The sequence below is a fragment of the Blautia sp. AF17-9LB genome (assembly GCF_003479185.1).
In the GTDB taxonomy this organism is placed as follows: Bacteria; Bacillota; Clostridia; order Lachnospirales; family Lachnospiraceae; genus Fusicatenibacter; species Fusicatenibacter saccharivorans.
The window spans coordinates 1-230,686 of record NZ_QUGU01000006.1 but is presented as its reverse complement, the minus strand read 5'-3'; the positions used below and the strand labels follow the sequence as shown (position 1 = coordinate 230,686).

Below are 230,686 nucleotides of genomic sequence, written 5' to 3'. Positions count from 1 at the left end.
ACAGAAAGAGAATAGGAGAGCATCTGATCCGAAAGACGAGAGCGATCGGCTATACGGTCGGAACGGGATTCTTTGGAACGGGTATTCTGAACCAGATGCTGACCGAGCAGGGCGCTGTGGGGGATGCCTGGAAGATGATGCTGCAGACGGCATTCCCGTCGTGGCTGTATCCGGTGACCCAGGGAGCGACGACGATCTGGGAGCACTGGGATTCCTACACGAAGGAAAAAGGCTTCGGCGGACAGAATGCGATGAACTCGTTCAATCATTATTCTCTCGGAAGCGTTCTTTCCTGGCTGTATCACACGGGACTTGGTATCCAGAGAGACGAGACAAAACCGGGTTATCAGCACATTCTGCTGAAACCGCAGCCGGGCCCGCTCGAGTTTATGAAAGGTTCCGTAGACAGCCCGTACGGCGTGATTTCTGCCGGATGGGAGCGGAAAGGTGGCAAAATAGAGTATCAGGTTACGATTCCGGTCAATACAACGGCAACCCTGTTTAAAAACACGGAGGATCCGGCGGATACCGTGGAACTGGGAAGCGGAACGTATACTTTTATGCTGTAAAAAGAAAACCCGAAAGGCTCCGGCAAAGAAATGGGAGACTTTCGGGCGGAAAGAGAAACGCTGTCGGAGAGAAGAGAACTCCGGCAGCGTTTTCTTTGTCATGTTTATTTTTCGGCAGTCATGTGCAGATGACGTTTGATCGCTTCAAAGCTTTCCTGGCTGATGACATGCTCGATGCGGCAGGCATCTTCCGTGGCGGTCTGCTCATCAACACCAAGGCTCATCAGGCCGCGGGAGAGGAGCTGGTGGCGCTCATAGATCATCTCTGCGATCGCGCGTCCGCTGTCGGTCAGGTAGATGTAGCCTTCCGGCGTTACGCGGATCTGCTCTTTTTCTCTTAAGTTTTTCATGGCAACGCTGACACTTGATTTTTTAAAGCCAAGTTCTTCTGCAATATCAACACCGCGTACAACGGGTTTTTTCTGACTTAAGACTAAAATGGTTTCCAAATAATTTTCTGCGGATTCGTTCGTTTTCAGCAAGATGTTCACCTCGTTTTTCTAAATAGCTGAAGATTCATAAATATATATACATATAGAATAGCATATTTTTCGGAATAGGGCAATGATGGTTTTTGATGGTTTTTCTTAATTTCAGAAAAGTTGTAAGATTTCAGAAAAAAAAGACAATGAGGATAGAAGAAGAAAAGCAAGATAAAAGATGACAGGGGGCAAAAAGAGAGGTAAAATAGGAAAAAACAATGAAATTTAGATGGAGGTTAGAACATACCATGGAACAGGTGATAAAGAAAAGACTGCAGCAGGTGATGGATGCGTCTGTTGCAAAAAGAGAGACACCGGGCTGTCTTCTGATGGTGATCAAAGACGGAGAGGAGCAGGTTTATCTGGAGAGCGGATATGCGGATATCGAAGCGAAAAAGCCGGTTTCCCGCGATAATATTTTCCGTCTCTACTCCATGAGCAAGCCGATTACCGCGACGGCCATGATGATTCTGGTAGAGCGCGGAATCGTCGATCTGGCGGATCCGGTCAGCAAGTATCTGCCGGGCTTCCGGAACCCGGTTGTATGTACAGCGGATGGGAAGATAGAAAAAGCGGAGCGGGAGATCCTTCTGGAGGATATTATGAATATGACATCCGGGCTGACGTACGGCGGAACGGATGAGACGGGACGGCAGACCGATGCACTTTTTCAGGAGGTGATCCACGGACTTAAGGAAGAAAACGGCGGAACGATCAGTACAGTAGAATTTGCAAACCGTCTTGGAAAAGTCCCGCTTCTGTATCAGCCGGGCCAGTCCTGGAGTTATGGAACGTCGGCGGATGTCGTAGGTGCGGTGATTGAGGTGGCAAGCGGCATGCGCTTTGGGGATTTTCTGAAAAAAGAAATTTTCGAGCCGCTCGGCATGAACGATACCGATTTCTGGGTTCCGGAAGAAAAGCAGGATCGTCTGGCGAAGGTGTATGACTGCAGGGAGGGACAGCCGTCCGTCCGTTATCTGGACAATAACCTTGGCATTCAGAACGATATGGCGTACCGCCCGGCATATGAGGCAGGCGGAGCAGGCCTTGCATCTACCATCGACGATTATGCGAAATTTACGCAGATGCTGCTGAACGGCGGCACCTACAACGGTGTACAGATTCTCCGTCCGGCGACGGTAAAATTTCTGGGAGGCCACACATTAAGCGCGGTACAGCAGGCAGGCTTTGATAACTGGATCGGTCTGGAAGGATTTTCCTACGGAAATCTGATGCGTGTTCTGGTAGATCCGACGCGTGCGGTAACGCTGGGAAGCAAGGGTGAGTTCGGCTGGGACGGCTGGCTTGGATGCTACATGGAAGTCGTGCCGGAGCAGAATATGACATTTCTGATGATGACCCAGAAAAAAGATGCCGGAACGTACACCCTGTCCCGGAAGATCCGAAATATTATTTTCAGCGAATAACTTTTCATGAGAGTGATTCTCAAGTAAGGCCTTCCGGCCCGTCAGATCAGACGAAAAAAGTGCCGGAAAAGAAACAACTTAACGAATCAGACGGAACATATGAGCAAATTGCTGTAAAACTACGTCGAATTTTGTCTAAAACGGATATTTGCAGTGAGACAGATGTATGCTATTTTAGTGTCAGTCGAAAATGAAGGCGATTTCACTACTACTTTCAGAAAAAACAGCAAAAAAGGAATATCGTGTAAGCTTTTGACCGATTTTGAAGGAAATAAAAGAAAGAATTCAAAATCATGAAAAAAAGACCAAAAAGCAGAAAGGATGCAGAAAATATGATTTCGTTACCGTTAAAGTTTGATGAAGTAGAGAGTGTAGAAGAATTTGTAAATATGGTGAAACGCCTGGATTACGACGTTGACGTAAAAATAGGACAATGCGTCTTTGATGCGAAATCCCTGATGAGTGTCCTGATGATCGCCGGAAACCCGGATGCGGTTGTGGAAGCCCATACGAACGATATCGAAGCATTTAAAAAGAAATTTAAGGATTACCTTCAGTAAGAAAAAAAGTCGGAAAGGCACTGTGTGTAAGATGCATGGTGTCTTTTTTGATGCACGAAAAAGCGGGTGAAGTATCTTGCCGGGGAGACGTGTGCATGGTAAAATAAAGTCTATTGGGATGGAAATAAGAGAATCAAAAGAACGGGCTGATGTAGAAGAAGTTTTTCGTAAAAAAGGAGGTACAAAGTGGAAGAAGAGAAACTGGAAAGAAGCATCAGAAAATCAGAGATTCCCGGACTTACGAGGGAAGAGGAGGAAGCACAGCTTGCGAAGGTGATCGGGATTGCCGAGCAGAATCTGGAACAGGCGAAGGCGGATATCCGGTTGGCGAATGAGGATCTGGCGGATCTGATGGAGACGTACGACGCAAAAGAGGCGGAAGGCCTGGCGCTCTGGAACAACGCGACGGCGAAGCTGAATGCGTACCAGCACGGCATGGCGCGGCTGGAAAAAGCGAGAAAGAAGCCGTATTTCGGGCGGATTGATTTTCAGGATCCGCGGCTTTCGTTTTTAGAGTCCTATTACATCGGGCGCGTCGGCATTTCCGATGAGAAGGCGGAACCGGTTGTGCTGGACTGGCGGGCGCCGATTTCTTCCGTCTATTATGAGAACAGCACCGGGCCGTGCAGCTATACGGTGAGTTCAGAGGGTACTTTTTCGATTGATCTGAAAAGAAAGCGGACGTATGAGATTGAAAATGACCATCTGAAAGACTTTTTTGATTCCGATGTGGTAGCGAACGATGAGCTGCTGACAAAGTATCTGGCGAAGAACAAAAAAGCGGTGCTCGGTGAGATCATTGCGACGATCCAGCAGGAGCAGAACCTCATTATCCGCAGATCCCCGAAGACGAATCTGATCGTACAGGGCGTGGCTGGCTCCGGAAAGACGACGGTGGCGATGCACCGGATTTCGTACATCCTCTATAATTACGAGGAGGACTTCCGGCCGGAGGATTTCTATATCATTGGAAGCAACCGCATTCTGCTGAACTACATTACCAGCGTTCTGCCGGAACTCGATGTGTACGGCATCCGTCAGATGACGATGGAGCAGCTTTTCATCCGGCTTCTGTATGAGGACTGGGACGAAGAAAAGTACATGGTACACACCATCGACCGCGCGGATGAGAAAAACAGCATAAAGGGCGGAAGCGGCTGGTTTTTCGATCTGGAAAATTTCTGCCGTACGTACGAGGCAGAGCAGATTCCGCGGGAGCCGGTGCGGCTGGAAAAAACGGGAACATTGCTTCTGGACGCCGAGTATATTGATAACTATTGCAGGGAGCAGTCCACACTTTCCATGGAAGGAAAGATGTGCATGCTGAACGAGATCCTGCTGGCAAAATTTGAGAATGAGGTTTCGGGAAAAGAAGTGACGTTTCCGGCGCGCGAAAAAAAGGCGCTGAAGCGGAAATACGAGAAATATTTTGGAGATGGAAAATGGCGGGGATCCATTTTTGATCTCTATTTACAGTTTCTGGAGCAGCAGGCGGAGAAAGGAAAAGCGGTGGAAGTGCCGGAAAACTCCTTTGATGTCTATGATCTGGCGGCGCTGGCATACCTCTATAAGCGGATCAAGGAAAACGATCCCGTGCGCGAGGCGAGCCATGTGGTCATCGACGAGGCGCAGGATTTCGGGATGATGGCGTACCAGGTGCTTCATTACTGTCTGCGTGACTGTACGTATACCATTATGGGAGATACGTCGCAGAATATCCATTTTTCCTACGGCCTGAACGACTGGGAGGAGTTGAAAAAGCTGATTCTGACCGGCACGTACGATGCGTTCGGCGTTCTGCGGAAGAGTTACCGGAATACGGTGGAGATCTCCGATTTTGCAAACGAGATTCTGCGGCATGGGGACTTTGCGATCTATCCGGTGGAGCCGGTGCTGCGGCATGGAACGGCGGTGCGGAAAGAAGCATTTGACGATGAAGCGGCGCTGCTCGCCGCGGGTGTTCAGACAATCAAGACATGGCAGGCGCAGGGATATGAGACGATTGCCGTTGTATGCCGGGATGAGGCAGAAGCGGCGGATACGGCGCGGAAGCTGAAACAATACGTGCCGGTTGTGGAGGAGGATCTCGAGACGGCAGAGTTCGGCGAGGGCGTGATGGTGCTCCCGGTGGCATATACGAAAGGTCTTGAGTTCGATGCGGTGCTGCTTCTTGATCCGACGGAAGAAAAATATCCTGAAAATGACGGGCAGGTGAAGCTGCTTTACGTGGCGGCGACGCGGGCACTGCATGAGCTGGCGGTGCTGTATACAGGAGAACTGACGGGAATCCTTGCCAAAGAAGCGCCGAAGGGCCGTCACAATCAGGAATTTGCCATGGAGACGCTGACGAAGGCGAAAGAGTATGAGAAGGTTTCGCTGACGCAGAAGGAGGCGCGTGAGGAGAACCGCGCGATCGGCATTCAGGAGATGGACGAGCGGAACAGCCATGGACCGAAACGGATTGTGATCAAGCCGGAGCAGAGGCCGGGAATGGCGCTTGGAAATACAAGCACGACCGGAACAGCGGTGATGGCAAAAGGCAGTACGGCAACGCGGAGGGCTGCGGCAGAAACGGGAGAAGAAATTGCCGCAAAGACAATGCAGCAGCGTGCACCGGAAGGGGTGTCATCTATTTTTGCTGGTGCGGCTTATCATGGAAAGGCAGGCGGCAAAGCGCCGGGAAGCAGACGGAGTGCAGGAACACAGGCAGGAATGCAATATGGAACGGGCACGGCCGGAGTGCAGAGTGCAAAAAGACCAGGCGGAGCAGGTATGGTACCAGGAGAAGCCGAGAAGACGGAGCGCCTGAATACCTCACCTTACGCTTTCGGTGCAATCCCGGAAAACGAGCTGCTGCGCATCAAGGGCCATTCGAAGATCAAGTGTGCGGTGAAATGGGCGAAGAAAGGAAAATCGGCGGTTGAGATTGCCAGCATGTACGGCATCTTACGCATCACCCCGATCACGCCAGAGGTGATCCGCATCAGTTTCGTAAAGGGTGTGACCGCAAAAGTGCAGGACACGTACTGGAAGCCGAAGGCAGATACCGCGTTTCCGTGGAGTGCGAAAGAATCGAAGACGGCGGTTCTGGTCGAGACGGAAAAGCTGCGCGTCATGGTAGAAAAAAAGGACGGCGCGGTGCAGTTCCTGACGCCGGACAACAAACCAATCCTTTCCGAGAAGCGTGACGAGCCGCGCATGATCGACGGCGGCATGACATGGACGTTCTTCGACTGGAGCGGTTCCGAAAAGCTGAAAGCAAAAGGCATTCTTTCGACCGAGTGGCTGGATCTGACCGCGAAGGCGCGCTACGTCTCTTTTGGCGGAAAGCAGGCGCGGATGCCGCTGTTTGTTTCGAACCGCGGCTACGGCATTGCGGCCGCCGCGTCCCGGACGGCACTGCTGTGCAATGTACGGACGTTTGGAACGTATCTTCACACCGCAGGGGACGGACAGATTGATTATTACTTCATTCTCGGAAAAGACCGGGAGGAAATTGTAAAACAGTATAAAGAGCTATAAAAGGAGCAGACATTTTATGAAAACTCTGGTAATTGCAGAAAAACCATCCGTGGCACGCGACATTGCGCGCGTACTGGGGTGCAGCAAAAAAGAAAACGGAGCGCTGGAGGGAAACAAGTATATCGTTACCTGGGCGCTCGGCCATCTGGTGACGTTAAAAGATCCGGAAGACTATGACAAAAAGTATAAGGAATGGAATATGGCAGTTCTGCCGATGATGCCGGAAAAACTGCAGATCAAGGTCATTCCGCAGACGGGAAAACAGTACCATGCGGTGACGACACAGCTTGCGCGGAAGGATGTGAATGAGATTGTCATTGCAACCGATGCCGGACGCGAGGGTGAGCTGGTGGCGCGGTGGATTCTCGACAAAGCACATAACCAGAAGCCGTGTAAGCGTCTCTGGATTTCCTCTGTGACGGACAAGGCGATCCGTGAGGGTTTTGCCAATCTGAAGGATGCGAAAGAGTACGACAATCTCTACCGCGCTGCCGTTTCCCGTGCCGAGGCGGACTGGCTCGTCGGCATCAATGCGACGCGGGCGCTGACCTGTAAATACAATGCACAGCTTTCCTGCGGCCGTGTGCAGACGCCGACACTTGCCATGATCGCACAGCGCGAGCAGGAAATCCGTGAATTTGTCCCGAAACCGTATTACACGGTGACGGCCGCGGCGGGCGGTGTGGTCTACACCTGGAAAGATGAAAAATCGGGCGGCACAAGAATCTCCGATCCGGAAAAGGCAAAGCAGATCGCAGAGAATGCAAAACGGTATCCGCTTGTCTTACAGAACGTAGAAAAGAAGAAAAAGCAGAAAGAAGCGCCATTGCTCTACGATCTGACGGAGCTGCAGCGCGATGCGAGCGCACGGTTCGGCTATTCGGCAAAACAGACGCTGAATCTGATGCAGAGCCTCTATGAGACCCATAAAGTCCTTACGTATCCGCGGACAGATTCACGGTATCTGACGAAAGATATTGTGCCGACGTTAAAAGAGCGGCTGGATGCGGTCAGCATCGGCCCGTACAAAGCACTGGCCCAGCAGGCGAAGCGCAGTCCGCTGAACGGAAAGCTCTCATTTGTCAATGATGCGAAGGTTTCCGATCACCATGCCATTATCCCGACGGAGCAGTACGTGCAGTTATCCGCACTCTCGAACGAGGAGCGCCGCATTTATGATCTTGTTGTGCGCCGTTTTCTTGCGGTACTGCTGCCGCCGTGTGTATATGAAGAGACGGTGATCCAGGCTTCCATCGAAAAGGAATGGTTTACTGCGCGCGGAAAGCGCATGGTCGAGAAAGGCTGGCAGGAGGCGTACGAGGATAACCGGTACGACGAAGAGGATGAGGCGAAAGAAGAGGTGCGGGAGCAGAATCTGCCGCTTCTGGAGGCAGGCATGAAGATCGGGCAGCCGAAGATCAGTCTCCGCGAAGGAAAGACAAAACCTCCGGCACGCTTCACGGAAGGCACGCTGCTCTCCGCGATGGAAAATCCGGTCCGCTACATGGAAAACCGCGACAGCAGCCTGGTAAAAACGATCGGTGAGGCGGGCGGCCTTGGAACGGTTGCGACCCGTGCGGATATCATCGAGAAGCTGTTCCGCAGCTTTCTGCTGGAGAAAAAAGGCAATGAGATCTATCTGACCTCGAAAGCACGCCAGCTTCTGAAGCTGGTTCCGGCGGATTTGAAAAAGCCGGAGCTGACGGCAAGCTGGGAGATGCAGTTAAACGACATTGCAAAGGGAAAGAAGCGGCGCGATGTGTTTATGAAGGAGATCCGCAGCTACACGGTGGAACTGATCGATGAGATCAAGACGGAAGAGGGAACGTTCCGCCACGACAACCTGACGAACAAGAAGTGCCCGAACTGCGGAAAACGGCTGCTTGCGGTGAATGGAAAGAACGCAAAACTGCTCGTCTGCCAGGACAGAGAGTGCGGCTACCGCGAGACGGTTTCCCGCACGACGAATGCGAGATGCCCGGTCTGCCATAAGCGCATGGAGATGATCGGAAAGGGCGAGGATGCGACGTTTGTCTGCACCTGCGGCCACAAAGAGCGCATGACAAAATTCCAAGAGCGCCGCAAAAAAGAGGGCGGCGGCGTGACGAAGCGCGATGTGGCAGCTTATATGAAGAAACAGAAAAAAGAGGCAGAAGAGCCGGTGAACAATGCGTTTGCCGCGGCATTAAAAGGAATTAAATTATAAAAAAGGGAGCGAGTTCTGCCGAAAATCAAAAAACGGCGGAACCCGCTTTTTTTGTTAAAATCGTTGAGGAAAAGGTCAAAAAAAGTGATTGTTTTATGCAGAGTTATGCCGTAAAATAGAAACAAATGATATAAGAAACAGGAAAATTCTGAAAATAACAACAGGGAGGTTTTTCAATGAAACAGACAGATTTGGAAAAGCTGCTGGCGGATATGTCGCTGAAAGAGAAAGTAGATCAGATGCTTCAGTTAAGCGGAGCATTTTACCTCGGGGATGAAAACAGCGTCCTGACCGGCCCGGCAAATGACATGGGAATCGGAAAAGAGGACCTGGAGATGGCCGGTTCCATTCTCGGTGCAGCCGGTGCCGATACGATGAAAAAACTGCAGGATGACTACATGGCAAAACAGCCGCATCACATCCCGATGCTGTTCATGATGGATGTCATTCACGGCATGAAGACCATTTTCCCGGCGCCGCTGGCGCAGGGAGCCACTTTTGATCCGGAGCTCTCCGGCGAGTGCGCGTCTGCAGCCGCAAAAGAAGCATCCGCGGCCGGACTTCACGTTACCTTTTCTCCGATGGTTGACCTTGTGCGCGATGCGAGATGGGGCCGCGTTGTGGAATCCACAGGCGAAGATCCGTACCTGAACAGCCGCTTTTCCGAGGCGATCGTAAAAGGCTTCCAGGGCGATGATTTAAAAACACCGGGAAAAGTTGCCTCCTGCATCAAACACTTTGCAGGCTACGGCGGAGCAGTCGCAGGAAGAGATTACAACACCGTAGAGCTCTCAGAGCATACCTTCCGTGAATTCTATCTTCCGGCATACAAAGCAGGCATTGATGCGGGCGCAGCGATGGTGATGACATCATTCAACACGATCAACGGCGTTCCGGCGAGCACCAACAAATGGCTGATGCGCGATATCCTGCGCGGCGAGATGGGATTTGACGGCGTGCTGATTTCTGACTTTGCAGCCATTCTGGAAACCGTTGCCCACAGAAGCTCGAAAGATGCCGCCGATGCAGCGAAAAAAGCGCTGGAGGCAGGCGTGGATATTGATATGATGACATCCGTTTACGCCGCAAACCTCTGCCGTCTCGTAGAAGAAGGTGAAGTGGACGAGCATCTGATTGACGAGTGCTGCCTGCGGATTCTGGAGCTGAAAAACAAACTGGGACTGTTTGAAAATCCATATAAAGATGCGGATGCCGAGAAAGAGAAAGCATACAACCTCTGCCCGGAGCACCGTGCACTGGCGAAAAAAGCAGCGGAGGAATCCTTCGTCCTGCTGAAAAACGACGGCGTACTGCCGCTCGACACTTCGAAAAAGATTGCATTTGTCGGCCCGTATACCAACAATCATGAAATCAAGAGCAGCTGGTCCTTCACCGGCGACAGCAAGGACTGCGTGACGATTCAGGAAGCAGCCGAGAAAGTCTTCGACGCATCACGCACCACGTATGCGGAAGGATGCCCGGTTATCGGAAACGATGTGGAGCTGATCGGATTTACCGAGACGACACCGAAAAAATACAGTGAGGAAGAGCTTGCTGCCATGGAGCAGAGCGCACTACAGGCAGCAAAAGAGGCCGATCTCGTGGTAATGCCGATGGGTGAGCATTATCTGCAGAGCGGCGAGGCGACCAGCCGTGCCATGATCGATGTGCCGGAAATCCAGATGGAGCTGTTCCACAAAGTGCTGGCCGTCAACCCGAATGTGGTTGTCGTTCTGTTCAACGGCCGCCCGCTGGATCTGCGGGAAATCAGCGCTAAAGCAAAAGCCATTCTCGAGGTATGGTTCCCGGGAACCGAGGGCGGAAGCGCTGTTGTGGATGTTCTGAACGGAAAGAAAAATCCGTCCGGCCATCTGCCGATGAGCTTCCCGTACTGCGTGGGCCAGGCACCGGTCAGCTACAACGAGTATTCCACCGGAAGACCGAATCTGCCGGGCATGAAAGAGCGGTTCCGCTCCAAATATCTCGATATTCCGAACGCACCGCTGTATCCGTTTGGTTACGGACTTTCCTATACCACGTTTGATATTTCCGCGGTAACACTGGATCAGAACGAGATGGATAAAAACGGCAGAATTGCAGCGCATGTGACCGTGAAAAATACAGGTGATACGGCTGGCTGTGATGTTGTACAGCTGTACATCCGTGATGATTATTCCGATGTGGTTCGTCCGGTGCGAGAGCTGAAAGGCTTCCGAAGAGTAGAGCTTGCTCCGGGCAAAGAGCAGGAAGTGACCTTCTATATTACCGAAGAAGATCTGCGCTACTACCGTCTCGACGGAACTTTTGGAAGCGAGCCTGGAACGTTTACCGTATTTGTCGGTGACAGCAGCACGACGGAAAACAGTGCGGTATTTACACTGAAATAAATGCAGCAGGAAAAAGGAGAAAACTTATGGAGAAAACAACGAAAAACGGAATCCACCGCATCACACAGGCAGACGGAAAAACGATTGCCTGGGCAGAGGAGTCCGGAGTTAAGGTATTGGAAAAAGATGGATATTACTTTAAAGATCTTGCAAAAACCGGCGAACTGCTGCCGTACGAGGACTGGCGTCTTTCCGATGAGGAGAGAGCGGCAGACCTTGCGGGTCGTCTTTCGATTGAAGAGATTGCAGGCCTTATGCTGTACTCGCCGCACCAGGCGGTACCGCCGATGCCGGGCGGACCATTCCAGGGAACGTTTGACGGAAAAACGTATCTCGAATCCGGCAAAGAGCCGTATGCCATTTCTGACCAGCAGAAGGAATTTCTGGAGGACGAACACATCCGTCATATTCTGCTGACGAATGTAGAAAGCCCGGAAATCTCCGCAAAGTGGAGCAATGAGCTGCAGAAAAGAGCGGAAACACTGCCGTACGGTATTCCGGTCAACCTCTCCTCCGATCCGCGGAACGGAGCAAAGGATTCCGGCGCGGAGTTCAAGAGCGGCGGAAGCGAGATCAGCAAATGGCCGGAGGGTGTCGGCTTTGCAGCATGCTTTGACCCGGAAGTAGCCGGACAGTTTGCAAAGGATGCCTCCCGTGAATACCGGGCACTCGGCATCACAACGGCACTCGGACCGCAGATCGACCTCTGCACCGAGCCGAGATGGATGCGCTTTGTCGATACGTTAGGCGAAGAAGTGGAGATGTCCAAAAAGCTTACCAAAGCGTACTGTGACGGTATGCAGACAACGGAAGGGGAAGCAGACGGCTGGGGAAAAGACAGCGTCAACACGATGGTCAAACACTGGCCGGGCGGCGGCACCGGAGAGGCCGGACGCGATGCACACTATGCATTCGGACAGTTTGCCGTTTATCCGACCGGAAATTTTGAGGAGCATTTAAAACCGTTTACCGAGGCAGCCTTCCACCTGGACGGACCGACCGACTGCGCATCCGCGGTTATGCCGTACTACACCGTATCCTACGGCGTGGACAAGAAAAACGGCAAGAACGTCGGAAACTCCTACAGCGAGTACCTGATCAAGGATCTGCTGCGCGGAAAATATGAATTTAAAGGCATTGTCTGCACCGACTGGGGCATTACCCAGGATCCGGAGAAGACGATTGAGGGATTTGGAAGCCGCTGCTACGGCGTGCAGGATATGACCGAGGCAGAACGGTGTCTGCTGGCGATCACAAACGGCGTTGACCAGTTCGGCGGAAACAGCGAGTCCGGTCCGATTGTCGAGGCATATAAGATCGGCTGTGAGAAATACGGCGAGAAAGCGATGCGTGAGCGCATGGAGCTGTCCGCCAAACGTCTTCTGATCAACATTTTCCACTGCGGCTTGTTTGAGGACCCGTATCTTGATCCGGAAGAATCCGCAAAGATTGTAGGATGCGAAGAGTTCTGCCGCCATGGCTATGAGGCACAGCAGAAATCCATCGTCCTGCTGAAAAACAGTGCGAAACGTGCACCGGAAGGACAGAAGGGTGTGCTGCCGCTGAAGAAAGGTTTGAAGGTTTATATTCCGGAGAGAAAGATCGGACCGTCCAAAGCGTTCTTCCGCATCAATCTGCCGGCAAAAACCGAAGATCCGCTGCCGGATGGACTGCCGTCCAAGTACGGTACACGCGTGGCATCACCGGAGGAGGCCGATGTGGCGCTGGTATTTATCGAAAGCCCGGCATGCAACCCGTATTCCACCGAAGATCTTGCGAACGGCGGCAACGGATATCTGCCGATTACACTGCAGTACCGCCCGTATACGGCGAAAAAAGCGCGTGAGGTGAGCATTGCCGGCGGTGATTTCCGCGAGAATTTCACGAATCGCAGCTATCTTGGAAAGACAAACACTGCCTACAACGAGGCTGATCTCGACAATATTCTCGAATGCCGCCGCGCGATGGGCGACAAGCCGGTGATCGTCTGCGCAACCGTCAACAACCCGATGGTGATGCATGAATTTGAAGCCGAAGCCGATGCGATCGTCGCAGAGTTCGGTGTTTCGAGAGCCGCTGTGCTCGACGTTGTCTTCGGCGGTTACAACCCGACCGGCCGTCTGCCGATCCAGATGCCGAAGGATATGGATGCGGTTGAGGAGCAGAGCGAGGACCGTGCGTTGGATATGGAAACCTATATTGACAGCGAAGGACATAACTATGACTACGGTTATGGCATGAATTACGAAGGCGTTCTTCCTGCATGGAAAAAGTAAAAGAATAACAGAAAACCTGATCGGCACCGGGACCGCGTGTGTTTCGGTGCCGATATTGGAAACAAAAGACAGAATAAGGAGGACTTAAAAAGAGATGATTGTTCCAAAATATTTCGAAGATTTCGATCACCTGCATGTGAATACCATGCCGAACCGTGCCTACTACATTCCGGCATCCCGCCGCATGGAGGATCTGGTGGAGAACCGGGAGGCGTCGGACCGCTTTTTCCCGCTTTCCGGCGACTGGAAATTCCGCTATTTTACCAGTGTTTACGATGTAAAAGAGGAGTTTTTCGCAGAAGGATACGACACTTCTGCATTCGAGACGATTCCGGTGCCGTCCGTCTGGCAGAATTATGGCCATGACCACCATCAGTATACGAACGTCCGCTACCCGTTCCCGGTGGATCCGCCGTATGTGCCGTATGAGAACCCGTGCGGTGCGTACGTGAGAACGTTCGAGTGGAAAAAACAGGAGGAAGCACCGAGGGCATTCCTGAATTTTGAGGGCGTGGATTCCTGTTTCTACGTGTGGATGAACGGCAGCTTCGTCGGCTACAGCCAGGTGTCTCATTCTACGAGTGAATTTGATGTAACAGACTTCTTAAAAGATGGCACCAACATCATCGCCGTACTGGTGCTGAAATGGTGCGATGGAAGCTATCTCGAGGATCAGGACAAATTCCGCATGAGCGGCATTTTCCGCGATGTTTATCTGCTTGCAAGACCAGAAAAAGGCATCCGCGATTACTTTGTAAAGGCAGCGCCGGACGCATCGTACCAGAATGGAGAAGTTTCGATTGCGATTACCTGGAATGACGGGGAACCGCAGGAAGGAACGGCAAAGCTGTTTGATGCAGAAAATCATCTTGTGGCAGAGGCAGCGTTTGGCGGCGATACGGTTCAGATGCATGTAAAAGATGCACATCTGTGGAATGCCGAGGAGCCGTATCTGTATACGCTGGTGCTGGAGACGGCGGGTGAGGTGATCACTGATCATGTCGGCATCCGTGAGATCCACGCGAAGGACGGTGTGCTGTACCTGAACGGCGTGAAGATCAAATTCCACGGAACAAACCGCCACGACAGCGATCCGGTGACGGGATTTGCAATCAGCCTTGCACAGATCAAAAAAGATCTGAAGGTAATGAAAGAGCACAACATCAATGCGATCCGGACCAGCCATTACCCGAATGCGCCGTACTGTTATCAGCTTTATGACCGTCTCGGTTTTTATGTCATCGATGAGGCGGACAATGAGAGCCACGGCACAGAGGCAATTTATGCGGATTACACGAGCTGGGAAGAGTATGCGAAGAACTGGAATAAACTAATTGCGAACAATCCGGTATTTACCGAGGCAACCGTAGACCGCACACAGCGTTGCGTGGAGCGCGATAAAAACCGCCCGAGCGTTGTCATCTGGTCGATGGGAAATGAGTGCGCATACGGCTGTACCTTCGAGGCGGCCTTAAAGTGGACGAAGGAATTTGATCCGACGCGTCTGACGCACTATGAGTCGGCACGGTATGTGGATGATCCGAAGAAATACGATTACAGCAACCTCGACCTCTACAGCCGCATGTATCCATCACTCGAGGAGATCAAAAAAGAGCTGGTGGAGTACGGGGATAAGCCGTATATCATGTGCGAATACTGCCATGCGATGGGCAACGGCCCGGGAGATCTTGAAGACTACTTTGAACTGATCCACAGCGAGGAGAAGATGTGCGGCGGCTTTATCTGGGAGTGGTGCGACCACGCGATTGATATGGGAAAAACGATCGAGGGAAAGAAGATGTACGCGTACGGCGGCGACCACAACGAGTATCCGCACGACGGCAACTTCTGCATGGACGGACTTGTTTATCCGGACCGCACACCGCATACGGGACTGATGGAATTTAAAAACGTGTATCGTCCGGTGCGCGTGACGGGATATGATGCCGAAAAGGGTACACTGACCATCAAAAACTATATGAATTTTGTGAATCTGAAAGATTACGCTGTGCTCGGCTATGAGGTGCTTGTGGACGGCGAAGTGACGGAGAGCGGCAAGATTACAGATGAAGCACTGCTGGAGCTTGCGGCAGGCTGTGAGAAGACGATTCCGCTTGCCATTTCCGTGCCGGAGCAGGGAAAATGTGCGCTGAAGGTTACCTGGTATCAGAAACAGGCCACTGAGGTGCTGCCGGAGCAGTTCGAACTGGGATTTGAAGAAGTTCCGGTGAAAACGAAAGACAATCAGAACCAGAAGGCAAAAGAGATGATGAAGCGCCCGGAGGGAACGGCTTCGTTTGGATGGAAAGAGGACGATCATTATCTGACGGTATCGACGGAACAGTTCAGCTATACCTATAATAAGTTCACCGGCCTGTTCGAGGAAATGTGCTATGCCAACCAGAATCTGCTCGACCGCCCGATGGAGCTGAACATCTGGCGTGCGCCGACAGACAATGACCGCAATATCAAGAATACCTGGATGCGTGCGCAGTATGACCGTACCGTGACGCGGGCGTATGAGACAACGGCAAAAGAAGAAAACGGCTGCGTGGAGATCGAGACAAGCTATTCGATTTCGTCTCCGGCTCTGCAGCGGATCCTTGCAGGTGTGATCAAATGGACAATTTACAGCGACGGAACGACCGATGTCCATGTAGAAGCAAAGAAAGACCCGGTATTCCCGGTTCTGCCGCGTTTTGGCCTGCGCCTGTTCCTGCCGGAATCGTTTGCAAAACTGACCTACTGCGGCCTCGGCCCGGTGGAGAGCTACGTGGATAAGCACCAGGCAAGCTATCACGGCGTTTTCCACTGCACACCGGCAGAACAGCAGGAGGATTATATCCGCCCGCAGGAGAACGGCAGCCACTACGACTGCGATTATGCAAGTCTTGCCAGTGATCGTGCGGTATTGACGGCAGTGGGCGAGAAAACCTTCTCATTCCAGGCATCTATTTACACGCAGGAGGAGCTGACCGCGAAAGCCCACAACTATGAGCTTCGGCCGTGCGGAAGCACTGTTTTCTGCATCGACTACCGCCAGGCCGGGATCGGATCGGCAAGCTGCGGACCGATGCTGCTGGAAAAATATCAGCTGAAAGAAACCGAAATCAGCTTCGATGTGCGGCTGAAACCGGAACTTCTGTAAAGTGTAGAATTTGAAAAATAAGAAAAGCGCTGTGCCCTCTCTCTGAAAGGTGAGGGAACGGCGCCTTTTTATATGATGCACAAAAAAGTCTTGATAAACCTATTGAATTGCTATGAATATAGGATTATAATGGACGAAATTATAATTCAAATCCAATCCAGGTGATTCTGGAAAGAGAAAAGGGAAGGAGAAAATTAAGCATGAGTGAAATTACAAGAGATGAGGCATTTACTTTATTAAAAAAATACAACAAAGATCCCTTCCATATTCAGCATGCGCTTACCGTAGAGGCCGTGATGAAATGGTATGCAAGAGAGCTTGGATATGGGGCAGAAGAGGAGCACTGGGGTATTGTCGGACTGCTGCATGACATTGATTTTGAGCTGTATCCGGCAGAGCACTGCCTGAAAGCACCGGAGCTTCTGCGGGAAGGCGGCGTGTCGGAAGATATCATTCATGGTGTCGTTTCCCATGGCTGCGGCATTACCATTGAGTGTGGCGTCACACTGGATGTGGAGCCGGTGCATGAGATGGAAAAAGTTCTGTTTGCAGCAGATGAGCTGACGGGACTGATCTGGGCAGCTGCGCTGATGCGGCCTTCGAAGAGCACAAAAGACATGGAACTGAAATCCCTGAAGAAAAAATATAAGAGCAAAGGCTTTGCGGCTGGATGTTCGCGGGAAGTCATTGAGCGGGGCGCCGAGCAGCTTGACTGGCCGCTGGAAAAACTGCTGACTATGACAATGCAGGCCATGGCTGACAGCGAGGATGAGATCAAACGGGAAGTAGAAGCGGAGCAGAACGCATAAAAAACTGCCCGAATTTCAACAGAAAAACTGGAATTCGGGCAGTTTTTTTATGCATGGCGCATCTTTTTCCCAGGCATTACCATTTCTTTTTTCGTCAGACGGTAAAATTCTACATGATTTCCAATGAATTTTTGAACCAGAGATACGGTTCGTCCCGTCATAAAAGCACAGAAGAAAGTTCCGATGCCGATTCCGTAAAGATGGTGAAGGATTACAAGGGACAGGATTACGGTCGTTGTCAGACAGGTGAGATCAAAGGTTGTCTTGATCTGGTTATACTTTTTATGCAGAAGTTCCGACAGATCCCGCGGAAAAATATCGGTCGGGACAATCGGCAGCAGGCAGTTGTTGGCGAGGCAGATGCCGAAGCACATCAGAAGAAATCCGGTGAAAAAGCAGACCACATTCAGCGACAGAACATTTGGCAGCAGGGTAACCCAGGTATTGTGTACATCGATCATTTTTCCGAATCCGATGCCGACAACAAAAGAAAACAGATAGCCGGGACAGAACGAACGCTTCAGGACCATCAGGGTGATGACAAGCAGCGTTTGAAAGATATAGTTCCACGTTCCGAAACTGAAAACTGGAAACGCTGTGCTGAGGATGAGCGGCACGGAGGAAATTGTTGAAATTCCAAATACGCTTTTTGACATCAGATCAATGGCAAGAGGGTTGATCAGAAGCACGATCAGAAGCGCCGCTTCGCCTGGAAGATGAAATTTTCTGGTATTCATGAGTAAAAATCCTTCTTTCCTGAGAATGAAATTACGTTAAGGTCTTGAAACTATGCTTATTATAGACACAGAAACCGATAAAAACAAATGATTATTTTGAATGAATTGATTCTAAAATTAAATGAAAAGTGGTATGATAGATGCAGAACAGGAAAAGAGGCTATCTATGAATATCGAGTATTTAAAATATTTTGCAGAGCTGGCAAAACTGCAGCACTACGGAAAAGCGGCAAAAGCGCTGAATATTTCCCAGCCGGGGCTCAGCCATGCGATCAAGACACTGGAGGACGAGTACGGTGTTCCGCTCTTCCAGAAAGAAGGACGAAACGTGAGCCTGAGCCGCTACGGAAAAGAATTGATGCAGGATGTCGAGGAGATTCTGGACGCATATCTTCGAATGGAGGAGCGGGCGGCAGGCCTTCGGACGGAAGAAAAGACAGTGCGGATCGGAACCGTATATCCGCTCGCGGCAGGAACAATACCACATATGCTGCGGGAATTCGGCGCGACCTTCCCGTTTATCATCTACAACCGCCTGACCCCAGAGATCGAGGAGGGTCTGCTGGATGGAAAATACGATATCGGCTTCTGCTCAGAACTGCTGAAATCCGAAGAACTCGAATATTATCCCCTCCGGGAATCTTACATCGCGGCCGCCGTCCCGGAAGGTCATCCGCTGGAGGGGAAAGAGAACATCACACTAAAAGAAGCAGCCAAGTATCCGCAGGTCATGTTTTCCAGGACGAGCGGCTTCCGCAGCCTCCAAGAGCAGATCTTCGCCGAACAGGGCATCCAGGTAAAACCCGTGTGTGAGGCCGAAGAAATCGAAGTCATCACCGGCCTTGTGGAAAATGGTTTTGGAATATCTATCCTCCCCTACATGGACATCGTCCGCCTCCATCACATCACCGCAATCCCGGTGCAGACCTCAAGCTGGAAATCAAAATTCTACATCGCCAGAAGAAAATACGGAATCCGCACAGCGCAGGAAGAGGCGTTTTTTCAGCATTGGAGGAAATGACGGGCAGGAAATTTTATGGTATAGTAAAACAAAATCTAAGTGAAAAAGGTGAGATACAAAATGATCAGTGAAAAAATTTTTGAGCTAATTCTTCGAAACGGCATGACCCAGAAAGAATTCTCCGAAGAAACCGGAATTTCCCAGAGCACCATCAGCGACTGGAAAAGAAAGGGCACGAATCCGTCGGCGGATAAAATACTGAAAATCTGCGAAGTGCTGAAGGTTACGCCGTATGAACTTCTGGGGGAGAATGAGACAGAGCGAAATGCGGGAAATCCGGAAATGAGCGCAGGAAATGAAACAGAAAAAATCATTCTGGAAGGCTTTCGGAATCTGTCAGACAGAAAAAAAGAACGAATCCTGGGATATCTGGCAGCATTGCAGGAGGATTAAGATGAAACAGAAACCATCCTATCTGCCAAAGAAATATAAGTATTCTGCCCGTTCCGGCAATCTGAAAGCGGAGGCAGTGGGGGTTGTGAAAGGGGAGAAGCATTTTCCGGTTTTTGAAGGAGATGTTGTTTTTAAACCGCTTACAAAATCTAAACCGCTGTCTACGCCGCTGTTCGCCTATGCTGAGGTTTTCTGGTCATGGGTGATTGATGCGTATTTTATGCCGACGCCGCAGTATCAGCTTGCGTTTTGCGAAGGGTATGAGGCGGAGGTGGAGAAATATTACGATTATGGAACAGTTTCACCGATGATTTACGGGGAAGGAGAACATCTGTTGAATCTGCTGGAGTTCTTTCGAAAATATCCTGACGACAAAGTCCATATTGATGACTACGTCAATTACTGCCAGATGTTCTACGACTACACCGAAATCCTCGAATCCGACTATTTCCAGACCCACCCGGCGATGGCGGAGGAGCTGGTACTGCAGATTCTCGTTTCGATTTTGAAAGGCGATCAGAACTACCATTACGAAAACATCGCATTTGTCTGCCGTGAAGACGATAAGATTCTGCGTCTGGCGCCGATGATTGATCATGAGTTTTCAACATATTTCATGTTCCCGGACAGTATGCCGCGGCAGATGTACTGGTTTGAACAGCTTGCGCGGTCCATTCAGGGGGATGAAGTACAGCTGGGAGAGTTTGATTATCTGACGAACGAAACAGAACGTCATCTGATGGAAAAAAGCGCAACATGTCTGCACAAAAATCTGATATACATCAGAGAACATTATCCTGAAGTCTGTCAGGTGTTTCTGGAAAAATTGAGCAGACTGGAAAAGAATCTAAAAGAAAAGAAAGAGCTGTTTGAACTGGAAAAAGGCCCGGGCTACCCCGAGACGGCCAATTCAGATGCTTATCTGATCGGCAAAGCACGGTACAAAGACCATGACGAAAAAAAAGCCAGAGAGTATGAAGTGAAATACAGCGGAAAAGAAAAGCAGATCAATTTTGAAGTCGTAAACAGCGTATCGGTTTATGAAATTAAAAAAATTATGCAGCAGATGCGGGAAATCCTTGAAAAATAAGCATCTGTAACCGCCAGTTGACACATTTCCAGCCCGATTTGGTAGAAGGCAACCGGAAAAAATGATAGGATTTGAAGCAGAAACAGCCAATCCATTTCCAAAACAGAAATGAATAGAATGGCTGTGAGCTGCAGCAAAAAGATTACTGAAAAAGAGCTGGAAAACAGAAGAAAACAAATATGATTTTGGCAGAAAAAATCACAGAAGCGAGAAAGAAAAATGGATGGTCACAGGAAGAGATGGCGGAGAAACTTTCCGTCTCGCGGCAGGCGGTATCCAAATGGGAGAGTGCACAGTCCACGCCGGATTTGCAGAAAGTGCTCCGTCTTGCTGAAATCTTTGGTGTCAGCACCGACTATCTGTTAAAAGACGAATTAAAATCAGAGACAGGAACAGAAATACTGGAATACGCCGCAGAGGAGTCATCCGTGCGGAGTGTATCGATGGAAGAAGCAAACGCGTTCATGGAATGGAGACGGAAAACAGGGCCGACACTCGCCGGAGCTGTTGCGCTCTGTATCATCAGCCCGGCGCTGCTGATCTTCCTTGCCGGACTTTCCGATTCCCATATAGAAAACATCAGCGAAAACATGGCAACGGGAGCAGGCATCTCCGTTTTGTTGTTGCTGGTTGCCGCTGCTGTTGTGATTTTCGTATCCTACAGTATTCACGGACAGCAGTATGAATATCTGGAAAAGGAGAGAATAGAAACTGCCTATGGTGTAACCGGCCTTGTTCAGGAACGGAAAAAGGACTACGAAAGCACCTTTACCAGAGGAATCGCCGCCGGTGTTACCCTCTGTATTCTGGCAGTTATCCCGATGTTCGCTGCCATTGCATTCAGCCAGCCGGACTACATCATCACAGCCACCGTATCCATCCTGCTGCTTCTGGTCGCCGTTGGTGTCTTTTTCATTGTGCGGGTCAGCACCATAAATGGAAGCTACGTCATCCTGCTGCAGGAAGGCGAATATACACCGGAAGAAAAACGATACAAAAAGAAAACAGAAGTTTTTACAACCGCCTACTGGTGTATTGTCACCGCCATCTATCTTGTATGGAGCTTCCAGACGAGAGAATGGGATAAAACCTGGATCCTATGGGCTGTTGCCGGTGTTCTGTTCGGCGGTGTGAGGGCAGTTATGCGGGGCAGAATAAAAGAAAAATAAAAAACAGAGAAAAACGATTTTTCTGTCGCAAAATCCCTCTCTGACGTGTTAAAATAAAACATAATACGTTTGGCAGAAAAGAGGGAATTGAGTATGAAATATGCCTACAAAAACGGAAAAATCCTAAACGGAACGAAAGATATGCAGGTTCAGACCGGTCTGATCATTCTGACGGAAGGAGAAAAAATCGCAGCGATTGTCCCGGAAGAAACCAGACTTTCCGGCTATACGGAGATAGATCTGCAGGGAAAATACATCATGCCCGGACTGATCAACATGCATGTCCATCTCGCAGGCAATGGAAAACCGCAGAAGAAGCAGCGCTACAACGCAAAACTCGTCAAAACCCTGATGAGCAACAGAATTTCCCGCGCGATCGCCTACCGCATGGTAGCAGGCTTCGCAAAAGATGAACTGCTAAGCGGCGTTACCACGATCCGCACGGTCGGTGGTCTTGGCACTTTCGATACACGGCTGCGCGATGAAATCAAAGCCGGTAAAAAGACCGGCCCGAGAATCCTTGCCGCAAACGAGGGAATCTCTGTACCGGGCGGGCACATGGCAGGTTCGGTAGCGATCGCAGCAGAGAGTATCGATGCGGCAGTCGCCCATGTAGATGAGGCAAAATGCGAAAATGTCAACCTGATCAAGCTGATGATCACCGGCGGTGTGCTGGATGCCAAAGAAAAAGGCGTTCCGGGAGAACTCAAAATGGCACCGGAAATGGTAAAAGCCGTCTGTAACCGGGCGCATGCACTCGGCTATCAAGTCGCCGCCCATGTCGAATCGCCGCAGGGTGTCCGCGTGGCACTGGAAAACGGTGTGGATTCGATCGAGCACGGTGCAAAAATGGATGACGATATGATTCGCCTGTTCAAAGAAAAGAATGCATTTCTATGTACGACACTGTCCCCGGCCCTGCCGTATGCGCTGTTCGACCGTTCCATCACCAACGCAACTGAGATAGAGCAGTTCAATGGTAACGTTGTTTTCGAAGGAATCATAGATTGTGCGAAAAAAGCCATCGCCAACGACATCCCCGTCGTCCTCGGAAACGATGTCGGCTGTCCGTGGATCACGCAGTATGACTTCTGGCGGGAACTCTTTTACATCCATAAATATGTCGGCGTCTCCAACGCCTTCGCGCTTTACACCGCAACCGCCCGCGCCGCCGAAATGGCCGGAATCGGAGCCGAAACCGGAACCATCGAGCCCGGCAAATCCGCCGATCTTATCGTGACCGTCGAAAACCCGCTTGAGGATCTTCGTGCTCTCCGCAAAGTAGAGATGGTCGTCACACAGGGAAGAAAAATCGATCATCCTCAGGTAAAAATCAATCCGGTGGTCGCGGCAGAGCTGGATCAATTTCTGGTGGAATAAAGGATACGACGGAGAAGACAAAAAAGATGGAAGAGAACAAAGAATCACAGGAAAATTTACAGGAAAAAAGAGAACAGGCTCTTTGGAGGCTTCATGAGGAACGGACAGAAGAAGCCCTGTGGGACTGCGTTGTCGCGTTCCAGGAGTTTGAATTCCATACGTATTCCGGTCTGCCGTATTCCTACCATATGAAATATGGAAGAAGCGGCACCTACACCAAAGAACTCTGGATCGACCGCCGGGAGAAAAGTAAAAGCCTTGTCTGGAGTTCCGTCCGGGCTGCGTATCATAAGGTGCTGGAACTGCAGGAAGAAAGTGCAAGACCAGTTGTCGATCGCCCGAAGGATCTGGGGGATATCCGCGGAATTACGTATATCTACGGGATTTTTTACGCGTTCGGGCTGCTGGAAATGCCGGAGAAGGCAAAAGAGAAACTCGCCATGCAGACGGAGGTACAAAAAACGCCGGAAAAATAAAGTTTCAGCCAATGCAGGACTTGACAACCACTAAATGGGTGGTATAATCTAAAAATATCGAGAGCCGAAAAAGCAATCGAAGCAAAAAAACAAAGCGTAGAAGAGACGAGTAAATCACAGCGAATGTGACAGAGAGAAACCCCATCTGGTGGTGCAAGGGTTTTCGCAGGAACGTGATCGAAGACCAGCTCTGAGCGGCCCCAATCCGGCCCGGTGATTCCGTTATCGTCAAATGAAGTGGTTTGAAAAAACAAAATGGGTGGAACCGCGGTGAATGAAAATACATCGTCCCTTTTGACAGCACAGGCGTGTCAAAAGGGACTTTTTTTGTGACAATTCAGAGCCATGCAAAAGGGAAGAAAAAATCGCGAAGCATGCTTGCATGAGTGAGCGCTTTTTTCCTGAATTTCATATGGCGAGAAGCCACATCGAGATGTAGCTCGGAACAGTTATCCCACAGATGCGCTTAAGAAAAAATATACAAAGAAAGAGGTAAAAGCAAATGATCATCACACTGAAAGATGGAAGTACCAAAGAGTACTCCGAACCGAAATCCATCATTGAGATCGCAACAGACATCAGCGAAGGCCTTGCAAGAATGGCCTGTGCAGGTGAAGTAAACGGTGAAGTAGAAGATCTTCGTACCGTCATCGACAAGGACTGCAATCTTTCCATTCTGACCTTTAACGATGAAGGCGGAAAAGCAGCATTCCGTCACACCACATCCCATATCATGGCACAGGCAATCAAGAGACTGTACCCGGAGACCAAGCTTGCAATCGGACCGTCCATCGCAGACGGATTCTACTACGATGTAGACAGAGATACTCCACTCACCAGCGAAGACCTTGAAAAAATCGAAGCAGAAATGAAGAAAATTGTAAAAGAGGATCTGAAACTGGAGCGTTTTGAGCTGCCGAGAGCAGAAGCCATCGCCTTCATGAAAGAAAAAGAAGAGCCATATAAAGTAGAACTGATCGAAGATCTGCCGGAAGACGCAGTCATCAGCTTCTATCGCCAGGGTGAATTCACGGACCTGTGCGCAGGCCCTCATCTGATGAGCACAAAGCCGGTCAAAGCCTTCAAACTGACCAGCCTTGCAGGTGCATACTGGAGAGGCAGCGAGAAAAACAAGATGCTGCAGAGAATCTACGGAACTGCATTCACAAAGAAAGCAGAGCTCGAAGAGTACCTCCACATGATCGAGGAAGCAAAGAAACGTGACCACAGAAAACTCGGAAAAGAGCTCGGCCTGTTTATGATGAGTGAGGACGGCCCGGGATTCCCGTTCTTCCTTCCAAAAGGAATGGATCTGAAAAATGCACTGATGGATTACTGGCGTGAAATCCACAGAAAAGCAGGATACGTAGAAATCTCCACACCGATCATCCTGAACCGTCGCCTGTGGGAGACCTCCGGTCATTGGGATCACTACAAAGAAAACATGTATACCACCGTCATCGACGATGAAGATTATGCAATCAAACCGATGAACTGCCCAGGCGGCGTTCTAGTTTACAAGTCCGAGCCTCGTTCCTACCGTGATCTGCCGCTGCGTCTGGCAGAGGTTGGTCTGGTACATCGTCATGAGAAATCCGGCCAGCTGCACGGCCTGATGCGTGTACGCTGTTTCAACCAGGACGATGCCCATATTTTCATGACACCGGAGCAGATCAAAGATGAAATCAAAGGCGTTGCAAACCTGATTGACCAGGTTTACAAATTGTTCGGATTCAAATATCACGTAGAGCTGTCCACCCGTCCGGAAGACAGCATGGGAAGCGATGAGGACTGGGAGGTTGCAACCGAAGGCCTCCGCGGCGCACTCGATGACCTTGGCCTTGACTATGTAGTCAACGAAGGCGACGGCGCATTCTATGGCCCGAAGATCGACTTCCATCTGGAAGACTCCATCGGAAGAACGTGGCAGTGCGGTACTATCCAGCTTGACTTCCAGCTGCCGCAGAGATTCGAACTGGAATACACAGGAGCAGACGGCGAGAAACATCGTCCGATTATGATCCACCGTGTTGTTTACGGTTCTGTTGAGCGTTTCATCGGTATCCTGATCGAGCATTTTGCAGGTGCATTCCCAACCTGGCTTGCACCGGTACAGGTAAAGGTTCTGCCAATCTCCGACAAATACGCAGATTACGGCAAGAAGGTTCTGGACGCCCTTCACGAGGCAGGCATCCGCGCAGAGATGGATACCCGTTCCGAGAAGATCGGATATAAGATCCGTGAGGCACAGGGACAGAAGATTCCATACATGTTGATCGCCGGAGCAAAAGAGGAAGAGGCAGGTCTTGTATCTGTCAGAAGCCGTTTTGCAGGTGATGAAGGCCAGAGAAGCCTGGAGCAGTTTATCGCAGATATCAAAGAAGAAATCGCAGGCCGCGTTAACCGCCCGGTTACTGTTGAAACAAAAGAAAATAAATAAGGTAGGTGTCAAAAAAATTGACACCTATGATACCAGATTGCTCCGTACTTTGTACTCCCGCAATCTTCAAAACATTCGTACTCCGCTCATTTTTCTTCGAAAAATGGCTACTTACTCATGTTTTGGCGTGTCCAAAATTTAAAAATCCTCGTGCAAGCTTTGCTTGCGTCGGATTTCCAAACTTTGGACACTGGTATTATCAAATAAATAAAGCATAAAAAATTACCTCTTGGAAATAATGGTTTCTATGCGGGCGAAACCGCAGAAAACTAAATTTCAGGAGGTAATTTATTATGCCAGCATTAAGTTGTTCCGCTATGACCTGTGTTTACAACCAGAACGAGCTCTGTTCCAAAGGAGATATCCGCGTAGGCGGAAGCGAAGCCAAAAGCTCCATGGAAACGTGCTGCGAGAGCTTCAAGGAGCGCGGTGAGGGCACGATGTTCAACTCTACCGGCTGCGGCTGTACGAAAATCGGTGTCGACTGCAAGGCGCAGAACTGTACCTTTAACGACAACTGTAAATGCGAAGCCGGAGACATCCATATCGCCGGAGACAGCGCATGCAGCTGCCAGGAAACCGAGTGCAGCTCCTTCCGCTGTGGCTGCGGGAGATAAATACGAAAAAATGCGAAAATCAGTATTGACAACAGGATGGGAGAGTGCTATACTGCAATAGTCTGAGAAAAAGAAAGTAGAGTATCCACTCTCACCCTAGCGCAAACACGCGACTACGGTCCAATATTGATCTTAAGTTCTCTTTGTGTAGAGATTTATGTACAATGTTAAGTGGATAGTCTGTCTATCCACTTTTCTTGCGTTATCAGTCAAATCCGGTCCGGTGAGCCGAGTTTGATTTCGTTACACCGCAAAAGCGGGAACACAGTCTTTTATAATGATGGAGGTGCACTACAATTAGCGAATTAATGATTAATGAGCAGATCAGAGACAGAGAAATTCGTCTGATCGGTCAGAACGGAGAACAGCTTGGAATTATGTCTGCCAGAGATGCGTACCTGAAAGCACAGGAAGCAGGTCTGGATCTTGTGAAAATTGCTCCGACAGCGAAACCGCCGGTTTGCAAAATTATCGACTACGGAAAGTACAGATATGAACTGGCCCGCAAGGAAAAAGAAGCAAAGAAAAAACAGAAAACAATTGAAATCAAGGAAGTTCGCCTTTCTCCAAACATTGACACCAATGATCTTAATACCAAAGTAGGTGCAGCCCGCAAGTTCATTACAAAGGGAGACAAAGTAAAAGTAACACTTCGTTTCCGCGGCCGTGAGATGGCACATATGAACAGTAGCAAATACATCCTCGATGAATTTGCAGAGAGTCTGTCCGATATTGCAACGGTTGACAAAGCGCCGAAGGTGGAAGGCAGAAGCATGACCATGTTTTTGACGGCTAAACGTTAAAATACATTTGAATCAATATCAAGGAGGAAATTAAAATGCCAAAGGTAAAAACAAGCAGAGCAGCTGCAAAGCGTTTTAAAACAACAGGAACAGGAAAATTAGTAAGAAATAAAGCTTACAAGAGCCATATCTTAACCAAGAAATCTCAGAAGAGAAAAAGAAACCTGAGAAAACAGACTACTGTTGATGCAACAAACGTAAAGAACATGAAGAAAATCTTACCTTACATGTAATTTTTGCAAGGTAGAGTTACGCCCAACAGATCAAGGAGGAAAATAAGAAATGGCAAGAATTAAAGGCGGCATGAACGCTAAGAAAAAACATAACAGAGTATTAAAACTGGCTAAAGGTTACAGAGGAGCCAGAAGCAAACAGTATAGAGTAGCAAAACAGTCCGTAATGCGCGCACTGACCAGCTCCTACGCAGGAAGAAAACAGAAAAAACGTCAGTTCCGTCAGCTGTGGATCGCTCGTATCAACGCAGCAGCAAGAATGAACGGTCTGTCCTACAGCAAATTTATGTATGGTCTGAAACTGGCAGGCGTTGAGCTGAACCGTAAAGTTCTGGCTGACATGGCAGTTAACGATGCAGAAGGATTTGCAACACTGGCTGAGCTTGCAAAAAGCAAAGTAGCATAAGTAAAAACATATTCTGTGTGAATATACGAAGAAGCTGTGAGAACCGGTAAGGGGATCGCAGCTTCTTTTGAAATATAGAAAAACATGAGGTGAATATGAAAAAAAGCAAAGTGGCAGTGGTTGCCTGTCCCGACTATGAGCCGGCGCACGTAAAGGAAAGCCTGCAAAAGGGATTGGAAGCAATTGGCGGCCTGGAATCTCTGATCGGAAAAGAAGAGAATATCTTATTAAAACCAAACCTCGTCCGCTCCGCAAAACGAGAACGCGCCGTCGTGACCGACCCGGAAGTTATGGATGCCCTGATCACGATTTTGCAGGAAAATGGCTATGAGAATATTTCCTGCGGCGATTCCTGCGGCCTTGGCACCCCGGAGGGCATTGCAAAGGAAGCCGGGCTGAAAGAGGTGCTGGAAAAACACAACGTTCCGCTGAAAGATTTCCTTACGAGCGAGCGCGTAGAAACCGCCGATGGTAAATTTCTGATGATTGCGAAAGATGCACTCGACTGCGACGCCCTCATCAGCGTCAGCAAAATGAAAACCCACGCGCTGGAACGCATCACCGGAGCTGTCAAGAACCAGTACGGCTGCATCAGCGGCGTCTACAAAAAACTCGGCCACACGCAGTATCCGAACGCTGAGAGCTTCGCGCACATGCTGATCGAGCTGAACCAGAAAGTCGCCCCGCGCCTCTATATCTGCGACGGCATCGTAGCAATGGAAGGCAATGGTCCGACTTCCGGCGACCCGGTTTCGATGGGAGTTCTTCTTATGTCCACCGATCCGATTGCACTGGATACCGTGTTCTGCCATCTGGTGAACCTCGATCCGTCGTATGTGCCGACAAATCTCTACGGGGAAACGCTCGGCCTTGGAACGTGGCACGACGACCGCATCGAAATCGTGACAGCGGATGGCACCATATCCGAGAAAGAACTGAAAAGAAAGTACGGAAATCCAAACTTCAACGTCGACCGCCGCAAAGCCCGCAAAAAAGGAGCCCTCGACCTGCTCGAGATCCTCGGGGTCTTCCAGAGCCGCCCCTATATCATAGAAGAAAAATGTAAAAAATGCGGCGTCTGCGTCGAGAGCTGCCCGGTGGAAGGGAAAGCCGTCCGCTTTGATAACGGCCGCAGAAATCCGCCGGTCTACGATTATAAAAAGTGCATCCGCTGTTTCTGCTGTCAGGAAATGTGCCCGCATCAGGCAATCCAGGTAAAGAAACACCGTCTGCCGTGGGAAAAATAAGGGAGCTATCCTACAAAGTGACTGGAAAAGCAAAAAGAGAAGTGTTATACTTGAAACCGGACAAAATTTAGTACAGGAGGAACAACACCATGGAATTAGAAACTTTAAGAAGTGATATGATAGCAGCAATGAAAGCCAAAGACAAAGCGAGAAAAGAGGCCATCTCTTCCCTGATCTCCGCAGCAAAGAAAGTAGCCATCGACGAGGGCTGCCGCGATGACATCAAACCGGAGCTGGTAGACCGCGTCATCTTAAAAGAGCTGAAGACCGTAAAAGAGCAGATCGATACCTGCCCGGCATCCCGTGAGGACTTAAAAGCAGAGTATCAGTTCCGCTATGACGTCATCAGCGAGTATGCACCGAAACAGATGAGTGCAGACGAAGTCAAAGCCTACATCAAGGAGAAATTCGCAGACGTTCTGGCAACCAAGAGCAAAGGTGCCATCATGAAGGCCGTTATGGCAGATATGAAAGGTAAAGCAGACGGAAAAGTCATCAACCAGACCGTTGCAGAACTGTGCAAATGAATATCATCAACATCGAACACATCAGCAAACTGTTCGGCGATAAACTGATTTTTGACGATGCTTCCTTCGGCCTGCAGGAGGGCGACAAGGTCGGCATCGTCGGAATCAACGGAACCGGAAAATCCACGCTGCTGCGCATAGTAGCAGGAGATGAGACCCCGGATTCCGGCCAGATTATCCGCCAGAACAACCTCAAAATGGCCTATCTTCCGCAGACACCGGAATTTCCAAAGGATGCCACCGTGCTGTCCTACGCCCTTTCCGGCGATGAGGAGGACTGGCAGGTGCAGAGCAACCTTGTACAGCTCGGTATCACCGAATACGACGCAAAAATCGACACCCTCTCGGGCGGCCAGCGCCGCAAGGTTGCCCTGGCAAAAGTGCTTGCGTCCGATTTTGACGTCCTGATCCTCGACGAGCCGACAAACCATCTCGACAATGCGATGCTCTCCTGGCTCGAGGATTACCTGAAAAATTACCGCGGAACCGTCTTTATGGTCACCCATGACCGTTATTTCCTGGATAAAGTGTCGAACCGCATCCTCGAAATCAGCCACGGAAAAATGTACAGCTACGATTCCAACTATTCCCGTTTTCTGGAACTGAAAGCTGAGCGCGAGGAGATGGAACTCGCCTCTGAACGGAAACGCCAGAGCATCCTGCGCATGGAACTCGAATGGGCGAAACGCGGCTGCCGCGCAAGAAGCACAAAACAGCGCGCAAGACTCGAACGTCTCGAAGTACTCAAAAATGGCACGGCACCGACCGCAGACGCTGTCGTGGAGATGGATGCTGTCGAGACCCGCATGGGAAAGAAAACGATTGAATTCCATAACGTCAGCAAAGCCTTCGGCGATAAAACGCTGATGAAAGATTTCGAATACATCTTCCTGCGGAACCAGAGTGTCGGCATCATTGGCCCGAACGGCTGCGGAAAATCCACAATGCTGCGGATGATCACCGGAGAAGTCCTGCCGGATGCGGGAACCATCGAAATCGGCGACACGATCCGCATCGGCTATCTGGCACAGGAAGAGCCGGACATGGATACGAATCAGCGCGTGATCGACTACGTGAAAGATATCGCTGAGTATGTCCAGACCCGTGACGGCCGCATCAGCGCATCGCAGATGCTCGAACGCTTCCTGTTCACACCGGATATGCAGTACACCCCGATTTCCAAACTCTCCGGAGGCGAAAAACGGAGACTGTATCTCTTATCCGTCTTAGTGAGCGGCGCCAATGTTCTGATCCTCGACGAGCCGTCCAACAACGTTGATATCCCGACCCTGACCGTGCTTGAGGATTTCCTGAACACGTTCGTCGGCATCGTCATCACCGTTTCCCACGACCGCTATTTCCTGGATAACGTCGTGGACCGCATCTTCGAATTCGACGGAAACGGAAATCTTCTGCAGTACGAGGGCGGCTACACCGATTACCTCGAAGCAAAAGAACGCCGTTTCGGCGGAAGTGCGGAAGAAACGGCAAAAGCAGCGCCGTCCAAAACGTCCGCGGACGAACCTGCAAAGTCAAAGAACAATGACTGGAAGCAGAACCGTCCGACCCGCCTGAAATTTACGTTCAAAGAACAGCGCGAGTACGAGACCATCGATGACGATATCGCTGTACTCGAGGAAAAGATTGCATCGCTTGACGATCAGATGCTCAAAAACGCCACCAACTCTGCAAAGCTCGCCGAACTGATGGTGGAAAAAGAGAAGACCGAAGCTGCTCTGGAAGAAAAAACCGAGAGATGGGTTTATCTAACCGACCTCGCAGAACAGATTGAGGCGCAGAATCAGAAATAAAAGAAGCAAAGGAACTGTCCGCAGAAGAGAAAAAATATGCGGGTCGTTCCTTCTTTTTTTATCAAGAAATTCGACGCGGAATTACCAGAAGTTGTAAAAAACTTGTATTTTTCCCTGAACACCCACAGAAAATCTGGACAGAATGCCCAATCGGTGTTATAATTCAAATACTGGACATAGTGGCATTGCCATGCCCTTATCCGGGTTTTTCGAAGCGCGGAGGCAACCGAAACCCGGCAGAACACCAACCTGAGAAAAGCCAAAGTAATTTTTGGTCATCATTTTTTAAGGAGGATAAAATCAAATGGCTAGAAAGATGAAAACCATGGATGGTAACCAGGCTGCAGCACATGCGTCTTATGCGTATACCGACGTAGCAGCTATTTACCCAATTACCCCTTCATCCGTTATGGCGGAGCATACCGATGAGTGGGCAACCCAGGGAAGAAAGAACATTTTCGGACAGGAAGTTCAGGTAACTGAGATGCAGTCTGAGGCAGGAGCAGCAGGTGCAGTACACGGATCACTGGCAGCCGGAGCTCTTACCACAACCTACACCGCATCCCAGGGACTTCTTCTGATGATCCCGAACCTTTATAAAATTGCCGGCGAGCAGCTCCCGGGCGTATTCAACGTATCCGCTCGTGCCCTTGCAAGCCACGCACTTTCCATCTTCGGAGATCATTCAGACGTTTACGCCTGTCGTCAGACCGGAGTCGCAATGCTCTGCGAATCCAGCGTACAGGAGGTTATGGACCTGACACCGGTTGCACACTGTGCAGCACTGAAAGGCAAAGTTCCATTTATCAACTTCTTCGACGGATTCCGTACCTCCCACGAGATTCAGAAAATCGAGACATGGGATTACGAAGATCTGAAAGACATGGTAGATATGGATGCAGTAGATGCATTCCGTAAACATGCCCTGAACCCGAACCATCCGTGCCAGAGAGGATCCGCACAGAACCCGGATATCTTCTTCCAGGCAAGAGAAGCATGTAACCCGTACTACGATGCTCTTCCGGCAATCGTACAGGAGTACATGGACAAAGTAAACGAGAAAATCGGAACCGATTACAAACTGTTCAACTATTATGGAGCAGCAGACGCTGAGCACGTAATCATCGCTATGGGTTCTGTCTGCGATACCATCGAGGAGACCATCGATTACCTCGTAGCAGCAGGCAAGAAAGTCGGCGTTGTAAAGGTACGTCTGTACCGTCCGTTCTCCGCAGAAGCACTCATCAATGCAATTCCGGAGACTGTAAAACAGATTTCCGTTCTGGACAGAACAAAAGAGCCGGGATCTCTTGGCGAGCCTCTGTACCTGGACGTAGTAGCAGCATTAAAAGGCAGCAGATTCGAGAGCACACCGGTCTTCACAGGTCGTTACGGACTTGGTTCCAAGGACACCACACCGGCTCAGATCGTTGCTGTATATGAAAATACAGAGAAACAGAGATTTACCATTGGTATCGTAGACGATGTTACCAATCTGTCTCTGCCGGTTGGCGCTCCTCTGGTAACAACTCCGGAAGGAACCATCAACTGCAAATTCTGGGGACTTGGCGCAGACGGTACCGTAGGTGCAAACAAGAACTCCATCAAGATCATCGGTGACAACACAGACATGTACGCTCAGGCTTACTTCGATTATGACTCCAAGAAGTCCGGCGGTGTAACGATGTCTCACCTGCGTTTCGGAAAGAAACCGATCAAATCCACCTACCTGATCCACAAAGCAAACTTTGTTGCATGTCATAATCCTTCCTATGTGAACAAATATCACATGGTAGAGGAGCTGGTAGACGGAGGAACCTTCCTTCTGAACTGTCCATGGGATGAAGCAGGACTGGAAGAGCATCTGCCAGGTCAGGTAAAAGCATTCATCGCAAACCATAACATCAAATTCTATGTGATCGACGGCGTTAAGATCGGTATCGAGACCGGCATGGGACCGACCCGTATCAACACCATTCTTCAGTCTGCATTCTTCAAGCTTGCGAAGATCATTCCGGAAGAAAAAGCCATCGAACTCATGAAAGCAGCAGCAAAAGCTACCTATGGCCGTAAAGGTGATGATGTCGTAGCAAAGAACTGGGCAGCAATCGATGAGGGTGCAAAACAGATCAAAGAAGTTGCAGTTCCGGAAAGCTGGAAAAATGCAGCAGACGAAGGTCTGACCACAACTCATGCAGAGAGCGGCCGCGCTGACGCTGTTAAATTCGTAAATACCATCCAGGCAAAAGTAACTTCCCAGGAAGGAAACAACCTGCCTGTATCCGCATTTGCAGACTACGTAGACGGAACAACTCCGTCCGGCACATCCGCATACGAGAAACGTGGTATCGCCGTAAACGTACCTGTATGGAATCCGGAAAACTGTATCCAGTGTAACAGATGTTCCTTCGTCTGCCCGCACGCTGTTATCCGTCCGGTTGCCATGACCGCAGAAGAAGCAGCAGCAGCTCCGGAAGGCATCCAGACCATGCCGATGACCGGTATGCCGGACTACACCTTCACAATGGCTATTTCCCAGCTTGACTGTACCGGATGTGGTTCCTGTGCAAACGTATGCCCGGGCAAGAAGGGTGTGAAAGCACTGGCTATGGAAAGCCTTGCAGCACACGAAGCAGAGCAGAAATACTTCGATTATGCAGCAGCTCTTCCAGAGAAGACAGACGTTGTAGCAAAATTCAAAGAAAATACCGTAAAGGGCAGCCAGTTCAAGAAACCGCTGCTTGAGTTCTCCGGCGCATGCGCAGGCTGCGGCGAGACTCCTTACGCAAAACTGATCACCCAGCTGTTTGGTGACAGAATGTACATCGCAAACGCAACAGGATGCTCTTCTATCTGGGGCAACTCCTCACCGTCCACTCCTTACACCGTAAACGAGAAAGGACAGGGCCCGGCATGGTCCAACTCCCTGTTCGAGGACAACGCAGAGTTCGGTTATGGTATGCTTCTTGCTCAGAAAGCAATCCGCGGCGGCCTGAAAGCCAAAGTTGAAGCTGTTATGAACTCTGAGAAAGCTCCGGAAGAAGTAAAAGCAGCATGCAAAGAGTATCTGGATACCTTTGACTGCGGCGCAACCAACGGAACCGCAACCGATAAACTCGTAGAAGCAATCAAAGATGCTGACTGCGATACCTGCAGAGAAATCGTGAAGAACAAAGACTTCCTCGCTAAGAAATCCCAGTGGATCTTCGGTGGTGACGGATGGGCTTACGATATCGGATTCGGCGGCGTAGACCACGTACTTGCCAGCGGAAAAGATATCAACGTAATGGTATTCGATACCGAGGTTTACTCCAACACAGGCGGACAGTCCTCCAAAGCTACTCCGACCGGTGCAGTTGCACAGTTCGCAGCAGGCGGTAAAGAAACCAAGAAGAAAGATATGGCAAGCATCGCAATGAGCTATGGCTATGTATACGTAGCACAGATCGCTATGGGCGCTGATTACAATCAGGCAGTCAAAGCAATCGCAGAGGCAGAGGCATATCCGGGACCGTCCCTCATTATCGCTTACGCTCCGTGTATCAACCATGGTATCAAGAAAGGTATGAGCAAAGCACAGACCGAGGAGCAGCTCGCTGTTCAGACCGGATACTGGCATTGCTTCCGCTTCAACCCGGCACTCGCTGCAGAAGGCAAGAGCGCATTCACACTGGATTCCAAGGCTCCGTCAGGAGATTATCAGGAATTCCTGAACGGCGAGGTACGTTACAACTCTCTGAAACGTGCAAACCCGGCGAAAGCAGAAAGACTGTTCGGCAAGAACGAGCAGGAAGCAAAAGACCGTTACACTTACCTGAACAAACTCGTAAAACTGTACGGCGCAGAAGAAGAGTAATTCTTTTTCCTTAAAAAGAATTTGAAAAAGGAGAGAAGTCATACTTGAGAGAGTATGGCTTCTTTCTTTTTGGGAGAAAAAATGAATTAGCGACATTTGGCAATAGTTTTGTATCGTTTGTCAACATTTTTATCCCGGAAAATGTTGACAAACGATACATTTTTGCGCAAGAAGGCTTTGAGATATGGTATAATGTGCGTATCACGATATAATGAGCGTTAGCGAGAGGAATTTTATTATGTTGAAAATATATCTTGGAGAAATGAAAGGTGCAATCTATCATCCGCCAACCTATTTTGATAATTGTTATGAAGATGAATGGCTGACCACGCCACTGGCAAAAGAAATGATCCGCGATGTGGATCGCTCGGAGGTAATCAGTGCGCATCTGATTGACAGCCCGGTGCTTGGTCCGATTCCACCGAAAGATTTATCCGGAGGAATCAAAACGTTGCTGCTGATGGCATACGATACAGACGGAAAGATCTTTAATGCCTCCGTATGTGGAGATAATTGTGCAAAATGGATTTTAAAATTAGGAGAGCAAAAGGATCTGACGATTAATCTGCGTCATGTGATGCGGTTTGGCAAAGATCCTTTTGAAATCCTGATTTTAAATACAGGGACTATTGTGCGGAATATGTCCGAATTTGTAGATGTTGCCGAGGCTTATGTATAGGTGGATGTATGAAGGGAAAGAAAAGAGTTATTATTCAAAATAACAGAGTTCATTATGAATTTGTGATAAAGCGTAATATTACAATCATCCAGGGGGATAGTGCATCAGGAAAAACAACACTGGTAAATATGATCCGGCAGGCAGAAAATTTAGGGGAGTCCAGCGGAATCAACGTTTCCTGTGAAGTACCGTGCAGAGTGCTGGAAGGTGTTAATTGGAAAATTATTTTGGAAAACAGCCGGGAAAGCATCTTTTTCATAGACGAGGAGAATTATTTTATAAAAACAGAAGAATTTGCTTCTGCCATACGGGGTTCAGAAAACTATTTTGTATTGATTACGAGAGAAAACTTATATAATTTGCCGTATAGTGTAGAAGAGATTTATGGATTGCATGTTTCCGGAAAATACAGAGATACCAGAAAAATATATCAGAAAATGTATCAGATCTATCCCAAAACAGCACGGCTTCCTGTTAGAGTACAAAAAATAATTACGGAAGATTCCAATTCTGGGTATCAATTTTTTGAAAATGTATGTGCAGAAAGGAATATTACATGTGAAAGCGCTGGTGGAAAAACAAAAATACCGGAAATGATCGGCAAGGCAGGAACAGAAGAAACCTGTATTATTGCGGACGGTGCTGCAATTGGAGCAGAAATGAATCTTCTCAGCAATAAAATAGAGGAAAAACAGAACGTACATTTATATTTACCGGAGTCTTTTGAATGGCTGATTTTAAATTCAGATCTTTTACAGGACAAAGAGGTTCGTAAAATTCTGGAAAATCCAGAAGATTATATCGACAGCACAGAGTTTTTTAGCTGGGAACAATATTTTACAAAATTGCTGATTCAGAAAACAGAAGGAACATATTTGCAGTATAAAAAAGCAAAATTAAATCCATCTTATTTGCAGGATAAAAATAAAAACAAAATACTGGAGAGTATACAAGGGATTCAGTGGAAAATAAAATCCTTAAAATAGCAAAAATAATGAAAGAATAGAGAGAAGAACATGAACTATACAATTTATGACTATCTCGGCCTGTTTTTCTTTTACGCCTTCCTTGGATGGCTTCTGGAAACTTCTGTGGCCGCGATCCGGAAAAAACATATGGTAAACAGAGGATTCTTAAATGGTCCGCTCTGCGCCATCTATGGAATCACAGCTGTCTTTATGACACGTTATCTGTATGAACTGCAGTCAAGCCCCGTCTTTTTGTTCCTTGGCTGTATGATTATCGCTACCGCAGTCGAGTGGCTGGCCGGTCACGCACTGGAACGCATTGGCCATGGCAAATGGTGGGACTATTCCAATAAAAAATGGAACATGGACGGCTATATCTGCCTTCAGTATTCTGTACTATGGGGAATTTTAGGACTGCTTGCCATGAAAATCGGCAATCGCCTCTGCTTTACAGTTCTTCATTCAATTCCGGCCGGTTTCCTGCATATCACATCCTGGATTCTCTTTGGTATATTGATAGTAGATGCCGTCGGTTCCTATGCTGTTCTGCACCACATCACGAAAAAAATGCCGCGGATCAGCGCTATGAACGATCAGATCGACGCCTTCACCAGACGCCTTTCTGTCCGTGTTTACCGCTATCTGGAGCGTCGTGTGGAACGTGCCTATCCGGCCGTACAGCCAGTTCCGGAGAAAAAAGAGAAAACAGAAACCGGCGTATTTGCCGAAGGATGCAGCTTTTACAAAATCGTTCTTCTCTTCATCATCGGCGCATTTTTGGGCGATATTACAGAAACCATATTCTGCCGCATCACCGCCGGTGTCTGGATGAGCCGCAGCAGCCTTGTCTGGGGCCCGTTCAGCATCGTCTGGGGCCTGGCCATCGCCCTCGCTACCTGGTTCCTCTACAACTACCGCGACCGCTCCGATGGATTCCTGTTTGCCTTTGGTACCTTCCTCGGCGGAGCCTACGAATACATCTGCAGTGTGTTCACCGAAATCGTATTCGGAAAAGTCTTCTGGGACTACAGCGACATTCCCTTCAACCTCGGAGGCCGTATCAACCTCCTGTACTGTTTCTTCTGGGGAATAGCCGCCGTCGTCTGGCTCAAAAAATTCTATCCTGTCATTTCGCGCTGGATTGAAAAAATCCCGATGAAATTCGGAGAAATCATCACTTGGATCCTGATCGTGTTCATGGTGGCCAACATGCTCGTATCTACCCTTGCTCTCGCCCGATACGACGAACGCGCCCACCAAAAGCCCGCAGCTAATGCCATCGAGCAGACCATAGATGCCCATTTCCCGGACGCCCGAATGGAAAAAATCTACCCCAATGCCAAAGCGATTAACTAGAATGTGTTAAAAAACATTTCCGTAGTCTGCACGCCCCAATTACAGACTACAAAAAGCCCTCTCCCGCCGTCATGCAAAGTCAGGCCCCGTTTCGACAGCTTTGGTCTGCGCGGTCCGTCACCCCAAAAGAAAACCTTTGGCAACCCACCAAAAGTATGATATAATGTCACATAGATATTTTGGGGATACCATATCCTCTAAGAGCGAAGAAAGGACTCAACCACAAATGACAGTAGACAACAGCTTCACAATGAAGAAATTTCAAAGCATGGAAATCATCTATGTCACATTTTCCCAGATCACGAAACTCCCATACGTAGAGTGCGATCCGGAAACCTTTGACGATCAGGTATATATGTTTACCGAAGAAGAAGCAGCTAAAGAATTTGCAAAATCCTATGTAGAGAAGAATACCCCGCTGCTTACCGTAAAAGTACTGCGCAAGCAGATGCCGAACTTCTATATGGGCCTCTACGCAGAAGGTGTCAACATGGTCATCTTCCACGAAGGCGATCAGACCCGCCGCATCGAGCTGGAGCAGATCTTCCCGAAACCGGACATGGAAAAAATGAACAAACAGCATCTTCCAGTCCTCAACCCTGGCGTACAGCTCACTGTAGTCTATTTCCTGCAGGAGCTCCGCAAACCAAACCAGAGAAGAGACGATGCCGAGCGCATGCAGCACCTGCGTGAACTCGAAGAAGAAATGCTTGTCAACCTGATGCGAAGCAAATTCATCCTTGCCATCGACATCTCCCAGGTACAGGGCGAATTCGATCCGGCCAACCCGGGACCGGATGTGCGCATCCCGTACATCAAAAACCAGAACGAAGAAATCTTCCAGCCATTGTTCTCCGATATCGGTGAATTCCAGAAATTCCGTCCGGATCCGCAGGCAAAACTCCGGCTGGCAGCCATCCCGTTCCAGCACCTTCTGCCGTACCTGATGAAACAGGCCAAAGGCTTCGTCATCAACCCGTCCGGCTTCAACCTTCTGTTGACCAGAGAACAGCTCCAGCGAATCATGGGAGCCCAGGCGCAGAGCGTCCGCCCGAATCTCGAGGCGATGATGGCACAGGCTGCCGCAGCTCAGGCGCAGAGAAATGCGCAGAACAATGCTGCAAATGACGAAGTAAAAGATCATGTGGATGAGGCGGAAACTACCGACGCAGAAACAGACCACGAAGAATAAAAACCGACAGGGCCGCAGAAAATCCCAGTAAACGGGCACTGCGGTCCGTTTTTGACTGCATAAAACCGGAAATAACCGAGAAAAACAACAAGAAAGGACACTTTTAACATGAACGCAGAACATTGCAAAGCCTATACCCTGCTGCAGGAACAGCAGATTGACGATATCCATGCACACGGCTACCTCCTCCGCCACAACAAGAGCGGTGCCCGCGTGCTCCTTCTCGAAAACGAAGATGACAACAAAGTCTTCAACATCGCGTTCCGTACCCCGCCGGCCGACAGCACCGGCGTAGCCCACATCCTCGAGCACAGCGTCCTCTGCGGCTCCCGCGAATTCCCGTTAAAGGATCCCTTCGTAGAACTCGTCAAAGGATCCCTGAACACGTTCTTAAATGCTATGACCTACCCGGATAAAACCATGTACCCGGTAGCCAGCACCAACGATGCCGACTTCCAGAACCTGATGCATGTCTACATGGACGCCGTATTCTACCCAAACATTTACAAACACGACGAAATCTTCCGTCAGGAAGGCTGGAGCTATCATCTGGAAAGTGAAGACGGCCCGCTGACCTACAACGGTGTTGTATACAACGAGATGAAAGGAGCCTTCTCCTCCGCAGACGATGTCCTGGAGCGTGAAACCTTCAACACCCTGTTCCCGGACACTCCGTACGGCGTAGAATCCGGCGGAGATCCGTCCTGCATCCCGAACCTGACCTACGAAAACTTCCTGAATTTCCATCAGACCTATTACCATCCGTCCAACAGCTATATCTACCTGTACGGAAACATGGATATGGAAGAAAAACTGGCATGGATGGATGAAAAATACCTGTCCCATTTTGATGCAAAAGAAGTAAAATCCGAAATTCCGTATCAGAAACCATTTGCAGAGACCCTCGATATTGTACACGAGTACCCGGTACTCGATGGCGATCCGCTTGAAAACAATGCGTACCTGTCCTACAACATGGTCATCGGCAGCGGTCTGGATGTAAAATTAAACGTGGCATTTTCTGTTCTGGAGTATGCACTCCTTGACACACCGGGAGCCCCGGTCAAACAGGCACTCCTTGACGCACACATCGGAAAAGATGTTTACGGCTCCTACGAGGACGGCATCCTGCAGCCATTCTTCTCCATCGTAGCCAAGAACGCCGATGAAAATGAGAAAGAAAAATTCCTGTCCATCATCCGCGGCACCCTCGAGGATATCGTGAAAAACGGCATGGATCAGAAAGCCATCGAGGCAGGCATCAACTATTTCGAATTCCGTTTCCGTGAGGCGGACTTCTCCAGTTTCCCGAAGGGCCTGATGTACGGCATTGACGTCTTCGACAGCTGGCTGTACGACGAGAACAAACCGTTCGCCTACCTGCAGCAGCTTGCGATCTACGATGAGCTGAAAAAACTGGCAAAAGAAGGCTATTTCGAAGACCTGATCCAGACGTATCTGCTGGACAACACCCATGCCTCCATCGTGACCCTCATTCCAAAGACCGGTCTTGCCGCAGAAAATGATGCAAAGACCGCAGAAAAACTGCAGAAATACAAAGAGAGCCTGTCAAAAGAAGAGATCGAGAAAATCATTGCTGACACCAAAGAGCTGGCAGCATATCAGGAAGAAGAGGAGAGCGAGGAAGCACTCGAGACGATTCCGCTCCTGAAACGAAGCGATATCAAACGTGAGTCTGTCAAACTTTACAATGACGAGCATGAAGTCGATGGAACGACGGTTCTTCATCACAACGTATTCACGAACGGCATCGGTTACTTAAGCTTGCTGTTTGATACGAAAAATGTGCCGAACGATCTGATCCCGTACATGGGCGTATTAAAATCCGTTCTCGGCTATGTGGACACCGAACACTACACCTACGGCGAACTGTTCAACGAGATCAATGCACAGACCGGCGGCATCAACTGCGGACTGCAGGTATTCCGCATTCCGGAAAATGATGACGACTGCCGCAGAATGTTCGGCATCCGCGCGAAATTCCTGTACGACAAACTGGATTTCGTCATGAAAATGATCGAGGAAATCCTGAATACCTCCCGCCTGGATGACGAGAAACGTCTTCACGAGATCATCTCCAGCATGAAATCCGGCCTGCAGAACCGCCTGTCTTCCGCCGGAAATGCAACGGCTGTGATGCGTGCAGCTTCCTATTACTCCCCGATGAGCAATTTCCAGGACCGCATCGCAGGCATCGGCTTCTGCCAGCTCTTAAAAGATCTGGACGAGAACTTCGATGAGAAAAAAGCAGAACTGATTAAAAATCTGCAGATCCTGATGAAATACATCTTCCGCAAAGAGAATCTGACCGTCTCCTATACCGCAGACGAGACAGGCTACGCACCGCTGGAAGAAAAAATCGCAGCATTCAAAGAGAATCTGTACACCGACGAAGTGGAGCCGGGCAGCATTGTGTATGACTTTGAACAGAAAAACGAAGCCTTCCAGACCTCCGGCCAGGTACAGTACGTGGCACTCTGTGGAAACTTCGAGCGCGAAGGCTACGACTACACAGGAGCCCTGCGCATCCTGCGTGTCATGCTGAGCTATGACTATCTGTGGATCAACATCCGTGTCAAAGGCGGCGCTTACGGCTGCGGCGGAGCTTTCGGAAGAGGCGGAAACGCGTGCATTTCTTCCTACCGTGACCCGAACGTCGGAAGAACCCTTGAAGTATACCGCGGTATCGGCGATTACGTGCGCAATTTCGAAGCAGACGAGCGCCAGATGACCAAATACATCATCGGAACGATCAGCGAACTCGACGTCCCGATGAACCCGTCCGCAAAAGGCCAGACCTCCGAGAGCGCATGGTTCAACGGCATCACCGAAGCAGACTTCCAGCAGGAGAGAGATCAGATCCTCGATGCAACCCTGGATGACATTCATGCACTGGCAGACCTTGTAGATGCAGCCTTAAAACAGAACAACATCTGCGTTGTCGGAAGCGAAGCAGCCATTCAGAAAGAGAAAGAACTGTTTAAGAACGTAGAGAACTTATAAATGAGGAGAAGAGACAGCAATGGAAAACAATGCAAATTATAAATCCGGCTTTGTAGCCCTGATCGGCCGTCCGAACGTGGGAAAATCCACGCTGATGAACCACCTGATCGGACAGAAGATTGCGATTACATCCAAGAAACCGCAGACCACCCGCAACCGCATCCAGACCGTTTATACGTGTGACGAGGGACAGATCGTGTTCCTCGACACACCGGGTATCCACAAGGCGAAAAATAAGCTCGGCGAGTACATGGTCGATGTAGCCGAGAAAACGTTAAAAGAAGTCGATGTGATTCTCTGGCTGGTAGAGCCGAGCAACTTCATCGGAGCAGGAGAGCGCCATATCGCAGAGATCCTGGAGAAAGTCAATGCGCCGGTCCTCCTCATTATCAACAAGACCGATACCGTGGAGAAAGACAAAATCCTGGAATTCATCGATACGTACCGCAAGCTGTTCCAGTTTGCCGAGATCATTCCGTGCTCGGCACTCCGCCATCAGAACACCGATGACATCATTCCGAGCATCTTCAAATATCTGCCGTACGGCCCGCAGTTCTACGATGAGGACACCATCACCGATCAGCCGATGCGCCAGATCGTGGCTGAGATCATCCGCGAGAAAGCACTGTACGCCTTAAACGAAGAGATCCCGCACGGCATCGCCGTTGTGATTGACCAGATGAAAGACCGCCCGAACGGAAAAATCGTTGATATTGATGCGACCATCATCTGCGAGCGCGATTCCCACAAGGGCATCATCATCGGAAAACAGGGCGCGATGCTCAAGAAGATCGGAAGCAACGCGCGGTATGAGCTGGAGCAGATGCTGGAGCAGAAAGTCAACCTGAAGCTCTGGGTCAAAGTCAAAAAAGACTGGCGCGACAGCGATTTCCTCGTGAAGAACTTCGGATATGATAAAAAGAAACTCGATTTATAATATTGCATTATAATAAGGAAGAAACATGCGAGAACCAATCAATGTAAGCGGAATGGTATTATCCGCCTCCCCGGTCGGAGAGTATGACAAGCGCGTCGTGATCCTGACCCGGGAGCTCGGCAAAATCACCGCCTTCGCGCGCGGCGCCCGCCGCATGAAAAGCCCGCTGATGGCCGTCTCCAATCCGTTCGTCTTCGGCGAGTTTCAGGTTTACGAGGGCCGTGACAGCTACACCCTCTCCGGCGCAAACATTAAAGAATACTTCCTCGACCTGGCGCAGATGCAGCCCGGCGTTTATTACGGCTTTTATTTTCTGGAACTGGCCGAATATTTCGGCCAGGAAGGAAACGATGAAACCCAGATGCTGAACCTTCTGTACGTGACGATGAACGCCATCCGCCGCGGAAAACAGGACCTCCGCCTGATCCGGTGCATCTTCGAACTGCGGACGATCACAATCAGCGGAGAAGCACCGCAGATGTTCTCCTGCATGGAGTGCGGCACGAAAGAGAATCTGACCGTTTTCTCCCTGCGCGACAGCGCCATCTACTGCCCAAACTGTGGAAAAACCATCAGAGATCCATGGCCGCTGCAGCCGGGCACCGTGCTGGCATGCCGCTATATCATTGCGGCACCGCTCGCGAAGCTGTATGGTTTTACCGTAAATGAAGAGATCCTGGACGAACTGGAACGATTGCTGCGTGCATATCTCCATCGCTATGTCGAAAAGAAGATGAAAACATTACAGATTCTGGATGTGATGAAATAATATAAAATGTAATAATTTGCAAAAATGTGAAATAATTATGTCCAAAAGTGTGTCCACACCTTTACAAATAAGTAGAAATGGGATAGAATATTTGGAATAAAGAAAAAAATGGTTCTGTATTCGTCACAGAAGATATTGCAAATGCATAGTACCAGAAAAAATGAGAAGGTTTTAGTGAAAATGGTAATATAAAAGCTAGAAAAACTATGCGAAACAAGAGAATGTTACGAGTACGGCGAAAAAAATACGACAGGGGAGAAAGGTATGTACAAAAAATCATCCACAGGATGGCTGAAGCATCTGGATTTTATGGTTCTTGATATTATCTGTCTTCAGCTGGCTTTCGTCATGGGTTATTTCTTAAGACATCACAGTTTTAAGCCATATGGAAGCCCAATTTACCGAAATGAGGCTATCGTATTCGCTCTGATCCAGCTGATGATCATGTTTTTTGACGATTCCTTCAAAAACGTCATGAAGCGCGGATACCTCGTGGAAATCGGAATGACTGTAAAAAATATGGTATACATCATCGTTCTTGGTGTATTCTACCTGTTCCTGATTCAGGAGGGAGATCAGTTCTCCAGAGCAACCATTATGCTGACCGGTGCTCTGTACGGAATGCTTTCCTATCTGATGCGCATCGGATGGAAGGCTGTGGTAAAGAAACGCAGCAGCGGGGAACACAGCGGCCGTTCGCTTCTGATCATCACGACCGAAAAACAGTCACAGTCCGTTGTAAAGAGCATGCTGGATTTCGATTACATCGGCGTTCGTCCGACTGGCGTTGTTCTCGTAGACCAGGACAGAACCGGACACAAAATCCACGGCGTACCGGTGGTATCGAACCTTGCAGATGCAGCTGAGTATGTCTGCCGTGAGTGGTTCGACGAAGTGCTGATCGTTCTGCCGGAAGGCAGAGAAATCCCGCAGAAAGTATTCGACGCATTCGCCGAGATGGGCATTACGATCCACGTAAAAATTGCGGACGTGAACGAAATGCAGGGAAAAAATCAGACTGTAGAGCGCATGGGCAACTATACCGTGGTCACCACCTGCATCAATATGGCAAGCGCAGGACAGCTTGTGCTGAAACGAATCATGGACATCTGCGGCGGTCTTGCCGGATGTATTCTGACCGGAATCATCTTCCTGTTCGTTGCCCCTGCGATTTATATCAAGTCTCCGGGCCCGATCTTCTTCTCACAGTACCGTGTCGGAAAGAACGGAAGAAAATTCAAAATTTACAAGTTCCGTAGCATGTACATGGATGCGGAAGAGCGGAAAAAAGAACTGATGAAACAGAACCGCGTCAGCGATGGTCTGATGTTCAAAATGGAGAATGACCCGCGTGTCATCGGAAGCGAAAAAGGACCAGGCAAAGGAATCGGAAACTTTATCCGCAAAACCTCGCTGGATGAATTCCCGCAGTTCTTCAATGTGTTAAAAGGCGACATGAGCCTTGTAGGAACCCGTCCGCCGACAGTGGATGAGTGGGAGAAATATGAGCTCCATCACAGAGCAAGACTGGCAATCAAGCCGGGACTGACTGGTATGTGGCAGGTAAGCGGACGAAGCGAGATTACAGATTTTGAAGAGGTTGTAAAACTGGATACGAAGTACATTTCAGAATGGTCCTTTATGCTGGATATTAAGATTTTGTTTAAAACTGTACTGATTGTATTAGGCCAGAAAGGTTCTATGTAAAAAAAATGAAAAATGGAGATATATTGTAGTTTTGGGAGTAGTGTGGTAAAATAAAGGTAAATTTTAAGAAAAATTTATGAATGGAAGCGCAAAGAAGTCCTGATGACGGCGAAAAGGAAAAAGGCTTCCTTTGACAGGTGGTCCAAATAATGTTAATTATTTGGACCTTTTTATGTGAACTTCCTGAAATATTAACTCTCGTTTCGACATGTTCTTGCTTTAAGCCAGTTGTAGCATACTTTAAAAGGAATTTTATGAGAGTTAATTTTATAGGAAGTTCACATATATACTACCACAAAAGTAATTATCTTTCACTGACAACTATCCTAACACACAGGGGATTGAAAAAGTCATAAAGTTATGGTATAATCGAAAACAAAAGTTCATGAAAAATGAAAGAAGGAAGTATATGAACAACTCAAAACAAGATATATTGAACAACCTGATAAAAGAACCCTTCATCAATCAGCGTATCCTTGCCGCACAGACCGGCCATTCGCTTGGAATCGTCAATCGTTCGATCAAGGAACTGATTTCAGAAGGTTACCTGGATGAAGAGATCCGTCCGACGGAAAAGACACTGCGTGAGGCAAAAGAGAAAGCGCCGAAAAACGCCATTATCCTTGCCGCCGGATTTGGTATGCGGATGGTTCCGATTAATACAGAGACACCGAAAGGACTTCTGGAAATCAAGGGAGAGCGGCTGATAGAGCGCACAATCCGTCAGCTTCATGAAGTCGGCATTACAGAGATTTACGTCGTTGTCGGATTTATGAAAGAGCAGTATGAATATCTGATCGATGAATACGGCGTAGAATTGATCGTCGCTCCGGACTATGTGTCGAAAAACAATCTGCATTCCCTGAAAACGGCGGCAGCCCATTTATCAAACAGCTACATCATTCCCTGTGATATCTGGTGTGAAAAGAATCCATACAGCAGAAACGAATTATATTCCTGGTACATGGTCAGCGATCTGGTGGATGATGACAGTACCGTCCGCGTAAACCGGAAGCAGGAGCTGGTCGTACAGAAAGAACAGGCAGGCGGAAACGCGATGATCGGCATCTGTTATCTGCTGGAAACAGAAGCGGAGATCGTGCGGGAGCGTCTGGAAGAACTGGGAAGAGATTCCCGATACGACGGAGCGTTCTGGGAGGAAACCTTATACCGGAAAGACAGAATGATTGTGACCGCCCGTGTTGTACATGCAGCAGATGCCGTAGAAATTAATACTTATGAGCAGCTGCGTGAGATCGACAGCGATTCCAGCCAGCTGCAGACGGATGCCATTCAGGTGATCTGTGAAGCACTTGGAGCACAGCAGGACGAAGTAACAAACATTACAGTTCTGAAAAAAGGAATGACAAACCGATCCTTTTTATTCTCCTGTAAAGATAAAAAATACATTATGCGAATTCCGGGAGAGGGAACCGATCAGTTGATCAACCGCAGGCAGGAAGCCGCTGTATATCAGACGATCGCCGGCCGCAGGATCTGTGATGAGATTGCCTATATTAACCCGGAGAACGGCTACAAAATCACAGAATATCTCGAAGGTGCGCGGGTCTGCGATGCAGAAAATGAGGAAGATCTTCAGAAATGCATGAAGAAACTGCGGGAGTTTCACGGGCAGAAATTAAGAGTAGACCATTCCTTCGACCTGTTCGGACAGATGGAATACTATGAAAGCCTCTGGGAAGGAACTCCGTCAGCATATAAAGATTACGAAAAGACGAAAGCGCATGTGCTTCAGTTAAAGGATTACATCGAAGCAAATGCCGGAGAGTGGGTGCTCACTCACATTGATGCCGTGCCGGACAATTTTCTGTTTGTGGAAGAAAACGGAAAAGAGGAGATCCGCCTGATCGACTGGGAATACGCCGGAATGCAGGATCCGCATGTGGATATCGCAATGTTTTGTATCTATTCTCTCTACAAAAAAGAGCAGGTGGATCATCTGATTGATCTTTATTTTGAAGGAAACTGTGACGACAGAACACGCATAAAAATCTACTGCTACATCGCGGTCTGCGGTCTGCTCTGGAGCAACTGGTGCGAATATAAACGGAAATTAGGCGTGGAATTCGGAGAATATTCCCTGCGGCAGTACCGCTATGCAAAAGATTATTACAAAATAGTCCAGCAGGAACTGGGAGAGGAAGGAAAAGAAATATGTACAAAGTAGAGCGCGCCATTATTATGGCGGCAGGCCTCGGAAACCGGATGAAGCCGGTAACGTTAAAAACACCAAAACCGCTGGTCCGGGTAAACGGTGTGCGGATGATTGATACCGTCATCGATGGACTGCACAAAAACGGAATCACAGAAATTTACGTGGTAATCGGTTACCTCAAAGAACAGTTCCAGACACTGGAAGAGGAGTACCCGGGACTGAAACTGATCGACAATCCGTGGTACGATACCTGCAACAACATCGCATCGCTGTATGTGGCGCGGGAACATCTGGAAAATGCGATTATTCTTGATGGTGACCAGATCATCTATCATCCGGAAATTCTGGCACCGGAGTTTGAGCGATCCGGTTACAACAGCGTGTGGACCGATGATGAGACTGACGAGTGGCTGCAGACCGTGGAAAACGGCATTGTGACAGGCTGTAGCAGAACCGGCGGAAAGGGCGGATGGCAGCTATACAGCATTTCCCGATGGACAGCAGAAGATGGAAAGCGGCTGAAAGGCCATCTGGAGCAGGAGTTTGAAGTAAAGAAAAACCGTCAGATTTACTGGGACGATGTGGCAATGTTCTGTTATCCGAAAGAGTATCAGCTTGGCATCCGGCCAATGAAGGCAGAGGATATCATAGAAGTAGACAATTTCAGCGAGCTTGTTGCACTCGATGCATCGTATGCGGATTACGCAGAAAGGGAAGAAAATGAACAGTAAAAACCAACAGAAGAAAAAAGAAATCGACTGGATGATCACGCTGGTGCCTCTGGCGCTGATCGTTGCTCTATGTATCGTATTTTTCTTTGCACCGGAGCAGTCGAATCAGGTACTTGGCCAGATTCGATTTCTGTTTGGAGACACCTTTGGAACGTATTACCTGGTCATCGGACTTGGCATTTTCTTTCTGTCTCTGTTTCTGGCAGGCTCCAAATACGGAAATATTGTGCTTGGAAAGCCGGATGAAAAGCCAAAATATTCCTTTTTTGCATGGGGATGCATGATGTTTACCTGTGGTCTGGCAGCAGATATTCTGTTTTATTCGTTCTCTGAGTGGATTTTGTACGCAACAGATCCTCACATCGCAGAACTTGGCAGCATTCAGGACTGGGCAGGCGTATTTCCACTGTTTCACTGGAGCTTTATCCCGTGGGGATTCTATCTGGTACTGGCTGTTGCGTTTGGCTTTATGCTTCATGTAAGAAAACGAAACCGTCAGAAATACAGCGAGGCGTGCCGTCCGATTCTGGGAAAACAGACAGATGGAATTGGCGGCCGTCTGATTGACCTTCTGGCTGTCTTTGCACTGCTGGCCGGAACTGCTACCACTTTTAGTGTGGCAACTCCTCTGATGGCGGAAATCATCGGCGAGCTGTTCCATATGGAAGTCAGCAGAACTGTGATTAATATTATCATTCTTCTGATCACCTGCTGTGTTTATACCTATTCTCTTCTGCATGGATTCAAAGGAATCAGCATTCTGGCCAAGGTGTGCATTTATCTGTTTTTCGGACTTCTTGCCTTCGTCCTGCTGTTTGGGGGAGAGACGCGGTATATTATTGAAACTGGATTTTCTTCTCTTGGAAAAATGATTCAGAACTTTATCGGCTTATCGACGTATACGGACCCGATGCGTACGACAAACTTCCCACAGAACTGGACCATTTATTACTGGGCATACTGGATGGTATGGTGTGTGGCAGCACCGTTCTTCATTGGCAGCATTTCCCGCGGAAGAACCGTGCGCCAGACAATTCTCGGCGGATACGGTTTTGGTGTGGGTTCCACGCTTGTCAGCTTTATTATTCTTGGAAATTATTCGATGGGAAAGCAGATTTCAGGTGCAATTGATTTCATTTCGCAGTATAATGAAAATGGGGATTTATATCATCTGATCGTGTCGATGATCAAAACCATGCCGTGTGCACCGCTGATTATGGTTGTTGTATTAGTTACGATGGTTGCATTTTATGCGACATCGTTCGACTCGATCGCATTGACGGCATCGTGCTACAGCTACCGGAAACTGGAAGACGGCGAAGAGCCGGCAAAAGGAATTCAGCTGATGTGGTGTATCCTGCTGATCCTGCTTCCGATTGCACTTCTTTTTGCAGAGAGTTCCATGAACAGTCTGCAGTCTGTCAGTATCGTAGCGGCATTTCCGATCGGCATTGTGATCGTGATGATTGCGGTCAGCTTCTTAAAAGATGCAAAACTGTATTTAGAAGAATTGCAGGGAGGAAAAGCGCATGGAGAGGAGAAAAAAGAGAATCGTTAAACTGACAGCATTTTTGTTTCTGCTTGCGGCATCCATTTTTGTGATGCCGCAAAAGGCGTTTGCGGACGAAAATGAGGATGTTACATTGCCGACGGGCGATATTAAACCCATGGAACCACAGCAGGATGAGTCCGGGATTGATACATACGGGGCCGATGAAGGCGATGAGTTCAGCGGAACGGAGTATGAATTGTATACGGTTCTGGAGAATCGTGTGAAAGAAGCGATGCTGGCTGGAAATGAATGGGTATCCATTAAAGATTTAAAAATAAGAAGGGATACCTATGACTTAAGCTTTTATTATGGCTATTCGCCGTATTTTCCGAGTGATACGTATAATAGAATCATTGCCTGGTATGGTGATGCATACTATACAGGTTTGAGAATTACCAATACATTCGGAACACCGGAAGAAACCAAACAGATTTTTAATGCAGTGGATGAGAAACTGGCATCCATCTACAAACTGGTGAACAATTCCATGACAGATGAGCAGAAGGCGCTTGTAATTCACGATTATCTGGTATCGCATGCAGAGTATGATCTGAATTATAAGAATTATACCAGTTATGGTGTACTGATGGACGGAAGAGGTGTGTGTCAGTCGTATGCATTGGCCTATATGTATATTCTGAATCATTTGGGAATCGAAAATCCCCCATGGTTGAATGGAAGCGTTCAACCATGGGGGATTTTAATGGATGTTCCTCTTGCAGTCCCCACCATTTTGTGTTACCATAAAACACGCAAATAACCAACAGCAAGGAGTTCTATTTTACATGAACATTACCTCAAAATACCGTTCTCTTTCCGTCCAGGCGAAGGCGGCGCTTTGGTTTACGATCTGCAGTTTCTTACAGAAAGGCATTTCGTTCATCACAGTTCCGATTTTCACGCGTCTGATGAGCACCGAGGAGTACGGAACCTATACGGTTTATCTGTCCTGGCTGCAGATTTTGACGATTTTGACGTCGCTGTACTTATTTAATGGTGTTTACGACAACGCGATGGCAAAGTACGAGAAACAGCGGGATGAGTATACATCTGCAATGCAGGGACTGACACTTGTGATTACGGGTGCAGTTTTTGCATTGTATTGTTTTACGTCGGGTTTCTGGGAGAAGATTCTGAATCTGCCGAAATCCATGATTTTGTTGATGTTTCTGGAAGCGCTGCTGAGTCCGGCGCTTTCTTACTGGTCGGGGCGGCAGCGGTTTGAGTATCGGTACCGGATTCTGGTCTGCGTGACGATTCTGCAGGCGCTGATGAACCCGATCGCGAGCCTGGTGCTGATCCGTATCAACGGCGGTACGGCCATGATGCGGATCTTAGGTATCGTCGGGGTGCAGGTCTGCATCTGTGTGCCGATTATTGTGTTCCAGTTTTGCAAAGGAAAAGAGTTCTTTTCGAAGGAACACTGGGGCTACGCACTGCGGATCGGAATTCCGATTGTGCCGCATTATCTGTCCGGTATTATCCTGAATCAGGGCGACCGCATCATGATCGACAAGATGGTCGGAAAGACGGAAGTTGCGCTGTACGGGCTGGCGTACAGCATTGGTATGCTGGTGCAGCTTTTCATCAGCGGTATGAACAGTGCATTGACACCGTGGATGTACAGCAAGATCAAAAAGGGCGACATCCGCTCGATGCGGAAGGTGCTGCAGCTTCTTAGTATTGTAGTGGTCGGCATAGCCGTGGCGCTGATGCTGATCAGTCCGGAGCTGGTGCTGATTTTCGGATCGCCGAAGTACCGCGAGGCGGTGTACGTCATTCCGCCGGTGGCAGCGAGTGTGTTCTTTATCTTTATTTATAATATTCTCTCGATGCCGCAGTTCTATTATGAAAAAACACAGTTTCTGATGGCTGCATCCATGGCGGCGGCTGGAGCGAATGTGGTGCTGAACTTTATTTTTATCCGCCTGTTCGGTTACATCGCGGCCGGTTACACGACGCTGGCATGCTATATGCTGTATTCGGTCGGCCATTATATTGTGAGCAAACGGATTCTGGTGAACGAAGGAATCCAAGAAAATCTGATGAATCCAGGATTTCTTCTGGCGTGCTCCGTTTTTCTGATTGGAGCAAGCATCATCTGCAATCTTATTTTCCCGTACAGAATCCTGCGTTACGCGATTCTGCTCGCAAGTGCAGGGTTGGTCTTCTGGAAGAAAGAACTTCTGCTGAAGACGATGGCGGATATCCGGAAAAAATAAAAAAGTGGGGGAGGATTTGAAACGAATGTTCAGAGACTCCCCGTTTTTGTGCGTTTTTTCTTGACAGTCACAGAAAAAACGATACAATGAAAGAATGAAGAAAAGTAAGGCATTTTAATTAGAGAAGGAAAAATTACATGAGCACCAGTATTTCAATAAAAGAACTAAAAGAGCTCGATCCGTCAAGCTATCAGATCGTCGATATCCGCGATGCGGTAGAGATCTCCCACGGCGCGATTCCGGGAGCGCTTGTGATGAAGACAGAAGAAATCGAGACAAGTGATGCGATTGACCGGAGCAAAAAGACGATTATCTGCTGCAGCCGCGGCCGGTTCAGTGTCGCAGCGGCGGAAGAATTACAGGAAAAGGGCTGGGACGCTGTGAGCCTGGAGGGCGGTTACATCGCCTGGCTGATGGATGTGATGAGCGCGCCGGAGGAGCAGGACAAGGCGGCAGACGTGGAGAAGAGTCTCCGCAAAAAATTCAAAAAGTCGATCTGGTCCAAATTTACGAAAGCGATCAACACATACGAGCTGGTAAAACCGGGCGATAAAATCGCTGTCTGTATTTCCGGCGGAAAAGATTCGATGTTGATGGCGAAATGCTTTCAGGAGTTAAAGCTTCACAATAAATTTGATTTCGAAGTAAAATTCGTTGTCATGGACCCGGGATACAGCCCGGAGAACCGCAAGGTGATCGAGGATAACGCAAAGAGCCTCCATATTCCGATCACGATTTTCGAGACCGATATTTTCGATTCGGTTTACCATGTCGAAAATTCGCCGTGTTACCTCTGCGCGAGAATGCGCCGCGGCCATCTGTACCATTTTGCACAGCAGCTTGGCTGCAACAAGATCGCACTTGGCCATCATTACGATGATGTCATTGAGACAATCCTCATGGGAATGCTCTACGGTGCGCAGGTGCAGACGATGATGCCGAAGCTTCACAGCATCCACTTCGAGGGCATGGAGCTGATCCGCCCGCTGTATCTGGTGCGCGAGGATGATATCAAGGCGTGGAGAGATTATAACGGTCTGCATTTTATCCAGTGTGCCTGCAAGTTTACCGATACCTGCACGACCTGCAATAACGAGGAGAATCGTTCGAAACGCGTGGAGATCAAGGAACTGATCAAAAACCTGAAAAAGGTGAATCCGTTCGTGGAGAGCAATATTTTCCGCAGTGTCGAAAATGTCAACATTGACACCGTGGTCGGCTACAAGCAGCACGGCATCCGCCACAATTTCCTGGAAGGATACGACGACAATCCGGGGTATGTGCCGGAGGCAGAAAAAGCGGCGGCGGAGACGGAATAAAAAGAAGGAACTCTATGCACAGAAAAATAGAAGAAACGCCGGAGCGGGAGAAAATGCTGATCCGGCTGAAAGAGCTCCGTCTGGAACGCGGTTACTCGATGACGCAGGCGGCGCGGAAGATTTTCAGTCACCCGGACACCTACAACCGGTATGAAAAAGGCATTCGTGAGATTCCGCTGGATTCGCTGATGCTGCTGGCGAAGACGTATGACTGCAGTCTCGACTATCTGGCAGGTGTTTCAGACCGGCCGAGAAAATATGGAAGGTGATGCAGATGGCAATTCCTCTTTATCTGACGACGATTGAACAGGATATTTTTGATACATTCCGGTATCTGCCGCATGCCGTTGCAGTCGGTGTCGGCTTTGTGACGGTTGCAGCAGCGTGGAAAAACCAGCAGATGATAAAGAAACAAAAACGGCTGGAGCATGCGCATGCGGTTCCTGGCACCCAGCTTCTGCTGTGGTTTCTGGTAGCAGTCTATTTTGCGATGATGCTTTCTATTACGCTGTTTTCCAGAGAACCGGGTTCGAGAACGGGCGTGGATGTGAAGCTGTTTGAAACCTGGGGAAACCAGCGGCTGCCGGACCGGTATTTTGTGGAAAATATTCTGCTGTTTCTCCCGTTCGGCGTATTGCTGCCGGCGGCGGTTCCGTCTCTTCGGAAAGGATGGTGCTGCGTCTATGCGGCGTTTTCCACAAGCATGATGCTGGAAACAGTGCAGCTCTTAACAGAGCGCGGCTACTGCCAGTTAGATGATGTTGTGACGAATACGCTTGGAGCAGCCATCGGGTATCTGGTGTTTGCACTGGTGCGGAAATGTTGGAGAGGGAAGATAGAAGAATAGAAGGAAAACAAGAAGGCTCTGCCCAAATGGACAGAGCTTTTTTCTTCCCTGTTTTTATAGCAAGACCCGAAAATAATGCAAAAAATTCAGCACCGCAGAGCGTGAATTACTGCGTCACAGATTTTCGTCGTACCCCGGCACGCCTTCAAATCTGTTCCTTGCAATTCGCGCTCTGCAGCACTGCCTTTTTTGCATTATTTTCGGGTCTTGCTATAGATGGAAGTGCAGGAGAGTTAATCCACCCGTTCTTTCCCCCAGAAAAACAATGCCACGGTTCCCGGCCCTGTGTGGCTGCCGATGGTGGTTCCGATGTTGTTGATCTCGACTTTTCCGTTCAGATTGGGAAAGCGTTCCTCGATAAGATCCGCAACGGCCCGCGCATCGTCGTAGCAGGCGGACTGGGAAATGTAGCATTTGCCGGAGTAGGAGAGGCCGCCCTCGGCGTTTTCTTCCATCTGGTCGACGATTTTTTTGATGACTTTTTTCTTCGTACGGATTTTGAACCGCGGAATCAGCCGTCCTTCGTTGTCCATGTTGAGCAGCGGGCAGATGCCGAGGAGGCCGCCGATTGCGCCGGAGGCTTTGGAGATGCGGCCGCCGCGCACGTAGAAGGTGAGGTCCGTGGAGAAGAACCAGTGATGGACTTTGAGGCGGTTTTTCATCGCAAAATCGTAAACCTCTTCCAGCGGTTTTCCTTCATCGCGCAGGTCGGCAAGGCGGTCCATCAGAAGACCATAGCCGGAGGAAGCGCCGAGGGAATCCACGATGAGGATTTTCCGTTCCGGGTAGCGCTCTTCAAGGTCGGCTTTGGCGATCATCGCAGAATTCAGGACACCGGAAATGCCGGAGGAGAGGCAGACGTGGAGAATGTCTTTGCCGTCCTGCAGGAATGTTTCAAAATAGGCTTCAAATTCATCGGCATTCACCTGGGATGTTTTCGTGAAAGCGCCGGCGGCCATGGCGGCATAGAACTGATCGAACGGCATGGACTTGCCGAGATCATCCGCGTACTCGGTGTCATTTAATTTGTAATGGAAACAGATGTATGAGATTTCCCGTTTGGAGAAATGTTCTTCGGTAAGGTCTGCCGTAGAGCAGCAGCTGATGACATAGGAACTCATAAAATAATCCCTCCTTGTAAAAATGAAAGTAAGAACTCTGGTTTCTGTGCCTATTGTAGCATTCCGAATGGGAAAAGGCAACTGCGGAACGTGATTATATCCGTAATGAAAGGGGAAGCGAAATGGTGTCAAGCCTTGTATTTGCGGTGCGGCCTGTGGTAGAATAGAACTATGAGAATACGAAAATACAAGGAGGTTTTTGCATATGCAGAATTATTCAGGAGAAGAAGGGCTGCAGTATCATCTGCAGATCCGAAAAGGCGATGTGGGACGGTATGTGATTCTGCCGGGAGATCCCAAACGGTGTAAAAAAATTGCAGCTTACTTTGAGAACCCGGTGCTCGTCGCAGACAGCCGGGAATTTGTGACTTATACGGGTACTTTGGACGGTGTAAAGGTTTCCGTTACATCTACCGGCATCGGCGGTCCGTCGGCTTCCATCGCGATGGAAGAGCTGATCCAGTGCGGCGCCGATACGTTTATCCGCGTCGGAACATGCGGCGGTATGGCACTCGATGTAGAGGGCGGCGATATCGTGGTGGCAACGGGAGCGATCCGTGCGGAGGGAACGTCAAAGGAATACGCACCGATCGAGTTCCCGGCAGTCGCAGACCTTACCGTGACGAATGCGCTGGTGCAGGCGGCAAAGAATCTTGGGAAAAAATGGCATGCGGGCGTGGTACAGTGCAAGGATTCCTTCTACGGCCAGCACGACCCGGAGCAGATGCCGGTCGGCGATGAGCTGCTGAAAAAATGGGATGCATGGATGAAGCTTGGATGCAAAGCGTCAGAGATGGAATCGGCGGCACTCTTTATCGTGGCAAGTGCCCGCGGCGTCCGTGCCGGATCGGATTTTCTTGTGATGGGAAATCAGGAGAGAGTGAAACGCGGCATGGAGAACCACATTACGCACGATACGGAAGGTGCGATTCAGGTAGCCATCGAGGCACTGCGGATTCTGATCCGGGAAGATCAGAAATAAGAAAGAAAAAATAAGGGGATACTGGAAAGGGGATGCTGGATATGAAACAGGAAATCAGTACAGAAATAAAACAGGAGCTGGTAAAACAGGCTCTGGCAGCGCGGAAATTTGCGTATGTGCCGTATTCGAAATTCCGCGTAGGCGCGGCGGTTCTGGCAAAGAATGGAGCGATTTATACCGGTTGCAACATTGAAAATGCGGCGTATACACCGACAAACTGCGCGGAGCGCACCGCGGTCTTCAAAGCCGTATCCGAGGGCATAACGGAATTTGACGCGATCGCCGTCTGCGGCGGCCCGGGAGAGGCAGAGCCGGAGGATTTCTGCACACCGTGCGGTGTCTGCCGCCAGGTCCTGCGGGAATTCGTTGATCCGAACGAATTTCTCGTCCTTCTCTGCAAGGGCGACGGTTCCTGGAAAGAAATGACACTCGAGGAGCTGCTGCCAATGGGATTCGGAAAAGAAAATTTATAAACAGAAGGCGGAAAAGAAAAAATCCAGGGCAGGTACGGAAAGTACCGTATGCCCTGGATTTTTTATGTCCAAGATATAAAAATTATTTACTGAAATTTCGGCTCACAGGTCAGATCGCATCCCAGACGCTGGAACATTTTGCGGTCCACATCGGAGAGCATAACGCTGGAGTGCACCTGGCAGCCCTTTAACTGCGGCAGGCAGGAGAGTGCTTTCTGTGCATCCTCGCTCTGTGCAGCGGTAGCGGACAGGGCGATCAGAACTTCGTCAGTATGGAGACGCGGATTTTTGCTTCCGAGATACTTTGTTTTCAGTGTCTGGATCGGAGCGATGGATTCCGGTGAGAGAACGTGTACGTCGTGTTCAATACCGGAAAGGTCTTTTAAAGCATTCAGCAGAAGTGCTGCGCTTGAGCCGAGCAGATCGCTTGTCTTTCCGGTGATGATGCGTCCGTCCAAAAGCTCCATGGCAGCAGCCGGTGCGCCGGTCGCTTCAGCGCGGACAAGAGCCGGGGAAACGGTGGTGCGGTCTGCGGCAACGATGTTCTCCTGTTTCATCAGAAGCTCGATTTTGTAAGCCTCTGTCTCGGAACGGGAACCGTCTGCGATGCCGTCCACAGCGTTATAGTAGCGGCGGATGATCTCCTGGCGGGAAGCCTCGCAGCATGCGGCATCATCGACAATGCAGTTTCCGGCCATGTTGACACCCATGTCGGTCGGGGATTTGTATGGGCTCTCGCCGAAAATCTGCTGGAAAATGGCGCGCAGAACCGGGAAAATCTCAACATCACGGTTATAGTTGACGGTTGTTACATCGTATGCCTCAAGATGGAACGGGTCGATCATGTTGACATCGTTCAGATCGGCGGTAGCAGCCTCATAGGCCAGGTTGACCGGGTGCTTCAGCGGCAGATTCCAGATCGGGAAGGTTTCATATTTGGCATAGCCGGCGTTTACACCGCGTTTGTGCTCGTGGTAAAGCTGGGAAAGACAGGTTGCCATCTTTCCGCTTCCCGGTCCCGGTGCGGTAACGACAACGAGCGGGCGTGTCGTTTCGATGTATTCGTTCTTTCCATATCCCTCATCGCTTACGATCAGCGGTACATTGTGCGGGTAGCCCGGAATTGTGTAGTGAATGTAAACCGGGATGCCGAGCTTTTGCAGTCTCTTTTTAAAGGCATCTGCGCTGTGCTGGCCGGAATACTGGGTAATTACTACGCTTCCGACGTAGAGGCCGCGTCCGCGGAACTCGTCGATCAGACGGAGTACATCACTGTCGTAGGTGATGCCGAGGTCACCGCGGATTTTGTTTTTCTCAATATCGGATGCGGAAATTGCCATAACAATCTCGGCCTGATCGGAAAGCTGCATCAGCATGCGCAGTTTTGCGTCCGGTGCAAAGCCCGGAAGAACGCGGGATGCGTGGAAATCGTCGAACAGCTTTCCACCGAATTCCAGATACAGCTTGTTGTCAAACTGGTTGATGCGGTCGCGGATGTGCTCGGACTGCATTTTCAGGTATTTTTCATTGTCAAATCCAATTTTCATGGTATTTTTCTCCCTTTTTTCCATGGTATTTGTTTGAAAGAAACGGATCATTCCTGCAGGGATGATGCAAAGTTTTCCCCATTGGGTTCTGAAGAGTTACAAACAACTGATTTTATTTTACTATAGAGAAAAGTCACGTGCAAGAAAAAAATGCGGCAGGAATAGAAGCGATTCAGAAAAAGCACTCCTTCGCGCAAGCATGATTCGCGATTTTTCCGGAATTTCGCATGGATCTGAATCGTTACAAAAAAAATCTCCCCAAAAGGAGAGAGGCCGGGACTTGGTTGAAGCCCCGGCGGTATGAAAAAGAAATCTATCTATTAGAAAGGTTGGCGTTGGAGACGTGCTTCCAGAAATGCTTTGCCGTCTCCGGTTTATTTATAGAGAAACAATGGAGGTTGTTTTTTACTTCCTTTGTTGTTGATAAGATTAGTATACGGGAAAATTGTGACCAGAATGTGTACACGGGATAAAGCTTTTCTGAAGAGAACATGAAAACAAAAGGAAGAAAATCTGACGGAATTGTAAAGAAGTAGTCAAAAAGGATTCATGCACCGTGGAAAAGGCGCATAAAATGCAGGAGAAGAAAAAGAGCATTTCCGGCAGGAAAACCGATAAGACCGGAAAACCGGCTATCTGGCAGCTGCGGGGAAGAGGTTTCTATGCCGGAAATGAAAAGGAAGAGAAAAATTTGCAGAGCGTGATTCTGGATATGGTCAACCGTTTTGGCTATCTTGGTATTCTGATTCTGATTGCGGTGGAAAATGTATTTCCACCGATTCCCTCCGAGGTGATTCTGACCTTTGGCGGTTTTCTGACAACGTGTACTCGGCTGCACCCGGCGGGGGTTGTGCTGGCATCTACGGCGGGCTCACTGCTTGGCGCGCTGGTGCTGTACGGAGCCGGAACCCTCGTCAGCCCGGAAGGGCTTGCCGAGCTGCTCGAGAGCCGGCCGATGAAGCTTCTGGGGTTTCGGGCAGAGGATGCCTGGAAGACCATTGCCTGGTTTCAGAAAAAGGGGCAGCGGGCTGTGCTGCTCGGCCGATGCATTCCGATCATCCGAAGTCTCATCTCGGTTCCGGCCGGCATGGCGGGGATGAAGATGCCGGGATTTCTGCTATATACCATAGTCGGGAGTACGGTCTGGAATCTTCTTCTGGTTGGCATCGGTGCAGCGGTCGGCGCTGCATGGGAGCAGGCGGCAGAATATGTGAAGCTGTATGCGGATGTGGTTTTCCTTATTTTAATGGTGGGAACCGTATGCTTTCCGGCATTCCATTTATATAGGAAGAAACACCGTCAAAAATAATAGGATGCATGAAATCATGCATGATATGCAAAAAATATGCTTGCAATTTAGCAATAAGTGTGCTAAGATTCATCTCAACAAATAAAAGGGAGTAGCGAAACGCCGCGGGATCTGAAATAAAAACATCCCGTGCGGGTTTGAAACCGTCAGCCGATGTTGAGAAACATCCGTATCAAATGAGAACGCAAGACTTTTATTGTGGCAGATGTCATGATAGGAGTCTTTTTTTATCCTTCGACTCCTGAATACCAAATATGAACTGCCATCCGTTGCCAGCGAAAGAAGCGTGGCGGAGAGAGAGGAATGTATGAGCAGCCAAAGAGTAAAAAAAGAATTGTACGAAACTGCAATGACAGGAGAAAAGGCACTGACCAGCCTGATGTATGTACAGATGACACTGTATGCAGCAAAAAGCCAGAAAACGTATGCCAGGGTGCGAAGCGAGGGGCGTGCAAGGATGCGCCACATGGGGCTTCATATGAATCAGTATTTAAGAGCGGCAGGAAAGGATCTGGAAAGCTTTCGAAACCGTCTGAAAGAGACACATCTGCCGGAAGAGCTTCAGTCAAAGGCAGAAACATTTCTGGTCCAGACGGTACATGCGCTGGATGTGACGGAGAAAAAACAGATGTACCGCAGGGAACTGATCGGGATGGAAGAGAAAGTAAAGGAAACAGCAGAACAGATCGAGGAGCTGCTGAAAAGCATGCGGGAGCTTGGAGTATAAGTCACCGTCTGGCAGGCTCTGCGTGACCCGTAACGTGTAGTATCCGCAGGGGAGTCGGCGAAGGGGAATGCGCATGGTGGACTTTTCAAAAACAAAATGTTAAGATAAAACATATGGTAATGATTCAGAGCCATGCGAAATAGAAGAGAAGATGCAGGAAAGAAAAGGAGTAAGAAACGTGGCAGAAGAAATTGCAATGAAGGTGATCGCCCGAATCCACACGGATTTCCCGGAAAAATTCGGGATTCCGAGGCAGAGCGGACTGATCGAAGAACTAAAGAGTATGATCGTTTTTGAACCGGAGTTCCGCGATGCAAATGCACTGAGGGGGCTGGAAGAATATTCCCATCTCTGGTTGATCTGGGAGTTTTCGGAAGCCGTGCGGGATACCTGGTCTCCGATGGTGCGGCCGCCGCGGCTTGGCGGAAATAAGCGTGTCGGCGTATTTGCTACGCGTTCGCCGTTCCGTCCGAATCCGATCGGTCTTTCTTCGGTAAAGCTGGAATATGTGGAGCAGCATCCGTCGCTTGGTCCGGTATTGCACCTTACGGGAGCAGATCTGATGGACGGCACACCGATTCTGGATATCAAACCGTATCTGCCGCATGTAGACAGTCACGTGGAGGCACTTGGCAGCTTTACGGAAAAGACGAAAGAATACTTTATTCCGGTTGAGATTCCGGACGAGCTGCTGGAAAAGGTTCCGGCAGACCACCGTGCGGCGCTGAAAAAAGTGCTGGAGCAGGATCCGCGTCCATCGTATCAGAACAGCGAAGAACGCGTCTACGGACTTTCCTTTGCGGGAATGGAAATCAAATTCCAGGTAAAGGACGAGGTACTGCATGTTGTGGGAGTAGAAATGTGAGGAAGAAATAAAGATCGGGAGAAAAGACCGAAAGCAAGGATCGAAAGCAAAGATCAAAAGCGAAGATCAAAAGCAAAGATCAAAAGCAAGGATTAAAAGCAAAGATCGAGAGAAGAGACCAAAAGCAAGGATTAAGAGAAAAGATAGGAAGAAAAAATGGAACGAAATGTAGAGATAGATAAAATTTCAGATGGAAAACGATACGGAGCTAATGATCTTGTAAAAGTGGGCTGCGACGACTGCCGCGGATGCTCCGCCTGCTGTCATGGGATGGGAGATTCGATTGTACTCGACCCGATGGATGTCTACCGCCTGGAGAAAAAGCTGGGAAAGACGATGGAAGAGATTTTGCTGGCTGGGAACGTGGCGCTTCGTGTCGTGGACGGTGTTATTCTGCCACATCTGAAGATGACAGAGCAGTCAGACCGGTGCAGCTTTTTAAATGAAGAAGGCCGCTGCAGCATCCACGATGCACGCCCGGGCTTCTGTCGGATGTTTCCGCTGGGTCGGCTGTATGAGGATGGAACATTTTCTTATTTCCTTCAGGTGAACGAATGTCCGAAGGAGAACAAGACAAAGGTCAAGGTCCGCCGCTGGCTCGATACGCCGGAGCTTGGGAAATACGAAGCCTTTACGACAAAATGGCATTATTATCTGAAGGAAAAACAGAATGCGGCGCGCGAAAGCGAGGACGATGCATTCCGGCAGCAGATCAGCATGAACATTCTGAAGCTGTTTTATCTGCTTCCGTATGACGGAAATACAGATTTTTATACACAGTTTGCAGATCGAATGGAGCTTGCAGCAGACAAGCATTAAGCAAAAACATATATTAACAGGAGAGGCTGTCGCACGAAGCGAAAACACTACAAAATCTATATTTTGTGGAAATTTTTCTTCGTGCGGCAGCCCTCCTGTTTTTTTATATCGTTTCGTAGGAAAACTTTCCTGCTCCGGCGTAGACCAGGAAGGCTTCCCGGGTCTCACGCCTCCGTCGACGGCTGCAGAAAATGATCTGCCCGTTTTTCAGCAGAATTTCGCCGGTTACCTGTACAAGGGAAACATGGGCAAAGTTGATCAGCAGACCTTTTCCGCCGTGGAAAAAACGATCACTTGGTGTAAGGCAGACCGTCAGGTCGGTAAACGTGCAGCGGGTTGTAAAATCTCCCTGAATGGTGTGGAGAATCAGTCGGTGCTGGCAGGCCTCAACGTAAATCAGGTCGTCGAGCGCCAGCCGGTATTTTTGGGAAACACCCTGTGAGATAATGACTGGAATTTCGAGCAGAACAGCATCGTTCGGATCGAGTGGGAATATTAATTTGGAATACAAGAAAACACCTCCTGGAAAGCATACCGTTTGCGTCGAAGTGCAGCCGTTCGAGTCGAAGCGGTTGTCCGGCGCAAAGAAACATGATAGGGTACAAAATAAAAGTAGGAGGGAGCATTACAGCAAACGTCATAAAATTACAAAATGTAGTTTAGCATAGTGGCAGGATCTCATTCAAGCCGAATTGCCGCACTTCTGTTAAAATCGTTCGACAGATAACGACGCCGGATGGCTTAAAGAGTCGAAAAAAGTAAAAAAAGGAACGATAGGCAGAAAAAACAGCAGAAAGATCAAAAGAAAATCGAAAGAAAAGGAGGCAGAGAAGATTGACGATGCGAGATTGATTTGGTATAATATTCCAAAAATAATTATTGCATATAACATTACCGTAAAAGAATAAATATCATATGGAGAGAAATATGAACAGAGAAGTAGAAACAATCAGAGAAAAAGTACATACAACAGCAGATGCAGCATTATTTTTATGCTTTCAGGAAGTGAAGGGAAGCCATTCCAAAGGAGTGATCCGGCTGCCGCTGCTTCATTATGACATTCCGTTTGAGGGATACGGAGAAATGCTGCTTCGGATGAACCGCATTTATGACCTGCTCGGCATGCCGGATGCAGGAAGCTGTATGCGGAGCCTTTCAGAAGGGGAAAAAGAAGAGTGGGAATTTACAGATGAAATGAAGAACAATCAGGATACAACGCTTCCAGCCGGAACCGAGCGTATGGTCAGTATTCAGATTCAGTTCCGACAGCACTGTAGTCTGCAGGGATTTCTGATCTGCGGAAAACAGAAAGCAGGTTTTCGTTCAGCACTTGAAATGCTGTATTTACTGGAAGATTGTCTGCAGGAACAGGATAACTGAATACGGGAGAAAAACGCAACAGAATGAGAGTGGGAGCTATGAAGGAAGAAAAAAAGATCAGAAAGAAAATAAAAATTGAGGATTTGCTGCCAAGAGATCCCATCCAGGTGGATCTCGATGCAATCCTGGGCTATGTGAAGGGAAAAACAATCCTGGTAACAGGCGGAGGCGGTTCGATCGGAAGTGAGATCTGCCGCCAGCTGGCCGGACACGACGTCGGGCATCTGATCATTTTTGACATTTACGAAAACAATGCGTACCAGATCCAGAAATCTCTGGAATGGGAGTTCCCAGATCTCAAGTTGACAGTACTGATTGGTTCTGTGCGGGATGAGCGGAGGCTGGAATCAATTTTTTCGAAGTACCGGCCGGACATCGTCTTTCACGCAGCAGCCCACAAGCATGTGCCGCTGATGGAGGACAGCCCGAATGAAGCGATTAAAAACAATGTTATTGGAACCTTAAAAACGGCGCGCACAGCGAGCCATTATCAGGTAAAGAAGTTTATCCTGATATCAACAGACAAGGCAGTCAACCCGACCAACATCATGGGAGCGAGCAAGCGGCTCTGTGAGATGGTGATTCAGCTGATCGGAAGACACAGCACGACAGAGTTTGCAGCAGTGCGCTTTGGAAATGTACTGGGAAGCAACGGAAGTGTCATTCCGCTGTTCCGCCGTCAGATCGAACACGGCGGTCCGGTGACGGTTACGCATCCGGATATCATTCGATATTTTATGACGATTCCGGAGGCAGTCAGCCTGGTACTTGAGGCAGGCGCCTATGCGAAAAACGGTCAGATCTTTGTCCTGAATATGGGAGATCCGGTCAGAATCGCAGATCTGGCAAAAAATATGATCCGCCTTTCCGGATATGAGCCGGAAAAAGAAATCAAGATCAAATACATTGGCCTGCGACCCGGCGAAAAGCTGTATGAGGAACTTCTGATGAATGAAGAGGGCATGCAGACCACAGAAAACAGCCGGATTTTTATCGGCAGACAGATTGCATTTGACGAGAAGGTATTCCGGGAGCAGATAAAGGAACTCGCGAAGGAAGCGGAAAACGAATGTCCGGACATCTGTTATCTGGTAAAGAAAATGGTACCGGAATACCAGTACGAAGGAGAAAAACAGGGATGACGGACCTTCATGTACATATTCTGCCGGGAGTGGACGACGGATCCCCGAATTTGTCCACCTCCCTTGAAATGGCAGAAATGGCGGCACAAAGCGGGGTGCGTATCCTCGCGGTGACGCCGCATGCAAACCAGACGGGAATCGAAGGCGTGGAGGACGGATACGTCAACTACGAATCGGAACAGTTAGAAGAGCAATTTTACCGTCTGGAGAGGGAAATCAACAGAGAACACATTCCCATCAGCCTGGTGCGCGGTATGGAAATCATGAGCATCGGACCGCTGGGGAAAAAAATCAGAGAGAGAAAGCTGATACCGCTCCATGAGAGCCGCTATTATCTGATCGAGGTGCCGTTTGATATGGCGCCGGACGGAATCAGAAAGCGGCTGCTGGAATTTCCGGCGATGGGAAAAATCCCGGTGCTGGCGCATCCGGAGCGGTATTTCTGCGTGCAGGATACACCGGAGCTTCTATACGAATTCCGGGAAATGGGCGCGGTTTTGCAGATCAACAAAGGAAGCGTGTTTGGAAGATTTGGAGAAGAGGCGGAGCGGACAGCAAGGTTTCTACTGGAAAACCGCCTTGCGGGCTGTGTGGCAAGCGATGCCCACGGAGCTGATTACCGGACCACGGACATGCGGCCGGTCCGGCAGTTTCTGGAGGAGCGGTATGGAGAAGCGTATGCACAGCTTTTAGTGAAAGTGAATCCGAGAAGAATCCTGGAGGACCGTCAGATTTTCTATGAACCGTCCCCGGAACGAAAACGGAAAAGACGCTGGTTCCTCTAAAAACAGGAAGAATGGCGTTACAGAAACGAAAGGAGCATCTTTGATATGCACAAAACGAGAGCGGCAGTTCTCATTCTGTTTCTGGCTTCCACACTTGCCTTTGGCGGGTGTCTGGTGCGGCAGCAGACGGGAAAAGACGGAAAAGGGCCGGAAATTACGATGGACAACAGTGAGATTTCTGCCAGCATCCATGCAGAGGAGTCAGAACTTCTGGCCGGGGTAACTGCTTACGATAAAAAAGACGGCGATGTGACGAGTTCTCTTGCTGTGGAACATATTTCGAATTTTGTGGAAAAAGGGCGGCGGAAAATCAGTATCGTCGCCTTTGATTCCGATAACCACGTTACGCATGCGGAGCGGGAACTGGTGTATAATGATTACACCTCACCGGTCTTTTCCCTGGATCGCCCGCTGCGGTTCAGCCTGAATGCAGATGATCTGACAGAGGGACTTTCCGCGGAGGACTGCCTGGACGGAACGATTACCGACCGCATCCGGATTTCTTACGAGGATGAGATCAGCAGTACACCGGGACTGTACCACGTGACATATTCGGTTGCAAACCGCGCCGGAGATGTGACAAGTCTTCCGGTGACAGTAGAACTCTATGATCCGGCAGAGGAGAACGGAAAGCCGCAGATTACCCTGAGCGATTACCTGATTCATCTGGATCTGCAGCAGCCATTTGATCCGCAGGCATATCTGGAAAGCGTGAGTGTAGATCAGATGCTGTATGAAAAGAGAGAAGACGGTGCGCTTCATGCAGCTTCGTATGAAGAAGAGCTCCTGGGAGAAAACCAGTTTTCCATTGACAATCCGGTCGATACCGGAAGTGCGGGTGTTTATGAAGTGACATACACTGCGACAGCGGAGGATGGGCAGACTAGCTCCGTCCGCCTGATCGTCTGTGTAAACGAATAGGGGGGGATCCAGATGGGAGAATACGACAGAACAGGAAACGGGCAGAGCAGCAAAACAGACTGGGATCTCCGAAGTATCCTGTGCGACATTGCAAAAAACTGGTGGGTCATCCTTCTGATTGCCTGTTCGGCGGCGATGATAACCTATACTGTGATGGCGACTGTACACAAAGACCGGTATACGGTGAAAACCACATTTGCCGTTATGGGACGCGGGGTGGATGCCAATGCGGCATCGAGCCTGTCGGCCACATATGAGATGGCACAGAAATTTGAAGCAATTCTGGAAAATACGATTTTGAAGAAAAAAGTGATGGAGGAGCTTAGCTTGTCCTCGTTTCCGGCAAAAATGAATGATTCCATTGTGCCGGAATCCAATCTGATGGAGCTGTCTGTGACCGCAGATTCGCCGGAAATGGCATTTCGGATCTTAAAGTCGGTACTGAACAATTATACGAGCATTTCCGACTATATTATTCCGAATGTAGTGTTGGAGACACTGCAGCAGCCGCAGGTTTCCGGCGTGCCATCGAACCAGATTCCGACCAAAAAGTATGCCGCGACCGCATTTCTTGCGGCAGCCCTTGCTATGGCGGCACTCATCGGACTCTTTTCCTTTCTGCGGGATACCGTCAAAAATGAGGCAGAATTCACCCGCAAAATTGATGCGGACCTGCTGGGCGTTGTGTATCACGAAAAGAAGAAGAAAAACAGCTCCATGCTGATTACCAATCCGGCGCGGAGCTTTCTGTATGTGGAATCCTTAAAGCGTATTGCATCGCGTGTGCGGGGGCGTCTGGACCGAAAAGGCGGAAAAGTGCTGCTGGTGACCAGTGTGGCGGAAAATGAAGGAAAATCGACCCTTGCGGCAAATCTGGCGCTTGCCCTTGCAGAAGAGCAGAACCGTGTACTGCTTTTGGACTGCGATTTCCGACAGCCGGCGTTACATAAAATCTTTGAGATTCCGGAAAAAGACGGAAAGGATTTCGGAAAGGTTGTCCTCGGAAAAGAGTCGGCATCCGGCGTTTTTGAGAAACACAAGGATACCAACGTATATACCGGAATCTGCCGTAATCGTCTGGAAGAGCCGTCGCTTGCAATCGGCGGTGAGATTTTCCACCGGATTCTGGAGACATGCCGGACCAATATGGACTACATTATTCTGGATACGCCGCCGATGGGAATGACGGCGGATGCAGAAGAGCTTGCAGAGTATGCCGATGCGGCAGTTCTTTCCGTACGGCAGGACGGCGCACTGACGAGGGATATCAACGACGCGATTGATGCATTGAACCAGAAAGAGGAAAAAGTGATCGGCTGTGTATTTGGGAATGTTTATCCGGGATTCGGTGAGCGGATCGGCAACAGCTACGGTTATGGATATGGATACGGCACCTACAGCAGGGCAGAACGATAAGAGGGAGCAAAGAGCATGAGCAGAGAAACGTATGAAACCTATTCGGCGGAACCGGAGAAAATCGATCTGATCGCCTTTCTGGCAGAATATTTCCAGGCATTCCGAAAATTCTTTTTGGGCGTGCTGATTCTTGTGATCCTCATGGGAGGCGGCTCCTTTCTGACGGCAAAGCTGCGGTATCAGCCCATGTATGAGGCATACACCTCATTTGTGGTCGGATCAAACCGCGCGGTCGGCTATTCCTATTATGACAATGTGACGGCGCAGCAGCTTGGAAAAACCTTTCCTTATATCGTAACAAGCGGTGTATTAAAGGATGTTGTGGCACGGGATCTTCAGGTGGGAGCAGTGACATCCCAAATTGAGGCGAGTGTGATGGAAAACACCAACCTGTTCACGATTCGCGTCAAAGATTCTTCACCGGATACGGCATATCGCGTACTTCAGTCCGTCATAACCAATTATCCGGAGGTAGCAGAGTACATAATCGGTGCGACAACGCTGACGGTGGTAGACGACAGCGGCGTACCGGTATCCCCGATCAACAGCCAGGATGCGGTATATGCCGGAATGATCGGAGCAGCGGCGGGACTTGCCGTTGCACTGCTTTTGATTTTCATCTATGTGAGAACAAGAAAAACAATTCGCCAGGCAGAGGACGTGAAAAAGCTGACGAACGCAACGTTCCTTGGAAATCTGCCGGAGGCGAAAATTAAGAAACGAAGCAACGTAAAAGAACAGACCATCACGATCTGTAACCCCAAAGTGCCGGATTCCTTCAAAGAAGCGATGCAGCTCATCCGGACAAGAACAGAGGACGGGCTTGGAAAAGCCGACTGCCCGGTTCTGCTTGTGACAAGCTCTGTGCCGGGAGAGGGAAAGACAACCGTTGCCGTGAATCTCGCAGAAGCATTCGCAAAGAAAAAATACCGCGTAGTGCTGCTGGACGGAGATCTGCGAAATCCGTCGGTATTGAAGTGTATCGGACTTTCCGAGCGGAAGGGACGTGGAATCATAGGAGTGCTGAAAGGACAGATCAGCCTGGATGAGGCACTTACCGATTATCGGGATCTGTCGCTGAAAATTCTGCCGGGTGTCGGAAGTACACAAAATCCGGCCGGCCTGCTGCGTTCCGCGCGGATGAAAACGCTGATCGAAGAATTGAAAGAGGATGCGGATCTTCTGATTATTGATACGCCGCCGTGCGGAGTACTGTCGGATGCATCCCTTTTGGGCGGAATCGCAGATTCTGCAGTTCTTGTCGTACACCAGGGAACTACCAAGGACCGTGAAGTACAGCGGGCACTGGAATTCTTCGAGGATTCGCAAATTCCGGTCTGCGGCTATGTACTGAACGGCGTGCCGGAGGGTGCGACAGGCTACGGATACAGCACCTATGGCGGTTATGGCTACGGAAAATATGGTTATGGTTACGGAAAGTACGGCTATGGAAAAGAAAAAGAAGGCCGGAAAAGTAACCAGTCGGTGAAAGAATAGGGGGAAGAAAACATGAGGGAATCTGGAATTTATCAAATGTATCTGAAAAATCTGCTGGACCGGCTGCTTGCACTGGTTGGAACGGCAGCACTGTCGTGGTTGCTGATTTTGCTTGGCATAGCGATCCATCTCGATTCGCCGGGACCGATTTTCTTCCGGCAGAAGCGGGCAGGAAAGAACGGCACGTATTTTTACATATATAAATTCCGCACGATGCGTATCGATACCCCACATGATATGCCGACCCATATGCTGAATAATCCCGATCTTTTCATCACAAGAGTCGGACGGTTTCTCCGGAAAACATCCCTCGATGAGCTGCCACAGCTCTTTAATATCCTGAAGGGCGATATGGCGCTGGTTGGCCCGCGTCCGGCACTCTGGAATCAGTATGACCTCCTTACGGAGCGTGAGCAGTACGGCGCAAACAGCGTCCGTCCGGGTCTTACCGGATGGGCACAGATCCATGGACGCGATGAGCTGCCGATCCGGCAAAAAGCTGAACTGGATGGATATTATGTGCACCATATCCAGCTCAAAATGGATCTGGAATGTCTCTGGAGAACAGCAGGAGCCGTACTGCGGCAGGATGGAATTCACGAAGGAAGACTGGAAAAACAGCAGATGAAGGGTGCAAAAGAGGCTGTGAAGGTTGGGAAATAGAAGAAGATAAAAAAATAGCAAAGATAGCAAAAGATAGAAAAAGCAGTAAAAAACAGTAAAAGATAGAAAAAGTAGTAAAAGACAGCAAAAGATAGAAAAATAGCAAAGATAGCAAAAGATAGGAAGAAACGGGCAGGATGTTTTTGGGGATGAAAGCATGCTGCCCCGTTTTGCACAGAAGCTGGAAAATAATGAGAAAAGTAATTGCATATTGATTGAAAGATGATATAATTTATAAAGAAAAATAATGAAATTAGTAATGAAACAATGCGAAATATTACACCGAAACAGGAAAGAAAAATGAAAAAACGAATTCTAATTGTAACCAATCATTCGTATATGTTCTGGCAGTTTCGCAAAGAATTGGTGGAAGCCTTGCAGAAAGAGCATGAAGTGATTCTTGCCATGCCATTTGTCGGGCATGAAGAAGATTTTCGGAAAATGGGAATCGAGTGTATTCCTGTATCCATGAACCGACGTGGTGTGAATCCCTTTGCTGAGGCAAAGCTGTTGCGGGATTATAAGCGGCTTCTGCAAAAAATCAGCCCGGACTTTGTGCTTACATATTCCATTAAACCAAATATCTATATGGGTCTGCTCTGCAGTTGCAAAAAGATTCCCTATTATGCCAACGTGCAGGGACTTGGAACTGCATTCCAAAAACCAGTACTGGCCGGATTTGTTACGGTACTGTATCGAATCGCTTTCCGAAAAGTAAAATATGTCTTTTTTGAAAATAAAGAAAACGCCCGCGAATTTGGCGAACGAAACATCGTATCGGCAGATCGTCAGGTTGTCCTGCCCGGTGCGGGAATTAACCTGGAAAAATACAAAATGGAACCTTACCCGAACCACAGCCGTGTCCATTTTCTGTATCTCGGACGAATCATGAAAGAAAAAGGAATAGAAGAACTCTTTTATGCCGTTCGGCGGCTGAAAGAAGAAAACGAAGACTTTGTCCTTGATCTGGCCGGATTCTTTGAAGATATCTACAAAAAGCAGGTAGAAGAACTGGAACAGCTTGGAATCGCCCATTTTTACGGCTTTCAGTCAGACCCGCGCCCATTTTATACAGAAGCAGACTGTGTCGTTCTTCCCAGCTATCATGAAGGCATGAGCAATGTCCTCCTGGAAGCAGCGGCAACCGGCCGCCCCGTTATTACAAGCAATATCCCGGGCTGCCGGGAAAGCGTAGAAAATGGAAAAAGCGGTCTGCTGGTTGAAGCAAAAAACAAAGAGATGCTGTACCAGGCAATGAAAAAGATGCTGCATTGCAGCAGAGAAGAACGGGCAAAAATGGGAAAAGCAGGAAGAGAGAAGATGAAAAGAGAGTTTCGGAAGGAAGCTGTGGTGGAGAGAACGGTGAGGAGCCTGGAGTAAAAACAGGCAAAGACAAATCGGATCGGAAACTTACGAGGGAAATGGGAGTTGGAGAAAAGCTAAACGGATGATAGAGAGCAGCTTATAAATGCAGGTTCTTTGGGGAGGAGTAGTGCGAGGGATTGGACGTGTGCATATAAGCTGTTTTATATTTGAGGAATTGGGAAAGAGTAGGGACTTGAAAAAGAGTGAGGGGATTGGATTATAAAAGGGAACTGGAGAGAATGACATGACATTGACGAATTATCCCGTTAGCATTGCATAGTATAATTAAAACTATAAAGGAGAAATTGTATGTCACAATATATTTTTATATTGGTGTGGATTGCAGCAATGTTTTTTTTGAAGTCAGTAATGAGTGGTGGATATCGTGTAGAAAACATATTAGGTAAAAAAGAGTATAGGGTTTCGTGGGGATTTGCGGCGTTTGCTTTTTGTCCAGTTGTTATAATGGCAACATTTAGAGGGGATATGGGGGACAGCTATGCATATAAGACAATGTTTAGAAACTTGCCCAACACAATATCTGGTCTTTTAAACTATATCCCATCTGTAACAAAGGATAAAGGTTTTTCTGCATTAAGCGGTATTATAAAATGCATCTTTGGAAGTAATGATGTAGTATATTTCTGTGTGTTAGCAAGTATTCAAGCTATAATACTTGTTACGATTTATAGAAAGTATTCCACGAATTATTTGTTGTCTATTTTTTTGTTTATTGCGTCAACAGATTACTTATCATGGATGTTTAACGGTGTAAGACAGTTTGCCGCAGTAACGATAATTTTTGCATCAACAAAATTTATGTTAGAAAAAAAGTGGGTTCCTACTATTTTGATGATTTTACTTGCGTCTACAATGCATCAATCAGCGTTAGTGATGATACCTATTGTGATAATTGTGCAAGGTAAAGCATGGAATAAAAGGACGATTTTGTTTTTAAGTGCAGCATTAGTGGCGGTGACTTTTGTAAATCAGTTTACAAGTATACTGGATAATATGATGCAGGAAACGCAGTATGCAAACATGGTGAATGACTGGACCTTGTGGGGAGATGATGGAACTAATGTATTTAGGGTTTTAGTGTATTCTGTACCAACGATTTTGTCTCTTATTGGACTGAAATACATTCATTATGAAAATGATCCTGTAATCAATTTTTGTGCAAATATGTCAATTGTATCTACCGGATTATATATTATTTCCATGTTTACAAGTGGCATCTTTATTGGTCGTTTGCCAATTTATGCATCATTATATAATTATATTTTGTTGCCATGGGAAATAGATCATATGTTCACTAAAAAATCATCTAAAATCATGGGACTATTTATGGTGGTAGCGTATTTAGCGTTTTATTGGTATCAGGTTGTAATTACTTGGTGAAGAAAGATGAAATGCGATGAGAGGGATAAAGTTATGAATTATTGCCCCAAATTTACTGTTATTATACCTGTATATAATGTTGCTGCTTATTTAGCTAAATGCATTGATAGTGTTTTAAAACAGGAGTTCAAACAGTATGAAGTGATTTTGATTGATGATGGCTCAACAGATGAAAGTGGTACAATATGTGATAAATTTGCTGAACAAGATAAGAGAATAGTGGTCATTCATCAGAAAAACAAAGGATTATCTGCCGCAAGAAATATTGGAATAGAAAATGCGAAAGGAGAATACATATTATTTTTAGATAGCGATGATTATTGGCATGATAGTAGTGCGTTAAATATAATATATTCTCGATTGAACGTAAGTAATGCGGACATACTATCTTTTAATTACATGAAATTTTGTGATGATGTATTTGAAAAACCATATTTTAAACAAGATACTAATATGCCATTAGACAAACTGGAAAAGAATTCACTGGAATATCAAGTAGATCATGATTTATGGATTGCATGTGCTTGGAATAAAGTGATTAAAAGAGAATTATTTTATCAAGGGAAGCTATATTTTAATTTGGGAATTACATCCGAAGACATAGATTGGTGTTTGCGATTGGCGTTATATGCGGAAAAATTCGATTTTATCGCAAATGTGATTGTTTGCTACAGACAAAGAAAAACTTCAATTTCAAATAGTATTACAGTGCAAAAGATGGATATGCTTATTGATAATATTGAAGTTTGTTTGTCTTTGCTAGAAAAAGAACAAAAGATTCGAAAAATAGACATTTTAAAACCATATATAGGATATCAGTATGGAACTGCCATCTATTCAATGTCTTTTATTACCAATAAAAAAGAATACAATCGAATAATGAAAAGGTTGAACCAAAATAAGGATGTTTTAAGATGGTCAAAGAATCGAAAGGTTCAAATGCTTCAATTGGTAGATTATATAGGAGGAAATAAACTCTTAGTATTCTTATTAAGAATAAAAAACAGACTAAATAAGTTACAATGAAAGAATTGGAAAATATGAATTTAATTACAGTTTTTACACCTACATATAATAGAGCGTATTGCTTGAATAAATGTTATGAAAGTATGCAAAAACAATCTTGCAAAGCATTTGATTGGTTGATTGTTGATGATGGGTCAACAGATAATACAAAAGAACTTGTAGAAAAATGGATCAAACAAAAAACGGAGTTTAACATTCGATATATTTATAAAGAAAATGGAGGAATGCATACAGCGTATAATACAGCTTATGCGAACATAGATACAGAGCTTTCTGTGAATGTTGATTCAGATGATTATTTAACGGATACTGCTATTGAAGATATCTTATCATTCTGGAAAAAAAACAAGAGAGAGAATATTGGTGCAATATATGCATTAGATCAATATGAAGATGGTAATGTAGTAGGGACACCTTTTCCAAACGATTTAAAGGAATTCAAGGGGTGGGGATATAAAAATATAGTTTATTATAGTGGAGGAAAGAAAAAAGTCTTTCGAAATAGTGGTGATAAAAAGTTGATTGGTGTAACTGCTGTTATAAATAAATATCCGCCAATTCCAGTTTTTGAAGGTGAAAAATACCATAGTTTATATTATAAACAACATTTGTTGGAGAGAGATTACACTGTGTTAATTATGAATAAGCCGGTATGCGTGGTTGAATATATGAATGATGGAAGTTCAAAAAATATGTTTTATCAATATGTACGTAATCCTAAGGGATTTTGTAATGAACGTAGATATGTGATGAAATATGCACCTAGTTTTAAGCTAAAGATAGAGGCATGTATACATTATGTTGCAGAGAGTTTATTAGCAAAAGATTATTACTTCATAGGGCATTCAACAAATAGGCTTTTTACTTTAATTTCAGTAGTTCCAGGTGTGTTATTATATTTTATAATAAAAAGGAAAACAAAGAAATGAAAATTGCAATTATTATAGCATATTTTGGGAAATTGCCGGAGTATATACAATTGTTTTTGGATTCATGCAAACTTAATTATGGCTTTGAATGGCTGATTTTTTCAGATGATGATACAACTTATAACTATCCTAGTAATGTGCATCTGATTAAAATGAATTTCGGTGAGTGCAAAAAATTGATTCAGTCGAAGTTTGATTTTGAAATTACATTATCGAAACCGCAAAAGTTATGTGACTATAAATGTGCATATGGAGTGATATTTGAAGATTATATTCAGGACTACGATTGGTGGGGACATTGCGATTTAGACCAAATATTTGGGAATCTAAATATGTTTGTCACGGAGGATATGCTAAGAAAATATGATAAACTGTTTTCACTTGGACACTTGTCTTTATATAAAAACTCATATAAAAATAATAGAATTTTCATGGGAAAAATTGAAGGAAAGATCAGATATAAAGAAGTGTTTGTAACAGAACGAGGATGTGGATTCGATGAATGGCTGCCTGGAAATGTGAATGATATATATATGCAAACTAATAGTCCTATTATGCTAGAAAATATTGGTGCAGACATCAATCCTTATAAAACATCTTTCGAAACAGTTAGTTTTGATATTAATGAGCGATGCTACAAATCGAATCTTATTAGAAATTCTATATTTGAAGTAGCCAAGGGACATCTTTTTCAAATATATTCAGTTAATGGTGAGTTACATACAAGAGAGTTTCCATATGTTCATTTACAGAAAAGAAAGATGAGGGATTTGAGAAAAAATAAAAACTCTGATAATTACTATCTTATACCAAATTGCTTTATAGATAAGGATATTAATCCGAGTGTTTTATTGCGGGTATGTACGATATGGAGAGTATTCAATTATCAATTTTTTAGAGTGAAAATAAATAGTTTGAAATATAGATTTAAAAATTCTGATTGGAAGTTTACAAATGTATTTAAATAAGATCAAAACGGGATGAAATTTTTGAACTTTACAAACAAACATCTAAAGTGATTCATTTGTTTTGATTTGCTAAAGGCAGTAAGAAAAAAATAGAAATGGAAAATGAGATTGAAAAATCCAGCATATTTTGAATAGTATATAAAAATTTTAGTGACAAAGCGGAATATATCCATGAGTTTTTGCGTATGATCTGTTGGATATGGGAGTGCATATTATATAAATAAAAGTAAAGAGGAAGTAGAGGGTTATGAGTAACGACGGACATAGCAAAATTAAAATTTTGTTTGTGATTCATGATTTATCGGTTGGTGGCGCAGAAAAAGTACTAATTAACTTGGTAAACAATATGGATTATTTGAAATTTGATGTTACGGTACTTGCTTTGTTTGATGAAGGTGTTAATAAACAGTTTTTGAATTCTAAAATTAAATATCGTTACGCATTTAGACATGCGATTCGTGGAAATTCACATTATATGAAGTTGCTTTCTCCAAAACAACTTTACCGTTGGCTTGTATCGGATGAGTATGACATTGTGATTTCGTATTTAGAAGGGCCTTCGGCCAGAATTGTAGCAGGTTGTCCTAAAAACAAAACGAAGATTGTGTCTTGGATTCATTGTACATATCATAATAAAGAAGAATTGGCAAAATCATTTCGTGACATTAAAGAGGCGTACAAGTGTTACGAGAAGTCAGACAGAATGATTTTTGTGTCAGAGGAAGTAAAACAAGCTTTTATTAGATATTGTCCGATAAAATGTGAAACGCATGTATTATATAACACAAATGAATCTGAAAAAATCATTGTGAAAGCTGCTGAAAGGATAGAAGAAGACTTATTTAAAAAAAACACTTTTTTTTGGTGTGGCGTAGGAAAAATTGTTCCGAATAAAGGTTTTGATCGAATGATTAGGATTCAAAGACGTTTGCTCGAAGAAGGATATGACGTACAATTGTTGATTTTAGGCACTGGATGGCAACAAAAGGAATTAGAAAATTTGTGTGAGGAGAATGGTGTTTCAAATGCAGTTACTTTTTTGGGATATCAAACAAATCCATATAAATACGTTTCTAATTGTGATTTGTTTGTATGTGCTAGTTACGCAGAAGGTTTTTCTACTGCAACAACCGAAGCGTTAATTGTAGGAACACCAGTATGTACGGTGAATGTGTCAGGCATGAAAGAAATGCTTGGTGAAAATGATGAGTTTGGCGTTATAGTGGAGAATAATGAAGAAGCTTTGTATTCGGGAATTAAAAAATTAATGGATAATCCAGAGTTGTTAAAGCACTATAAAAATATGTCAATTCAACGCGGAAAAGCGTTTAGCACAGCAGAAACAGTAAATGCTGTACAAAATATGTTGATTCGACTAATGGAGGAATAAGGTGAATTATCTAAAAGAGTTAATATATCGAATACGTGGTGAATATACAACGGAAAAGCTTATAAAAATGGGAATGAGAGTAGGTGAAAATTTTACTCGTCTGAATGATGTCATTCTTGATCCAGCACATTGTTGGTTAATTGAAATTGGTAATAATGTGACAATGGCACCTAGAGTACATGTGCTTTGCCATGATGCAAGTACAAAACAGTTTATCGGTTACACTAAAATAGGTGGGGTGAAGGTTGGAAATAATGTATTTGTAGGTGCGGACACGGTTATTTTGCCTAGTGTAACTATCGGAAATAATGTGATAATTGGTGCTCATAGCACAGTTACACATGATATTACGGACAATTCAGTAGTAGTAGGTTCACCAGCCAAGATTATTTGTTCATTGGATGAGTATTTAGGAAAAGAAAAAAAACGAATGAAAAACAGTAAGTGTTATGGAGAGGAATATACTTTAAGAAAAAATGTTTCTATGGAAATGAGAATGAAACAGAACGAAGAGCTGAAAGGTAAAATAGGGTATATTGACTGATGAGCAGTGTTTTAATATCAATTATAGTACCTGCGTACAACATTGAATCACATATTGGTCGTTGTTTGGATAGCATCCTTGCGCAGACGCATAAGAGGATAGAAATAATAATTGTAGACGATGGTTCGACAGATGGTACAGGAATAATAATTGATCAATATGCATCAATAGATCAGCGTATTATTCCAATCCATAAAGAGAATGGTGGGGTAACTAGTGCAAGAATTGATGGAATAAAAAAAGCATCAGGTGAATATCTGGGATTTGTGGATGGAGATGATTATATTGAACCAGAAATGTTTGAGAAACTGCTGGATAATGCGATAAAGTATGACGCTGATATTTCACATTGTGGATATCAAATGGTCTTTCCAGGTCGCGTAGAGTATTACTATAATACAGGGCGAATTGTGCAGCAGGATAAAATAGCTGGTTTAAAAGATCTGTTGTCAGGTTCATTCATTGAGCCTGGTTTGTGGAACAAACTTTATCATAAGAAATTGTTTTATACTTTATTATATGAAAATGTTATGCCAATGGATATAAGAATAAATGAAGATGTATTAATGAATTATTGGCTATTTAAAGCTGCAGATTCAGCAGTGTATGAAGATTTTTGTCCATATCATTATATTCTACGTAAAGATTCAGCTGCTACATCAATACTAAATGAGCATAAATTAAAAGATCCTGTGCGTGTGATGAGAATAATTCAACAAGATTCAAAGGATATTCCAGAAGTCAAAGAAGTTGTTGAGGAAAGACTGACAAGGCAGTTAATTGCTATATCTATCTTATCAGTTAAGAAACAAGGGGAGCTAATCAGACCTTTCCGAAAAGAAATTCGTAATGAATTAAGAACAAAATTAAAGTTGATTTTATCAAACTCTTATATGAGTAAATCAGTAAAGATAAGGGCAGGATGGGTCGTTTTATTTCCGGATAGTTATTGTTGGTTTCATACGTTATATGCCAAAATTACCGGCTTGGATAAGAAGTATAAGATAGAATAAGGAGATAAGGATGAAAGACCTGATCAGTGTTATAGTTCCTGTCTACAATGTAGAATCATATTTAAATAGGTGCATTGAATCACTTGTTCGACAGACGTACAAATATTTGGAAATCATATTAGTAGATGATGGATCACTGGATGGATGTCCCCATATATGTGACAAATGGAGCGAAAGGGATAATAGAATCCATGTGATACATAAAACGAATGGAGGATTATCCTCAGCAAGAAATGCAGGCTTAAAGGTTGCTAAAGGTGAATATATTGCATTTTTGGATAGTGATGATTGGATTCATACAAAATTTATAGAACATTTATACATAACAATAAAAGATTATAAAGTGGATATCGCAGCATGTGATATTTGCCAGGTATATACTGAAAAACAGGATGAGAAGATAAACAAACTATCGGTAAAGATATATTCAACCGAGGAAGCATTAGAAACGTTGATTAATGGTGAAACATTTAGAGCTGTTGCATGGAATAAACTATATCATAAAAATATGCTGATTGGTGAGCAATTCGAAACTGGACGTTATCACGAAGATGAATTTTTCACGTATAGAATTATGGCAAAAACCAATAAACTGGCTTATGTAGATGAGAAATTATACTATTACTTTCAACGTAAAGGTAGCATTATGAACTCTATATCTTATAAACATCTAGATGCGTTGGATGCATATTTGGAGAGAATTGCATATTTCAAAGACCTGTATCCCAAATTATATAAAATCGACAAAATGAGGTTTTGCATAGCATGTATATATTTTTATCAAGAAACCTTCAAGCTAAATGATAAAGAAAAAAGAGAGTGCAAGAATAGAATTAAGTCTAGTAGACATAGCATAAGATTTAATTGTTCTGAGTTAAAACAATACTCTTTAAAAGAAAGTATCAGTATAGTTGGCAGTCGTGTATGTATTGGATTATTGAGTCAGTTAATGTCATTAAAAAGGAATAAATTAAAATGAAAACGTTAACGTCAAGAATAAAAAGACGAGTTTTATTGCTTATTAATAATTTTAAATCAGATTGTGCCTTTTCGATATTGTATGCGCTATTAAGAGTTATGGATGAACTTTGTGGACGAGTTCACTTGAATAAACTTTCAAATATAGCACACGAAAAAAAAGATAAATGGATATTAAATTATTTGGAAAGACAATTGAGTGACTTGATCCAAAAATATAAAAACATTGATGATATAGGCGTGTTTGAAGAAAATGCACCTGTATGGGTTTGTTGGTGGACTGGTGTAGAAATGGCACCTGATTTAGTAAAGCAGTGTATAAAAAGTATTAGAAAACAAACTGGTTCTCATCCAGTACATGTTATTGACCAAAATTCATATTCGGTTTATATAGACATACCTGATTATATGATGCACAAAGTAAAAAATGGACAAATGGGAATAGCACATTTATCGGATTACATACGTGTTTCGTTGCTTGAAAAGTACGGTGGCTTATGGTTAGATTCTACAATATTTTGTGCATCTTCTTTGCCAGAATCATATTTCGAGTTGCCTTTTTTTACTTGTAAAAGTAATCCGACCTCTTGTGGTTATTTGTCACAAATGAGATGGACAACGTTTGTATTAGGGGGATGGAGAGGAAATGTTTTCTATCGATTTATAAAAGAAGCATTTGAAGAATACTGGTCACAAGAGCAAGCAGCAGTTGATTATTTGTTTTTTGATTATTTGATAGAAGTAGCAAGATGTGAAATTCCGGCAATATCTATGTTCCTGAAGAAAGTGCCAAATAACAATTTGCATAGAGATGATTTACAGGCTGCAATGAATCAGGCAATTGGTAGCGAAAATTTTGAACAAGTTATCAAATCTGATACTGTATTATATAAATTATCTTGGAGAGAAACGTATAGATTAAGAACAATTGATGGTAGTGAAAGTATTTATCAATATTTTTTAAACTATCATTTTTAGACAATAGGAAGGAAAAAGTTGATACCAAAAATAATTCATTATTGCTGGTTTGGGGGAAATCCCAAATCAAATCTTATAAAACAGTGTATTGATAGTTGGAAAAAATATTGTCCTGATTATCAGCTTATCGAGTGGAATGAGAGCAATTTTGATATAAATTGTAATCCATATGTGAAAGCAGCGTATGAAGATAAGAAATGGGCTTTTGTGTCAGATTATGTCAGACTGTACATTGTGTATAACCAGGGAGGAGTATATCTTGACACGGATGTATTATTGCATAACGGGATTGATGAATTGTTGAAAAATAGCTGTTGGATGGCGTCTGATGATGTGAGATATATAAGTACGGGGCTTGGCTTTGGCGCAGAAAAGGGAAATTGGTTAATTAAAGCAATAATGGAGGCATATGAAGGATATGAGTATCCTTCGGGGACAAATGTTACTCGTGATACTGTGGTTATTGAAAAACAACTATCAGAGTGGAAAAAAACTGATAGAACTCAGTTAGTAAATGGTATTATGTTAATCGGATTAAAAGATTATGGTAAGTATGCAACACATTTATATACATATACATGGGCAGATGACGAAGTACGGAAAAAAAGAGAAGCTGATATTATGGCGGATAAAAAGAAATCTAGTAGAACAAAAGTGATCTGGAAGATAAAAACCATATTGAGAAATCCTCGCTTTATTTCTTTTTTTGATGGTGTGAGAGGAACTAAAATAGATAAAGTATATACATTCATTGCGTATGATTTGTTGGATTATGGATTATTATATTTTGTTCAGAGACTTTTGAGAAAAATAAGGAAGTGATGATTGTGAATGTAGAGATAACTGTATTTACACCGACGTATAATCGTGCTTATATTATTAATCGATTATACGAGTCATTGCAAAGACAGGAAATTCATAATTTTGAATGGCTGGTTGTGGATGATGGATCTGTGGATGAAACAGAGGAGCTATTTAGAACATGGATGAACAACGAAAGTAAATTTCCTATTCGTTATTACAAAAAAAAGAATGGTGGAAAATGTAGAGCAATTAATTTCGCATTGGATCTTGCAAAGGGAAAATTGTTTTTTGTTGTTGATTCAGATGATTATTTGACAGATGATGCGTTGAAGAAAATAATTGCATGGGAAAAGTCATTACCAAAAGATGAAAAATACTGTGGTGTAGCCGGAAATCTTGGTATGAGTTCCAATTTTACACCGAACACATTGTTTGAAACAGATTATTATGATGGGACATTGCTGGATCGATACCGGAATATTGACGGAGAGAGAGCGTTGGCTTTTTTTACGGAGATTCATAAAAAATATAGATATCCAGAGTATTCCGGAGAAAAATTTATGACTGAAGCAGTAATATATAACAGAATGGCTAATGATGGATATAAGATGCGATTCTACAATGATATAGTTTGGATATATGAATATCGAAGTGATGGACTAACCAAGGCGGGTAATTCACTTTTTTTGAATAATCCAAGAGGGTATGGACTTTGGTTAAAAGAAAAAGCACTTTTTATGAATTTTTCTCTAATAAAAAGAATTAAAATGTATTATACTTTTTCATGCGATTTGATAGGTAAATATAGCACTAAAGTCATTGCTGAGTGTATAGGAGCTCCAGTTGTAATGATTAGAGCATTGATTTCAATACATACGTTAGGTGCGTTAATTAGAAGAAAAAGATAGAGCAAAGCCCTGGTTGAAGTTGCGCACAACAGTGTTGGACTTAACGGAAAAATTGAAACAAAAAGTGAATTGTATATGCTGCTTGAAGAGCAGCGATTATGGACTTCGCAGTTGGAAGCCATCAAAAAAGTACTTGAGGAAATAATCCGAAGAGTATCGTATGTGGAGAAGTTATTCGCCATTAAAAGAGTAGGAAGCATCACAATAGCAGGATTCATAGCTGAGGTGGGTGATATCAGACGTTTTGATTCACCGAAACAGATCCAGCATAAAGGGAGAACCCGGATTAGCAAACGCGGGAGAAGAAAACACAGAAAGATCTGGTATCAGGTAATGGTATCGTTGCTTGCAAGAAACAAGGAGTTCCGTGGAATTTATGATCATTATGTAATCTGTGTAAAGAATCCGTTGAAACGGTGACAGGAAAAGGTTGCTGTCAGCGGTAAATTGATCCGTGTATTTTATGCGAAAATGATGTCAGATATCCATCAGGAAGGCAACTTTATAGCCGCTTGAGCAAGAAGTACTGTAAACAGGAAAGCGTCCGCCATCAATGGTGCTGTGAAACAGGAATGCAAAAAATATGAGAAAAAGTAGAGCCAGTAGCTGCATTGACATTTTTTATAGGGCAACGACCCTGCTAAAGGAGCATGAGCAGCACACAACTATGGATAAGGAGAACGAAGAAATTTAGGATCCGTCAGATGGCGGTGATTCTAGTAGACATGAGAGGTTAGTTACTGTAGGTGAAGGTGGGGAACAGGAAGGCCTTCATAAAAAGAAGCAAAGATGTTTTAGTTCTTGTATCTAAAATTATCAGAAATGGACTCCATGAAGTCACTTCATATCCAGAAAACTCTATTTTGGAGATATATGTAACTTATTAACTGTTCATCAAATCCAGTAAAATCAAGGCGTTTTGTTGAACGTGCACTAAAAAGAACAGAGAGAGATCAAATGATTAATTTATATCTTCATGCGGGAAGCGATAATCATGGATGTGAAGCTATTGTTCGTTCTACCGTAAGCATATTAAATGAAAAAAGTAGACTATACTCATTAAATGCGGATAAAGACTTGAAATATGGATTAGATACAATATGCGATATAAAGAGAGATACGGTAACGGTATATCCCAAGAAGAGTTTGAAATGGTTTATTTCTGCAGCCCAGACAAAAATTAGTGGAAAAATAGATTTAGCTGTCAAAATTCAAAGGAAAGAGTTGCTTAAAAATATTATATCCAAAGAAATTTTTCTTTCGATAGGTGGAGATAATTATTGCTACCCAGGAACAGATGTTTTGGCAGCGGTCAATAGAAATATAAAGAAAAAAGGTGCCAAGTTAGTTCTTTGGGGATGTAGTGTTGAACCAAAACTGCTTAAAAATCCAGAAATTGTAGCAGATTTAAAAGAATTTGATTTGATTACAGCAAGAGAGTCAATTTCTTATAATGCATTAAAAACAATTAATATTAACACTGTAAAGGTTGCAGATCCGGCATTTACACTTCCTAAGAAGTTGTTATCTCTACCAGATAATTGGTTAGAAAGAAACATGGTTGGAATAAATGCTAGTCCATTGATTCTTCAGAATGGAAAAGATTCAAATACTGTTTATATGGCATATAGAATGCTTATTCAAGAAATTCTTGATCATACAGATTGTGGAGTTGCACTGATCCCACATGTGGTATGTGATGGTAATAATGATTTGGAAGTGCTTGCGCAACTCTATGATGAATTTAAAGATAATGATAGAATCATGCTAATTGGAGATCATAACTGCATGGAACTGAAAGGATATATTGCACGTTGTCGATTTTTTGTTGGTGCAAGAACGCATGCTACTATTGCTGCATATTCTTCTTGTGTGCCCACACTGGTATTAGGATACTCAGTTAAATCGCGTGGCATTGCGAGAGATTTATTTGGCAATGAAGAAAACTACGTTTTACCAGTGCAATCGTTACAAGAACCAGATGAATTGACAAAGCATTTCAGATGGCTTGTAGGGCATGAAAAAGAAATAAAAGATCATTTAGAAAAAATTATGCCGGAATATATTTCGAAAGCATATTCAGGGAAAATGGCACTGGATAAATTAGTTCGATGAGGTGAATGCAGTGCAAAAAAATGAGTTGAAATCGGGAGTGATTTTGTCGTACATTAACTTGGGGCTTGGCACAGTTATTCCTTTTATATATACACCAATTATGCTCCGAATGTTAGGACAAGCAGAATATGGTTTATTTTCGCTTGCTTCGTCCGCCGTTTCTTACTTATCATTATTGAGTTTTGGATTCGGAAGTACTATTATTAGGTATATTTCTAAATATCGTGCAGAGAAAGATAAAAAATCAGAAGAAAAGGCATTTGGTTTTTTCTTAATTTTATACTGTGTATTAGCTTTGCTAGTTCTATTATGTGGGGCAATCATTGCAAATAATGTTGAAGCAATATTTCAAAAAGGATTATCAGCTAATGAATTGAAAAAAATGAAAGTTCTGGTAATGATAATGACATTTAACTCAGCATTATCATTTCCAAACAGTGTCTTTTCATCAATGATAACAGCGAATGAGAAGTATATCTTTAGAAAACTTGTTGATATGTTTTCAACTGTATTAGCTCCACTGGCAAATTTAGTTGCGTTGTATTTGGGGTACGCTTCTGTAGGAATGGCAACAGCGGCAACCGTGGTTCAATTTTTGATGCTCCCTGTGAATATTTATTATTGTCTTAGAAAGTTACATATTAAACCAGTTATAGAAAAACTTCCAATAGCACTAATTAAAGAAATGTTAGGATTTTCGGTGTTTGTTTTTATTGGTTCGATTGTAGATATGTTATTCTGGGCTACTGATAAAGTTATTTTAGGAATGTTATCCGGGAGTGTCGCTGTTGCAATTTATAATGTGGGCGGTACTTTTAATAATATGGTTATGAATTTGTCAACATCAATATCTGGAGTATTGACACCTAGAGTGACGGGGATGGTCGTAAAAGATGCATCCAAGGATGAATTAACGAATTTGTTTATTCGAGTTGGAAGATTACAGTTTATTGTAATTGCTTTGATAGTGTCTGGTTTTACTGCTTTTGGACAAGCTTTTATTACATTATGGGCTGGAAAGGATTATCATGACGCATATTGGGTTGCTATTTTGACAATGTTTCCTCTGTGCGTTCCGTTGATTCAAAACATTGGTTTAACGATTGTTACTGCTCAGAATAAGCATCAGTTTAGATCCATCATATACATGATTATTGCAATACTTAATGTAGTGACAACTTATATTGCGGTTCCATATTGTGGCATTTTGGGGGCGGCTACTTGTTCTTGTTTTGCATATATCCTAGGACAAGGTATTGTGATGAATATTTACTACTACAAAGTGACAGGATTGGATATTCCTTTGTTCTGGAAAAATATTTTAAAAATGGCCATTGTTCCAGGAATAATGATGTTTAGTGGTTTACTGATAAATAGAATATATGAAATTGATAACTGGATTATTTTTTTGATCGGGATAATTGTTTTTACTGGCATCTATATTGTGTTAATGTATGAAGTTTCATTTAATGAATATGAAAGAAGTATTTTTAGAGAACCATTGAAGAGGATAATCAAAAGAATCAAGGGATAAGAAGGTGAAAACTATGCCCAAACTTGCCGAGAAGAACCAATGCACAGGTTGCACTGCCTGTGTAAGCATTTGTCCACGGAACTGTATTCAGATGAAAAAAGATAATGCAGGATTTGAGTTTCCGGTAATTATGGAGCGGTCTGCGTGTATTGCTTGTGGGGCTTGTGAAAGAGTATGTCCCGTGTTAATGAAGAAAAAAGATGATGAAAACCTATCAACGTCTGCATATGCGGCATTCTCTAACAATAATGCACTTCGACTGGAGAGTTCCTCCGGTGGAATTTTCTCTGAGTTAGCAGCTACCATTTTACAGCGAGGCGGAGTGATCTATGGTGCAAGCTATGATGACGAAGGCGTAGTCAGACATATTGAGATAAAAGAGCAAACGGAACTCGGTAAACTACGAGGAGCGAAATATTCGCAAAGTATTTTAGGAGACAGCTTTTTAAGCATAAAAAAACAACTGGATTCCGGACGAATAGTGTTGTTTTCAGGTACACCTTGTCAGGTAGCCGGATTGAAAGCCTTTTTAAAACGAGATTATGAGAATTTGGTCTGCATAGATTTTGTATGTCATGGAGTACCGTCTCCGATGGTATGGGAAAAATATGTAAAGTATCGATCTCTAACGGATAATAGTGATTCATTTCCACAGCATATAAATTTGCGAAATAAGGAAAGTGGTTGGAGTCATTACGCATACTCGGTTAAATTTGCTTATGCAGACAAGAAACGCTATTTATGTAAAAATGGTGATGATCCCTTCATGCAATTATTTGTAAAAGATTATATTTTGCGGGAATCTTGTAGTAGCTGTCATTTTAAAGGATATCATCGTGTTAGTGATATAACATTAGGCGATTTCTGGGGAATATGGAATATTAATCCCAAAATGGACGATAATAAAGGAACATCTCTTATATTAACGCATACTGCAAAAGGTGAAAAAATGATGAACGCAGTTTCTGAAAACATAAAATGTGAACAAGTTTATTTGGAACAGGCGGCAAGAGAAAATCCATCGTTATTGAGATCATCAGTTCATAAACAAAATAGAGATATTGTTTTAAAAACTATTGAAAGCGAAAATTTTCAGGAAATATTGCCATTACTTCAAGTAAAACAACCACAAAGGCGAAGTAAGAAGGAAATAATTAAGCGTGTACTCAAAAAGCTGTGTGGGTTAGGATGAGTCACGATAACGGAGGACATTATCAATGAAATGGCTACGGCAGCACAAATGGACGCTCATTATCAGCGTACTTCTATTCCTCGGAATCACAAACTGCCAAAACCTCGACCAATCAAAACACTCCCTAAGCTACTCTTCCTATCAGATCCCCTCCGACAAAATCGATACCCCAATCCGGATTTTGCAGCTGACGGATCTGCACAACAGCGAGTTTGGAGAAGACAATCAGGAGCTGATTGACCGGATAGCAAGTCAGTCTCCCGATCTGATCCTGCTCACGGGGGATCTGTTAAATTCCGGAGAGCCTGTCACAGAGATTGCTACCAATTTGATTTCTTCTCTATGCGAGATTGCTCCCGTCTATCTGTCCTTGGGAAATCATGAGATAGAATACCAGGACAATTTTGGCACAGACGTCACACAATTGTATCAGGCCGCCGGTGCAATCGTTCTGGAGCACCAATACCGGGATATCACCGTAAAAGGCCAGTCTCTTCGCATTGGCGGCATTTACGGTTACTGCCTGCCGGACAAATACCTGGAAACGGAGGAAGCTGATCTTAGCGAATGCATGTTTTTATGGGATTTTGAGAATACCGACCGTTACAAGATCCTGCTTAGTCATCTTCCGATTGCCTGGCTGAAAAATGATGCCCTGGAGGAATGGAACATGGACTGCGTGTTTTCTGGTCATCTTCACGGAGGGCAGGTCATTTTGCCTGGAATCGGCGGCGTATATGCGCCGGATATGGGCTGGTTTCCGGGACGGCTGAAGGGTGTTTTTGATTCAAAGGATGGAAAACGGCATCTGGTTTTGTCTGCGGGGCTTGGAAATACGGAGGTGATTCCGCGGTTCAACAATATTCCGGAGATTGTCTGCGTGGATCTTGTACCGGAAGGAGGATGGTGAAAAAACTTGCACATGGATTAGGGCTGCGAATGTTACGGTTCGCTGGGAACCAGTGAACCGTAACTTAATCTGGGCATATTGTTTCACAGGATCGGCTGGCAGCTTGACATGTCGCCGGTTCTGTATTATAATAACGATGTTCACGAAAATGAAAGGATAGATGTACATGAACAAACAAGAATCTGATATTTTGAACGTGATCCTGCAATACCACTGCCGGAACCAGCGTGCGCTGGCGGAGCGGTGTGGGTTTTCACTGGGAATGGTAAACCGTTCGGTGAAAGCGCTGCAGGGGCAGGGTTTTTTAACAACAGATATGGAGCTGACGGAAAAAGCCAGGCTTGAGATGGCAAAGCATCGCCCGAAAAACGCGGTGATTCTGGCTGCCGGATATGGAATGCGGATGGTGCCGATTAATATGGAAACGCCGAAAGGACTTTTGGAAGTAGAGGGGGAACCGCTGATCGAGCGGCTGATCCGTCAGCTTCATGCGGTAAAGGTGAAGGAAATTTATGTTGTCGTTGGTTTTAAAAAGGAACAGTACGATTATCTGGTTGACCGGTATGGCGTGAAGCTGGTTGTCAATATGGAGTATGCAGAGAAAAACAACCTGCATTCCCTGGCAAAGGTATTGCCGCAGCTTGGTGAAACGTATCTTATGCCGTGCGACCTCTGGTGCCGGGAAAATCCGTTTTCGGAGTATGAGTGGTATTCCTGGTATCTGGTGAGCGATGCAAAAGATCCAGACAGTACGGTTCGTGTGAGCCGGAAGTGGGAGCTTGTGCCCTCAGGCGGGGAAAAAGAAGGAAATCATATGATCGGCATCAGCTATCTGACGGATTCTGTGGCACAGTCGATGGCGCGGCGAATCGAAACGATGGTACAGGATCGCCGGTATGACCATGTTTTCTGGGAGGATGCCCTTTTTGCGGAAAACGGAATGCCGGTGCAGGCAAAGCTTGTCCCGGAAGGAGCTGTGGTGGAGATCAATACCTACGAGCAGCTGCGGGAACTGGATGAAAATTCGGATCAGCTGAAGTCGGATGCGATGGCAGAAATTGAACGGGTGCTTTCGGTTTCCGGTGAGGAGATTACGGGAATTGAGGTCCTGAAAAAGGGAATGACAAACCGTTCGTTTTTATTCCGCTGTCGCGGCGGGCGGTATATTATGAGAATTCCGGGGGAAGGCACGAGTCTTCTGATCAACCGCAGGCAGGAGGCGGCGGTATATCGGACACTGGACGGAAAGGGCATCTGCGATGAAATCGTGTCGATCAATCCGGAAAACGGCTATAAGATTACGAAATACCTGGAGGGTGCGCGTGTCTGCGATCCGGAAAACCCTGAGGATGTGCAGGCCTGTATGAAAAAGCTCCGTTCCTTCCATGAGGAGCATCTGAGCGTGGAGCATACGTTTTCGCTGTTTGACCAGATCGCATACTATGAAAGTCTGTGGGAGGGAGAACCGTCTGTTTATCGGGATTACAGCACGACGAAAGCGCATGTGCTGGAGCTTGAGGCTTATCTGGAAGCGCAGCCGAAGGTGTGGACGCTGACGCATATTGATGCGGTGCCGGACAATTTTCTGTTTGTGGAGAAAAACGGCGGAACGGAAATTCGTCTGATTGACTGGGAATATGCGGGCATGCAGGATGCACATGTGGATCTGGCGATGTTCTGCATTTACGCCATGTATGACCGTCCGCAGGTGGATGCGCTGATCGACAGTTATTTTACGGAAGGCTGTCCGCAGGAGGTGCGCACGAAAATTTATGCATACATTGCGGTGTGCGGGCTTTTATGGAGCAACTGGTGTGAGTACAAGAGCCGGTTAGGCGTGGAGTTTGGCGAGTATTCGCTGAAACAGTACCGATATGCTAAGGATTACTATAAACTTGTTAAGCAGGAGCTTGCCAAAAGCAAAGGTCAGGAAGAATAAGAGGGTGGAAGAATGAAAGCGATGGATGTGGGGCAGAGACCGGGAAGTGAAATTCAGCAGAAAAATCATGTAGAACGTGCAATTATCATGGCGGCGGGAACGGGAACGCGGATGCGGCCGGTAACGCTTACTACGCCGAAACCGCTGATCCGTGTGAAGGGTGTCCGCATGATTGATACGGTGATTCAGGCGCTGCATGAAAATGGAATTTATGAGATTTATGTAGTAGTGGGATATCGGAAAGAGCAGTTTGCGTGCCTTACCGCAGAATATAAAGGTGTGACACTGATCGAAAATCCATACTGGGATTCCTGCAATAATATTGCATCGCTCTATGTGGCGCGGGAACAGTTGGAAAATGCAATGATTCTGGATGGGGATCAGATTATATACAAAAAAGAAATTCTTGCACCGGAATTTACGCATTCTGGCTACAATGCTGTCTGGACGGACGAAAAGACGGATGAATGGCTGATGCAGGTGAAGGATGGAATCGTGTGTTCCTGTAGCCGGACCGGCGGTAAGGGCGGCTGGCAGCTCTTCAGTGTATCACGTTGGAACCGGGAGGACGGAAAGCGGCTGAAACGCCACCTGGAACTGGAATTTGAAAAAAAACAGAACCGCCAGATTTACTGGGATGATGTGGCGATGTTCTGTCATTTTGAAGAATATGAGCTTGGCATTTATCCTATGCAGGAAGGCGATCTGATTGAGATTGATGATTTCTCGGAACTCTGCGATCTGGATCCGTCTTACTGCGGATATGAGGCACAGGGGCAGGAAAAATCAGAAGAAAAATAAGCTGGATCGGGCAGTATAGCAGAAAGGAACAGAAAACATGAATACAGTTGATGAAAACAGAGTGGCGAAAAAGAAACAGAGCGGAAAAATACGGAAAAAAGGTCAGATTGACTGGATGATCACGCTGCTGCCGCTGGGACTGATTGCAGCGCTCAGCATTTTGTTTTTCCTCCTGCCGGAACAGTCCAACACAGTTCTTGCGAAGGTACGCTTCTTCTTGGGAGATACCTTTGGAGTCTATTATCTTGCAATTGGCCTTGGCGTTTTTCTGCTCTCTTTGTATCTGGCATTTTCAAAATATGGCGATATTGTGTTAGGAGAGCAGGATGAGAAACCGAAATATTCTTTTTTTGCCTGGGGATCCATGATGTTTACGTGCGGCCTTGCGGCAGACATTCTGTTTTATTCTTTTGCAGAATGGGTGATGTATGCTGCTGATCCGCAGATTGAAAAGATGGGCGGAATCCAGGAGTGGGCGGGCGTGTACCCGCTGTTTCACTGGAGTCTGATTCCGTGGGGCTTTTATCTCGTTCTCGCTGCCGCATTTGGGTTTATGCTGCACGTGCGGAAACGGAACCGGCAGCGGTATTCAGAAGCCTGCCGTCCGATTATGGGAAAACAGACGGACGGCATCGGCGGACGGCTGATTGATCTGCTGGCGGTATTTGCACTCCTTGCAGGAACGGCAACGACATTCAGCGTGGCAACGCCGCTGATGGCAAGTGCAATCAATGCATTGTTTCATATCAATCTGGACCGGAACGCAGTGACAATTGTGATTCTGCTGATTACGTGTTTTGTGTACACGTATTCGCTGCTTCACGGCTTCCGCGGAATCGGTTTTCTGGCAAAGCTCTGCATCTATCTGTTTTTCGGGCTACTGGCGTACGTGCTGCTGTTCGGCGGACAGACGCGGTATATTATCGAGACGGGATTTTCATCGCTGGGACGGATGATTCAGTATTTCCCGACGTTGGCGACCGATACCGATCCGCTGCGCGAGACGCATTTTCCGCAGAACTGGACTATTTATTACTGGGCATACTGGATGGTATGGTGCGTGGCGGCGCCATTTTTTATCGGAAGTATTTCCCGGGGAAGAACGGTGCGGCAGACAATCCTTGGCGGATATGGATTCGGCGTTGGCTCCACGATTTTAAGCTTTATCATCCTGGGAAATGAATCGATGGGGATGCAGATGGCGGGAAAAGCGGATTTTATCGCGCGGTATGCCAAAGACGGTGATCTCTATGGAATGATTATCGCCATGATCCAGAAGATCCCGTGTGCATCGCTGGTTCTTGTCGTTCTGCTGCTCACGATGATTGCCTTTTATGCGACCTCGTTTGATTCGATTGCGCTGACGGTTTCCTGCTACAGCTACCGCCGTCTGGAAGAGGGACAGCAGCCATCGAAAGCGATTCAGCTTATGTGGTGCCTTCTGCTGATTCTGCTTCCGATTGCACTGGTCTTTTCCGAAAGCTCTATGAGCAATCTGCAGTCGGTCAGTATCGTGGCAGCGTTTCCGATCGGAATGGTAATTCTTCTGATTGTGGCGGGATTCCTAAAGGATGCCGGAGCATATCTGAAAGAAATAAAGAAGAAATGATTTTTTATGCAGCATGAAAATAGAGCCGGATTTCTATTTGGCGGAAATCCGGCTGTGTGCATTTCAGACAGTGTAGGTCTATACAAACAGTGTACACCCCTGCCGCTTGAACTGTTCGATCTTTTCGTCAATGAGCTCCGGCGTTACACCGAGATGCTCGGCAAGACACTGCTTGCAGAAAAACTGTTCTGCGCCGCGGTTGATAAATTTACGGTGGGCGCCGATCTCGTTATGTGTGAGTTCTTTGCCGCACTGCATACAGCGTGCCATCAGAGTTTTACGACCTTTGCACGGTATACTTTTGATGCAAACGGCTCGAGTTCTGTGACAAGGGATGCATTGTTTGCACACAGGTTCTCGCCGGTCCAGACCTCAGTAAGTTCCAGAGTACGGCCAGTGGAGAACGGAAGGCCGATCTCATCCAGATTCATGGCTGCACGCGATTTTTCATCACTGAGATTGAACATGCCGATAGCAAGATTTCCGTTTGCGAGCGCTTTTACATAAATCAGAACGTTGTCATTCCATGCATGGTTTTTCACTTTATACGGCTGACGGCAGAGCGGATCCTGGTTGATGCGGATCATTTCGTCATTCATGAGAATGCGGCGGGTTTCGTCGCTCATCTCGCGGATGTCGCAGCCGATCATCAGCGGGGAGCCAAGGAATGCCCACAGTGCATAGTGTGTCTGATACTGGACATCGCTGCAGCCGGCCAGTCCAACATTTCCTTTTCCATGCATGCCGACGATCAGCATGTCCATATCGTTGAAGCAGCCGACGCCGTTGTACGGATGCAGTTTTTCCTGCTGTGCCACGAGATCTTTGACAGAATCCCAGGTATCAAAGATGTCGCCGGTGGAACGCCACATGGAAGCGCCGGTTTCTTTGATCCACTCATGCGTTTCATCAGCACCCCAGGAGCAGGCAGAGAAGAGAATGTCGCGGCCGCAGTTCTCGAGTGCCAGTCCCATGCGGCGGTACAGATATTTTCCGTGCAGGATCGGACTGTGGTAGCAGTAGTCGTATTTTAAGAAATCAACATCCCAGGATGCGAAAGTTTCCGCATCGACAAATTCGTGCTCATAGCTGCCAGGGTAGCCGGCACACGTCATGTTTCCGGCGCAGGAATACATACCGAATTTCAGCCCTTTGGAATGAACGTAATCGGCAACGGCTTTCATACCATACGGAAATTTTTCCGGATCCGGCACAAGACGGCCGTTTTCATCGCGTTCACGTAAAGACCAGCAGTCGTCGATGACAAGATATTCGTATCCTTTATCGCGCAGGCCGCTCTCGGCCATGACATCAGCAGTTTCAAAAATCATTTTTTCATTGATATTTTCTCCGAAGGTGTTCCAGGAATTCCAGCCCATCGGCGGTGTAAGTTTGATCATAGTATTGACCTCCCGTAAGTTTTGATGTACTTTGAGTATAGATGGATTTCCAGAGCAAAACCATGGAATTTTAAGACAAAAGCATGGATTTTTGCTTCATAAAGAATAAAATACGGGAAAAGGAAAGAATATGCTTGTATCAGAAATGAACGGGATCCGGCCTGTCGATGCCGGGCGGCAGGACTGCCATGATCTGCATTCCTGGGGGCCGGGTGTACGGCAGTGCTATATTATACATTATATTATAAGCGGAAAGGGAACGTTTACCTGCGGGAAAAAGACGTACACGCTTACCGCCGGACAGAGCTTTTTAATCTGTCCAGAGCAGGTGGTGCAGTACGCGCCGGATGAGAACGAGCCGTGGGAATATGTGTGGGTTGATTTTGTCGGGGAACAATGCCGGCAGATTCTGGCACGGTCGGTACTGAACCCACAGCAGCCGGCGGCGCCGCCTCTCCGTCAGGAAAGGCTTCTGCCGTATTTTGAGCGTCTCTGCCAGATGGAACTCTATCGCCGGAACAGCCAGGAGGCCGTCGGTGTGCTGCTTGCGCTTCTGGGCGTGTACCAGGATCTGGCGGAGCCGCAGCGGGAGGAGAGAAAGAAGGAGGATCCGCGGATTATGGAAGCGATGGCTCTGATTGCCGCAGGGTATCACAGGAGTGAGTTCTGCGCGGAGACAATTGCGCGGAAAATGGCGGTCAGCCGCACAACGCTGAACCGTCTGTTTCAGAAGAAAATCGGCTGGTCACCAGGACAGTATCTGCTGGAATATCGGCTGCAGCAGTCAGAAAAGCTGCTGCAGATGGGGATGACGGTCAAACAGACGGCGCTGTCGTGCGGATTTGAAGATCCCTTTTACTATTCCCGTGTGTTCCGGAAACACTATGGAATGCCGCCGTCGGATTACCGGCTGGAGTTTGCAGAAATTCAGTGAACGGCGGGCGTTACCGCTCGTCGGAGAGATAATTCCGCATAGAGCGCAGGGCGGACTTTTCCAGCCGGCTGACCTGCGCCTGCGAGATGCCGATTTCCCGGGCAACCTCCATCTGGGTCTGCCCCTCATAGAAACGCATGCGGATGATCTGGCGTTCGCGCTCATTGAGACGGGCGACCGCGTCCTGCAGGGCGAGGTTCTGCACCCAGTTTTCTTCTTTATTTTTCTTATCACTTAACTGATCCATGACATACAGGGTATCGCCGCCTTCCGTGTAGACGGGCTCATACAGACTCATTGGGCTTTGGATTGCATCGAGGGCATAGACGATATCCTCTTTTCCAATGCCGATTTCAGCGGCGATTTCCTCGATCGAAGGCTCTTTCTGGTTCTGCTTGAGATAAAGTTCGCGGGCGCAGATGGCGCGGTAGGCAGTATCCCTGAGGGAACGGCTGACGCGGATCGCATTGTTGTCACGCAGATACCGCCGGATTTCACCGATGATCATCGGCACGGCATAGGTGGAGAAACGGACGTTTAAGGTCGTGTCGAAGTTATCAATCGCCTTAATCAGGCCGATACAGCCGATCTGAAAGAGATCGTCGGCGTTTTCACTGCTGTTGGAGAAGCGCTTGATCACGCTTAAGACAAGGCGCAGATTGCCCTGAATGTAGCGTTCGCGGGCAGCAGCATCTCCTTCGCGGGCCTTTTTCAGCAGAGTCTCTTTTTCTTCGGCATTCAGTACGGGAAGGCGTGATGTATTGACTCCGCACAGTTCAACTTTATTGATCGCCATGGTATGCATCCTCCTGAAACATGGAACGTATGGTTACCGTTCGTTACTGTTATACGTTCATGATTGGCAGTTGGCGGGACGAATATACGAGAGCCCGGAAAATTTCATAAAGTTTTAGTCCTTGACAAAGCTTTTGGAAAATGATTTCCTGCTATTGTAGAAACGGCGGAAAGTGTGATAAGATAAGGGAAGTGTACGAAATGCGAGGTCTTGTTTTATGATGAGTGGAAAGGAACGAAGAGAAGAGATTCTTCAAAGAATAACAAACAGTAAGACGCCGGTCTCCGGTGCAGCGCTGGCGAAGAGCTGTGAAGTCAGCCGTCAGGTGATTGTCCAGGACATTGCCCTGATCCGCGCTGCCGGATACGATGTGATTGCGACAAACCGCGGCTACATCTGCAGCAGCCCGGTGAGAGAGACGCGGGTCTTTGAGGTGAATCACACGGATGAGCAGATGCAGGACGAGCTGAATACAATTGTGGATTTCGGCGGCGTTGTGCTGGATGTGATTGTGCGTCACGAGGTTTACGGAGAACTGCGGGCGGAACTTAATATCAGTTCACGAAATAAGGTGGCACTGTTTATGGAAGAAATCCGGCAGGGAAAATCACGGCCGCTGAAGAATATCACATCAGGGGAACATTTTCATACCGTATCGGCAGACTCTGCGCAGACCCTGGATCTGATTGAAGAGGAACTGCGAAAGAAAGACTACCTGGTGCGGACTGTGAAATAGGGGAAAAAGCCCTTATTTTCACAAAAAACTGTTATTCGAAAAAATTTTAAATTTTTTTCAAAAAGGTGTTGACTTTTCTCTTAGGATAGTGTAATATACATGATGTCAGCGGGAACGAGTGATAAACAAAGAGTTCTAAAGCGACAAAGAAATGTGCGTTTAGCTCAGCTGGATAGAGCGTTTGGCTACGGACCAAAAGGTCGGGGGTTCGAATCCTCTAACGCACGGACGGTAACCGTCCTGGTGAAAACCAGGGCGGTTTTTTCGTATGCAGAATGAAAAATAAAACAAGCGGCCTTTTGGTCAGCAGCCAGACGGCCGCACTTTTTGAAAAAATCATGGGGAAACAACTTGTACGCTCATTGACACAAGTGAGATACATCTCCTATAATAAAGCCAAATTTAAGATCTCGAAAGGGGACAAGTTATGGCTAAGTTAGTAATTGATGCGAACAGAAAGCTTTCAAAAATCAATAAGGAAATCCAGGGACAGTTTTCGGAGCATCTGGGAAGATGTATTTATGAAGGACTCTATGTAGGAGAAAATTCCGATATTCCGAACGTGAACGGAATGCGTACCGATGTTGTTGAAGCACTGAAAAATATCAAAGTTCCGGTACTGCGCTGGCCGGGTGGATGTTTTGCAGATGAATATCACTGGAAAGACGGTATCGGACCGAAAGAAAGCCGCAAAAAAATGATCAACACCAACTGGGGCGGTGTTGTCGAGGACAACAGCTTCGGTACCCACGAGTTTTTTGAACTCTGCCGTCAGATCGGATGTGAAACCTATATCAACGGAAATATGGGAAGCGGTACTGTACAGGAGATGTCGGAGTGGGTTGAATATATGACATTTGACGGGGTATCTCCGATGGCAGACCTTCGTGCGGAAAATGGCCACGAAAAGCCGTGGACCGTCGATTTCTTCGGTGTCGGCAATGAGAACTGGGGCTGCGGCGGAAATATGAATCCGGAATTCTACGGAAATATGTACCGCAGATATCAGACCTTTGTGCGTGATTACGATGGAAACAAAAAGATCCGGAAGATTGCCTGCGGTGCCAATGCGGATGATTATGAGTGGACGCAGGAAGTGATGAAAGCATGCTTTCGCAGAACCTCCCCGCAGCAGCACGGCATGATGGATGGACTGTCCCTTCATTACTATACGGTTCCGGAAACCTGGGATCACAAGGGCAGTGCAACGGAATTTGCGGAAAAAGACTGGTATAAGACCATGAAAAAGACGATGTACATGGAAGAGCTGATCCGCCGTCACAGCGCCATTATGGATCAGTACGACCCGGACAAAAAGGTCGGCATGATCGTGGATGAGTGGGGTACCTGGTATGATGTGGAGCCTGGAACGAATCCGGGATTTCTGTATCAGCAGAATACCATGCGTGACGCACTGGTCGCAGGGATCAACCTGAATCTTTTCAACAAACACAGCGACCGCGTCAAGATGGCAAATATCGCACAGATGGTCAATGTTCTGCAGTCGATGATCCTGACAGAGGGGGAAAAGATGGTCAAAACTCCGACGTATCATGTTTTCGATCTGTATCAGGTACATCAGGAAAATGATCTTCTGGCAAGCTCTCTGGAAACGGAGCAGGTTGGTCTGGAAGACGAATACATGGTTCCGAATCTGACGGAATCTGTTTCGGTAGATGCCAACGGTGTACTTCATATTACGATGACGAATGTGGATCTGGAGAAAGCATATCTGGTAGAGGCGGTACTTCTTGGAAAAGAAGTCGGCGAGATCAAAGCCGAGATCGTAACCGGCCATATGCAGGATAAAAACACCTTTGAAGCGCCGGAGACGGTTGGCGTTCAGGGCTTTGACGGTGTGCAGGCAACAAAAGAGGGAATTTCCTTTACCATTCCGGCATGCAGTGTGCTTCATATCGCCGTAAAATAGGGAAACCATAAAAACCAGAAGATATTTGGGATGAAAAAAGATTCGGTTCCGGAGGAGTTTGATGGACGGAAATACCAGGATCTGTAAAAAATGCCTGCTTCGTGAGATGGACGAGGCAGGCTTTTTTCAGAATATGTACGATTATATTGCAAGAATTCCGGCGGACGATAAAACGCCGGGGGAGGAATACGAGCGGCGGCTTTCGATCTGTAAGGAATGCGAAAAGCTGCTGTCCGGCATGTGCCGCATGTGCGGCTGCTACGTGGAGATGCGGGCAGCGATTGCACTGCGGGACTGCCCGGGGAAAAAGTGGTAGCAAAAGAGAAACCCCGCACAGCGGATCCTGTGAAAACAACGGATCCCTGTGCGGGGTTTTGAGAATCAGCGAAGTCGGTAAGATCAGTTGGGACTTGTTTGCGTCTCCGTTGCGACTTTCGGATCCTTGAAATAGCGGGACAGCTTCGGCACGGAGATGAACAGCGTCAGAAATTCGGCGACCGGAATCGACAGCCACACACCGTTGGTGCCAAGCACGAGCGGCAGAAGCAGCGCGGAGAGAACGATAAAGACGAAGGTTCGCAAAAAAGAAATCAAAGCAGAGGTCTTTCCGTCTGACAGTGCCGTAAAAATGCCGGAGGCGACGATATTCGTACCGCAGAACAGGTAAGCGATGGAGAACAGATATCCGCCGTGGCGTGTCAGTTCAAAGCCGTACGTGCCTTTCTGCATGAAAACGGCGGAAATAACAGGAGAACCGAAGGCAGCCACAAGTGCAATGATCACAGAGCTTACCACGACGAAGCGGATACTGATGCGGTAAAGCCGGATCAGCCGCTGTTTGTTCCGGCTGCCGTAGTTGAAGCTGAACACAGGTGCAACGCCGATACTGTAGCCGAGGTACAGCGCAACAAAGAGAAACTGTCCGTACAGAATCGCCGTGATGGCGGCAACACCGATTTCGCCCTCGAATTTCAGCATCAGCATGTTGAAAAGGTAAGTGACAACGGCTGCGGAAAGATTGCTGACCATCTCGGAGGAACCGTTGAAGCAGCTTGTGGAGAGCAGGCCTTTGGAAAACTCCGGCCTGGTGAAACGAAGGCCTTTTCGGGCAAAGGTAAAGTATAAAATACCGGCAACGGACGGGATACACTGGCCAAGGCCGGTGGCAAGGGCCGCTCCCGCAACACCGAGATGGAGCGGGACGACAAACAGATAGTCCAGAATCATGTTGGTAATGCCGGCGGACACCGTAAGGGAAAGTCCGAGTCCCGGGCGCCCTGCCGTTACAAAGAAGGACTGGAACAGCGCCTGGAGAAGACAGACCGGGGCAAAGGAAAGGATCGTCCGCAGATAGGCGGTACCGTAATCCATCAGCACCGGTGTTGCACCGAGCAGACTGCAGATCTGACGGCAAAACAGGTTGCCGAGCACTGCGCCCAGAATACCGATGATCAGTGTGGTAAGGGTAAGGGCAGAAAAGTTACGGTTGGCTTCCTCCAGTTTTCCCTGTCCGATCTTTGCGGCGACAACGGCGCTGCCTCCGGTACCGAACATGATGCCGACGGCAAGAAGAATGCTGACGGCAGGATAGACGATATTGGCGGCGGAAAGCGCCATGCTGTCCACGTACTGTGCGATGAAAAAGCCATCCACAATACTGTAGAGAGACATAAAGATCATCATGATGATCGATGGAAACGCAAACTTCAGCAGGGAGCGGAAGTTGAAATCCTTGGCGAGTGACTGGCTCATAATCAAAAACCTCCTTTTTTATGTGTGAAAAGCCTTTTTCAGACACGCTTTAGATGGGAAAGATTTCTTGTGAAAATTTGAATCGTTTGCTATTATAAAGGATAGGGTAACCCTATAGTCAAGTGCAAAAAAGGTGAAAAACAGGAAAAATTCCGAGAGCACATATTCAGGAAAAGGAGTCAGAAATGGGAAAACAGGAGTATTTAAGCGCGGGGCGATTTGCAGCGCTGGTAGGCACGACAAAGGAAACGCTCTTCCATTATGATGAGATTGGGCTGTTCGTACCAAAAAGAAGAGGGACAAACGGCTACCGGTATTATGCGATGGATCAGATGGAAACGTTTGATGTGATCGGAATGCTGCGGGAGCTGGGCATGCCGCTGGCAGAGATTCGAAATTATCTGGAACAGCGAAGTCCCGAAAAATTCGGAGTACTGCTGGAACAGGAGGAGAAGGTGGTGCGTGAAAAAATGCAGCGGCTCCGCGAGATGCAGCGCTGGATAGGGGAAAAGAAGCGGTTTCTGGCACAGGCATCGGCGGAATGCCGTGAGGCGTTTGAAAAAAATCCCTTCTGTCCTGTGGGGATTCATACCCTGCCATTGCAGTATCTTGTCACAAATCACAGCGAATCAGCGGATAATCTGGCAGTCAATCAGAAAATCGGAGAGCTCTATGCTTACTGCGGGCAATACGGAAATCGAAGTTCGTATAATGTGGGGTTTGTTCAGAAACGGGAAACACTGGAAACGGGGAATTTTCTGGATTACCGTGATTTTTATCTGATTTTTGATCGTGTGCCGGCGAAAGTGCGATACACGGTTCGGCTGGAGGGAGAGTATCTTTGTTATTATTATAAAGGACCATGGCAGGGAATTGAAGCGGCGTACCGGAAGCTGTTCCGGTATGCCACGGAACAGAGACTTTTGCTGGACGACCGCTTTTATGAGGAATATATGGTGGACGCGCTGACCAGTCAGGAAATGGAACAGTATATTACGAGAATCGCCGTAAAAATTTTAAGATAGACAGGTAGGAGGGGAAAAAACAAGATTTTCACAAACTTTTTTCATTCTCCTCTTGACCATGACGCAACGTCACCCATTATAGTGAGGGTACAACAAGTTGAATTGACATAAAACTGAGACGATAAACACACCAAAAAGGAGAAAAAGCATGAAAGTATTAGTAACAGGCGGAGCCGGATTTATCGGCGGAAACTTCGTACATCACATGGTAAACAAATACCCGGACTATCAGATCGTAAACCTGGACCTGCTGACCTATGCGGGAAACCTGGAGACTCTGAAACCGGTTGAGGACAAACCGAACTACAAATTTGTAAAAGGTGATATCGCAGACGAAGCTTTCATCATGGATCTGTTTGAAAAAGAGAAATTTGACGTTGTTGTCAACTTCGCAGCAGAGAGCCATGTAGACCGTTCCATCGAGGATCCTGGCATCTTTGTTCAGACCAACGTAATGGGAACCCGTGTACTGCTGGATGCTTCCAGAAAATTCGGCGTAAAGAGATATCATCAGGTATCTACCGATGAAGTTTACGGAGACCTTCCGCTGGATCGCCCGGACCTGTTCTTTACAGAGAATACCCCGATCCACACCTCCAGCCCGTACTCTGCATCCAAGGCAAGCGCAGACCTGTTTGTACTGGCTTACCACAGAACCTTCGGTACCCCGGTTACCGTTTCCAGATGCTCCAACAACTACGGCCCGTATCACTTCCCGGAAAAGCTGATTCCGCTTATGATCAGCCGCGCACTGGCAGACGAAGAGCTTCCGGTATACGGAAACGGTGAGAATGTCAGAGACTGGCTGCACGTATCCGACCATTGTGAAGCAATCGACCTGATTATCCATAAAGGTAAAGTAGGCGAGGTTTACAACATTGGCGGACACAACGAGAGAACAAACCTTCAGGTAGTACAGACCATCCTGAAAGCTCTGGACAAACCAGAATCTCTGATCAAATACGTAAAAGACCGCCCGGGCCATGACAGAAGATATGCAATCGACCCGACCAAGATCGAGACTGAACTTGGATGGAAACCAAAATACAATTTCGATACCGGAATTGCACAGACAATCCAGTGGTATCTGGACAATGAAGACTGGTGGAAACACATCATCAGCGGTGAGTATCAGAACTACTTTGCTGAGATGTACAAAGACCGTCTGTAAGAGAGAAAAGTGAAATGCAAAGGCCGCAAAAAGCGGCTTTTGCGAAGGAGTGGTGGATATGGATCAATATTATACCACTGGTGAATTTGCCCGGATGGCCCATGTGACCATTCGGACAATTCGCTATTACGACAAAAAAGGGCTGCTGAAGCCGAGCTTTATTAACGAATCCGGTTATCGGATGTATTCGGATGAGGATTTTCTGAAGCTGCAGAAAATTTTATCGCTGAAATATCTCGGATTTTCCCTGAATGAGATCGGAAATATGACGATTCACGATACGAGTGCGGATATTCTGAAATCATTGAAAATGCAGATCGGACTTGTGCACAAGAAGATGGAAAATCTGGAACAGATGGAAAAGGCGCTGCAGAATACGACACAGATTCTGGAGGAGACGAACCAGATCGACTGGACCGGCATTCTGAACCTGATTCATCTGACCGATATGGAAAAGATGCTGGTGGAGCAGTACAAAAACGGGGAAAACCTGAATATCCGTATTTCGCTGCACGAGCAGTATTCCCAAAATAAAAAGGGATGGTTCCCGTGGCTTCTGGAACAGATGGATTTTGACGGTGCGCGCCGGATTCTGGAGATTGGCTGCGGAAACGGACAGCTCTGGAAAAAAGCGGAGCCATCCGTGCTGAAAGGAAAGTATATCTGTCTGTCTGACCTGTCGGACGGCATGATCCGGGATGCGGCGGAAAATCTGGGAGAAGAAAAGGCATCCTGTTTTGATTTCCGGACACTGGACTGCCAGAAGCTTCCGTTTCCGGATGCGGAATACGACCGGATTATTGCAAATCATGTTTTGTTCTATGTCCAGAATCTGTCCCGCGGTCTGCAGGAAATCAGCCGTGTGCTTTCAGATGACGGCGTGTTCTACTGCAGTACGTATGGAAAAGGCCATATGAAAGAGATTACCGATCTGGTACAGGAGTTTGATCCGCAGATCAATCTTTCGGAGGTGGCGCTGTATACTATTTTTGGTCTGGATCACGGAGAAAAGCAGTTAAAGCCTTATTTTGGCAGCGTAGAGAAAAGAATCTACGAGGACAGTCTCTGGGTCGACCGGCCGGAGCCGCTTCTGGACTATATCCTTTCCTGCCATGGAAATCAGAATGAGTATCTGTATCCGAGACAGCGGGAATTCAAAGAATTTCTGGAAAAGAAAATTCAGAAACACGGCGGAATTGCGATCACAAAAGAGGCAGGGGTTTTCATCTGCAGAAAATAACGGGAGAGGCCGACATGAAAATGGAGGTCTCTTTTTTATCCCTCATTTTAGGCAAGTTTGACAAAAATGTTAAAAAATAAATACAGAGTATGTTTTTTGTATTGCCAGAGATCACAAAAGGATGTATACTAAAGTAGAATGTCTAAGTATGCGTGACTTGAAGAAAGAACACAAAAAGAGGGATAAGGTATGAAGGAATTATTTGATGTACACTGCCATATGGTCCCGGGGGTAGACGACGGTGCAGCTGACCTGGAAGAGTCGCTGGCGATGCTGAAAATGCAGCACGAGGACGGGGTCAGGAAGATTATCATCACACCGCATTATCGGCGGCGGATGTTTGAAACACCGGCAAAAAAGGTACATGAGCAGTTTCTGAAACTGCAGGAAGCGGCAAAAAAGGAATATCCGGATATGTCGCTTTATCTCGGGTGTGAACTTCACTCGAACATGGATCTTCAGGATATCCTGGAAAAACGGAAATATGTGACCATGGCCGGTTCATCCTATGTTCTGTTGGAATTTTCCGAGGGAGATTCCGCACAGCATATCCGTGAGAGAGTCTACAATGTACTGTCCTGCGGTTATGAACCGATTATCGCGCATGTGGAGCGCTATCAGGCAACGGTAAAGAGCGTCGGATTTTCCAGCGATCTGGTGGATATGGGCGCAAGACTGCAGGTGAATGTGGAAAGTATACTTGGAAAGTATACGTGGGGGGCAAAACGCTACTGCAGAAAACTGATGAAGGAAGATCTGCTCGGTTTTGTCGGCAGCGATTCCCACAACACAAAAACACGTATTCCCAACATAGGAGCAGGCGCTGCCTATGTTTCAAAAAAAATGGGAGAGGCATATGCCGAAAGGATTTTCCACGATAATCCGATGGAAATCTTAAGGGATGCCGGAGAAATCTAAAAAAAGTCAGGAGAAGAAGATGGAAACGAATCAACAGAATCAGGATGAAATTGAAATCGATTTACTGGAACTGCTTCGTGTGCTCTGGAGCAAAATTGGCTATGTGATTTTAGCTGCATTGGCACTTGGCCTTCTGATGGTACTGGTCAGCAAAGTATTTATGAAGCCGCAGTATGAATCGACGACAAAAATGTATGTACTGTCAAAACAGGACAGCAGCAGTACTGTAACAAGTGGAGATCTGCAGGCAAGTTCTCTTTTAACCAAAGACTATGCGGAGCTGATTCAGAGCCGTCAGGTTGTTGAAACCGTTATTGCACAGTTAAATCTGGATCTTACCTATGAGGAGTTTTTGAACAAAATTACTGTTACTACACAGAACGATACGCGTATCCTTTCGATTACAGTAAAAGACGAAGATCCGTATGTAGCAAGCCAGATGGCGGATGCAATCCGTGTAGCAGCATCAGATCATATTCAGAACGTTATGAACACAGAAGCTGTAAATGTGGTAGATGAGGCGAATATTCCAGATGAGCCGGTAAGCCCAAGTATTAAGAAAAACGGGCTGATCGGTGCAATAGCAGGTGCATTTATCGCGATTGTCATCATCATTATTGTTTATCTGACAAATGACACCATCCAGACCTCCGAAGATGTAGAACGTTATCTGGGTGTCAGTACACTCGGCATAATTCCTCTTGCAGAAGGACAGAAAAAGAGCAAGAAGAAAAACAAAAACGGCCGTGGAAGAAAGAAATAAGGGAGGATACGGAACGTGAATCAGGTAGTAGTAAAACAGGAAAAATCAGGCTATCAGATTGTGGAAGCCTACAAATCTCTTCGGACCAACCTTCAGTTCTGCGGAGAAGATAAGAAAGTAATCGCGGTTACAAGCTGTACACCAAATGAGGGAAAGAGCAGTGTTTCTATGCAGCTCGGCATTTCTCTTGCAGAGAGCGGAAAAAGAGTGATTTTGATCGATGCCGATCTTCGGAAATCGGTTCTTCTTGGAAGAACGAAAACACAGAAATCTGTTCGCGGACTGGCACACTTCCTGTCCGGTCAGGCAACTCTGGAGGATGTCATCTGTTCTACCAATGTAAAGAACTTTTACATGATTTATTCCGGCCCGTTTCCGCCGAATCCGGCAGAGCTTCTGGGGGGAAAGAACTTCCGAAGTCTTTTAAATGCACTTCGTAAAGTTTACGATTATGTGATTGTGGATACTCCTCCGCTTGGAAGCGTTATCGACAGTGCAATCGTTGCAGAAATCTGTGATGGTTCAATCATGGTCATTGAGTCCGGTGTGATCAGCTATCGTTTTGCACAGGAAGTAAAGAGCCAGCTCGAGAGAAGTAACTGCCCGCTGCTTGGCGTTGTCCTGAACAAGGTGGATATGCAGAAACAGGCGTATGGTAAATACGGAAAATACGGTCAGTACAAATATGGAGATTACGGCCAGGAGGAGGACGATTAACTGCCATGAAAAAAGGGATTGTTGCAGGTTTGATTGTCCTGTGCGTGGCGCTAGGAGCCGGTACAGCAGCTGTCGTAGTGACGGACGACCGAAAAGGCCCGGAAATCGAGCTTCCAGCTGATGGGGATGTAACGTATGAGGAAGGCAGTGATACAGCGCCTTTGCTGGAAGGCGTTACTGCAACGGATGAGAAAGACGGAGATGTGACAGATTCGCTGATGATTGAAAACATTTTCCCGAACGATGACCATACCAGTGCATCGGTTGTCTATGCGGCAAAGGACAGTCACAATAATGTATCAAAAGCAACACGCCGCGTGAATTATAAAGCTGCAGCGGAAGATACCCCGGCGGAAAATGAGGCTACGCAGGAAACGGATAACAGTGGGGCGGCAGATGAGTCTGCACCGGCAACAGAGGAGCCGCAGCAGAATGACACAGAGGGCACAAAAAATGAGACAGATGCGCAGATGGAAATCGAAGCACTGCCGGCGGAAAGCCCAAAACTGTACCTGAATACGTATGAAGTAACAGTGGAAGCCGGAAACGATCTGGACAAAACCAGCTATATCAAAGAGATGACCGATGATGCAGACAGCCAGGAGTCACTCTTTAACCAGATTGAGATCGACGGCGATGTGGATACTGCAGTGCCGGGAGATTACACGCTGACGTATCATGTGACGGACAGCGATGGAAACAGATCAAATGCAGCGGTGCTTACCGTACACGTTCAGTAAGAATAGAAGAACTGCTCTGATGGGGATGCCCGATCGGGGCAGTTCTTTTTTCAAGTTTTTACGGCGCGAGTAAAATTTGACAGCCCAAAATGAGTATGGTAGAGTGAGAAAGAAAGACGGCAGAAGGGGGCAGAGGAGATGCTTCGAATCTGGCAGAAAACAGAAAAACAGAAGCTGGAGCCGGTAGGAATGGGAACGGCGTTCCCCTTTTTAAAGGAAAAGAACTATGTAGTTTCTATCATCGGCGGCGGCGGAAAAACGACGCTGCTGTACGAGATGGCAGGCTTTTGCGTAAAAAACGATCAGAAGGTACTGGTGACAACTTCGACGCACATTTACCGTCCGCCGAAGGAATGGCATGACCAGAGTCTGGAAGCGGTCGAAAGAAAATTTCGCACAGGCCGCGCAGCGATTATCGGGAGTGCCTGCCGGGATACGGAAAAGCTTTCCATGCCGGAAACGGAACTATTTGAAGCGGCACGCAAAAAGGCCGATCTGACGCTGATCGAGGCGGACGGCGCGAGGCACCTGCCGTGCAAGGCACCGGCGGAACATGAACCGGCGCTGCTTTCCTCTTCAGATCTTGTGATTGGTGTGACAGGTCTTTCGGCACTGGGACAGCCGCTTGGCAAGGGCTGCTTTCGGGCAGAACGGGCGGCGGAACTGCTTGGCTGTACGATGGAACACCATATCACGGAAGAAGATCTGGCACGGCTGATCGCATCGGAACAGGGACAGCAGAAGGATTTGAAAGGCAGAACGTTTTATGCGGTACTGCACCAGTATGAGGAAAAAGAACACCGGGCGGCCGCAGAGAAACTTGTGGAGCTGCTGCGCAGGCAGGGGATCGAGCATGTTCTGGTTACGTGCGCGACAGGAAACAGAAGACAAAGCGGTGAGAACACGAATCCCTGGTATGGGAGAGCAGAGCTTCCCGTGCGTGAAGCGGAAGAAGAGTGGGAACCCGGAGAATAAAACGGAAATAGAATGGAGGAGACAGATGGCGGAATTTACCCATTTTAAGAAAGACGGCAGCGCCGTCATGGTTGATGTCCATGAGAAGCCGGACACGTACCGGGCAGCATCGGCGACGGGAACCATACAGGTAAGCCCGGAGGTATTTGCAGCCGTGCGGGATCATACGGCAAAAAAAGGCGATGTGCTCGGCGTTGCACGGCTGGCAGGCATCATGGGGGCGAAGAAGAATGCGGAGTTGATTCCGCTGTGCCACATTGTGCCGCTGACGAACTGCGAAGTGACATTTACCACGGACGAGAATACAAATTCTATTACGGCCGTGTGCACCACATCATGTGTCGGAAAGACCGGCGTGGAGATGGAGGCGCTGACTGGCGTTTCCACAGCGCTGCTCACGATCTACGATATGTGCAAGGCGATGGACCGCGGCATGGTGATTCGTGATATCCACATTCTGGAAAAGGACGGCGGAAAGAGCGGTCATTATATCTATCAGAAAGAGGAAAAATAAAGCATGGCAGAAAAGAAAGATTTCCCGGTTTTCCGGGTGGGAATTGTAACGTTAAGTGACAAAGGATATCAGGGCGAGCGCGAGGATAAGAGCGGCCCAAGGATCAAAGAGCTGCTTCCGGCGGAGCAGTATGAGGTCGTTTCGATGCGTCTTCTGCCGGATGAGCGGGCGATGATCGAGGAGGAACTGATCCGGCTTGCCGATCTGGAGCAGTGCGATCTTGTCCTCACGACAGGCGGCACGGGATTTTCCATGCGGGATGTGACACCGGAGGCAACTCTGGCGGTATCCGGCCGTGTGGCACCTGGCATCGCGGAGGCGATCCGCGCGGGCAGCATGGCGATCACAAAACGGGCGATGCTGAGCCGGGCAGTGAGTGCAATCCGTCATCGGACGCTGATTATCAATCTGCCGGGAAGCCCGAAGGCGGTGGAAGAGAGTCTTGGATTTGTACTTGATACCCTGCCGCATGCGTTGGGACTTCTGCGCGGAACGGACGGAGAGTGCGGAAGAAGCTGAAAAAAGAGGGAACAGGTAACGATGGAAGAAGAAAAAATTATTTTCTGTAAGAGCGGCGGCTGTACGGCAAAGCTCGGGGCAGGCGTGCTCGAACATATTCTGGAGAAGCTGCCGAAAGGGGAAAAGGATCCGAATCTGCTGGTGGGCTATGACAGCAAAGACGATGCATCCGTCTACCGGCTGACGGACGACCTTGCGATGGTCCAGACGCTGGATTTCTTTCCGCCGGTGGTGGAGGATCCGTACACGTTTGGAAAAATTGCGGCGGCGAATGCCTTAAGCGACATCTATGCGATGGGCGGAGAGGTGCGGACAGCCCTGAATATCGTCTGCTTTCCGGAACAGATGGATCTGAATGTCCTCGGAGAAATCATGCGCGGCGGCGCGGAAAAGGTGCAGGAGGCGGGCGGATCGCTCTCCGGCGGTCATTCGATTGCGGATGACAGTGTAAAATACGGCCTTTCTGTCACGGGAACCGTGCATCCGGACCGGATCTGGCAGAACAATACGGGCCGCGTGGGTGATCTGCTCATTCTGACGAAACCGCTCGGAACCGGCATTCTCTGTGCGGCGCACCGCGTCGGGGAGGAAAACCCGGGTGGATTTCAAAAGGCAGTGGAATCGATGATGACGCTGAATAAGTACGCCTCGGAGACGGCACGGAAGTATAACATTCATGCCTGTACCGATGTAACGGGCTTTAGTTTCCTAGGACATCTGCATGAGATGATGGAGTCGGGCGTGTCCTGCCATATCTGGGCGGATCAGATTCCGGTGTTCCCGGGGGCTGTGGAAGCGGCGGAGGAGTTTCTGATCACTGCGGCAGGCCAGCGGAACCGGAATCATCTGGAGCAGCATGTGACCTTTAAGGATATACCGTTCGGCATGCAGGAGGTGCTGTTTGATCCGCAGACATCGGGAGGGCTTCTGATGGCCGTGGATGCCGTGGATGCAGAAAAAATGCAGAGAAAACTGCTGGAGCAGGGGATTCCGGCAGCAATCGTTGGAAAAATCACAGAGCCGGCAGGAACCGAAATTTATGTGACACAGAGCAAGAAATGGTAAGGCAGGGAGGATGAAAAATGGCAGAGATGGAGAAAAAGACAGTAAACGCAATGGGTGATGTGTGCCCGGTACCGCTGGTAAAGGCAAAAAATGCGATTGCAGAACTTGCGGGAAGCGGAAAAGTGGAGGTTCTGGTGGATAATGAAATCGCCGTGCAGAACCTGGAAAAAATGGCGCAGCAGAAAGGATATGGCTTTCTGGTAAAAGAGAAGAAAGAAAAAGAGTATCATGTGGAGTTCACCGTATCGGAAACAGAGCCGGCTGAAACAGAAGAGAAAACCGTATGCCTCGTACCGGCGGCAAAGAAAACAAAACTCGTCGTTCTTTCTGCAGACCATATGGGCGAAGGAGCCGAGGAGCTGGGTAAAATTCTGATGAAGAGCTTCCTTTATGCACTGACCCAGCAGGATGAGCTGCCGGATACGATTCTGTTCTACAACGGCGGTGCAAAGTTGACCTGCGAGGGTTCCGAGTCCCTGGAGGATCTGAAAGATCTGGCAGCGCGCGGCGTTGAAATTCTGACCTGTGGAACATGCCTGAACTTCTACGGCATCACCGAAAAGCTGCAGGTCGGCAGTGTGACCAACATGTATGACATCGTGGAGCGCATGAGCAGCGCAGACCGCGTGATTAAGCCATGATTTACCTCGATTCGGCGGCAACGTCGCTGTGGCATCCAAAAGAAGCAGAGGAGCGTATGATCCAGGCACTGCACGGCTGTGGAAATGCAGGCCGCGGTGCACACGATGCGACACTGGATGCGGGCCGCATCGTCTTTGAGACGAGAATGCGGCTGGCAGAGTTGTTTCACGCGGAGAGTCCGGAGCGGATTGCATTTACGTGCAACGATACGGAGGCACTGAACACGGCAATTTTCGGACTCTTCGGGCCGGGGGATCATGTGATCACGACAGTCTGCGAGCATAATTCCGTTCTGCGCCCGCTGTATGCACTGGAAAAACAGGGACTGGAGCTTTCCGTGATTCCGGCGGATGTATCTGGAAGGATCGATTACGATCAGATGGAAGCGGCAGTGCGGAAAAACACGAAAGCGTTTGTCGTTACGCATGCCTCCAACCTGACCGGAAATATCACGGATCTTGCGCGGGTGTGCGAAATTGCGGAACACCATTCCCTGCTTCTGATCGTCGATGCGGCGCAGACAGCGGGGATTCTGCCGATCAATGTACAGAAAAGCGGGATCGACGTGCTCTGCTTTTCCGGCCACAAGGGACTATTAGGGCCGCAGGGAACCGGCGGAATCTACGTCCGTCCCGAACTTTCGATCCGGCCGCTCAAAATGGGCGGAAGCGGAATCCGAAGCTATGAAAAAGAACAGCCTGCGGCGATGCCGGAGCACCTGGAAGCGGGAACTTTAAATGTCCACGGAATTGCGGGACTTCTGGGAGCGCTGGAATATCTGGAGAAGACGGGGATTGAAATGATTTACAAAAGAGAGAGGGAGCTGATGCACCTCTTTCTGGAGGAAATTCAGGGAATCCCGGGACTTACTTTATATGGAACAGACGATCTGCAGCAGCGGGTACCAACGGCGGCATTAAACATCGGCTCCTGTGATTCGGGATATGTCAGCGACTGGCTGTATGAGAACTATGGTATTGCAGTCCGAAGCGGGGCACACTGCGCGCCGCTGATGCACGAAGCATTCGGGACACGGGAGCAGGGAGCCGTGAGGTTCAGCTTTTCCCATGTACTGACGGAAGAAGAAGTCCGGATTGCCGCGCAGGCTCTGCGGGAGTTTGCCGAAGAAGAAATGCAGCAGTGAGAGAGGCGGCAGCCGGCATCCGGGATACAAAAGAAGCTGGAAAAAGGAAGAAACGATATGAGACAGCGAAAAGAAACCTGGATTCTGACGTTTGCGGGGACAACGCAGGCGATGCAGATGGAGCAGTATGCGAGAGCGCACGGCCTGCCGGGAAGGATGATCCCCGTTCCGCGGGAAATTACGGCGGGCTGCGGCCTTTCCTGGAAAGCAGCGCCGGAAGAGGGAAAAGAAATCCTTGCGGCACTTCAGACGGCGGGACTTGCCTATGAGGCGGAGTACCGTGTGCTGTTGTAGAGGTGTGAGGTGGAAATGGAAGAAAAAGAAGAAACATTACGACAGAAGCTGCGGTACGACATGCGGCTGCGCGTCAGCCGGACGGATCATGCCTTCGGTCCCGGTGTGGCGGAGCTGATGGAGCATGTGGAAGCAACCGGCTCCCTTTCGAAGGGCTGCAAATGCATGCAGATGGCGTACTCGAAGGGATGGAAAATCTTAAAGCGCGCCGAGGAGGATCTCGGCATCCCGCTGGTACAGGGCAACCGGGGCGGCAGCAACGGCGGCCAGACGGTACTGACCCCGGAGGGAAAAGAATTCCTGAAGCGGTACCGGAAGTTTGAACAAGAAGTCCGCGCAGGCGCCGATGCGTCGTTTCAGAAGTGGTTTGGAACAGAAGAAAAATAACATTTTTTACGGGGACACGTTGACAAAACGGGTCCTTTCCTGTATTTTTATTAATGGAAAAAGCGTTATTCTCGCACGAGAATAACGAGGCAGACCGCGGAAGACGGAAGAAAACGGCGGCTGCTGAAACGAAAGAAGGAAGACAGCGAAGATGAAAAAGAAAGATCTGATCGTGGTACGGGGAGCAGGAGATCTTGCAACCGGTACGATCCATCGTCTGAAAAAAGCGGGCTTTCGTCTGCTGGTTCTGGAAGCAGAGCACCCGGCGGCGATCCGGCGGCAGGTGGCTTTGAGCGAAGCGGTATATGCCGGCAGTGCCAGGGTAGAGGACGTGGAAGCCGTGCGCATGGACGTGGATCTCGCAGAGAAAAAGAACCGGAAAGAACTTCTGGAACAGGAAATGGAACGGATCTGGAAGAAAGATGGTGTTCCGGTGCTCGTGGATCCGGCGGGACTAAGCATTGCAGCACTTCGCCCGGCCGTCGTGGTCGATGCGATTCTGGCGAAGAAAAATCTCGGGACGACAAAAGAGATGGCGCCGCTTGTGATTGCCCTCGGACCGGGCTTTACGGCAGGGGAAGATGTGGATGTTGTAATTGAGACGAAGCGCGGTCATAATCTTGGACGCGTGATCCGAAGCGGAAGCGCGGTTCCGAACACTGGCATTCCGGGCATCATCGGCGGGTACGGAAAAGAGCGTGTGATGCATGCACAGGCGGAAGGTATTCTGCGGAATGCGGCTTCGATCGGAGACATTGTGGAAGCCAGGGCTGTGATTGCAGAGATTGAGACAGAAAACGGGACGGTACCTGTGGAAGCATCTCTCTCCGGTCTGCTGCGCGGGCTGATCCGCGACGGCTATCCGGTGACGAAGGGATTTAAGATTGCGGACATCGATCCGCGGAAAGAAGAACTGCAGAACTGCTTCACGATTTCCGATAAGGCGCGGTGCATCGCCGGAAGCGTGCTGGAAGTGATCTGCGGGGAACTGGAATAGATTCAAATAGAAAAAGTGAGGCGTTTCAGATGAAACTGATGAAAACAGAAGACGCGGTAGGCCAGGTGCTCTGCCACGATATTACACAGATTATCAAAGGTGTGACAAAAGATGCGGTATTCCGCAAAGGCCACATCATTACAGAAGAAGATATTCCGGTGCTGTTAAGTGTCGGAAAGGACAACATTTACATCTGGGAAAAGGACGATACAATGCTGCATGAAAATGAGGCGGCACAGATTCTTTACGATATATGTAAAAACGATCACATGCATCCGTCCGATGTCAAAGAAGGAAAAATTGAACTGATCGCGGACTGCGACGGTCTTTTGAAAGTGGACCGCGAGAAGCTGAAAAAAGTAAACAGCCTCGGCGAGATGATGATTGCGACGCGCCACGGTGATACATACGTGAAAAAAGGCAACAAACTGGCGGGAACAAGAATTATTCCGCTCGTCATCAAAAAAGAGAAGATGGAGACGGCACAGGCAGTCTGTTCCTACGGGCCGATCCTGACCTTAAAGCCGTTCCACAAGAAAAAATTTGCGGTTCTGACAACGGGAAATGAAGTGTATTACCATCGGATCGAGGACACCTTCACACCGGTTATCCAGGAAAAGCTGGCAGAATTCGGCGCGGAGATGATCTTTCATGAGGTTTACGATGATGATGCATCGAAGATCACAGACGGATGCCGCCGCGCGATGGAAGCGGGTGCCGATCTTGTCTTCTGCACCGGAGGAATGAGTGTGGATCCGGACGACAAGACACCGCTGGCGATCAAAAATACCGGAGCATGCATCGTTTCCTACGGCGCGCCGGTGCTGCCGGGAGCCATGTTCCTTCTGGCGTATGCCGAAAACGGAACACCGATCGTCGGCCTGCCGGGATGCGTCATGTATTCGAAACGGACGATTTTCGATCTTGTCCTGCCGCGCCTCATTGCAGATGATGAGGTGACAGCGGAGGAGCTGGCCGGTCTTGGCGAGGGCGGTCTCTGCCTGAACTGCAAGGTCTGCACCTTCCCGAACTGCGGTTTTGGAAAAGGCAGATAAACGATGAAGGATCAGTATGGCAGAACGATAGATTACCTGCGGATTTCCATCACGGACGCGTGCAATTTGAGATGCCGGTACTGTATGCCGGAGAGTGCGGCGGGCTGTGCACTGGAGCAGGCGGAACAGAATCCACCGCTTACCGTCGAAGAGATGCTGAAGATTGTGCACGCCGCGGCTGGGCTTGGCATCACGCATTACCGGATTACCGGAGGAGAACCGCTGGTAAGAAAAGAGTGCGTGGAGCTGGTGCAGAAAATAAAAGCAGTGCCGGGCACCGCATCCGTTGGGATCACGACGAATGGCGTGCGCCTGGCATCGTGTGCGAGGGATCTGAAGGCGGCCGGCTGTGACAGCGTGAATGTGAGCCTGGATACAGTGGATGCGGCAGAGTTTGCGGCGCTTACCGGACGCGATGCGCTGGAGCAGGTAAAGCAGGGCATCTGCGCGGCCAAAGAGGCGGGTCTTTTAGTGAAGCTGAATGCGGTGCATCGAAAAGAACTGCATGCGCAGGAACTGATTGAATTTGCAGAGCAGGAAAAAGTCCCGGTGCGGTTCATCGAGGTGATGCCGGTGGGCGCCGGAAAATCGTACGTGGGTCCGTCGAATGAGGCGCTGAAAACAGAGCTGGAACAGTGGTATGGGGCATGTACGCCGGACCAGGAAAAAGAAGGAAACGGTCCTGCGGCTTATGTGCGGTACGAAAAGCTGTCGATGCCCGTCGGCTTTATCAGCGCGATCCACGGAAAGTTCTGCGGAAGCTGCAACCGCGTACGGCTGACAAGCCGCGGCTTTTTAAAGCTCTGTCTCTGCTATGAGAACGGCGTGGATCTGCGGGAGGTTCTGCAGAACGGAACGGCGGCGGATCTGCGGGATGTGATGGCACAGGCAATCTTAAAAAAGCCGATGGAACACTGCTTTGAGCGGCCGAAGGATATGACAGAGCACCACCTGATGTCCGGTATCGGCGGATGAAATGACGGCGGTTCGAAAAGAAGAGGAAACAAAAGAAATGGGAAAAATCATAGGAATCTGTATCAGTGAAAAACGGGGAACGGCAAAGCACGAGGTGGAAACGGCGAAGCTGGTGGAAGACTGGGGCATCGAGGGCGATGCACACGCCGGGCACTGGCACCGCCAGGTGAGCCTTTTGTCGTATGAAAAAATAGAAGCCTTCCGTGCAAAAGGGGCGGATATTCCGCTCGGCGCCTTCGGGGAAAACCTGATCGTGGAAGGATATGATTTCCGGAATCTGCCGGTCGGCACGCGGTTTTCCTGCGGGGATGCGCTGCTTGAGATGACGCAGATCGGAAAGGAGTGCCACAGCCACTGCGAGATTTTCAAACGCATGGGTGAATGCATCATGCCGCGGGAGGGCGTTTTCGCGGTGGTGCTGCGCGGCGGCACGATTCAAAAGGGTGACACCATCGAACTGGTGACGGAAAAGTAGACCAGCGATCAGACACAAGGAGAGGAAACATGGACGAACTTTACCGGAAACTGCTTGCACAGCTGGAAGAGGGACAGGACACGGTTCTTGCCTTTATCACCGAAGGGGACGGCTCCATTCCGCGCACGACGGGCGCCTATATGCTGGTCGGCCGGGAAGGACGGATTTTCGGAACTATCGGCGGCGGAAACCTGGAATATCAGGCGGTTCTGCATGCGCAGGAGCTGGTGCAGGAGAAGAAAAGTGAATACAGAGAATACGATCTCGGAACCGGAGAGGGGAAGGGGCTTGGCATGGTCTGCGGCGGCAGAGTGAAGGTGTGCTTCTATTTTATGAATGGAGCGCACGGCGAAGCAGAAAGTCTGGCGCAGGCACTTGCGGCGCAGGAGCAGTACCGCAGTTACTGGATTTTTTTTGCGCTGGACGGAACCGGCATCCGCGTGCTGGAAAAAGAAGCGTGGGAAATGCTTCCGGCGGCACAGGAAAAAGCGGGCCACTGCCGGATTCTGGAACTGGACGGGAAAACGTATTACGCCGAGGAATTCTGCTACGACGGAAAGGTTTATCTGTTCGGCGGCGGCCATCTGGCCCAGGAACTCGTTCCGGTGCTGCATCATCTGGATTTCTGCTGTATCGTACTCGATGACCGGGAGGAATATGTGGACAAAGCATTGTTCCCGGATGCCGGGCAGACCATGCTGGTGGATTTTACGAAACTGGACGAGATTCTTTCGATCCGGAAAAATGATTATCTCGTGATTGTGACACGCGGCCACCGGTGCGATGCGGATGCCGAGGCGTTTGCACTTCGCACCGGCGCGTCGTACATCGGTGTGGTGGGAAGCCGCAGAAAGACAAAGTATGTGCGCGAAAAACTGGAAGCGCAGGGTTTTACCGGAGAACAGCTCGACAGTGTCTATGCCCCGATCGGAATCGAGATCGGAAGCGAGACGCCGGCGGAGATTGCAATCAGCATTGCCGCACAGCTCATTCAGATCCGGTCAGCAAAAACCGGAAAACGAAAAGGTGCACATCCGGCGCTTCATACGTAAATATACAAAATGAGGAGTCAATTATCATGAAAACGAAAACCGTATCCATTCTTCTGATGGCAGCTATGGCACTTTCTCTTGCCGCATGCGGATTTTCCAATTCCACAGATTCTTCCAGTAAGAGCAGCTCCAAGGCAGAGAGCACATCTGCATCCAGCGCTTCTTCGGAAGCAGAGAGCGCATCCAGCGCCAAGAGCACAGCAGACGGCGAAGTATTTGACGATACCACCGTCACCGTATTTGCCGCAAAGAGCCTGAACTCCGTAATGGAGATGCTGATCATCGAGTACAATAAGACCCAGCCGAATGTCAAACTGGTTGGAAGCTATGACAGCTCAGGAACCCTGATGACACAAATCGAAGAGGGTGCATCCTGCGACGTATTCTTCTCCGCAGCAGCAAAACAGATGGATCAGCTTGAGGGTGAGAATCTCCTGGTTGAGGGAACCCGTCACAACATCGTAAACAATCAGGTCTGCGTTGTAACCTATGAGGGAAACAATACAGAAGTTACGGGCCTGGAGGATCTGAACAAGGCATCCAGCATCGCACTGGCAGACGGTTCCGTTCCGGTTGGAAAATACACAAGAGAAGCACTGGTCAATGCAGGCATTCTGGAGAAAGCAGACGACGTATCGGCTATCACAACCCAGCAGGTTTCCGAAGCGCTCGGCGGCGTGGAAATCAATGAGTGTGCAAACGTAGGAGCCGTTACTTCCGCAGTTGCAGAGGGATCCAACGAGGTTGGTACGGTTTATTATTCCGATACCTACGGTCTGGAGGACCGTCTGAAGGTTCTGCAGGTCGTTCCGTACGATCTGACCGGAAATGTCATCTACCCGACAGCACAGGTTGTCAACAAAGAGGCAGATGAGACCGAGCAGGCAGCAGCGAAAGACTTTGTAGAGTTTCTGACTTCTGATGAGGCAGCCGCCATCTTCCGGAATTATTACTTTGATACAGAGGTAGAATAAAAAGAAGATCCCACAAAAAACAGCAGGGATTTGGAATCACCGTCCGAAAAAGAAAGATTTCGTTTCTACGGACGGTGGTTTTGCATCAGAGAAAATCCGGGCAGGATGCGTGATGCAGGTATGCAGGGCTGCCATGGATAGAAAGGAAATGTTATGCAGGAAATACTGGATTTTTTACAGTCACTGGACTGGAGCCCGCTTGTCATTTCGATCAAGACCGGTATTGTGGCGACGATTCTGTCCTTTTTCTTTGGTATTTTTGCCGCGCGTGCGGTGATGAAGCTGCGTCCCGGCGCGCGTGCCGTAATTGACGGCTTTCTGACACTTCCGATGATTCTGCCGCCGACCGTTGCAGGCTTTTTCCTGCTTCTGATTTTCAGCCTCCGCCGTCCGTTTGGTGCTGCACTGTATGAGAATTTCGGTATCAAGGCAGTACAGACATGGCTTGGCTGTATTCTGGCGGCAACGATTATCGCGTTTCCGCTGATGTACCGCAATACGAGAGCGGCATTTGAGCAGGTGGATACGAACCTGATCTATGCGGCGCGGACGCTTGGTATGTCGGAGTGGAAGATTTTCTGGAAAGTGGTCATCCCATCGGCAGGTCCCGGCGTGCTCTCCGGTACGGTACTGGCATTTGCAAGGGCGCTCGGTGAGTACGGTGCGACGTCGATGCTGGCCGGAAATATTCCGGGAAAGACGGGTACCGTTTCCCAGAAAATCGCAATGGTGATTCAGGACGGGGATTATAAAACGGCGGGTTTTTGGTCTGTTGTCGTACTGCTCGTCGGATTCCTTGCGATGACGGCAATGAACCTTCTGGGTAACCGGAGAAAGAAAAATCAGAAACAGTGGTAGAGGATAAAGAATGGCGCTTGAAGTAGATATTACGAAAAAGCTGGACGGATTTTTTATGCATATGCAGTTCCGGGCGGAGCGGGAGATTTTTGCGATTCTCGGCGCGTCGGGCTGTGGAAAAAGCATGACCTTAAAGTGCATCGCCGGAATCGAAAAGCCGGATGAAGGGCGGATTGTCCTTGACGGCAAGGTGCTGTTTGATTCGGAGAAAAAAATCAATCTGCCGCCGCAGAAGCGGAAAGTCGGTTATATGTTCCAGGATTACGCCCTGTTTCCGCATATGAATGTTGTGCAGAATATTGAGGCAGGCATGGGAAAACGGCCGGACCGGAGCCGGACGGAATCGTTGATCCGCCAGTTTCAGCTGGAAGGGCTGGAGAAAAAGATCCCGGGACAGCTTTCCGGCGGACAGAAACAGCGCGTCGCGATGGCACGGATGCTCGCAGCAGAGCCGGAGCTGATTCTGCTCGACGAGCCGTTTTCAGCGCTCGATACCTATCTGAAATGGCAGTTGGAGCAGGAGATGTACAAACATCTGAAGGAGGCCGGAAAACCGGTCATCTTCGTATCACACAACCGCGATGAGGTGTACTGCCTCTGCGATACGGTCAGCTGTATGAACCGGGGAAAGATGGAAGTCATGGAACCGCTGAAGGAATTTTTCCAGAATCCGAAGACGCGCACAGCGGCAATTTTGTCGGGCTGCAAGAACATTTCGGCGGCCGAGCGGGTGGATGCGCACACGCTGCGGGCCGTGGACTGGGGCGTAACGCTGCACGTAAAGGAGCGGGAAATTGCAGACGATATCCGCGCAGTCGGCATCCGGGCACATTTTCTGGCCACAGTAGAAAGGCCGGGTGAGGAAAATGTATTTCCGGTCAACGAATCCGAAATCTGGGAAGATCCGTTTGAATGGAACATTTCGTTCCGGAAGAATGCCGAATGCAGCTGGCTGCAGTGGAAGATCGCAAAAACAGACTGGAGCCCGGAAATGGGGATTCCAAAGGAGCTGTATCTGAAGGAGGAAGATATTCTGCTGCTGACGGATTCCTGATGCTGGTGTGACAGATTTGGATAAAAAAAGATTGTTTTCGAAATCGTGATCGTGTTTCGAAAACAATCTTTTTTCATCGTTTACAGATTCATTACATGGTGATCCAGCCGAATGCATTTGCCACGGAACTGAACAGAATGATCAGTGCAAACACCGGGCAGAGATACTGGATCATGACAAGAAAGATTTTCTTTCTGCGGAAGCGGCTCTCGCCATGGATGATTTCTTCCTCGATTTTTGCCACACCGATGACTCTCGAAACGAGAAGACAGGTGGCAATGGCAGCAATTGGCATCATTACGGAGTTTGTCAGGAAGTCGAAGAAATCCAGGAACTGCATGCCAAGAATGGTGACGGAGGAAAACGGTCCGTAGCCAAGGCAGGAGAGCGTTCCGAGCGTAATCATGATAACGCCGATCAGAACGGTCGATTTTTTACGGCCCCAGCCGAGCTCATCCTCAAAGGTGGAAACGGCGCTTTCTGTCAATGCAATGGAGCTGGTCAGTGCGGCAAACAGCACCAGAAGGAAAAACAGAATACCGATCACAGTGCCAAAGCCCATATTGGCGAATACCTTCGGGATGGTGATAAACATCAGGGAAGGTCCTGCCTGCAGGGTATCCGGATTTCCGCCGGAGAAGGCAAAGACGGCAGGAATGATCATCAGGCCTGCCATGATCGCAATGGCAGTGTCAAAGATTTCGACGTTGCGTGTGGAATCCTCAATCGAGGTGTCTTTTTTCATGTAGGAGCCAAAGGTGATCAGAATACCCATCGCAATCGAGAGGGAGTAGAACATCTGTCCCATGGCGGCAACAACGGACATCCATGAAAAGTTTTTGAGGTTCGGAACAAGGAAATACTTCACGCCTGCCAGTGCGCCCGGTCTTGTTACGGAATAAACGGTAATGATAACGGAAAGGACGATCAGAATCGGCATCATCACCTTGGAAACGCGTTCAATGCCGTTTCGCACACCGGCGTAGATGATGGCGACCGTAATAAGGCAGAAAACGGCAAAACAGAGCTCTGTGGAAACTCCGTTTGAGATGAAGCCGGAAAAATAGCCGTCCTCTGCGAGCAGGGTACTGTTGCCCTTCACGTATTCGATCAGATATTTGATGACCCATCCTCCGATGACAGAGTAGTATGGAACGATCAGAATCGGGATAATGGCGTTGATCCAGCCCCCGGCGGAAAGCCATTTCGATTTGCCGAACGACTGGAAAGCGCCGACCGGGCTTTTTCGTGTCATGCGTCCGATGGCGGACTCGGCAACGATCATGGAGTAGCCGAAGGTGAGCGCCAGCAGGATATAAATGAGGAGGAAAATTCCTCCGCCGTATTTTGCTGCGAGGTAGGGAAAACGCCAGATATTTCCAAGTCCGACGGAAGCGCCTGCTGCAGCCAGCACGTAACCGATTTTGCCGGAAAACGAGCTGCGGGATTTGTTGTGTTTGTTCATAGAGTTCCTTCCTTTTGTGTGTTACAAAAATTTTGGGTTTATGGTCAGTTCTTGAAGATTTTTTATGCTGACACCATAAAGAAGATTGTAACATTATTGGGAAGGAAAGTCACTACTAAATTTTTTATTTTTTGCTGTCCGGCAGGGATTCCCCGGCCAGTTCCGCCATCAGCTCCGGCACAGTGGTCATGTGATCGAGACGCCATGCGTTTTCCCCGCAGAAAAGAAGAGCGTTGTCGGTATCGCCATCGGCAGCGCGGGCCAGGGCTGTGGTAATACAGTAGGGAATGGAGGCTTTGTCGCATTTTTTGAGGCACTGGTAGCAGTGTGAGATTTTTTCCCGTTCCTGTTCGCGTTCCGTCAGAAACGGATTGCGGATTGCGCGGCCCGGCATGCCGACCGGACTGTGCATGATCGTGATATCTTCTTTTTTTGCATTCAGGTATGCCTGTTTGTAGCGGGGATCGGCATCGCATTCTTCCGTGACAACGAAACGGGTAGCCATCTGGACGCCTGCGCAGCCAAGCGACAGATAGTGAAGGATATCCTCATGGGTGTAGACGCCTCCGGCAAAGACGACGGGGATGGTACAGGCATATTTTTCTTCGTAGCCATGTACAATCTGCAGAATTTCCCGGATTTCGTCATCGTAGCCGCGCCGTGCTGTTTCTTCCACGGTTTCGGCGGAGTAGCCGAGATGGCCTCCGGCTGCAGGACCTTCGATGACAACGAGATCAGGAACGCGGTGATAGTGATTGTCCCAAAGCTTCAGAAGAACCTTGGCAGTCCGGGGAGGGGAAACGATAGGGGCGAGCTTGATGGAGCTTCCCTTTATGTATTTTGGCAGATCGGTCGGGAGACCGGCCCCGGAGATGATGAGATCGGCTCCGTTTTCGATGCAGCAGCGGACGTATTCCTCGTAGTGGGTCAGGGCGCACATGATATTGACGCCGATGATGCCGCCGTTTGAAATTTCTTTGGCGCGGCGGATGTGGAAGGCGAGGGCGCGAAGATTGGCGCTTAAGGGATCACGCGCGAATTCCGGATCGCGCCAGCCGGGCTGGGCAGCGGAGATGACGCCGATTCCGCCGGCTTTGGCAACGGCACCGGCGAGGGATGAGAGGCTGATGCCGACGCCCATTCCGCCTTGGATGATGGGGTATTTGGCGGTGAGATTTCCTATTTTTAAATTTGGTAACATATGAATTCTCCTTTTTGATAAATGGACGATCCCGTGCCCGCCGCCGCGCCGGGGATGTTCCTCCAGGATGGCGCGGTTTCGGAGGCCAGGAAACTCTAAGGCTTTGGGATTTTGCTAAGGGCGCTTGAAAAAACGGCGAACTCGCTGCACTCAGACAGTGCCGTTTTTTCAAGCAACGCAAAATTCCATAGCCTAAGAGTTTGCAGGCCTCCTGCAAATGCGCCATCCTGGAGGAACATCCCCGACACGGCGGCGGGCACGGGATCTGGTATTGGTAAAAATGTAATGTTAAAAACCTTACTATATGGTTTTGAAAACTAGATATATAATACTTTGAATATCAAAGTATGTCAAGAGGGAAAATGAGAAAAAGGTGATTGATAGGGGGGTGGGAGGTGTGGTAGAGTGGGAGATAGAAAGAAAAGTTAAGACGGGAGGATGAAGAATGATGTTAAAGGATCTGGTATTAAAAAACAGGAGTTATCGTGGTTTTGATGAGTCGGTGAGGATTTCGCGGGAGACGTTGGAAGGGTTTGTGGATTGCGCGCGGCTTTGTCCTTCGAGTGTGAATAAGCAGCCGTTGAAGTATTTTCTGGCGTGGGAGCCGGAAGATGTGGAGAAGGTGCAGGGACTGACGAAGTGGGCGCGGGCGCTGCCGGAGATGGTTTTGCCGCATCCGGGGAAACGGCCGACGGGCTTTGTTGTGATCTGTCAGGATAAGGGGATTGATGAGAATCTGAACCGGTATCAGAAGGATGTCGGGATTGTGGCGCAGACGATGCTGCTTGCGGCTGTGGAGCAGGGGCTTGGCGGCTGCATGATCGGGAATTTTCAGGCGGGCGAGGTGATGGAAGTGCTTGGACTGCCTGAGGAGATCCGGCCGCTTTTGATTGTGGCGTTTGGAAAACCGGCGGAGGAGATTCATCTGGTAGATGTGCCGGAGGATGGGAATACGAATTATTACCGGGATGAAAATGATGTGCACTATGTGCCGAAGAGAACGCTGGCGGATGAATTGCTGAACTGAAGATAGAAACTGAAGATAGAGCCGGAAAATTCCGGAAAAATGTCGGATGAACCGTCCTAAAAAGTTAGATCTAAAAAATCTGATTTCTTGGGGCGGTTCAAAGAATCCGGCATTTTTTTACTTTACAGGAAACTTCGTTGAATTTTCCTGTAAAGTAAAAAGCCCTCCGGGCAGGATCGCACTGCGGCGGAGGGGAAAGGAAAGCACAGGCTCTTATTAGTTTCGGTGTAGCCCGAAAAAGGGAAAATGTCCCATACTTTCTGGCAATCCGGGAGATGTCTGGTGGGCAGGAAATGGTGCAAATAAAGATGTTTTTTCCTGCAAAACAGAACCTTTTTTCTCGAAAGGGATCATGATAAAATGAGAAAAAATGGGGGAATTTTCAAAAATAAGGTGGAGGAGGATATTGAAATGAAAATTTATCACGCACAGGTGAATCATCTGGAAAATCCAATGGGGTTCCGAATGGAGAGAACGGTCTTTTCCTGGAAAGTGAAAGACGCGGAAGGAAAAAAACAGAGCTATGCGAGAATCCGTGTAGCATCGGATGCAGCGATGGAGCATCTGCTGTTTGATTCCGGAGAGGATGATAAGGCGAGCAGTCTTTTCTATCCGGTGAAGCTGGATCTGGAGCCGAGAACGCGGTATTACTGGAACGTGGAAGCGGGCAGTGATGCCGGGGAGACGGCGGTGAGTGAAGTACAGTTTTTTGAGACCGGAAAACGGAATGAAGCATGGACAGGAAAATGGATTTCCTGTGACAGTAAGGAGAACCGTCATCCATATTTTGAAAAAGAAATTGTTCCGGCAAAAGAGGTAGCGAAGGCCAGGCTGTATGTCTGCGGACTTGGACTGTATGAGGTGTATGTGGATGAGAAGCGTGTCGGGGATGAGTACCTGACGCCGTACAGCAATGATTACAATGAATGGGTACAGTATCAGACGTATGATGTGACAGAGGAGGTTTCAAAACAGGGAATGCTCCGTGTGCTGCTTGGAAACGGCTGGTACAAGGCGCGGTTTGGATTCAGTGCGTTTGAGGACAAGGGATTTTACGGCAATGAGTGGAAGCTGATTGCGGAGCTGCATCTGACGTATGCGGACGGTTCGGAAGAGATGATTGGCACGGATGAATCGTGGCAGGTGCGGCGCAGTAAAATTGCATTCTCGAATCTTTACGACGGTGAGCACCGGGACGACACGCTGTCGGAACTGCCATTGGAGAAGGCGGTTTTTTGTGAGGCACCAAAAGGAGAACTGACGGAACGCATGAGCCTTCCGGTGACGATTCATGAGACGTTTGAACCTAAAGAACTGCTTCATACTCCGGCCGGCGAGCTGGTCTTCGATATGGGGCAGGAGTTTACGGGAATTTTCAAGCTGCATGTCAACGTGCCGGCAGGAACCAAAATTCATGTTCAGACAGGTGAGATTTTGCAGCGCGGCAATTTCTACAATGACAATCTGCGGAGTGCAAAATCCGAATACATCTATATTTCCGATGGAACCGAAATGGATCTTGTGCCGCATTTTACGTTCTACGGCTACCGTTACGTGAAGATCGAAGGCATTCCGGATCTGAAAAAAGAGGATTTCACGGGTCTTTCTTATTACAGCAACATCACAGCGACAGGCTGGATGAAAACAGGAAGTGATTTGGTCAATCAGCTCATCAGCAATGTGCGCTGGGGCTTAAAGTGCAATTTTGTAGATGTTCCAACCGACTGCCCGCAGCGTGACGAGCGTATGGGATGGACGGGAGATGCGCAGGTATTCTCGCCGACGGCGATGTATCTCGAAGATACGTATGCATTCTATGCAAAATACCTGTACGACATGGCAAAAGAGCAGAGCGTGCTCGGTGGAAAGGTGCCGCACGTGGTGCCGTCGTGCGGCGTCGAGGATGCAGCGTGTGTCTGGGGCGATGCGGCGTGCATCATTCCGTGGAATCTGTATCTGTTTTACGGGGACAAGAGCATTCTGGAAGATCAGTTTGTGAGCATGAAATCGTGGGTGGACTACATCACGAAAGTGGATGGGGACAACCATGGCTGGAGATATGTATTCCACTTTGGCGACTGGCTGGCGCTTGACAATCCGGTGCAGGGCGCTGAGCAGGTCATGGGTGCAACGGACGAGGAGTTTATTGCAAACCTGTATTATGCGATCAGCGCAGGAATCGTGGCAAAAGCGGCCGGTGTGCTGGGATACCGCGAGGAGCAGGAGAAGTATCAGAAGCTGTCCGAGGAGCAGTTTGCTGTGGTACAGGAAGAATATTACAGCGCAACAGGCCGCTGCTGCATAAAAACACAGACGGCGCTGCTGCTGACGCTGAAATACCATCTGTCAAAGAACGAAGAGCTGACAAAACGGCAGCTTCTGAAGCTGTTTGAGCAGAGTAACCACAAACTGAAGACGGGATTTGTCGGAACACCATTGCTGAACAATGTGCTCACCGACAACGGCATGAATGATCTTGCCTACGAACTGTTGCTGAACGAGGAATTTCCGGGTTGGCTTTATGAGGTTAAGCTTGGTGCAACTACCGTCTGGGAACGCTGGAATTCCCTTCTTGCGGACGGTACGATTTCCGGCATCAGTATGAACAGTATGAACCATTATGCTTACGGCTCCATCCAGGAATGGATGTTCCGTCACGTTGCCGGCATCAACACGATGGAATCCCATCCGGGTGTCAGGACCGTACAGTTTGCACCGACGCTGAACTGGGATTTGAGGTATGCAGAGGCAAAATATGATTCTGCATCGGGAATGTACAGCATTCGCTGGGAGCTTTCCGACAAAGAGCACGTGACCATCACCATGGATGTTCCGTTCGACTGTACCGCAGAGGCCGTACTTCCAATGGTTGCCAAAAGTGAAAAAGAAGCGGTTGCAGAAGTGCTCGGATCAGAAGAAAACGGTAGATACCTGCTGGAGCCGGGACACTATGAGGTAAGCTATCAGCTTTCCGGTTGGAAAGAAAAAACGGCAGTATGTGTGGAATAAAACCGCAGTTTTTTTCAAAAAATAAGAAGCAAGGTGAAAGCTGCAATTTTGCAATGGGACAAAATGAGAAAATTGTTCCAATTATTATGAAAAGAATATAAATAAAAACAAATAATTTGGAAAATATACAAATTCATTTGTCTTATGAAAACGTTTATGGTACAATCTGACTAAGCGGTTACAAAAATGGAAGTGTGTTTTGGAGAAAATGAAACAAGACACAGATCCGAGGGTCCGACAAAAAGAGGCGGCAGAAAGGGACAGGATATGAAGAAGTGGACGGGGATGATTACCAATCTCACAATGTTGACACAATTCGGACTGTCCCTTGTGACGCCTCTTTTTCTTTGTCTGGCACTCTGCTGGTGGCTTTGCGACCGCTTTTCGGTTGGAACATGGATTTATCTGATCGGCTTTTTTTTCGGCATCGGAGGCGGTGCCGTGACAGCCTGGAAATTCGGGCAGAGCGTTCTGCAGCATCAGAAACGCATCGAGACGGAGCCGGACGGAAAAAAGAAGAAAAAGCGGGTGTCTTTCAACCGACATATTTAGAACGTGTCTGAAAAAGTTTTCACAGTTGACGAAGATCAAGTGGCAGAGAAAAGATTTCAGACTGATTTTAAGGGGAAAATCCCTTAGAAAGGAAACAAGGCGATATGAGCAATTTCGGAGACAAGGTCCAGCCGGCCGTAAAAAAGGAGACGAAAAATGTTGCCATCTATACTGTTGTCGGCGTGGTTGTGATGTGGGTCGGGTTTCTGATCCTGCATCTGATCTGGCCGGAAAAAATCCCATTTGACTATCGGGTGATCCTCGGGGGAATCGGAGGCGGTGCCGTTGCGGTGCTGAACTTTTTCCTGATGGGCATGGCAGTACAAAAAGCAGTGTCCGAGACAGACGAGGCGGGAGCAAAACGGCGGATGCAGGCAAGCTATTCGCAGAGAAACCTGATGCAGATGCTCTGGGCAATTCTGGCGATTGTGCTTCCATGCTTCCAGTTTGCCGCAGGAATCCTGCCGCTTTTAATTCCGGGAACGGCCATCAAGCTGAAGGGCATAAAAAACAGCATAAAGCGCTGAACCTGATCTTTGGCGAAAGCCGCAAAGACGGGACGGCGTTTTTGAACCGAAACTGCGAAGCAGCGATTCGGTTATGAGCAAGCAGCGAAGCGGATTGTGAAGATCCGCTTTGACAAAAGGTTCAAATTTTTTATTTTATCTCATACAGAGGAGGTGAGAAAAGAGAATGGAGGTTGATATCTCCGGTGCAAAAGTCTTTTTTACGATCCCGATCGATTTTCCGCTGTTCGGGAAAATTCAGATCAGCGAAACGCTGGTGGTAAGCTGGATTGTAATGGCACTCATTACCGGACTTTGCATCTGGCTCACAAGAGATTTGAAGATACGGAACATCTCCAAACGCCAGGCGGTGGCAGAAATGATTGTGGAAACCGCAAACAAATTTGTCATCGGCAACATGGGAGAAAAATTCCGCTATCTGATTCCTTTTGTGTCGGCGCTTTTCGCGACCAGCGTTGTCTCGAACCTGATCAGCCTGATCGGACTTCGAAGTCCGACAGCAGATCTTTCCACTGAGGCGGCCTGGGCTGTTGTGGTTTTCATCATGATCACCACACAGAAGATCAAAACCAACGGTTTTGGCGGATATCTGAAGGGCTTCACGACTCCGATTGCGGTTATGACACCGTTTAACGTTTTGTCGGAGCTCGCAACGCCGATCAGTATGGCGTGCCGTCACTTTGGAAACATTCTTTCCGGCGTTGTCATCAATGCCCTGATCTACGGATCGCTGGCACTGGCAAGTGGAAAGCTGCTGGGACTGCTTCCCGGCGTGCTCGGAAGAACCCTTTCACAGATCCCGATTCTGGACGTCGGTGTCCCGGCTGTTCTGTCGGTCTATTTTGACTGGTTCTCCGGCGTGATGCAGGCCTTTATTTTCTGTATGCTGACTGTCATGTACATTGCGAATGCAGCAGAGGAAGGCTAAAGAGATTAAAAAATGAGGTTTACAAAAAGAAAATACAGGAGGAAAACAAGATGGATTTTCAGATTTTAGCAAAAGGTATCGCTCTCGCAGGATGCGCAATCGGCGCAGGATGCTCCCTGATCGCAGGTATCGGACCTGGTATCGGTGAAGGTAACGCCGTAGCAAAGGCACTTGAGGCAATCGGACGTCAGCCGGAATGCAAAGGTGATGTAACAAGTACGATGCTTCTTGGCTGTGCGATCGCAGAGACCACAGGTATTTACGGTTTCGTAACCGGCCTGCTTCTGATCTTCGTAGCACCGGGAATGTTCATGAACTTCCTGAAATAGTTGCAAGGAGTAAATGATTGCTAGGAGGAAAGAAACTATGCAGGTTCAGGAACTGGTAGGAATTGTCCCCTGGACTTTTATCGCACAGATCTGCAACCTCTTCATCCAGATGTATCTGATCAAACGGTTCCTTTTCAAACCGATCAATGAGATGCTGGAAAAACGGCGTGCGGCAGCCGATGCGGAGATCACAGACGCAGAGGCGGCAAAAAAAGAAGCCAACGCCATCAAAGAGGAATATGAGCAGAATATGCAGGAGGCCAAGGCAAAGGCCAACGAGATTCTCGAAAGCGCCAGAAAGACAGCAACGCTGCAGAGCGAGAAAATCGTAAAAGAGGCTTCCGAACAGGCGGCTGCCCTGAAAAACAAGGCAGAAAAAGAGATTGCCCAGGAGAAAAAGAAAGCGGTCAATGAAGTCAAAGGCGAGATCGGCGGCATTGCCATGGATATTGCCGGAAAGGTCATTGAACGTGAGATTAATGAAAAAGACCATGAGAAGCTGATAGATGAATTTATATCGAATGTAGGTGAAGCATCATGACAGAAACTGCCAGAGTATACGGTGGGAGCCTGTATGAGCTGGCCCAGGAGGAGCATCTCGAAGAGGAAATCCTTTCCGAGATGAAGGAGATCCGAGCTCTGTTCCGGGAAAACCCGGAGTATCCGCGCCTTTTATCGGAGCCTTCGATTCCGCGAAAAGAGCGGATCGGGCTGATCGACGCGGCATTTGGCAGCCAGGCGGAACCGTATTTGGTCAATTTTATCAAACTGCTGTGTGAAAAAAATCTTCTCCGGGAATTCGGCGGATGCCAGGAAGCGTTTCAGCGCAGATACTTTGCGGCGCACAACATTGCCGAGGCAGTTGTGACGAGCGCAGCATCCCTGTCGAAGGAACAGGAAGAGCTTCTGAAGAAAAAACTGGAAACAATGAGTGGAAAAACGGTCGTGATGGAACTGAAAACCGATCCGTCCGTTCTGGCGGGTGTCCGCGTAGAACTCGACGGAAAGCTGTTTGACGGAACCGTAAAGGGACGTTTGTCCGAGCTTTCCAGAAGAATCAGCGATACAGTGGTGTAGGAGGAAAACATGCAACTGAAACCAGAAGAAATATCCAAGGTCATCCGCAGCCAGATCAAATATTATGAAAATGCGATCCGGCAGGATGAGACAGGCACCGTTCTGATGGTCGGAGACGGAATCGCGAGAGCCAGCGGTCTTTCGAACTGTATGGCGGGCGAGCTGCTGGAGTTCGAGGATGGAAGCTATGGAATGGCACAGAACCTCGAGGAAAACAGCGTATCTGTCGTTTTATTCGGTTCCGGCGAGAACATCAGCGAGGGACAGCTTGTAAAAAGAACGGGAAAGGTCGTTTCGGTTCCGGTCGGCGAAGGTATGATCGGACGCGTTGTCAACGCGCTCGGCCAGCCAATCGACGGCGCAGGCCCGATTACGGCAGCAGAGTACCGTCCGATTGAAAGCCCGGCACCGGGCATCTGTGAGAGAAAAGGTGTTAATCAGCCGCTGCAGACCGGTATTAAAGCGATCGATTCCATGGTTCCGATCGGAAGAGGTCAGCGAGAGCTGATCATCGGAGACCGTCAGACCGGAAAGACAACGATTGCAACCGATACCATTCTGAACCAGAAAGGCAAGGATGTGATCTGTATCTACGTTGCCATCGGACAGAAACGTTCGACAGTAGCGTCCTTAGTAGAAAATCTTGAGAAGAACGGCGCAATGGCGTACACCATCGTCGTGGCAGCGACGGCATCCGAAGCGAGCCCGCTGCAGTATATCGTACCGTATTCCGGCTGTGCCATGGGCGAGTACTTTATGTATCAGGGAAAAGATGTGCTGATCATTTATGATGACTTAAGTAAGCACGCGGTTGCATACCGTGCACTCTCCCTGCTGATCCGCCGCCCGCCGGGACGTGAGGCTTATCCGGGAGATGTTTTCTATCTCCATTCCAGACTTCTGGAGCGTGCCGCAAAGCTGGACGATGAACACGGCGGCGGTTCCATGACGGCACTGCCGATCATTGAGACCCAGGCAGGCGATATTTCCGCCTATATTCCGACGAACGTCATCTCCATCACAGACGGACAGATTTTCCTTGAGACAGAGCTGTTCCACTCGGGCGTTATGCCGGCGGTAAACCCTGGCGTATCCGTATCCCGTGTCGGTGGAAATGCGCAGATTAAGGCGATGAAGAAGGTAGCCGGAACTCTGAAACTGATCTATTCCCAGTACCGCGAGCTGGCAAGTTTTGCACAGTTCGGATCCGATCTGGATGCCGATACAAAGGCGCGTCTGGAGCAGGGTGTGCGTATCGTGGAAGTATTAAAACAGAACCAGAATGCACCGGTTCCGGTAGAAAAACAGGTGGCCATTCTTTATGCGGTAACGAAAGGAATTCTGTCAAAGGTTGCAGCTGAGGATGTCCGCGCCTATGAGGACGGACTGTATACCTGGCTTGATACCGATGCAGAGGGTGCTGCCGTGATGCAGGAGATTTCCGCAACCGGAAAACTCGAGGCAGATACCGAAGAGAAGCTGAAAAGTGCGCTCGAATCGTACACTGAAAACTTTATCAATACAAGACCTGCAAAATAAGGAAAGAAGGAGGAGCCTATGGCTGCAAACATGAAAGCCGTAAAGCTGCGGATCAAAAGTGTCGAAAGCACGATGCAGATTACCAAGGCGATGGAACTTGTAGCGTCCTCCAAGCTGCGAAAAGCGAAGGAGCGGGCTGATACCTGCCGTCCGTATTTTCAGGAGCTGTACCGCACTTTGCAGGATATTGCAAAAGGAAACACGGAATTCTATTCCATTTATGCAAAAGAGGCAAAAAACGAGAAATGCTGCTACGTGCTGGTTGCCGGAGACCGCGGCCTTGCGGGCGGATACAACGCGAATCTGTTCCGATGCTTTGAGGCAGATGCCAAAGGAAAAGAGATCTGTGTGGTTCCGGTCGGCAAAAAGGCAGTGGAGTATGCAAAATCCCGGAAGCTGGAAATCCTGACGGACAGCTTTGCCGAGATCGCAAATCTTTCCGTGGCAGACAGCTTTGAGATCGCGCGCGCACTGTGCCGTGAGTTCCGGAAAGGGACCTTCGGACATGTGGAGCTTTGTTACACAAAATTCGTGTCGATGCTGTCGCAGATGCCGGTTTCCGTGCCTATCCTGCCTCTGATTGACATTGCAAAAGAGGACGGAGAGGATCCGGAAGCGAAAAAAATCCGGAATCTGATCCTGTATGAGCCAAACGGTGTCGAGGTATTCGAAGCGATTGTGCCGGAATACTTAGGCGGCCTGATCTACGGCGGTATCTGTGAGAGTGTGGCAAGTGAGCTTGCGGCACGCCGTACCGCAATGGAGGCGGCAACGGGAAATGCAGAGGAGATGATTGAACAGCTCAATCTGTATTACAACCGTGCCCGTCAGGCAAGCATTACGCAGGAGATCACGGAGATCGTCGGCGGTGCGGAAGGCGTGTAAGAGTGGAAACAAGAAAAGTGAGGAGAAGTCGTTAAATGAGTGAAAAACACATTGGCGAGGTTGTGCAGGTAACGGGTCCTGTTCTGGACATCCGTTTTCCGGAAGGAGAGCTGCCGGCACTTCTGAATGCCATCGAGATAGACAACCACGGCGAGAAGCTGGTTGTGGAAGTGGCGCAGCAGACAGGCGACAACATGGTTCGCTGCATTGCCATGAAGTCCACAGACGGACTTGTCCGCGGAACGAAAGCAGTCGACACGGGCGGCCCGATCGCCGTTCCGGTCGGAGAGGAGTGCTTAGGCCGCGTGTTCAACCTGCTCGGTGAGACCGTAGACAATAAGCCGGCACCGGAAACAGCAGAAAAATGGCCGATCCACCGCGATCCGCCGTCCTATGAGGAACAGGTTCCGGCAACGGAAATCCTCGAAACCGGAATCAAGGTCGTTGACCTGATCTGCCCGTATGCCAAGGGCGGAAAAATCGGTCTGTTCGGCGGTGCCGGCGTTGGAAAAACAGTCCTTATCATGGAGCTGATCCACAACGTGGCAACGGCGCACGGCGGACTTTCCGTTTTCACCGGTGTCGGAGAGCGTACCCGTGAAGGAAATGACCTTTACAACGAGATGAAAGAGAGCGGTGTTATCGACAAGACAGCACTGGTCTATGGACAGATGAACGAGCCGCCGGGAGCGCGTATGCGTGTCGGACTTTCCGGCCTTACCATGGCAGAATATTTCCGTGATGTGAAAAATCAGGATGTGCTGCTGTTCATCGATAATATTTTCCGATTTACGCAGGCAGGTTCCGAGGTTTCGGCTCTGCTTGGCCGTATGCCGTCCGCAGTAGGATACCAGCCGACGCTGGCAACCGAGATGGGCGCACTGCAGGAGCGTATTACTTCCACAAGAAAGGGATCCATCACATCGGTACAGGCTGTTTACGTGCCGGCCGATGACCTGACCGACCCGGCTCCGGCAACAACGTTTACCCATCTGGATGCCACGACGGTACTTTCCCGTGAAATCTCCAGCCAGGGTATTTACCCGGCTGTTGATCCGCTCGATTCTACCAGCCGTATCCTGACACCGGAAATCGTAGGCCATGAGCACTATGAGGTAGCGCGTGCCGTACAGCAGGTGCTGCAGAGATACAAAGAGCTGCAGGACATTATCGCCATCATGGGTATGGACGAGCTGTCCGAAGAGGATAAGCTGACGGTCAGCCGTGCCCGTAAGGTACAGCGTTTCCTGTCCCAGAGCTTCTCGGTAGCGGAGCAGTTTACCGGTATGGAAGGAAAATATGTGCCGTTAAAAGAAACTCTGCGCGGATTCCGCATGATCCTTGACGGCGAGTGCGACGATCTTCCGGAGAGCTGCTTCCTGTTTGCAGGTACCATCGACGAGGTATTTGAAAAAGCAAAAGCACTGAATCAGTAAAGGAGGAATGACGTATGAGTACATTTCCTTTACGTGTCGGCACGCCGGACGGACTTCTCTATGAGGGTGACGTAGCGCGCGTTGTCTGCAGAACCATCAGCGGCGACCTGGCAATTCTGCCTGGGCACTGCAATTACTGCACTGCACTCGGTATGGGCGAGGCGCATATTGTGCTGGAGGACGGAACGAGAAGAAATGCCGCCTGCATCGGCGGAATGCTTTCCATGATGAACGGGGTCTGCCGTGTCCTGGCAACAACCTGGGAGTGGGAAGAGGATATTGATGCAGAGCGCGCCGAGGCTGCCAAACACAGGGCCGAGCAGGCGCTGGCAAACGGCGGTCTGACAGATAAAGAATACCGTATTGCCGAAGCCAAGCTGCAGCGTGCGCTGGTGCGGTTGAGTGTAAAAGAATAAAAAAACAAAAAAAAGCCTTCGATGAATCTGGAAAAATCCGATCGTCGAAGACTTTTTTTATTTTAAGGGTGCTTTTTAAAGAGCAAAAATTCCGCAGATTAAGAATCCTGCTACGGCGAGAGCAGCACTGATCAGGACGTAAGGAAACTGCGACACGGCATGTGACATATTGTCAATCTCGCAGGTCGCGGAGGAAAGAACCGTTGCGTCGGAATAGAAGCATGCATGGCTTCCGAAAACACCGCCGGATACGACAGCGCCAAGCGCCAGAAGTACATTAGCATCAAGGGCGATGGCAAGCGGAACAACGATGGAAACGGCTACGGCCTCAATTCCCCAGAAAGAGCTGGTGACAAAGGTCAGAACTGCAATGACAACAAAAATAATAGCTGCCAGTGTTTTGGCATTCATATACGGAACACACAGGTTGATGACGTATTCCGAGAGTCCCATTTCGCCGCAGGCAGTCTTGATCATAAAGGATGCAAGAAGAATGGCGAGAACCGGAAGAATATCTGCAAAGCCGGCAAAGAACAGTTCCACGTACCGCGTAAAGGTCATTTTTTTTCGCGGAAGATAAAGAATCATACAGGAAGCAAGAGCAAGAATAATCGCCTGCATCATATCCTGTGTGGCTACGGTCACACCGATCAGAATTCCGATGGGGATCAGAAAATCCAATATATTTCCGGCATTGGTATTTTCGGGCGGGTAATCAACGCTCATTCCGGCCATGGCAATGTCAACGGAAGGGGCATTGTGCATTTTTGGATGCTCCGGTGTCTGCTCTTTCTTTTCCAGATCGGTATAGGCATCTTTCATTTTTCCGAGCTTTGGCATCAGTTTGCAGGCAAACAGAACCACAACCAGAAGTGCAGTCATCGGATAAAACATATAAGGAAGCACTTTTAAGTAAACACTCATACCGGTGGAAAAGCCCATATTGAGAATGCCCGGTTCCTGAATAAAAACACCGGAATAAAAAACTACCCAGGTGGAAAAGGGAATCAGTGCACAGACAGGTGCACCGGTTGAGTCAATGATATAGGCAAGGGCCTGGCGTGGGACTTTTCGTTTATCACAGACATCCTTCATACAGGTTCCAACGGTCATGATGTTGAGATAGTCATCGACAAAAATAATGATTCCGAGAAATACCGACATCATCATGGTGATCCGTTCATTTTTACAGAAGCGGCTTAACAGGTTGGAAAAACCAAGTGTTCCTTTTGCCTCGCGGAGCAGGAAGATGAAGCCTCCGAACAGTCCGCAGAGAAGAAGAATATACTGGTTATCTGCGTTGCTGATCTCCGAAAGCAGCAGATCACACCAGGGTCCGATAAAAGCCGCTTTGTACATGATGAGATAGGCAACCAGGGTTCCGAAAATCAGAGCTTCGAAAGATTTTTTCGTTTTTAATGCAAAAATCAGCATCGCCGCAGGCGGCAGCAGACATAAAACTCCATATTGCATAGCGGTTCTCCTTTGTAGTTAGAATATGTGATGCAGCGCACCGCTGTAGGAAGAGTTACAACAGGAAGAGACAGAGCTTTACTGTTTCGTCATGATACGATAAGTTTCCGGCCGCCGGTCGCGGAAAAGCCCCCAGGAAAAACGTTCTTCGCTCAGGGCATCCAGATCGAAGGAGGCGTACAGAATTTCCTCGGTATCTCTTCCGGCAGATGCCACAAGTTCACCGGTTGCATCGGCAATAAAGGAAGAGCCGTAGAAAGTAAGAGAAGAGGACTGGCCGCCATTTTCTTCACAGGGCGTTACGGTTTCGGTACCAATCCGGTTTGCAGCAGCAACCGGAACAAGATTTGCGGCAGCATGTCCCTGCATGACGCGTCGCCAGTGCCCGCTGCTGTCTACATTCAGGATCGGCTCACTTCCGATCGCGGTAGGATAGAGCAGGATTTCAGCTCCCTGAACAGCCATACATCGTGCTGTTTCCGGAAACCACTGGTCCCAGCAGATGCCGACGCCGACGGTTCCAAAACGTGTTTCAAAGACTTTGAATCCCGTATCTCCCGGAGTGAAATAGAATTTTTCCTGATAAAAATGATCGTCCGGGATATGGGTCTTGCGGTAAACACCAAGAATGGATCCGTCTGCATCGATCATGGCAATGGAATTAAACAGGCGCTGAACATCTCTTTCATAAAAGCTGACCGGAATCACGACTCCAAGTTCTCCGGCAATGGCCTGAAAACGCCGGACAGCGGGATTTTCTGTCAAAGGCAGGGCATAATCATAATAATCGTATCGCTTTTCCTGACAAAAATACGGTCTTTCAAATAATTCAGGAAGAAGGATGAGATTGGCGCCGTTGGAAGCGGCTTCACGGACCATGGTCTCTGCTTTGTCTATATTTTCCTGTACCTGGCTGCAGCATGAAAACTGCAGTGCGGCAATTTTTATATTTCTCATAATCTGTTTCCTCTTTTCTTTGCCGGAATCTGCTGGGTAATACAGTGAATGTTGCCTCCGCCGGTCAGAATGACGCGTGCATCGACAGGGAGGATCCGTCGATCCGGAAAGCATTTTCCGAGAATTTCTGCAGCCACGGTATCGTTTTCATCGCCGAAACGGGGAAGAAGGACACAGTGATTGGCAAGATAAAAATTGATATAGCTGGCGGCAAGGCGTTCCCCGGCTTCCCGCTGATCTTCGCCAGCTTCAAAATCATAGCCGAGAAGATCTTCTTCTGTAATACAGATGGGATGCTTTGGAATGGGCAGCTTGTGAATTACAAAGCTTCGTCCCTTCGCGTCAACGGTATGGGAGAGAAGATCAAAAGCGGCCCTGCTTCTGGCATACTGAGGATCGTTTTCGTCATCTGTCCAGGCAAGAAGTACTTCTCCTGGCTTTACAAAGCAGCACATATTATCGATATGGCCGTTGGTTTCATCGTTGTAAATACCAAAAGGCAGCCAGATGATTTTCTCGACCGAAAGATACTGCCGCAGCTTTTCTTCAATTTCCGCTTTTGTAAGAGAAGGATTGCGCCCCGGACTCAGCAGACATTCTTCGGTCGTAAGCAGAGTTCCTTCCCCGTCAACATGGATGGAGCCGCCTTCCAGAACAAAGGGGCGGGCATTATAGAAGGAATCTCCGAGAAAACTGCAGATTCGTTCCGGAACCTCACGGTCATGCTCAAAGTGGGAGTACAGACCGTCATACTGGCCGCCCCAGGCGTTGAATTCCCATTGAATGCCTCTTCGCCCACCCTGATCGTTGACCACAAACGTAGCGCCGGTATCTCTTGCCCAGGCATCCTCTGTCGAGGCTTCGATCAGATGAATCCGGTCGGAGGAAAGCAGTTCCTGTGCCGATGCTTTATCCTGTGGCCGGACGAAAAGATAAACCTGCTCATAGGCGGCAATTGCTTCTGCAATTTCTGCAAATGCAGCTCTTGCCGCTTTTGCCCCGTAATTCCAGGAACCGGGGCGCCACGGCCAGATCATCAGCGTGCCTTCGTGGGGCTCAAATTCGCCCGGCATGTAAAAGCCATCGGTTTTTGGGGTTCTAAGACAATCGGTTTTTGAAATCTTCATATCCAAACTCCTTTATCATTCGGCAGTTTCCAGCTTTGTCCATCACCGCGATGGAAGGGAGTGGGATTCCGTTAAAGGTATTGGTTTTTACCATCGAATAAATCGCCATATCTTCAAAATACAGTCTGTCACCGATCCGGATTTGGGAATCGAAGGAATATTCGCCGATTACGTCGCCCGCCAGGCAGGTATTGCAGGAAAGGCGGTAGGTATAAGGCTTTTCCCCGGGCAGTCCGCTGCCTTTGAGCGGAGGGCGGTACGGCATCTCAAGCACATCCGGCATATGGCAGGCAGCGGAAGTGTCAAGAATTAAAATTTTTCCGTTATTTTCAACAATATCGAGAACTTCCGTGACATTGTAGCCTGCGTTTAAGGCAACTGCTTCCCCGGGCTCCAGGTAAATCTGAAGACCATACGTTTCTTTCATATGGTTGATACAGGAAATCAGGCGTTCGATATCGTAATCCTCACGGGTGATATGATGTCCGCCTCCCATGTTAAGCCAGTTCATTTTAAAAAGCCACTTGCCGAATTTTTCTTCCACGGCGCGCAGTGTGGTTTCCAGATCATCCGAATTCTGTTCACAGAGGGTATGAAAATGAAGACCGTCCACAAGATCGGCCAGTTCGTCTGTAAAATCGCAGGCGCGGATGCCCATGCGGGAGCCGGGCGCACAGGGATCATAAATCGCATGGCCTTCCTGCGTGGAGCATTCCGGGTTGATGCGAAGTCCGGCTTTTGCGGTTCCGGAAGCCTTAAGTACGGGGAGGTACGTTCGGAGCTGCTTTTCTGAATTGAAAATAATATGATCGCAGATCTGTGCGAGCTCTTCCATATCCTGCGGGCGGTAGGCCGGAGAATACACATGATTCTCCAGCCCCATTTCTTCCTTGCCAAGCTGCGCCTCATAGAGTCCGCTGGCAGTCGTTCCGCTGATATATTTTCCAATCAGCGGATATTCCGAAAAACAGGAAAAGCATTTCTGAGCCAGCAGAATTTTTGCACCGGTGCGTTCTTCTACCTGGTGCAGGATCTTTAAGTTTTCTTCCAGTTTGCCTTCATCAATGACAAAACAGGGAGTTGGCAGTTCGTTTATCTTATACATAGGCTTAATCTACTAAAACAGGATTTTCTACGACCTTCCACGGAAGACCCCACTTGTTGAGTGCTTCCATATACGGATCCGGATCGAATTCATCTGTGGTGTAGACACCCGGCTTGTTCCAGAGACCGCTCACGACCATCATGGTTCCGATCATGGCCGGAACGCCGGTGGTGTAGGAGATCGCCTGAGACTCTACTTCCCGGTAGCATTCCTGGTGGTCACAGACATTGTAAATGTAAATGCTTCTTTCTTTTCCGTCCTTGATACCGGTAAAAATACAGCCGATGTTGGTTTTACCCACGGTGCGCGGGCCAAGGGTGGAAGGATCCGGGAGAAGCTCTTTTAAAAACTGGATCGGTACGATCTGCTGTCCGTTGAAGGTAATCGGAGTGGTGGAGAGAAGTCCTACATTTTCCAGACATTTCATATGGGTCAGATAGCTCTGGCCGAAGGTCATGAAAAAGCGGATTCTTTTTACGCCCGGGATATTTTTTGCAAGAGCCTCAATTTCTTCATGGTGAAGAAGGTACATATCCTTCTCGCCTACCTCATCGAAGTTATATTCCCGTTTGATCGACATTGGCGGAATTTCTACCCAGTGGCCGTTTTCCCAGTAAGAGCCGGGAGCGGATACCTCGCGGAGGTTGATTTCCGGATTGAAGTTGGTTGCAAACGGATATCCGTGGTCGCCGCCGTTGCAGTCCAGAATATCAATCGTGTGAATTTCATCGAAATAGTGTTTCTGTGCATAGGCTGCAAAGACACTGGTGACGCCCGGGTCAAAGCCGGTTCCGAGAAGACCGGTGATGCCGGCTTCCTTGAAACGGTCCATATAGGCCCACTGCCAGGAGTAATCAAAGTAAGCAGAAAAGCCAAGCTCTTCGCATCTCTTTTCGTAGATTGCACGCCATGCCGGATCATCCGTATTTTCTGCTTCGTAATTTGCAGTATCGATGTAAGGAACCTTACATGCGAGGCAGGCATCCATAATGGTAAGATCCTGATAAGGAAGAGCCAGATTTAATACGGCATCCGGCTGATACTGTTTGATTAAGGCGATTAATTCTTCTGTGCAGTCGGCATCCACCTTTGCTGTTGTGATAATGGTTTTTGTGGTCGGAGCCAGCTTTTCTTTTAAAGCATCGCACTTGGAAAGGGTGCGGCTTGCAATCATAATTTCAGAAAATACTTCACTGTTCTGGCAGCATTTGTGAATGGCTACGGATGCAACACCGCCGCATCCGATGATCATAACTTTGGACATTGTTTGGTTCTCCTTTTTCAGAAAATGGTGTTGGGTTCATCTTTGGCTATAAGCACGAAAAAAAGACAGATGACGTGCATCATCTGTCTAAAAATCGAAATTTATACATGATCGTATTGTGCAAACTTCAGGGGATGGACAAAAATCCAGGCTTCCCCCTGTTTTCCTATGCAGAAATATATAGTCACGTACTCTTATTGACCGTTTCATAAGATGATGTGCTCGTCGTAGAGCATCGATTATAAAGTAATCAACTCATAAAATTTGCGCTTTTAACGCAATCAATAATGTGGCTCTTAACCACGCTCGGCAACTACCCCTGCCTGTCCGTCGGTTTTTTACCAGAGGCATATATTTTGCATAAGAACAGAATTGTTCGCTTGCAGTTCCAAATTATAAAGTGAAATGACATGGATGTCAAGAAAAATTTGTGAAACTATTCAGAGCCATGCGAAATGGAAGAAAAATCACAGGGTGATCCAGTAACGCTCCAGTGTTTTGTTTTCATCGGCACGATAAGCGGTGCCGTCGAACCGGCCGCCATTTTTCAGGATCGTTCTGCGGCTTCCCTCGTTGGTATCCAGGCAGCAGACCAGAATTTCGGAAAGGCCGAGGCTTTTGCAGTACGGCTGCACATTTTTCAGCATCCAGGAGGCATAGCCTTTTCTGCGTTCCGACGGGCGGACAGAGTAGCCGATATGGCCGCCAAAGGTGCGCAGAAAATCGTTCAGGTAGTGGCGCACCTGAATCATGCCGACAAGGCGGTTGTCTGATTTGCGGATGCACAGAAACTGTGTTGCGAGAACCATGCCCTCCGGCAGAGTCTCCTCTCTGGTATACCGCATGGTATCTTCAAGATACGCCTTCATATCATCAAACCGGCGAAGCGGTCCGCAGCCGTCCATGGAATCGCTGTTTTCCAGAAAATCGTTCCGGTAGGCGGCGAGTTCGGCGAAGTATTCCTCCGACGGTTCAACTAACATCAGTTCATCGTTCATCCTTAGCATTTCTCCGGTTCCGGATACTCGACGCCGAAGGTCTCAACGGTAACGGTAGCCATTCTCTGCGGCTGCAGCGGTTTGTCGCTGTAGTCGGTGTTGACAGATGCGATTTTATCTACGACTTCCAGGCCTTCTGTTACTTTTCCGAAAGCAGCGTATGCGCCGTCCAGATGCGGAGCAGCTTTGTGCATGATGAAGAACTGGCTTCCTGCGCTGTCCGGGAACATGGTACGTGCCATGGAGAGAACGCCTGGGGTGTGTGCGAGGTTGTTCTCAAATCCGTTCTGGGAGAACTCACCCTTGATGCAGTAATCCGGGCCGCCGGCGCCTGTGCCTGCAGGATCTCCGCCCTGGATCATGAATCCCGGGATGACGCGGTGGAAGATAAGGCCGTCATAGAAGCCTTTTTTTACCAGACTGATGAAGTTGTTTACGGTGTTCGGCGCGATTTCCGGGTAAAGCTCTGCTTTCATCACATCGCCGTTTTCCATAGTAATTGTAACGATTGGGTTAGACATAATGTTTTCCTCCTGATTTTTAAACGATTTCTTGATAAGACGTAAGCAGCCATTTTTCGAAGAAAAATGGGCGGATTACGAATGTTTTTGATGATTGCCGGAGTGCAAAGCACGTAGCAATCTGGTATCAAAGGGGTCAACCCCCTTTTTCAGACACGCTCCAGGAATGTCTCATGGATCGCACGCATTGCCTGATCTGCGTATGCTTCGTCGATCAGGGCAGTGATGCGGATTTCTGAGGTGGTAACCATCTCGGTATTGATTCCTGCATTGGCGAGCGCGCCGAACATTTTGGCAGCCACGCCCGAATGGGAGCGGACACCGGCTCCGATGACGGAAATCTTTGCCACGTTCTCATCATAATCCAGCTTTTTGATGCCGAGCAAATCCTTGTTGTCGTTCAGCACATCGATCGTGCGCAGCATATCCGGCTTTGCAACGGTAAAGGAAACGGACTTTGTGCCGTCCTTTCCGAGTGACTGGATCATGACATCGATGTTCAGATTGTTCCGATCCAGTAAATTTAAGAGGCGGAACGTGCTCTCTGGATCGTTGCCAAGGCCTGCAACACGGATTTTTGCCACATTTTTGTCGGCAGCCACGCCGCTGATTAACATTTTTTCCATTTTGGTTTTCTCCCTTACCATCGTTCCGGAATTTCGGTTCAGACTGGAGCAGACCAGAAGTTCCACGCCGTATTTTTTTGCGATTTCCACGCATCTGCTGTGAAGGACTTTTGCGCCGAGCGAAGCCATCTCCAGCATTTCATCGTAAGTTACCTCTTCCATTTTGCGCGCATTCGGTACAATCCGCGGATCTGCGGTGTAGACGCCGTCTACATCCGTGTAGATTTCACAGACATCCGCGTGCAGCTCTGCAGCGAGGGCAACCGCAGTCGTATCGGAGCCGCCGCGTCCGAGCGTTGTGATATCATCGTATTTGTTGATCCCCTGGAAGCCGGTGACAATGACAATTTTGTTGTCGTCCAGCTCTTTACGGATGCGCTCGGTGTCGATCCGTTTGAAGCGCGCGTTCTGATAATCGGAGGTCGTGTGCATCGGTACCTGCCAGGCATTTAAAGAAACAGCACTGACGCCCATCTGAATCATGGTTATGGCCATCAGGGAAACGGAAACCTGTTCACCGGTGGCAAGAAGCATATCCATCTCGCGGCGGGACGGTTTTTCCGTAATCTGTTTTGCGGTTGCAATCAGTCCGTCCGTCGTTTTTCCCATCGCGGAGAGAACGACAACGACCTGGCTTCCGGCCTGCTGTTTTTCGATGCAGCGCTGTGCTACATTGCGGATGTGCGCAAGATCTGCGACGGAGCTTCCGCCAAATTTCATTACAGTCAGCATAACAGTTTTGATCTCTTTCCTTTTTGATTTACGCGGACAAAAGCGCAGAGCGTGTTTTACCGCGTTTTCCGGGCCGAAAAAACAGGAGTGGGACGTTTTTGGGCCGCGAAACTCTGATACATAGTATAGCGAAAACAGATAGAAAAAGCAAGGAAAAGCACAAGGAAAAGCGGTTTCGTTCTGCGGTTGTATTACCTTTTTGTTTGTGTTAAAATGATAGGCAGAAAAAGAGGAGAAGAAAGCATATGATCATAGAAACAAATTCTGCGTCGGAGACGCTTGCCCTTGGCGAAAAGCTGGGAAAAGCGGCGAAGCCTGGCCAGATTTATACATTAAACGGAGACCTTGGTGTTGGAAAAACCGTTCTGACGCAGGGCTTTGCAAAAGGACTTGGCATCACAGAGGCAGTCAACAGTCCTACATTTACCATTATTCAGGAATATACCGAAGGGCGCCTGCCATTTTATCATTTCGATGTTTACCGGATCGGTGATATAGAAGAAATGGAAGAAATCGGATACGATGATTACTTTTTCGGTGAGGGTGTCTGCCTGATCGAATGGGCAGAACTGATTGAAGAGCTGATCCCGGAGGGTGCGATTTCGATTACGATAGAAAAAGACCTCGAAAAAGGGTTTGATTACCGGAAAATTACGGTGGAATAAAAGAAAAAATCCTGAATGTGGTGGAAAAACAAAAGGAAATCGTAAAGATTCCTGTTTCCGGCAGACTGCCAAAATGAGTTGCACAGGAAGGAAATATCGGAAAGGAAACAAAAAATTATGAAAATACTTGCACTGGACAGCTCCGGCCTGGTGGCTTCGGTGGCTGTTGTTGAAAATGACACACTGCTTGCGGAATACACCGTAAATTATAAAAAAACACATTCCCAGACTCTGCTTCCGATGCTGGATGAAATCTCGAACATGACAGAGCTGGATCTTTCGACGATCGATGCGATTGCAGTTGCCGGAGGTCCGGGCTCGTTTACCGGTCTTCGCATCGGTTCTGCAACAGCCAAGGGACTTGGTCTGGCACTTGAAAAACCACTGATTTCCATTCCAACGACGGCGGCAATCGCGTACAATATCTGGGATACTGACAAATTTGTCTGCCCGATCATGGATGCGAGAAGAAACCAGGTCTATACCGGAGTTTACTGCTACACGGATCATCGTCTCGATACGGTCTGGGAACAGGATACGATGAGCATTGAGGCACTGGCGGAGGGACTGAACTGCCTCGACCACGAAGTGATTTTCCTCGGGGACGGCGTTGCGGTTTACCGGGAAAAATTAGAGGCACTGCTGACGATTCCGTTTTCCTTTGCACCGGCACACGTCAACCGCCAGAGAGCGGCAGCCGTCGGAGCACTGGCTGAGGTTTATTACAAAGAAGGTAAGATTCAGACGGCAGAAGAGCACGAGCCGGAATACCTGAGAAAATCGCAGGCGGAGCGTGAAAGAGCGGAGCGGGAATCTGTGAAGCATGCCGATGTGGTGAAAAAACAGGAGAACGGAGAAAAAAGCGAATGATCACAATCCGTGAAATGCAGATCGATGATCTGGAGCAGGTGATGCCGATTGAGGAGGCCAACTTTTCGATTCCGTGGACAGAAACCGGATTTTTTACATTTCTGATCCGTGACGACGCACTGTTTCTTGTAGCAGAGGAGGACGGTGAAATTTTAGGATATCTCGGAATCCTGATTTCCTTTGATGAAAGTGAGATCACAAATGTCTGCGTGGCAGAAAAAGCGAGAAGACGCGGCATCGGCCGTGCACTGATGGAAGAGCTGTTCCATCGGATGCAGGAGAGAAAGGTGCGCGTGATTCATCTGGATGTGCGCATCGGCAATACGCCGGCGCGGAATCTGTATGAGAGTCTTGGTTTTGTGCAGGACGGCCTCAGGAAGGGGTACTACGATCTCCCGAAGGAGGACGCAGTGCTGATGAGCCGGACGGATGAATCGGTTCCGAAGAGGTAGAGAGAAATCGTTATTGTATACGCATTTAACGCACAGGACTTTCCTTTCATTCCCAGTAGGAATGGCGGGAAAGATGTGTTACAATCGACAGGACACAGGAGAATCTGATTTCTGTTTTGTGTCAGGAACGAAGAAAGAAACGTTTTTTGATACACGGGAGGAAGAAAAATGCGGAAATACAACAAAAACACAAATGAGCTGGAAGCGGCGGTGTGTAACTGCTGCGGAAAAAGCATGAAAATACAGAATGGAATGCTGCTGGAGGGGATCTGCTCGGTCGACACGACGTGGGGGTACTTTTCCGGGAAGGACCTGGAAAAGCATGAGTTTGATCTGTGCGAGGAGTGCTACGATCGGATTACATTGTCGTTTGCGGTTCCGCCGGAAATTTCGGAGGACACGGAGGTTTAGAATTTCGGGCAGTTCGGCATCGTTCTGGAAGAAAGGGGAAGGTGCAATGCAAAGAGGTTTTACGATTCAGTCGAAGGTGGATGGACTGATGCTTGACGGGCTTGTGGTGGAGCCGGAGGAGGGCGTACAGCGGACGGCGCTTCTGCAGCTCAGCCATGGAATGAGCGAATACAAGGAGCGGTATCTGCCGTTTATGGAGTTTATGGCGGAACACGGTGTAGTGTGTGTGATTCATGATCACCGCGGGCACGGAAAGAGTGTGAAGTCGGAGCAGGATCTCGGATTTATGTACGGCGCAGGCGGCGCAGGGCTTGTGGAGGATCTGTTTCAGGTTACGGTATGGGCAAAAAAAGAGTACCCGGATCTGCCGTTTATTCTGATGGGACACAGTATGGGATCCCTGGTTGTGCGCACGTATGCGAAGGAACATGATAGGGAGCTGGATGCGTTGATTGTGTGCGGTTCACCGAGCAAGAATTATCTGCGGCCGCTGGGTGCGGCTGTAGGACACGCAGAAGCGGCGGTGCTCGGGGATGAGCATCGGAGCAATCTTCTGGAGGCGATGTCGTTTGGATCGTTTGCGGCGCGGTTTGCGGATGAGAAGAGCCGGTTCGCCTGGTGCTGTTCGGACCCGGAGGTGGTGCGGGAGTATGAAGAAAACCCACTCTGTGGCTTTACGTTTTCGGATGATGCTTTTTTTGCGCTGAATGACCTGCTGAAGGAGACGTATGGATTCCATGGATGGCATTGCACAAACCGGAAGCTACCGGTGCTGTTTTTGTCCGGCGGGGATGATCCGTGTTATGTGAATGTGCGGCGCTTTAAAAAATCCATTGACCATATGCGGCTGATCGGGTACCGCAATGTCAGAGGAAAGCTGTATCCGGGAATGCGGCATGAAATACTGAACGAGAAAGAGAAGTACCGCGTATATGGCGATGTCTGGAAGTGGTTGAAGAAAGAAAAAGTGGTGGGGAATGTGGAGGGGGGAAGCACACCCCCGCAGACCCCGGACGGCGCTCTGGCAGGGAGCGGCGGTGTTTGATCATTTTTTGAAAAAAACGCTCATCAGCAAAAAAACTGATGAGCGTTTTTTTCAATGTAAGTAAATTTTTGACGATCACATGATCCATCCAAATACGGTGGAAAGGACGATCATAATCATAGAAAAGACAAACGAGTTCACCGACATCAGCGTTGCCCGCTGCCTGGACGGGATCATGTCATTGAGCAGAATATCGGTCCGGACTTCAAGAAAATCATCGGAAAAGGATCCGATAAATCCGCCGAAGACCATAAGGGCCGGCAGTCCGGTAAAGCTCATAAGAAAGGCGAAAAGTACACCGATCGTGCCAAACAGCAGAATCGCGCGGTAGCGGTATTTGTGAAAGTATACCGTCATCCGCGATCCCAGTGCCGCGCCGAGTCCCATCACGAAGAGGGCAGGGCCAAGCAGCGCGCTGTTCATGCCGGTGAGTGGCAGCTTCGCCTGTAAAAAGAAGAGAACCAGCGTAGAAACGGCACCGATGAGTGCGTTCACCAGCATAATATTTCTTGCTTTTTTCTCACGGACAAGAAACTGCCAGCTTTCCTGCACAACCGAAACGATTTCCTGTCCAACAGGATAATGAACTGGTGTTGCGTCCGTTTTTACTTCCGCAAGGCGGAATGAAATGCCAAGCGCAATCAGCCCGAAGAAGAGATCAATCGCATACGCGCGCCGGTATCCCAGCCACAGGGCAAGGCCTGCGCAGAGCGTTGCGGTGGAATTGGTGATACGGTACAGCATCATTTCGGTAGAAGAAAAACGGGCATAAAACCATTCGTCCCCGTTCTGCTTCAGACTGTCATACGCAAGTGCCTCCCGTGTGCCGGATGCAAGGTTATAGCTGAGCGCACTGCATCCAAGCGCAAGCGCCGTTGTAGCAAAGCCGGTGGAAAAAATCATCAGCGTACTGGAAATCAGGGAGGTCATCTGGCTTGCAATCAGCGTTTTCCGTCGCCCGAAAACATCGGCGACAACGCCGGAGGGGAGTTCAAAGCAGAGGCTCACGATATGGAAAATACTTTCGAGCATCCCGATCTGCAGCAGCGAAAATCCACGGAGTGCGAGCAGTGCAACCCACGAAGCCGCCGCAATCTGAAAATAGCCGACCGTGGTCATAAGATATAAAGTTCGTATTTGTTTTCTGGTATTTTTCTCAGACATAAAAAAATCTCCTTGTCAAAATATAGTAAAATTCTGATGGGGAGATACGTGCATTTTCTGTGTGATTTTAAGAATACAAGATGTGAAGTTTACTTAAAAAAGAGCGCACTATCCCCATAAACAGCTGAAACATCGCCATTTGTGAGGTGAAGAAACTGGTTTTTCCAGATCATAGTGCTACTCCTTTTGTAATCATAATTTTTTATCAGAATACCACCGGAAACGGAAAAAGTCAAAGAAAAATTTTGACAAAAATAAAAAAAACTATTGACTTTCAAGTATACTTTAATGCTACAATTTTTTCAACAATACTGAGGAAACGAAGGTTTTCTGCGGAAAAGAAAGGGGATATTTTAACATGAGTGTAGATGTAACAAAAATGCCGAAATTAGGATTTGGCATGATGCGCCTTCCGGAGAAGGACGGAGAACTGGATTTGGAGCAGATCTGTAAAATGGTCGATGCGTACCTTGCCTCCGGAATGAACTATTTTGACACCGCCTATATGTACTGCGGCGGAAAATCGGAGAGCATCGTGAAAAAAGCGCTGGTAGAGCGTCATCCGAGAGAAAGCTTTACTCTGACAACCAAACTTCCGCAGTGGATGATGGACGAGGGCATTGAGGGGCGTGACCGCATTTTCAATGATCAGCTCGCGCGCACCGGAGCAGGCTACTTTGATTATTACCTGCTGCACAGTGTCGAGGACGGCGCAAACTATGACGGCTATGTGAAATACGACTGTTTTAACTGGGCCAAGAAGAAAAAAGAAGAGGGACTGATCAAACACTTTGGTTTCTCCTTCCACGGAACGCCGGAGCTGCTTGACAAGATTCTCTCCGAGCATCCGGAGGTTGAAATTGTCCAGATCCAGATGAACTATGCTGACTGGGACAATCCGCTGATCCAGTCCGGACGTCTGTATGAGGTGCTTCGGAAATACGATATGCCGTTCCTTGTTATGGAGCCGGTAAAGGGCGGTTCCCTTGCATCAGCAGGCAAAGAGATTGAAGCAGAGATGAAACGTGTTCATCCGGATGCATCGATTGCGTCCTGGGCACTCCGCTTTGCGGCTTCCCTCCCGGGTGTTGCAACCGTGCTCTCCGGTATGTCAAACGAGGAACAGATGGAGGATAATATCAAAACCTTCCGAAATTTTGTACCGTTAAACGAGGAAGAAAAAGCAGTGATCGCCAAAGCACAGGAAGCGCTGAAAAAGAGTCCGGCGGTTCCATGTACCGCCTGTCGTTACTGCTGCGACGGATGTCCGATGGGAATCGCGATTCCGGATGTGTTCAAGGCATTGAATACCATCCGCCTGTATGGAGAAGAAGACCGCGCGAAAAATTATTATAAAAAGCTGCTGGAAACATCGGGAAAAGCAGAAGACTGCGTGCAGTGCGGTCAGTGTGAGAGTGTATGCCCGCAGCATCTGCCGATCATTGACCTGTTAAAAGAAGCGTCCGAAAAGCTTGACGTGCCGGTGACGGAATAAGAGGATTGCGAATATCCGCTTTTGCATATGCTTTAGAAAAAGGCTCCCCGGAATACTCTGAAAAAAGAGTATTCCGGGGAGCCTTTTTTTCTATGGGAAATCTTGTTGGAATTTCCTGCGGAGAAAAAGATCCTTTGGGCAGGATTGCACTGCGCGGAAAAAATGTGCCACTTGCGAGAGATGTGACGGAGCGGTTTACGACCGGAAAAATGGAATGTAAAAAAGAAAAAACTCATGTTTTACATAAACTTAACATCTCTGAGATTTTGCATTTTACACGCCGTTGTTATGATGAAACCTGTAAAAACGAAATGTAAAAAACGTCGGGATTGCGATTTTACAAAATAGAAATCACAAAAATCCCGTGTGAAAAGAGGAGAAAAGAATATTATGAAGAGAAAAGTAATTGCAATCACCTTAACCGCAATGATGGCTGCAGGAATGTTTGCAGGATGTGGAAGCAGCGACAGCAGCAGTTCTTCCACAGCAGACACTACAAAAGAGGCTTCTGCAGCAGAGACAGATGGCAGCACAGACGGTGACAGCACCGCAGCAGGCGGAGATTTCTCCGGACAGATCAGCGTGATCTCCCGTGAGGATGGTTCTGGTACCAGAGGTGCATTCATCGAGCTGTTCGGTGTAGAAGAGAAAAACGATGCAGGTGAGAAAGTAGACAACACCACCGTTGATGCACAGATCACCAACAATACTTCCGTTATGATGAGCACAGTGGCAGGTAACCAGTACGCAATCGGTTATATCTCTCTTGGATCCTTAAATGATGAAGTCAAAGCACTGAAAATCGACGGAGCAGAGGCAAGCGCAGAGAACGTAGAAAACGGTTCCTATAAAGTAAGCCGTCCGTTCAACATTGTAACAAAAGACGGTCTTTCCGCAGATGCGCAGGATTTCATGGACTACATCTTAAGCACCGACGGACAGCAGGTTGTTTCAGATGACGGATATATTGCAATCAAAGATACCAAAGCCTACGAAGGAAACTGCAGCGGTGAAAAGGTTGTGGTAGCAGGATCTTCCTCTGTAACACCACTGATGGAAAAATTAAAAGAGGCTTATACAAAAGTAAATTCAAACGCTAACATCGAAGTACAGCAGAGCGATTCCACAACAGGTATCACTTCCGCAAGCGACGGTCTCTGCGACATCGGTATGGCATCCCGTGACTTAAAGGATGAGGAGAAATCCTCAGGGCTTACCGCAACCGTAATCGCAACCGACGGTATTGCTGTCATTGTAAACAAAGAGAACCCGACCGACGGGCTGACCAGCGATCAGGTAAAGAGCATCTATGTTGGCGACACAACCGACTGGGCAGATGTAAAATAAAGAATGTATAAAGCAATGGAAAAAGAAGTAAGGGCGAACAATGGAAAATCGCTCTTACTTCCGTATCCGAAAATGTTCAGAAAAAGAAGCTGTCTTTCGGAACGTGCTTGAAAAAGCAGTTCGTAAGAAAAAACGAAAGTCTTTTTCAAACACGCTCCGCGAAACAATGAAAGGAAAGGATTTATCTTATGAAACTAAGAGAAACGATCATGAAACTTGTATTCCTGATTGCGGCATGCTGCTCCGTACTGGCTGTTGCACTGATCTGCATTTTCCTGTTCATGAATGGCGTTCCTGCCATTTTTAAAATCGGACCGCTGAAATTTTTGACCGGTACCGTGTGGAAACCGGGAAACAACATTTTCGGTATCCTGCCGATGATTGTCGGCAGTATCTGCGTGACCGGCCTTGCAATCCTGATGGGTGTGCCGGTTGCCATTCTTACTTCGGTGTTTCTTTCCCGTTACTGTCCGAAAAAGTTTTACGGCATCTGCAAATCAGGTATTAACCTGATGGCCGGTATTCCGTCTATCGTATATGGATTTTTCGGACTGGTTGTGATCGTCCCGTTGATGGCACAGCTGACAGGCAAAAACGGAAACACAATGCTGACGGCATCTATTCTTCTGGCCGTTATGATTCTTCCGACCGTGGTCGGTGTAACAGAATCCGCCATTACAAGCGTTCCGGAATCCTACTATGAAGCAAGCCTTGGCCTTGGTGCCACGCATTCCCAGAGCGTTTTCTTTGCAGTTGTCCCGGCGGCAAAATCCGGAATCCTGGCAGGTATCGTGCTTGGCATCGGACGTGCCATCGGAGAGACGATGGCAGTGATTATGATTGCCGGAAACCAGCCTCGTATGCCAAAAGGAATCACAGAAGGCCTTCGTACCATGACAGCCAATATTGTACTGGAGATGGGATATGCATCTGGACTTCACCGGGAAGCGCTGATTGCAACGGGTGTTGTGCTGTTTGTCTTTATCCTGCTGATCAATTTATCGGTGTCTATGCTGAACCGGAGGGTACATTATGGTGATTAAAGGAAATGGAGCTGTAAATACAATGGAAGCTGTAAAAATAAATACAAAAGAAAAAGAAAGAACAAAGGTTACGTATCACAAAAGTGTTTTTTCTTCGGTACTGACCGGAATTACCTGTGGAGCGGCCATTCTTGCACTTGCTATTCTGGTTTTTCTGGTTGGATTTATTCTGATCCACGGTGTGAAAAACCTGACACTGGAGCAGTTTGCATGGACCTATAATACAGAGAATGTTACGATGCTTCCGGCGATCATCAACACTGTTACGATGACAGTACTTTCCCTGCTGCTTGCTGCGCCCCTCGGTATTTTCTCGGCGATTTATCTGGTTGAATATGCCAATAAACGCGGAAAACTGGTTGGCCTGATCCGGATTACGGCAGAGACCCTTTCAGGTATTCCGTCGATCGTTTACGGTTTGTTCGGTATGCTGTTTTTTACGAAAACCCTGAAAATGGGATACTCGATGATGTCTGGTGCCTGTACCCTTGCCATCATGATTCTTCCGCTGATTATGCGAACAGCAGAAGAAGCCTTAAAATCGGTTCCGGATTCCTATCGGGAAGCAAGCTTTGGACTGGGAGCCGGAAAGCTTCGTACGATTTTTAAAATTGTTCTTCCATCTGCCGTACCCGGCATTCTTTCCGGTGTCATTCTTGCGACAGGCCGTGTCGTAGGAGAGACGGCAGCGCTTCTTTTCACAGCAGGAACGATTGCAAAGGTGGCAGGCCTTATGGATTCCGGCCGTACCCTTGCCGTTCATATGTATGCACTTTCCAGTGAAGGCCTCTATATGAATCAGATGTATGCAACCGGCGTCATCCTGATGCTGATTGTCCTTCTGATCAACGGCTGTTCTGGAATGATTGCGAAGAAAATTGCAAAGAAATAAAAGAGAGACGAGGAAAAAACATGAGCAAAATAGATGTATCCAATATGGATCTTTATTACGGAGACTTTCATGCATTAAAAAATATCAACTTGAGCATTGATGCCAATGAAGTGACGGCTTTTATCGGACCTTCCGGCTGTGGTAAATCGACCCTGTTAAAATCCATCAACAGAATGAATGATCTCGTTCCGGGCTGCCGGATCACCGGTGAAATGCTGTTGGACGGAGAAAACATCTACGGCGGAAAAATGGATGTCAACGGACTCCGAAAACGGGTCGGCATGGTATTCCAGAAACCAAATCCGTTCCCGATGAGCATTTACGACAACATTGCCTATGGCCCCAGAACCCATGGTGTCCGTTCCAAAGCGAAGCTGGATGATATTGTGGAGCAGTCTCTTCGACAGGCGGTAATCTGGGATGAGGTGAAGGACCGTTTGAAGAAAAGCGCACTTGGCATGTCCGGCGGACAACAGCAGCGTCTTTGCATTGCGCGTGCTCTTGCCGTACAGCCGGAGGTTCTTCTGATGGACGAACCAACCTCAGCACTGGATCCGATTTCTACTTCCAAAATCGAAGATCTTGCGGTAGAATTGAAAAAAGATTATACTATTGTCATGGTAACCCACAATATGCAGCAGGCAGCCAGAATTTCCGACAAAACCGCATTTTTCCTGTTAGGAGAGATAGTAGAATACGGAGAGACCGAACAGATCTTCTCCATGCCGAAGGATAAACGGACAGAGGATTACATTACAGGGAGGTTTGGCTGATATGAGGGAAAGATTTGAGCAGCAGATGGAAATTCTGCACACGGAGCTGATTGAGCTTGGCGCACTCTGCGAGCAGGCAATCGGACGGACATATGAGGTTCTGCTGGAGGGAAACCAGAGAGCGGCAGAAGAGATTATCAAAAAAGACCAGGTTGTCGATGCGAAAGAACGGGAGATCGAGGATCTCTGCTTCCGCATCATTTTACAGCAGCAGCCGGTAGCACGTGATCTGCGTCAGGTATCTGCGGCATTAAAAATGATTACCGATATGGAGCGGATCGGAGACCAGGCAGCAGATATTGCGGATATCGTAAAAGTAACGAGTCTTGATGTGCCGGATGCAAGCATCCGTCTGAAGGATATGGCGAAAGCAACAGCTTCTATGGTAACAAAATGCATCGATGCATACGTTAAGCAGGATCTGAAGCTTGCACGGGAGGTTATCGATTCCGATGATATCGTGGATGATCTTTTTGATGAGGTAAAGGATGAAATTCTGCAGGGTATGCGAAAGGGAATTACCACAGATGTCCAGTCTCTGGACTATCTGATGATTGCAAAATATTATGAAAGAATCGGTGACCATGCAACAAACATTGCGGAATGGGTTGTGTACTCCATTAACGGTCACCATAAAGGGGAATAACAGATGATCTACTGCGTGGAAGATGAAAGAAATATACGGGAACTGATCGTATACACACTGGAATCGAGCGGTTTTACCGCAAGAGGCCTGGAAAGCGGAAAAGAGCTGAATGCAGCTATTGCAGAACAGCTTCCGGACCTGATCCTTCTGGATATCATGCTTCCTGGAGAGGATGGGCTTGAAATTCTTTCACGCCTCAAAGCATCGGAAGTAACAAAAGAAATTCCGGTCATTATGGTAACGGCAAAGGGCGCTGAATATGATAAGGTCATGGGTCTGGACTGCGGAGCAGATGACTATATTACCAAGCCGTTTGGTATGATGGAATTTATCGCAAGGGTACGTGCCGTGCTGCGTCGCGCCGGAAAAGAAGAGAAGGAAAACGATGTGCTGGAGACCGGGGATCTGCAGATCCAGGTGAAACAGCATCAGGTTCTGGCCAAAGGGGAGAAGGTTACCCTGACCTTAAAAGAGTTTGAACTGCTGAAATTTTTAATGGAAAATAAAGGAATTGTCCTTACGAGAGACCGTCTGCTCGGCCATGTCTGGGGCTATGATTTTGACGGAGAAACCCGTACGGTAGACGTTCATGTGCGTACACTCCGCCAGAAGCTGGGCGAATGCGGCGAGCTGATCGAGACGGTCCGCGGCGTGGGATACCGGATAGGAGGCTGAGAAAGTAAGATGCGTAAAAAAGTCTTTCAACATGCGGGAGCGTTGATTATCGCTGCGATTATCCTGACTTTTTTCACCATGAGCTGGGCAATGTACAACAATACGGCGGAGCAGCTTCGTGTTTCGGTGAGAAATGAATGTGAGTATTACAGGTATTTTCTGGACAAGATGGGTGATGACAGTCTGGATAAACCGGCCGGCAAGATTACGGCAAGCCGGGTTACCCTGATTGACACGGACGGAACCGTTCTGTTTGATTCGGTCGAGGATGAGAACATGATGGGAAACCATTCCGGGCGGCCGGAGGTGATTGAGGCGGAAAAGACCGGGGAAAGCAATATTTCCCGTTATTCCGAGACCCTGCGGAGCAAAACATATTATACGGCATTGCGCCTGGACAATGGAAAAATCATCCGTGTTTCCCTGACGACAGACAGTGTGTTCGGTGTGATGCTGCGGAATATATGGCTGGTGGTTGTACTGATTGCGGCAGTCCTTGTCGTGGAGCTGCTGATGGTCAGCCATATGACAAAGGCGCTTGTAAAGCCGATCAATGAGATTGATCTGAATCATCCGCTGGACAACAAAGCATATGAGGAATTGAGTCCGCTGCTTGGAAGAATTCATCAGCAGCAGAAGCAGATCCAGCAGCAGATGGAGGAGCTCCGCCATAATCAGGAGGAGTATCTTGCCATCACGGAATATATGAAGGATGGTCTGATCGTGACAAACCAGTCAGTCGTACTTTCCATCAACCGTTCGGCACAGAATCTGTTTGATGTGACGGCAGAGGAATGCATCAACCACAATATCGTAACAGTCAGCCGCAACGAGCAGCTGAAGGAGGCACTGGATCATGCGCTGGAGGGCAGTTCCGAGGAACGGATGCTGGAGATAAATGGAAGAGTCTATCAGCTTCTTGCAAATCCGGTGCGTGTGGACCGTGTTGTATCCGGTGCGGTCATCCTGGTGCTGGATGTGACGGAAAAACAGAAAGCCGAGGTGATGCGCCGTGAGTTTTCTGCCAATGTGTCACATGAGCTGAAAACACCGCTGATGTCGATTTCCGGATATGCGGAGATCATCGAAAATAACATGGTAAAACCGGAGGATATTCCCAAATTTGCGGGCAGAATCCACAGTGAGGCGAGCCGGTTAAGCTCTCTTGTCGAGGATATTATCAAGCTGTCCAGACTGGACGAAAACGACCAGTCAATCCCGATGGAGGAAGTGGATCTGATGCAGATCTGCCGTGATGTCGAGGGACATCTTTCCATACGGGCAAAGGAGCAGCAGGTGAAGATGACACTGAGAGGAGAGAGCTGCCGGATCAAAGGTGCACGGCAGGTTCTTTATGAGATGATCTACAATCTCTGCGACAATGCGATCAAGTACAACCGCAGGGACGGTGAGGTCGAAGTGACGGTTTCCCGCGGAAGAAACGGACGGGCAGTGGTATCTGTGGCAGATACCGGAATCGGAATTGCAAAGGAAGATCAGGAGCGGATCTTTGAACGGTTCTATCGTGTAGATAAGAGTCATTCCCGTGAAACGGGAGGTACGGGACTTGGACTTTCCATTGTGAAGCATGGAGCGATTCTTCATGATGCGAAGATTAAAATTGAGAGTACACTTGGAACCGGAACAAAGATTATTCTGGAGTTTTAAGTGAAAAACAGATACCGCAAAAGACAGCATGCGGGGACAGAACCTATATGGGAGGCTTGAAAAATTCATGATTTTTAAGTGACCAAAGCGGTTCCGTCCCCGCATGCTGTCTTTTTATGTATGGCTTTGCATCGTTACAAAAATGCAAATTCGTTGTTTTGAATAAACAGAGTATTCAATATTTGGTAAATATGATAAGGGGGTTGGGGGTTGTTTTTTGATGCAGAGTATGGTATTGTAAATATAACGAGTTCCGGAAACGTTACCGACACCGTTTCCGGAAATACAGACGAGATACCGACAGCCCTGTTTTTACGAAACAAAATGAGCTGGCTATAGGGGTTGCATAAGTTAAAATTTGCTGCGTATCCGTGAACAGGAATTATGTATTTGTGGGGTCGGATGGATAGAAAAAACGACAAGGAGAAAGGGTTAAAAAATGAGAGCAAGTGGTATTTTACTTCCGGTAGCTTCGCTGCCGTCCCGATATGGAATCGGATGTTTTTCGAAAGAAGCATATGAATTTGTGGATCGCCTGGAGGAGGCCGGCCAGAGCTACTGGCAGATTCTTCCACTTGGACCGACGGGATATGGAGATTCGCCGTACCAGTCGTTCTCTACTTTTGCAGGAAATCCATATTTTATTGATCTGGAGACCCTGGTAAAAGAGGGACTTCTGACAGAAGAAGAGTGTGATGCGTGCGATTTCGGTGACAATGCAGAGTATATTGATTACGAAAAGATTTATCTGTCCCGTTTCAAAGTACTCAGAAAAGCATTTGAAAGATTTGCGGCAGATGACGTATATGATGCATTTGTATCGGAAAATGGTTACTGGCTGGAAGATTATGCGCTGTATATGGCGATTAAGGATGCACTCGGCGGAATCAGCTGGAGTGAGTGGCCGGCAGAATTAAAGGACAGAGAAGAAGCAGCACTGAATCAGAAACGGGAAGAACTTGCCGAGGAGATTGCATTTTACAAATTCCAGCAGTTTATGTTCCTGAAACAGTGGAAAGCACTGAAAGCTTACGCAAATGAAAAGGGTATCCGTATTATCGGTGATATTCCGATTTATGTTGCATTTGACAGCGCCGACACCTGGGCAAATCCGGTTCTGTTCCAGTTTGATGAGGACAACCAGCCAAAAGCAGTTGCCGGATGCCCGCCGGATGCGTTCTCCGCAACCGGACAGCTCTGGGGCAACCCGTTATACAGATGGGATTACCATAAGAGCACAGGTTATGCATGGTGGCTGTTACGTCTGGCTCACGTGTTTAAACTGTACGATACTGTCCGCATCGACCATTTCCGCGGATTTGATGAATATTATTCCATCCCATTCGGTGATCAGACGGCAGAGCGCGGCCACTGGGAAAAAGGACCGGGCATGGATCTATTCAACACCGTCAAAGAAAAGCTCGGCGATGTGGATGTCATCGCAGAAGACCTGGGATATCTTACCGAGAGCGTGATCGAAATGGTGAAAGAATCCGGCTATCCGGGTATGAAGGTGCTGCAGTTTGCTTTTGACTCCCGTGAGGAGAGCGATTATCTGCCACACAATTACGAGAAAAACTGTGTTGTCTACACCGGAACGCACGACAATGATACCATTCTTGGATGGTATTATGTCATGAGTGAGGAAGACCGCGAATTCTCCAAAGAGTATATGGGAAATGCAAAGAGTACCGACGAGGAACTCCCGTGGGATTTCATTCGCATGTCAATGGAGAGCGTGGCAAATCTGGCTGTCACTCCGATGCAGGAATTTTTAGGTCTTGGAACGGAGGCAAGAATCAACTATCCGTCCACACTTGGAAATAACTGGAAATGGCGCCTGCTTCCGGGACAGTTTACACCGGAAATGGCAAAGAGAATTCATCGGCTGACACAGATTACAGCACGTATTGCAAAATAAAAATACGCGCCGGAGAGAAAGCAAAACAGGCCGGGAAAACAAGCCGGAAGAGATTCCGGCAGAACAGGTACAGAGTTTAAAGGAGAGGCCTGCAGAATATGGAACAGGTAACAATCAGGGACATTGCCCGCAAATGTAAGGTAGGCGTGAGTACCGTATCGAGAGCGATGAACAATCATCCGGACATCAATCCGGAAACAAAAGAGATGATTTTAAAGGTGATTGCTGAATCGAATTACGTACCGAACAACAGTGCCAGAAACCTGAAGCGGTCGAATGCCAAAGCGATTGCCATTCTGGTAAAAGGCATGGACAACATGTTCTTCAACAACATGATCAGTGTGATTGAAGAGGTTGTGCGAAAAAAGAAATACGCCTGCATTATTGAGCGAGTAGAGGAAAAGGCAAATGAGGTAGACTCCGCGATCGAGATCGTCAAAGAAAAACGGCTGCGCGGCATCATTTTCCTGGGCGGAAACTTTACGCATCCGCATGAGAAAATGGCGCAGATCCCGGTTCCGTATGTAATCAGTACAATCGGGGCGGTTTCAGACGGAGGAAAACCGTGCGCGAGCGTATCGGTCGATGACTACAGGGAAAGCTACAAGATGGTAGATTATCTCTGCAGCATTGGGCACCGGCGCATTGCCATCATTACCGCCTGCGAGGACGACATCAGTATCGGACGCCTCCGTCTGAATGCGTACCGCCAGGCTTTACTGGATCATGGGATACCTTATGACCCTGATCTGGTATTTCATATGACGAAGGACGATACGTACTCTTTCGCCACAGGGTACAAGATAACAAAAGAAATTCTGGAAAAAAAGACGGAGTTTTCCGCACTGTATGCCACCGCGGATACGCTGGCAATCGGTGCGTGCCGTGCCTTAAAAGAGGCAGGGCTTACCGTGCCGGATGACATTTCCGTCGCCGGATTTGACGGAATTGATGCGGGAGAGTATTATATACCCAGTATCACAACGATCCGCCAGCCGGTGGAGCAGCTTGCCGCAGAGACGGCGAAGATGCTGTTTTCCTTAATTTCAGGAAAAGAAGAACCCTGCAGCAAAGTATACGATGGGGAACTCGTCGTAAGGGAATCCACAAAGTCGCGGATCGCGCAGCAGTAAAATATTTGCTGTTTCGCTGCCCCCAAAAGTGATTCAGAAGTGAACCGTCCCATTCAGGGAAAAGCTTTGAATGGAACTGCGAAAGCTGCCAATTGCAGGAAATCTGGAATGGCAGCGCAACTAAATGACACTGTGGGAATTTATCCACAGCAATACGAGGAGAAAAAAATGGAAGAAAGAATTCAGGCAATCTTAAAAGAGCGTTTTGGAAGAGATCTGGACAACTGCACAAAGAGCGAAATCTTTGAAGCCCTGATGGTTATCACCAAACAGGAGATGGCAGGTCGCAAAAGAAACACCGGAAGTAAGAAGCTGTATTATATTTCAGCAGAGTTTCTGATCGGAAAACTGCTGTCCAATAACCTGATTAACCTTGGCATGTACGAGGAAGTTGAAAAAGCACTTGCAGCTCACGGAAGAGAGCTGACCGAGATCGAGGAGATGGAAATGGAGCCGTCCCTTGGAAACGGAGGTCTCGGCCGTCTGGCAGCATGCTTCCTTGATTCTATCGCAACGCTTGGCCTGCCGGGAGACGGTATCGGCCTTAATTATCACTTCGGTCTGTTCCGCCAGCTTCTGGTCGACCACAAACAGAAAGAAGTGAAAAATCCATGGATCACAAATGAGAGCTGGCTCGTCAGACAGCCGGTATCCTTTGCAGTTCCGTATAAAAACTTCACAATGCATTCTACCCTGTATGATATCGACGTACCGGGTTACAACAATGGCTGTAACCGTCTGCATCTGTTCGATGTAGATACGGTAGACGAGAGTATCGTTCCATCAGACAGCATCAACTTTGACAAGCATCAGATCCAGAAAAACCTGACACTGTTCCTCTACCCGGATGACAGCGACCGTGCCGGACAGCTGCTTCGTATCTACCAGCAGTATTTCATGGTCAGCAACGGCGCACAGTTCATCCTGATGGAGTGCGAGCAGAAGGGCTACGATCTGCATAAGCTGTATGATCACGTTGTGATCCAGATCAACGATACTCATCCGTCCATGGTCATTCCGGAGCTGATCCGTCTGCTGCAGGAGAGAGGCTTTACCATGCAGGAAGCCATCGATGTTGTAAGCAAGACCTGTGCTTACACCAACCACACCATCCTGGCAGAGGCACTGGAAAAATGGCCGATCGATTACCTCGAGGAGGTTGTTCCGCACCTGATGCCGATTATCCACGAGCTGGACGCACAGGCAAAGAAGAAATACAAAGATGAGAAAGTAGCGATCATCGACAAGGATCAGCGCGTCCACATGGCACACATGGATATCCACTACGGATTTTCTGTTAACGGCGTTGCAGCACTGCACACCGAGATCCTGAAAAACTCCGAGCTGAAACCGTTCTACGATATTTATCCGGAGAAATTCAACAACAAGACAAACGGAATCACTTTCCGCCGCTGGCTGCTGCACTGCAACCGTGAACTGGCACAGTATATCGAGAGCCTGATCGGACCGGGATTCAAAAAAGATGCCGACGAGCTGGAAAAACTGCTCAAATACAAAGACAACAAGAAGGTTCTTGCAAAACTTGAGGAGATCAAACACAACCGCAAACTGGATCTCAAACAGTTCCTGTATGAGACACAGAATATCGCGCTGGATGAAAATTCCATCATCGATGTACAGGTAAAACGTCTTCATGAGTACAAACGCCAGCAGATGAACGCCCTGTACGCTATTTACAAATACATGGATATCAAGAGCGGCAACAAGCCGAAAACCCCGATCACCATGGTATTCGGTGCAAAGGCTGCACCGGCTTATATCATCGCAAAAGATATCATCCATCTGATCCTGTGCCTGCAGGAGCTGATTGATAACGATCCTGAGGTAAGCCCGTACTTCAAAGTGATTATGCTTGAGAACTACAACGTATCAAAAGCTGCAAAGGTGATCCCGGCAGCAGATATCTCCGAGCAGATCTCCCTGGCATCCAAAGAGGCTTCCGGAACCGGAAACATGAAATTCATGCTGAACGGTGCCCTGACGCTTGGAACAGAAGACGGTGCAAACGTTGAGATTGGCGATCTTGTCGGAAAAGAGAACATCTACATCTTCGGAAAGAAACCGCAGGATGTCATCGACCTGTACGCAGATGCTGCTTACTGCTCAAAAGACATCTATGACGAAGATCCGGAGATTGCAAAGCTGGTTGATTTCATCGTCAGCGATGAGCTTCTTGCTATCGGCGACAAGGTTTGCCTGGAGAGACTCTACAAAGAGATCTTGAACAAAGACTGGTTCATGACGCTGCTCGACCTGAAAGAGTATATCAAGACAAAAGAAAGAGTATACAAAGACTACGAGAACAAAGATGCATGGAACAAGAAGTGCCTGATCAACATCGCAAAAGCAGGCTTCTTCTCCTCCGACCGTACCATTGCACAGTACAACGAGGATATCTGGCATCTGGCATAAGTGCAGAACATGCATACAAAACGCCGCCGCAGACGATTCGGTTCGTCCGCGGCGGCGTTTTTTAATGCAATTTTTATGAAAGATTCAGCCGTCTGCTTAAGATATAGCGGCAGATCAGGAACAGAACAACGCAGAGCACCACGGTGATGATAAGTGTGGAAACCGAGGATGTGGTAACCACAGCAGTCGGTGTGGAGTCCTGGAAAACACGGACGATGCTGATTCCGCCGAAGATCTGGATCACGGTAGTCATGCCGATGTAAGAGAGGACAGCCGTCAGAATTTTGTGGCTGGATACCAGGCTTCCGATGCTGATGGCGGCATAGAACAGAAGAATGCCAAAGAACAGCGAAGCGAAGAAGCCAACGATGGAAAACAGTGCCATACCGATGTGGTTCGTGATGCCGATCAGGGAAAAAGCAGCATCGGCAACACCGGTAATCTGTGCCCAGAGATAGGACAGAAAATCGGAAAAGGTCATGGCCTTGTTGTAAAAAAGCAGGGTGTTTGCGGTAAAATACCGGATTGCGTACGGCAGAAGCAAAAAAGCGAAGGAAGCGAGAACGGAAAGTGCGTTTAAGATGCTCCATGCGCCGAAAACCAGCATTTTGGAGAGAATATGATCCGTTGCCGATACCGGAAGGACGTTGGTCAGATACCCTTCGTCGGTAAAAAGATTTTTATAGTAGCGCTGGATCATCAGCACCTGTGTCATGACGGATGCGGCGATCACAATCAAAACGTACGCAAACAGATAGAGGACGATCAGCAGATCCGGCAGCTCAGAAATCTGGGAAAAGAGGAATCCGAAGCCTCCGAGAGCGCCCATGAAAATGGCAGCACCGTTCAGCAGCGCCATGTTTTTCCAGCATGCTTTCCACTCATGTTTCAGACATTTTTTTAACATTTGAATACCTCCCTGAAATAAGAATCAATCGATTCACCCTCCTGCATCCGGATATCCTCAACCGAGGCGTGCAGTTTTAACTGGCCCTCCTGAATGAAAATGACTTCATCCAGAATATTTTCGACATCTGAGATGAGATGGGTTGAAATGAGGATGGATGCGTCCGGGTCGTAATTGTTTAAAATCGTCGATAAAATATAATCGCGCGCAGCCGGGTCAACGCCTGCAATCGGTTCATCGAGACAGTACAGCTTTGCGCGGCGGCTCATGGTAAGAATAAGCTGTACCTTTTCCTTTGTTCCCTTTGACATGGTTTTTAAGCGATCCTTCGGACTGATTTTTAAAGATTCCAGCATGGCGTTGGCGCGGGAAGTATCAAAATCGTCGAAGAAATCGCTGTAATAGGTCAAAAGATCCGAGACGCGCATCCAGCTGCCGAGATACATTTTATCCGGCAGATATGAAACAATTTTTTTTGTCTCAATACCGGGATGGTTGTTGTCGATACAGATTTCCCCTTCACTTGGCGTAAGCAGACCATTCAGCAGTTTTAGCAGGGTTGTTTTTCCGCTTCCGTTCGGACCGAGCAGTCCGATGATTTTTCCAGAGTCCAGGGAAATATTGATGTGATCGAGTGCGGTATGATTTCCAAAGCGCTTCGTAAGATCTTTACACGTTACAAGTTCAGGCATGATTTTCTTCCTCCTCCATGGTTTTTGCGAGTAACTGCAGGATTTCCTCCGGTGTAATGCCGAGCTGTTTCATATGGGCAACAAAAGCAGATACTTCTGCGGCGGCAAGTTCTTGTTTCATCTGATGAATTAACTCCTTATCTTCTGTGATAAAGCGTCCGCTGGTTCGCTGGGAATAAATGAGTCCGCTGCGTTCCAGTTCGGAGAGGGCTTTCTGCATTGTGTTGGGGTTGACGGCGGCCTCCTGCGCGAGATCGCGGACGGACGGAAGCTTGTCACCCGGCTGATATTGTCCGGTAACAATGTCCATCTGGACCCGCTCGATGATCTGCAGATAGATCGGCCGCGCGGAATCGAGGTTCCATGGCATAATGGCGTTCACTCCTTTTGTACTACTGTATTAATTTGATAATACAATCATACAATCGCTTTAGGGATTTGTCAAGAATTTTAAGAAAAAATTTTAGATTTCGAGGGAAAACTGTGGTAAACTAACCATAAGTGCGGCACAATAAAATTAGAAGAAAGACCGCAGAATCGTTCCGCCTGAAAGGACGGATGAAAGGGAGAATTATGGCAGAAATTAAACTGAAAAAAAGAGAAGAGATGGATCCGGCGTACTGCTGGGATCTTTCCAGCCTGTTTGCCAGCGATGCGGCATTTGAAGAAACAGAGCGGAAAATCGAGAAAAAAATTGAGACATTCCGTTCCAGACAGGGAACCATGAAAGAAAGTGCAGAAGCACTGTACCGTGTCCTTTCGGATCTGGACGAAATCAGTCGTGTATTTTCCAGCCTGTATGTATATGCAAGTCAGAAATACCATCAGGACATGGGAAATCAGAAATATCAGGGATATGCAGGAAAGATGGACAGCATGATGGCGGTTCTCGCAGACGCAGCTTCCTTTGTGGAACCGGAAATTCTGGAGCTCGATGAGGAAACGGTTGCGAAATTTGAAGAGACGTATGAACCACTCCGTCTGTATGACCGCGTATTAAAAGAAAATTTCCGAAAAAAGGAGCATATTCTTTCACCGGAAATGGAGGCTGTTCTTGCAAAAGCCGGAGAGATGGCAGCCAGCCCGGATCAGATTTTCTCAGCTTTTTCAAATGCAGACCTCAGATTTTCACCGGTCACGGATGCCAAAGGAAATCAGGTTCCGTTAAGCCATGGTACGTTTATCGGATTTTTACAGTCGAAGGACCGCCGTGTGAGAAAAGAGGCGTTTGAAAAATATTATGCCGAATATGAAAAACACAAAAACATGCTTGCCGCAACATTTGGCGCAAATCTGAAGCAGGCAGCGTTTTTCGCAGATGTGCGGAAGTATCCGTCTGCTCTGGCAGCGTCGCTGGATGGCGGAAATATACCGGTCTCGGTTTATGACAAGCTGCTTGAGGCAATTCATGCAAAAATGCCGGCCATGTATCGTTACGTGGCATTGCGCAAGAAGCTTCTTGGGGTAGAAGAGCTTCATATGTATGATGTATACGTTTCTCTGACGAAAAAGTACGAACAGAAGTATACGTATGAGCAGGCGACCGAGATTGTAAAGAAAGCACTTGCTGTGCTTGGTGAGGACTATGTGGCACTGCTGGAAAAAGGATTTTCAGAGCATTGGGTTGATGTCTACGAAAATGAAGGAAAACGCAGCGGCGCTTATTCCTGGGGATCTTACGATTCTCATCCGTATGTGCTGATGAGCTTTGACGGAAACATTGACTCTGTCTTTACCCTGGCGCACGAAATGGGTCATTCGCTGCATACCTGGTATTCCAACCATACACAACCGTATACGTATGCAGAGTACCGTCTTTTTGTTGCCGAAGTGGCATCAACCTGCAATGAGGCTCTGCTGATCCGCTATCTGCTTGAGCATGCGAAGGAAAAAGAGGAGAAAATTTTCCTGCTGAATTATTTCCTGGACCAGTTTAAGGGAACGGTATTCCGTCAGACTATGTTTGCAGAATTCGAAAAACGGATTCATGAGAAAATGGCAGAGGACGGCACACTGACCGCAGATGGCATTTCCGAGCTGTACCTGTCGATCAATAAGGAATATTTCGGACCGGATATGATTTCAGATCCGCAGATTGCGCTGGAGTGGGCGAGAATTCCGCATTTTTACACGCCGTTCTACGTGTATCAGTATGCAACGGGTTTTTCCGCTGCGATTGCGATCAGCAGCAAAATCCTGGCTGGGGAACCGGGCATTGTGGAAAAGTACAAACAGTTCTTAAGCGGTGGCTGCTCGATGGATCCGATCGACCTTTTAAAAATCTGCGGCGTCGATATGACAAAGCCGGAGCCGGTGGAAGAGGCACTGGATGTCTTTGCTTCTTATGTGGAGGAACTGGAGAAGCTTACGGCACAAGAAGAGTAAAAGTTAAAAGTGCATAAAAAACAATGGAAATATGTGTGAAAAATATACAAAGTTTGGCGCGCTTTTCCCTTGAAAAAGTTTTTGAATATGTTACAATATTATTACGGAATAAAAATAGAAAACTGGGATATGAAAAAAAATTGCGATTAAGAGGGAGAATTTCCATATTTCTGTCGAAGAAAGGAAATTAAGCAAAATATTTTCGGAAGGCGGTTTTGACCTTAAAAACAGGGCAGCCGCAGCCGGTTTTTTGAAAAAACAGACGGATAGCAGATGAATAAAGGGTGAGAGTATGAATTTATATGAGGCTATTTTTGTTAGAAAATCAGTAAGAAATTATTGTTTCGACACGCTTCCGCCGCAGACATTAGATAAGATTTGGGAGCATTACAAGGAAATGCCGGCGTTGTTTTCCGGCATCGGTGTGGATATGGCGATTCTGGACAACCGGAAAGGGCAGGAGAGAATGCTCAGTATGTTCAGTGTGAAGGCGCCGTATTATATGGCTTTTTATTCGGAGGAGTCAGAGCGATACCTGATGAATGTGGGCTATATTATGGAGCAGATGGTGCTGTATCTGTGCAGTATCGGACTGGGAACCTGTTTTATCGGAAGTAATCGTGTGAAAAAGGCGGAGCTTGAGAAGAACGGAAAGCGGCTGGTGGGGATCGTCGCTTTTGGTAAGAGTCATGGTTCGCATACGAGACGGCAAAGTGAGGCAAAGAGACTGCCACTGGAGGATCTTTGCGTGTTCAAAGAGGTGCCGCGGCAGTGGATGACGCAGATGCTGGAGGCGGCGAGACTGTCGCCATCCAGTATGAACAGCCAGCCGTGGAGATTTGTGGTTTATGATAACAGGATTCATATTTTCTCGAAGAAGCACAGTGTGGAGAAGCTTCGGAAGTGGGATGAGGTGAATTTTGGGATTATGTTTGCAAATATGATGGTGGCAGCGGAGGAGCTGTGGCTGGATGTCGACCTGATCAGACTCGGGGATATTTCGCAGAAAAACTTCTCAAATAATCAGTATGTGCTGAGCGCGATTCTGAAGGCGTAGAGGTGAATACGGACGACCGCGGACGACCTCGTGCGGCTTCGTACCTGCGGTGCAGCGGGCGAGAAAAAGAGGGCGGAACTTGTGGCGCGGAAGGGGCCCGGAAAAATGGGAATCAACGCAATTCGTCAGGAAACCTGATGGTTTCCCGACTCAGTGCGTTTTGACCTCTGGTGTTGTGCACCAGAGGTCATCCCATTTTTCCGGGCCCCTTCTGCGCTCACAGTTCTTGCCCTCTTTTTCTATGCCCGCTGCACCGCAGGCACGAAGCCACGCGAGGTCTGACGGTGGGGACGGGGGTAAAGCGTCTGGATCCGCCAGGAGGCGGATCGGCGTGAGCATGTGGGGTGGATAGAGGTCTGGATCCGCCAGGAGGCGGATCGGCGTGAGCATGTGGGGTGGATAGAGGTCTGGATCCGCCAGGAGGCGGATCGGCGTGAGCATGTGGGGTGGATAGAGGTCTGGATCCGCCAGGAGGCGGATCGGCGTGAGCATGTGGGGTGGATAGAGGTCTGGATCCGCCAGGAGGCGGATCGGCGTGAGCATGTGGGGTGGATAGAGGTCTGGATCCGCCAGGAGGCGGATCGGCGTGAGCATGTGGGGTGGATAGAGGTCTGGATCCGCCAGGAGGCGGATCGGCGTGAGCATGTGGGGTGGATAGAGGTCTGGATCCGCCAGGAGGCGGATCGGCGTGAGCATGTGGGGTGGATAGAGGTCTGGATCCGCCAGGAGGCGGATCGGCGTGAGCATGTGGGGTGGATAGAGGTCTGGATCCGCCAGGAGGCGGATCGGCGTGAGCATGTGGGGTGGATAGAGGTCTGGATCCGCCAGGAGGCGGATCGGCGTGAGCATGTGGGGTGGATAGAGGTCTGGATCCGCCAGGAGGCGGATCGGCGTGAGCATGTGGGGTGGATAGAGGTCTGGATCCGCCAGGAGGCGGATCGGCGTGAGCATGTGGGGTGGATAGAGGTCTGGATCCGCTAGGAGGCGGATCGGCGTGAGTATGTGAGGTTGGGAGGACGGATGGAAAGGAGTCTGGATTCGTCAGGAGGGTGGTTCGGTGTGAATTTGTGGGGGGAAGACAGCTGTGCGGGTGTCTGATGGAGAGCGAAAATTGAGGGAATCGTAGATACTTTTGATTTTTTTTGAAAAAAATTGAAAATAGGTATTGACAAATGAGGGGAGTTCCTGTATAGTATCATTTGTAAGGTGCAGCGAGCACTTAGCAAGATAAAAATTAATAAATGCGCGAGTGGCTCAGGGGTGGAGTACAACCTTGCCAAGGTTGGGGTCGCGGGTTCGAATCCCGTCTCGCGCTCTACTGGAAACCGGAATGTGTAAGCATTCCGGTTTTTGCGTTGTGGAAAAATAGATGAAAAAGAAATCTTATTTTTAAAACTTAAGAATATTGCATTTTAAATTTTCATATGCTATAATGCCGATAGGCAATGAAATGAATGGCTTGCAAAGTCAACAAAAGCCCCACGAGCTGCAACTCGTGGGGCTTTCTGTGCCTTTTGGGCAAGGCGGCTTAAACCTTAGGCTGGCTGCCAGTTATTTCTTACCGTCCAGCCATTTGCAGATATAGTAGGCTACTATACTTGCCATAACGGAAAGAAAAAATGAAATGAATAGTTCTTGCACTGTCAACCCTCCCTTCTCTGCCTGTCTGGGAGTGGCAACGTTCATTAGTATAACATACAATTCTTATTTCTAAAATAAAAAAATTCCCTGTTTTTATAAAAATTCAAGGCTTCGAAAAAAAAGTTCTTGCCCGGTAGTTACTACCGTACGGTATGCTAAGGATAACAAAGCAAATCAGCGAAAGGGGAATGTAGTATGAACATTACGATGGAGAATTTTAAAACCGCAAAGTATGATGTGTTTTCTATTTTTGATGACCGCTGGGGTTTGTGTACTGCGGGTACGCCAAGGGAGTATAATACGATGACGATCGGGTGGGGTACGATGGGGACGATCTGGGGACCGCCAAAGAAAGGAAAGCAGATCATTACCGTATTTATCCGTGAAAGCCGCCGGACGCATCAGATTCTGCAGAAGGAAGACGAGTTTACGGTCTGCTTTTTTCCAGAGAAATATCGGAAGGATCTTGGAATCCTGGGATCAAAATCGGGAAATGATGTGCCGGATAAGATCAGTCTGACCAGTCTGACACCGAAGATGCTGGGAAATGCGGTTGGATTTGAAGAGGCAGAGCTGACCTTTGTCTGCAAAAAAATCTATGCGGTCAGAATGGAGAAAGAAGATCTGCCGGAATTTACGCGCGATACTTTATATAAAGATGGCGATCTCCATTATCTGTATATGGGAGAGATTGAAGATGTCTTTGGCATGATTGAGGAATGAAACAGGAAAATTGGCGTGATGTATCAGTATTTCTTATCACAATCTTGTATATACTGCACCGGGCAGAAAGGCATCAGACTGCGTGAAATGCGGAAAATGTGAGAAAGTATGTCTGCAGCACCTGCAGATCAGAAACCTGCTGGAGGATGTGGTGAAAGAGTTTGAAGCGGAGCGTGCTTGAAAAAATTTCCGAAATTTACAAAAAGTACATCTGATCAGGGAGTAACCTGATCAGATGTACTTTTTTGTACGCAGTATATCAGAGTTTGATCCAAGGGGACCATTCTGCTGCAGAATAATTGGATTAATAGTTGGCTTTATAAGAATTTCTCTTTTCCGCCGTTACGCGGTGCATCCGCTCTGCCATTACAACCATCAGAATCAAAATGGCCATCAGGAATACCGGATACAGTCCGAAGGAAATATGCTGGCCGAGAACGCCGAAAACCGGCGGCATCAGGCAGGTTCCGACGTAAGCAAAGGCCATCTGGATGCCGATGATTCCCTGGCTTAAGTCAGCACCGAAGTTTGCCGGTGTCTCGTGAATGATGGAAGGATAAATCGGCGCACAGCCAAGTCCGATCAGGATCAGGCCGATAAACAGAAGGGAATCGCCAAGCGGCAGCAGCATCAGAATCGTGCCGACTGCGATCACAGCCTGTCCGAGCCGGATCATTTTCTGGTCATTTAATTTCATTGTGATGAAACCGCAGAAGAACCGTCCGATCGTGATGCCAACGTAGAACAGGCTTGCCCAGCTTGCCGCACGCTTTGCATCGATGCCGCGGAACAGAGTACAGTAGCTTGCAGCCCACATGCCGGCAGTAGATTCTACTGCGCAGTAGCAGAAAAAGCAGGTCAGAACCTCTTTGACACCGGGAACGCGGATCAGGCGGGAAAAACTTCTCTGCTCCGGAACGGAGTTCTCATCTGCAGAAGCATCAGCAGATGGCTTCTGCCAGAGCGGAAGACTGAAAAATAAAATCAGAGTCAGCACAATCTGGAACAGGGCGATGGTACGGTAGCCGTTGTTCCAGGTGGAATGATTGATGGCATATCCCATGACGACCGGACCGGTGCTGCATCCGACGCCCCACATGCAGTGCAGCCAGCTCATATGGCGGGCTTTATAGTGCAGTGCAACGTAGTTGTTCAGAGCCGCGTCCACGCTTCCGGCGCCAAGGCCATATGGGATACCCCAGAGGCAGAGGGCGAGAAAAGAGTGGCTGACGGAGAATCCAAACAGCGCCACTGCTGTTGTGAGAACGCTTACTGCCGTGATTTTTCCGGTGCCGAAGCGGGTATTCAGACGGTCGCTGTTCAAACTGGATACGATTGTTCCGGCGGCAATAATCATAGAAATGATGCCGGCAGAAGAAACAGAAGTTCCAAGCTCCGGATACATGACCGGCCACGCTGAGCCGAGCAGAGAATCCGGCAGTCCGAGACTGATGAATGCCAGATAAATGACAGGTAACAAAAGTGAAACCATGGTAAAAACCTCCTCTTAAGAAAAGATAAAATAAGAATGAATCGTTTTATTGCGTTTAACGCAAAACCAACATTCATAAGCAGTTTTAAAGTATCATAACCGATAAAAAGAATCAATACTTTCTTTTTTTGATTTTACGATAAAATCTTTGTGGAAAAAGCTGTAAATTTATTTATTAATGTAGATTATTTTTTATATCAAATTTATTAGTTATACTTTACAGTACGGAGAAGATCGTGGTACACTAAAAGAAGACTGGTTGCGGTTCCGGCATCGGTGAACCGTAAGCAGGCATCCCGGTTTGCCGGGGCATTCATATTTAAGAGAACACAAGGGAGAAAAAATACACAAAGAGAGGTAGACAAGAAATGGGAGGCTTTTTTGGAGTTGCATCAAGAAAAGACTGTACACTGGAACTGTTTTACGGAGTAGACTATCACTCACATCTCGGAACAAGAAGAGGCGGTATGGCGATATATGGGGCAAATGGCTTTTCACGTGCCATCCACAACATTGAAAATTCACCGTTCCGTACAAAATTTGAGCGTGATGTGGAAGAAATGGAGGGAAACCTCGGCATTGGCTGCATTTCCGACTATGAACCGCAGCCGCTTTTGATCCAGTCACACCTTGGAAGCTTTGCGATTACCACGGTTGGAAAAATCAACAACATGGATCAGCTTTTAAAAGAGGTTTACGGCAACGGCCGCACCCATTTCCAGGAGATGAGCACCGGTCAGATCAATGCAACCGAGCTTGCGGCATCTCTGATCTGCAGTGAAAAGACGATTCCGGAGGGCATCCGCCATCTGCAGGATGTTGTTGACGGTTCCATGACGCTGTTGCTGCTGACAAAAGACGGCATCTACGCTGCGCGCGATAAAAAAGGCCGCACCCCGCTTGTTATTGGAAAGAAAGAGGGAGCGTACTGCGCATCCTTTGAAAATTTTGCATATCTGAACCTGGGTTACACGGATTACCATGAACTCGGACCGGGTGAGATTGACTTTATTACGCCGGAGAGCGTCGAGATGCTCGTGCCGCCGCAGGAGGAGATGAAGATCTGTTCCTTCCTGTGGGTTTACTATGGTTACCCGACTGCGTCCTATGAGGGGATCAATGTAGAGGAGATGCGGTATCACTGCGGTGCCATGCTTGCCAAACGTGATGCGGGAAGCAATGTCCACCCGGATCTCATTGCAGGCGTGCCGGATTCCGGAATTGCCCATGCAATCGGCTATGCGAATGAGTCCAAAGTTCCGTTTGCAAGACCATTCATCAAATATACCCCGACCTGGCCACGCTCCTTTATGCCGACAAATCAGGAACAGAGAAATCTGATTGCCCGAATGAAGCTGATCCCGGTGCAGGCACTGATCGATCAGAAAAAACTGCTGCTGATCGACGACTCCATCGTGCGCGGTACGCAGCTCCGTGAGACAACGGAATTTTTATATCAGAGCGGTGCAAAAGAAGTTCATGTCCGCCCGGCGTGCCCGCCGCTGTTGTATGGCTGCAAATTCCTGAATTTCTCCCGCTCCAAATCCGAGCTGGATCTGATCACCAGACGGATTATTCTGGAAAAAGAGGGAGAAAACGCAGAGAAAGTACTGGAAGAGTATGCAGATCCGACCAGCGACCGCTACGAGTCCATGTGCCAGGAAATCTGCCGCCGTCAGAATTTCACCAGCCTCAGATATCACCGTCTGGACGATCTGGTAGAGTCGATCGGACTGCCGAAATGCAAAATGTGTACCTATTGCTTTGACGGAAAAGAATAAACAGGTTATAATGGTTTTTAAACAGGCCAGCTGACAGAAAAATAAGAGTCTGTCGGCTGGCTTTTTTCTGTAGGAAAAAGAAGAAAAATATATTGGAGGCTTACCTATGGGGATTAGTATTCTGATTGTAGATGATGATAAGCTTCTGGTGGAAAAGCTGGAAGAAACCGTCAACTGGAGCGGAATTGGAATTGATATGGTATTTACGGCGAACAACATCCGCCAGGCGCAGAAGCTGCTGGAAGAGTATCCGATTGAAATGCTGCTGTGTGACATTGATATGCCACAGGGCAACGGGCTGGAGCTTCTGGAATGGATCCGGTACAAAAAGCTGGATATTGAATGTACCTTCCTGAGCAGCTATGCAAATTTCGCGTATGCGCAGATGGCGCTGAAGCTGTCATCAAGGGAATATCTGTTAAAACCGATTTCCAATGTGGATCTGGAAACAGCGCTGCGCAGAGTTGTCGGGATTGTGCAGGAAAAACATCAAAAACAGAAGAAACAGGAGAAAAAAGGAGAGAATGAAAAGCAATTCTGGGAGGATCTTCTGGTTCAGTGTCTGCAGGAGGAGTATTGGATTGAAAGGGCAAAAAAGAGCGGATATTGTACTCCGGATGAGACCTTCCGTCTGATTCTGCTGCGGGTACTGGAAATTCCGGATAAGGAACATTATAAAAAGGAGATCAGCTTATATAATTTTGTGATTACAAATGTTCTGACGGAATATGTGGAAACAACAGAAATGAAACTGGAAACCGTGGTACATGTCAGCGATCTGGAATGGGCAGTTGTGTTGCGAAATCACGGAAGTGCGATGGGAACGCAGGAGGAACTGGCAGAACTGCGGACCTGTCTGGCGGGTGCGTTTCCGGCAAGATTCTGCATGTACATGGGAAAACCGGCGGTACTGGATGAGATTTCAAAGAGCCGCGATCAGCTCGAAGAGATGGAAAAGTATGTAGTGCCGGATGAAACAGGGATTCTGTATGAGACACGCTGGTCTTTCGTAGAGCGCGATTATCAGGAAGTGCCGTGGAAAACGTATCTGGCTGAGATGGAGCGATCCGATTCCCTTGCGGCTGTGCGGGAAAAGCTGCAGGAATATCTGAAAAAGCGTGAGAAAAGCGGCGGTCTGCGAAAAGATTTCACAAGTCGTTTTTTTGAAGAAATGATACAGAATATATATGTTTATTTAAAAGAGAGCAATATTGTTTTCGGACAGATTTTTGACAGTGAAGAGTATGAAACGAAACGGAGAGAGGCGGTTCTTTCTGTGGTAGGTGCCCATGCGTTCATCGATTATCTGTTTGATGTGCTGGAAGGTCAGAAAAAGAACGAATCCCGCAGTGACAATGTGGTGGAGCAGCTAAAAGACTATATCGAACAGAATCTGAACGAGGATCTTTCAAGATCCGTGCTTGCAGGAAAAGTGTTCCTCTCAGAGGACTACGTTTCCAAAATTTTTATGAAAACAACGGGAATGTCGCTTCCGAATTATATTGCTGAGCGGCGCATTGAGCGGGCAAAGGAGTATTTGCGCGGTTCATCGCTTCCGATTAGCAAAATTGCGATGGAAGTCGGCTATGGAAATTTTTCTTATTTCAGTAAAACGTTCCGGGAGCTGGTCGGATGTACACCAAATGAGTACCGGAGCAGACAAAAATAACAAAAAAACGATGTCAATAACAAAAAAACGTTCTGATTAAAAAAGAGATGTGAAAAGACATCTCTTTTTTAATATACAGACTGCCGGAAAATGATAGAAAAACGCCCCTCTTTTTTGTATAATATGTTCATCGGTTGAAACGAGAGCATGAAAAAGAAAAATTGTAACGATTCAGAGCCATGCGAAATGGAAGAAAAATCGAGATGGGACTCTGAACAGTTACGAAAAATTTAAAGGAAAGAAGGGATGATATGTGAGCGCCAACCATAGTAAAACCAAAAAGAAAAGCTCCATAGGATTTGTAGAGGAAGTGAGAAGAAGCAGGCCATTATATTTACTGATGCTTCCTTCCATCATCATTTTTGCACTGTTTACGTACTATCCGATGTACGGAATTGTGATTGCATTTAAAAACTTTACACCTGCGGATGGAATTATGGGAAGCAGCTGGGCTGGACTGAAATACTTCAAACAGTACTTTAACTCCTATCAGTTCGGTCTGACCATTAAAAACACAATTATCATCAGTCTTTACACCATCGCGGTAACATTTCCGCTTCCGGTTATCATGGGACTGCTGGTTAACCAGATGAAGGCACAGAAGTTTAAAAAATTCTTCCAGGTATCAACCTATCTGCCGCACTTCATCTCCACCGTTGTTATGGCCGGAATGCTGATCCTGTTTCTCTCCCCGAGTACAGGTATTATCGCAAAGCTGGTGGGACTGCTTGGATTCAAGCTCCCGAACCTGATGGGAAGTGCAAAAGCATTCCCGCACATTTATGTATGGTCTGAGGCATGGCAGCATGTAGGATGGGACAGTATCCTCTATATCGCAACACTTTCCTCTGTAGACCCGACCCTGTATGAAGCGGCAACAATGGACGGTGCCAACAAATGGCACAAAATGATCCACATCGATGTTCCGGCTCTGCTGCCGACGGCAACCATCATGTTTATCATGAGAATGGGAAGCGTTATGAGCATTGGATTTGAGAAGGTTTACCTGCTGCAGAATACACTGAACAGTACTTCAAGTGAGATCATTTCCACCTATGTGTATAAGATGGGTCTTGTGAGCAGCCAGTACAGCCTTTCCGCTGCAATTGGCCTGTTCAACAACATTATCAACCTGATTCTTCTTCTGGCAGTCAACTTCATTTCCAGTAAAATGAGTGATACCTCACTGATCTGACAGAATTTTGAGCCTACATAGGAATGGAGAGCAAAGATATGAGTAAAGCAAAAGCAGTATCAACAAATAAAGTAAAGAAATCCAGAGAAGACTGGATTTTCGATATCATCCTGTATACGATCGGCGTGCTTCTGATCATCATCACCCTGTATCCGATGTACTTCATCATCATTGCATCGTTCAGTGATCCGGCAGCCGTATCCAACGGACAGATTATGTTCCTTCCGAAAGGAGTTAACTTCAAAGGATACAAACAGCTGGCGAGCTATGCAAAGCTGTGGACCGGCTACCGTAACACGATTGCTTACGTAATTATGGGAACACTTGTGACAATTGTTGTCAATATTCCGGCTTCCTACGCGCTTTCCAGAAAGCATTTATATGGAAGAAAATTCTTCACGGCATTTTATCTGATCCCGATGTTCTTCACCGGTGGTCTGATCCCGACCTACCTGGCAGTACAGAGATTTCATCTGCTGGATACCTTCTGGGTTATGGTTGTTCCGTTCTCCGTTGTAACGTATTACATCATCGTAGGACGAACGTTCTTCAACAACAGTATCCCGGAGGATCTCTGGGAGGCGGCGCAGCTCGATGGATGCGGATACCTTGGATTCTTCTTCAAGATTGTGCTTCCGCTTTCCAAAGCCGTTATCGCTGTTATTGCCCTGTGGGCAGCAGTAGGACAGTGGAACTCCTACTTTAATGCATTGATTTATATCCGAAGCGAAAGTCTGCAGCCGCTGCAGATTGTCCTTCGAAGCATTCTGGTCGGCAATCAGACCATGAGTGCCATGAGTACCGGCGCTGCAGCTGTTGAGGCAAAGCAGATGGCCGACCTCATCAAATACGCGATCATCGTGGTTTCCTCCGCGCCGATCATGTGTATGTACCCGTTAGTGCAGAAATACTTCAATCAGGGTGTTATGCTCGGATCACTAAAAGGCTGATCCTGCGGACAGGAGAGAAGTATTGCAAATAAAAAATCATAAAGGAGAGATGATGATGCGAAAGAAAACAAAAATGGCCTGGAGCGTTGCTCTTTCGGCCGCAATGGCAGCCGGACTGCTTGCAGGATGTGGAAGTAATGGAGGAACGGAAAGTACGAGTGGAAGCACTGCAGCAAGTTCTGCAAAGACAGAATCTTCTGCCAGTGACACGACAGATACCAGTGACCGCCCAACCTACAAAATTGCAACAGTAAGATGGACCGATACTTGGCCGACCGATTTCCTGCATGAAGGCGTCATGAAAGAAATCGAGGACAAGATGAATATCAACATCGACTGGCAGGTTTATTACAACAGTGACTGGTCCGAGCAGAAATCTCTGCTGCTGGCTTCCGGAGACCTCCCGGATGCATTTCTTGGCTCCATCTGCTTAACACAGGCAGATATGGCACAGAACAAATCGGCATTCCTGGATCTGACAGATCTGATCGAAAAAGATATGCCAAACCTGAAAGCAGCCTTTGAGGCTGATCCGGAACTGAAAGCAGTCTGCACCAGCCGTGACGGAAGAATCTACAGCTTACCGAAGAAGCTTCCGCTTCGTCCGAAGGTTTGCGGCGATGTTATGTGCATCAACCAGGAATGGCTGGATAACTTAGGACTGGAAACTCCGAAGACCTATAAAGAACTGGAAGAGGTTCTTGTTAAATTTGCAACAGAAGATGCTGATGGTGACGGGGATCCTACCAACGAAATCGGTATCACAAATTCAGCAGGCAGCGGACTGTTAAGCGGTGATCTGCGCCACATTCTTTCCCCGTTCGGAACCATGGTAAGCCGTGACGGAAACTACATGGGACTGAATGGCGAAGGAAAACCGGTCTTCATGCCGATGGAAGAAAATTACAAAGAAGCAGTAAAATGGATGCGTCAGTTATGGGAAGAGGGCGTTGTTGACCCAGAGTACTTCACACAGGATGGCTCCATGCAGACAGCAAAACAGCAGGCTGATGGCGGTTCTCAGGTAGGTCTTATCTTTGGATGGACTGCAGACGCTCAGGTTGGTCCGAACGTAAATCAGTTTAAGACTCTTGAGGCAGTAGAAGGCTACGATGGAAACCACTACGTAGAAGCAGCAACCAATTACCTTGATATCTCCGATCGTGAGCTCATGATCTCAAAAGACTGTAAAGATCCTGACACCCTGCTGAAGTGGGCAGATGAATTTTACACCGATCTTGCATCGTTACAGACCTTCTATGGTTCCGTTGGAAGCCAGATCACAGACAATGGCGACGGAACCTACAATGTAGATGTGCCAAGCGATGGATCTTCTCTGGATACTTCCGCATGGTCCAACTCCTTACGTGACTTCGGTCCGAAATACATGAACGAGGATTTCTATGACAAAGTTTCTCTTCCGGAGGATCAGGGCGACGGTGTCAAACTGGCCGATGATGCAATCAATGAGAAATACGTTGATACTGAGAAAAACTGCGGATTCCCGATGGTTCAGTATACCGACGAAGACCTTTCCAGAATCACTGCAATCGGAACCGATATCTACAAATACGTAGAAGCACAGTATGCTCACTGGGTAGTAGACGGCGGCATCGATGATGAATGGGATTCCTACATCGATCAGCTGAAAGCTATGGGTATTGATGAGTTCCTCCAGATTCAGACAGATGCTTACAATGCATACAAAGAAAATCTGGCAAAATAAACAGAAAAAATATTACCTGTAAGAAGCAGGCGTTGATCCGGCGGGTCAATGTCTGAGGTGCAAAACAGCAGGAGAAACGGCAGGCCAGAAATGACCTGCCGTTTTTGAAAAAAGGAGGATTTTTACATGTTTTGGGAAAAAGAGGGTAAGTTAATTTATTCTTACGATGGCGAGACCGTCTGCATCGAAGCGTGGGGAAAAGATGCACTGCGTGTGCGCGCGACAAAAAATCGAAGCTTTACCGGCCGCGACTGGGCGCTGGAAGCAAAGGACGCGCATGCGGGAGAGGTTGAAATCTTTGAGGATCCATCAGCAAAAGGCGGAGCCTTTGCCAATATGTACGAGGGAACGGATACTTCCTACGGAAAAATCACAAATGGAAAGCTTCATGCAGTGATCGATTCCGGCAGCGTCATCACGTTCTATCATGAGGATGGAAGAGTTCTGTTAAAGGAGCATTTCCGCCGTCTGCGCGATGAGGAAAGCATGCCGCTCAACATCATGGGACGCGAGTACAGCAACGGCGTCGGGGATAATTTCCGTATTGTAGCGCGGTTTGTAGCAAGAAAAGGTGAGAAAATCTTCGGAATGGGACAGTATCAGCAGCATGAGCTGGATCTGAAGGGCTGTATGCTGGAGCTGGCACAGAGAAACTCACAGGTCAGTGTTCCGTTCTATCTTTCCAGTATCGGCTACGGCTTCTTATGGAACAATCCGGGCGTCGGACAGGTGATGTTTGCGAATAATGGAACGGAATGGGTAACGGAATCTGGGAAAGAAATCGATTATCTTGTGATTGCAGGTGATACGCCTGCCGAGATCGAGGAGAATTATATGACGCTGACCGGAAAACCGCCGATGATGCCGGAATATGGCATGGGCTTCTGGCAGTGTAAGCTCCGCTACTGGAATCAGGAACAGCTTCTGTCTGTAGCAAGAAAATACAAAGAGCTTGGCGTACCGCTTGATGTGATTGTCGTCGATTTCTTCCACTGGACGAAGCAGGGCGAGTTCAAATTTGATCCGAAATACTGGCCGGATGTGCCGGGCATGTGCCGCGAATTAAAGGAGATGGGAATTCAGGTTGTTGTGTCGGTATGGCCGACCGTTGACATTTATTCCGAAAACTTCGAGGAGATGAAAGAGAAGGGCTATCTGGTTCGCACGGAGCACGGTGTACCGCTGACGATGCTCTGCGGTGGAAATGAAGTCTTCTTCGATGCAACCAACCCGGATGCAAGAACATATGTCTGGGAGAAGATCAAGAAAAATTATTATGATCAGGGTGCCAAGCTCTTCTGGCTGGATGTGGCAGAGCCGGAATACAGCGTTTATGATTTCAAGAACTACCGTTATCAGCTCGGAAGCGTACAGGAGGTCGGAAATATTTATCCGAAATATTATCTGAAAGCGTTCTATGACGGCATGACGGCAGAAGGCGATACCATGCCGATCAGCCTGATCCGTTCTGCCTGGGCAGGCAGCGCGAAATATGGTGCACTCGTATGGTCTGGTGATATTGTAAGTACCTTCGAGTGCTTCCAACGTCAGGTACAGGCAGGTCTTAACATGGCAATTGCCGGTATTCCGTGGTGGACCACTGATATCGGCGGCTTCCACGGCGCAAGAACCGATGACCCGGATTTCCATCGTCTGTACATCCGCTGGTTTGAGTACGGATGCTTCTGCCCTGTCATGCGTCTGCACGGAAACCGCAACCCACAGGAGGGCTACGGTGCAGAACAGATCGGATCCGGCAGTGACAATGAGATCTGGAGCTTTAGCGATGAGGCATATGAGATTTCAAAGAAATACATTTTCCTGCGTGAGCGCCTGAGAGATTATATCCGGGTACAGATGAAGAAAGCACATGAGGACGGAACCCCGGTGATGCGGCCTGTTTTCTATGATTTCCCGACAGATCCGGAAAGCTGGAATGTGGAGGACGCTTATCTGTTCGGACCGGATCTCTATGTTGCACCTGTGATGGAGGATCACATAACGGAGCGCGAGGTTTATCTTCCGGCCGGAACGGCATGGTTTAACGCATGGACCGGAGAAAAGTATGAGGGAGGACAGAAGGTAACGGTTGCTGCTCCGATGGATACTATTCCGGTATTCGTAAAAGAAGGAGCGGATGCAGAAAAGCTGCTGAACATTTTCTCTGAATAAGAGAATGTTACCGCTCACCGGTACCAGGCGAACGGTAACAAAGAATCATGTTCTCACCATGTAAAGCACGGACTCTGCATGGACAAAGCCCAAAAATGTGATATAATGGGCTGTGTTACAAAGAACATAGTTGCAAATATATTCCGTGAGTGTAAAACGACTGCCGGAGCTGCGCGGTAAGGTGCGGCGTCCGGCAGTCGCTCTGCAGACAGAAAAAAAGGAGGGGTGGATGCGCTTATGAATCTCTGGCAGAAAGGAAAACGAAGGATGCTGCGCAGCGTTCGAATACGCAGTTTGAAGGATACGTCCCTGCGGCTTGGAACTCCGGTTTTTCTGGTCCTGATGGGGCTTGTTGTCTGCCTGCTCTGGGGCGTTTGGGAAAACCGCAAGCTGGCAGATAAATATATTGCCGATACGGCAAAGCTCTATGTCGATCAGATCAACCGTGATATGTCGCAGATCAACAGTGAACTGATCTATCTGCTGGATTCTGACAGCAACATCAAAGAAATCCCGGATCAGATAACATCGACAGATGCTCAGTATTATGAAATGGAGCAGACGCTGCGGGAGCGAAACCGTGTGCTGAAGATCCGTTACCATGAGATACAGACCTTCTTTGTCTACGGCCAGAAAGCCAATGTTCTGATTACGGACAGCGGAACTATGTTTACCGAGAGTAAGGGAATGACAACGCTGAATCAGATGCTGATGTCCTATCTGCAGATTATGACATCCAAGGATTCGATCAGCACACAATGGACCGTGATTACGTTTGGCGACGACGACTATATTGTCGGCTGGTACGCGAAAAACAAAAAAGTTATCGGCTGTGTCATCAATCTGAACCTGATTTTCCGGACCATCCGCGCCAAAACAGAGGAGTATGATGTCATTCCGTTTATGGTGGATGCCAGAGGCCGTGTCATGACGCAGGCAGATACGTCGGAAAAATATAAAAATGAGATTATCGATTTTTCCAAAGCGGGAGAGAAAAAAGAGAAAAATGCGACGGTCTATTCCTACCAGCTTGGCACGGTCGGAAAGATCAATCTCATGGTTCTGCCGGGAGGCGGTATTCTTGAGAATGTACTGATTATGCAGATTGCATTCGTCGTCCTGATCGCGGTTCTTCTGCTTGTCTGCGCACTGGAAATTACAGCATATTACCACCGGATTCTGGAACCGCTGGAAAAATTCGGACAAAAACTGGAGGAGCTGGAAAAAGAGCAGAGTCTGAATGACGATGGAAGCAACAATCTGTTAGAGCTGGAGTCTGTGAGCGGCAAATTCAAGGAACTGCTGCGGAAAATACAGGGATTGAAAATTGCGATCTACGAAAAAGAGCTTGCCGAACAGAAAGCCGAGCTGGAATATACGCAGGAACAGATCAAGCCGCATTTTTTCCTGAACTGCCTGAGCCTGATTCATGGCATTGCGGATAAGAATCATGAGGGAGAGATTGTGGAAATTACAACGGTGCTGTCGGATTATATGCGCTATATTTTTCAGGATTCCAAAAAACAGCGAGATGTAGAGGAAGAACTGGAGCATATTGAGGCATATATCCGCATCCAGAAGCTGCGGTACGGGGAAGAAGCCTTTTCCTTTGAAGCGACGATGGACGGTGATATCGGAGAATGGAAGGTTCCGTCTCTCCTGTTGCAGACACTGGTGGAAAACTCCGTGGTACACGGTGTATCCCTGGATCGGAAGAGTGAGATTTCTCTGTATCTGACAAATGAGACGTATGAAGACGGCGAGTACCTCTACATTTGCATTTCCGATACCGGAAACGGATTTTCGAAAGAGGCACTGGATGCAATCGAAAACGACACGCCTATCATCTACCACGGCCGTCACCATGTCGGCATCTCCAATATAAAACGCCGCCTGGCGCTGATGTATGGGGAACGGGCAAGTATTACGTGTTCTAACATGGATGAAAATTACGGAGCTGTTGTAGAAGTACGGCTTCCGAAGACAGAATAAAGAGAAGAGAGAATAGCAAAGGCGGGAACTCCGGAAAAAGATGCAGGAGGTTCCCGTTTTTTTGTCGGGAGAGCGATCGGACAAAAGGAACTCCCGGGAGGCGTTTGAAAAAAATGACAGGAGTTCCCGGAAGCTTTAGATTCCGAAGAACTCCTGTAAAGGGGAGAGATGATTCAAAAATTGTGGTAACGATTCAGAGCCCCATCTCGATTCCGCTTCCGCTGCATCTCGATGTTGCTTCTCGCCATATGAAATTCCAGAAAAATAGCTCATTCATGTAAACATGATTCGCGATTTTTCTTCCATTTCGCATGGCTCTGAATCGTTACAAATTGTGTTTAAAATCAGATACGGGAAACTCCGTCATCGGTATAACGCTCATAGGAAGCGCCTTCGTATCCGACCATGCGGATGCTTTCCTCTTTGATATCCGGTACGGATTCTGCAAAATCGGCAACCGGGATTGCGCAGCCTTTGCGGATGAAGAGCGGAACCTCATTCAGAGCAACTTCTACATAGTGGATACCTTTTGGAAGAACCTCCTGGAACATGTTTCCGTTGCCGAGGAATTTTACAAACATCATTTCTTCCGGCAGATATACGTAACGGCCGATGGCATTCTGGGTGTAAACCGGTGCGATCATGATCTCGTTACCGATCATCAACTGATCTTCTGTATTTCTTGCCAGCTTGTCATCCGGGTAAACGAAGGCAAGCGGTTTGAAGTACATATCATCGTTTAAAGCAGCCTTCATGTACTCGCTGTACAGATACGGAACGAGGCGGTAGCGGACGCCGATGACGTTGCGGAAGTCCTCGATATGCTCAAACTGGTAAGGTTCCTGCTCACGTGTTCCGAGTGCGGCATGGTTTCTCATCAGAGGAGTGAAAACACCAAGTGCCAGCCAGCGGAGCAGCAGGTCTCTTGTGGTATTTGCACCGAATCCGCCGAGGTCGGCTCCGGTATAGAGGAAACCGCACATGTTGAGGGACGGCATCATATTCAGGTTCAGCAGGATGTGTGACCACCACGAGCAGTTGTCTCCGGTCCAGATTCCACCGTAACGGTGCATGCCGATGTAGGAAGAACGGGAGAACATCAGGATTCGCTTATCCGGGGAAATTCGTTCAAAAGCTTCACCGGCAGAACGGGTCATGTTGTAGCCAAACAGATTGTGTACCTTGTCATGGCGGACCTGTTCGCCGTTTACGTTGTGATAGAAGCGTTTATAGTCCTCATGGTTGTTTGCCAGTGCCTGAAGCTTTCCGCCTACCATGTAGTGCGGAACCTCCGGGTCACCTTCCACATATTTCTTTGCAGTCTCCTTGAAATCAGCAAGGCCTTCCTGGGAATAGAAGATGGATGGCTCGTTCATGTCATTCCAGAAGGCATCGATTCCCTTGGAAACGAGAACATCGTATTTGTCACCAAACCATTTTCTGGCATCTGCATTTAAGACATCCGGGAAATGAGTCCAGCCCGGCCATACAGTAGCTTCGAAGTAGGAGCCATCTTCGCGGCGGCAGAAGTAGCCTTTTTCACAGCCCTCTTCGTAAATATCATAACCCTCTTCGACTTTCACACCGGCATCGATGATCGGAACGAGATGGATCTTTTCTTTTTTCATATCCTGTACAAATCCCTCGAAATCCGGGAAACGTTCTTCATTTACGGTGAAGTCCTTGTAATCCTGCATGTAGTCAATATCCATGTAAACCATATCGAGCGGCACATGGTTTTCGCGGTATTTTTTCACTACCGTGCGGAAATCATCCTCTGTTTTGTAGCCCCAGCGGCTCTGACCGTAACCGAAAGCAAACTTCGGAGCAATGTAGCTGCGTCCGATAATGCCACGGAACTGTTTTACGATATCAAGATCGGAATCACCGGTGATCATGTAAACGTAGAGATCTGCGTTTTCGCAGGAAACGGTCATCGTATCGGAAGTTGTGTAGCCGATATCGAAACGCAGGGTGCCCGGATAATCGAAGAAGAATCCTACGTGTGTCTTGCCGGAGATGATGATGAAGTTGTGTGCTGCATACAGAGAGGTTTTGCTCTCTACGTGGTTTGGATCATCAGCGCAGTCACTGATGTAAAGAAAGCCGCGTTTGTTGATACCGCGGTTGGCTTCGCCAAGTCCGAATACCATGTCATCGTCAGCAAGCTTTGTGGTGAAGGAAAAGCCGTTCTCGGTGGAGAAGGTACCGTAATCCGGGTTTCCTTCGGAAGAGGGGATCTCTTTTACAACGGCTTCGGTTTCAAATGGGGTTCCGTAGACAAATTTTTTTACCATGTCATCCTCCTTGTAACATAAATGGAAAATATAGTGTTTTGGTGAGGTTTAGCGCAACACCTTTATAATTTTATTATAACAGGGATCAGGAAAATGTCTAGCAAAAATCATCCTTTTTTTAACCGAATCAAGTAAGTCCCCTGCTTCCATTGCGAAAAGCAATAAGCAGTGGGTGGGGACTTGCTTGTATCAGGAGTGGTACAAGCCACTCCTGATAAGCTGCGAAGCAGCTATTCGGTTATGAGCAAGTAGCGAAGCGGATTGCGAATATCCGCTTTGACCAAAAAAACGCGGTAACTGCGCAGAGTCATGCGAAATGGAAGAAAAATCAGTCTTTTTCGGAAGCTTCGGCTGATGTTTTCTCTTCTGTGCGTTTTCGGAAATCCCGGGGGCTGCAGCTGTAGGTACGAAGGAAGATTTTGGAATAGTAGCTCTGATGATTGAAGCCGCATGCAGTACAAATTTCCGCGATCGACAGTTTCGTATTGTTTAAAAGATGGCAGCTCACCTCCAGGCGGTAATGGTTCAGAAAATCGATCGGACTCTGGTTCAGATAACGACGGAAAATCTGACAGCACTTGTTGCGGCAGACTTTTCCGGCGGCCGCAATTTCGTCGAGATTGATGGACTCGCTGTAGTGGCTGTAAATATAAGACACCATATCACGCTGTACGAGAAGATCCGGCTCCTTCGGTTTTGCGGCCGCCTCATTTGGCATCATCGGATGGCTGCGCAAAAGACGGCACCATAAAAGCGATAAAAGTGCGGCGGCTTCTATTTCATAGGCGGCCGGATGCTCTTTTTTAATGCGGAGAATTTCAGGAAGAAGCTGCAGTGCTTCGGCATCCTCCGGAAACTCTGGTTTTAAATGAAGATATTCCAGAGACGGATTCGAGAGAACTGGTGCAATATACGACTGGTACAGAACACTGTTCGTGATGAAAATTTTGGGATGACACAGAATACGGATAAAATCGCAGTCCTGCCCGTTTTCGGAATATCCGTAGTGCATTTGGCGGGAATTGACCATGAGGGCTTCACCGGTATTTAACAGCACACGTTTTCCATTCATATAATAGTTCATCTGTCCGGAGCGGATATACACCCATTCGATGTCTTCATGCCAGTGGCAAAGTGCCCTGTGATTCGGGTAGGCGGAAAGAAGTCCTTCCCGAATAGAAAGCGGAATGCCGACTTCATCGTAACGGACGATTTCAGATGCATTCCGCATGATTTTTGTTATAGGATCATTGACCATAAAAAGCTCCTCTTTCGTCTTGTTAAAAAATACAATAATTATAAAAATACGGAATATTGTCATTGAAAAAACGCTAAATTCGAGATAATATGATTATAACATATCAATTCATCCGGCAGCAAGAAATTCTGCTTATGAATATGGGATTGAGGTAACGATCGGTGATAATGTATGGCTTGGTGGAAACACGGTTGTTGTGCCGGGGGTACATATCGGAAGTAATGTGGTTATCGGAGCAGGAAGCGTCGTGACAAAAGATATTCCGGACTGGAGCGTTGCCGTGGGAAATCCGTGCCGTGTGGTAAAAAAGATTACAGAAGAAGATAAACAGTATTATTTCAAGGACAGAAAATTTGATGATGAGGCATGGGAGGTCATCAAAGATCTGTAAAAACGAAAAGCTTTCCTGGGCAGTCATGCGATGAAAAAAACTCTGTACCGTATCCATCCGGGAATTTCCGGGGATGTGGTGCAGAGCTTTTTTCGATAGGGGGCAGGAGATTCTGCCGGATTTTGCTATGGCAAAAAAAATGTGAATCCTGTTTTTGGGCAACAAAAAATGCCCAGAGCCGGAATCGAACCAGCGACACGAGGATTTTCAGTCCTCTGCTCTACCAACTGAGCTATCTGGGCATTTGGATTTCCTGTTGGAAACCTTTGTTAATATAACATGAATTCACGAAAATTGCAACTGTTTTGTTGGAAATCGTGAAAAAATTGTGCTTTTGGGGGAATGGCGGTGTATTTTCGTTCGAGAATGTGGTAGTATAAAAGGTATGCAAAGAGGAAGCAAGGAGAAGTATTAAAAAGATTATGAAAATTATTCTGACTGCGGTCAACGCAAAATATATTCATTCCAATCTTGCAGTTTACACGCTGCAGGCGAGCGCGGAGAAAGCCGGTGTGTTCCCGGAGATCCGTGAGTTTACGATCAACCAGTCAAAAGATTCCATGCTGCGGAGTCTGTTTCTGGCGTATGCGGATGTCGTCTGTGTGTCGTGTTATATCTGGAACATATCTATTGTGGAAGATTTGATTACGGAATATCACAAAATCAGCCCGGAAACGAAGATCTGGCTTGGCGGGCCGGAGGTGTCGTACCACGCGGAGGAGATGCTGGAGCAGTATCCGTTCCTTGACGGAATCATGAAGGGTGAGGGCGAAATTACCTTCCGTGAACTGGCAGTGTATTACCAGAATCAGGAGAACGGCACGGAGGGGAAAACGCTTGAAGAGATCCACGGCATTACATACCGTGATGCAGAAGGAGCCATCAAAAGCAACCCGTGGCGTCCGGTCATGGATCTGTCCGAGGTGGATTTTCCGTATGCGAATCTGAAAAAATTCGAGAACCGCATCATTTATTATGAGTCAAGCCGCGGTTGCCCGTTTTCATGCAGTTACTGTCTTTCTTCTATTGATAAGCGGCTTCGGTTCCGAAATCTGGCTCTGGTCAAAAAGGAACTCGCCTTTTTCCTGGAACAGAAAGTACCGCAGGTCAAATTTGTGGACCGTACGTTCAACTGCAAGAAAGACCATGCAATGGCGGTCTGGAAATTTATTGCGGAGCATGACAACGGCGTGACGAATTTCCACTTTGAGATTGCCGCTGATCTGATGACTGAGGAGGAACTGAAACTCTTAAATACCCTGCGTCCGGGGCTGGTACAGCTTGAGATCGGTGTTCAGTCTACGAATCCGCAGACGATCGAGGCGATCCACCGGAAGATGGATTTTGGAAGAGTCACAGAGATTGTAAACCGGATTGCGAAGGGAAGAAACATCCATCAGCATCTCGACCTGATCGCGGGCCTGCCGTATGAGGATTATGACAGTTTCCGCCGTTCGTTTGCGGATGTCTATGCACTGCGTCCGCAGCAGTTACAGCTGGGATTTTTGAAAGTGCTGCGCGGTTCTTTCATGTATGAGCATACCGAGAAATATGACTGTCATTATCAGGAGCGCGAACCATATGAGGTACTGTACACGAAATGGCTGCCGTACGACGATGTGCTGAAGCTCAAAGACGTGGAGGAGATGGTGGAAGTCTACTACAACAGCGGCCAGTTCGTCCACACACTGCCGATGATCGAGCGTCTGTATGAGAACCCGTTCGATTTCTTCCAGGAGCTCGGCGATTTCTACCGGGCAAAGGGCTACAGTGAGGCGGCACATAACCGGATTCAGCGGTATGAAATTCTGCTCGAGTTTTTGCAGGACGAAAAACAGCAGGACGAAGCATTCTTCCGTCAGATGATGGTGCTCGATCTGTATGCGCGTGAAAATATGAAGACACGGCCGCGCTTTGCAAAAGATCCGTCCGAATGGAAAAACGAGTCGCGTGACTTTTATCAGAAAGAAGCCGAAACGAGAACACTTCTGCCATCGTATACGACATACGATTGGAAGCAGCTGCAGCGCATGACGCATGTGGAAGTTTTTGATTACGATGTGCTCGGAAACGGGGAAAAGGCGCGTACGGTACTCCTGTTTGATTATCAGAAGCGCGATCCGCTGACGGGAAATGCGGAGATGATCGACTGCAGTGAGTTTTTTTACGCTTGACATTTCAAAAGAACATGAGATACTAGAAAAGGTAATAAAAGATGAAAATACAAGATTTTGTAGTGCTCGATCTTGAGACAACGGGTCTTTCTGTAAAGGAAGACCAGATTCTGGAGATCGGTGCAGTAAAAGTGCAGGGCGGAGAGGTCACGGCATCGTATGAGACTTTCGTCAATCCGGGCAGAAAAGTGCCGGAGCGGATCACGGAACTCACCGGAATCCGGGATGAGATGATTGCGGATGCGCCCGATGTGGAGACTGCTGTCCGCGGCTTTCTGGATTTCTGCGGCGGCCTGCCGCTTCTGGGGCACAATATTCTGTTCGATTACAGCTTCATCAAGCAGGCAGCGATAAATGCCCGTCTGGACTTTGAAAAAGAAGCGTGGGATACGTTGAAAATTGCACGGAAAGCCCTCCCGGATCTGGAGAGCAGAAGCCTTGAAGCACTCTGCGGCTACTATCAGATCCCGCGGGAACACGCACACCGTGCAATGGACGATGTGCTGGAAACGCTGGCACTGTTCCGAAAACTGGAAGAAGGATTTTCGGAAGATCACCCGGAATGGTTTGCCGCAGCGCCTCTGAAGGCCAAAATGAAACGCGAGGTTCCGGCGACGGAGGCACAGAAAAAATATCTGGCGGACCTGATCCGGTACCATGAGCTGGATCTCGAACCGGAGTGGGGAGCACTCACAAAAAGCCGTGCATCCCGCATGATCGATCAGATTATTCTGGCACATGGAAGAATGGAAAAACGACAGAGAACTGAGAAAAAATAGAAGAGAAAAAGAAAGGATGGAACGATGAGTAATAAAGTCAATCGAAAAGCCCCGACAGAGGCACAGAAAAAGAAGAAAGATCCGCTGGCAAAGAAGAGAAATGCAGCAAAGATGCTGGCATTGATTCTTGCAGTGGTTATGGTGCTTGGTATGGTTCTTCCAGCACTTTTATGGCTGGTGTAAAGAGATTCTGTAAAAGACAGAGTGAAATGGGAAACGGATCAAGAAGAGGCACAGTATGAAAAACAGCAGAAAAATGAGAGGCCTGCTGGTGATGCTTATCGCATTCGCATTCTGCTTTCTGGCAGAACCAGTCAAAGCGGATGACCGGACAGCGCTGGACGGAATCTATGTAGAAGACATTTCCGTCGGCGGTATGACCGAAGAGCAGATCACACAGGCAGTAAACGACAAAATTGAACAGTTAAAACCCTCGGTTATCAACCTGTCTGCCGGAGAGCAGAATGCACAGGTGACAGCAGGGGATCTCGGACTTTCCTGCGCCAACCCGGAGGTGGCAAGAGAAGCCGTCACAATCGGGCAGGAAGGCAATGTACTGAAGCGGTTCCTGACACAGAACCGGCTCAAAAATGGAGAGACGGTGACGTTTTCCCTGAAATATACAGTCGATGGCGAGGCAGCGCGCCAGGCGGTAGAAAACAACACGGCCGTGCTGAACCGCGAGGCAACAGATGCAACGCTGACCCGCGAAAACGGCGAATTTATCGTCAATCCGGGCCAGACCGGATGCAGCGTCAACGTGGATGAGTCCACGGCGAAGGTTGTCAATTACCTGACGACAAGCTGGCGGGGCGGTATCGGCGGCGTAGAACTGGTAACAGAAGAAACACCGGCAGGCGGCAATCCGGAGCAGCTTGCACTTGTCAAAGATCTGCTCGGCGAGGGTATGACGGAGTATGGCAACGGTACGAGCGGCAGAAAACAGAATGTCGCAGTCGGCGCAGAGAAGATTAACGGAACGCTGGTACAGCCGGGCGAGGAATTTTCCGTAGAGGCGGTCGTTGTGCCGTTTGATGCGGAAAATGGTTATGCACTGGCAGCATCGTATGAGATGGGCAAGGTCGTCGATTCGTACGGCGGCGGTATCTGCCAGGTTTCCACAACGCTCTATGTTGCTGTCTTAAAAGCAGAGCTTGAGGTGACGGAGCGGTACAGCCATTCCATGATTGTCCACTATGTGGATCCGTCGATGGATGCGGCGATTGCAGAGGGATTGAAAGACCTGAAATTCATCAACAATACGGATGCGCCGATTTATATTGAGGCGAGCGCGGACGGAAGCACCCTGCATTTTGCCATCTACGGCCATGAGACGAGAGATCCGAACCGCACGGTCCGCTATGAGAGTGAGACGACAAGCACGGAGGATCCGACGCCGGGCCTGACGGAAGATGCGAATGCATCGTTTGGAACAATTGAACAGACATCGTACGGCTATCAGGGTTCGACGGCGCGGCTGTGGAAGATTGTGAATGACAATGGAAATGAGACGAAGGAGCAGGTGAATTCCAGCACTTACCGCATGACATCGGATGTCTATACCGTGGGAACAAAGACGGACAATGCAGCGGCGCGTGCGGAAATGCAGGCGGCGATTGCGGCAAATGATCTTGCAAAAGCAAAGGAAGTTGCAGCGAAATACAGTCAGAGCAGTTCGTCATCGAGTTCTTCGGAGAAGAAGGAAGACAGCAGCGATGATTCGGATTCGGATGGTACGGAAAAGACGGACGACAGCAGCGATACAGAGAAAACGGAGGACGATGAGGACTAGGCGTTTTCTGGTTACAATTCGCTGGGAACCAGTGAACTGTAACATTTTCCGTGAAAAATGGGAAAGCAGAGGGAAAAGGAGTACGGATTCCGTCTGCTTTTTCGTTTGAAACAGGAAGTTCGAGGAGGACAAGGGATGCGAAAGGGTAAATTACAGCAGAGCGTGCTGGTGCGCTCGGTGTTTAAGATGCTGGGGCAGAAAAGAGAGGACGCAGCAGGGCCGGCGGTCGGACGCGGGGTATCGGCACTTGCAGGAGAAAAGGAGACGCAGGTGTTTTCGTGTGCGCCGGTGCTGGTGAAGGATCCGGAGGACGCGGCGCTCGCGGTCTGCCGGGTGTGCAACAGTGTGGCCGCGGCGGGGGCATCGGCAAAAGGAGTGCTGGTGTCGCTGATGCTGCCGGAGGCGATGGAAGAAAAGGATTTAAAGGAGCTGATGCGGGCGGTTGACGGTGCGTGTGTGCGGTATGGAACTGCGGTGATCGGCGGACATACGGAGGTGACGGACGGGGTTTTGTATCCGGTGCTTACCGTGACGGCGGCAGGCGGGACAACGCGTGCGGGGCTGTTTGATCCGTCGTGTGTGACAGCGGATTTGGATCTTGTCGTGACGAAGGGGATTGCGCTTGGCGCGGTGTCTTATCTGGCAAAGACAAGAAGGGATGAACTTCTGACGAGATTTTCTCCGGGATTTATCCATGGGGCGGCGGATTTTTCGGAGGATTACTCTGTCTGCCGTGAGGCGGAGATTGCGATCGAGCACGGTGTGGCTGCGATGCAGGATCTCTCGGAGGGCGGGATTTTCGGGGCGCTCTGGGAGATGGCGGACGGCGCGGGTATCGGGCTTGATGTGGCGCTGAAGAGGATTCCGATCCAGCAGGAGACGGTGGAGATCTGTGAGTTTTTCGGGGTGAATCCGTATCAGATGCTTTCGACGGGGGCGCTGCTGATTGCAGCGGCGGACGGCGAGGGGCTGGTGCAGAAAATGGCACTCGAAGGGATTCCATCGGCGGTGATTGGGCGGACGACATCCGGGAAGGAGAGGATTCTCCGGAACGGGGAAGAGGTCCGGTATCTGGATAAGCCGCAGATGGATGAGATGTACCGGGTTGGCAGATAAGGCTTAAATATACGACAGGAGTGATTGGTAAAATGGCACATTTGAATATTGTTCTTCATGAGCCGGAGATTCCAGCAAATACAGGTAATATCGGACGGACGTGTGTGGCGACGGGGACAAGGCTGCATCTGATTAAGCCGCTGGGGTTTGATATTTCGGACAAGGCGGTGAAACGCGCGGGGCTGGATTACTGGCCGAAGCTGGATGTGACGGTGTATGAGAGTTACGAGGATTTTCTGGAGAGAAATCCGGGGGCGAAGATTTACTATGCGACGACGAAGGGGCCGCAGACGTATGTGGATGTGCAGTATGAAGAGGACTGCTTTATCATGTTCGGAAAGGAAAGCGCGGGGATTCCAGAGGATATTCTGTACAATAATCAGGAGACGGCGGTGCGGATTCCGATGATTAATGATATTCGTTCGCTGAACCTTTCAAATTCCGTGGCGATCGTACTGTACGAGGCACTGCGGCAGAATAACTTTGACCATATGCAGCTCGCGGGGCATTTGCGGACGCATGAGTGGAGGTAGACGGACGGGACTCTGGTGATCGTAGACGGAACTGCATTCTTTTTATAAGGAAGAAGTTAAGATCATTTCCAATTCGGCGAAGACCTGCTCGGCGTAAAGCTGTTTGATTTCGTGGCGGGTCATGCCGGAGACGTTGGTCTGGAAGGTGAAGGTGTGGGCTTGGGTTTTGTATAAAATACAGAAGTACACGACGCCCTGTACGCTGTCAGCGTTGTTGGGGTCGAGATTTCCGGTTGTGCCGGTGATTCCGATGGCGATGGCGGTGTGCAGGTTTTCTTGTACTGTGCGGGCCATGGCTTCGGCGCATTCGGGGGAGTAGACGCCGTGGATTTCGATGACGGAAGGGTCGACGCCGACGAGGACTTTGGTTTCGTTCAGATACGTGACGTAGCCGCCGGGGAAAATGGCGGAGGCGCCTTCGGTGTCGGTGATTAGGGAGGCGATCAGGCCGGAAGTGCAGCTTTCCATGGTGGAAATGGTGGTGTGGGATGCAATGAGCTGTTTGATGATGGAATCAATGGTGTTTGGGTTCATAGTGAAAATTACCTCCAGAGTTAGTTTGATATGTCTGGCAAAAAAGCCCCTCGGCGGAGGGGCTTATTTTGGTGCTTCGCCTTTGGCGAGTGTAAAGATAAATTCGGTACCAACGCCCTCTGTACTGATGACATTGATATTCTGGTTATGCGCAGTGATGATCTCTTTGACGATCGAAAGCCCAAGTCCCGTTCCTTTGCGGTCCTTGCCGCGGGAGGCGTCGAGCTTGTAGAAGCGCTCCCAGATTTTCGTGATGCTTGCCTTTGGAATGCCGCAGCCGGTGTCCTTGACGGAGACGAAGACTTTGCCGTGCTTCTCCGTTGTCTCAACTGTGATGGTGGAATCGTTGTTGCTGAATTTGATTGCATTATCAATGAGATTGTACAGCACCTGCTGGATTTTTCCCATATCGGCGCAGACGTATAAGGTGCGCGATGCGAGGATCAGTGAAATGGAAATCCGCTTTTTCGTGCAGGTTCCCTCAAACGAAGCGGCGGTATCCTTGATGACGGCGTTGATGTCAAACGAGGTCAGATCGAGCATATTCCCTTTATCGTCGATGTCGTTCAGCGTCAGCAGGCTCTGCGTCAGCTTGTGCAGCCGTTCTGTCTCAAACAGAACGATTTTCAGATATTTTTCCTGCATTTCCGGCGGAATCGTTCCGTCAAGGATCGCCTCCACGTAGCCTTTGATCGAGGTCAGCGGTGAGCGGAAGTCGTGAGAGACGTTCGCCACAAATTTCCGCTGGTATTCGCCGGTCTTGTTCAGCTCGCCGGACATGTAGTTCAGCGTGGAAGCGAGATACCCCATCTCATCGTGAGATTTAACATCAATTTTGTGGGTCAGGTTGCCGGAGGCATACTCCTTTGCACCGTTGATGATCTTTTTCAGCGGCCGGTACACGACGAGGGAGAAAAAGATCAGAATCACAAACGAGAGTCCGAACACGAGCAGGAACAGAAAGTCAATCCGTGCCAGCAGACTTTCCCTCTGCTGATAGACGTCCTGCAGCGGAAGGTGGATGGCGACATAGCCATTGATCCGGAAATCGGAGGTGACGGGAACCATGACGCTCAGCATCTTGTCTTCGAAATAGCCGAAAAACGTTCCCGTGCTGTAATATTCGCTGCCGAGCGCAACCGGATCAAAACCGTCGATGATCTCCGGGTTTTCCTCATCGAGTGCAGCTGCCGTGTTCAGCAGAATTTCCCCGTCTGCGCTGATGAGCCAGATCTGGGAATTGTGATAGGAAGCCAGTGCACTGAGCGAATTGTAAAGATCCGTCAGGGAACGCTCACTGTGGTAATAAAGGTCGCCCTGTTTGGAAGCGATCTGCGTGGCCTCCCGGTACAGACTGGTGCTCGCGCTGGAGACCAGACTGTCCTCCACCATGCGGGAGCCGACCGTTGAGATCAGCGTAAAGCCGGCAATGGCGAGAATGACATAAATGAGAATTAATTTCCGGTAAAGCGTGCGTCGCATTATTTTTTAACCTCAAACTTGTAACCGATGCCCCAGACCGTCGTGATGGCCCAGGAGGCATGGTCCTTGATTTTTTCGCGGAGACGTTTGATATGAACGTCTACCGTGCGGGTATCGCCGATGTACTCATAGCCCCAGATATGGTCGAGGAGCTGTTCTCGCGTAAAGACCTGGTTTGGTGAGGAAGCAAGGAAGTAGAGAAGCTCCAGTTCCTTCGGCGGCATATCGACGGTGCGGCCCTGGTAAATGACGGAATAGTTCGTCTGGTTGATGATAAGATCCGGGTACTCGACACATTTTCCTGCGGTCGCGGACACCGGGATCGTGCGTGATGGCTGAAATCTCCGCAGCACTGCTTTCACACGGGCAACGAGCTCCTTGGAATCAAATGGTTTGATGATGTAGTCATCCGCGCCGAGTTCCAGGCCGAGGACTTTGTCGAACACCTCGCCCTTTGCCGAGAGCATGATGATCGGAACATCGGAATCGTGCCGGATTTCGCGGCAGACCTGGTAGCCGTCCATGCCGGGCAGCATCAGGTCGAGCAGAATCAGGTTCGGCTGGAAGGAGTGAAACTCCCGGACAGCCTCTTCTCCATCGTTTACAATTTTTGTGTCATAGCATTCCTTGGTCAGATAGAGAGAAATCAGTTCTGCGATATTGTTATCGTCATCGACGATCAGAATTTTCTGTTTGGAAGCCATAAAAGATTCTCCTTCACTGGGGACAGGACGGAACCGCATACAGTATGCGTTCCGTCCCATATTTTCCTGAGTTTTTATTTCTTAAACGTAACAATCGTAACGCCGGCATCGCCCTCGCCGAATTCCGCTAAATGGAAGTCCGCTACGTGTTTCTGGCGGCGCAGATAATTGTGAATGCCTTTCCGCAGTGCGCCCGTTCCTTTTCCGTGGACAACGCGGACACTCGGCAGATGGGAGAGATAAGCGTCATCGAGATATTTGTCGAGTTCGGCAACCGCTTCATCCACCGTTTTTCCGAGCAGATTGATCTCGGTAGAAATCGTGGCAGCCTTGGAAAGCTTCGATTTTCCGCTGCTTGTGCGGGAGATGGACGGGCCGGTGATGACAGCCTCGTCGATCAGCACAAGGTCGGAGATATGCACTTTGGTCCGCATGATACCCATCTGGACGAAGAGATTTCCCTTCGAATCCGGGCGGGTGCTGACAGTACCTTTGAGATTCATGCTTAAGACTTTGACGGCATCGCCGAGATGAAGATCCTGCGGGCGGAGATTTCCGGTGCGCTTCGGTACTTCCTTCGCCTTTTTCTTATCGAGCTTGTTCATCTTTTCACGCAGAGCGGTACGTTTCTGCTCCATTTCGCGGACGGAAACATTCTCTTTTCCAAATTTCTGGAAATCGCGCATCGTCTGGTCGGCGTATTCCTTCGCCTCGCGGAGAATTCTCTGTGCCTCCTCGGTTGCATTGGAGATCATCTTTTCTTTTCTTGCGTCGATCTGTTCCTGATTCTTGGCAAGGCTCTGCTTCAGGGATTCGACTTCCGCGCGGGTGCGGGCAAGCTCTTCTTTTTCGCGTTCCAGCGTGATCCGGTTCTGCTCGAGAGTGGTCAGAACGTCTTCAAACGATTCATCCTGCTCGCTGATTTCGTCTTTTGCCTTGTTGATGATGTAGTCCGGCAGGCCGAGTTTGCTGGAAATCGCAAACGCATTACTCTTTCCAGGAACGCCGACGAGCAGGCGGTATGTCGGGCTTAAAGTCTCGACATCGAATTCACAGCAGGCATTCTCCACGCCCGGTGTGGATAAGGCATAGATTTTCAGTTCACTGTAGTGTGTCGTTGCCATGGTGCGGATGCCGCGCTCGTGGAGCGTAGAGAGGATCGCGATGGCAAGCGCCGCGCCCTCTGTCGGGTCGGTACCGGCGCCGAGCTCATCGAACAGGACGAGGGAATTGCGGTCTGCCTTGTCGAGGAAGGAAACCACATTCGTCATGTGGGAGGAGAAGGTACTCAACGACTGCTCGATGCTCTGCTCATCACCGATATCGGCGTAAACCTCGTCGAAAACGGAAAGGGAGGAGCGGTCGAGTGCCGGAATGTGAAGTCCGGACTGGCCCATCAGTGTTAAGAGTCCGACCGTCTTTAAGGAAACCGTTTTACCGCCGGTATTCGGTCCTGTGACGATCAGAAGGTCGAAATCTTCGCCGAGCGACAGATCAATCGGAACGACTTTTTTCGCATTGATCAGCGGGTGGCGTGCCTTGCGCAGGTGGATTTTACCTTCAGTGTTGAAGATCGGCTCATTGGCGTTCTGCTCCATTGCAAGAGCGGCGCGCGCGAAGATGAAGTCAAGCTCTACCATGTTTTCGAGGTCGTAACGGATCTCATCGCGGTGCAGGTCTGCCTGGGCACTCAACGTAGAGAGGATGACCTCGATTTCTTTTGCTTCTTCAATTTCCAGCTCACGGATATCGTTGTTCAGTTTGACAACGGCCATCGGCTCGACAAAGAAGGTGGAACCGGTCGAGGACTGGTCATGTACCATGCCAGGAACCTGGCCTTTGTACTCGGATTTGATCGGGATACAGTAGCGGCCGTCGCGCATCGTGATGACGGCATCCTGCAGATACGTGCGGTAGGAACCGTTGACGAGCGAGATTAACTGGCTGTGGATTTTTTCCTCACACGATTTGATGGAACGACGGATGCGGCGTAGATTCGGGCTTGCATCATCGCTGATTTCATCCTCGGAGAGAATACAGCGGCGGATTTCCGTGGAAAGCAGCGTCAGAGGCTCCAGTGTTTCGAAGAGATCTTCGAGGCTGTCCGGCGTCTGGTCCGCATTTTCGCGGCGGCCGTACGCTTTGACGCGTGCCGTGTTTTCCAGAAGTGCGGCGGTCTGCAGAAGCTCCGTGATGTTCATGGAGCTGCCGATTTCGAGACGCTTTAATGCGCCGCGGATATCTTTGGCATCACCAAAGGAAATGTGGCCTTTTTTAAAGAGCCGGGTGAGCGCGTCGTGTGTCTCGTGCTGCATCCGCGTAATCTGGGAGAGGGAAGAAGAAGGAACGAGCTCCAGACATTTCTTCCGGCCCAGCGGAGAACTGGCATACGAAGCCAGTTGTTCGATAATTTTGTCGTATTCGAGCGTTTTTAATGCTTTCTGATTCATAATACTTACCTTTTCGTAATTCATAATTCAGTCATTGTCTACAGATAACGCGGTATTTTTGATACAATACCGCACGGATCTGATGTTACAGTTCACAGGTACCCTGCGAACTGTAACATTCGCAGCCCTCATTTAAAGTTTTGCTTCGCAAAAGGAGGGCTGCTCACACCTGAATCACTTTCTTACGCAGCGAAACAGCAAGTGTTTCGCTGCTGAGTGAACAGTAGCGATCTGATTATATATCTGCACGGGAAGTACAGACCGGAAGTGGAATGTGGGTCACAGGTTTTTCCACTCCCCCAATTATACCTTAAAAAAGAAAAGAAAGAAACCCCAAGAACGAGAAAATGCAGGATGTTGCGCAAATGAGAAAAAAATGTAACAGTCTTCATAAAATGTTCATATCTATCTGGTAAAGTTTTTTATATATGTGAAGATTGCGGAAGCGCATATGCGCAGAGCAGTTCGGTATGGAATACAGATGTATGGAGAAAGAAATGTATGGAAAATGACCCAAAACCTTACAAATTCATGAAAGAGAGCATCAAAAAGCAGCCGCCCGACTGGAAAAAGATTGTTCTTCTGATTGCCGGATGGCTGGCACTTGCGGCGCTTGGCGGTCTGGTTGCGGCCGCGGTATTTGCGGTGACAGAGCCAAAGATTGCAGAAGCAGTTACCAGGGAAGAGCTGCCGGCGAAAGTGGATATCCCGGGAGATGAGGATCCAAACAGCGGACAGGAGCCGGATGAGACAATTACCGCATCTTCGGCGAGTGCGTCGGTAGACAGCAGCGGCTCCGGTTCGGAAATCAGCAGTTCTACAGTGGATAGCAGTACTTCAGAAAGCAGTGTATCCGAAAGTACGGTTTCCGAAAGCACAGAGGAGAATGGAGCGGCAGAGGGAACGGAAAGCAGCACTTCCGAAGAGCCGGAGGAGGGCAGCGAGGTTTCCAGTGTCGATGGGGAAACGGATGCGGAGGAAAAGGACAGCAGCCTGAAAAATTATGAAGCGCTCTACCAGGATATGCTGGAAGTAACGGAAAAACCAAAACGAGCGCTGGTTACCGTCATCGGCATTACCAATCAGATGGACTATTTTAACCAGAACTATGAAAACCAGCAGCAGATTTCCGGTCTGATTGTTGCGGACAACGGGCAGGATCTCTTTATTCTGACGGAATACCGCATCGTGGAAAATGTGGAGCGGATTCAGGTCACCTTCTGGGACGAGACGATGGTGGATGCCACATACCAGCGCCACGATCCGAGCACCGGCCTTACGATTGTGAAGGTGGATGAATCGAAGCTGGATGAGGAAACACGGGACGGTCTTGCGGTTGCGCCGCTCGGCAGTTCGTATCTCGTCAGCCAGGGTGACCCGGTCGTGGCTGTCGGAAGCCCGGTCGGCTACAGCAATTCGATTGCGTATGGTGTGGTGACTTCGGTTACGAACAAGATTTCCGCGCTGGACAATGAGTACAATCTGCTGACCACCGACATCCTCGGCAGCACGGACGGCAGCGGCATTCTGGTAAATCTTGACGGCGAAATCGTCGGCATTATTGCGCAGAGTTACAGTGCCAAGGGAAACAACGTGGTGACGGGCATTGCGATTTCCCAGATCAAAAAGCTGATCGAAAATCTTTCCAACAACGTGAGCCGCGCGTATATCGGCATCCGCGGACAGGATGTCACAGAAGAACTTTCCGATAAAACCGGCATTCCAAAAGGCGTTCTCATCAGCCGCGTCGCAGACGATTCTCCGGCGATGATGGCGGGCATGAAAGAGTACGATGTGATTGTAAAGGTCGGGGAGCACAAGGTTGAGACGATCAAACAGTACCATGAACAGCTTGGCAAATACAGCACAGGAGACGTGGTTACCGTGACGGCGATGCGGAAAGGCGCTGAAGGGTATGCGGAGATGACGTTTGATGTGACGATGGGGGAAGTATAAAAAACAGAGGCTTTCGGGAGCAGAAAAAGCCGGTTTTAGCCGGTGGGGCTTCCGGAAGCTTTTCTTTTCGAATGGTTTTCCACTGGCGGATGAAAAAATACGTGCATTCTGCAGGAAAATCTGGTAGAATTGGTAAGGCATGCAGGAGCACAGGCTTTGCATCATAAAAACGGCATCATAGAAACAAAAACGGAACACTGTGTCCGCATTTATTTTAGAAAAAGAGGATTTATTTTTATGAAGTATATCAACGAACTCCGGGAAGGAAACCGCATTTCCGGAATTTATCTCTGCAAACATAAACAGTCGGCTGTTACCAAAAACGGAAAACAGTACGAAAACGTGATCTTACAGGATAAAACCGGTACGATCGATGCGAAAATCTGGGATCCGAATTCTATGGGAATCCGTGAATTTGAAGCACTGGATTATGTAGATATTATGGGAGATGTTTCCAGTTTCAATGGAGCACTTCAGGTTTCCATTAAAAATGCAAGAAAAGCGGAAGAGGGCGAATATAATCCGGCGGACTATCTGCCGACGAGCCGTTACGACATCAATACGATGTATCAGGAGCTGCTCTCCTGGATCGGAACGGTGAAAAATCAGTATCTCTCCGAACTGCTGACGTATTATTTTATCCAGGATCAGGAGACCGCAAAACGGTTCCGCATGAGCTCTGCAGCAAAAAGCGTGCATCACGGATTCGTCGGCGGCCTTTTAGAGCATACGTTAAGTGTCACCCGTTTCTGCGATTTTATGGTAAAATCGTATCCGATTCTGAACCGCGATCTGCTGATTACGGCAGCAATTCTGCACGATATCGGAAAGACGAAAGAACTCTCCTTATTCCCGCAGAACGATTACACCAATGACGGACAGCTGCTCGGCCACATCATGATCGGTGCGGAGATGGTACACGATGCGGCGCAGAAGATCGACGGTTTCCCACAGGAACTCGAGAATCAGTTAAAGCACTGCATTCTGGCGCACCACGGCGAGCTGGAATACGGTTCCCCGAAAAAACCGGCAATGGTAGAGGCGGTAGCGCTGAACCTGGCGGACAATGCCGATGCCAAAATGGAAACCCTGACCGAGCTGTTTGACGCAGCGCCGGCCGGCAATGAGTGGCTTGGCTACAACCGGTTCTTTGAGTCCAACATCCGCAGAACAGGAGACTTTTCATGAGCTATCAGAAAAATGATGTACTGACGGTGAAAATTGAAGATATGGGACACGACGGAGAGGGTATAGGCAAATGCGAGGGCTATACCCTCTTTGTCAAGGACACCGTCATCGGCGATCTTGCCGAGGTAAAAGTGATCAAAGCAAAGAAAAATTACGGCTACGCGCGCCTGATGCGCCTGATCGAGCCGTCCGCGCACCGCGTCGAGCCGGTCTGCCCGGTTGCACGTCCGTGCGGCGGATGCCAGTTGCAGATGCTCGACTATGCGGAGCAGCTTCGCTTTAAGGAGAAGAAAATCGCCGGAAATCTCCAGCGCATCGGCGGCATGGCGGAGATCCCGATGGAGCCGATCGTGGGGATGGAAAATCCGTTCCGCTATCGAAACAAAGCCCAGTTTCCGATCGGGCAGGATAGAAATGGAAAGCTGATTACGGGATTTTATGCGGGAAGAACGCATCAGATCATGGAAAACCGGAACTGTTATCTCGGCGTGGAGCAGAACGAGGAGATTCTGAACCGCATTCTTGCCTGGATGGAGGAGAACGGCGTTCCGGCATACAACGAGGAGACCGGCAAAGGCCTGGTGCGCCATGTGCTGATCCGGTTTGGATTTATGACGAAAGAGATTATGGTCTGTCTCGTTGTGAACGGAAAGAAACTGCCGGCCGAGGAGAAACTCATCAAATCGCTGACAGAACTCGAAGGCATGACAAGCATTACCCTAAGCGTAAACCGTGAGCGGACCAATGTGATCATGGGAAAAGAAATCCGCTGCCTGTGGGGACAGGGGTATATCACCGACTATATTGGAACCGTAAAATATCGGATCTCCCCGCTGTCCTTCTACCAGGTCAACCCGGCGCAGACGGAAAAACTGTACGGTCTTGCCCTGGAATACGCAGACCTCACCGGAAATGAGACGGTCTGGGATCTCTACTGCGGCATCGGAACGATTTCCCTGTTCCTCGCGCAGAAAGCCAAAAAAGTCTACGGTGTCGAAATCGTCCCGGAGGCAATCGCGGATGCGAAGAACAATGCGAAAATTAACGAGATCGAAAACGCTGAATTTTTCGTTGGAAAATCGGAAGAGATTCTTCCGGCCTACTACGAACAGTACGCCAAAGACCACCCGGGCGAACACGCCCACGCGGACGTCATCGTCGTCGATCCGCCGAGAAAAGGCTGCGAAGAAAACCTCCTCCACACCATGGCCAGCATGCAGCCGGACCGCATCGTGTATGTATCCTGCGATTCCGCAACGCTGGCACGAGATGTGAAGGTGCTTGGGGAGCTGGGGTATGAAGTAAAGAAAGTCCGAGGGGTTGACCAATTCCCGATGACGTGCCATGTGGAGTGCGTGGTTGCACTACATCGGGTCGATATGTAAGAATCCTTGATTTGCGCGAAGGCAACGAGGAGAGTTCCGAAGAAATAACTGGCTGTAAAGCCAGTGTTTATGCGGAATTCGACGACTGCCCGCGAGTCGGGAAGTTTGTAAAACTTCTCGACTTCCGGCACTTTGAGCGACATATGATGTTCTCACAGAGTGATAGAAAAACCTACAAAAAAGCAATTTCAGACGGTGTGAATGTCTCAGTCGTATTGGATGTGGGGTGTGGAAACACATAAAAGTACAATTAATATTTTGAAGTTATTCAATAGAATACGAAGCGTGAAAGACCGTTCATTTTCAAGTAATTGGAGATGAGCGGTCTTTTTCTGTTTGCAGATAACATTGACGTAACTGAGTAGAAGTTATTCTACCGGAAGAACGGAGGTTGTAATGGAAGAGATAAAGAGTATCAGAATAAGCGAGTTAAAGGACTTTAAGAACCATCCTTTTCATGTGCAGCAGGACATAGAGCTGTGTGCCCTTATGAAAAGTATTGAAGATGAGGGTGTGATTGTACCTTTGCTTGTAAGACCGAATCCTGACGGAGAAGGTTATGAAGTGATTGCAGGACACAGACGAAAGGCAGATGCCGGCTGGGCTGGTCTTGCGGAGGTTCCGGCAGTTATAAGAGAATTGGATGATGATCAGGCGATAGTGGCGATGGTAGATTCTGTGCGCCCGTAAGGCGTTTGGGGTGGACACCCAAGCGACGTGGGTCATTATGATTTTGTTTTGAGAAAACAATAAGAAAAATTATCAAGTGTGAAGAACACAGTCTTATCGCCAACAACTAACCTTGAATGGAAACATAAAGGGGACAACAGCACGTTTGTAAAGGCACAAGTCAACAAAGCTTCCAAGTTGCGACTGAGTGTCGAGGTGAAAGGTACTATATGAGGATGAAAGCTAAACTGCTTGAAGGAAAGTCAGAGGCTAGAGCTAACCATCTCCGCACCGAAGGGAAGATGTTACGGTGATGTATTGGCAGATTAGTATTTTGCTGTCTGCAATCTGCGTGATAATCAATGCAAGCTAGCCATAGGTTCATTTGAGGATGCATCTGAAATCAAGGAAAAATTCAGAGTATTTCTCGAGGATACTCTGCATCTTGAGATGTCCGAAAAAAAGACCAAGATAACACATAGTCAAGATAAAGCAAGATTTCTTGGATATGATATCACCACCGCAAAGAACTCAGCGCTTATGCAATCATCAGGGCATACAGAAATGCCTATTCAGGCGGTTGGACAGGAACAACCTGTGCCTGACGATAAGGGTGCTTCTGGGAATATGGATTACACAGAGGAGGATGTGAAGAAGTATCAGATGGATCCTGATATCAATGAGTTGCTGGATTTCAGTTTTTGCGGGGAATGACAGCAGAAGGCTACAAAACATTTATAAATGGAAGTGTTATGGCATCATTTATGGAAGGAATTGTAGCCTCAATTTTAGAAGAAAAAAGTGGTGCCGGATACGGCACGAATTGTAGCCAATTAAATACAGTTATCAGCGTAATTGAAGCCATGTATCTTTGCGAAGGTATGTGGCTTTTTCCTTTTTGCGCTGAGGATAGATTTTTTAACCAGCCCTCGTGCATTTATGCGAGGGCTAAGCCTCGCAGAGCGAAATACACCCATCGCACAAAACTTCGTTTTGTACTCTGTGTATTTCGCCCTTGCAGGGGGCTATCACGCCGGATACGGCGGTGGGTTCGTAAACGGACACCTATATGTCCACTCACATTGGCATTAGAAGTGAAAGAAAGAGTTGCAGGAGCAGATTGCTGTATTGGATAGAAAAGCAGGGAGGATGAAATCAGAGCTTTCAAATGTGCTTCAGGATGCAGACTATGCAAATGCTTCGGAGTTTTATACCGAGCTATTCATGGTTCGTGAGGAGAGGCAAAGGTATGAAGAGGCTTGTAAGGAATGGCAGCAGAAGTGTGTTGAGGTGGAACTTGTAGCGGTGAAGGATAGTAAGTATTTTGGGGACGTAATTCCGATTAGCAGGAATAGAGGGCGATAAAGTAAGGCGATGCTATTAGTGAATCTGATAGCATCTGTGTAACTACATAGTGACAATTTTGCATCTTCGAAGTGGTAGTCTATGCAAAATATCATCGAATTGGATGAAAAAGGAGAGAATTACCGCATCCTTTGGGGTCTGGTAAACGGAGGCAGACCGACCAGTGAGCTGCCGAGTCACCTGATGAACCATGAAGTGAAAAAAGGCGTTACCAATGTTTATCATGCACATACCACGAATGTGATCGCACTGACATTTGTACTGCCGTTGGAGGATAAAGTATTTACTAGAGAACTCTGGGAGATGGCGACCGAGTGCCCGGTTGTATTTCCTTCCGGAATCGGTGTAGTAGGATGGATGGTGCCGGGCGGCCGTGAGATCGCAGTGGCGACAAGTGCCCTGATGAAAGAATATGATGTGGCAATCTGGGCGCATCACGGCATGTTCTGCTCAGGGGAAGACTTTGATCTTACATTCGGATTAATGCACACCGTAGAGAAATCCGCGGAAATCCTTGTAAAGATGCTGTCCATGAGACCGGATAAAAGACAGACAATCTCACCTCAGAATTTCAGAGATTTGGCGAAAGATTTTAAAGTAACTTTACCGGAAAAGTTTCTATATGGCAAATAATGTACATATCACATATTTGGCGTATCAGAAGCATGAAGCATGTTTCGATATTCCATAGGCGTACATCCGTATTTCTTGCGGAACAGCTGAAAGAAAAAGCTGGTATTCTGATATCCGACGGCAAGGCTGATATCATTTGTGGAAAGTGCGGTGCTCCTTAACAATTTTGCCGCCTGAGAGAGCCGGTGTGTCTGGACCAGCTCTTTGTAAGTGGTTCCGGTATGCTGGCGTATGTAGGCAGAGAGATAGTTTGGGTGCATATTAAAAAACTCAGCTGTAGAAGAAAGGGTACAGTCCGCAAAGTTTGTTTCGATATATCGGAGTATGGTATAAATCTGATCCACAGAGGCGTGATCTAGAACCATACCGTGCTGGAACAGATTGATCATCTCGCAGGTAATCAGCGTAAAAAGACTGTCTAAAAAAGGTCCGGATGTTACGGACGGAGAATAAAATTCACAGAGAAACTGGTTGGCAAGATCTGCCAGCCGGTTTTGTTTTTGTTCCGGGGAAAAGACAATATACATGCTTTCCTGCATCGTGGTGTTCAGAGCCTCAATGAAAAAGTGTGTAAGGTAATTATCCTGAGACAGGCGTTCAAAAAAAGTACCGTTCAGATATTCGCGCGTCAGCAGAAAATTGATGATAATATCATTTTCTGAACATCTTTTGACAGAATGAGGTGCATTCTGGCTGATCAGAACCATCTGCCCGGCTTTTAGCCTGAATGTAGTCTTATTTATCGTCATTGTGCAGGAACCAGAATAAATATAACTCAACTCCAGCCACTCATGGATATGCAGAGGTACGTTTTCAAAACGATCCTGTTTTACAACAGCGAAGTTGTAATAACTCGGAAGCACTTTCTTTGAAAGAAATAAAGAACGCAGATCTTCAAGGTTCGTATCAAAACGGTAACAGGGTGTATCAAACTTACCTCTGGCAACAGGAAATTGTGAATAATCTTTCTTTACACCATTCAGACGCTGGGTTTCTTCGGTAGTGTGCTGCTTCAGAAATTGATTCAATGCAGATAATGTCATCATATATAATCTCTCCTTTTCGAGATATGAATGAACTGTGATTATAGTCATCAGCAGTTTATTTAACCTGTCTAAAATATACCATATTGGGGGCAAAGGTGTACAGAGTAATATCGGATATTTATTAAGTTTGGTCGGTAAATCACTTATGTTTCGTTGATGTAATTTTAGTCTGTATAAAGTAAGATGTCAGTAAGAAAAGGAGGCATAGGTTAGGATGAAGATATTTTTTGCAGTAGTGGTGATTGTTTTATTATTTGTAATCGGTGCGACATTATATGTCTATAAAAAAAGTGCCATGTTTTTGCCGGCACTTCTTGGCATCTGCGGATTTCCAAAAATAAAGGAAAGCAGCTATTACGATGAAAACGGACATTTCCGTCCGGGAACGGGGGAGGACAAAGTTGGATTTTTCATGCAGCATCCGGTATTCGGCGGTTTTAAACATATGTTTTTCAATGTGGAGGACAACGTGCTGAAAGCTATTGCGCCTGTAAAGTATAAGGATTTTTTAAAGGCGCCGGGCCGTGAGGAACAATTGGATGCAGCCTTGGAATCTTTCAATTATCTAACCGGACTTGTTGAGAAAGGTCAGGCAAGGCTGGTGTCGGATCTGTATCCTGCGGAAGCAGTGAAGGGTCATCCGTACAGGTCACATCTGACGGGAATGTTTTATCAGGGACAACAGGGAAAACCACTTGCCATTGTAGTTCCGGGAGGCGGATTTATCAGTAATGTAACTGATTGCGAGGGGTATCCTGTGGCGATGAAGCTGCATAAAATGGGATATTCTGTTTTCGTCGTAAGTTATCCGGTCGGCAGACAGCTGGGTGAGACAGAACAGGTAAAGCAGGGACAGGCTGCCGCGAGGGAACTGACACAAGTGATTCGATATCTGACGGAGCATCAAAAACAGTTTTCTGTAAACATGGATGATTATGCCATCTTTGGTTTTTCAGCAGGAGGACTTATGACCACGGCGTATTCATTTGCCAATTATGAGGACTGCTGCCACAAGAATCATCTGCCAAGACCGAAGGTGATCTTCCCTATGTATGGTCTGGACTGGAATATCAAAGCTTTGCAGGAGGACAAGGGACTGGCGGTATTTTCTATCGTAGGGCGGGATGATGAGTTCGGTTTTGCAAATGTGGAAGATAAACTGCCGGAATTAGAGAAGGTACTGGGCAAAGAAAATGTGTCGGTCAGAATCGTTGACGGACTGGGACATGGATTTGGAATAGGAAATGAAACAAAAGTGAAAAACTGGCTTCAGGAAGCAGTCATCTTCTGGGAAGCCCACAGATAGGAACAGATAAGAATTTATTTAAGGAGGATTTCATAATGAGCAGAAACCTGAAAGAATTGATCAGACAGATGACACTGGAGGAAAAAGCAGGACTATGTTCGGGAGCGGATTTCTGGAACACGATGGGAATCGAAAGGTTAGGGATTCCTTCCGTTATGATGACAGACGGCCCGCACGGCTTGCGCAAACAGGAAGGCGCGGCAGATCATCTCGGCCTGAATAAAAGTGTGAATGCAGTCTGCTTTCCGGCAGCCTGCGCCACGGCATCCAGCTTTGACGTGGAACTGATGGAATGTATGGGACAGATCCTTGGGGACGAGTGTCAGGCTGAGAACGTGGGCATGCTCCTCGGCCCTGCAGTTAATATCAAACGCAGTCCTCTCTGCGGAAGGAATTTTGAATATATGTCCGAAGATCCATATCTGACAGGAAAGATGGCGTCAGCATATATCCGGGGCGTACAGTCGAAAGGCATCGGAACCAGTATGAAACACTTCGCCGCGAATAATCAGGAAACAGACCGTATGCAGATATCGTCGGAAGTATCGGAACGGGCTTTCCGGGAAATTTATCTGCCGGCTTTTGAGGAGGCGGTGAAGAAAGCGCAGCCAAAGACTGTGATGTGCAGCTACAATAAGATCAACGGAGTATTTTCTTCAGAGAATAAGAAGCTTCTGACAGATATCCTGCGGGATGAGTGGGGATTTGAAGGATATGTGGTCAGTGACTGGGGAGCTGTAAATGACCGGGTGAAAGGACTGAAAGCCGGTCTTGACTTGGAGATGCCGGGATCAGGAGGATATAATACAAGAAAGATTATTCAGGCAGTGGAGAATGGAGAACTGGAGGAAGAAATTCTTGACAGAACGGTGGAACGCATACTGAAAGTAGTCTTCTCCTACACAGATAACAGGAAAGCGGAGACTGTATTTGACAGGGAAAAGGATCACAAAGCAGCGGCAGATATCGAAACAGAGTGCGCCGTACTTCTGGAAAACAGGGGAGTGCTGCCGCTGAAAAAAGAACAGAAAGTAGTCTATATCGGGGAATTTGCAAAGAAACCGCGATACCAGGGCGGGGGATCGAGTCACATCAATACGGACAGCGTAGTGTCGGCTCTGGAAACTGCGGTGAGAAAAGGCAGGGCAGTGGAGTACGTGAAAGGCTTCTCGTCAGAGCGTGACGAGATGACAGAAGAGGATCTGAAACAGGCGTGTGAAGCGGCAGCGGGCGCAGATGTAGTTGTAATCTTTGCCGGACTGCCGGACAGCTTTGAGTCGGAAGGATATGACAGAACATCCATGGAACTGCCAAAGTGTCAGAATCGCCTTATAGAGGCTGTGGCTGAGATACAGAAAAATGTGGTAGTGGTTCTTCATAACGGAAGTCCCGTAGAAACTCCATGGGCGGAGTCTGTAAATGCCATTCTGGAGATGTATCTGGGAGGAGAAGGCATTGGGGAGGCCAGCGACCGGCTGTTATTTGGGGAGGCAAATCCAGGAGGACGTCTGGCGGAGACGTTCCCATATCGTCTGGAAGACAACCCGAGTTACCTGAATTTCCCTGGAGACGGCAGGACTGTTCTCTATGGAGAAGATATCTTTGTCGGATACCGTTACTATGATGCGAAGAAAGTACCGGTGCGCTGGGCATTCGGCCATGGACTGTCATATACGGAATTCAGCTACAGCAATATGAAACTCTCTTCTGCGGAAATGAAAGATGGAGATATTCTGAAGGTGAGCATTGATGTGGAGAATACAGGGAAGAGGGCAGGAAGTGAAGTGGTTCAACTCTATGTCAGTGACAAGGACAGCACGGTGCCAAGAGCAGTGAAAGAACTAAAAGGGTTTGCGAAAGTATTTCTGAATCCGGGTGAGAAGAAGACGGTTACAATGGAACTTTGCGCGAGAGATTTTGCTTACTACGAGACAAAGATTCACGACTGGTACACTCCGTCAGGTACATATGAGATCCAGATCGGGCATGCCAGCGATGAGATCAGAGAGGCTGCAGAACTTACATTTACTACTGATGTGCTGCTGCCGTTCACTGTGGATATGACCACTACAATGGGGGAATTGATGAACCACCCGAAGACAGCAGGGAAAATGATGGAGTATCTTGAGGGGATATCACAGGGAGAAGAACCTAAGAAAGAAGATGGGGAGGTACAGCTTGTGACTCCGGAAATTATTGCGCAGATGCCGCTGAAATCATTTTTAAGCGTTATTCCGGGCGAAGCGATCGAGCAGATGATCGTGGAGTTAAATGCTCTGTGTCAGTAGTGGGAGGAACGGTTGGCTTATTATTGGATGAAAAAGTATCAGCATGAAAATGAGGAAGAATTATGGGCAAGATTTATGCGGCAAAAACAAATCATATCACAAACCCTTTAGGGTTTTATCTGAAACCGTTGGTATTTTCATGGAAAGTGAAAGGCGGCAGAGGACAGGAACAGAAACATGCAAGGATTGTGATCAGCAAGAACAAAACCTTTACAGATATCTGTCACGACACGGGGGAGGCAGAGCTGGACAGTCTCTCTGCAAGAGTGGAATTTGAACCGCAGCCGTATACAAGATATTACTGGAAAGTTATTGTGACAACAGATGCAGAGGAAGTGATCGAATCAGACACGCAGTTCTTTGAGACCGCCAAAATGGATGAACCGTGGACGGGCAGGTGGATTACCTGTGACAGCAGTCAGGAACGGCATCCGATTTTCTCAAAGAGGATTCGTCCGGCAAAAGAAGTGAAAAGCGCAAGACTGTACATTTGCGGCCTGGGATTGTATGAGGCATATTTTCTTGGGGAAAATAAAGAAAATCCTAAGAAAATCGGTGAAGAGTATCTGACTCCGTACTGCAATAATTATGACCGGTGGATCCAGTATCAGACGTATGACATCACAGAACAGGCAGAACGAGGAGGTGTGCTGTCTGTTCTTCTCGGAAACGGTTGGTATAAAGGCAGGTTCGGTTTCAATGATCCGGAGCGGGAAGCATATTACGGTGACGAGTGGAAGCTGATTGCGGAGATTCACATAGAGTACAAAGACGGAACGAAAGATGTGATCAGTTCTGATGAAACCTGGTCAGTTACAAGAAGCAATTTGTGGTTTTCCAATATCTATGACGGTGAGAGAAGAGATGATACGCTGCCGCCGGTAGAGGAGTCTCCTGCGCGGATCGCAAAGGTTCCGAAAGGCCGGCTTATGGAACGGTTATCTCTTCCAGTTAAGGTACAGGAGGAGATGAAGCCGGCAGAGCTGATCCATACTCCTGCCGGAGAAGAGGTATTTGATCTGGGGCAGGAGATCACGGGGATCTTCCGGCTGCGGGTGCATGAGCCGGCGGGGACAACTATCAGGATTCAGACGGGCGAGGTGCTTCAGGACGGATGTTTCTACAACGAGAATTTAAGAACTGCACTTTCGGAGTACATTTATGTTTCTGATGGTACAGAAAAGGTGATTACGCCTCATTTTACATACTATGGTTATCGATATGTGAAAGTGACCGGGGTTAGGGACCTTTCGTGTGAGGATTTTACGGCGCTTGTTCTTTACAGTGATTATGAGAGCATCGGGGCAATCGAGACAGGGAATGATCTTGTGAACAAATTAATCTCCAATATCGAATGGGGAATGAAAGGGAACTTTCTGGATGTGCCTACAGACTGTCCCCAAAGAGATGAGAGGATGGGCTGGACAGGAGATACACAGGTATTTTCCGCGACTGCAAGCTATCTGGCTGATACCTATGCGTTTTACCGAAAATATTTATACGACCTGTATCAGGAACAGCTTCTGGCGGGCGGAATGGTTCCGGAGATTGTCCCCACATTCGGACCGACAAAATGTTCCTGCGCATGGGGAGACGCCGCATGTATCATCCCCTGGAACGTATATTTGTTCAGCGGGGACAAAACAATACTCGAAAACCAAATTGAGAGCATGAAAGCGTGGGTCGATTATATCCGGAGAATTGATGGAGACCATCATGGATGGAGACAGGTTTTCCATTATGGTGACTGGCTTGCTCTTGACCGTACAGGTGCCGCTGCGAACAGCGTGTATGGAGCGACTGATGAAGCATACATTGCAGACATCTACTACGCGGCAAGTGCACAGATTGTTGCAAAAGCAGCAGAGGTGCTTGGACTGGAAGAAACGAGACAGGAGTATCAGAAAATCGCAGACCGTCAGTGGCAGGTCGTGAAAGAAGAATATTTTACTGCTACAGGCAGATGTGCGGTGAAGACGCAGACAGGGCTTATTCTTGCACTGAAATATCATCTGTCTGAAAATGAAGAACTGACAAAGCAGATGCTGCAAAAGCTTCTCAGGGATAATAAAAATAAATTAAATACCGGGTTTGTAGGAACCCCGCTTCTGTGCAATGTCCTGACTGATCATGGAATGACAGACGCGGCATACCGGCTGCTTCTGAATAAGGAATACCCGGGCTGGCTCCATGAAGTGAAGCTGGGAGCAACAACGGTGTGGGAGCGTTGGAATTCACTGGATGAGAGCGGACATGTCTCCAGCACGGGGATGAACAGTCTAAATCATTATTCTTACGGCGCTGTATTGGAGTGGATCTTCCGTCATGCGGCCGGGATTGATGTGACGGAACAGAACCCGGGAGGCAGGGTGATGCGGATCAGCCCGAAAGTGAATAATGGACTGAAATATGTAAAAGCTGTTTATGATTCGGCAAGCGGATGCTATCAGTGCGGCTGGGAGATATCAGAGGATAATAAAATCACGGTCACTGTTACGGTTCCGTTCGGCGGAAGTGCAGAAGTGGTTCTTCCATATGCGTCGGAATCTGTATATGAAGATAAAGAAAATCCATTATTTGAAGAGGTGGAAAATGGAATCTGCCGTGTGAGAGCCGGAGAATATGAAGTCGCTTATGAGGCGTCACAGCCTTTAAAGAAGAAATACAGCATAGACTCGACAATGGAAGAACTGCTGAACCATCCGGATATCCGCGCGTTTCTTTCTCAAATGATGGAAGTGGATATGATCCCCGATATTGCATATGGGCTTTCGCTTAGAGATGTCGCGAAAACATTCGCAGGAGAGATAAAAAAAGATGAGGCGCAGATGCTGGATGCGGCACTGGCAAAATTCTAATCAGGAGGGTTGCTATGGAGCTTATAAGGCTTAAAGTAAACAGTCAATATAGACCATGCGTGGACGAAGCACCTTATTTTTCATGGGTAATCACTAGTGATGAAAAGAATGTGATGCAGACATCCTATCATATCACAGTGAAAAATATGGACGAAGTAATGTGGGATTCTGGAATGGTAGAAAGTGATAAAAGTATTTTTGTGGAGTACTCCGGGAAACCATTACAAAGTCTCAGTGACTACAACTGGACAGTGGAAGTGACAGTTAATAACGGAGAAAAGGCGGCGGCATCCTCATCCTTTGAGACAGGATTTATGAAGAAAGAATGGACGGCCGAGTGGGTGAAATCTCCGTTTCCTATGAAAAAGGTAAAACCCGGAACCGGCGGGCAGAACCCGGCAGAATATTTTCGCAAAGAATTTGATGCACGAGACGGCATAAAACGAGCGCGCGTTTATGCCACCTGTCACGGAGCATATCAGCTCAGCATGAACGGAATGCGTCCGGATGACAGAGAGTTTGCGCCGGAATTTACCGTCTATTCTAAATATCTGTGCTACCAGACTTATGATGTGACCCCGTTTTTGAGAGAGGGAGGAAATGTCATAGGAATGCTGGTGGGGGACGGCTGGTATGACAGCGCGAACTTTAAACCGAGAAGCAGGAAGTTTAAAGCCGAACATTCTGTGTTATTTCAGATAAAGATTGATTATGAAGACGGAACGAGTGAAATGGTGCTGTCAGATGATACGGTGAAAGTTTCAGAAAGTCCGATTCGTTCATCAGATCTGTTTGCAGGTGAACTCTATGACGCACGGATGGAACAGGAAAACTGGAACTGCTGCGGATTCGATGACAGCAGCTGGAAAACCGGTATTCCATGCGGAAAAATTTACGTGAACCTGGTGGCTCAGTACGGGGAACCGGTGCGCCCGGTAAAAGAAGTGCCGGCAGTAGGAATGACAGTTAGCCCGAAAGGCGAGACGATCATTGACTTTGGACAGAACTTGGCAGGTGTTCTGCGGGTAAAAAGCAAACTGCCGGCCGGAACAAAAATGGTATTAGATCATTTTGAAACTCTTGATCAATATGGAAACTATTTCAACAATATTTTCATGTCAGAGAAAACAGGGCACAAGCAAAGTGATATTTATATCTCAAACGGGAAATTCACAGAATACATACCGCATTTTACATATCATGGATTCCGCTATGTGAGAGTGACATGCGATCAGCCGGTGAGCCCGGAGGATTTCACAGCGATTGTCCTGTCTTCTGACAATGAGGATCTGGGAACATTTGAGACGTCCAACGAAGATATAAACCGGCTTTACGAAAATACAAGATGGTCTCAGCGGTCGAATCTGTTTTCAATCCCCACGGACTGCCCGCAGAGAGAAAAAGGCGGATGGACCGGAGATATCCAGATTTATGCAAGAACAGCCATGCTCAACGAAAATGTAACCCCATTTCTGACAAGATGGCTGCGTAATATGACCTTCAGTCAGCAGAAAAATGGGGCAATCCCCAATGTGATCCCCCTTACCGGAATCTATGAATTACTGGAGAAACTGAATCGGATCGTATACCGCAATTTTGAACCGGTGGGAGAAGCAGGATGGGGAGATGCCGCCTGTATCGTACCGTGGAGCATGTATCAGCTTACAGGAAATATCAGGATACTGAGAGAGCAGTATGACACAATGAAAAAGTGGTGCGACTATATCATCAACACTGCAAAGAAGCGTAGAGGCAAGATGAAACATCCAAAAGAAATTGACCAGTATCTGTGGAATACAGGACATCAGTACGGGGAGTGGCTCATACCGAGCCAGACAGTAGACGGAGCAGACCAAAGCGCTGCAAAACTTATCAATACTTCTACATACTGCGCGCCAATTTTTGGATGGAATTCCTGCCGGATCATGGCAGATACGGCAGCACTCCTCGGGCATACATCAGACGAATTATACTATGATGACATTGCGTCCAGAATGAAATCTGCCATTCAAAAAGGACTGATCGATGATGATGGGAAGATGCCTCTTGATTTTATGGGCAGTTATGTGCTGGCAATCGCATTTGATCTTGCTCCTGAAAGGAAGAAAAAAAGTATCGCCGGACATTTGATCCGCAAGATAGAAGAAAACGGGGATTGTCTGGATACAGGGTTCCTGACGACGCCGTATCTGCTGGATGCGCTCTGTAAGATCGGCAGGATGGACAAGGCATATAAAATCCTGCTCCAGACAAAGTGCCCGTCATGGCTTTATGAGGTGAAGCAGGGAGCGACAACAATCTGGGAAAATTACATTTCTTACAAGGAGGACGGGTCTCCGGTTATGACAAGCCTGAACCACTATGCCTTTGGATGCGTGGACGACTGGATGTTCCGGAAGATAAGCGGCATTGATATGGCTGCTCCCGGATTTAAGGAGATTGTAATCGCACCGGAGCCGGACAATGCGTTTACCAGTGTAAAACGTACTTATATAAGTGAGTACGGGGAAATCGCAGTCAGGTGGAGTATGGACGAAGGGAAATTTAAGCTGAAAGTAAAAATCCCCTGCAACACGACTGCCGTTGTAAAGATGCCGGATGGCAGATTATACAAGGTAGGAAGCGGAATGTATCAGTTTGAATAAAGAATCAAAGAAAACAAAATGACAGTATTTGCGAGAACTGACCGGTAAATACAGACGGTTAGTTCTCTTAATATGAAAGTTGAAAATAATAAGGAGTTAGGGATTATGAAAAAGAAAATATTGAAGATTATCTTAAGTATCGTTTTAATTCTGATTCTGGCTGTGGGAATCGGCCTGACATATTTAGTAGGAGCAGCAGGCGGTGGAGGACCGTTTGATTTTGTCTGGAAGAACAAACTGAAAAAAATGCCGGGAAACGCAGAAAAATACAGTCTGGAAAATATAGAACCGTTAGAAAACAGCCCTCTTGAAGGGAAGCGTATCTGCTACCTTGGATCATCTGTAACCTTAGGTCTGTACTCAATGGATGTTTCTTTCGCAGATTATATCTCTTACAGAAATGGCTGTGAGTATGTAAAAGAAGCTGTAAGCGGTACTACTTTAGTGGATAACGGAAAGACGTCTTATATCCAAAGGATGAAAAATAATATCGGTACAGATGAGAAATTCGATGCATTTGTCTGTCAGCTTTCCACGAATGACGCGTCGAAGGAAATGCCGATGGGAGAAATCAGCAGTTCAGAAAATCTGGAGGATTTTGATACACAGACGATAACAGGAGCAATGGAATATATCATTGTATATGCAAAGCAGACATGGAATTGTCCCGTGATCTTTTATACCGGAACAAAATATGACAGTAAACAGTATCAGCAGATGGTAGATGTATTGTTTGAGCTTCAGGATAAATATGGAATAGGCGTGATCGACCTTTGGAATGACGAGGAGATGAATGACGTTTCTGAAAAAGAATATGAAGTTTATATGGCAGATCCGGTTCATCCGACGCAGGCAGGATATCTGGAATGGTGGACGCCTAAGATGGAAGAATACTTATATCAGTTTTTAGAAAGATGATTATTATATTAAGTTTCGTCGGTAAACTGCTTATATATCGTTGGTGATTTGCCCTTTGGAATTATTTATAATTGAATCAAACAATGAAAGGACGGATAACGAAATGGAAAATTCAGTTACAAAAAGAGAAAAAATCAGTTATGGTTTGTATTTTATGGGACAGAATGTATTCTATGGACTGGTAGGATATATGACTACATATTTTACAGATATCGGCATAACGGCAGCATTGGTTGCGATCGTGGCGCTTATCACGAAAGTGTGGGATGCCATCAACGATCCGATCTTCGGTATGATCATGGATAAGGTGAATTTTAAGAAAGGGAAATTCCTGCCGTGGCTTCGAATATCTGTCATAGCGATTCCGGTGGCAACTATTCTTCTTTTTATAATACCTACCGGGATTTCCATGACGGCTAAAATCATATGGGCAACACTTGCTTATATGTTATGGGATACAGCCTATACCCTTTGCGATGTACCGATTTTTGGTATTGTTACCACGATGACAATAGACCAGAAGGAACGTGTTTCACTAAACAGCATAGGAAGATTGTTTGCTATTTTTGCAGGTATTGTTACAGGAATTGCCCTGCCGTTGGTACGGCAGCGGTTAGGCGGCTGGTCAACAACAGTAATTGTGTTATCTCTTTTGTCATGTGTTATGATGATTCCGATTTGTCTGTTCGCAAGGGAGAGAGTAATTGAAAAAGAAAGAGTCCAGAATGACGGGGCAGAAGAAAGTTATACATTGCGAGATATGGTAGAATGTCTGCGGAAGAACAAATATTTATTGCTTTTCTTTGCGGCTCCGCTCATCAGCAGCCTGCTTAATGTTGGTGCAAATTGGGGCTTATACGTTGCCCGGTACTGCCTTGGCGGTGAAGAAGCTGCCTCATATGTTTCGATGGCGGTAATTATTCCGACCTTAATCGGTGCGGTTATGGCAGTAGAATTATGCAAAAAATATGATAAATTTAAAGTCTTCTATATTTCATATATTTTCGCGTTACTTCTGGGAATTGTAAGATTCATAGCCGGGTATGAGAATATGATGGTGTATGTGATTTTAAATGCCTTAGGAGGAATTCCGCTGGGAATAGCAGTTATACTGCAGTATCAGTTTACGCCGGACTGCTACGAGTATGGACAGTACAAGACAGGATTAAAAATGCGTGGTGTAACGTTTGCGGCGCAGACATTTTTTACAAAATTAAGTGGAGCGATCGCAACAGCAGTCAGTGTGTTTGCGTTAACTATAATCGGCTTCCGAGAGGGAGAAGGCGTTGTTCAGGCGGCAGGATTTGCCGATAAATTATGGACATTCAGCTGTCTTGGCAGCATTATCGGGGGTATTTGCACTCTGCTTATACTTCGTCTTTACAAGCTTAATGACCATGATGTCCAGCTGATGGCAAAATGCAATAATGGTGAGATCAGCCGTGAAGAAGCAGAGGCACAGATGATCAATCAGTATTAAGAAAAGAAAGGAGGACTTTTGCGATGGACAGAATAAAGGAACTGATTTCAAAAATGACGCTGGAAGAGAAGGCAAGTCTCTGCTCGGGCGCTGATAACTGGCATACGAAAGAAATCAAACGACTGAACATTCCGTCAGTTATGATGGTGGACGGCCCTCACGGACTGAGAAAGCAGGAAGGGGAAACGGATCATCTGGGATTGAATGAAAGTGTGAAGGCCGTTTGTTTCCCGGCAGCCTGTGCAACAGCCTCCAGCTTTGATGTTGACCTGATGGAACGGATGGGAGAGACGCTGGGAGCGGAGTGTCAGGCCGAGAATGTAAGCATACTGCTTGGCCCGGCGGTGAATATTAAAAGGAGCCCGTTATGTGGGCGGAACTTTGAGTATCTGTCGGAGGATCCATATCTGGCAGGTAGGATGGCATCGGCATATATCCGCGGAGTACAGAGTCAGGGCGTGGGGACAAGCATTAAGCACTTCGCACTGAATAACCAGGAAACACTCCGTATGACGATATCTTCCGAAGTGTCAGAACGTGCGCTCAGGGAAATCTACCTGCCTGCGTTTGAGGAAGCGGTGAAAGAATCAGCTCCAAGAACCGTCATGTGTAGCTACAACAAAATAAATGGAGAATATGCTTCGGAAAACAGATATCTTCTGACAGATATCCTGAGAAAAGAATGGGGATACAAAGGCTGCGTCGTCAGTGACTGGGGCGCTGTAAATAACCGTGTGAAAGGACTGCAGGCCGGACTGGATCTGGAGATGCCTTATTCCGGAGGATACAATGACAGACAGATTGTGAAAGCAGTACAGGAGGGAAGACTGGACGAAGCTGTGCTGGATGAAGCGGTGGAGCGGGTATTGAATGTTGTGTTTGCCGGTGAAGAGCAGCATCGTCCGGAAGATATATCTGATAAGGAAACAGATCATAAAAAAGCAGCTGATATTGAGACGGAATGTGCGGTCCTGCTGGAAAATAACGGTATACTTCCGCTGAATACAGACAGAAAGGTTGCCTATATAGGGGAATTTGCCGAAAAGCCGCGGTATCAGGGCGGCGGCTCCAGCCATATCAATCCGTTCAGGGTTGTTTCGGCATTGGATGCTGCCGGAGAAAAAGGGCGTAGCGTGACTTATGCAAAAGGATTTTCTAACGAAAATGACTCGATGACGGAACAAGAGCTGGAAAAAGCGCTTCGGACTGCTGCAGAAGCAGACGTCGCGGTAATCTTTGCCGGGCTGCCTGAGATATTTGAGTCGGAAGGGTATGACAGAACATCCATGAAGCTGCCAAAATGCCAGGACCGGCTGATCGAAGAAGTGTTGAAAGTACAGCCTAATGTTGTAGTGGTACTCCACAATGGAAGTCCGGTAGAACTGCCATGGGCAGACCGGGTAAGCGCGATCCTTGAAATGTATCTAGGAGGTCAGGGCGTTGGCGAAGCCTGCGACCGGCTGTTATTCGGGGAAGCAAATCCGTCCGGCAGGCTGGCAGAGACATTCCCGTACCGGCTGGAAGATAATCCGAGCTTCCTTCATTTTCCGGGAAATGGAAAGCGGGTGTTATATGGCGAGGATATCTTTGTCGGATACCGTTATTATGATACAAAGAAGGTTCCGGTGCGGTATGCATTCGGACATGGGCTGTCTTACACGGAATTTACTTATGGGGACCTGACTTTGTCATCGGCTCAAATGACGGATGAGGATATACTGACAGTCTCTCTCAAGGTGAAAAATTCAGGAAAGACAGAAGGAAAAGAAGTCGTACAGTTGTACGTGGCTGACCTGTGCGGCATATCGGAGAGACCGGTCAAGGAATTGAAAGGATTTGCCAAAGTTCATCTCCTGCCGGGAGAGGAGAAAACGGTGTCGATGGAAATTTCGGCGAGGAATCTATCCTATTATGAAGAACGTCTTGGGGACTGGTATGCGCCATCCGGAACATATCGGATCCTGATCGGCCATGCTTCTGATGACATCCGCTTACATGCTGATGTTGTGTTTGAAATAAAGAAAAAATTGCCCCTTCGCGTAGATTTCACAACAACGTTCGGAGAATTATTGGATCATACGAAAACCGCTCCCGTTATTACGGAACTGCTGGCGCCTTTGGCAGCAGCGGCCGCATCAGCAGAAGGGATGAGTGACGAATACAAGAAGCTGGGAGAGCAAGTTATCCGGGAAATGCCGCTGAAATCTCTGCTGGGGCAGATGCCGGGAGAGCAGGTGGAACAGCTGATCGGGCAGCTGAATTGTTTACTTGCACAATAGGATAATTGAGGATGAGGTAGCGGTAAATGGTATTCGTAATATGGCAGAAGAGATTGTGTTGAAAGAATTGATTTACAGGTAAACAAAGAGCTGAAATCTTAAGCTTGGTAGGTAAAATGATGAAATTCCGTAAATGATTTTATGAGGCAAATCCATTATACTCGAATTACAGTGTACACAATGAAAAAAGGAAGGAGCTTAGAAAACGGCAATATGAATCAGATTTACGCAGCAAAAACAAATCATATCACGAATCCGGTGGGATTTTTACTGAATCCGGTGGTTTTTTCGTGGAAGGTCAGAGAATGCAGGGGAAAGAACCAGAGATGTGCCAGAATCCTTGTGGCAAAGGATGAAACCTTCGCGGATGTTCTTTGGGACACCGGGGAGGCAAAGCTCGACAGTCTGGCTGTAAAAGCGGAGATGAATCTGGAGCCTTGTACCAGATATTACTGGAAGGTAATCGTTACTACGGACGCAGACGAAGTGCTGGAGTCCGACGTACAGTTCTTTGAGACGGCAAAGAGGGACGAGCCGTGGGTGGGAAAATGGATTACCTGCGACAGCAGGATGGAACGCCATCCCATTTTCTCAAAGCGAATCATTCCCCGTGGAAAGGTAAAAAAAGCCCGTCTCTATCTCTGCGGACTGGGGCTTTATGAGGCATATTTTACGGATGGAGAGAAAACCGAAACAGATATTTTAAAATCCGCGAAAATTGGGGAAGAATATCTGACCCCGTACTGCAATAACTACAATCAGTGGTTACAGTATCAGACGTATGATGTGACCGCGCAGATGCAGCGCGAAGGTGTGTTGTCCGTTCTTTTGGGGAATGGGTGGTACAAAGGGAGGTTCGGGCTCAATCAGACAGAACAGAAAGGATTTTACGGCGACGAGTGGAAACTGCTGGTAGAGGTGCATCTGGAATATGAGGATGGCACACAAGAGATAATCGGCACGGATGACACATGGGAAGTGACAAGGAGCAATCTGTTTTTTTCCAATATATATGACGGGGAGAAACGGGATGATACCTTGGAACCTGTCGAACCTGTCAGCGCGCAGCTTGCGGAGGCGCCGCAGGGGCGACTGACGGAGCGGCTGTCCCTTCCGGTGACTGTGCATGAACAGTTTACACCGAAGGAACTGATTCACACCCCGAAGGATGAATGGGTGTTTGACTTAGGGCAGGAGATTACCGGGATTTTCAAACTTCATGTCCATGAGCCGAAAGGAAAAGAAATCAGAATCCAGACAGGCGAAATCCTGCAGGACGGATGTTTTTATAACGAAAACTTAAGAACCGCTTTGTCGGAATATGTGTATATCTCTGACGGGGAAGAAAAAGACATTGTTCCGCATTTTACATTTTACGGATACCGGTATGTAAAAATCAGCGGGGTAACCAATGTCTCCTGTGAAGATTTTACGGGAATGGCACTCTACAGTGATTACGAAGGTACCGGTAGTATACAGACAGGAAATGAACTGGTAAATCAGTTGATTTCCAATGTGGAATGGGGCATGAAGGATAATTTCTTAGATGTGCCGACAGACTGTTCGCAGAGAGATGAGCGCATGGGATGGACAGGCGACACACAGGTGTTTTCGGGTACGGCATGTTATCTGGCGGATACCTATGCATTTTACAGAAAATATCTGTACGATTTGTATAAGGAACAGCTGATTGCCGGAGGGATGGTTCCGGAGGTGGTGCCGACCTTCGGTCCGTCGAAATGTTCCTGTGCATGGGGCGATGCGGCCTGTATCGTTCCGTGGAATGTCTATCTGTTCAGCGGGGATGCTGCCATATTGGAACAGCAGTTTGACAGTATGAAGGCTTGGGTGGACTATATCCGTAAGGTGGACGGAGAGCACCACGGATGGAGACATTCCTTCCATTACGGAGACTGGCTGGCGCTTGACCGGGTGGGAGCCGCGGCGGGAAATGTATACGGAGCGACCGATGAAGGCTATATTGCGGATATTTATTATGCGGCAAGCGCGGAGCTTACAGCGAAGGCAGCGGCGGTTCTCGGGCGAAAGGAAGAGGAAAAACAATATCGGGAAATCGCCGAAAAACAATGGCGTGTGGTAAAAGAAGAATATTTTACCCCGACCGGAAGATGCGCGGAAAAGACACAGACGGGTCTTCTGCTGGCTCTGAAATATCATTTGTCAGAGGACGAAGAGCTGACCAGAGAGATGTTAAAGAAACTTTTCCGCGAGAGCAGAAACAAATTGAATACCGGATTTGTGGGAACCTCTCTTTTGTGCAATGTGTTGACCGATAACGGAATGACGGATACCGCCTACCGCCTGCTTTTGAACGAGGAGTATCCGGGGTGGCTGCACGAAGTGAAACTGGGAGCCACCACAGTCTGGGAACGATGGAATTCACTGGATGAAGACGGTAAGATATCCAGTACCGGAATGAACAGTCTCAACCATTATTCTTACGGGGCGATTCTGGAATGGATGTTCCGCCATGTGGGAGGAATCCATCTTTTGGAAGAATCTCCGGGAGGAAGAAGGATTGCAATTTGTCCGAATGTCCATTATGATTTGAGAAGGGCAGAGGCAGTGTATGATTCGGCCGTCGGACAGTATGCATGCAGCTGGGAAATTATGGAGGATAACAGGATTAGAATCAAAATTACGATTCCGTTTGGCGGAGAAGGCGAGGTGCGATTGCCGCATGCTCCGGAGATTCTGTTTGAAGATAAGACAAATCCACTATTCGCAACAGTGGTGAACGGTATTTGTTATATCACTGCAGGAAACTATGAAGTCGTATATGAGGCAACTGAGAAGTTAAAGAAAATATACAGCGTGGAGTCAAAGCTGGAAGATTTGCTGAACCATCCGCAGATACGGGCATTTTTGTCGACGATGACCGAGGTGGATATGATACCGGATGCGGTCTATGGACTGTCGTTTCGACAGGTGGCGGAGATGTTTTCCGGACCGATGGATGAAGGGCAGACAGAGATGTTGAATACAGCATTATCACAATATTAACGAGGAGAGAACAAATGAGTGAGAAGAGTAAAAAACAAAAGGTTAGTATCGTGGAAAAAATGGGCTTATTTATGGTATGTGCGGGAAATATTCCACTGATGGGATTATTGTCAGGATTCTTTATGATTTACTATACGAATGTGGTTGGTCTGGAACCGGCAGCACTGGCGACCCTGTTTTTAATATCCAAGGTGGTGGATGGAATCAGCGACCCGATTATGGGATATTTTCTGGACAAATTTCCGGTAACAAAAATGGGAAAATTTCGCCCTATGATTATTCTGGGAACAATCATCTGTGTTATAAATTATATTTTACTGTGGTTTGGCGCAGTCTGGATTCCGGTCGGAAAATATGTGATTGTGTATGTGACGTATCTGCTGCTGGGCTGGACGTTTGATATTATGGATATCTCCAAGAACAGTTTGCTCCCGGTCATGAGCGCGGATGACAAGGAGAGAAACAGTTTGTCACTTTTCAACGCGTTGGGAACAATGATAGGTAGCGCGGTACTGGCTGTGGCAGCACCGATTCTTGTGGCGGAAGGAACGTTACAGAACTATTACGTGTTAATTTTCGGTTCCATGGCCATGGTGTTGGTTTTATCTATTGCAGGGGCTCTTTGTGTAAAGGAAAGAGTAGCTTTTGAAGGAAAAAAAGAAGAAAGTTATACATTCAGGGAATTGTTACAGTTTTTGCGGTATAAACCTGTCTGGGCACTGTTTTTAGTGGCACTGGTAGTCGGGGTGGGCAGTAATATAGCAGGAGGAGCCGGCGCTTATTTTTACACATATATATTGGGTGATATGACGCTTATGTCAGGGGTGTCACTTGTTTCAATGATAACTGCTCTGGTGGGAATTTTCCTTGGACCAATTCTGGCAAACCGGTTTGGAAAGAAACAGATTTTTGTAATGGCAATCGTCGTATCCATCCTGTTTTCCGCACTGCGTTTGATTGATGTGAGATCTATGCTTTTGATCTATATTAGTACAGTGGCAGGAGGTGTGGCAGGCGGATGTATAGCACCGCTGACAACCAGTATACAGGCAGATAATACTACTTACGTGCAGTATAAAACCGGAAAACGTGCAGAAGCGGCGATCGCATCGCTTACATCTTTTATTACAAAAGTGGCGCAGGGACTCGGAGGAGCGATTCCGGGGTATGTATTGGCAGCTACAGGTTTTGTTACCGGCTCGGTTGCCCAGCCGGAGAGTATCAATACAGGAATTATCCTCTGCGTACTGATACTTCCGACTATCCTGACTGCCGCAGGGGCGATTCTTTTTGGTACACAGTATACGTTGGATAAAAAAGCAGTAGAGGAAATGCACACGGCAATCGCAGCGCGCAGCAATAAGTAACATATTGAAGGAGAATGCGATGGAACTGTCAAGATTAAAAGTAAACAACCACAGCGACGGATAACACCGGTGATACCGCCACCGCCACATCCTCCTTTGAAACAGGTTTTATGAAAAGGGAGTGGAGTGCGCAGTGTTGTTTGAAACGAGAATTGAGTATGAAGACGGCACATTTGAGACAGTTCTCTCTGACGATAAGTTGAAAGTTGCCGATGGTACAGTATGGTGAACCTGTGCGGCCGGTGAAAGAAGTGGAGGCGGTCGGTATGGAGGTAAGCCCAAAGGGAGAGACCATTATCGATTTCGGTCAGAATCTGGCAGGTGTACTGCGGGTAAAGGTGGATTTGCCCGCAGGAACAAAGTTGATACTAGATCACTTTGAGACCAAGGATTCTCAGGGGAATTATTTTAATAATATAGCTGGTGCTGACATGACAGGTCATACACAGACGGATGTATATATATCTAACGGGAAACCCGCAGAGTACAGACCGCATTTTACATATCATGGTTTCCGCTATGTGAGAGTGATATGTGATGCTCCGGTAAAGCCGGAAGATTTTACGGCAGTGGCGCACGCAGGACAATTTTGGGCAAGAGATAAGGAGGAAAAGAACATATGAAAATTCTGGCAATGATAATGCTCGTGCTGCTCATTTTAGCAGTCGGCTTTGTGGGGTATGTTTATAAGAAAAATGCGATGTTTCTGCCGGCACTGTTTGGCATCGGCGGTTTTCCGAATATAAAAAAGAAAGATTATTATCAGGCAGACGGAACATTCCGGAAAGCGGAAAAAGATGATAAAATGGCATTTTTTATGCAGCATCCGGTGTTTGGCGGCTATAAGCATATGTTTTTTAATGTTGAGGATAACGTGTTAAAAGCGATTGCCCCGGCAAAATATGCAGATTTTCTAAAAGCGCAGGGCAGAAGTGATCAGATGGAAAATGCACTGGAGGCTTTTAATTACCTGACCCGGCTTGTGGAAAGTGGAGAGGCGCAGTTGATTTCCGATATTAACTCGAAAGAAATGATAGAACAGAATCCATATCAGTCTCATTTGACCGGAATGTTTTACAAAGGAAAGCAAGGAAAACCGTTGGCGGTGGTCGTTCCCGGAGGTGGATTTATCAGTAATGTGACGGACTGCGAGGGATATCCCGTGGCAATGAAATTACACAAGTTGGGGTACTCCGTATTGGTAATCAGTTACCCGATTGGCAAACAGCTGGGAGAAACGGAACATGAAAAACAGGGGCAGGCAGCGGTCAGGGAGCTGGTGCAGGTAATCCGTTATCTGAAGGAGCATGAGCAGGAACTGTCTGTGGATATGGATGACTATGCGATATTCGGTTTCTCGGCAGGCGGCATGATGACTACGGCATATTCCTTCGCAAATTACGAGGACTGCTGTCACAAAGTAAAACTGCCGAGACCGAAAGTGATTTTCCCGATGTATGGTCTGGACTGGAATGTGAAAGCGCTTGAGCAGGATAAGGGACTGGCGGTATTTTCCATCGCAGGGCGCGAGGATGAATACGGATTCGGAAATGTAGAGAAGAGACTTCCGCAATTGAAATCCGTGTTGGGTGAGGACAATGTGTCTGTACGGATTTACGATAATCTCGGACATGGATTTGGTATTGGTTCCAATACCATAGTACCTCATTGGTTTGAAGAGGCAGTGGAATTCTGGGAGGCACATCGGAAATAATTTTTTCAAGAACAGGAAGAGTGAATTTTGAGAGGTCAAGTGTTTTATAAAATTATAAAACATCTGACCTTTTTTAAAGATGTTGGGGTCAAAAGCCCCCAACTATGATGCCTACGGATTGTTCCGTGCTTTGCACTCCCACAATCCTCCCAATTATTCGCAGAGTAGTCTCGGAAACTCAATAAATAATTGATATAATTCAGAGAGTATTCCAGCAAATCAGTAATACAGTGGTTTGCGAGCGGAGGAGATGATGTTTAGAAGAGCTGCAGTAAAAAAAGACATGGTAAGCAGCCATCTTGAATGAGAGCTGAAACAAACGCTATTGGGGAAAGAGTCCGCTTATATGTTGGATAGTTATCCATGGCAGAATCAAGGCACATATTTGATATGTGCAGGTCGGGCATGTGTTTTTCAAATTCATGGAAAGCTACCAGAAAACTGACAGAATCATGTCTTTTGGCACTGGTAAACCGCAAAAGGAGTGGAATATCAACGTGTAGTGAATGGCGCACAATTCACGAGAAATGACAATAGTTTTTTGGAAATTTGCTGAAAAAATTTAAAATCCCTCTCTGAAAATGGGAGAAAACGAAAAAAGTAACAAGTACAAAAAGAGCGGAGATTCGGGTTTTATGGAGTTTCCGAGACCGTTCTGAAATAGATAAGGAGGAAAAAAACATGGGTAAGTACAAAGGGCTGTTCTGGCCGGCAATCTTAGGCGTCAAGCATATGCCGAAGGTAAAGGAATCGGAGTTTTACAATGTCGCGGGAGGGTTCCGCAGGGCTACGATCAATGACAAGATTGCGTTCTTCCTGCAGCATCCCGTATGGGAGGGCAGGCCGGAGCTTTTTATGAAGACCGGGTCGCCAAAGGAAATATATGCCATGTCAGGCATGAGCGTCCATGGTTTGTGCAATCTTATCGGGCAGCCCGCACAGGCGCAGAGCATCGTGGATGGTTTCAACTATGTCGTGGAGCAGAAAGGGCTGAAAAAGGTGCATTTCATCAGCGGGCTTTATGCGGAGGATGAGGTAAGGCGTGATCCCGACAAGGGAAAGGTACAGGGGATCCTGTTCCAGGGGGAGCCAGGGAAGCCCGTGGCTGTGCTGATTGCGGGCGGCGGGTTTGACGGCGTAGCCTCTTATTTGGAGAGCATCCCGGCAGCCATGGAGCTGCACAGGAGGGGATACAGTGCGTTTGTGCTGGTCTACCGTGTGAATGTGGAGCTGCATGAAACCGAACCGCAGGCCAAGGGCGGGGAGGCATCCAAGGATGTGCTGCCGGCGGTAAGGTATCTGATAGGGCATCAGGCAGAGTACGGCTATACGATGGACGGCTTTGGTATGTTCGGGTTCTCCGCTGGAGGCCTGATGACGACAGCCTACGCATTTTCTGATTATAAGGACTGCTGCCATAAACATAATCTGCCAAGGCCCGCCGCCATCTTCCCCATCTATGGCCTGCACTGGGAGCTTAAGGTTCACGAGGAGGACAAGGGGCTTGCTATATTTTCCAGGGTCGGGCGGGATGACCCTACCGGTTTTGCGGCCGTGGAGAAGATCATCCCGGACATCAGGAAAGCGCTGGGGCAGGAAAATGTCGATATCGTCATGTATGATAAGCTGGGTCATGGCTTTGGCCTGGGGATAGATACTGCGGCAGAGGGCTGGCTGCGGGATGCAGTCGCATTCTGGGAGGAGCATCGGAAATGTTGATTTGCTCTTCACGGATTTCAACTGTTGTTTGTGCCGCGGTGCGGCATGTCCGAAAGCGTGGGAGAACAGGAGAAATGACAGTATGGGACAGGTAAAAAACAATGATTCTTTTTTGGGCAAGGCTGAAAAATTAAAGCCTGTGCTGAAGCACAGGATGCTCCGGCCGGTGGGCGTTGTGTCCTTTGAGCGGAAAAAGGCGGACAGCGGGGCGGATTTCTGGAATACGGTGGGAATTGAGCGGTTGGGGATCCTCTCCGTTATGTTATCGGACGAGCCTCTCGCATATCGTGGGATTGTCATCCCACTTTTAGGCTCATATTGGGGCGGGTCCCAAGGCCTTTCATCCACTTATGAGCAAGCTCATGTGGATTTAGACCTTTTGACCTTGGCATCATGACATTACCTGATTTGGGGCTCCCTTTGCGCCATGCCTGCAGTCAGTCCGGAAAGAAAAAGTGGCAATGCCTGTTTCAGACTGTTTTCCACTGCATCTACAATCTGTTTCACAAAAAGTTCTTCCCGTTCTCTTGTTTCCAGATAAGGATCAGCCCGTGTGCGGTAGTAGCGGTCAAAATAATCTACCAGTGCAAGAGAGATTACCTGACTGTAAGATTTAAAATCCTGCCTGTCCATTGTCTGTAAATATTCCCAGGCTCTCCGCTGCTGTTCTTTGTCCAGATTAAAACGCAGGTTTGTGTTGCGGATATTGTTCTGCATGGTTTATCCCCTCCTTTTCAGGCTCATATAAGCAAGAGATTCGTAACCTTTAGCGGTGGCGCAGATGTCATCAATGATGGTGACTCGTGATTTGTCATACGTTCCGAAGTTACGGAACAGGCATCCACCGCCGCCAACCACATACAGGCGCATCAGGTCAGGATTGTATTCATATTTGCGGAGCGTGGAAAAAAGTTCTGCCACATACTGTCTGGCAATAGAACTGATACAATCCAGATATGGTGCTGAAATGTCAGCTGTTCCAAACCGCAGAATCTGTTCTACTGTGGATTCTTCAATTTTCACTCCGAATTTGTCCAGAACAGCGTTCTTTGCAGCAATCATGCATTGGTTTACACCAAGTTTTTCTGTCCAGCATCGGCTCTCCTGCGCTTTCTTATTGTTGATATACAGAATGTTCATGGTTCCGTTTCCGATATCTGCAAGGAGATTGGTTCCCTTGAAATCTCCAAGTTGGTTTACGATAGCCGGATACCCCTGTGGGTAAAGGCTGCATCCCACAAAGTGGAGATGATACTCTTTGCTGTTAAAAAGGTAACGGACTTCTGGATTCTGGAGCAGATAGGAACGAAAAGCTTCTCTTTGAGTTCAGATCCATGTCAGAGGGAGTCCGGCAGCCAGATGAACATCTGCTTCACGGATGGAAAAGACATTCAGTTCCCTTGCAATAGCCATTAGCGTCAGAAGATAATATTCTTCGTCCATAGCTTTATCCGGGATAAATTCTTTGTGTCCTTCGCCAATCCGGTAGTAAATGCCGTTATATTCCAGAATATTCCCGGTGAAGATTGGTTCGGTTTCATAGGCTTTGATGCCGGTTGGTGTGACGATGTTTGCTGTTTTCATATTGCCGTAGCCATGATCTACAGCAATGATTTTTGTGTTTCTGAGTTCTCGCATAAAAAATACCTCCGTTTTCGTATTGATTGATTCAGCAGGTCGTACCGGTGTGGTACTGCTCTGCTGTGAGATAAGCATACGAAGATCGGAGGAAAAAGGCATTGAGGGGAAATTGAGCAGGAATTGAGAAAAAAGATATATTGTGCTTACGTTCTTCATGTACTCTTGTTGTGATTTCATTGTTTTTTATCGTATAATATGGATACTGGAGGTGGTTTGGATGAAATACAAGATTTTAGTTGTCGATGATGATAAAGAATTGGTGAAAATGCTTTGTAGTTATTTTAATATGAAACAATATGAAACCATTACGGCTACAGATGGAATGGAAGCATTAAATAAAATAAAAATGAAACCGGATATTATTTTGTTGGATATCAATATGCCACGCATGGATGGGATTGAAGTATGTCGTCTGATACGCAGTAAAGTGTTATGTCCAATTTTATTTCTAACAGCAAGAGTTGACGAAGATGATAAAATTAATGGGTTGCTTTCAGGTGGGGATGATTATATTACGAAACCATTTAGTCTTCGGGAGTTGGAAGCGAGGATTGTTACAAACATAAAGAGAGAAGAAAGGCATCAACAAAAAACGGAATACCGTTTCATGGATGAAATGCTGATTGATTATTCTGAAAAAATAGTAGCTATAGCTGGACACAGGATGGAGTTCACAAAAATTGAATATCAGATTATTGAATTCTTATCCATGCATCCAGGGCAGGTGTTTGATAAAGAACGTATATATGCACAAGTCTGTGGATATGATGCGGAAGGGGACAGTAGAACGATAACGGAATTAGTACGGCGTATAAGGAAAAAAATAGCGGATTATTCAGAAAAAGAATACATAGAAACTGTATGGGGGATTGGATACCGATGGAAAAAATAAGAAACTTGTCACTGAAAAAAACAATTCTGCTTTATTTTGTGATCAGCTTAACGGCAGCATTTCTGTTATCTGGATTTACAGTTCATTTTGCAAGAAATATGCAGAATAAAATATGGGAAAAATATATTGATTATGCAGATTATACGGACGTGTTTCAGCAATATGGAAAGAAATACAAGATTGAGATATCAAGACCTAATCAATCACAGATGAATCGTTTGGACCATCATCTTTCGGAAATGTGTGACTTTATGGAAACATATTCGGTACTGATTTTTTCGATTGTTGGGAGTGTTGTTGCGGTATTCTTTTTTTATAAACTATAAATGAGCAAATCCAAAATATTGCACAAAAGAAAGACACCCTCTGT

197 protein-coding genes, 3 tRNA genes and 4 pseudogenes (1 of these 204 cut by a window edge) are annotated in these 230,686 nt (G+C 47.8%); 170 read left to right on the top strand and 34 right to left on the bottom strand.

All coding sequences use genetic code 11. From position 1 onward, the window contains the following. Positions 1–569, top strand: partial view of an alpha-L-rhamnosidase gene (locus DWX00_RS08745; protein ID WP_158578783.1) — the end only. Its footprint begins 2,764 nt before the window's first position; 569 of the gene's 3,333 nt are visible here — the last part of the coding sequence; the start codon falls outside the window, past its left edge; the stop codon is at positions 567–569. Positions 570–673: 104 nt separating this feature from the next. Here the strand turns inward: DWX00_RS08745 and DWX00_RS08740 are convergent, their stop codons facing one another. After that, entirely contained in the window at positions 674–1,048 is a 375-nt protein-coding gene (locus DWX00_RS08740; RefSeq protein ID WP_055221737.1) for a metal-dependent transcriptional regulator, read from the bottom strand. 251 nt (positions 1,049–1,299) lie between these two features. On the opposite strand from DWX00_RS08740, the gene DWX00_RS08735 reads away from it, so the two are divergent. The 8 genes from DWX00_RS08735 (at position 1,300) to DWX00_RS08700 (ending at position 17,386) form a co-directional block, all read left to right on the top strand. Further along, on the top strand, positions 1,300–2,478 hold the full coding sequence (locus tag DWX00_RS08735; RefSeq protein WP_118595056.1) for a serine hydrolase domain-containing protein: 1,179 nt from the start codon (positions 1,300–1,302) through the stop codon (positions 2,476–2,478). A 332-nt stretch (positions 2,479–2,810) separates the two neighbouring features. Then, positions 2,811–3,038 carry an HPr family phosphocarrier protein gene (locus tag DWX00_RS08730; protein ID WP_147398244.1) on the top strand — a complete coding sequence of 76 codons (228 nt, stop codon included), beginning with the start codon at positions 2,811–2,813 and terminating at the stop codon, positions 3,036–3,038. Positions 3,039–3,224: 186 nt separating this feature from the next. Continuing rightward, the gene (locus DWX00_RS08725; protein ID WP_118595054.1) at positions 3,225–6,560 is read left to right on the top strand and encodes a 3'-5' exonuclease; all 3,336 of its coding nucleotides are present in this window, start codon (positions 3,225–3,227) and stop codon (positions 6,558–6,560) included. A 16-nt stretch (positions 6,561–6,576) separates the two neighbouring features. Next, positions 6,577–8,766 (top strand): DNA topoisomerase III, encoded by a 2,190-nt coding sequence (locus DWX00_RS08720; RefSeq protein WP_118595053.1) that lies wholly within the window; start codon positions 6,577–6,579, stop codon positions 8,764–8,766. Between the two features lie 176 nt (positions 8,767–8,942). Further along, on the top strand, positions 8,943–11,153 hold the full coding sequence (gene bglX, locus DWX00_RS08715) for a beta-glucosidase BglX (RefSeq protein WP_118595052.1): 2,211 nt from the start codon (positions 8,943–8,945) through the stop codon (positions 11,151–11,153). 26 nt (positions 11,154–11,179) lie between these two features. Then, the gene (locus tag DWX00_RS08710; RefSeq protein ID WP_118595051.1) at positions 11,180–13,429 is read left to right on the top strand and encodes a glycoside hydrolase family 3 protein; all 2,250 of its coding nucleotides are present in this window, start codon (positions 11,180–11,182) and stop codon (positions 13,427–13,429) included. A 94-nt stretch (positions 13,430–13,523) separates the two neighbouring features. Next, positions 13,524–16,577, top strand: a complete 3,054-nt coding sequence (locus tag DWX00_RS08705; RefSeq protein ID WP_118595050.1) for a glycoside hydrolase family 2 TIM barrel-domain containing protein — start codon at positions 13,524–13,526, stop codon at positions 16,575–16,577. A 200-nt stretch (positions 16,578–16,777) separates the two neighbouring features. After that, entirely contained in the window at positions 16,778–17,386 is a 609-nt protein-coding gene (locus DWX00_RS08700) for a hydrolase (protein WP_118595049.1), read from the top strand. Between the two features lie 47 nt (positions 17,387–17,433). On the opposite strand, the gene DWX00_RS08695 is transcribed toward DWX00_RS08700, so the two are convergent. After that, positions 17,434–18,123: a DUF6198 family protein gene (locus DWX00_RS08695; protein WP_022462419.1), complete on the bottom strand. Its 690-nt coding sequence runs from the start codon at positions 18,121–18,123 to the stop codon at positions 17,434–17,436. A 166-nt stretch (positions 18,124–18,289) separates the two neighbouring features. Here DWX00_RS08695 and DWX00_RS08690 point away from each other — a divergent pair, with 166 nt between their 5' ends. The 31 genes from DWX00_RS08690 to DWX00_RS08540 all read left to right on the top strand — a co-directional run bounded on the left by DWX00_RS08690 (position 18,290) and on the right by DWX00_RS08540 (position 55,071). Continuing rightward, positions 18,290–19,144 carry a LysR family transcriptional regulator gene (locus DWX00_RS08690; RefSeq protein ID WP_022462418.1) on the top strand — a complete coding sequence of 285 codons (855 nt, stop codon included), beginning with the start codon at positions 18,290–18,292 and terminating at the stop codon, positions 19,142–19,144. A 60-nt stretch (positions 19,145–19,204) separates the two neighbouring features. Continuing rightward, complete coding sequence (locus DWX00_RS08685; protein ID WP_055221741.1) at positions 19,205–19,537, top strand: helix-turn-helix domain-containing protein; 333 nt, start codon at positions 19,205–19,207, stop codon at positions 19,535–19,537. Between the two features lies 1 nt (position 19,538). After that, the gene (locus DWX00_RS20085; RefSeq protein ID WP_243037991.1) at positions 19,539–20,627 is read left to right on the top strand and encodes a hypothetical protein; all 1,089 of its coding nucleotides are present in this window, start codon (positions 19,539–19,541) and stop codon (positions 20,625–20,627) included. 179 nt (positions 20,628–20,806) lie between these two features. After that, entirely contained in the window at positions 20,807–21,796 is a 990-nt protein-coding gene (locus DWX00_RS08675; RefSeq protein WP_117802020.1) for a helix-turn-helix domain-containing protein, read from the top strand. A 93-nt stretch (positions 21,797–21,889) separates the two neighbouring features. Next, on the top strand, positions 21,890–23,176 hold the full coding sequence (locus tag DWX00_RS08670) for an amidohydrolase family protein (RefSeq protein ID WP_118595048.1): 1,287 nt from the start codon (positions 21,890–21,892) through the stop codon (positions 23,174–23,176). 26 nt (positions 23,177–23,202) lie between these two features. After that, positions 23,203–23,652 (top strand): hypothetical protein, encoded by a 450-nt coding sequence (locus DWX00_RS08665; protein WP_243001876.1) that lies wholly within the window; start codon positions 23,203–23,205, stop codon positions 23,650–23,652. A 502-nt stretch (positions 23,653–24,154) separates the two neighbouring features. Next, on the top strand, positions 24,155–26,092 hold the full coding sequence (gene thrS, locus DWX00_RS08660; RefSeq protein WP_118595047.1) for a threonine--tRNA ligase: 1,938 nt from the start codon (positions 24,155–24,157) through the stop codon (positions 26,090–26,092). Positions 26,093–26,385: 293 nt separating this feature from the next. Beyond that, positions 26,386–26,709: a DUF1540 domain-containing protein gene (locus DWX00_RS08655; RefSeq protein WP_022461744.1), complete on the top strand. Its 324-nt coding sequence runs from the start codon at positions 26,386–26,388 to the stop codon at positions 26,707–26,709. 308 nt (positions 26,710–27,017) lie between these two features. Further along, positions 27,018–27,512 (top strand): translation initiation factor IF-3, encoded by a 495-nt coding sequence (gene infC / locus DWX00_RS08650; protein ID WP_022461743.1) that lies wholly within the window; start codon positions 27,018–27,020, stop codon positions 27,510–27,512. A gap of 35 nt (positions 27,513–27,547) precedes the next feature. Next, positions 27,548–27,745, top strand: coding sequence for a 50S ribosomal protein L35 (gene rpmI, locus DWX00_RS08645; protein ID WP_022461742.1), 198 nt, complete (start codon positions 27,548–27,550; stop codon positions 27,743–27,745). Between the two features lie 49 nt (positions 27,746–27,794). Beyond that, positions 27,795–28,151: a 50S ribosomal protein L20 gene (gene rplT / locus DWX00_RS08640; protein ID WP_022461741.1), complete on the top strand. Its 357-nt coding sequence runs from the start codon at positions 27,795–27,797 to the stop codon at positions 28,149–28,151. Between the two features lie 95 nt (positions 28,152–28,246). Further along, on the top strand, positions 28,247–29,398 hold the full coding sequence (locus tag DWX00_RS08635; protein ID WP_022461740.1) for a DUF362 domain-containing protein: 1,152 nt from the start codon (positions 28,247–28,249) through the stop codon (positions 29,396–29,398). Positions 29,399–29,487: 89 nt separating this feature from the next. Then, positions 29,488–29,925, top strand: coding sequence for a GatB/YqeY domain-containing protein (locus DWX00_RS08630; protein WP_022461739.1), 438 nt, complete (start codon positions 29,488–29,490; stop codon positions 29,923–29,925). Then, positions 29,922–31,736, top strand: coding sequence for an ABC-F family ATP-binding cassette domain-containing protein (locus tag DWX00_RS08625; RefSeq protein ID WP_055227893.1), 1,815 nt, complete (start codon positions 29,922–29,924; stop codon positions 31,734–31,736). The genes DWX00_RS08630 and DWX00_RS08625 overlap by 4 nt, the downstream gene beginning before the upstream one ends. 304 nt (positions 31,737–32,040) lie before the next feature. Next, entirely contained in the window at positions 32,041–35,592 is a 3,552-nt protein-coding gene (gene nifJ, locus DWX00_RS08620; protein ID WP_118595046.1) for a pyruvate:ferredoxin (flavodoxin) oxidoreductase, read from the top strand. A 238-nt stretch (positions 35,593–35,830) separates the two neighbouring features. Then, positions 35,831–36,271: a DUF4869 domain-containing protein gene (locus DWX00_RS08615; RefSeq protein ID WP_055227895.1), complete on the top strand. Its 441-nt coding sequence runs from the start codon at positions 35,831–35,833 to the stop codon at positions 36,269–36,271. An 8-nt stretch (positions 36,272–36,279) separates the two neighbouring features. After that, entirely contained in the window at positions 36,280–37,257 is a 978-nt protein-coding gene (locus DWX00_RS08610; protein WP_055227896.1) for a hypothetical protein, read from the top strand. Positions 37,258–37,287: 30 nt separating this feature from the next. Further along, positions 37,288–38,595, top strand: coding sequence for a putative ABC transporter permease (locus tag DWX00_RS08605; protein WP_117509406.1), 1,308 nt, complete (start codon positions 37,288–37,290; stop codon positions 38,593–38,595). 226 nt (positions 38,596–38,821) lie between these two features. Beyond that, positions 38,822–39,787, top strand: coding sequence for an SseB family protein (locus tag DWX00_RS08600; RefSeq protein WP_158554973.1), 966 nt, complete (start codon positions 38,822–38,824; stop codon positions 39,785–39,787). A 108-nt stretch (positions 39,788–39,895) separates the two neighbouring features. Further along, positions 39,896–42,811, top strand: coding sequence for an insulinase family protein (locus DWX00_RS08595; RefSeq protein WP_118595044.1), 2,916 nt, complete (start codon positions 39,896–39,898; stop codon positions 42,809–42,811). A 19-nt stretch (positions 42,812–42,830) separates the two neighbouring features. Next, on the top strand, positions 42,831–43,748 hold the full coding sequence (gene era, locus DWX00_RS08590) for a GTPase Era (protein ID WP_117509404.1): 918 nt from the start codon (positions 42,831–42,833) through the stop codon (positions 43,746–43,748). A gap of 25 nt (positions 43,749–43,773) precedes the next feature. Next, on the top strand, positions 43,774–44,517 hold the full coding sequence (recO, locus tag DWX00_RS08585; protein ID WP_118595043.1) for a DNA repair protein RecO: 744 nt from the start codon (positions 43,774–43,776) through the stop codon (positions 44,515–44,517). Between the two features lie 264 nt (positions 44,518–44,781). Beyond that, entirely contained in the window at positions 44,782–46,224 is a 1,443-nt protein-coding gene (locus tag DWX00_RS08580; protein ID WP_117509402.1) for a sugar transferase, read from the top strand. A gap of 409 nt (positions 46,225–46,633) precedes the next feature. Further along, positions 46,634–48,412, top strand: a complete 1,779-nt coding sequence (locus DWX00_RS08575) for a phosphotransferase (RefSeq protein WP_118595042.1) — start codon at positions 46,634–46,636, stop codon at positions 48,410–48,412. After that, positions 48,400–49,131 (top strand): NTP transferase domain-containing protein, encoded by a 732-nt coding sequence (locus DWX00_RS08570; RefSeq protein WP_118595041.1) that lies wholly within the window; start codon positions 48,400–48,402, stop codon positions 49,129–49,131. Before DWX00_RS08575 ends, DWX00_RS08570 begins: the two co-directional genes overlap by 13 nt. Continuing rightward, on the top strand, positions 49,121–50,689 hold the full coding sequence (locus tag DWX00_RS08565) for a BCCT family transporter (protein WP_055266487.1): 1,569 nt from the start codon (positions 49,121–49,123) through the stop codon (positions 50,687–50,689). The genes DWX00_RS08570 and DWX00_RS08565 overlap by 11 nt, the downstream gene beginning before the upstream one ends. After that, entirely contained in the window at positions 50,661–51,443 is a 783-nt protein-coding gene (locus DWX00_RS08560) for a transglutaminase domain-containing protein (RefSeq protein ID WP_118595040.1), read from the top strand. Before DWX00_RS08565 ends, DWX00_RS08560 begins: the two co-directional genes overlap by 29 nt. Positions 51,444–51,468: 25 nt before the next feature. Then, entirely contained in the window at positions 51,469–52,905 is a 1,437-nt protein-coding gene (locus DWX00_RS08555) for a lipopolysaccharide biosynthesis protein (protein WP_158578781.1), read from the top strand. Between the two features lie 137 nt (positions 52,906–53,042). Then, complete coding sequence (locus DWX00_RS08550) at positions 53,043–54,224, top strand: ATP-binding protein (RefSeq protein WP_055220425.1); 1,182 nt, start codon at positions 53,043–53,045, stop codon at positions 54,222–54,224. A 14-nt stretch (positions 54,225–54,238) separates the two neighbouring features. Then, on the top strand, positions 54,239–54,493 hold the full coding sequence (locus tag DWX00_RS08545; protein WP_117804762.1) for a helix-turn-helix domain-containing protein: 255 nt from the start codon (positions 54,239–54,241) through the stop codon (positions 54,491–54,493). Between the two features lie 5 nt (positions 54,494–54,498). Beyond that, positions 54,499–55,071, top strand: a complete 573-nt coding sequence (locus DWX00_RS08540; protein WP_117760622.1) for a VanZ family protein — start codon at positions 54,499–54,501, stop codon at positions 55,069–55,071. Between the two features lie 233 nt (positions 55,072–55,304). Here the strand turns inward: DWX00_RS08540 and DWX00_RS08535 are convergent, their stop codons facing one another. Further along, positions 55,305–56,192: a DegV family protein gene (locus tag DWX00_RS08535; RefSeq protein WP_118595038.1), complete on the bottom strand. Its 888-nt coding sequence runs from the start codon at positions 56,190–56,192 to the stop codon at positions 55,305–55,307. 205 nt (positions 56,193–56,397) lie between these two features. Between DWX00_RS08535 and udp the strand changes: the two genes are divergently transcribed. Continuing rightward, entirely contained in the window at positions 56,398–57,174 is a 777-nt protein-coding gene (gene udp / locus DWX00_RS08530) for a uridine phosphorylase (RefSeq protein WP_055220432.1), read from the top strand. A 41-nt stretch (positions 57,175–57,215) separates the two neighbouring features. After that, a complete protein-coding gene (locus DWX00_RS08525; RefSeq protein ID WP_117760908.1) occupies positions 57,216–57,647 on the top strand; it encodes a cytidine deaminase in 432 nt (143 codons plus the stop codon). A gap of 86 nt (positions 57,648–57,733) precedes the next feature. Here the strand turns inward: DWX00_RS08525 and DWX00_RS08520 are convergent, their stop codons facing one another. After that, positions 57,734–59,194 carry a DUF1846 domain-containing protein gene (locus DWX00_RS08520; protein WP_117509441.1) on the bottom strand — a complete coding sequence of 487 codons (1,461 nt, stop codon included), beginning with the start codon at positions 59,192–59,194 and terminating at the stop codon, positions 57,734–57,736. A gap of 574 nt (positions 59,195–59,768) precedes the next feature. Here DWX00_RS08520 and DWX00_RS08510 point away from each other — a divergent pair. The 4 genes from DWX00_RS08510 to DWX00_RS08495 all read left to right on the top strand — a co-directional run bounded on the left by DWX00_RS08510 (position 59,769) and on the right by DWX00_RS08495 (position 62,914). Then, positions 59,769–60,503: a DedA family protein gene (locus DWX00_RS08510; RefSeq protein ID WP_319638341.1), complete on the top strand. Its 735-nt coding sequence runs from the start codon at positions 59,769–59,771 to the stop codon at positions 60,501–60,503. A 307-nt stretch (positions 60,504–60,810) separates the two neighbouring features. Further along, complete coding sequence (locus DWX00_RS08505) at positions 60,811–61,230, top strand: hypothetical protein (protein ID WP_022461019.1); 420 nt, start codon at positions 60,811–60,813, stop codon at positions 61,228–61,230. Between the two features lie 178 nt (positions 61,231–61,408). Continuing rightward, complete coding sequence (gene tsaA / locus DWX00_RS08500; protein WP_022461018.1) at positions 61,409–62,095, top strand: tRNA (N6-threonylcarbamoyladenosine(37)-N6)-methyltransferase TrmO; 687 nt, start codon at positions 61,409–61,411, stop codon at positions 62,093–62,095. A 156-nt stretch (positions 62,096–62,251) separates the two neighbouring features. Beyond that, entirely contained in the window at positions 62,252–62,914 is a 663-nt protein-coding gene (locus DWX00_RS08495) for a YkgJ family cysteine cluster protein (protein ID WP_117802034.1), read from the top strand. A 103-nt stretch (positions 62,915–63,017) separates the two neighbouring features. Here the strand turns inward: DWX00_RS08495 and DWX00_RS08490 are convergent, their stop codons facing one another. Further along, positions 63,018–63,425, bottom strand: a complete 408-nt coding sequence (locus DWX00_RS08490; protein WP_022461016.1) for a LytTR family DNA-binding domain-containing protein — start codon at positions 63,423–63,425, stop codon at positions 63,018–63,020. Between the two features lie 416 nt (positions 63,426–63,841). Here DWX00_RS08490 and DWX00_RS08485 point away from each other — a divergent pair, with 416 nt between their 5' ends. From DWX00_RS08485 to DWX00_RS08355, 27 genes and pseudogenes are all read left to right on the top strand, one after another. Continuing rightward, the gene (locus tag DWX00_RS08485; protein ID WP_022461015.1) at positions 63,842–64,294 is read left to right on the top strand and encodes a hypothetical protein; all 453 of its coding nucleotides are present in this window, start codon (positions 63,842–63,844) and stop codon (positions 64,292–64,294) included. Positions 64,295–64,356: 62 nt separating this feature from the next. Further along, positions 64,357–65,436, top strand: a pseudogene (locus DWX00_RS08480) (UDP-N-acetylglucosamine 4,6-dehydratase family protein); the annotation flags it as partial. Continuing rightward, positions 65,433–66,221, top strand: a complete 789-nt coding sequence (locus DWX00_RS08475; RefSeq protein WP_022461013.1) for a tyrosine-protein phosphatase — start codon at positions 65,433–65,435, stop codon at positions 66,219–66,221. The pseudogene DWX00_RS08480 and the gene DWX00_RS08475, both read left to right, overlap by 4 nt. A gap of 45 nt (positions 66,222–66,266) precedes the next feature. Next, complete coding sequence (locus tag DWX00_RS08470) at positions 66,267–67,142, top strand: hypothetical protein (protein ID WP_022461012.1); 876 nt, start codon at positions 66,267–66,269, stop codon at positions 67,140–67,142. Between the two features lie 12 nt (positions 67,143–67,154). Next, positions 67,155–68,558, top strand: a complete 1,404-nt coding sequence (locus DWX00_RS08465; protein WP_022461011.1) for a polysaccharide biosynthesis tyrosine autokinase — start codon at positions 67,155–67,157, stop codon at positions 68,556–68,558. Between the two features lie 15 nt (positions 68,559–68,573). Then, entirely contained in the window at positions 68,574–70,055 is a 1,482-nt protein-coding gene (locus DWX00_RS08460; RefSeq protein WP_022461010.1) for a polysaccharide biosynthesis tyrosine autokinase, read from the top strand. Between the two features lie 12 nt (positions 70,056–70,067). Then, positions 70,068–70,718, top strand: coding sequence for a sugar transferase (locus tag DWX00_RS08455; protein WP_243037989.1), 651 nt, complete (start codon positions 70,068–70,070; stop codon positions 70,716–70,718). A 300-nt stretch (positions 70,719–71,018) separates the two neighbouring features. Then, positions 71,019–72,098 (top strand): glycosyltransferase family 4 protein, encoded by a 1,080-nt coding sequence (locus DWX00_RS08450; RefSeq protein WP_118595063.1) that lies wholly within the window; start codon positions 71,019–71,021, stop codon positions 72,096–72,098. Positions 72,099–72,392: 294 nt separating this feature from the next. After that, on the top strand, positions 72,393–73,484 hold the full coding sequence (locus DWX00_RS08445; RefSeq protein WP_117802037.1) for an EpsG family protein: 1,092 nt from the start codon (positions 72,393–72,395) through the stop codon (positions 73,482–73,484). A gap of 6 nt (positions 73,485–73,490) precedes the next feature. Next, positions 73,491–74,510, top strand: a complete 1,020-nt coding sequence (locus DWX00_RS08440; RefSeq protein WP_117802038.1) for a glycosyltransferase family 2 protein — start codon at positions 73,491–73,493, stop codon at positions 74,508–74,510. 14 nt (positions 74,511–74,524) lie between these two features. Further along, complete coding sequence (locus DWX00_RS08435) at positions 74,525–75,439, top strand: glycosyltransferase family 2 protein (RefSeq protein ID WP_243037988.1); 915 nt, start codon at positions 74,525–74,527, stop codon at positions 75,437–75,439. Then, positions 75,436–76,407 carry a DUF6625 family protein gene (locus DWX00_RS08430; protein ID WP_117802040.1) on the top strand — a complete coding sequence of 324 codons (972 nt, stop codon included), beginning with the start codon at positions 75,436–75,438 and terminating at the stop codon, positions 76,405–76,407. Before DWX00_RS08435 ends, DWX00_RS08430 begins: the two co-directional genes overlap by 4 nt. Before the next feature lie 247 nt (positions 76,408–76,654). Next, complete coding sequence (locus DWX00_RS08425; RefSeq protein ID WP_117802041.1) at positions 76,655–77,797, top strand: glycosyltransferase; 1,143 nt, start codon at positions 76,655–76,657, stop codon at positions 77,795–77,797. A 1-nt stretch (position 77,798) separates the two neighbouring features. Continuing rightward, positions 77,799–78,341, top strand: coding sequence for an acyltransferase (locus DWX00_RS08420; RefSeq protein WP_117802042.1), 543 nt, complete (start codon positions 77,799–77,801; stop codon positions 78,339–78,341). Next, positions 78,341–79,354: a glycosyltransferase family 2 protein gene (locus tag DWX00_RS08415; protein WP_117802043.1), complete on the top strand. Its 1,014-nt coding sequence runs from the start codon at positions 78,341–78,343 to the stop codon at positions 79,352–79,354. The genes DWX00_RS08420 and DWX00_RS08415 overlap by 1 nt, the downstream gene beginning before the upstream one ends. A 10-nt stretch (positions 79,355–79,364) precedes the next feature. Beyond that, the gene (locus tag DWX00_RS08410; protein WP_117802044.1) at positions 79,365–80,333 is read left to right on the top strand and encodes a glycosyltransferase family 2 protein; all 969 of its coding nucleotides are present in this window, start codon (positions 79,365–79,367) and stop codon (positions 80,331–80,333) included. Beyond that, a complete protein-coding gene (locus tag DWX00_RS08405; RefSeq protein ID WP_117802045.1) occupies positions 80,330–81,310 on the top strand; it encodes a capsular polysaccharide synthesis protein in 981 nt (326 codons plus the stop codon). The genes DWX00_RS08410 and DWX00_RS08405 overlap by 4 nt, the downstream gene beginning before the upstream one ends. 18 nt (positions 81,311–81,328) lie before the next feature. Beyond that, positions 81,329–82,132, top strand: coding sequence for a glycosyltransferase family 32 protein (locus DWX00_RS08400; protein ID WP_117802046.1), 804 nt, complete (start codon positions 81,329–81,331; stop codon positions 82,130–82,132). Between the two features lie 5 nt (positions 82,133–82,137). Beyond that, positions 82,138–83,022: a glycosyltransferase family A protein gene (locus tag DWX00_RS08395; protein ID WP_158568347.1), complete on the top strand. Its 885-nt coding sequence runs from the start codon at positions 82,138–82,140 to the stop codon at positions 83,020–83,022. Between the two features lie 75 nt (positions 83,023–83,097). Continuing rightward, positions 83,098–83,442, top strand: coding sequence for a transposase (locus tag DWX00_RS08390; protein ID WP_117802048.1), 345 nt, complete (start codon positions 83,098–83,100; stop codon positions 83,440–83,442). A gap of 537 nt (positions 83,443–83,979) precedes the next feature. Continuing rightward, complete coding sequence (locus tag DWX00_RS08385; RefSeq protein ID WP_117802049.1) at positions 83,980–85,137, top strand: polysaccharide pyruvyl transferase family protein; 1,158 nt, start codon at positions 83,980–83,982, stop codon at positions 85,135–85,137. A gap of 10 nt (positions 85,138–85,147) precedes the next feature. Next, the gene (locus DWX00_RS08380) at positions 85,148–86,671 is read left to right on the top strand and encodes an oligosaccharide flippase family protein (protein ID WP_117802050.1); all 1,524 of its coding nucleotides are present in this window, start codon (positions 85,148–85,150) and stop codon (positions 86,669–86,671) included. Between the two features lie 13 nt (positions 86,672–86,684). Next, positions 86,685–87,863: a Coenzyme F420 hydrogenase/dehydrogenase, beta subunit C-terminal domain gene (locus tag DWX00_RS08375; protein ID WP_022461042.1), complete on the top strand. Its 1,179-nt coding sequence runs from the start codon at positions 86,685–86,687 to the stop codon at positions 87,861–87,863. Between the two features lie 25 nt (positions 87,864–87,888). Then, the gene (locus DWX00_RS08370; protein ID WP_117760630.1) at positions 87,889–88,773 is read left to right on the top strand and encodes a metallophosphoesterase; all 885 of its coding nucleotides are present in this window, start codon (positions 87,889–87,891) and stop codon (positions 88,771–88,773) included. A gap of 166 nt (positions 88,774–88,939) precedes the next feature. Further along, positions 88,940–90,712, top strand: coding sequence for an NTP transferase domain-containing protein (locus DWX00_RS08365; RefSeq protein ID WP_117760631.1), 1,773 nt, complete (start codon positions 88,940–88,942; stop codon positions 90,710–90,712). Positions 90,713–90,724: 12 nt separating this feature from the next. Next, positions 90,725–91,513: an NTP transferase domain-containing protein gene (locus DWX00_RS08360; RefSeq protein ID WP_243001878.1), complete on the top strand. Its 789-nt coding sequence runs from the start codon at positions 90,725–90,727 to the stop codon at positions 91,511–91,513. A 37-nt stretch (positions 91,514–91,550) separates the two neighbouring features. Further along, positions 91,551–93,122: a BCCT family transporter gene (locus tag DWX00_RS08355; RefSeq protein WP_022461560.1), complete on the top strand. Its 1,572-nt coding sequence runs from the start codon at positions 91,551–91,553 to the stop codon at positions 93,120–93,122. Positions 93,123–93,200: 78 nt separating this feature from the next. Here DWX00_RS08355 and DWX00_RS08350 read toward each other — a convergent pair whose 3' ends face one another. Beyond that, on the bottom strand, positions 93,201–93,392 hold the full coding sequence (locus tag DWX00_RS08350; RefSeq protein ID WP_022461561.1) for a hypothetical protein: 192 nt from the start codon (positions 93,390–93,392) through the stop codon (positions 93,201–93,203). Next, complete coding sequence (locus DWX00_RS08345; RefSeq protein WP_118595036.1) at positions 93,392–94,522, bottom strand: glycoside hydrolase family 27 protein; 1,131 nt, start codon at positions 94,520–94,522, stop codon at positions 93,392–93,394. Before DWX00_RS08345 ends, DWX00_RS08350 begins: the two co-directional genes overlap by 1 nt. A 130-nt stretch (positions 94,523–94,652) precedes the next feature. On the opposite strand from DWX00_RS08345, the gene DWX00_RS08340 reads away from it, so the two are divergent. Further along, complete coding sequence (locus DWX00_RS08340) at positions 94,653–95,456, top strand: AraC family transcriptional regulator (protein ID WP_117509373.1); 804 nt, start codon at positions 94,653–94,655, stop codon at positions 95,454–95,456. 10 nt (positions 95,457–95,466) lie between these two features. Here the strand turns inward: DWX00_RS08340 and sigG are convergent, their stop codons facing one another. After that, entirely contained in the window at positions 95,467–96,252 is a 786-nt protein-coding gene (gene sigG, locus DWX00_RS08335) for an RNA polymerase sporulation sigma factor SigG (RefSeq protein ID WP_055220491.1), read from the bottom strand. 220 nt (positions 96,253–96,472) lie between these two features. Between sigG and DWX00_RS08330 the strand changes: the two genes are divergently transcribed. From DWX00_RS08330 to DWX00_RS08315, 4 genes are all read left to right on the top strand, one after another. Further along, a complete protein-coding gene (locus tag DWX00_RS08330) occupies positions 96,473–96,988 on the top strand; it encodes a transcription repressor NadR (protein WP_055220692.1) in 516 nt (171 codons plus the stop codon). A 153-nt stretch (positions 96,989–97,141) separates the two neighbouring features. Continuing rightward, positions 97,142–97,215 (top strand) — tRNA-Arg (locus DWX00_RS08325). Between the two features lie 200 nt (positions 97,216–97,415). After that, positions 97,416–98,918, top strand: a complete 1,503-nt coding sequence (locus DWX00_RS08320; protein WP_118595035.1) for an alpha-N-arabinofuranosidase — start codon at positions 97,416–97,418, stop codon at positions 98,916–98,918. 61 nt (positions 98,919–98,979) lie between these two features. Next, positions 98,980–99,234 (top strand): DUF6171 family protein, encoded by a 255-nt coding sequence (locus DWX00_RS08315; RefSeq protein ID WP_117813736.1) that lies wholly within the window; start codon positions 98,980–98,982, stop codon positions 99,232–99,234. Between the two features lie 83 nt (positions 99,235–99,317). Here DWX00_RS08315 and DWX00_RS08310 read toward each other — a convergent pair whose 3' ends face one another. Continuing rightward, positions 99,318–100,670: an MATE family efflux transporter gene (locus DWX00_RS08310; protein ID WP_118595034.1), complete on the bottom strand. Its 1,353-nt coding sequence runs from the start codon at positions 100,668–100,670 to the stop codon at positions 99,318–99,320. 185 nt (positions 100,671–100,855) lie between these two features. Here DWX00_RS08310 and DWX00_RS08305 point away from each other — a divergent pair, with 185 nt between their 5' ends. The 23 genes from DWX00_RS08305 (at position 100,856) to DWX00_RS08195 (ending at position 120,224) form a co-directional block, all read left to right on the top strand. Further along, positions 100,856–101,695, top strand: coding sequence for a MerR family transcriptional regulator (locus tag DWX00_RS08305; RefSeq protein WP_118595033.1), 840 nt, complete (start codon positions 100,856–100,858; stop codon positions 101,693–101,695). Between the two features lie 148 nt (positions 101,696–101,843). Beyond that, the gene (gene rfbB / locus DWX00_RS08300) at positions 101,844–102,866 is read left to right on the top strand and encodes a dTDP-glucose 4,6-dehydratase (protein WP_022461570.1); all 1,023 of its coding nucleotides are present in this window, start codon (positions 101,844–101,846) and stop codon (positions 102,864–102,866) included. Between the two features lie 58 nt (positions 102,867–102,924). After that, positions 102,925–104,106 (top strand): MerR family transcriptional regulator, encoded by a 1,182-nt coding sequence (locus DWX00_RS08295; RefSeq protein WP_117802055.1) that lies wholly within the window; start codon positions 102,925–102,927, stop codon positions 104,104–104,106. Between the two features lie 189 nt (positions 104,107–104,295). After that, positions 104,296–105,024, top strand: a complete 729-nt coding sequence (locus tag DWX00_RS08290; protein WP_055227942.1) for a CpsB/CapC family capsule biosynthesis tyrosine phosphatase — start codon at positions 104,296–104,298, stop codon at positions 105,022–105,024. A 19-nt stretch (positions 105,025–105,043) separates the two neighbouring features. Next, the gene (locus DWX00_RS08285; RefSeq protein WP_055228010.1) at positions 105,044–105,787 is read left to right on the top strand and encodes a YveK family protein; all 744 of its coding nucleotides are present in this window, start codon (positions 105,044–105,046) and stop codon (positions 105,785–105,787) included. 15 nt (positions 105,788–105,802) lie between these two features. Continuing rightward, entirely contained in the window at positions 105,803–106,504 is a 702-nt protein-coding gene (locus DWX00_RS08280; protein ID WP_055227943.1) for a polysaccharide biosynthesis tyrosine autokinase, read from the top strand. Positions 106,505–106,509: 5 nt separating this feature from the next. Further along, positions 106,510–107,244, top strand: coding sequence for an immunoglobulin-like domain-containing protein (locus DWX00_RS08275; RefSeq protein ID WP_117760639.1), 735 nt, complete (start codon positions 106,510–106,512; stop codon positions 107,242–107,244). 138 nt (positions 107,245–107,382) lie between these two features. Beyond that, positions 107,383–108,219 (top strand): selenium cofactor biosynthesis protein YqeC, encoded by an 837-nt coding sequence (gene yqeC / locus DWX00_RS08270; RefSeq protein WP_117760641.1) that lies wholly within the window; start codon positions 107,383–107,385, stop codon positions 108,217–108,219. A gap of 25 nt (positions 108,220–108,244) precedes the next feature. Next, positions 108,245–108,733: a cyclic pyranopterin monophosphate synthase MoaC gene (gene moaC / locus DWX00_RS08265; RefSeq protein ID WP_022462471.1), complete on the top strand. Its 489-nt coding sequence runs from the start codon at positions 108,245–108,247 to the stop codon at positions 108,731–108,733. Positions 108,734–108,736: 3 nt separating this feature from the next. Continuing rightward, the gene (locus DWX00_RS08260) at positions 108,737–109,252 is read left to right on the top strand and encodes a MogA/MoaB family molybdenum cofactor biosynthesis protein (protein ID WP_117509367.1); all 516 of its coding nucleotides are present in this window, start codon (positions 108,737–108,739) and stop codon (positions 109,250–109,252) included. A gap of 21 nt (positions 109,253–109,273) precedes the next feature. After that, positions 109,274–110,317 carry a selenide, water dikinase SelD gene (gene selD, locus DWX00_RS08255; RefSeq protein ID WP_118595031.1) on the top strand — a complete coding sequence of 348 codons (1,044 nt, stop codon included), beginning with the start codon at positions 109,274–109,276 and terminating at the stop codon, positions 110,315–110,317. A 26-nt stretch (positions 110,318–110,343) separates the two neighbouring features. Further along, positions 110,344–110,958, top strand: coding sequence for a sulfurtransferase-like selenium metabolism protein YedF (yedF, locus tag DWX00_RS08250; protein ID WP_334294816.1), 615 nt, complete (start codon positions 110,344–110,346; stop codon positions 110,956–110,958). Further along, a complete protein-coding gene (locus DWX00_RS08245) occupies positions 110,955–112,103 on the top strand; it encodes an aminotransferase class V-fold PLP-dependent enzyme (RefSeq protein WP_118595029.1) in 1,149 nt (382 codons plus the stop codon). Before yedF ends, DWX00_RS08245 begins: the two co-directional genes overlap by 4 nt. Positions 112,104–112,160: 57 nt before the next feature. Further along, on the top strand, positions 112,161–112,397 hold the full coding sequence (locus tag DWX00_RS08240; RefSeq protein WP_022462466.1) for a DUF3343 domain-containing protein: 237 nt from the start codon (positions 112,161–112,163) through the stop codon (positions 112,395–112,397). A gap of 15 nt (positions 112,398–112,412) precedes the next feature. After that, a complete protein-coding gene (locus DWX00_RS08235; RefSeq protein ID WP_022462465.1) occupies positions 112,413–112,784 on the top strand; it encodes a winged helix-turn-helix domain-containing protein in 372 nt (123 codons plus the stop codon). A 151-nt stretch (positions 112,785–112,935) separates the two neighbouring features. Then, complete coding sequence (gene yqeB, locus DWX00_RS08230) at positions 112,936–113,781, top strand: selenium-dependent molybdenum cofactor biosynthesis protein YqeB (RefSeq protein ID WP_022462464.1); 846 nt, start codon at positions 112,936–112,938, stop codon at positions 113,779–113,781. 29 nt (positions 113,782–113,810) lie between these two features. Beyond that, a complete protein-coding gene (locus DWX00_RS08225; protein WP_118595027.1) occupies positions 113,811–114,836 on the top strand; it encodes a molybdopterin-binding protein in 1,026 nt (341 codons plus the stop codon). 3 nt (positions 114,837–114,839) lie between these two features. Then, positions 114,840–115,811, top strand: a complete 972-nt coding sequence (gene moaA, locus DWX00_RS08220) for a GTP 3',8-cyclase MoaA (protein WP_117509363.1) — start codon at positions 114,840–114,842, stop codon at positions 115,809–115,811. 37 nt (positions 115,812–115,848) lie between these two features. Beyond that, complete coding sequence (locus tag DWX00_RS08215; RefSeq protein ID WP_022462461.1) at positions 115,849–116,286, top strand: MOSC domain-containing protein; 438 nt, start codon at positions 115,849–115,851, stop codon at positions 116,284–116,286. A 29-nt stretch (positions 116,287–116,315) separates the two neighbouring features. Continuing rightward, complete coding sequence (locus tag DWX00_RS08210) at positions 116,316–117,338, top strand: XdhC family protein (protein ID WP_055266414.1); 1,023 nt, start codon at positions 116,316–116,318, stop codon at positions 117,336–117,338. Positions 117,339–117,364: 26 nt separating this feature from the next. Continuing rightward, complete coding sequence (modA, locus tag DWX00_RS08205; protein ID WP_118595025.1) at positions 117,365–118,312, top strand: molybdate ABC transporter substrate-binding protein; 948 nt, start codon at positions 117,365–117,367, stop codon at positions 118,310–118,312. Positions 118,313–118,465: 153 nt separating this feature from the next. After that, the gene (modB, locus tag DWX00_RS08200) at positions 118,466–119,170 is read left to right on the top strand and encodes a molybdate ABC transporter permease subunit (RefSeq protein WP_118595023.1); all 705 of its coding nucleotides are present in this window, start codon (positions 118,466–118,468) and stop codon (positions 119,168–119,170) included. 10 nt (positions 119,171–119,180) lie between these two features. Next, on the top strand, positions 119,181–120,224 hold the full coding sequence (locus DWX00_RS08195; RefSeq protein WP_118595021.1) for a sulfate/molybdate ABC transporter ATP-binding protein: 1,044 nt from the start codon (positions 119,181–119,183) through the stop codon (positions 120,222–120,224). Between the two features lie 91 nt (positions 120,225–120,315). Here the strand turns inward: DWX00_RS08195 and DWX00_RS08190 are convergent, their stop codons facing one another. Together DWX00_RS08190 and DWX00_RS08185 are read right to left on the bottom strand one after the other, a co-directional pair. Beyond that, positions 120,316–121,689 carry a sodium-dependent transporter gene (locus tag DWX00_RS08190; RefSeq protein WP_118595019.1) on the bottom strand — a complete coding sequence of 458 codons (1,374 nt, stop codon included), beginning with the start codon at positions 121,687–121,689 and terminating at the stop codon, positions 120,316–120,318. A 124-nt stretch (positions 121,690–121,813) separates the two neighbouring features. Beyond that, complete coding sequence (locus tag DWX00_RS08185) at positions 121,814–122,890, bottom strand: NAD(P)H-dependent flavin oxidoreductase (RefSeq protein WP_118595017.1); 1,077 nt, start codon at positions 122,888–122,890, stop codon at positions 121,814–121,816. Positions 122,891–123,335: 445 nt separating this feature from the next. Between DWX00_RS08185 and DWX00_RS08180 the strand changes: the two genes are divergently transcribed. From DWX00_RS08180 to atpC, 12 genes are all read left to right on the top strand, one after another. Next, the gene (locus DWX00_RS08180) at positions 123,336–123,917 is read left to right on the top strand and encodes a nitroreductase family protein (protein WP_243037986.1); all 582 of its coding nucleotides are present in this window, start codon (positions 123,336–123,338) and stop codon (positions 123,915–123,917) included. 411 nt (positions 123,918–124,328) lie between these two features. Then, positions 124,329–126,926, top strand: coding sequence for an alpha-L-rhamnosidase (locus tag DWX00_RS08175; RefSeq protein WP_118595061.1), 2,598 nt, complete (start codon positions 124,329–124,331; stop codon positions 126,924–126,926). Between the two features lie 267 nt (positions 126,927–127,193). Then, positions 127,194–127,478, top strand: a complete 285-nt coding sequence (locus tag DWX00_RS08170) for an AtpZ/AtpI family protein (RefSeq protein WP_118595060.1) — start codon at positions 127,194–127,196, stop codon at positions 127,476–127,478. Positions 127,479–127,582: 104 nt separating this feature from the next. Next, positions 127,583–128,005, top strand: a complete 423-nt coding sequence (locus DWX00_RS08165) for a hypothetical protein (protein WP_055227959.1) — start codon at positions 127,583–127,585, stop codon at positions 128,003–128,005. Between the two features lie 166 nt (positions 128,006–128,171). Continuing rightward, positions 128,172–128,933: a F0F1 ATP synthase subunit A gene (locus tag DWX00_RS08160; protein WP_022462450.1), complete on the top strand. Its 762-nt coding sequence runs from the start codon at positions 128,172–128,174 to the stop codon at positions 128,931–128,933. Positions 128,934–128,983: 50 nt separating this feature from the next. Continuing rightward, positions 128,984–129,262, top strand: coding sequence for an ATP synthase F0 subunit C (gene atpE / locus DWX00_RS08155; protein ID WP_022462449.1), 279 nt, complete (start codon positions 128,984–128,986; stop codon positions 129,260–129,262). Between the two features lie 37 nt (positions 129,263–129,299). Beyond that, a complete protein-coding gene (atpF, locus tag DWX00_RS08150; RefSeq protein ID WP_022462448.1) occupies positions 129,300–129,803 on the top strand; it encodes a F0F1 ATP synthase subunit B in 504 nt (167 codons plus the stop codon). Beyond that, the gene (gene atpH, locus DWX00_RS08145; RefSeq protein ID WP_118595015.1) at positions 129,800–130,339 is read left to right on the top strand and encodes an ATP synthase F1 subunit delta; all 540 of its coding nucleotides are present in this window, start codon (positions 129,800–129,802) and stop codon (positions 130,337–130,339) included. Before atpF ends, atpH begins: the two co-directional genes overlap by 4 nt. A 9-nt stretch (positions 130,340–130,348) precedes the next feature. Beyond that, complete coding sequence (gene atpA, locus DWX00_RS08140; RefSeq protein WP_055220549.1) at positions 130,349–131,878, top strand: F0F1 ATP synthase subunit alpha; 1,530 nt, start codon at positions 130,349–130,351, stop codon at positions 131,876–131,878. An 18-nt stretch (positions 131,879–131,896) separates the two neighbouring features. Next, positions 131,897–132,763 carry an ATP synthase F1 subunit gamma gene (gene atpG / locus DWX00_RS08135; protein ID WP_055227962.1) on the top strand — a complete coding sequence of 289 codons (867 nt, stop codon included), beginning with the start codon at positions 131,897–131,899 and terminating at the stop codon, positions 132,761–132,763. 35 nt (positions 132,764–132,798) lie between these two features. Next, positions 132,799–134,199 carry a F0F1 ATP synthase subunit beta gene (gene atpD, locus DWX00_RS08130; RefSeq protein WP_022462236.1) on the top strand — a complete coding sequence of 467 codons (1,401 nt, stop codon included), beginning with the start codon at positions 132,799–132,801 and terminating at the stop codon, positions 134,197–134,199. Between the two features lie 14 nt (positions 134,200–134,213). After that, positions 134,214–134,615 carry an ATP synthase F1 subunit epsilon gene (atpC, locus tag DWX00_RS08125; RefSeq protein ID WP_022462237.1) on the top strand — a complete coding sequence of 134 codons (402 nt, stop codon included), beginning with the start codon at positions 134,214–134,216 and terminating at the stop codon, positions 134,613–134,615. Positions 134,616–134,690: 75 nt separating this feature from the next. Here atpC and DWX00_RS08120 read toward each other — a convergent pair whose 3' ends face one another. The 8 genes from DWX00_RS08120 to DWX00_RS08085 all read right to left on the bottom strand — a co-directional run bounded on the left by DWX00_RS08120 (position 134,691) and on the right by DWX00_RS08085 (position 143,418). Next, entirely contained in the window at positions 134,691–136,088 is a 1,398-nt protein-coding gene (locus DWX00_RS08120; protein ID WP_118595013.1) for a Na+/H+ antiporter NhaC family protein, read from the bottom strand. Between the two features lie 78 nt (positions 136,089–136,166). Then, positions 136,167–137,045, bottom strand: a complete 879-nt coding sequence (gene aguB, locus DWX00_RS08115) for an N-carbamoylputrescine amidase (protein WP_118595011.1) — start codon at positions 137,043–137,045, stop codon at positions 136,167–136,169. After that, positions 137,042–138,172: an agmatine deiminase gene (gene aguA / locus DWX00_RS08110; RefSeq protein ID WP_118595009.1), complete on the bottom strand. Its 1,131-nt coding sequence runs from the start codon at positions 138,170–138,172 to the stop codon at positions 137,042–137,044. Before aguA ends, aguB begins: the two co-directional genes overlap by 4 nt. Continuing rightward, positions 138,144–139,277: a carboxynorspermidine decarboxylase gene (nspC, locus tag DWX00_RS08105; RefSeq protein WP_118595007.1), complete on the bottom strand. Its 1,134-nt coding sequence runs from the start codon at positions 139,275–139,277 to the stop codon at positions 138,144–138,146. The genes aguA and nspC overlap by 29 nt, the downstream gene beginning before the upstream one ends. A gap of 4 nt (positions 139,278–139,281) precedes the next feature. Beyond that, positions 139,282–140,541 carry a saccharopine dehydrogenase family protein gene (locus tag DWX00_RS08100; RefSeq protein WP_055266396.1) on the bottom strand — a complete coding sequence of 420 codons (1,260 nt, stop codon included), beginning with the start codon at positions 140,539–140,541 and terminating at the stop codon, positions 139,282–139,284. A 467-nt stretch (positions 140,542–141,008) separates the two neighbouring features. Beyond that, positions 141,009–141,539, bottom strand: a complete 531-nt coding sequence (locus DWX00_RS08095) for a GNAT family N-acetyltransferase (RefSeq protein WP_022462243.1) — start codon at positions 141,537–141,539, stop codon at positions 141,009–141,011. Between the two features lie 2 nt (positions 141,540–141,541). Next, positions 141,542–142,060 (bottom strand): peptidylprolyl isomerase, encoded by a 519-nt coding sequence (locus tag DWX00_RS08090; RefSeq protein ID WP_055227969.1) that lies wholly within the window; start codon positions 142,058–142,060, stop codon positions 141,542–141,544. Positions 142,061–142,209: 149 nt separating this feature from the next. After that, on the bottom strand, positions 142,210–143,418 hold the full coding sequence (locus tag DWX00_RS08085; protein ID WP_117760673.1) for an aspartate kinase: 1,209 nt from the start codon (positions 143,416–143,418) through the stop codon (positions 142,210–142,212). Between the two features lie 245 nt (positions 143,419–143,663). Between DWX00_RS08085 and tsaE the strand changes: the two genes are divergently transcribed. The 5 genes from tsaE to DWX00_RS08060 all read left to right on the top strand — a co-directional run bounded on the left by tsaE (position 143,664) and on the right by DWX00_RS08060 (position 146,861). After that, on the top strand, positions 143,664–144,083 hold the full coding sequence (tsaE, locus tag DWX00_RS08080) for a tRNA (adenosine(37)-N6)-threonylcarbamoyltransferase complex ATPase subunit type 1 TsaE (RefSeq protein WP_022462246.1): 420 nt from the start codon (positions 143,664–143,666) through the stop codon (positions 144,081–144,083). Between the two features lie 117 nt (positions 144,084–144,200). Further along, positions 144,201–144,953, top strand: a complete 753-nt coding sequence (gene tsaB, locus DWX00_RS08075; RefSeq protein WP_117509348.1) for a tRNA (adenosine(37)-N6)-threonylcarbamoyltransferase complex dimerization subunit type 1 TsaB — start codon at positions 144,201–144,203, stop codon at positions 144,951–144,953. Beyond that, positions 144,950–145,405 (top strand): ribosomal protein S18-alanine N-acetyltransferase, encoded by a 456-nt coding sequence (gene rimI / locus DWX00_RS08070; protein ID WP_179962753.1) that lies wholly within the window; start codon positions 144,950–144,952, stop codon positions 145,403–145,405. The genes tsaB and rimI overlap by 4 nt, the downstream gene beginning before the upstream one ends. Positions 145,406–145,573: 168 nt before the next feature. Further along, positions 145,574–145,816 (top strand): hypothetical protein, encoded by a 243-nt coding sequence (locus tag DWX00_RS08065; RefSeq protein WP_022462249.1) that lies wholly within the window; start codon positions 145,574–145,576, stop codon positions 145,814–145,816. 46 nt (positions 145,817–145,862) lie between these two features. Beyond that, a complete protein-coding gene (locus DWX00_RS08060; RefSeq protein WP_118595005.1) occupies positions 145,863–146,861 on the top strand; it encodes an alpha/beta fold hydrolase in 999 nt (332 codons plus the stop codon). Positions 146,862–146,936: 75 nt separating this feature from the next. On the opposite strand, the gene DWX00_RS08055 is transcribed toward DWX00_RS08060, so the two are convergent. Next, positions 146,937–148,025, bottom strand: a complete 1,089-nt coding sequence (locus DWX00_RS08055) for an MFS transporter (protein WP_118595003.1) — start codon at positions 148,023–148,025, stop codon at positions 146,937–146,939. Positions 148,026–148,383: 358 nt separating this feature from the next. Here DWX00_RS08055 and DWX00_RS08050 point away from each other — a divergent pair, with 358 nt between their 5' ends. The 11 genes from DWX00_RS08050 to DWX00_RS07995 all read left to right on the top strand — a co-directional run bounded on the left by DWX00_RS08050 (position 148,384) and on the right by DWX00_RS07995 (position 162,051). After that, complete coding sequence (locus tag DWX00_RS08050) at positions 148,384–149,520, top strand: aldo/keto reductase (RefSeq protein WP_238061242.1); 1,137 nt, start codon at positions 148,384–148,386, stop codon at positions 149,518–149,520. Positions 149,521–149,910: 390 nt separating this feature from the next. Continuing rightward, positions 149,911–150,867: a substrate-binding domain-containing protein gene (locus DWX00_RS08040; RefSeq protein WP_118595001.1), complete on the top strand. Its 957-nt coding sequence runs from the start codon at positions 149,911–149,913 to the stop codon at positions 150,865–150,867. 188 nt (positions 150,868–151,055) lie between these two features. After that, a complete protein-coding gene (pstC, locus tag DWX00_RS08035) occupies positions 151,056–151,910 on the top strand; it encodes a phosphate ABC transporter permease subunit PstC (protein ID WP_022462254.1) in 855 nt (284 codons plus the stop codon). Beyond that, on the top strand, positions 151,900–152,802 hold the full coding sequence (pstA, locus tag DWX00_RS08030) for a phosphate ABC transporter permease PstA (RefSeq protein ID WP_330378100.1): 903 nt from the start codon (positions 151,900–151,902) through the stop codon (positions 152,800–152,802). The genes pstC and pstA overlap by 11 nt, the downstream gene beginning before the upstream one ends. A gap of 20 nt (positions 152,803–152,822) precedes the next feature. Beyond that, positions 152,823–153,575, top strand: coding sequence for a phosphate ABC transporter ATP-binding protein PstB (gene pstB, locus DWX00_RS08025; RefSeq protein WP_118594999.1), 753 nt, complete (start codon positions 152,823–152,825; stop codon positions 153,573–153,575). A gap of 1 nt (position 153,576) precedes the next feature. Continuing rightward, positions 153,577–154,221, top strand: coding sequence for a phosphate signaling complex protein PhoU (phoU, locus tag DWX00_RS08020; RefSeq protein ID WP_117804708.1), 645 nt, complete (start codon positions 153,577–153,579; stop codon positions 154,219–154,221). Positions 154,222–154,224: 3 nt separating this feature from the next. Further along, complete coding sequence (locus tag DWX00_RS08015; protein WP_022462258.1) at positions 154,225–154,896, top strand: winged helix-turn-helix domain-containing protein; 672 nt, start codon at positions 154,225–154,227, stop codon at positions 154,894–154,896. A 9-nt stretch (positions 154,897–154,905) separates the two neighbouring features. Beyond that, positions 154,906–156,564, top strand: coding sequence for a sensor histidine kinase (locus tag DWX00_RS08010; protein WP_118594997.1), 1,659 nt, complete (start codon positions 154,906–154,908; stop codon positions 156,562–156,564). Positions 156,565–157,003: 439 nt separating this feature from the next. Further along, the gene (malQ, locus tag DWX00_RS08005) at positions 157,004–158,485 is read left to right on the top strand and encodes a 4-alpha-glucanotransferase (protein ID WP_118594995.1); all 1,482 of its coding nucleotides are present in this window, start codon (positions 157,004–157,006) and stop codon (positions 158,483–158,485) included. Positions 158,486–158,583: 98 nt separating this feature from the next. Continuing rightward, a complete protein-coding gene (locus tag DWX00_RS08000) occupies positions 158,584–159,618 on the top strand; it encodes a LacI family DNA-binding transcriptional regulator (protein ID WP_055227979.1) in 1,035 nt (344 codons plus the stop codon). 168 nt (positions 159,619–159,786) lie between these two features. Continuing rightward, complete coding sequence (locus DWX00_RS07995) at positions 159,787–162,051, top strand: glycogen/starch/alpha-glucan phosphorylase (protein WP_055227980.1); 2,265 nt, start codon at positions 159,787–159,789, stop codon at positions 162,049–162,051. Positions 162,052–162,124: 73 nt separating this feature from the next. Here the strand turns inward: DWX00_RS07995 and DWX00_RS07990 are convergent, their stop codons facing one another. From DWX00_RS07990 to DWX00_RS07980, 3 genes are read right to left on the bottom strand one after another with little or no spacing between them, the layout of a single operon-like run. Beyond that, positions 162,125–162,958 carry a hypothetical protein gene (locus tag DWX00_RS07990; RefSeq protein WP_118594993.1) on the bottom strand — a complete coding sequence of 278 codons (834 nt, stop codon included), beginning with the start codon at positions 162,956–162,958 and terminating at the stop codon, positions 162,125–162,127. Beyond that, on the bottom strand, positions 162,952–163,650 hold the full coding sequence (locus tag DWX00_RS07985; RefSeq protein ID WP_118594992.1) for an ATP-binding cassette domain-containing protein: 699 nt from the start codon (positions 163,648–163,650) through the stop codon (positions 162,952–162,954). The genes DWX00_RS07990 and DWX00_RS07985 overlap by 7 nt, the downstream gene beginning before the upstream one ends. Then, complete coding sequence (locus tag DWX00_RS07980) at positions 163,643–164,020, bottom strand: GntR family transcriptional regulator (protein WP_118594990.1); 378 nt, start codon at positions 164,018–164,020, stop codon at positions 163,643–163,645. Before DWX00_RS07980 ends, DWX00_RS07985 begins: the two co-directional genes overlap by 8 nt. Before the next feature lie 203 nt (positions 164,021–164,223). Here DWX00_RS07980 and pepF point away from each other — a divergent pair, with 203 nt between their 5' ends. The 5 genes from pepF (at position 164,224) to DWX00_RS07950 (ending at position 169,456) form a co-directional block, all read left to right on the top strand. Further along, a complete protein-coding gene (gene pepF / locus DWX00_RS07975; protein WP_118594989.1) occupies positions 164,224–166,035 on the top strand; it encodes an oligoendopeptidase F in 1,812 nt (603 codons plus the stop codon). Between the two features lie 292 nt (positions 166,036–166,327). Continuing rightward, entirely contained in the window at positions 166,328–167,092 is a 765-nt protein-coding gene (locus DWX00_RS07970; RefSeq protein ID WP_022462268.1) for a nitroreductase family protein, read from the top strand. 339 nt (positions 167,093–167,431) lie between these two features. Continuing rightward, complete coding sequence (locus DWX00_RS07965) at positions 167,432–168,073, top strand: hypothetical protein (RefSeq protein ID WP_118594987.1); 642 nt, start codon at positions 167,432–167,434, stop codon at positions 168,071–168,073. Positions 168,074–168,335: 262 nt separating this feature from the next. Next, positions 168,336–168,407: transfer RNA gene (locus DWX00_RS07960), tRNA-Gly, on the top strand. A 521-nt stretch (positions 168,408–168,928) separates the two neighbouring features. Further along, complete coding sequence (locus tag DWX00_RS07950) at positions 168,929–169,456, top strand: flavin reductase (RefSeq protein ID WP_117509337.1); 528 nt, start codon at positions 168,929–168,931, stop codon at positions 169,454–169,456. Between the two features lie 304 nt (positions 169,457–169,760). Here DWX00_RS07950 and DWX00_RS07940 read toward each other — a convergent pair whose 3' ends face one another. Beyond that, a complete protein-coding gene (locus DWX00_RS07940; protein ID WP_118594985.1) occupies positions 169,761–170,948 on the bottom strand; it encodes an MFS transporter in 1,188 nt (395 codons plus the stop codon). A gap of 368 nt (positions 170,949–171,316) precedes the next feature. On the opposite strand from DWX00_RS07940, the gene DWX00_RS07935 reads away from it, so the two are divergent. The 7 genes from DWX00_RS07935 (at position 171,317) to DWX00_RS07905 (ending at position 182,433) form a co-directional block, all read left to right on the top strand. After that, positions 171,317–172,729 carry an amidophosphoribosyltransferase gene (locus DWX00_RS07935; RefSeq protein ID WP_118594984.1) on the top strand — a complete coding sequence of 471 codons (1,413 nt, stop codon included), beginning with the start codon at positions 171,317–171,319 and terminating at the stop codon, positions 172,727–172,729. 106 nt (positions 172,730–172,835) lie between these two features. Beyond that, a complete protein-coding gene (locus DWX00_RS07930) occupies positions 172,836–174,398 on the top strand; it encodes a response regulator transcription factor (protein WP_117760699.1) in 1,563 nt (520 codons plus the stop codon). Positions 174,399–174,651: 253 nt separating this feature from the next. Beyond that, positions 174,652–175,593, top strand: a complete 942-nt coding sequence (locus DWX00_RS07925; RefSeq protein WP_243004542.1) for an ABC transporter permease — start codon at positions 174,652–174,654, stop codon at positions 175,591–175,593. Positions 175,594–175,631: 38 nt separating this feature from the next. Further along, entirely contained in the window at positions 175,632–176,543 is a 912-nt protein-coding gene (locus DWX00_RS07920; RefSeq protein WP_117760703.1) for a carbohydrate ABC transporter permease, read from the top strand. A gap of 55 nt (positions 176,544–176,598) precedes the next feature. Continuing rightward, entirely contained in the window at positions 176,599–178,269 is a 1,671-nt protein-coding gene (locus DWX00_RS07915) for an extracellular solute-binding protein (RefSeq protein WP_158578779.1), read from the top strand. A gap of 126 nt (positions 178,270–178,395) precedes the next feature. After that, the gene (locus tag DWX00_RS07910) at positions 178,396–180,441 is read left to right on the top strand and encodes a glycoside hydrolase family 31 protein (protein WP_118594981.1); all 2,046 of its coding nucleotides are present in this window, start codon (positions 178,396–178,398) and stop codon (positions 180,439–180,441) included. 237 nt (positions 180,442–180,678) lie between these two features. Continuing rightward, on the top strand, positions 180,679–182,433 hold the full coding sequence (locus tag DWX00_RS07905) for a sensor histidine kinase (protein WP_118594979.1): 1,755 nt from the start codon (positions 180,679–180,681) through the stop codon (positions 182,431–182,433). Between the two features lie 344 nt (positions 182,434–182,777). Here the strand turns inward: DWX00_RS07905 and DWX00_RS07900 are convergent, their stop codons facing one another. After that, on the bottom strand, positions 182,778–184,730 hold the full coding sequence (locus DWX00_RS07900; protein ID WP_118594977.1) for a glycoside hydrolase family 31 protein: 1,953 nt from the start codon (positions 184,728–184,730) through the stop codon (positions 182,778–182,780). A 328-nt stretch (positions 184,731–185,058) separates the two neighbouring features. Beyond that, complete coding sequence (locus DWX00_RS07895) at positions 185,059–185,988, bottom strand: AraC family transcriptional regulator (RefSeq protein WP_118594976.1); 930 nt, start codon at positions 185,986–185,988, stop codon at positions 185,059–185,061. Positions 185,989–186,094: 106 nt separating this feature from the next. Between DWX00_RS07895 and DWX00_RS07890 the strand changes: the two are divergent. Continuing rightward, positions 186,095–186,379 (top strand): annotated as a pseudogene (locus DWX00_RS07890) (DapH/DapD/GlmU-related protein); the annotation flags it as partial. Between the two features lie 169 nt (positions 186,380–186,548). Here the strand turns inward: DWX00_RS07890 and DWX00_RS07885 are convergent. Then, positions 186,549–186,621 (bottom strand) — tRNA-Phe (locus tag DWX00_RS07885). 180 nt (positions 186,622–186,801) lie between these two features. Between DWX00_RS07885 and DWX00_RS07880 the strand changes: the two genes are divergently transcribed. From DWX00_RS07880 to trmL, 6 genes are all read left to right on the top strand, one after another. Continuing rightward, positions 186,802–188,553, top strand: a complete 1,752-nt coding sequence (locus DWX00_RS07880) for a B12-binding domain-containing radical SAM protein (protein ID WP_118594974.1) — start codon at positions 186,802–186,804, stop codon at positions 188,551–188,553. Positions 188,554–188,594: 41 nt separating this feature from the next. Further along, a complete protein-coding gene (locus DWX00_RS07875) occupies positions 188,595–189,332 on the top strand; it encodes a 3'-5' exonuclease (RefSeq protein WP_055227996.1) in 738 nt (245 codons plus the stop codon). A 24-nt stretch (positions 189,333–189,356) separates the two neighbouring features. Continuing rightward, positions 189,357–189,515 carry a hypothetical protein gene (locus DWX00_RS19615; protein WP_156327578.1) on the top strand — a complete coding sequence of 53 codons (159 nt, stop codon included), beginning with the start codon at positions 189,357–189,359 and terminating at the stop codon, positions 189,513–189,515. Between the two features lie 55 nt (positions 189,516–189,570). Beyond that, positions 189,571–191,124, top strand: a complete 1,554-nt coding sequence (locus DWX00_RS07870) for a VanW family protein (RefSeq protein WP_055227997.1) — start codon at positions 189,571–189,573, stop codon at positions 191,122–191,124. Between the two features lie 135 nt (positions 191,125–191,259). After that, positions 191,260–192,240 (top strand): AIR synthase-related protein, encoded by a 981-nt coding sequence (locus DWX00_RS07865; RefSeq protein ID WP_055227998.1) that lies wholly within the window; start codon positions 191,260–191,262, stop codon positions 192,238–192,240. Positions 192,241–192,272: 32 nt separating this feature from the next. Next, on the top strand, positions 192,273–192,773 hold the full coding sequence (gene trmL / locus DWX00_RS07860; protein WP_055266343.1) for a tRNA (uridine(34)/cytosine(34)/5-carboxymethylaminomethyluridine(34)-2'-O)-methyltransferase TrmL: 501 nt from the start codon (positions 192,273–192,275) through the stop codon (positions 192,771–192,773). Between the two features lie 42 nt (positions 192,774–192,815). On the opposite strand, the gene DWX00_RS07855 is transcribed toward trmL, so the two are convergent. The 4 genes from DWX00_RS07855 to DWX00_RS07840 form a co-directional block, all read right to left on the bottom strand. Continuing rightward, on the bottom strand, positions 192,816–193,307 hold the full coding sequence (locus DWX00_RS07855) for a CinA family protein (protein ID WP_055228000.1): 492 nt from the start codon (positions 193,305–193,307) through the stop codon (positions 192,816–192,818). Positions 193,308–193,370: 63 nt separating this feature from the next. Continuing rightward, positions 193,371–194,789 (bottom strand): sensor histidine kinase, encoded by a 1,419-nt coding sequence (locus DWX00_RS07850; RefSeq protein WP_022461606.1) that lies wholly within the window; start codon positions 194,787–194,789, stop codon positions 193,371–193,373. Further along, positions 194,789–195,493, bottom strand: a complete 705-nt coding sequence (locus DWX00_RS07845) for a response regulator transcription factor (RefSeq protein WP_022461607.1) — start codon at positions 195,491–195,493, stop codon at positions 194,789–194,791. Before DWX00_RS07845 ends, DWX00_RS07850 begins: the two co-directional genes overlap by 1 nt. Positions 195,494–195,567: 74 nt before the next feature. Then, complete coding sequence (locus DWX00_RS07840) at positions 195,568–197,943, bottom strand: endonuclease MutS2 (RefSeq protein ID WP_055220632.1); 2,376 nt, start codon at positions 197,941–197,943, stop codon at positions 195,568–195,570. Positions 197,944–198,444: 501 nt separating this feature from the next. Here DWX00_RS07840 and DWX00_RS07835 point away from each other — a divergent pair. The 7 genes and pseudogenes from DWX00_RS07835 to rhaD form a co-directional block, all read left to right on the top strand. Beyond that, positions 198,445–199,899: a S1C family serine protease gene (locus tag DWX00_RS07835; protein ID WP_118594970.1), complete on the top strand. Its 1,455-nt coding sequence runs from the start codon at positions 198,445–198,447 to the stop codon at positions 199,897–199,899. Positions 199,900–200,136: 237 nt separating this feature from the next. Further along, positions 200,137–201,087, top strand: a complete 951-nt coding sequence (locus DWX00_RS07830) for a 3'-5' exoribonuclease YhaM family protein (protein WP_055228015.1) — start codon at positions 200,137–200,139, stop codon at positions 201,085–201,087. Next, positions 201,084–202,472, top strand: a complete 1,389-nt coding sequence (gene rlmD, locus DWX00_RS07825) for a 23S rRNA (uracil(1939)-C(5))-methyltransferase RlmD (protein WP_118594968.1) — start codon at positions 201,084–201,086, stop codon at positions 202,470–202,472. Before DWX00_RS07830 ends, rlmD begins: the two co-directional genes overlap by 4 nt. Before the next feature lie 396 nt (positions 202,473–202,868). Next, positions 202,869–203,162, top strand: a complete 294-nt coding sequence (locus DWX00_RS07815; RefSeq protein ID WP_055267517.1) for a ParB N-terminal domain-containing protein — start codon at positions 202,869–202,871, stop codon at positions 203,160–203,162. A gap of 429 nt (positions 203,163–203,591) precedes the next feature. Continuing rightward, positions 203,592–203,855, top strand: coding sequence for a hypothetical protein (locus tag DWX00_RS20080; RefSeq protein ID WP_055267519.1), 264 nt, complete (start codon positions 203,592–203,594; stop codon positions 203,853–203,855). Between the two features lie 414 nt (positions 203,856–204,269). Continuing rightward, on the top strand, positions 204,270–204,506 hold the full coding sequence (locus DWX00_RS07805) for a hypothetical protein (RefSeq protein ID WP_118700810.1): 237 nt from the start codon (positions 204,270–204,272) through the stop codon (positions 204,504–204,506). Positions 204,507–204,596: 90 nt separating this feature from the next. Then, positions 204,597–205,139 (top strand): annotated as a pseudogene (rhaD, locus tag DWX00_RS07800) (rhamnulose-1-phosphate aldolase); the annotation flags it as partial. Between the two features lie 8 nt (positions 205,140–205,147). On the opposite strand, the gene DWX00_RS07795 reads toward rhaD, so the two are convergent. After that, the gene (locus DWX00_RS07795) at positions 205,148–206,185 is read right to left on the bottom strand and encodes an AraC family transcriptional regulator (protein WP_158565064.1); all 1,038 of its coding nucleotides are present in this window, start codon (positions 206,183–206,185) and stop codon (positions 205,148–205,150) included. 214 nt (positions 206,186–206,399) lie between these two features. Here DWX00_RS07795 and DWX00_RS07790 point away from each other — a divergent pair, with 214 nt between their 5' ends. The 13 genes from DWX00_RS07790 to DWX00_RS19610 all read left to right on the top strand — a co-directional run bounded on the left by DWX00_RS07790 (position 206,400) and on the right by DWX00_RS19610 (position 228,180). Further along, positions 206,400–207,491 carry an alpha/beta hydrolase gene (locus tag DWX00_RS07790; RefSeq protein ID WP_055267525.1) on the top strand — a complete coding sequence of 364 codons (1,092 nt, stop codon included), beginning with the start codon at positions 206,400–206,402 and terminating at the stop codon, positions 207,489–207,491. Between the two features lie 35 nt (positions 207,492–207,526). Further along, positions 207,527–209,779 (top strand): glycoside hydrolase family 3 C-terminal domain-containing protein, encoded by a 2,253-nt coding sequence (locus DWX00_RS07785; protein ID WP_117802661.1) that lies wholly within the window; start codon positions 207,527–207,529, stop codon positions 209,777–209,779. Between the two features lie 62 nt (positions 209,780–209,841). Further along, positions 209,842–212,637, top strand: a complete 2,796-nt coding sequence (locus tag DWX00_RS07780) for an alpha-L-rhamnosidase (RefSeq protein ID WP_118594967.1) — start codon at positions 209,842–209,844, stop codon at positions 212,635–212,637. Positions 212,638–212,651: 14 nt separating this feature from the next. Further along, positions 212,652–215,282, top strand: coding sequence for a family 78 glycoside hydrolase catalytic domain (locus DWX00_RS07775; RefSeq protein ID WP_117813817.1), 2,631 nt, complete (start codon positions 212,652–212,654; stop codon positions 215,280–215,282). Positions 215,283–215,387: 105 nt separating this feature from the next. After that, on the top strand, positions 215,388–216,200 hold the full coding sequence (locus DWX00_RS07770; protein ID WP_227093632.1) for an SGNH/GDSL hydrolase family protein: 813 nt from the start codon (positions 215,388–215,390) through the stop codon (positions 216,198–216,200). 55 nt (positions 216,201–216,255) lie between these two features. After that, positions 216,256–217,680, top strand: a complete 1,425-nt coding sequence (locus tag DWX00_RS07765) for an MFS transporter (protein WP_147398242.1) — start codon at positions 216,256–216,258, stop codon at positions 217,678–217,680. Positions 217,681–217,703: 23 nt separating this feature from the next. Continuing rightward, on the top strand, positions 217,704–219,959 hold the full coding sequence (locus tag DWX00_RS07760; protein ID WP_117509309.1) for a beta-glucosidase: 2,256 nt from the start codon (positions 217,704–217,706) through the stop codon (positions 219,957–219,959). A gap of 213 nt (positions 219,960–220,172) precedes the next feature. Beyond that, positions 220,173–222,983: an alpha-L-rhamnosidase gene (locus tag DWX00_RS07755; protein ID WP_118595058.1), complete on the top strand. Its 2,811-nt coding sequence runs from the start codon at positions 220,173–220,175 to the stop codon at positions 222,981–222,983. A 14-nt stretch (positions 222,984–222,997) separates the two neighbouring features. Then, the gene (locus DWX00_RS07750) at positions 222,998–224,350 is read left to right on the top strand and encodes an MFS transporter (protein ID WP_055267537.1); all 1,353 of its coding nucleotides are present in this window, start codon (positions 222,998–223,000) and stop codon (positions 224,348–224,350) included. A gap of 212 nt (positions 224,351–224,562) precedes the next feature. Then, complete coding sequence (locus DWX00_RS07745) at positions 224,563–224,973, top strand: family 78 glycoside hydrolase catalytic domain (RefSeq protein ID WP_081633645.1); 411 nt, start codon at positions 224,563–224,565, stop codon at positions 224,971–224,973. Then, positions 224,970–226,064 carry an alpha/beta hydrolase gene (locus DWX00_RS07740; RefSeq protein ID WP_055267539.1) on the top strand — a complete coding sequence of 365 codons (1,095 nt, stop codon included), beginning with the start codon at positions 224,970–224,972 and terminating at the stop codon, positions 226,062–226,064. Before DWX00_RS07745 ends, DWX00_RS07740 begins: the two co-directional genes overlap by 4 nt. An 888-nt stretch (positions 226,065–226,952) precedes the next feature. After that, the gene (locus DWX00_RS07730; protein WP_147326096.1) at positions 226,953–227,783 is read left to right on the top strand and encodes an alpha/beta hydrolase; all 831 of its coding nucleotides are present in this window, start codon (positions 226,953–226,955) and stop codon (positions 227,781–227,783) included. 82 nt (positions 227,784–227,865) lie between these two features. Then, the gene (locus DWX00_RS19610; RefSeq protein WP_010782299.1) at positions 227,866–228,180 is read left to right on the top strand and encodes a hypothetical protein; all 315 of its coding nucleotides are present in this window, start codon (positions 227,866–227,868) and stop codon (positions 228,178–228,180) included. Between the two features lie 2 nt (positions 228,181–228,182). Here DWX00_RS19610 and DWX00_RS07725 read toward each other — a convergent pair whose 3' ends face one another. Further along, on the bottom strand, positions 228,183–228,500 hold the full coding sequence (locus DWX00_RS07725; protein ID WP_010782300.1) for a hypothetical protein: 318 nt from the start codon (positions 228,498–228,500) through the stop codon (positions 228,183–228,185). Positions 228,501–228,503: 3 nt separating this feature from the next. Next, positions 228,504–229,421: pseudogene (locus tag DWX00_RS20550) on the bottom strand (ParM/StbA family protein). Positions 229,422–229,641: 220 nt separating this feature from the next. Between DWX00_RS20550 and DWX00_RS07715 the strand changes: the two are divergent. Both DWX00_RS07715 and DWX00_RS07710 read left to right on the top strand, forming a co-directional pair. Continuing rightward, positions 229,642–230,316, top strand: a complete 675-nt coding sequence (locus DWX00_RS07715; RefSeq protein WP_014080778.1) for a response regulator transcription factor — start codon at positions 229,642–229,644, stop codon at positions 230,314–230,316. Continuing rightward, positions 230,304–230,642, top strand: coding sequence for a hypothetical protein (locus tag DWX00_RS07710; protein WP_243037985.1), 339 nt, complete (start codon positions 230,304–230,306; stop codon positions 230,640–230,642). The genes DWX00_RS07715 and DWX00_RS07710 overlap by 13 nt, the downstream gene beginning before the upstream one ends. Positions 230,643–230,686 lie beyond the last annotated feature (44 nt).

Excerpts from the sequence above, each read along its gene's own strand:
- DWX00_RS08735 (WP_118595056.1), top strand. The coding sequence starts at position 1,300 with ATGGAACAGGTGATAAAGAAAAGACTGCAGCAGGTGATGGATGCGTCT.
- DWX00_RS08730 (WP_147398244.1), top strand. The coding sequence starts at position 2,811 with ATGATTTCGTTACCGTTAAAGTTTGATGAAGTAGAGAGTGTAGAAGAA.
- DWX00_RS08720 (WP_118595053.1), top strand. The coding sequence starts at position 6,577 with ATGAAAACTCTGGTAATTGCAGAAAAACCATCCGTGGCACGCGACATT.
- bglX (WP_118595052.1), top strand. The coding sequence starts at position 8,943 with ATGAAACAGACAGATTTGGAAAAGCTGCTGGCGGATATGTCGCTGAAA.
- DWX00_RS08710 (WP_118595051.1), top strand. The coding sequence starts at position 11,180 with ATGGAGAAAACAACGAAAAACGGAATCCACCGCATCACACAGGCAGAC.
- DWX00_RS08705 (WP_118595050.1), top strand. The coding sequence starts at position 13,524 with ATGATTGTTCCAAAATATTTCGAAGATTTCGATCACCTGCATGTGAAT.
- DWX00_RS08700 (WP_118595049.1), top strand. The coding sequence starts at position 16,778 with ATGAGTGAAATTACAAGAGATGAGGCATTTACTTTATTAAAAAAATAC.
- DWX00_RS08695 (WP_022462419.1), bottom strand. The coding sequence starts at position 18,123 with ATGAATACCAGAAAATTTCATCTTCCAGGCGAAGCGGCGCTTCTGATC.
- DWX00_RS08690 (WP_022462418.1), top strand. The coding sequence starts at position 18,290 with ATGAATATCGAGTATTTAAAATATTTTGCAGAGCTGGCAAAACTGCAG.
- DWX00_RS08685 (WP_055221741.1), top strand. The coding sequence starts at position 19,205 with ATGATCAGTGAAAAAATTTTTGAGCTAATTCTTCGAAACGGCATGACC.
- DWX00_RS20085 (WP_243037991.1), top strand. The coding sequence starts at position 19,539 with ATGAAACAGAAACCATCCTATCTGCCAAAGAAATATAAGTATTCTGCC.
- DWX00_RS08675 (WP_117802020.1), top strand. The coding sequence starts at position 20,807 with ATGATTTTGGCAGAAAAAATCACAGAAGCGAGAAAGAAAAATGGATGG.
- DWX00_RS08670 (WP_118595048.1), top strand. The coding sequence starts at position 21,890 with ATGAAATATGCCTACAAAAACGGAAAAATCCTAAACGGAACGAAAGAT.
- DWX00_RS08665 (WP_243001876.1), top strand. The coding sequence starts at position 23,203 with ATGGAAGAGAACAAAGAATCACAGGAAAATTTACAGGAAAAAAGAGAA.
- thrS (WP_118595047.1), top strand. The coding sequence starts at position 24,155 with ATGATCATCACACTGAAAGATGGAAGTACCAAAGAGTACTCCGAACCG.
- DWX00_RS08655 (WP_022461744.1), top strand. The coding sequence starts at position 26,386 with ATGCCAGCATTAAGTTGTTCCGCTATGACCTGTGTTTACAACCAGAAC.
- infC (WP_022461743.1), top strand. The coding sequence starts at position 27,018 with ATGATTAATGAGCAGATCAGAGACAGAGAAATTCGTCTGATCGGTCAG.
- rpmI (WP_022461742.1), top strand. The coding sequence starts at position 27,548 with ATGCCAAAGGTAAAAACAAGCAGAGCAGCTGCAAAGCGTTTTAAAACA.
- rplT (WP_022461741.1), top strand. The coding sequence starts at position 27,795 with ATGGCAAGAATTAAAGGCGGCATGAACGCTAAGAAAAAACATAACAGA.
- DWX00_RS08635 (WP_022461740.1), top strand. The coding sequence starts at position 28,247 with ATGAAAAAAAGCAAAGTGGCAGTGGTTGCCTGTCCCGACTATGAGCCG.
- DWX00_RS08630 (WP_022461739.1), top strand. The coding sequence starts at position 29,488 with ATGGAATTAGAAACTTTAAGAAGTGATATGATAGCAGCAATGAAAGCC.
- DWX00_RS08625 (WP_055227893.1), top strand. The coding sequence starts at position 29,922 with ATGAATATCATCAACATCGAACACATCAGCAAACTGTTCGGCGATAAA.
- nifJ (WP_118595046.1), top strand. The coding sequence starts at position 32,041 with ATGGCTAGAAAGATGAAAACCATGGATGGTAACCAGGCTGCAGCACAT.
- DWX00_RS08615 (WP_055227895.1), top strand. The coding sequence starts at position 35,831 with ATGTTGAAAATATATCTTGGAGAAATGAAAGGTGCAATCTATCATCCG.
- DWX00_RS08610 (WP_055227896.1), top strand. The coding sequence starts at position 36,280 with ATGAAGGGAAAGAAAAGAGTTATTATTCAAAATAACAGAGTTCATTAT.
- DWX00_RS08605 (WP_117509406.1), top strand. The coding sequence starts at position 37,288 with ATGAACTATACAATTTATGACTATCTCGGCCTGTTTTTCTTTTACGCC.
- DWX00_RS08600 (WP_158554973.1), top strand. The coding sequence starts at position 38,822 with ATGACAGTAGACAACAGCTTCACAATGAAGAAATTTCAAAGCATGGAA.
- DWX00_RS08595 (WP_118595044.1), top strand. The coding sequence starts at position 39,896 with ATGAACGCAGAACATTGCAAAGCCTATACCCTGCTGCAGGAACAGCAG.
- era (WP_117509404.1), top strand. The coding sequence starts at position 42,831 with ATGGAAAACAATGCAAATTATAAATCCGGCTTTGTAGCCCTGATCGGC.
- recO (WP_118595043.1), top strand. The coding sequence starts at position 43,774 with ATGCGAGAACCAATCAATGTAAGCGGAATGGTATTATCCGCCTCCCCG.
- DWX00_RS08580 (WP_117509402.1), top strand. The coding sequence starts at position 44,782 with ATGTACAAAAAATCATCCACAGGATGGCTGAAGCATCTGGATTTTATG.
- DWX00_RS08575 (WP_118595042.1), top strand. The coding sequence starts at position 46,634 with ATGAACAACTCAAAACAAGATATATTGAACAACCTGATAAAAGAACCC.
- DWX00_RS08570 (WP_118595041.1), top strand. The coding sequence starts at position 48,400 with ATGTACAAAGTAGAGCGCGCCATTATTATGGCGGCAGGCCTCGGAAAC.
- DWX00_RS08565 (WP_055266487.1), top strand. The coding sequence starts at position 49,121 with ATGAACAGTAAAAACCAACAGAAGAAAAAAGAAATCGACTGGATGATC.
- DWX00_RS08560 (WP_118595040.1), top strand. The coding sequence starts at position 50,661 with ATGGAGAGGAGAAAAAAGAGAATCGTTAAACTGACAGCATTTTTGTTT.
- DWX00_RS08555 (WP_158578781.1), top strand. The coding sequence starts at position 51,469 with ATGAACATTACCTCAAAATACCGTTCTCTTTCCGTCCAGGCGAAGGCG.
- DWX00_RS08550 (WP_055220425.1), top strand. The coding sequence starts at position 53,043 with ATGAGCACCAGTATTTCAATAAAAGAACTAAAAGAGCTCGATCCGTCA.
- DWX00_RS08545 (WP_117804762.1), top strand. The coding sequence starts at position 54,239 with ATGCACAGAAAAATAGAAGAAACGCCGGAGCGGGAGAAAATGCTGATC.
- DWX00_RS08540 (WP_117760622.1), top strand. The coding sequence starts at position 54,499 with ATGGCAATTCCTCTTTATCTGACGACGATTGAACAGGATATTTTTGAT.
- DWX00_RS08535 (WP_118595038.1), bottom strand. The coding sequence starts at position 56,192 with ATGAGTTCCTATGTCATCAGCTGCTGCTCTACGGCAGACCTTACCGAA.
- udp (WP_055220432.1), top strand. The coding sequence starts at position 56,398 with ATGCAGAATTATTCAGGAGAAGAAGGGCTGCAGTATCATCTGCAGATC.
- DWX00_RS08525 (WP_117760908.1), top strand. The coding sequence starts at position 57,216 with ATGAAACAGGAAATCAGTACAGAAATAAAACAGGAGCTGGTAAAACAG.
- DWX00_RS08520 (WP_117509441.1), bottom strand. The coding sequence starts at position 59,194 with ATGAAAATTGGATTTGACAATGAAAAATACCTGAAAATGCAGTCCGAG.
- DWX00_RS08510 (WP_319638341.1), top strand. The coding sequence starts at position 59,769 with ATGCAGGAGAAGAAAAAGAGCATTTCCGGCAGGAAAACCGATAAGACC.
- DWX00_RS08505 (WP_022461019.1), top strand. The coding sequence starts at position 60,811 with ATGAGCAGCCAAAGAGTAAAAAAAGAATTGTACGAAACTGCAATGACA.
- DWX00_RS08495 (WP_117802034.1), top strand. The coding sequence starts at position 62,252 with ATGGAACGAAATGTAGAGATAGATAAAATTTCAGATGGAAAACGATAC.
- DWX00_RS08485 (WP_022461015.1), top strand. The coding sequence starts at position 63,842 with ATGAACAGAGAAGTAGAAACAATCAGAGAAAAAGTACATACAACAGCA.
- DWX00_RS08475 (WP_022461013.1), top strand. The coding sequence starts at position 65,433 with ATGACGGACCTTCATGTACATATTCTGCCGGGAGTGGACGACGGATCC.
- DWX00_RS08470 (WP_022461012.1), top strand. The coding sequence starts at position 66,267 with ATGCACAAAACGAGAGCGGCAGTTCTCATTCTGTTTCTGGCTTCCACA.
- DWX00_RS08465 (WP_022461011.1), top strand. The coding sequence starts at position 67,155 with ATGGGAGAATACGACAGAACAGGAAACGGGCAGAGCAGCAAAACAGAC.
- DWX00_RS08460 (WP_022461010.1), top strand. The coding sequence starts at position 68,574 with ATGAGCAGAGAAACGTATGAAACCTATTCGGCGGAACCGGAGAAAATC.
- DWX00_RS08455 (WP_243037989.1), top strand. The coding sequence starts at position 70,068 with ATGAGGGAATCTGGAATTTATCAAATGTATCTGAAAAATCTGCTGGAC.
- DWX00_RS08450 (WP_118595063.1), top strand. The coding sequence starts at position 71,019 with ATGAAAAAACGAATTCTAATTGTAACCAATCATTCGTATATGTTCTGG.
- DWX00_RS08445 (WP_117802037.1), top strand. The coding sequence starts at position 72,393 with ATGTCACAATATATTTTTATATTGGTGTGGATTGCAGCAATGTTTTTT.
- DWX00_RS08440 (WP_117802038.1), top strand. The coding sequence starts at position 73,491 with ATGAAATGCGATGAGAGGGATAAAGTTATGAATTATTGCCCCAAATTT.
- DWX00_RS08435 (WP_243037988.1), top strand. The coding sequence starts at position 74,525 with ATGAATTTAATTACAGTTTTTACACCTACATATAATAGAGCGTATTGC.
- DWX00_RS08430 (WP_117802040.1), top strand. The coding sequence starts at position 75,436 with ATGAAAATTGCAATTATTATAGCATATTTTGGGAAATTGCCGGAGTAT.
- DWX00_RS08425 (WP_117802041.1), top strand. The coding sequence starts at position 76,655 with ATGAGTAACGACGGACATAGCAAAATTAAAATTTTGTTTGTGATTCAT.
- DWX00_RS08415 (WP_117802043.1), top strand. The coding sequence starts at position 78,341 with ATGAGCAGTGTTTTAATATCAATTATAGTACCTGCGTACAACATTGAA.
- DWX00_RS08410 (WP_117802044.1), top strand. The coding sequence starts at position 79,365 with ATGAAAGACCTGATCAGTGTTATAGTTCCTGTCTACAATGTAGAATCA.
- DWX00_RS08405 (WP_117802045.1), top strand. The coding sequence starts at position 80,330 with ATGAAAACGTTAACGTCAAGAATAAAAAGACGAGTTTTATTGCTTATT.
- DWX00_RS08390 (WP_117802048.1), top strand. The coding sequence starts at position 83,098 with ATGCTGCTTGAAGAGCAGCGATTATGGACTTCGCAGTTGGAAGCCATC.
- DWX00_RS08385 (WP_117802049.1), top strand. The coding sequence starts at position 83,980 with ATGATTAATTTATATCTTCATGCGGGAAGCGATAATCATGGATGTGAA.
- DWX00_RS08375 (WP_022461042.1), top strand. The coding sequence starts at position 86,685 with ATGCCCAAACTTGCCGAGAAGAACCAATGCACAGGTTGCACTGCCTGT.
- DWX00_RS08370 (WP_117760630.1), top strand. The coding sequence starts at position 87,889 with ATGAAATGGCTACGGCAGCACAAATGGACGCTCATTATCAGCGTACTT.
- DWX00_RS08365 (WP_117760631.1), top strand. The coding sequence starts at position 88,940 with ATGAACAAACAAGAATCTGATATTTTGAACGTGATCCTGCAATACCAC.
- DWX00_RS08360 (WP_243001878.1), top strand. The coding sequence starts at position 90,725 with ATGAAAGCGATGGATGTGGGGCAGAGACCGGGAAGTGAAATTCAGCAG.
- DWX00_RS08355 (WP_022461560.1), top strand. The coding sequence starts at position 91,551 with ATGAATACAGTTGATGAAAACAGAGTGGCGAAAAAGAAACAGAGCGGA.
- DWX00_RS08350 (WP_022461561.1), bottom strand. The coding sequence starts at position 93,392 with ATGGCACGCTGTATGCAGTGCGGCAAAGAACTCACACATAACGAGATC.
- DWX00_RS08345 (WP_118595036.1), bottom strand. The coding sequence starts at position 94,522 with ATGATCAAACTTACACCGCCGATGGGCTGGAATTCCTGGAACACCTTC.
- DWX00_RS08340 (WP_117509373.1), top strand. The coding sequence starts at position 94,653 with ATGCTTGTATCAGAAATGAACGGGATCCGGCCTGTCGATGCCGGGCGG.
- sigG (WP_055220491.1), bottom strand. The coding sequence starts at position 96,252 with ATGGCGATCAATAAAGTTGAACTGTGCGGAGTCAATACATCACGCCTT.
- DWX00_RS08330 (WP_055220692.1), top strand. The coding sequence starts at position 96,473 with ATGAGTGGAAAGGAACGAAGAGAAGAGATTCTTCAAAGAATAACAAAC.
- DWX00_RS08320 (WP_118595035.1), top strand. The coding sequence starts at position 97,416 with ATGGCTAAGTTAGTAATTGATGCGAACAGAAAGCTTTCAAAAATCAAT.
- DWX00_RS08315 (WP_117813736.1), top strand. The coding sequence starts at position 98,980 with ATGGACGGAAATACCAGGATCTGTAAAAAATGCCTGCTTCGTGAGATG.
- DWX00_RS08310 (WP_118595034.1), bottom strand. The coding sequence starts at position 100,670 with ATGAGCCAGTCACTCGCCAAGGATTTCAACTTCCGCTCCCTGCTGAAG.
- DWX00_RS08305 (WP_118595033.1), top strand. The coding sequence starts at position 100,856 with ATGGGAAAACAGGAGTATTTAAGCGCGGGGCGATTTGCAGCGCTGGTA.
- rfbB (WP_022461570.1), top strand. The coding sequence starts at position 101,844 with ATGAAAGTATTAGTAACAGGCGGAGCCGGATTTATCGGCGGAAACTTC.
- DWX00_RS08295 (WP_117802055.1), top strand. The coding sequence starts at position 102,925 with ATGGATCAATATTATACCACTGGTGAATTTGCCCGGATGGCCCATGTG.
- DWX00_RS08290 (WP_055227942.1), top strand. The coding sequence starts at position 104,296 with ATGAAGGAATTATTTGATGTACACTGCCATATGGTCCCGGGGGTAGAC.
- DWX00_RS08285 (WP_055228010.1), top strand. The coding sequence starts at position 105,044 with ATGGAAACGAATCAACAGAATCAGGATGAAATTGAAATCGATTTACTG.
- DWX00_RS08275 (WP_117760639.1), top strand. The coding sequence starts at position 106,510 with ATGAAAAAAGGGATTGTTGCAGGTTTGATTGTCCTGTGCGTGGCGCTA.
- yqeC (WP_117760641.1), top strand. The coding sequence starts at position 107,383 with ATGCTTCGAATCTGGCAGAAAACAGAAAAACAGAAGCTGGAGCCGGTA.
- moaC (WP_022462471.1), top strand. The coding sequence starts at position 108,245 with ATGGCGGAATTTACCCATTTTAAGAAAGACGGCAGCGCCGTCATGGTT.
- DWX00_RS08260 (WP_117509367.1), top strand. The coding sequence starts at position 108,737 with ATGGCAGAAAAGAAAGATTTCCCGGTTTTCCGGGTGGGAATTGTAACG.
- selD (WP_118595031.1), top strand. The coding sequence starts at position 109,274 with ATGGAAGAAGAAAAAATTATTTTCTGTAAGAGCGGCGGCTGTACGGCA.
- yedF (WP_334294816.1), top strand. The coding sequence starts at position 110,344 with ATGGAGAAAAAGACAGTAAACGCAATGGGTGATGTGTGCCCGGTACCG.
- DWX00_RS08245 (WP_118595029.1), top strand. The coding sequence starts at position 110,955 with ATGATTTACCTCGATTCGGCGGCAACGTCGCTGTGGCATCCAAAAGAA.
- DWX00_RS08240 (WP_022462466.1), top strand. The coding sequence starts at position 112,161 with ATGAGACAGCGAAAAGAAACCTGGATTCTGACGTTTGCGGGGACAACG.
- DWX00_RS08235 (WP_022462465.1), top strand. The coding sequence starts at position 112,413 with ATGGAAGAAAAAGAAGAAACATTACGACAGAAGCTGCGGTACGACATG.
- yqeB (WP_022462464.1), top strand. The coding sequence starts at position 112,936 with ATGAAAAAGAAAGATCTGATCGTGGTACGGGGAGCAGGAGATCTTGCA.
- DWX00_RS08225 (WP_118595027.1), top strand. The coding sequence starts at position 113,811 with ATGAAACTGATGAAAACAGAAGACGCGGTAGGCCAGGTGCTCTGCCAC.
- moaA (WP_117509363.1), top strand. The coding sequence starts at position 114,840 with ATGAAGGATCAGTATGGCAGAACGATAGATTACCTGCGGATTTCCATC.
- DWX00_RS08215 (WP_022462461.1), top strand. The coding sequence starts at position 115,849 with ATGGGAAAAATCATAGGAATCTGTATCAGTGAAAAACGGGGAACGGCA.
- DWX00_RS08210 (WP_055266414.1), top strand. The coding sequence starts at position 116,316 with ATGGACGAACTTTACCGGAAACTGCTTGCACAGCTGGAAGAGGGACAG.
- modA (WP_118595025.1), top strand. The coding sequence starts at position 117,365 with ATGAAAACGAAAACCGTATCCATTCTTCTGATGGCAGCTATGGCACTT.
- modB (WP_118595023.1), top strand. The coding sequence starts at position 118,466 with ATGCAGGAAATACTGGATTTTTTACAGTCACTGGACTGGAGCCCGCTT.
- DWX00_RS08195 (WP_118595021.1), top strand. The coding sequence starts at position 119,181 with ATGGCGCTTGAAGTAGATATTACGAAAAAGCTGGACGGATTTTTTATG.
- DWX00_RS08190 (WP_118595019.1), bottom strand. The coding sequence starts at position 121,689 with ATGAACAAACACAACAAATCCCGCAGCTCGTTTTCCGGCAAAATCGGT.
- DWX00_RS08185 (WP_118595017.1), bottom strand. The coding sequence starts at position 122,890 with ATGTTACCAAATTTAAAAATAGGAAATCTCACCGCCAAATACCCCATC.
- DWX00_RS08180 (WP_243037986.1), top strand. The coding sequence starts at position 123,336 with ATGATGTTAAAGGATCTGGTATTAAAAAACAGGAGTTATCGTGGTTTT.
- DWX00_RS08175 (WP_118595061.1), top strand. The coding sequence starts at position 124,329 with ATGAAAATTTATCACGCACAGGTGAATCATCTGGAAAATCCAATGGGG.
- DWX00_RS08170 (WP_118595060.1), top strand. The coding sequence starts at position 127,194 with ATGAAGAAGTGGACGGGGATGATTACCAATCTCACAATGTTGACACAA.
- DWX00_RS08165 (WP_055227959.1), top strand. The coding sequence starts at position 127,583 with ATGAGCAATTTCGGAGACAAGGTCCAGCCGGCCGTAAAAAAGGAGACG.
- DWX00_RS08160 (WP_022462450.1), top strand. The coding sequence starts at position 128,172 with ATGGAGGTTGATATCTCCGGTGCAAAAGTCTTTTTTACGATCCCGATC.
- atpE (WP_022462449.1), top strand. The coding sequence starts at position 128,984 with ATGGATTTTCAGATTTTAGCAAAAGGTATCGCTCTCGCAGGATGCGCA.
- atpF (WP_022462448.1), top strand. The coding sequence starts at position 129,300 with ATGCAGGTTCAGGAACTGGTAGGAATTGTCCCCTGGACTTTTATCGCA.
- atpH (WP_118595015.1), top strand. The coding sequence starts at position 129,800 with ATGACAGAAACTGCCAGAGTATACGGTGGGAGCCTGTATGAGCTGGCC.
- atpA (WP_055220549.1), top strand. The coding sequence starts at position 130,349 with ATGCAACTGAAACCAGAAGAAATATCCAAGGTCATCCGCAGCCAGATC.
- atpG (WP_055227962.1), top strand. The coding sequence starts at position 131,897 with ATGGCTGCAAACATGAAAGCCGTAAAGCTGCGGATCAAAAGTGTCGAA.
- atpD (WP_022462236.1), top strand. The coding sequence starts at position 132,799 with ATGAGTGAAAAACACATTGGCGAGGTTGTGCAGGTAACGGGTCCTGTT.
- atpC (WP_022462237.1), top strand. The coding sequence starts at position 134,214 with ATGAGTACATTTCCTTTACGTGTCGGCACGCCGGACGGACTTCTCTAT.
- DWX00_RS08120 (WP_118595013.1), bottom strand. The coding sequence starts at position 136,088 with ATGCAATATGGAGTTTTATGTCTGCTGCCGCCTGCGGCGATGCTGATT.
- aguB (WP_118595011.1), bottom strand. The coding sequence starts at position 137,045 with ATGAGAAATATAAAAATTGCCGCACTGCAGTTTTCATGCTGCAGCCAG.
- aguA (WP_118595009.1), bottom strand. The coding sequence starts at position 138,172 with ATGAAGATTTCAAAAACCGATTGTCTTAGAACCCCAAAAACCGATGGC.
- nspC (WP_118595007.1), bottom strand. The coding sequence starts at position 139,277 with ATGTATAAGATAAACGAACTGCCAACTCCCTGTTTTGTCATTGATGAA.
- DWX00_RS08100 (WP_055266396.1), bottom strand. The coding sequence starts at position 140,541 with ATGTCCAAAGTTATGATCATCGGATGCGGCGGTGTTGCATCCGTAGCC.
- DWX00_RS08095 (WP_022462243.1), bottom strand. The coding sequence starts at position 141,539 with ATGAACGATGAACTGATGTTAGTTGAACCGTCGGAGGAATACTTCGCC.
- DWX00_RS08090 (WP_055227969.1), bottom strand. The coding sequence starts at position 142,060 with ATGTCTAACCCAATCGTTACAATTACTATGGAAAACGGCGATGTGATG.
- DWX00_RS08085 (WP_117760673.1), bottom strand. The coding sequence starts at position 143,418 with ATGCTGACTGTAATGAAATTTGGCGGAAGCTCCGTCGCAGATCTTGCG.
- tsaE (WP_022462246.1), top strand. The coding sequence starts at position 143,664 with ATGATCATAGAAACAAATTCTGCGTCGGAGACGCTTGCCCTTGGCGAA.
- tsaB (WP_117509348.1), top strand. The coding sequence starts at position 144,201 with ATGAAAATACTTGCACTGGACAGCTCCGGCCTGGTGGCTTCGGTGGCT.
- rimI (WP_179962753.1), top strand. The coding sequence starts at position 144,950 with ATGATCACAATCCGTGAAATGCAGATCGATGATCTGGAGCAGGTGATG.
- DWX00_RS08065 (WP_022462249.1), top strand. The coding sequence starts at position 145,574 with ATGCGGAAATACAACAAAAACACAAATGAGCTGGAAGCGGCGGTGTGT.
- DWX00_RS08060 (WP_118595005.1), top strand. The coding sequence starts at position 145,863 with ATGCAAAGAGGTTTTACGATTCAGTCGAAGGTGGATGGACTGATGCTT.
- DWX00_RS08055 (WP_118595003.1), bottom strand. The coding sequence starts at position 148,025 with ATGTCTGAGAAAAATACCAGAAAACAAATACGAACTTTATATCTTATG.
- DWX00_RS08050 (WP_238061242.1), top strand. The coding sequence starts at position 148,384 with ATGAGTGTAGATGTAACAAAAATGCCGAAATTAGGATTTGGCATGATG.
- DWX00_RS08040 (WP_118595001.1), top strand. The coding sequence starts at position 149,911 with ATGAAGAGAAAAGTAATTGCAATCACCTTAACCGCAATGATGGCTGCA.
- pstC (WP_022462254.1), top strand. The coding sequence starts at position 151,056 with ATGAAACTAAGAGAAACGATCATGAAACTTGTATTCCTGATTGCGGCA.
- pstA (WP_330378100.1), top strand. The coding sequence starts at position 151,900 with ATGGTGATTAAAGGAAATGGAGCTGTAAATACAATGGAAGCTGTAAAA.
- pstB (WP_118594999.1), top strand. The coding sequence starts at position 152,823 with ATGAGCAAAATAGATGTATCCAATATGGATCTTTATTACGGAGACTTT.
- phoU (WP_117804708.1), top strand. The coding sequence starts at position 153,577 with ATGAGGGAAAGATTTGAGCAGCAGATGGAAATTCTGCACACGGAGCTG.
- DWX00_RS08015 (WP_022462258.1), top strand. The coding sequence starts at position 154,225 with ATGATCTACTGCGTGGAAGATGAAAGAAATATACGGGAACTGATCGTA.
- DWX00_RS08010 (WP_118594997.1), top strand. The coding sequence starts at position 154,906 with ATGCGTAAAAAAGTCTTTCAACATGCGGGAGCGTTGATTATCGCTGCG.
- malQ (WP_118594995.1), top strand. The coding sequence starts at position 157,004 with ATGAGAGCAAGTGGTATTTTACTTCCGGTAGCTTCGCTGCCGTCCCGA.
- DWX00_RS08000 (WP_055227979.1), top strand. The coding sequence starts at position 158,584 with ATGGAACAGGTAACAATCAGGGACATTGCCCGCAAATGTAAGGTAGGC.
- DWX00_RS07995 (WP_055227980.1), top strand. The coding sequence starts at position 159,787 with ATGGAAGAAAGAATTCAGGCAATCTTAAAAGAGCGTTTTGGAAGAGAT.
- DWX00_RS07990 (WP_118594993.1), bottom strand. The coding sequence starts at position 162,958 with ATGTTAAAAAAATGTCTGAAACATGAGTGGAAAGCATGCTGGAAAAAC.
- DWX00_RS07985 (WP_118594992.1), bottom strand. The coding sequence starts at position 163,650 with ATGCCTGAACTTGTAACGTGTAAAGATCTTACGAAGCGCTTTGGAAAT.
- DWX00_RS07980 (WP_118594990.1), bottom strand. The coding sequence starts at position 164,020 with ATGCCATGGAACCTCGATTCCGCGCGGCCGATCTATCTGCAGATCATC.
- pepF (WP_118594989.1), top strand. The coding sequence starts at position 164,224 with ATGGCAGAAATTAAACTGAAAAAAAGAGAAGAGATGGATCCGGCGTAC.
- DWX00_RS07970 (WP_022462268.1), top strand. The coding sequence starts at position 166,328 with ATGAATTTATATGAGGCTATTTTTGTTAGAAAATCAGTAAGAAATTAT.
- DWX00_RS07950 (WP_117509337.1), top strand. The coding sequence starts at position 168,929 with ATGAACATTACGATGGAGAATTTTAAAACCGCAAAGTATGATGTGTTT.
- DWX00_RS07940 (WP_118594985.1), bottom strand. The coding sequence starts at position 170,948 with ATGGTTTCACTTTTGTTACCTGTCATTTATCTGGCATTCATCAGTCTC.
- DWX00_RS07935 (WP_118594984.1), top strand. The coding sequence starts at position 171,317 with ATGGGAGGCTTTTTTGGAGTTGCATCAAGAAAAGACTGTACACTGGAA.
- DWX00_RS07930 (WP_117760699.1), top strand. The coding sequence starts at position 172,836 with ATGGGGATTAGTATTCTGATTGTAGATGATGATAAGCTTCTGGTGGAA.
- DWX00_RS07920 (WP_117760703.1), top strand. The coding sequence starts at position 175,632 with ATGAGTAAAGCAAAAGCAGTATCAACAAATAAAGTAAAGAAATCCAGA.
- DWX00_RS07915 (WP_158578779.1), top strand. The coding sequence starts at position 176,599 with ATGCGAAAGAAAACAAAAATGGCCTGGAGCGTTGCTCTTTCGGCCGCA.
- DWX00_RS07910 (WP_118594981.1), top strand. The coding sequence starts at position 178,396 with ATGTTTTGGGAAAAAGAGGGTAAGTTAATTTATTCTTACGATGGCGAG.
- DWX00_RS07905 (WP_118594979.1), top strand. The coding sequence starts at position 180,679 with ATGAATCTCTGGCAGAAAGGAAAACGAAGGATGCTGCGCAGCGTTCGA.
- DWX00_RS07900 (WP_118594977.1), bottom strand. The coding sequence starts at position 184,730 with ATGGTAAAAAAATTTGTCTACGGAACCCCATTTGAAACCGAAGCCGTT.
- DWX00_RS07895 (WP_118594976.1), bottom strand. The coding sequence starts at position 185,988 with ATGGTCAATGATCCTATAACAAAAATCATGCGGAATGCATCTGAAATC.
- DWX00_RS07880 (WP_118594974.1), top strand. The coding sequence starts at position 186,802 with ATGAAAATTATTCTGACTGCGGTCAACGCAAAATATATTCATTCCAAT.
- DWX00_RS07875 (WP_055227996.1), top strand. The coding sequence starts at position 188,595 with ATGAAAATACAAGATTTTGTAGTGCTCGATCTTGAGACAACGGGTCTT.
- DWX00_RS19615 (WP_156327578.1), top strand. The coding sequence starts at position 189,357 with ATGAGTAATAAAGTCAATCGAAAAGCCCCGACAGAGGCACAGAAAAAG.
- DWX00_RS07870 (WP_055227997.1), top strand. The coding sequence starts at position 189,571 with ATGAAAAACAGCAGAAAAATGAGAGGCCTGCTGGTGATGCTTATCGCA.
- DWX00_RS07865 (WP_055227998.1), top strand. The coding sequence starts at position 191,260 with ATGCGAAAGGGTAAATTACAGCAGAGCGTGCTGGTGCGCTCGGTGTTT.
- trmL (WP_055266343.1), top strand. The coding sequence starts at position 192,273 with ATGGCACATTTGAATATTGTTCTTCATGAGCCGGAGATTCCAGCAAAT.
- DWX00_RS07855 (WP_055228000.1), bottom strand. The coding sequence starts at position 193,307 with ATGAACCCAAACACCATTGATTCCATCATCAAACAGCTCATTGCATCC.
- DWX00_RS07850 (WP_022461606.1), bottom strand. The coding sequence starts at position 194,789 with ATGCGACGCACGCTTTACCGGAAATTAATTCTCATTTATGTCATTCTC.
- DWX00_RS07845 (WP_022461607.1), bottom strand. The coding sequence starts at position 195,493 with ATGGCTTCCAAACAGAAAATTCTGATCGTCGATGACGATAACAATATC.
- DWX00_RS07840 (WP_055220632.1), bottom strand. The coding sequence starts at position 197,943 with ATGAATCAGAAAGCATTAAAAACGCTCGAATACGACAAAATTATCGAA.
- DWX00_RS07835 (WP_118594970.1), top strand. The coding sequence starts at position 198,445 with ATGGAAAATGACCCAAAACCTTACAAATTCATGAAAGAGAGCATCAAA.
- DWX00_RS07830 (WP_055228015.1), top strand. The coding sequence starts at position 200,137 with ATGAAGTATATCAACGAACTCCGGGAAGGAAACCGCATTTCCGGAATT.
- rlmD (WP_118594968.1), top strand. The coding sequence starts at position 201,084 with ATGAGCTATCAGAAAAATGATGTACTGACGGTGAAAATTGAAGATATG.
- DWX00_RS07815 (WP_055267517.1), top strand. The coding sequence starts at position 202,869 with ATGGAAGAGATAAAGAGTATCAGAATAAGCGAGTTAAAGGACTTTAAG.
- DWX00_RS20080 (WP_055267519.1), top strand. The coding sequence starts at position 203,592 with ATGTCCGAAAAAAAGACCAAGATAACACATAGTCAAGATAAAGCAAGA.
- DWX00_RS07795 (WP_158565064.1), bottom strand. The coding sequence starts at position 206,185 with ATGATGACATTATCTGCATTGAATCAATTTCTGAAGCAGCACACTACC.
- DWX00_RS07790 (WP_055267525.1), top strand. The coding sequence starts at position 206,400 with ATGAAGATATTTTTTGCAGTAGTGGTGATTGTTTTATTATTTGTAATC.
- DWX00_RS07785 (WP_117802661.1), top strand. The coding sequence starts at position 207,527 with ATGAGCAGAAACCTGAAAGAATTGATCAGACAGATGACACTGGAGGAA.
- DWX00_RS07780 (WP_118594967.1), top strand. The coding sequence starts at position 209,842 with ATGGGCAAGATTTATGCGGCAAAAACAAATCATATCACAAACCCTTTA.
- DWX00_RS07775 (WP_117813817.1), top strand. The coding sequence starts at position 212,652 with ATGGAGCTTATAAGGCTTAAAGTAAACAGTCAATATAGACCATGCGTG.
- DWX00_RS07770 (WP_227093632.1), top strand. The coding sequence starts at position 215,388 with ATGAAAAAGAAAATATTGAAGATTATCTTAAGTATCGTTTTAATTCTG.
- DWX00_RS07760 (WP_117509309.1), top strand. The coding sequence starts at position 217,704 with ATGGACAGAATAAAGGAACTGATTTCAAAAATGACGCTGGAAGAGAAG.
- DWX00_RS07755 (WP_118595058.1), top strand. The coding sequence starts at position 220,173 with ATGAATCAGATTTACGCAGCAAAAACAAATCATATCACGAATCCGGTG.
- DWX00_RS07750 (WP_055267537.1), top strand. The coding sequence starts at position 222,998 with ATGAGTGAGAAGAGTAAAAAACAAAAGGTTAGTATCGTGGAAAAAATG.
- DWX00_RS07745 (WP_081633645.1), top strand. The coding sequence starts at position 224,563 with ATGGTACAGTATGGTGAACCTGTGCGGCCGGTGAAAGAAGTGGAGGCG.
- DWX00_RS07740 (WP_055267539.1), top strand. The coding sequence starts at position 224,970 with ATGAAAATTCTGGCAATGATAATGCTCGTGCTGCTCATTTTAGCAGTC.
- DWX00_RS07730 (WP_147326096.1), top strand. The coding sequence starts at position 226,953 with ATGTCAGGCATGAGCGTCCATGGTTTGTGCAATCTTATCGGGCAGCCC.
- DWX00_RS19610 (WP_010782299.1), top strand. The coding sequence starts at position 227,866 with ATGGGACAGGTAAAAAACAATGATTCTTTTTTGGGCAAGGCTGAAAAA.
- DWX00_RS07725 (WP_010782300.1), bottom strand. The coding sequence starts at position 228,500 with ATGCAGAACAATATCCGCAACACAAACCTGCGTTTTAATCTGGACAAA.
- DWX00_RS07715 (WP_014080778.1), top strand. The coding sequence starts at position 229,642 with ATGAAATACAAGATTTTAGTTGTCGATGATGATAAAGAATTGGTGAAA.
- DWX00_RS07710 (WP_243037985.1), top strand. The coding sequence starts at position 230,304 with ATGGAAAAAATAAGAAACTTGTCACTGAAAAAAACAATTCTGCTTTAT.